This is a genomic window from Algoriphagus sp. PAP.12, assembly GCF_026652115.1.
Taxonomy (GTDB): domain Bacteria; phylum Bacteroidota; class Bacteroidia; order Cytophagales; family Cyclobacteriaceae; genus Algoriphagus.
The window spans coordinates 1-230,686 of sequence record NZ_JAPPSQ010000004.1; the positions used below are offsets into that span (position 1 = coordinate 1).

Consider the following 230,686-nt stretch of genomic DNA (forward strand, 5'->3'; position numbering starts at 1 on the left):
AACTCGCTCATTGTCTCTCTAGACCGCTCATCAGCTCACTCCGCCTTTTCAATCTTTCTCGCCGCCGTTCGCGTCGATTGGGAGTGCAAATATCCGAGAATTATCCGACTCCACAATACCCCAGTAGAAAAAAATCACAACTATTCCCTAACTAACTGATAACGAATCGGAAAAATTTGAAATAAAAAATAGCCCCTGAGAGAGCTTCTCTCAGGGGCTATTTTTATAATTATTTGGTCAGATTATAGTTTCTTCAAAACAATGTTTCGCCAGTAAACTTTAATCCCTCCACCATCATGGATTTGAAGACAAACGCCCCCTTTTCCTTCTCCAATCTTGGCATCTGTGAAGTTTACCATCTCGTGTCCGTTTAGGTAAGAGGTCACATTATCACCCTTCACAACAATTTTCATTTTATTCCATTCTCCGAATTTCAAATATTTATCCTTTTCCGGATCAGGTTTCACTAACCAGCCTCTTCCGTAAGACTCATAGATCCCTCCGGTGTCATGTCCTGGAGGTGCAACTTCCACTTGCCAGCCCGAAACTTTGGTGCCATCTACAGTAGATCTTATGAAAACACCACTGTTTCCGTTTGCCTCCTGCTTAAATTCCAATGTGATTTCGAAGTCATCATATTGTTCTTCTGTACCCAAGTAACCATAACCTTTGTCTGGACCACTTTCAGAAATCAACAATCCATCTTCTACATACCACTTCTCAGTTCCGTAAATCACCCATCCATCTAGGTTTTTACCGTTAAAAAGCTTTTCCTTCTTTTGTGCAAAAGAAAACTGGACACTTGCCAGCAACAGGGCCAATACTAGTAGTTTTTTCATAGTGTTCTAATTTTAATATTCTTGAACCATACAGGGTCACCATGATCCTGTAGAGCTATCAAACCTTTTTTGGCAATTTTATAATCAGGGAACTCTTCCCACTTACCAGAATTTCTTCTCGTCTCCCAATCTTCAGAGTAAGGAACAAACTCAACAGTTTTCTTTCCATTCAACCAATAGCTAGCACCTTCTTCAGAAAAGATGATTTTGGAAGTATTCCACTCGCCGGCTGGCTTAACCACACCTTCGTAATCCGGAACATACATGGCATAGTCAGCTGCAAGAGACTGCCAATCTTCCAATGGCTGAGGGAATCCCAATTGATCAATAACCTGATATTCTGGACCAGTATAATAAGGAGCTTTATAATCCGGACCTTCTACAACATGATAGAATACGCCACTATTTCCTCCTGGAGAGATTTTCCAAGTGAATTCCATTTCAAATTCTTCAAATTCCATACCGTCAAAAACGATATCGCCGCCAAAGTCTTCCCCGCCAGTTGCACCAAGACCTTTCATCACGCCATCCTCCACAATCCAATTAGAAGGAGTAGTATCACCGTTGAAAGCTCTCCAACCATCTAATGATTGTCCATCAAATAAAAGCATCCAACCAGCTGCTTTCTCATCAGGAGTCAGGGAGTTATCCATTACAACTTCTTCTGCCACTACCTCCTCGCTGGTATCCTCTGCGGGTTTTGGACCACAGGCCCAAGCCAAGGCAAAAAGGGCTACCCAGGCTATTCTCGATTTTTTCATAGTATAAATGGTGTTTAAGATTGAAAGTTAAATGAAAATTTTAAAAAAGTCATGGAAGAAAATATAATTTTTCATGAGCGGAAAACACATACATTTCCTATGCTATCCTTAAAGGCTTTCGAAATACTTCCTGCTTTTCAGCAATCTGCTTCCATACCATGAAAACAATTCTCCATCCACCAATAAGATTCGGGTATTTGGAAAATGACTTTGAAAAAACTCAACATGTTCCTCCTTAAATGGATAAGGCTCTGAGCTCAATAAAAGATACTCTGGATTCAAATCCTTTATTTCCTCCAAGTCCAATTGAGGATACCGATCAGATTGGACCAAGTTTTCAAATCCGGAAAACTGAAGCATTTCATTAATAAAGGTATACCTCCCAGCAGTCATGATCGGGTTATTCCAAATTAAATAAACAGCGGTTCCTTTATAAGGAATAGGGACTTCAAAATCATTTGCTATTCTAGAGGCAATTCTTTCAGCATTCTTTTTTTCATCTAATAGGTATCCTAATTCACGGATCATTGACAAAGAATCTTCCAAATTGTAAATATCGCTCATCCAAACAGAGTAATCTTCCATCAACTGCTCTATCCCTTCTTTGTCATTTTCCTCTTTATTTCCAATGATCAAATCAGGACTTAGATTTTTAATAGCATCGAAACGGTAATTCTTCGTACCTCCAATGATTGTTTTCTCCTTTTTTATATTGGTTGGATAAATACAAAACTTAGTCACGCCGACCAACCTGTCTTTCAGTCCAAGATCAACCAATAACTCTGTTTGAGATGGGACCAATGAAATTATCCGCTGAGGTGGTCTTTCTAAAAAAATTGAATTCCCTAATTGGTCTTTATATTCCATAAAAGTGAAAATGATCCGTGACAAGAAGTTTCCTTCAATGAATCACGGATCAAAGCTTTCTATTTATACAACATATCTAAAGTCAAATGACGGATCAAATCCTATCAAAAACTCATACATCAAATTTATCACTTGCTCAATATCGGCCTTACTTGCTGTTTCCACAGTCGTATGCATATACTTCAGGGGAAGTGAAATCAAAGCTGAAGGAACTCCCTCATTAGAATAAGCAAAAGCATCGGTATCTGTCCCTGTAACTCTTGAAGCTGCAGACCTTTGAAAAGGAATGTCCTTTTTCTTGGCTGTATCGATAATCAAGTCCAACAATTTCTTGTGAACGGAGGCTCCATACGTCAAAACCGGCCCTTTACCTGCGGTTTGATCTCCACTTGCAATCTTATTATACATAGGAGCCGTGGTATCGTGGCAAACATCGGTGATGATTGCTGCATTTGGTTTTATGTTATGTGCGATCATTTCTGCACCTCTCAAACCGATTTCCTCCTGGACTGCATTGACTACATATAAACCAAATGGAAGTTGAATTCCAGATTCTTTGATTTTCTTAGCTACTTGCGCAATCATATAGCCGCCAATTCTATTATCCAGAGCTCTACCAGAATAGAATTTCCCATTTAACTCGGTCAATTCATCTTTGAAAGTGATTACACATCCAACATGGATTCCCAACTCCTCCACTTCTTCTTTTGATCTTGCTCCTACATCTATAAATATATTGTCCAATGTTGGAGTGTCTTCTTTTCCATCTTTTCTAACATGGATTGCGGGCCATCCAAAAACTCCGGGAACAATTCCTTTGTCAGTATGAATATTTACTCTCATCGAAGGAGCAATCATATGATCGGAACCTCCATTTCTCCTTACATAGATATATCCATCATCTTTGATATAATTGACAAACCAGCTGATTTCATCCGCATGGGCTTCAATCACCATCTTATAAGGAGCATCGGGATTGATCACTCCTACCGCGGTTCCATAATTATCAGTAAAATGGGTATCCACAAAAGGTTTGATATAGTCCAGCCAAATTTGCTGACCGGATGCCTCAAATCCAGTAGGTGAGGCGTTGTTGAGGTAGGTGTATAGGAAAGTGTTTTGATCCATAATAATTGTTAATAGTCCATGGTCCATAGACCATAGATTTTAAAATTTAATTGTTTAAAGAGTTTTCAAAGGTTTCCTAATTCAAACTCCTTTTTAAACCCTGTGTCATTTTTACAAGTTCTTCTCAACTTGAATAAATTAATTGGAAGCTTTGTCAAATAACTACAAAGGTATATTCCCATGTTTCTTTCTCGGCAATTGATCCACTTTGTTCTCTAACATTTTAAATGCTTTGATCAATTTGATTCGCGTTTCAGACGGTATGATTACCTCATCAATAAAACCTCTGTGAGCCGCTCTGTATGGGTTGGCAAATTTCTTTGTGTATTCATCAACTTTTTCCTGTAGCTTTTCCTCAGGATTTTCAGCCTCTGCAATTTCTTTTTTGAAAATAATCTCCGAGGCCCCTTTTGCTCCCATCACAGCAATCTCAGCCGATGGCCAAGCAAAATTCATATCGGCCCCAATATGTTTGGAATTCATCACATCATAAGCGCCTCCATAGGCCTTCCTTGTAATCACGGTAATTCTAGGAACGGTAGCCTCGGAAAATGCATACAATAACTTGGCTCCATTAGTAATAATACCGTTCCATTCTTGATCCGTGCCCGGCAAAAATCCCGGAACATCCACCAATACCAATAAAGGAACATTGAAACTATCACAAAAGCGCACAAACCTAGCCGCTTTGATAGAAGCATGATTATCCAACACTCCTGCCATGGACTGAGGTTGATTTCCTACAATACCTATACTTCGGCCAGCCAAGCGAGCAAAACCCACTACTATATTATCTGCATAGTTTTCATGAACCTCCAAAAAGGAATCAGAGTCTACGATTCCGGAAACTACCTCACGAATATCATAAGGATGATTTGGGTTTTCAGGAACTATAGAATCTAAAACATTCCTAGTTTCATCCTCTTTTAATTCATAGGGATAAATCGGAGCAATTTCTTCACAATTCTGAGGGATATAGGAGAGTAAACTTTTGATATGTCGAATGCACTCTACCTCATTTTTACAGGAAAAATGCGTCACTCCAGATTTGGTACTATGAGCTGATGCTCCTCCCAACTCTTCTGCTGTGACATTTTCCTGGGTTACTGTTTTGACGACGTTTGGTCCAGTCACAAACATATAAGAGGTGTTTTCCACCATTAATATAAAGTCCGTTATCGCAGGAGAGTAAACTGCCCCGCCAGCACAAGGCCCCATAATGGCAGAAATTTGAGGAACTACTCCCGAAGCTTTTGTATTTCTATAGAAAATATCTGCATATCCACCAAGGGAGTTCACTCCTTCTTGGATTCTTGCTCCGCCCGAGTCATTCAATCCAATCACAGGAGCACCATTTTTCATGGCCATATCCATGATTTTGCAAATTTTCTCGGCATGAGTTTCCGAAAGTGAACCCCCAAAAACTGTAAAATCCTGCGAAAAGACATAAACCAACCTCCCATTTACCTCTCCATAACCGGTTACCACCCCATCTCCCAAGTAATGCTCTTTATCCAAACCAAAATCTTTGGCTCTATGCATGACGAACTTATCAATCTCTTGAAAAGACCCTTCGTCCAAAAGCAAGTCTACCCTCTCACGTGCGGTTAGTTTACCTTTTTTATGTTGAGATTCGATTCTTTTTTCTCCTCCACCCAACAATGCTTCGGCATTCTTCTTTTTGAGCAGATCGATTTTCTCCTGATTTCCAGAAGCGGCATAAATGGGTTTACTCTGATTGTCCATGAAATTACAATTAGTCTTAGCCAAATATAACCAGCTTTACCAATGCTGAAAAAATAATTCCCATCTATGCGAAATGCTTTATTTCTCTCATTTTTCCATAGATATAAATGTGAAAGAATTTAATCCCTGTTTAACAATGCTTTTTGGAATTACTTTCTATATTCGCCCAACCTAAATTTTGGAGCATATGAGTACCCGAAAGGCGGCGGTGATTGACATGGGTACCAATACATTTCATTTGTTATTGGTAGAAATCAGCAACGGAGATTTTAAGACAATTTATAAGGAGAAAATTCCTGTAAAATTGGGACAAGGCGGAATCAACCAAGACCAAATTGCCCAGGATGCGCTCAAACGTGCTTATCATACCCTTCGCCACTTCCGAAATTTAATTGACGGGGAAAAAATCGAACACATCTTTGCTTTTGCTACTAGCGCTGTTCGAAATGCTAAAAACGGCTCCGAATTCGTCCAGGAAGTAAAAAAGACCTTAGACATTGATATCAATGTCATTTCCGGAAAGCAGGAAGCTCAATTAATTTATGAAGGAATTAAGCTTTCTGGTTCTTTAAATGGACAGACTGAATTGATGATGGACATCGGAGGTGGCTCGGTAGAATTCATCATCGGAACTTCTCAAGAAGCCATTTGGAAAGAAAGTTTTGAAATCGGAGGCCAACGTTTATTGGAGCTTTTTCATCATCACGACCCTATCTTGCCCGAAGAAGTGCTTCGTCTTTATTCTTATCTGGAAGAAAAGCTTGCACCATTGCTGGAGGCTGTTCAACAATTCAAGCCTACAAGTCTTGTCGGAGCTTCAGGCACCTTTGATACCCTGACAGACATTTATTTCGAATCTATGCTACAGTGCAAACTGACAGGACAGCATGTTTTCGAATTACCTTCTGAAGAATTCCATAGAATCCACCAAATGCTTGTGACTATGGATAGAGAAGAAAGACTGAAAATCCCGGGAATGATTCCTATGCGCGTTGATATGATCGTGGTAGCATCCACTTTGATTGATTTTATCCTTCGATATATTCCTGTTCAGTCTATCACCTGTTCACACTACGCCTTAAAGGAAGGAGCAATTTCTACCTTATTGACAGAAGTAAGCTCCCACTAAAAGCCACAAATCTTTCTGATACGTTGTATCTTTGTTGTACCGACAAAGACTTTTAAAAAATGAACACATTTTCCTACGAGCAATTATACAAATTCACCCACGACATGCTCCTGAAAATCGGTTGTCCGGAAGTTCATGCCCAAATCGGAGCAGATGTTCTTCTTTCAGCAGATATGAGAGGGGTTGATAGCCATGGAGTAGCAAGGCTTTCGGGCTATGTCAGACTTTGGGAAAAAGGAAGAATAAATACCAATCCCAATATCAAAATTGTGCACGAAACCCCTTCCACAGCAGTAGTTGATGGTGACAAAGGACTCGGATTGGTAGTTGCACCTTATGCTATGAATGTGGCTATTGAGAAAGCTAGTAAAGCAGGAACGGGATGGGTTTCTGTAAAAAATTCAAATCATTATGGTATTGCTGGATATCATTCCATGATGGCTTTGGAACATGATATGATTGGAATTTCCCTGACAAATGCCAGCCCTTTAGTGAGCCCGACCTTTTCCAAGGAAAGACTTTTGGGAACCAATCCTATTTCAGTGGCGATCCCTGCGGACCAAGAACCGCCCTTTGTAGCGGATATGGCCACAACTACTGCTGCCAATGGAAAATTGGAAATCTTACAGAGAAAAGGGCAAGATGCTCCCGAAGGATGGGTTCAAGATAAAGATGGAAATAGCACTACTTCTTCCAATGGAGTCAAAGATGGTGGAGCTTTATTACCTCTGGGAGGAGATCGAGAACATGGATCTCATAAAGGATATGCCTTAGGGTCTATTGTAGATATCTTTTCCGCGGTCCTTTCAGGAGCCAATTATGGCCCTTGGGTTCCTCCATTTGTGGCATTTTTAGAACCAGATCCCAATCCAGTTGGTGAGGGAATCGGCCACTTCTTTGGAGCTATGCGTGTAGATGCATTTAGACCTGCGGGCGAATTCAAATCTCATATGGATAACTGGATCAAGCGATTTAGATCAGCTGAACCCACTCCTGGAAATGAAAAAGTATTGATCCCAGGAGATCCTGAAAGGGAATTGGAAGAATATCGCAAGACGAATGGAATCCCATTACTTGATCCGGTTGTCAAAGATCTATCGGAATTGGGACAGAGATTTGGTGTAAAATTCTAAAACCAAAAAAACTCAGGCAAAACAGTCTGAGTTTTTTTATGTCCAATTTTATCTCCACCCATCCTAAGGCAATTTGGGGAAATGGGTGCTTTTTGTAAATTGATTTTTTGACATCCTCAAACCCATCAACCTATGAATCAATTTAATCGAAGAGATTTCCTCAAAGGATCTTCTGCATTTATGACTTTGGCCAGTTTTGGACTCCTTGGCATGGACTTCAAAGACCAAGAAGGTCCGATAAGGGTGGCATTGATTGGTACCGGATGGTATGGGAAATCTGATCTTTTTCGATTGATTCAAGTGGCTGATGTGAATGTGGTCGCTCTTTGTGATGTGGATTCCAAGCAATTGAAAGACGCAGGAGATTTGGTTGCAACCCGTCAGAAATCAGGAAAAGTACCTGCTCTTTATGAGAACTATAAAGAACTTTTGGCCAAGGAAAAACCAGAATATGTACTCGTTGGCACTCCAGATCACTGGCATGCGCTGATTGCTATAGATGCGGTAAAAAGTGGAGCACATGTTTATTTGCAAAAGCCTATCTCTGTAGATGTGATTGAAGGCGAGGCAATTTTGGCTGCTGCCAGAAAATATGACAGAAAGGTTCAGATAGGAACTCAGCGTAGAAGCACGCCCCACTTAATTCAAGCTAAAAAGGAAATCATCGATAGCGGAAAGCTTGGTAAAATCTCACATGCGGAGGTATGTTGCTATTATCATATGCGGAACAGAAGTCACCCTGATGTCATTCCTGTTCCGGAAAATTTGAATTATGATCTTTGGGCTGGTCCCGCGCCGAAGCTTCCCTATCGAGGAATTCTGCATCGTGGATGGAGAGCCTTTATGGAATATGGGAATGGAATTGTCGGAGACATGTGCGTACACATGCTGGATGCTGTGAGATGGATGTTGGATTTGGGCTGGCCTGTTCAGGTGACTTCCACAGGAGGGATTTATGTTGACAAAGCATCAATTTCCAATATTTCAGATACACAAACTGCCATTTTTGAATTTGATGAAATCAATGTTGTCTGGCAACACCGAACTTGGGGAAACCCAACCGATCAAGAATATCCTTGGGCATTTAAAATCTATGGTGAAAATGGAATGTTAGCGGGAAGCCCAATGAAAGCAGATTTTTACCCAGATGGCAATAATAATGGAGAGCATATCCACTACCCCGTTGTCCTAGAAAAAGAAGAATATCCTGAAGACGTCACTGAAAAAGACATTGAGATCCATGCTGCTCCAGCCACAAGAGGCCAGATGAAAAACTGGCTTCAGGCTGTGGAAAATGACACTTTACCTGTTGCTGATGTGCTACAAGGTCATATTTCCACAGCTTCCTGCATTTTAGCAAACATGTCCATGGAATTGGGAGGAAGAGCTTTGAGGTACGACCCAAAGACCATGACAGTCATAGGTGATGAAGAAGCTACAGCTTTATTAAGAAGGCCGTATCGGGATGGTTTTGCTCATCCAGAGCCGAACTTGGTTTAAAGCTTTTTTTATCAAACTCCATTATCCTCAAATTTCCATTCTTAAAATTCTTGTTGCCAAGGGTTTGGGTTTTTGTATCTTATGAATGCAATAAACCTCAAACCCTCAAATCAATGAATGCTCTAAACCGTAGAGATTTTATCAAAGGTTCATCAGCGATGATGACTTTGGCCAGTTTTGGACTGCTTGGCATGGATTTCAAAGACCATGAAGGGCCAATCCGGGTGGCTCTGATTGGCACCGGCTGGTATGGCAAGTCAGACCTTTTTCGTCTAATCCAAGTAGCTGACGTAGAAGTAGTCGGGCTATGCGACCCTGATCAACATATTTTAGAAGCTGCAGGAAAGCTTGTCTCTGAAAGGCAGAAATCAGGAAAAGTACCGGCTCTTTATGAAGATTATAAAGAGCTTTTGGCAAAAGAAAAGCCTGAATTTGTACTCATCGGATCCCCTGACCACTGGCACGCACTGATGGCTATTGATGCATTGAAGTCTGGAGCCCATGTATATGTGCAAAAACCAATTTCGGTGGATGTCATCGAAGGAGAAGCCATGGTTGCTGCAGCCAGAAAATATAACAAAAAGGTACAAGTCGGAACACAGAGAAAATCCACCCCTCACCTCATTCAAGCTAAAAAAGAAATAATCGATACTGGCAAATTGGGAAAAATCAGCCATGCTGAAGTTTGCTGTTATTATCACATGAGAGCAAATGGAAATCCTCCTGTAGAACCAGTTCCAGATTTCTTCAATTACGATCTATGGGCTGGACCTGCTCCAAAGCGCCCATATGACGGCTTACCACATATTCGTTGGTGGAGAACTTTCATCGAATATGGAAACGGAATCACAGGAGACATGTGCGTTCACATGCTGGACACAGTACGTTGGATGCTAAAACTTGGTTGGCCGACTCAGATTACCTCCACCGGAGGCATTTATGTTCAAAAAGATGGAAAATCCAATATTTCAGACACACAGTCTGCCATCTTCGAATACCCTGAGTTGAATGTAGTTTGGCAACACCGAACTTGGGGAAATCCAACCGACCCGGAATATCCTTGGGCATTTAAAATTTATGGAGAAAAAGGAATGCTTGCAGGTAGCACCATGCAAGCGGATTTCTTTCCATTGGAAGAGGGAGTTGAGCCGGTCCATTATGATGTGGTGTATGAAAGAGAGGAATACCCTGAGGATGTGGATGAGGAAAGAATTGAATTGAATGCCGCTCCAGCCACAAGAATCCACATGAAAAACTGGTTGAATGCCGTCGAGACTGACACCTTGCCCATTGCGGATATAGAGGAAGGGCATATTTCCACTGCCTCTTGCATTTTGGCAAATATCTCCATGGATCTGGGAGGAAGAGCTCTGAAATATGATCCCAAAACCAGAACCATCATCGGCGATCCAGAAGCTACTGCCAAACTGAAAAGACCCTATCGAGCCCCTTATGTTCATCCTGATCCAAATAATGTTTAGGGTAAATAATTTTCTAATTATAAACCGACTCAGTTTTTGGGTCGGTTTTTCTATTTTAGAAGAAAAAAAGAAATGCTAGAAATAGTCCCTGCTGAAAAAGACGATCTGATTTTGGTTCAAGAGGTAGCTCACCAGACCTGGCCACATACTTTTGGGAAAATTCTTTCGCCAGAGCAAATCGAATACATGCTCGATTGGATGTATAGTGTAGAAACACTCGGAAAGCAGCTTTCAGAAGGGCATCAGTTTTTTTTAGTAAAGGAAGATGGAAAGGCAATTGGCTATTTGGGAATTCAGGTGAATTACGAACCCGGTAAAACCAAAATCCACAAGGTCTATATTTTACCTAACCAACAAGGAAAAGGACTTGGGAAATTACTTTTTGCCAAAGCTAAAGAGGTCGCGAAAGCCAATAATCAAAGTTTTCTTCAACTGAATGTCAATCGGGAAAACCAACCTGCGATTGACTTTTATATTCACTATGGTTTCAAAGAACTCCGAAGAGAAGTCATCGACATCGGAAATGATTATGTCATGGATGATATTGTATTTGAATATCCACTTCACTAACTCAAAAGCTAACAACAATATTCTTTTAATAATCTAGAATATCCTCACCACTAGGCTTTTGGGAACCATAAATCACCTTAATAAACAGGCAGGTTTCCTCAATATTATCTAATTATCAACATCCTACTGTTTTATTAAAACAAGCTTAATGCCTCAAGGCTGTCGGCTGAAAGGCTTTTGCCTAATTTTGAACCGTACAGCAAATTTTTTAACTCCTTGCATTACATTTTTAGCCCCGGATTATTCCGGGGCCCTATTGCAGGAATCTCCCAGCATTTTCCCTTGAGAATTTCTTCCCAAATTGTACCTTAGGAAAGTAAACCAATCCTCATGGAACCAGCCACTTCCTCCACAACTCAACTAACTTTTGACAGGAAAGACCTTTCTGACAAGCAACTTTTATCTCTCTACAAATCATTAATCCTTCCTAGAAGAATTGAAGAAAAAATGCTCATTCTTTTACGGCAGGGAAGGATATCAAAATGGTTTAGCGGATGGGGGCAGGAAGCTATTTCCATAGGAGCTGTCAATGCCTTGGACAAAGATGAATTCATCCTTCCCATGCATAGAAACTTGGGGATATTCACTGGTAGAAATATTCCATTAGAAAGGCTTTTCGCTCAATTTCAAGGCAAAAAATCCGGTTTTACGAAAGGTAGAGATCGATCTTTTCACTTTGGATCTATCGAGCATCATATCGTCGGAATGATCTCTCATTTGGGACCTCAGCTAGCCCTGGCCGATGGAATAGCCTTAGCAAATAAACTTTCTAAAGAAAAGAAAGTCTGTTTGGTTTTCTCCGGTGATGGAGCCAGCTCCGAAGGAGATTTTCACGAAGGTTTGAATGTGGCAGCGGTCTGGAAACTCCCTGTCATATTTGTCATCGAGCACAATGGCTATGGACTTTCTACTCCGAGTGAAGAACAATTTGCTTTCAAAAATTTCACGGACAAAGGCCCAGGCTATGGTATAGAAACTGTAAAAGTTCAGGGGAATAATGTATTGGAAGTTTTTCAAACTATTTCTTCCCTTGCTCAAGACATTCGAAATAATCCCCGACCAGTATTGGTAGAGGCCATTACTTTCAGAATGCGGGGGCATGAGGAAGCCTCCGGGACCAAATATGTTCCTAAAGAATTGATGGAAGAATGGAGCAAACTTGATCCGATAGACAATTTTGAAGTCTATCTGGAAGATATTGGAGTTCTGGATTCTGAGACAAAAGAAAAGATAAATCAGGAAACCAAAAACGCCATTCAAGATGCTTTGGAAATTGCCTTCAATGAAGATCCCATATCCCCGAACTTAGAAGAAGAGCTCAATGATATTTACTTTCCATATGGTCAAAATATCATCCATCCAGTAAATCATCAAAAATCTGAAAAGCGCTTTGTAGATGCGATTTCTGATGGATTGAGGCAGTCTATGGAAAAATTTCCCAATCTGGTCTTGATGGGACAAGATATTGGAGAATATGGTGGAGTATTTAAAATCACTGATGGATTTAAAGCCCAATTCGGAGCGGAAAGGGTTCGCAACACTCCACTTTGTGAAAGTGCCATCCTTGGTGCTGGACTTGGGCTTTCTATTAATGGTTACAAAGCCATGGTTGAAATGCAGTTTGCAGACTTTGTGTCTGTAGGCTTCAATCAAATCGTGAATAACCTTGCCAAAATCCATTACCGCTGGGGACAAAAAGCAGATGTGGTTGTAAGAATGCCAACCGGAGCAGGTATGGCAGCAGGTCCTTTTCATTCCCAATCCAATGAAGCATGGTTTTTTCATACCCCTGGATTAAAAATCGTCTATCCATCAAACCCCTATGATGCCAAAGGGATATTAAACGCAGCTATTGAGGATCCGAATCCCCATCTCTACTTTGAGCACAAAGGACTATACCGCTCTATTTCAGAGGAAATTCCGGATGACTATTACACAGTAGAAATTGGAAAAGCAAATTTGGTCCAAGAGGGAAATCAAGCATCCATCATTACTTATGGGATGGGAGTCCATTGGGCTAAGAAGCTTGCTAAAGAATTAAGCATTTCTGTTGATATTTTAGATTTAAGAACCTTGTTACCATGGGACAAGGAAGCTGTAGAAAAAACTGTGAAAAAGACCGGAAAAGTAATCTTTTTGCAAGAAGACTGCCTTACTGGAGGAATTGGAGCTGAAATTTGTGCATGGATTTCAGAATTTTGTTTCCAATATTTGGATGCTCCCGTGATGAGAGAAGGAAGCCTGGATACACCTGTGCCATTTGCTCCAAACCTTGAAAAGCAATTTTTACCTTTAAATAGATTTAAAGAAAAAATTCAAACCTTAATTAATTACTAAACCTATTATTCATTTCAATTTTGTAAGCCATGCCTTCTTCTCTGAAAAGAGTTTTTATTGTATTCCTTTTTCTACTATCAATTTCATCTTCCAAAGCACAAAGTTTTATTGGAGGAACCATGGGTGGACGAACTGGCGTCCATTATCTGCTGACCAATCCGGCGGGAATTACCGGATCAAAGATGAAATTGGATGTAAATCTATTTTCTGCCAGTGGTATCATTTCCAATGATTACGTGTCTGTTGATTTAACAGATCTGGATAATTTTGACCAAGGCTTTTTCAGAAGCAATAGTTTGGATACCAGTCCTGAGCCCTTGAATAATTTCGTCGGAAATTTGGATTTCCTTGGTCCCTCTGCAATTTTCAATCTCGACGAAAGAAACTCCGTTGGGTTAAGCACTCGGGTTCGAGCCTTTTTTAATCTAAATAATATAGGCGGGGACTTTTATCAGGTCATCAGTGATGAAGATTCGGACATTGAAAATTTCAATCTCTCGATGGAAGACCTTAGAGGCCTCATCCACGTTTGGGGAGAGGTCGGTGCCAGCTATGGAAGAGTTTTAATGGAAACAGATGAACATGTACTTCGAGGAGGAGTAACCTTAAAATATTTATTTGGAGCAGGTGGCGCATATGGTTCAAGCAGTATTTTAGGAGCTAACTACAGCTCATCGAATGATCTGATTTCTACCGCTGGTGATCTCCAATATGGCTATACTTCCGGTTTTGATTCTGAAGATGTTAATTTCTCTGATGTCAGTTCAGGTTTTGGTGCCGACTTGGGATTTATATTTGAGATTCGGGAATCCGAATATTCTGATTCATATCAATTGAATGACCATAAACTACGCCTAGGACTTTCTGTGATGGATATTGGATCTATCAATTATAAATCTTCTCATAGTTTTTCTTACAATGCGGATGCTACTATTCCGGTAGATGAATTCCTAAATAAAGACCTAGATCAAGTTTTCGAAGAAAATTATCAAGGATCTGAATTTACCGAAGACACACGATTTGGGCTTCCAAGCTCTTTACAGCTAATGGCTGACTATCATATCCACAGTTTATTTTACGTCAATCTTCAAGGTTCCCTTTCTATCAAAGACCATGGTGAAATTCCCGTTTCCAAGATAATGAACCAGGTGACAATCACTCCTCGATTTGAAACGAGATGGTTGAGTGTTTATAGCCCTGTTAGCTTTAGAGAATATAGCAGTGGCGTTTATTGGGGACTGGGTGTAAGAGTTGGTCCATTGATGGTTGGCTCAGGGTCTTTAATCACTAACCTGATTTCAAAAAACAGTCAATCCGCAGACGCATATATCGGATTGAAAGTACCTATTTATAGAAAAGACTGATTCCAAATCAAAAACATTCGAAGGGATTTTCGTATAAGGTTTCAAAGTAAAGCCCATGCGAAAATCCCTTTTTCTATTTCTGTTTTTATTGGTGAGTCATTTTTCCCAAGCACAATTTTATGTCGCGGGAATCCACTTTAACGGATCGCTTCCTTCTGGCCAATTAAAACAAGAAACAGAATCCACTTTCTTCCCTACTCTTTCAGGAATTGTCCTTTATGAATTTCAATCGGCTCCCATTCAAGTTGGGATGGAATTGGGCTATGGAATCTATGGAAGCAACCTGGAGCTGAGAACGGACCTTTATCCGGGATTTACAGATGAATTGCGATTGAGAAGAAATAATAATTTGGCTACGGGAATGGCTGTGATTCGCTACTTGCCCGTGGTCAACAATAAAGTCACCCCTTTTATCGAGGCACAAATGGGTGCAAATTATCTCTATACCCGGTACAAAATCCGAGAAGAGATCTATTCAGATCAGGCCATAGAAAGTGGCAAGGATTATGAAGACTGGGCCCTTGCTTATCGAATCGGAGGTGGAATTCAAATCCCAATTGATTCCAAAGAAATGCTATTTCTGGAACTTCGAGGAACATTTCAAGATGGAAACGTTGCACGATTCTTACAAAAGGGAGATGTAGGGTATGATCCCAATGAAGGGAAGTTTATCTATGATTTCCGAAGAGCTCCATTAAAGTATATGACCTTTTCAGTGGGCTTAGTTTGGTATGATGTGTTTTAAGAAATACTACCAAATTCACTTCTCCACCACCCTCATTCTATAAAACAAATTGTAATCCCTTTCTACTTCTCCGTCTGCCGCCTTGACCAGAACTGTCCCGTCAGGAAGTCCCAAATTGATTCTACCCTCTTCAGGTCCTCCATTGACAATACCTACTTGTTTTCCCTCTTTTATCAGGATATACCGTTCTTTCCTGTAGGTTTCCAAAGCTTGCCTGTATTCTGGATCTCTGTAGTACTCCTCTCCTGCCTTGGCTTTGATTCCGCTCAAAACATCCTCTGGCATCGATGTATTGAAAGACACCACCTGATATTCTCCTAAATTTCGAACATCATCAAAGCCCGGATAAGTCAAACCGTCCTGATTTGCATTGGCTATTGCTCCCTCACGATCTGGATGTACAAGCTCTATGCTTTCTTTCAACTCTAATCCACCTGAGTTTACGCTAAATACACTCAGTTGACTCCCTTTGGAGGGAAGCACAAATGCTGTTTGGGATTTAGAATCATAGGTTATACTCGGTAAACTATTCCCAATCCAATTTTTCTCAAGTCTCGGCTTCCAGTCTTCTGCAAATAGATTGATTCTTTGCAGCGAGTCATTACTCAAGTTCAAAAGAAATCCTGAAGTAGCCTTATCGTAAAACTCTGCTCCAATCTTTTCTCCATTGATTTCTCCTGCTTCATATCCATTAATTTCTTCTCCTATCAAATAGGGGGAACCATTCATGGTCAAGAAATCAAATGTTTGTCTGTAATAATTGATGACCAAAGCATTCAATCCCACAGCTGCTCCTGGATGTACTTTTACTTTTTGAAAGTCTAAATCATATTCATGGAAATCCATTGTAGGAGATAACTCTTTAAACACATATCCTTCAGAACCTGCAAATTGACCTTCCATGAAGGTTCCTGCTTGATTGGGACCTTCACCTCCCAAATCCCGAGTATCCAAAATCTTCCCTTTGGAATCGATTAAGTAAATGATTCCTTCCCGCTGTTGTTTCAATAAATAAGTATCGTTCTCAGAATTGTAATCCAATGCAACTAACACCTCCAAAGCATCCACTTTGATTGAGTCAACTACCTCAAAATGGAATTCCTGAAGAAGCTTTCCTTCAGAGCCGGATTCATTTTCGGAAGAACTAGAACAGGAAAAAATAAGTAATGCTAAAACTCCTATGATAGTGGCAAATCTAAACCTCATAAACAAAATTTAAAATGGACTTTAGGAATAAGTCGAATTATCTAAAGAATATAGGACAGACCATCAGAATTAATTTTCGAAAGCATAAAATAAATAGTTTCAAATAACTAAGCCATTGTCACTATTTTAAGTGTCAAATTTAAACTAGGAACTCTTGAATTCTTTAAAAAAACCAAGTCGTAGAAACCTTGTACTTCTACCAATCTCTAAGATTTTGGCTTTTGCCTTTGCTCTTTTCTTTTTCTCTTTAATTGTAAAAGCTCAAAACCAACCCATCAAAACAGGAGCAGAACAGACGGACCTTTACCTTCCTCTCTTAAAAGGAAAACGAGTGGCAATTATGGCCAATCAAACCGCAATCATTGGGAAAACCCATCTGGTAGATAGCCTTCAAAGTTTAGGAGTCCAGGTTGTCAAGGTATTCGGACCTGAACATGGATTCAGAGGAAATGCCAGCGCTGGAGCAAAAGTCAGTGATGAAATAGATCAGGAAACAGGAATTCCAATCATCTCATTGTATGGCAAAAAGAATAAGCCATCTGCAGAAGACATGGCAGACGTAGACATCATGATTTATGATTTGCAGGATGTGGGGGTAAGATTCTATACCAATATCAATGCACTTTCAAGATTGATGGAGGCTTGCGCGGCCAATGGCAAAGAGCTGATGATTCTCGACCGCCCCAACCCAAATGCGTATTTGATTGACGGCCCGATTCTAGATATGAAGTATAAATCTGGAATCGGAATGTTTCCTATCCCCATGTCCCATGGCTTGACTGTCGGAGAATTTGCTCAAATGGCCAATGGCGAAGGTTGGTTAACAGATGGAGTAAAATGTAAACTTCGAATCATTCCAGTTGCCAACTACAACCATGATATAGAGTATACTTTGCCAGTTCCTCCATCACCAAACCTCAATACCCAACAGGCAGTTCTCTTATATCCATCTCTCTGCATGTTTGAAGGTGTCTATTTGAATCACGGCCGAGGAACCTATTTTCCATTTACTGTATTGGGAAGTCCGGAATTGAAAGGGATTTATGATTTCTCCTACACTCCTACGGGAATCAAAGGAATGGCCGAAACCCCACTTTTTATGGATCAGGTTTGCTATGGATTGGATTTGAGAGATTATGACACAGATGAATTGAGAAAAAGCGGTCAAATCAATTTCAAATGGATTATTGAGCTTTACAAAGCCCATCCGCACAAGGAAAAGTTTTTTGATTCCAGTTTGAGTAATCAAATGGGCACTATTGAAAAACTGATTGGAACTGGAGAATTCAGACAACAGATTATCTCAGGGGTTTCGGAAGAAGAAATCCGGGCCAGCTGGGAACCAGGCTTGAGTAAATACAAAGAGATGAGGAAAAAGTATTTGCTCTATCCTTGATCCTCACCTTTTTGACTCTTCTTCTTTCTCCAGAAGAAGAGTCTTCTTTTTTTCTTCACTTTTGGTTTCACTGGAACTTCAGCAGTTTCAAGCTGTAAAACTGGCTCTTTTTTCCAAAGGAAAACTGGCAAAGCCCAAAACACACCCACCAAGCTGAATACCAATCCGCCTATGGTTCCGATGGCCAGCGAGAACCAGAAAATCTCATTCTGTCCTTCCATGATAAAAGGAATCAAGCCAAAACAGGTGGAAAGAATCGTCAGCATAATTGGAATGGCTTTTCCGGCCACAGACTTCAACACATTCCGATTGTAAACGCCTGTGAATCGGTTATTCAAATCATTGATGATAAAAATCCCGGCATTCACCGCCAATCCTCCGAGCATCACAAAGGAAGCATAACCACCTTGATCAAAGTAGAAATCAAATAGAGAGAAGATTAAAAACAGTCCAATAAAACTGATCGGAATAATCGCGATGATATAGACAGGTTGTTTGAGGTTCTCGAAAAGAATAGCACAAATCATAAATATTCCCACTATCAACAGACCGATTAGGGAATATTGTCTTTTTGCCTTTTCAAAACTGAAAAAATAAGATTGGGCTTCGGCGGTATAACCGATTGGCATTTCCCTTTTCATTTCTTCCAAGACCTCATCCAAGTATTCTTTCCCAAACTTTCCTGACCCCATATATTCAAATGCCACAGACCGAATGTATTGCCGATCTTCTTTTCTCAAGGCACTAGTAGTCGTTTCCTTTGTTAAGGTCCCAAAATCTGAAATCTTGTAAATTCTATCTGTTCCAGAGATCAAGCCATTTTTCTCTAAATCAAACCTGCTAAAATCATTGGAATTCGTCTCTCTGATTACCATACCATAGTTTTGATCTTCCAAAACCAAGGAACCAGAAGGACCTTGAGGCTTGCTCAAGTCAAGCATCGTATTGATGATCTCATACTGGTTGGTTTTACCCAAAGCAATCTGGTTTTGATCCAATCGAAGCACAAACTCCTCCGTCTTAGGATCTCCCCACCCCAAACGCTCATTGGTATTCACTTCTTGAATACGCTTATGCTTCAGTAGTTTTTCTGCCAAGACATTGGCTTGTCTTTCCAACTCATCAAAATTATAGCCCTTCATCGTCACTCGATAGGAAGGAATTCCCTCTCCACCCGATCCTGTATAAAAGCCCTGCCCAACTCCATAAATGTTCCATTGGGCTCCGCTCCAATCCGTAGACTTGACGGACAATTTTCCTTTCAGTTGATAGGGTAAGGCAGACTTTTCATATTCCTCTTTGAAAGTGATTGAAATCATCCCTTGCTGACCGGATTGAACAATGGTTTCAAATTGCTCAATCCCATCCACTTCCTTCAAATAGGATTCAAACTCACGCATGATAAAGTCCATCTGGTCCAAAGTATTCCCAAATGGAAGTCGACAATAGACATATAATCGAGTCTTGGAAGCCTCCCGATAGGTGCTTTTCTCATAGACTCCCCTCACGAACATTCGGAAGGATCCACCTAGGGCTTTATCTACATAAGGTCTAATTTCCTCTTGATAAAAAGTATTTCCGACGGTCTTGTTATACCACTCATGATCTTCCCAATTGGCAGGCAAATAGAATATGGGCAGTCCAAAAAGTAAAATCAAGAAAGTAATAAAAACTTTCCTATACCTAGCAGTCCACGCAATCCCTTTTTCATAACGATGTAGATTTTTTACTCGCTTCTTAAGTTGTGGAATCGTTAGTTTTCTGCCTTTTTGAACAGATTCTTTGAATAGAACCTGATAAAAAGCCGGGGTAAATATTAAAGCAATTATCAAACTGATTCCCAACATGACAGAAACCACAATGGAAAACTCGGTCAAATTCTTCCTATCCTCTTCTGGAAGGAAAAAGACAATCATCAAAGCTGCAATTGTAGTCAGAGATGCCGCTAATAATGCCAAGAAAACCTTCCTGTTTTTATGCTTATGCAAGTGATCAATCATAATGATCGCATTATCCACAATCAATCCAAAACTAATCGTCAGCCCAGCCAGAGAATACAGGTGGATGTCAACTTTCAAAAAGTAGAGAACAATAGCGCATAAGCTTAGATTGATGACAATTCCTAGGAATAGAATACTCAGGTATTTCAAGTTCCTATTGATCAGAAAAATAAATACAATCAGAATCAGAATGGAAAGACCAGAGCGCTTATAAATTTTGTCCAATTCCTTCTCCAGGAACTCGGTATCATCATTTTCCAATGTGATTTCAAACCCTGCCGGAAGCAGAGCTTTTGCATTTTCTACTGCTTGCCGAATATCCTTAGCAAGCAATACCTTGTTCACCCCTTCGCGATTAAAGACAGAAATAGTGACTGAGTTATTTCCATTAATTCGGAAATAGGAATTCGCTTCTGCCTCCTCCAAGGTCAATTTGGCAACATCCTTAAGCAAAACATCATGCCCGTTGATCTCGGAAACTCTCAGGTTTTCCACCTGACTCATGTCTTCCAAGGAGCGGTCAACCTGAACGAAGAGAGTCTCACCCTTATTGTTCATCACAGAGCCGGGAAAGCTTCTTCCGAAAGCTTGGGAAATTCGGTTTGACAACTGACCCTTTGTCAAACCATAAGCTTGGAGTTTCTGAATATCAAAAGTGATGAAAAGCTGTAAATCAGTTGCTCCATTGACACTCACTTCCTCGACTTCTTCATAGCGGGTAATGGATGGTTTGATAAAATCCTCTGCTATTTTTTTGATTTCAAAAGCCGCAAAAGGGCCATTCATGGAGTAGGTCAGAATCGGGGTTTTTCGATCGTCTCTTTGCTGTGCAGATTGATAGACTAAAGGAAAACTGACTTTGGAATCCAACTGAGGATGCACTTGCCTGATCAAAGAAGAAACCTCAAATTTCTTCATCTCCATATCCGCCTTCTTATCAAACCGAAGGGTAATACTTCCTCCATTGTAATTGGAAGAAGATTCAATTTTCTTTAATTCTGAAAGCTGAGAAAAAGCACCTTCCAGTGGGGAGGTAGCCAGTTTTTCAACTATTTCAGGAGAAGATTGATTGACGGAATAAGAAATCGTCAATACGGGTTCCCTATCCCTAGGATTCAAATCCACCGAAAGCAAAGGAATGACTGCGATCCCCATGATCGCCATCACCACAAATGCAACTAAAACTCGGAATGGGGTCATATCAAGCCTCCTTCAGTTTCTTTTTGGATACAAAAAACCAATAAGCCAAAGGCACAAAATACAAAGCTGTCAACGTGCCAATCGTCAAGCCACCTATCACTGAATAAACCAATGGTCTTTGCAAGTCTGCTCCCAAACCTGCACTGAAAATAATTGGGATCAATGCAAGAATAGTAGTAATTGAAGTCATCAAAATTGGTTTCAGACGAATCTGACCTGCTCGATGCAGAGCCAATTCCAAAGCTTCCTCAGCTGAAGTGCCCGGATCTGCTACCAAATCTTTTCTTAATCTATTGATGGTATCGATTTTCAAAATCGCATCATTGACCATAATACCCAACATCACAACCAAACCAATGGCAGACATCACATTCAATGAGGAACCTGCCAATAGAATTACCAAAAATGCTCCTCCTATTCCCAGTGGAAGAGTCAAAACAACAATCAGGGGCTGAATAAAGCTTTCAAATTGTGCAGCCAAGATGAAATAAAGAAGCAGGACTGAAATCAAAAGAATCCCAATCAGCTGCTTGATATTTTCCTGATCCTTGAAATATTGCCCCACCATGGAGACTCCCAAATTCTTGTCTGTCCCCCATTTAATGAAATCTGATTTATAAGCGTCAGGATTTTCCGAAGTCACAAAGACAGATTGATAAATCCCGGTTTTGTCTGCCGTGACATTTTTGTAATGATCATCGTAATGAAAATCCACAAACTCTGACAAAGTATAGTAAGCCGAATCTGAGGCCGCGATTTGAGTATTTCTCAATAAGTCTTCAAATCTGGTTTGTGGCTCTTTCAATTTCACAGGAGTCACTTCTCCAAACCTTCTGATATCGGTAATCAAAAAGCTTCCAAATAGTTTTTGCAACTGGGATTGGATCTGATCTACAGTAATTCGATAGGTTGCTAGTTTTTCAGCTTTTAGTGTAAAAACTACGGAGGATTCTTTTTCAAGTCCCGGTCCTCTTTCCCAATCTGAAGTCGGAAATTGGCTCAACCAAGGTCCCATTTTATCTTCCGGAACAGGCTCTTTTGCTGCCAAGTCTTTCCATCTCACCTCATAGTAAGGCAAAGAGGAATTGAATAATTGATCAAAGGCATTGGGAGCATCCCCAATAATAAACTCGGCACCAGGGTAATTTTTCTCTATAAAGTCCTCAAGCTTTAATACTTGCTCATTCTTTTGATCCTGCGATGAAAACAAGAAATACAGCAAGGCTTGCTGAATAGAATTTTCTCCATCAAATAATAAGAACTGCTTTACTCCAATATCAGATTCTGCCTGCTCATAACCTCCCTCCATATGTCTCATCAAAGCGACCACTCGATCTCTATTCTCCATAGCAGAAATAGGCTCATTCCAGTTCACTTCCAGAGTAGTATCCAACTTATCAATTTCAGGAAGACCCTCAGATGGCAGAAGCAAAGAAATAACTAATCCAACCGGGATTAATAGCAAAAAGAAAAGCAGTGCGACTTTTCTATTGCCAAAGACTAAATCGTAGCCTTTTTCATAAAGCCCCAATACTGCAGAGAAGAACTTCCCTTCTTCGCTATCATCCACCTTTTTGCTTTTGCTAAAAAAGAGGAAATACAACATCGGCAAGAGGACAAATGCCACAGCCAGGGAAACTGATAAAATAGCTGTGACTGCTATCGCCTGATCAAAGAATAAAGCTCCAGAGATTCCACTTAAGAAAACAAGTGGAACAAAAACCGAAAGCGTGGTCAAAACCGATGAAATCAACGCGCTCATCACTTCATCAACTCCTTGAACGCAGGCTTCAAAAAGATCTAATCCCAATTCCCTTTTTCGGGTGATATTATCCAAAACGATAATCGCATTATCAATCAACATCCCTATCCCGAGAGCAAGACCGGAAAGTGAAATAATATTGATTGAGATACCGAAAAAGTAGAAAACCAGAAAACTGATCAATAGTGAAGAAGGTAAACTAACTCCAATAATCAGAGGAAGTCTGTAATCTTTCATAAAAAGGAATAGCACCCCAAATGCGAAAATCCCTCCAAACAAAAGAGATGTTTGCAGATTGGAAATTGCGGCATTTAGAAGATTTGACTGATCTTGAGTAAGCTCAAAATCCACCTGAGGATAATCTGTTTTGAAAAGCTCCAAAGCATCTTTCAACTCCGGGATCAACTCATTCATTTTCGCAGAAGCCTGCTTGTGAACAGTAATTACCAATGCCTCTTTGGAACCAAACAAATGATACCCAAGCATTTCCTGTGTTTGGTAGCTGACTTGTGCCAACTTCCCTAATGGAACAATGGCTCCTGAAGGCGCTGAAACGGGAAGACTTTCTATATCGTTTGGCGTATCCACTCGAGTAGCTAATCTCAAATAATACCGAAATTGCCCATCTTTTACAGAAACTCCCGGTAGATCTGTATTTCCAGATTGAATCGCGGAAATCAAGTTTTCCTGAGTCATCCCCAAAGCTCGGATTTCCTCCTCCTTTGGCTCAACGATGATGATTCGATCTTTTTTCCCATTGATATCCACCAATGAAACCCCCGGAAGTTGCTCGATTCTTTTCTTCAGAACATTTTCAGACAAAAGGCTTACTTCTATTTCATCAACCCCTTCTTTGGGGACCACTTGGACCCTTGCCACTGGGATATCCGAGGTATTGATTCGAATTACTTCTGGCCTCGCAATCCCTTCCGGCAGGTTATTGGCTATTCGGTCAATTTTCTCATTGACATCAATATAGGCCAGCTCCATTTGGGTGGAATAGTTGAAGGAGAGGCGGATAGTCCCAACTTCAGAGCCAGCTTTCGACTCCATATCCTCCAATCCATTCAAAGTGATCAGACCTTCCCTGATATTTCGCAAAACATTCTGTTCAATCGCTTCAGGAGAGGCATTGGGATAGGATACTTTCACTACGATCTGTGGAACGTCGATGGGTGGCAGCAAGGAAATAGGCAATGACCGAAAGACAATGAAAGAAAACACCATCAAGGCCAAAAAAGTCATAAATACTGCAATGGGCCGGGCTAGTAAAAATCGAACCATCCTTTATTCAGTTACGATTTGTACCGGTGCCTGATGTGCGAGTTGGAGATTGTTAGTCGTGATGACCGTACTTCCCGGTTCTATACCTTCCAGAATTTCTATTTCTTGTCCATTGTCTTTTCCTACTTCTACGTAGTTCCATTTGGACTCTTCATTTTCAATCGTAAAGACCACTGCCCTACCTGATCGATAAACGACAGCATCCTTTGGAACTACCAAAGAATTGGATTGAGGAGCTCTGATAATGGCTCTCGCATTCATACCTGGAAGTAAGTCCTTGGAAGAAGTAAGTCGGATAGAAACCTGAACCAATCCATTTTCATCCACTTTGGGATTGATTCCTAAAACGCGGCCTTCCAAGGCATTTTGAATATCGGATACCGGATAAACCTCCACCTTTTGATTTATGGAGATTAAGGAAATATCAGATTCCAGCACATTTACTTTCAACTCCAAACTGGATGTGCTTAGGATCTCACAAAGCTCAGCATTGCTAGAAATTAAACTCCCTTCCTTGAATTTTAGGTCAGCAATTTTTCCCGAAATCGGAGCTTTCACTTCACATCTCTCCAAGTTCAATTGAGCTTCTTTCAAGTCTATTTCGGCTAAATAAACCCCATTTTTGGCTTTTAGCTGCTCTTCCAAAAATTGGATTCTCTCTGTATCTCCTGATTCAAAATCCCTTAAAAAGCCAAGCTTGTCATTTTCAAAAGCAGCTTCAGCGTTTTTCAAAGCGATTTTAGCTTTCTCTAAGGCTATTTCAGAATTAGTGGGATCTAACTTGGCGATGATTTCCCCTTTGTTTACAAACTGCCCTTCACGGATAGGCAAAGCAATTAAATATCCTGGTTGCTCAATGATGGCTTTTACTTGGCCTGCAGCTTCGAGCTTCCCGGTAGCGTTGATAAGGTAATCGAAACTCTTCGTTTCTGCTTTGGCCACTTTGACTTCTGTGGCGGCAACCTCATTTCTAAAGGATTCAGCAGGAATTTCCTCTTGTTTTTCAGCTTCTGGCTCACATGAAAAAAGACCCCATGAAAAAATGACGAGGCAAATAATACGGTAGTTGTTCATCGAAATAATCGTTAGTATCCTAATAAACTAAGAATAATCCCAAGGTCAAAGACAGAGAAATAGTTTGCTTGTTAAAAAAGGTAAAAAAGGTTTGACTGCCTTTTGAAAACTTCGAATAATACAATTACTAAAAGAACGGTATACTTAAAATTTTATTCTTTCAAGCATTCCGATTATTCATTGAAAAATGGTCTCATCTCATTGTGGATTGTTTCACGCAGTGTTTTTAGACGCATGGCATATTCTTCCAGTTTTTTCTCTTGATCTGTCTGAGGAATCCAAGGCTTGACCTTTTTTGGATTTCCATGTTCATCTACCGAGACAAAAATGATGATGCAGTGCGTCTTTTTCTCAAACTCATGATCCGAAAAATCTCTGGAATAAATCTCCACCATGATATGGATACTGGAGGTTCCGGTATAGATCACCGCCGCATCTATCTTAATGACCTCACCGATATTGATGGGCTTATAAAAGCGAATTCCTCCTACATAAACCGTAACACAGTAGGTTTCAGACCAAGTTCTGGCGCAAGTATAGGCAGCCTGATCAATCCACTTCATCACCACTCCCCCATGGACTTTTCCTCCGAAATTCACATCTGAAGGTTCACTGATAAACTGAAAGGAGGTTTTGTGTAGATTTTCCATGGGATCAAATTTGGAATTTAATATACAGATTTGATTGGGGAGAAAAAGGTTAATTCCATCCCATTTTTGAGAAAATCATATATCGGAATTAAGCAAACTCATAATCTCCTCCTCCAATTCTTGAATTTTCTTTACCGCCTCATCCATAGGCAATCCTTCTGCAAGACCCGGCCTCAAATGTTTGGTTTCCCTCAGCAAGGCATCTCTCTGGATCATTTGCTTTTTAGTGATAAGCTCCAAAAGCTCAGAAGCCTGCGGAAAAGATTTGGTAAGATGCTCAAAAGATTTAGACTGAGCAGCTTTTTCCCAACCCAAGCCTTCTAAAATCTCTCGAGCCATCAACCAATGCCCTTCATCCCCAGGATGAATCCCGTCTTTTGCCAGAAAAAAATCTGCATGCTTTCTCCTCTCCTTTGCTAAATACTCCCTCATGGGACCGTGAATGTCAATGACTTTCCAGGAATCACTGCCTCTTTTACTAATCAACCAATCAGAATAAACATCCAAAACCTGAGAATAGTCTATTCCTTTGATTGGATCAAAAACTGGAGGCGTCAAGGCCACTGGTATGGCATTTTTAGATTCGATTTCTCCATAGAGCCAATTGATTCCATCTTGATACAATTGAAATCTACCCATGTCAAAAGGCATATAAATTCCATCATTCATCCCGTAATTAAAAAAAACTACATCCGGATCAAGGATTGCAAAAACTCTAGCCAACCTTTCATGCAAATCAGGGCGTGGGAATTCTCCATTAGCATGTCCTTCCTCTGACAGACCTGAAACCGTCTCACTTGGCAGTCCCAAATTGATCCATTCGATGGTGGAGTCTGGATTCTTCAGCCTATAACATGTTTCCACATAGGCAATATACTTCCCACCATAGGTAATACTATTACCTAAAAAAAGTACCTGTTGGGCATCCGAAGGAATAGGCAACCTCTCCTGAGACTGACTATTCTGGATACAAAAAACTGAAATTAGAATCCCTAGCAACAAACCTTTCATAATCAATAAACAATGGTCTTTGCTAAAGATAAAGTCCTTGCGCTTATTTTACGAATGAAAGAACGATTGACTCACCTGGCTTCATTTCATTTTCCCAAACTTGCCCTACTTCCAATCTTTCTCCATTTACCTGACAAACACCGTCAATAGGATTGAGGATTCTCAATTTCCCTCCTTTGGCTGCAGAAATATTAGCCGTGATTTGTGATCCATTCACCTTGGTCGCGGAAACCTGAAAAGCACCTTGTGCCAAGAAACCATCGAAGGAAACATTTTCCCAGCTAGATGGCACCGCCGGAAACAAGCGAATAAAATTTTCATGACTTTGGAGGAGCATTTCCTGAACGCCTGCGGCAAAAGCAAAATTTCCTTCCAAGGTGAATGGTCTATAGGTAAAATTAGAGTATCCTTTTCCGGACTGGTCTCCATTCACATGAAAACTATTCGGCAAGCAAAAACTCGTAGCAAAAATCCTCAATGTCTCTGCAGCTCCTTCACCATCCAGCATCCTTGCCTGAACATTTCCTTGCCAGCTAAAGGAATAACCAACCCATGCAGAAGAACCCGTAGTTTTTAAATTTTGAGCAGTTTTACGAATAATATCCTTCGCCTTTTCACCACCGGACCAATTGATCAAACTCAATGGATGAATCGCCATCAGGTGGGAAAAGTGCCTGTGAGAATTTTCCAAAGGTTGCTCTGGTGCCAATAGCAACCCTGTTTCTCCTACTGCAAAGTCCGGCCATTCCGCCAAAATACTTTCCCATTTTTCAGCCTCCTGTTCATTTCCCAACTCTCTTGCTAATTCAGCAGCTTTGGTATATACGAAACGGATATTCGCCAAGTCAAAATTGGTTGTCTCTCCAAACCAAGCCTGGCGGCTATTATTGTGAATTTCAGGAGAAGCAGAAATGGGAAGTTTTCTTTTTCCATCCTCTCCTTTTTCAGAAATCCCATCGAAATAAAGAGCCACTTCCTGAAACCAAGGATAAGCTTCATTTTCCAAAAACTCCCGATCCATGCTATATCTCCACTGCAAATAGAAATGATGGGAAAGCCATCCCGAAACCGTTGGACCAAAAGCATACTGAATCCAACCACCCATAGGAGAGCCGGTTAAAGTACTTACTCCCGGAACATTGAGTCCATCAGATTCATAGTAAGTTTTGGTGTATTCCTTAAATGTCGGATAATTCTTCCAAAGCCAATTCAAAAAGCCTTTCGACAAATCCAGATGATTTGCTGTATAGCTCGGCCAATAACTTAATTGGGTATTCAGGTCATGGTGAAAGTCCCCTTTCCACGGTGGAAGTTTTCCATTGTCTGCCGTCCAAACTGCTTGAAGTGAAATCGGCGGAGTATTTTCTCTAGCTGCAGAGCCAAATTTATATTGCTCCAAATACCATTGTCTTTGCAAAATCGTGTCTGGAATTGAAATATTGGACTTGCTCCAAAAGCGATTCCACCACTCTGAGTGTGTTGGAAATGAACCCAAAAATCCTTTTCCCAATGCTGTTTGAGTCAGCTCTTTTGAGTTTTGTTTTCCTTCCAAATTGGTACTGATCGCCCAAACGCCCTCCAGTCCAGACTCTGTTTTCCTCCAGCGAACAGTGATTTGATATTCAAAGTCACCATATCCTTTTTGAGTATACACTTTTCCATTATCCAACTCTTCTACAACACCTTGCGGATAACCCAGCCTTCTCAGGTCTTGCCCGGTCACAGGATTATCAGCTTCAGATTCACCTGGAAGATTATAGGCAGGAATCATCAATCCTGGAGAAAAATTTTCTTCTTTAATTCCTTCAAACTTGAACCAACCTACGGGATTTACTGCATGAACATAAGACTGCATGGTAACTCCAGACTCCCATTCTATCATACCTGTACCCGTTGCTATGGAAACGCCACTCTTTTTTACCTCGCCAAAACTTGAAGTTGCAAATTCCAAAGCTCCACCTGGGATTTTGGAAGGTGCCGGTGCATTATTATAAGGGGCGTCAAATAGACCCTGAACTTCCTTATAGTTATCTTTCTCCCACTGTTCTTTCACCCAAGAATATTTGTAGGGTTCTCCTTGCAGGTTTTCCATTTTTCGCTCATCCCAAAGGTCCACGTGATCCAAAGAGAGCCTCAATTTGTCTTCTTTTTGCCAGATAAGAGCCCCTGTTTGACCATTACCTAAGGGAAGTCCTTCATCCCAAGTTGTGGGGAGATAATCAAATTCCAGATTGTAGGGAGACAAATCAGGCAGCACTTTCACTTCCTTATTTTGACTACATGAGAAAAGAAATCCTAGGAGGAAAAGGAACCAAATTGTTTTCATAAAGGGTGTTTTAAGACAGGAAAAGAGAATCACAGGATTCAATTTTTGATTTCCGAAGGTATCACTTTTTCAAAATGGAAATATGTCACCTATCAAATATTAGTGCAAATGGACAAAAAAAATATCTGTCTTTAGCTTATTCTTCAACACCCCAAATTCCAACACCAATCTATAGGTTTAGAGATTAATCGGATTGCTTGCTCGTACCAGCGAAGTCTTAATGTCCCAGGTGGATCTCCCTCAAAATGTGAATACAAAGCATTCATCTCGTCGATTGTACCGACTTTCAAGGTGACTTTGGTGATCCCATCATCTCGCATATTCAAGGTAGTTGCTGCTTGTCTGGAAAGGTCAATGATTCGTTTAGAAGTCTTGGGTAGTCGGTCATTGATCCTCACCCATACAGAATCTTGAGTATCCAAGCGAGTTACTTTCACCCAAGTATTGAATGGTAAATATTTATGGGCGGCAGTCAGACTGTCCATATTAAAAATCTCTCCATTGGCTGTTTTCCGCTGATGAAAACGCTTTCCATAAAAACTGGCTACTCCCGTCTGAACCCGGACAGAATCAACCTCTTGCGCCATCACCCCAAAGGACAAGCCCCAAATCAACAAAACACTACATATTACTCGCATAGCTATAAAAGCATTCGACAGCTCTACTCAACAAAAATGCCAATTGCTGACAGAAGGCTTGAATTCATTTGTAGAAGGATGCTCGACAAGGTATCTTAGTTGAATAATGAGGATATCCACCGGAACTCGAAGATCTTTTTCATTACCACTGTGGAACACTCGTGATTTACGAAAATAAATTATGCTTAAACTATTACATACGGCAGATTGGCACTTGGGGAAGAGGCTTCAGGAGTTTTCCAGATTGGAGGAACAAAAGCTGGTTTTGGATGAAATCATCCAAGTAGCTGAAGATGAAAATGTAGACTTGGTGCTTTTGGCCGGTGATATTTTCGATTCATTTAATCCTGCCCATGAGGCCGTAGAATTACTCTACAAATCCCTCCACAGACTTTCGAAAAATGGCACCAGACCCATTATTGCCATTTCCGGAAATCATGACAGTACCCAGTTTGTAGAGGCTCCGGATCCATTGGCTAGAGAAATGGGAATCCTGTTTTACAGTAGGTATGATTCGGTGATACCAATTGGGAAATTAGAATCAGGACTGGAGTTGATTAATTCCGAGCCTGGATTTGTAGAGCTTAAACTTCCTCAGCATCCATTTCCCATCCGAATTATCTTAGCACCCTATGCGAATGAAGTGAGCCTCAAAACCTATTTGGGAGAAGGAGATCGAGAGGCTGAATTCCGAAATATCCTTGCTGAAAAATGGCGAAAATTGGCTGACACGTATTGTGATTCAAATGGCGTAAACCTATATATGGGCCATTTCTTTTTTGTCAAAGAAGGAGCCAAAATCCCTGCTGATGCAGAACCGGAATCGGAGCGGCCAATTCTTCACGTTGGGGGAACTCAGGCACTTTTCACGCAAAACATCCCCAACCAAATTCAGTATGCGGCATTGGGACATTTACATCGATTTCAGACTATTTCGAAGGAACCTTGCCCGGTGATTTATTCCAGCTCACCTTTGGCCTACTCTTTTTCGGAAGCTGATCAGGAGAAAAAAGTAGTCATTGTTCAGTTGGAGCCAAATACCACAGCTGAAATCAAAGCCATCGGCCTCAAACAAGGCCGACCACTTTACAGAAAAACATTCAATCAACTAACCGAAACCTTGGAATGGCTGGAGCAGAATCCCTACTGTTTTGTGGAAATCACTTTTGTAACGGAACATTCCATAGATGCAACAACCAGAAAGGCAATTCTGAAAGCTCATGACGGAATCGTCAACTTGATTCCCCAGATCAAAAACCCAACAGGAAAAGAAGATGTCAGCTTGAAAGCCGAAGATTTGGAAAAAGACATGGTCAGTCTGTTCAAATTGTATCACCAGAGTGAAAGAGGCCAAGAACCCAATGAGGAACTTTTGGGGATTTTCAAAGAAGTAATCAGTTACGAGTCCAAAGCATGATTCCAGTTCAATTAGACATTCAGGGGCTATACTCCTATCGCGAAAAGCAAAGCATCAACTTCAACCAGTTGACTGCGGCTGGTTTGTTTGGGATATTTGGAGCTGTCGGTAGCGGCAAATCCTCCATATTGGAAGGAATTCTATTGGCACTTTATGGCAGTACAGAAAGGCTTTCCGATCGAGGAGAGAAAAACTCCATGCTCAATCTTCAGAGTGATCAGGTTCTGATCAATTTTACTTTTCATGCAGGGAAAAATAATTCGAAGACCTTTATGGCTCGATATGAAGCCAAAAGAAATAAAAAAGATCCCGAAAAAGTAGATCCTGCTACGCATACTTTTTATGAGAAATCCGGTACGGATTGGACTCCTCTAGAACTTCGGGCGGAGGATATTATTGGGATGAAAAAGGAGCATTTCAAGCAAACAGTCATCATTCCCCAAGGAAAATTCAGGGAATTCATTGACTTGACTCCTGGACCAAGAGCTGAGATGATGAAGGAGCTTTTTGGCTTGGAGCGATTTGATCTTTCTGGAAAAACGGGAACTCTACTTCGCGAGGTGAAGGATGAAAAAATCCGTTTAGACGCTAAAATTCAAACCTTGGAAGAATACACTTCCGAACAATTAACTGAAAAGTCTGAGCTTCTTGAAAAAATAAAGACCGAGTCTGATCAGGTAGGAAAAGAGGTAAATGATTTAGACATACAGCTTCGTCAATTGGAGAAATTTCAAGAGAAACACGCAAGCTGGATAGAGTTCAAAAGAATGAGAAAAGAGCTTGTCGAGCAAAAGCCACAAATCGACAAACAACGACTTCTTCATCAGGAATTCATCACCGCAAAAAATCATCTGCGCCCTGTTTGGAATCAAATCAATGATCTCAATAAAGACCACGAAAAATTTCAGGTAAGCATTACAGACTGCACTCGATTTGAAGCAGAATTTGAAAAGGAAATCCTTCAACTCGAAGTTGAGGAAAAGGAGCTAAAGCAGAAAAACCAGAATCGTCCACAAAGGGAAGGCAAGATTCGGGATCTCAAAAAAGTGATTGAAATCAAACAGCTCCAGGAGGATCTTGCCCAAAGCCAGGCTCATTTGGAGACATTAAAGCCTTCCATAGATTCATTGCAGGAAACCCAATCTAAACTGGATTCACAGTCTCAAAATTCGGATAGGGAGTTGGACTCCCTGCCTGTTGCCGATTCAAGTAATTTGGCTGACCTCAAATCCTTTCAAAGACAATGGAAAGAGTTGGATGAGCAGATTGGGCACCAGCAAAAGTTATTGAAACAATTTGAGTTAGAGGAAAAAGTCGTTTCCCAGACATTAGAAAGACTTCAATCCAAAATTCCCGCAGATTTCGAGAAAGTAGAGGACTGGCTTCAAGAGCAAAAAAAGAAAATTTCCGAGGTTGAAAAAATGCGTGAAAATGCCCTTCGGAATATGGGACTTCATGCCCATGCACATCTTTTGGAAGACGGAAAACCATGTCCTCTTTGCGGAGCTGCAGAGCATCCAAACCCTTTGAGTGCAGAAAAGCAGGAAAAGGAAGCTCGGCAAATGGATTTGCGATTGAGTGAGGAAAAAAATATCCTAGAAGATATTTTACACCTGACACAACAGCTCAAAGAGCAGCAATTGTATCTGGATAATCACCGAAGAAACATCCAAAGCAAGGGACAGGAAAACCTTCAATTGGGTGAAAAGCTTTCAAAAGTTTTAGAACAAATAAACCACCTTGGAATTTCTGATGGTTCATCTCTGGAGGAGAAAATAGCCTCTTTAGAAAATAGCCATCAGCAAAGGGAATCTATCCTAAAGGCTCAGCAGGAGCTTAGAAAGAATTGGCAAGCAAATCGTGAAAAGCTGGATAAGGAGCAAGCCGCTTTTCAACAGGCTCAATTGAAAAAAGAGACACTTTCCTCTCAAATCCAATCCAAGGAAAAAGATCTCCACGACCCTACATTCTGCAAAGGTTTTTTCTCAAGAGGAGTCCATGAAATCGAAGCTGCTATCTCCAAGGTGGAGAAGGACATTGAAAATGCATTGAAAGACTGGGAAGGAAAGGTTGCTCATTTGCAGGAGGTCAAGACCAAACAAACTACGAATCAGGCTGATTTAAAAAATTTCAAAATTCAATTAGAACAAGCTGATTTGAAATTATCCAAGCTTCAATCAGAATTTGAAAACCTCAAAATCGAACACGGATTTGAGGACGAAGCTAGATTGATCCGCTTGTTTGAGCATTCTTTGGATGCAGAGAAAGTTGCCAGAGAAATCCAGCAATTTGATCAACGATTGGCTTTGGCAGAAAGTAGAATTTCCGAACTGGAGCAGGAAAAAGAAGTGGTTGAATTTCAAGAAGAACAATTCTTACAATCCAAGGCCAAATTCCATTTGTTGAAATCTGCCGCAGAAGAAAGTCGAAAACGAGCGGCATTACTTGAAGAGGAAATCAAAATCATCAAGGAAAAGCTTGAAGAAAAACTACTACTCACCCAATCCAAAGAGAAAGTTGAAAAAAGGGAAACTTACCTCAGAGAATTGGAGCGGCTTTTCAAAGGTTCTGGTTTTGTTAAATATGTCAGTTCCATTTATCTCAAGGAACTTTGTAATACAGCCAACCAAAGATTTATGAAGCTGAGCAAAAACAGTCTCAGTCTAGAAATCGATGATGACAATACTTTTTGGGTGATCGATTACTTAAACGGCGGCAAAAGGCGCTTGCTGAAAACTCTTTCCGGTGGCCAAACTTTCCAAGCTTCTCTTTGTCTAGCATTGGCATTGGCAGAAAAAATCAAAGCCCTTAATCAGGCGGATCAAAGCTTTTTCTTCCTGGATGAAGGATTTGGAGCTCTGGATAGAAATGCCCTACGGGTCGTTTTTGAAACACTCAAATCCTTAAGACATGAAAACCGGATCGTAGGAATCATCAGTCACGTGGAAGAATTGCAGCAGGAAATCGGAGTTTTTGCCAAAGTGGAACTCGATCAAGAGAAAGGCTCTCAGGTGAGTTATTCTTATTGAAACAATCTCGTTCGTGGAGATAGAAACTTGGGCAAAAGACCATAAAAAAAAGTCCTCCGGAAAGATTCCGGAAGACTTTTTGAACTAAGAAAACCAATTTTTCTTAAGGTAACATATTCTTGTTGACCCAGTCAATCTCATCTTGACGAATGGTATGATCTCCGTCTTCAAAGAGCAAAGTTTTGATTTGAGCGCCCATTCCCTTCAATAATTCGGCAGATTCTTGAATCCTCGACAACGGAACATGAAAATCCCTTTTGCTGCTTCCAATAAATATCGGAGTCGATTCGAAATCACCCGAATATTTGGATGCCTGCAGATTTTCTCCAATCAATCCACCTGTAAAAGCGATTACTCCGCCCAACTTTTGAGCATGGAGTGCAGCATATTCCAAACTCAAACAAGCACCTTGAGAGAACCCAATGAAGTAGATATTATCAGGCTTGACCCCTTGCTTGATTGCAAATTGAAACGCTTCATCAACTATTTCCAAAGAGTTTTTCAAAGCGGCAGCATTACTGGAATCAGGAGCCATAAAACTGTAGGGATACCAAGTATTCCCACTGGCTTGAGGTGCCAAAAGTGCAAACTCCTCCATGTTCAAATACTGTTGAAGAGACAAAATGCTTTGGGCACTTGCCCCCCTACCATGGAGGAGTATTGCAACCTTCTCCCCTTGAGCGATTGGTTTACCTGCTTGAATCAACTCATTCATATTTCATTGGGTCCAGGGTGACCGGAGTCAGACTTTTTTCAATTTTTTCTCTAGAAGGCTCAGCCCATTCTGGAAGTTTTACCAATTCTCCCAAATGTGCTTCGTCCTCATCTATTGCAAATCCAGGTTCATCAGTTGCAATTTCGAATAGCACTCCTCCTGGTTCACGGAAATAGATAGATGTGAAATAATTTCTATCCTTCACCTCTGTGACATGATAACCGTTTTCTAGGAGGATTTGTTGGATCTCAAGCTGACTTGCTGCATTCTCAGTACGGAAAGCAATGTGATGAACAGTACCAGCACTTTGCATTCCATAAGGACCTTCTTTGTCAACTAGGATATCCACGATATCCCCAGGCTTTCCATCTGTTCCATATCTAAATCTATTCCCCTCCTCAGAAATAAAATGATAGTTCATATGATTCACCAGTAGCTTTTCAGTCAACTCTTTTGCTCGTAGATTGAGTGTCGCTCCATAAAAACCTTTGAGACTGTGCTCCAAAGGAATCTGTCCATAGGTCCAGCCTGGCCTTGAATCATCCTCATTAGCTACCAACTCAATCCCCATTCCGTCATGATCTTCAAATCGAATCAATTCCACACCGAATCTTGTCAAGGTATCAGATATGGCTATTCCAAACTTCTTCAGTCTCTCTCTCCAAAACCCGAGAGAGTCCTTTCCAATTGAAAAAGCGGTATATGTTAATTCTCCGACTCCTTTTCGACCTCTTCTAGCACCAGTAAATGGGAATGTGGTAAAGATCGTACCCGGCTGCCCCAATTCATCTCCGAAATAGAAATGGTAAACATCTGGAGCATCAAAATTGATTGTTTTCTTAACCAATCTTAGTCCAAGAACCCCTGTATAGAAATCTATATTAGCTTGAGGATTTCCTGCAATGGCAGTGATATGATGTATTCCTGTGACGAGCGTTTTCATAAGATTGAGTATTGTTTTTTGATAAAAAAAGCTGCCCTAGGGCAGCTTTGAAGAATTAGGCAGTTGCCTCTTCAGTCACTTCTTGTTTGACAAGCTGCACGCTTAAAATCAATCTAACTTGATCACTTACTACCACGCTACCTGCTTCGGTAACTGCAGACCAAGATAGACCAAAGTCTTTTCTGTTGACTTTTCCTTCGATTTCAAAACCAGCTTTGGTTTGACCGTAAGGATCACCAGCTACTCCACCAAAGTCTACATCCAAAGTAACTTCTTTAGTGGTCTCTCTCATAGTCAAGTTACCAATCAATTTGTAATCACCACCATCATTTTTAATGGTTCCTTCGAAAGATAATTTTGGATGATTTGCTGCATCAAAGAAATCAGCTGACTTCAAGTGATTGTCTCTATCTTTTTGGTTGGTATCGATGCTATCGACAGATGCGGAGAAAGCTACAGTAGCTCCATCAAAATCATCAGATGCAGATTCAGCAGAACCTTCAAATTCTCTGAAATAACCTGTTACAGTTGAAATCACTAGATGTTTTACTTTGAAAGAAACTTCTGAGTGAGTTGGGTCGATAATCCATTTTGCAGTTTTCATTGTGTTGTTATTTAAAGTTGAATTTATTTTTTTGTGTTTACATTATATGTATAGACATATTTATAATCAAATTTTTTTACCCCCTCAATTTGTCCAAAAGATCATTGAGAACATTAGCTTCGGCTTCCGAAAGATGAACGATTTCTTGGTTGAATTCCTCCACACTTTTTTCGACTGTGCAAAGCAATTCCATTCCCTTTTCTGTAATCAAAATATCTACTTGCCTTCTATCAGCAGGGCATTCATTTCTTTCTACCAAGCCTTTATTTTTCAGTTTCTCAACCAATCGGGAAGCATTTGACATTTTATTGAGCATTCTGTCTTGAATTGAGGAAACCGTGATCGGTTTTCCCTTTTGTCCTCTCAATATTCTCAATACATTATATTGTTCTGGAGAAATATCATTAGGCTTAAACATCTTTGATTGAGCTGTCACCAAATAACTATGAGTGTACAACAGGTTCACCACCAACTTGTTGAAAGGGTCTTTAAACTCCTTTTGCTGTATAGCTTCTTCTATCGTTCCCATTTTATTTTCCTTTGTATTTAATGTATATACATGCAAATGTAAAAAAAGGTTTCACATTTTCAAAAAAAAATTAAACCAACATTGATTTTCAGCCACTTATATTTCAAAAAATATCCAGCCATTCAGAAATCAACTGATTGACCACCTCTGGTTTTTCAATGCAACTGCTATGTCCTGCCCCGGTAACGCGATGAAGTTTTGCGTTTTTGATAGACATTTGAATGAATTTAGCCTTTTCTGGTTTCGTTGCCACGTCCTCATCTCCTACGATTACCATGGTTGGGCAAGAAATATTTGACAACTCATCTTCTACTCCATTTCTGAAGATCACTCCATCCACTGGACCAGTGATGGTCCTTTTATTAGTCATCATCTCTTTTTTCCAAAACTTAACCTCTTCCTTGTTTTTAGGATTTGCAAGCCAAGATTCTGCAAACATGATTTTCATGACCTTATTGGCCACGGGAGAAATCACTCCCAAGAGCTTTACAATTCCATTGAGAGTTTTGTATTTAGGCACATTCTCCACTGGCTCGTTATTAGCTGAGGTTTCTAAAAGAATCAAACTTTTTATCAGCTCAGGTTTTCTAGCGGCCAATCTCATCCCAACAAAACCTCCCATCGATAGCCCTGCAAAATGGACTTTGCCACTTCCCAACTTTTTGATCAGCTCTAAAGCATCCTGGTAAAGCGTATCCATATCAAATGGCGCTTTGACTTCACTTTGACCTTGACCTCTATGATCGTAGGCGATTACCCGATAATTTTTGGATAGCTCCTCAATCTGGGCTCGAAACATTCGCTGGCTCCATAATAAACCATGGGAGAAAACTATAGTCTCTTTTCCACTTCCCTCTTCCACATAAAAAATCTGAACTCCATTAACTTCAATTTGAGGCATTACATCTAAGTTTTGATAAAAATAAAGGGTTGGCAATTTTTGATCACCAACCCAATTTATTTGGAATAGTTGAAACTTACCAGTCTAAACCTGGTTGAGTTATTTCAACTTTTTCCTCAGCTTTTGCTGCATCAACAATTTTCTTCACATCTTCCAATAGCTTTTTAGCATCATAAACTACACCATCTTTGACAGTATACTTTACTCCACCTACTCTGATAGGCTTGTTGTTCTCATCGATTCTGATTGCACCGGTTCCATAAAGGACCTTCAAATTTTGAAGTGGGTTCTCTTCCAAAATCACAAAATCAGCCAACTTTCCTACTTCCACAGTTCCTATTGACTCCTCCATACCCAATGCTTCTGCTCCATACATGGTAGCAGATCTAATCACCTCCAAAGGATGGAAACCAGCTTCTCTCAACAATTCAAGTTCACGGATATAGGCAAAGCCATACAATTGATAAATAAAACCGGAGTCAGAACCTGCTGTCACGCGTCCCCCACGATTTTTATATTCATTGATGAAAGTCATCCAAAGTCTATAGTTCTCTTTCCATTGCAATTCTTCCTCGGTAGTCCAATCAAACCAATAGGAACCATGAGATTGACGGCTTGGGGAATAAAATCTCCACAGGGAAGGCAAAGTATAGGTATCATGCCATTCTGCAGTTCTTGCTCTCATCAAGTCACGATTTGCCTCATAGATATTGAAAGTGGGATCCAAAGTAAAATCCAATTCCAACAATTCATTCATCACATTATTCCAATGCTCAGAGTATGGAGCAGCAGCTTGTTTCCATAGTTTACCAGCCTCAGCAAATCTGTGCTGCTCATTTTGGTAATTATAGTCCAATCTGAAATCTTGGATGGTTCGATCTTCAAACAAAGCTTCTGGTAAACCATACCAGTGCTCCATAGAAGTCAAACCTGCTCTAGCAGAATTCAAAACATTCCATCTTGCTACGTCCAATTGCTGATGGTGCATCGCTGATCTTAAGCCGATTTTTTTATTTTCAGAAATCGCGGCCTCCATTACCTCTGGATTTGCTCCAAAAAATTTGATCCCATCCGCGCCCTTATTCTTGTTCTCGTTTACCCAAGCTTTCGCTTGCTCTGCTGTAACGATAGGCTCTTTTGCTCCTTGACCAAATGACGTGTAGGCCAATAGTCTAGGGGCAACGATTTCGTTAGCCAAAGATCTTTTCTTTTCGCTCAACACCCAATCCAAACCATTTCCGGCAGAAGGATCACGAATGGTTGTCACTCCATGAGACATCCAAAGTTTGTAGACATATTCTGCTGGTGTTCCTTGGCCTCTTCCTCCAATGTGAGCATGAGCATCAATAAACCCTGGCATCAAATAATACCCTTCCAAATCCAGGACTTTCGTGTTCTCATCAGCTTTTGGCCTTCTAGCCTCTTGAATAGGCAGCCCAGGATATCCTACTTGCTGGATTCGGGTGATCTTGTTTTTCTCAACTACAATATCTACAGGACCTGTAGGTGGTGCACCAGTTCCATCAATTAAGACAACTCCTCGTATAATTAACTTGTCATATGGTCCATCCCCTTCGTTTCTGTCTGGGGCAGGTTCTATTTGCGAAAAAGCACTCATTGCAAAAACCGCAAAGACTGCTGTCATTAGTATCTTTTTTAACATAAAGTTTGGTGGTTGATGTTTAGTGCAATAAGATAGGGTAAAATAGGAAATCAAAAAATAGAATTTGGACGACAGGAAATGAAAAAGGCCCTGATTTCTCAGAGCCTTTAGTTATATTAATTGTAATTACAAATCTTGAAATTTCTCCATGATATCTTCGGAAATACCCGTGAAAGAGTATCCTCCATCGTGGAAAAGGTTTTGCATAGTCACCATTCTTGTCAAATCAGAGAACATAGTCACGATATAATCTGCACAGGAATCAGCCGAAGCATTACCTAGTGGAGAAAGAGACTCAGCAAAATTGTAGAAAGAATCAAATCCACCGATACCTGAACCAGCGGTGGTTTTGGTTGGAGATTGAGAGATAGTATTCACTCTTACTTTCTTTAACTTACCAAATCTATATCCATAGCCTCTGGCAATGCTTTCCAACAATGCTTTAGCGTCAGCCATATCTGTATAGAAAGGAAATACTCTCTGAGCAGCAATGTAAGAAAGACCTACAATTGAACCCCACTCTTTCATGATATCCATTTTCTCAGCCACATGCATCATTTTGTGAAAAGAGATAGCCGAAACATCGAAAGACTTGTTCATCCAATCATAGTTCAACTCACCATATGATTTTCCTTTTCTGATGTTTGGAGACATCCCGATAGAGTGCAAAAGGAAATCGAAATCCGCTCCCAAAAACTCCTTAGCTTCGGTGTACAATTTTTCGATATCTTCTACCACAGTAGCATCCGCAGGGATGACGATGGTATTACATTCTTCACCAAGTTCTTTGATAGCTCCCATTCTCATGGCGATCGGAGCGTTAGTCAGGACAAATTTCGCCCCTTGTTCTTTGGCCTTAAGGGCTGTTTTCCAAGCAATTGAATTCTCATCCAATGCACCTGTAATGATCCCTACTTTACCTTTTAGCAAATTTTCTGGCATATAGCTTTTGATTGAAGTCAAAATTATGGCGTAAAAATAGGGAATTTCCCTGAATTGACGGCCTATTGGTGAAGGAGCTCTTTAGCACTCTCAACAGCCGAGGAGGAAGGGTTGGAGCCAGCAATCATTTTTGCCAATTCAGAAACCCTTTCAGTTTCATCCAAAAGCTTGATTTTACTGATGGTTCTGTCAGAATTATTATCCTTATATACAAAGTAATGCATATCCCCTTTTGCAGCCACCTGAGGCAAATGAGTGATACAAATGACTTGATGCTCCTTGGAAATCTCTTTCATCATTCGCACCATTTGCAAAGCTACCTCACCAGATATCCCTGTATCAATCTCATCAAAAATCAAAGTTGGCAAGGCCATTTTGTCTGCCATCAAATATTTGATTCCAAAAAGCAATCTTGAGAATTCACCTCCCGAAGCCACTTTCTTCAATGGTTGAGGCATCGAGCCTTTATTAGCAGAAAATAGAATTTCCACTTCATCCAAACCTGAATTACTTGGAACTACTGACTTGCTTTCCACTTGGATCTTGGCATTTTCCATCCCCAAACCTGACAAAAGCTCTTGAAGGGACTTTTCAAAAACGGAAAAACAGGAGTTTCTCTTTTTGCTTAAAAGCTCGCCAGAACCCAACATCTTTTTCTCCGCCGCCTTTAGTTTCTCTTCTGCTTCTTTAAGATTTTCATCCAGATTTTGGACTTGAAAAACCTTCTCCGCCAATTCGGCCTCAATTGTCATCAATTCCTCCACTGAATTAACTCCATGTTTTTTCTGAAGCTGATAGATTTTGCTCAACCGCTCTCTGATTTCATCGAGTTTTTCAAAATCAATCTCCACTTTTCCTTCTTCATCTCCGAGGGTGTCGGCGATATCTTTCAATTCGATAAAAGTCTCCTGAAAACGGTCTTTCAACCCATCAAATTTATGAGCCAGTCGGCCCAGATTTTGTAATCCTTGCTGAACTTGGGATAAGCCCTGAACCAATCCGAATTGTTCGTCATGAAACAGGTTTAAAAGCTCATTGATCTTTTGCTTGATTTCTTCCGCGTTTTCAAGAATCTCCTGATTGGACTCCATTTCCTCCTGCTCTCCCGATTGAAGAGATAACGAGCTTAATTCATCCAATTGAAACTGATTGAAATCCGCTTCTTTTTGAAGTTCGATTGCTTCCCGCTGAATAGTCTCGAATGCTTTTTTGGCTTTTTTGAAATCCGAGTAATCCGCTCTGTAAGATTTTAATTCGTTTTGACTTTGGGCAAAAGCATCAATGATTCCCAATTGATATTTCCCATCGGCCAATTGAAGGGTATCATGCTGAGAATGGACATCCATCAACTTTGCTCCAAGCTCTTTCAGTACATCCAATTTCACAGGAGTATCATTGACAAAAGACCTAGATTTCCCACTTGGACTTATTTCTCTGCGAATGATACAAGGGGTTTCATAATCCAACTCTTGGGTTTCAAAAAAATCTCCCAATCCATAGGCTCCGATCTCAAAAACACCTTCAATGATACATTTTTTCTCCTCGGTCAAAAGGACCTTCGTATCAGCTCGATTTCCCAACAATAAGCCAACAGCTCCCAGCATGATAGATTTTCCTGCACCAGTCTCACCAGTGATCATACTCAATGCTGGACTTGGCTGCATTTGCAACTCATCAATAAGGGCGTAATTGGAAATACTGAGGGTTTTAAGCATGGGTAATTTGATTAGCACAAAGCTAAAAAATCCAATTTAGCTTTTCAGCAGCTCGTTGTACTTTCTGGCATTATTTGGATCAACTTCCAAAAGTAACTCTACCGCTTCAGTACGGATTTCCAAAGATGCATTTTTTAAGATCTGAGAAATCTCATCACTTTTCGCATCCATAAATGAAATGGTAAAAATTCCATTAGGTTGAGTTTTGTTTGCTTCGGCTACCAATTTGATGGCTTCCAAAATATTTTGATAGGCCTTCTCAGGTTCTACTTGAAGGATATCCAAGCCTTGCCTATGATACAAATAATATGCTTCACGAATGGAAGAAAAGACCGAGGAGGTGTAGATATCATTAATCAACCAATAGCGGTTTCTCCGATCTGAGGTACTTTGGACCCAACCAGCTCTTCCTGACTGCTGTGCATTGTTAACAATATCATTAGCTACTGCGAAAAACTGACTTCCCCCTTCATTTGCAAAAGTATCATAATCCAAACCTAAAGCGATATTGGCATAAAAGGCCAACAAAGAACTGATATTATTTAAAAAGGTAAAGCGATTGAATTCCAATGGCTGAGATTCAATGTATTCAAAATTCCAGTTTCGATCTGCAAAATTAAAAACTAAGCTTTCGTAATCTGTTCCATAAATTGGCCTGACAACTTGAATCTGAACTGTCGCTGAATACACTCCAACCTGAGGCACATCATTAATAGTAATCAGCAAATTCCCTTTGATTCTTTCCTCAGGTTTAAATTCATCCGTGGTCCAAGACCTCCCGTTCAAAAACTGCTCGAAGGAGTTTTTCATCTGGGTAAACACATTTGTATTCTGGATTCTCGCTCTATCACTGTTAATGATGACAGTAAAATTCAACTCCTGAGAGAAAGCAAATATTGAAGGGAAAACAAATAAAAGTGTGAAGAGCAATTTTTTCATTCCTCTAAAAATAAAATAAAATCTTAGGCTTTGATCCAATGCTCAGTTTTTTTGATTTCATCCAGAATCAAAGTGGCAATTTCTGATTTTGGAGCTAATGTGGATTCCACATGTTCTCCATTTCTCGAGAAAATATGAACCTTATTGGTATCCAAACGAAAACCAGCCCCTTTTTCTTTCATGGAATTCAATACTATCAGATCAAAGTTCTTACGCTCAAGCTTGGATTGGGCATTTTCTTTTTCATTCTCGGTTTCTAAAGCAAAGCCAACATGTATTTGACTCTTTCTCTTCACTTCACCCAAGCGATGAGCAATGTCTACATTTTTCTTTAGCAAGATGGACATTTCTGAACCACTCTTCTTGATCTTTTCGGGCGCTACTTCAGCGGGTGCATAATCTGCAACAGCTGCTGTGAAAATCACAATATCCATTTGATCATGAACCGCTTGTGCTGCCTGGAACATCTCATCAGCAGATTTGACATCTGTCCAATGAAATTTAGATTTCTCAACAGGAATATGAATAGACCCCGAAACAACCCAAACTTCTGCTCCTCTTTCTACCAATGATGTAGCGAGAGAATACCCCATTTTCCCACTGGAATGATTACTAATGAATCTTACAGGATCAATTGCCTCTTGAGTTGGCCCCATCGTAATGAGAACCTTTTTTCCTTTGAAATCAGCCTTTTTGCTAAAAAACTTCTGAACCTCCAGCAAGATATGCTCTGGCTCCATCATTCTACCTTTTCCAGAAAGCCCACTGGCTAATTCACCAGATTCAGCATCTAAAAGAAGGTTCCCAAAGGATTGTACTTTCTCCAAGTTTGATTTTACAGATGGATGCTGGTACATATCTAGATCCATTGCTGGAGCTAGCATGACAGGGCATCTTGCTGATAGGTAGGTAGCTGAAAGCAAATTATCACAAAGACCATTTGCAAACTTTGATAGGGTATTAGCACTCAAAGGTGCAACTAAAAATAAATCAGCCCAAAGACCCAATTCCACATGGTTATTCCATTCCCCTGTCTCATCTTTTTGGAACTGATGAAGAACTGGCTTTTTTGAAAGTGTAGAAAGTGTCAAAGGAGTAATAAAATCAAGAGCAGAAGCGCTCATGATGATTTGCACTTCTGCTCCTTCTTTGACTAAGAGTCGGGTAAGGTGTGCGGATTTGTAGGCAGCAATACTGCCGGTAACACCTAATACAATCCGCTTCCCTTTCAGGCTCATTTTATTGACCTTCTTCCGTCTCTGGGAATCTGTGATATACTTTATCTTCCATAAACTCTTCCATAGCAAGAGTAGATGGCTTAGGCATTCTTTCGTAAAATTTGGAAATTTCGATCTGCTCCTTGTTTTCGAATACTTCTTCCAAGTTATCTACAGTGGAAGCAAACTCAGAAAGTTTTGTATTCAATTCTTCCTTCAAGTTACTGGAGATTTGCTTTGCTCTCTGACCTACAACATGAAGAGATTCATAGATGTTGCCAGTTTTCGCAGCTACTTTATCCAAGTCGCGTGTAATGATGGATGGGTTAGTTGCCATTTTATCTCGATTTAATTAATTATCATTTTTAGTTTGAGGAGGGATCGAAGTTGCAGCTTCTGCAGCAGCTTTAGCTTCCGCTTCAGCTTTAGCATTTCGTTCAGCTACTTCCTGCTTCAGCTTCATATGATCCTCCAATTCCTTCTTGGTCTCAGATTCAAAAGACTGTACCTCTGCAGTAAACTTACTACCTGGATATCTTCTATAGAAAGTGGTAGCAAAGCCCAAAGCTTCATTCAATCTATCCTCTTTTTTGGAATAAACACTGTTTTCAGCCAATGCTGTACTTACCTCCACTAATTTATAAGCGATTTCCTCATTGTATTTACTCTCAGGAAAGTCTTTTGCAAAGTTTTGAAAACTTACTACACATGCCAGAAGATTTTGACCAGGATAAAGTCCATCTTTCAATCGATAATACATCGATGCCTCATGATAGGCTTTTTCTTCAAATCTCCCTTCCAGATCCTGAAGCATATCCATTGCTCTTTCGTAACTCGCTGAACCAGGGAATCTGGTCACGAATTGCTGAATAGCTGAAACTGCCTCTTGGCTACTTTGCTGATCCAAATTGAAATCGGGTGCATCCAAATACAGTGAGTAAGCATTCATGAACAACGCCTCTTCTGCTAAAGGGCTACGATTGTAGGTACGGTAAAAGTTGCTGAAATAACCAGCAGCCTCTATATACCTTTTTGTCTTGAAATGACAATTGGCATAATTATAATCCGCCAATTCGGCTTTTTCACTTCCCCGTATAACAGGCAAAACTTTGTCATACAAGATAATAGCTTTGTTATACTCTCCTTCTTGATAATACTTATTGGCTCCCTCGTAGAGTTCTTCCCAATTGGTGCTTTTTTCCAATTTGCTGAAAGGCCCACAGGAACTGAAAACCAAGACGAAAAGGAGAATAAATAAGTGTTGTACGCGCATGTTCATTTTCAAGACCGCAAATATACGGGATATTAATTGGTATTCAAATGGATAGAGTGAGGTGACTTTTACTTCTTCACAACGAGTTTTTTGGTCACAATATTTTTATTGTCCACAAAAAGCGTGTAGAAATAAACTCCGGGATTCAAATCAGACACGTTAATCACGAGTGAAGCTCTATCTGGATCCAAGGTATATTCCGCCACTGGATTTCCAATAAAACTGTTAATTGCGATTTTGGCCTGAGCCCCCTGCTTTTTAATCTTATAGTCAAACTGAGCTACCCTGTTGCTTGGATTTGGATAGACATCCGAGAGTGAAATCGATTCATAATCAAAATCATTCACTTTTTTGTTTGGATTGCTGACATTGTATTGCGCTTCCACTACAAAAGCCTCACGCAAATTACTTTCATTGACAAATACCAAATCAAAACTACCTCTGGTCTCAGCGATCCCCATGTCCAAATCCAAATATAGATCGGTCAAGATTTCTCCGGGGTTTAAGCTTAGTTTGATTTTTGCCAAATCTCTTTTGGCATCGTAGCACTGATCTCCGACACAAATTTTCATTTGCTGAGAAGAGCCTAAATTTCCTGAAAGATTTTTCAAGAAATAGGTTTTGGGCTGATCAGATTCGTTTTGAAGGATGACAGTTTTACGATGAGTGGAACCGATATCACCAATAAAATCGAGACTTTCACTCAACACACGCACCTGTTGCGCTTCCGAAATCATTGGAAACGCAAGCATCAGCCATGCAAAAAATTTGAGAAATGTCTTCATGTAAAGTTTTTATCGATACGCTAGTCAGTTGTTTAACTGCATTTAATATACGCACAAAAATACGTCTTGGGTAGTCTTAAGGAGAAAAAATCCGGTTAATTGTTGTTAACCATCATAAAATTTTTTCTAATATTTTTCGTTGGGGAGATTTCCATCCTTCTTAATCGGCCTCAACAGAGGTTTTTTTGGTAATAAACCCCGTTTTTCTAGTGACTTTCTGATTTCTTCATCAGTTGGCATCAAGATTTCCGCATCTGGTTCATCGAACAAGTTTTTTTCATCAGGGTCAATTTCTTCGACCATTCTCCAAGCAAAAATTGTCTCCATAGAAGGTTTTTCTTCGATTCGCCATTGAAAACCTTCTAGTCTTGAACTTTCCTCATCTACCAATTGAAACGGAATAAACTTTCCATCAGGCTTGACGTCGTACTTGACTTTCTTAATAGCGCCTTCTTTAAAGTCCATTTGAATAGTTGCCGACAAAGTTCGGTTGATCCCTTGGGTTAAAGTATCTCCTTCTAAAGCATAGTATAAAGACTCTCCATTCCCTTCAATTTCTAGTTTACTAATTTGCCCATCAGCAAAATACCCATTAAGCTTTCGTCCTTTCATTTGATTGAAATTCGCGAGCGTATCAGTCATGACAGAAAAGACATTCTCCTGCATATATACTCTTCTCAACTCTTCATTTTGAATGAAAAAAGTCATCGAATCAGCTGTCATTTGATTATTCTGATTCCAAATAACTGGATCTTGAAAAAGTCGAATGGTGGAATCATTGTAATTATATGCCAGTGAATCAGAGACACCTGATAGATCAGACTTAACCATTTGAACCGAATGAAAAGCCAATAGATATTTCAATGAATCAGACTCATGGTCTTGGGAGATCAAAGTATCTGCAGCCAAATACAAGGTGTCTTTTTCAAAATACTTTCTCACCAAAGCATTTCCATAGACCAAACTGTAGCCTCGCTCTTCCCAGTATTTCCCCTCATCTCCAAATATTTCTACTTCCCTTTCCTTATTGTAAACTCGGATATTTTCTTTGCCTTCATAGTACCCTTCCAGTTCCCTGTAAAGCAACTCTTCTGCTTTCACCCTGCTGGTCTCGGTATCCACTACCCCATCAAAAAATCGAAACAATTTATTCTGAGTATCATAAAAGCTGCCCTTTTGAGCATTTAACGTATTCCCATCCTTCGAAACCAAGTTTGTCAAACCTTGAGTCTCTGCTGTTTTAGGAATAGTCAAATACACCAGAAAATTGGTTTTCATGGTATAGTCTGGGTTTACCAAAACCACATCATCCTCAAATGTTATTTTTTCTAAATTCACCTCATATTTCCCTTTTTCACTGGTCAAAACATTGGTAGAATCCACCACTTTTCCCTCGTTGAAATAGGTAGCTATATTTGCAGGGCGATTATAATCCAAGAAATCCGTATAGAGTTTTGTCTCTCCGTTATCGAAAATCACATTGGTTCTCAGCTTTGCCAATTTCGTATTTCCATCATACTCAGCATAGGCGCTTCTGGTGGTCACCGAATCCTCCATATCCTCAATAAACACCCTACCATATAGCTTTGCCATGTTGGTTGCTCTATAAAAATGCGCTGAGTCACAATTGATTAGCGTGGTCTGATGCTTCATTTTGACATTCCCCAATAATCTCTCAAAGCCATTTGCCCCCAAAAGAGAATCGGCCTCATTGATCTCAAGCACACTTCCACTCTGCCCAAAAACAGATAGTGATAAGAAAAGCCCTAGGCCTAAAAGAAAAAACTGAGGTAAAGAAAATTTCATCGGATAATTCAAGTGGGCAAAATTAGTAGAAAAAGCTATTTTTGATCAATGATCTCAGCTTTTCAAGAGCATATACGCCAAAAGTCTCTTCTTGATTCAAATTCCACCTACCTTTTTGCCTGTAGTGGAGGTGTCGACAGCATGGTTTTGGCAACTCTTCTTCATCAACTCAATATCCCATTTGTCCTCGCACATGTAAACTTCCACCTTCGGGGTGAAGAAAGTAATGGTGATGAAGAATTTGTAAAAAACTGGGCAGTTAATCATGAGATTCCTTATCAAGTTTTGGATGCTGATGCACATCAGGTGGCAGAAAATCAAAAGATCTCTACCCAAATGGCTGCACGGGAAATTCGCTATGACTGGTTTGAAAATTTAAGGAGAGAACTCGGGTTGAATGGAATCATCTTAGCACACCATGAAGATGATCAGATAGAGACTATTTTCCTGAACCTTTTAAGAGGAACGGGGCTGGATGGTTTGATCGGAATGGCAGACCGGAAAGGCCACTTGATAAGACCATTGTTGCCATTTTCTAGGAAACAAATTGAAGAGTTTGCAAAGGAAAGTGGCATCCAATGGAGAGAGGACTCCTCCAATAAAAAAACTGATTACAAGCGGAATAAACTAAGACTGGATGCTTTACCTCAGCTTTTTGACACCGCCCCAGATGCCAAAAAGAACTTACTTTCAAGCCTCAATAGGCTGAAAGATTCCTCCAAAGCATTCTCAACTTTATTCGAAAATTGGAAATCCCAAGAGATTAAAGTGGATGGCGATTTTCAGTTTTTACAAATTTCCGCCATCAAAAACACATCGGGAGCAACTTCCTTGCTTTTTTATTGGCTAAGACCTTTTGGTTTTAATTCAGATCAAGCTGAATCTATTTTGGAGGCCTGCCAAACACACAATCCAGGTAAAGTTTTTGAAACAGGAAATTTTCGATTGACAATCGATAGAGATGAATTGATTCTCTCTCCGAAGACAGGTATATTCGAAACCATCACGATTCAAAAAAACGACATAGAAGTCAACTGGGAAGAAAAAACATATGAGCTCCTGAAGCTTCATGAAAAAGCTCCAATAGATAAATCCAAAACCAATGCAATGTTGGATTTGGAAAAAATCAGTTTTCCTTTAGAAATCCGAAGTTGGGAATTGGGGGATAAATTTATCCCACTAGGGATGAAAAACAGCAAGAAAATCTCTGACTTTTTGATAGATTTGAAAGTATCTGTAGCTGAAAAATCAAAAATCAAAGTCTTAATATCTGAAGGAAAGATTGCTTGGGTAATCGGCTACAGGATAGCAGACTGGGTAAAACTGGATGCATCCACAAGGAAAACTCTATACATCAAACAAAAAAACTGATGCTGAATCCTTTTTCAAAAACCTATACAGCCGAAGACCAAAACACCTTCGATTTCCTGAGGTTAATTAAATTTTTTGAGCGGCTAAGAAACAATGAAATGGCAAGATTCATTCCTGCTATGCATCAACGGAAGTATTACCGTGACGAAGTGGTATTTTTCAGTAAAGATCCGAGCCAGGCTCTGTATTTGGTCAAAAGAGGCCAAGTGAATCTTACGATTGATGTAAAAGATAATTTTGAATCCATTTTGGAAGTCAATAAAGGGGAAGCCTTTGGAGAAAACTCGCTTTTGGAAAATGCCAAAAGGACCTATACCGCAATCATCACTTCAGAGGAAGCTGACTTGGTTGTCATTCCTCATTATGCCATTCAGGAGATTTTTGATTCCAGTCCAAAAATCAAGGCAAAAATGATGACTTCCTTATCTGAATATTACAATGACAATAACCAGCGCTTATTCAAATCCTACAGGGAATCCTTTGGGTTTTTCAGTCTTAAGCAGATGTTTGAGTAAGCTGAATTTCCCAGCAAATCAAAATTTTAAAGTATTTCTCAACCGAATAACAAAGTATTGTCCTGAGGGTTTCTATTCCTCCCATTGTTTAATAACTTAGCGCCGCTTTTTATAGGCTATATCAATTAATAAATCATAATATCATGAGCAAAGTAACCGTTGTAGGGGCTGGAAATGTAGGCGCAACTTGTGCTGACGTCCTAGCCTATCGCGAAATCGCTGAAGAAATAGTATTAGTAGATATCAAAGAAGGTGTTGCCGAAGGCAAAGCCCTTGATATCTGGCAAAAGGCTCCAATCAATCAGTATGACCCTCGTACTGTTGGAAGCACCAATGATTACAGCAAAACCGCAAATTCTGACGTAGTAGTAATTACTTCTGGTCTACCTAGAAAACCAGGTATGACTCGTGACGACTTGATCGAAACCAACGCTGGTATCGTGAAGTCTGTTACTGAAAATGTAATCAAATACTCTCCTGACGCGATCATCATTGTGGTTTCTAATCCACTTGATGTAATGACTTACCAAGCTCATTTGTCCTCCAAACTTCCTCGTACCAAAGTAATGGGTATGGCTGGAATCTTGGATACTGCTCGTTACAGAGCTTTCTTGGCTTCTGAATTGAACGTTTCTGCTAAAGAAATCCAAGCAATCTTGATGGGTGGACATGGTGACACCATGGTTCCTCTTCCTCGATACACTACAGTAGCTGGTATCCCTGTGACTGAATTGATCGAAAAAGAAAAATTGGATGCAATCATCGAAAGAACCAAGTTCGGTGGTGGTGAATTGGTTAAATTGATGGGTACTTCCGCATGGTATGCTCCGGGATCTGCAGCTGCTCAAATGGTAGAAGCTATCTTGAAAAACCAAAGAAGAGTATTCCCTGTTTGTATCAAATTGGACGGAGAATATGGAATCGATGATTGCTACCTAGGTGTTCCAGTTATTTTGGGCAAAAACGGTATCGAGAAAGTAATCGAATTGGACTTGAACGAAGAAGAAAAAGCATTGCTTGAAACTTCTAGAGGTCACGTGAAAGAAGTAATGACCGTATTGGATAACCTTTCCAAGTAATTCATATTAAATTAAAGACCCGGGATATGATCTAGTAAGATGATGTTCCGGGTCTGATTTTTGTTAAAACTTAAACAGATCAAACCCCCTGAAGTGAAAATCTGGAAAAGTCTACTGGTTCTAATTTCTATTTTTGTACTAGGTGCCTCCGGCTACTGGGCATATACCAACTACTTTTCAACTTCTCAAGTCAAGAACTTTGATCTAATCGGACAAGATGCTGTCTTTGTCCTTGAATCCGATGAGTCCGCTCTCATCTGGAATGAATTAGTGGAACACCCTTCCTGGGGAATTCTCAAAAACTTCCCTTCTTTTCAAAAAATATCCGAACAGCTAGTAAGCCTAGATAGTCTAACGGACCATTCTGGAAAAATCACACAGCTGTTTAACGGAAAGACCTTAACCATCTCCTATCATTCAACAGGAGCTGAATCATTTGATTTACTTTTCACCTTAGAGGCCTCTCAAGGAAGCAGTGCAGATTTATTCGCTCAACTTTCGGAAAAATTACCAGCTGGAGCAAGAGTCACGACCAGACAATACTCCAGCCAGCCGATTTCCGAATTTTTCGACTCGAATAACAACAGGACTTGGAGCTTTACATTTTTGGGATCAGTGATGGTGGCATCTCAATCATCCTTTCTAATTGAAGAATCCATACGGAATTTTGTCAATCCCGAACTACCCACATTTGGAGATTTGATTCCTACAGATAATAATCTAGATCGGCATGAAGGTGTCCTTTGGTTAAGCGGAAGAGGCTTGGGAAGTCTGCTCAAAGGAACGCATCAAAACCGCGAAAATCTTTCTGCTGAGACCTTACAAAACCTAAGAGGAGTTGTTGGGCTTCAACTGAACTTGATGGAGGATGAAATTGCGTTTGAAGGACCTCTTTACTTGGCGGATTCAGTCAACTTTACGCCATCGTTATCTGCAAACCTGAATGCTATTGAAAGGGCCATTCCCAATTCTACTTTAGCAGTCACGCAATATAATTTGCAAAGTATTTACGAGACTCAAGCCATTGAAAACCGAGCCTTTCCACAGAAATCAACCTTGCTGGCAGAAATTCAAAGAAACTTAATTGATCAAGGATTTTTAGACAGCTTTACCGGAGAACTTTACCTTCTTGACCTGGAAGCCTATGGAGGGTCTGACCAAAACCTAGCCTTGATTGCCAGAACAACTTCTCCAGAGGAGTCAATCGAATTGGTCGAAAAATACCTGTCCGAGCAAGGAAATGAAACCTCTGACTATTACGGTGAAAACAAGATCCTTTTTATCGGAGACGAGGAGTTTCCAGCTCATTTATTCAAGGGCAAGTTTTTCGGCTTTGATCAGACTTTTGTAACCCAAACAGAAGAATTGCTCATTTTCACGAATACACAGCAAGGGATGAAAATGATATTGGATGCGCACGCCAGTCAAAATACCTGGGCAAATGAAAACCGCGCTCCTGATGCAAAAATCGCATTAACTCCTTCTTCGGGTTTTTCCATAATCTATCTTACTTCTGAAATTTGGGATAGTTGGGCACAACAAACCAACCCTTCCTGGAGCTCATTTTTACAAAAATACGCATCTGCTTTTCAGGCTTTTCCATATATCTCATTCCGGGTAAATCAGATAAGTAGTGAAGCAAAAGCAAGCCTAAGCTTCCCTTTCAAATCAGGAGAAATCAATGAAATCACACCGGAATCATCGGTAAGTTTGAAAGCGGAAAGCCAAGAAACTTTCCCAGCGGCATTGATTTATGGCCCAAAGGCTATCACAAATTATCAGGACAATACTGAGGATCTGATTATCCAAGATGTAAATCATGTGATGTATTTGGTGAATTCTGCCGGGGAAACAGTTTATAGCGAACAGCTTTCTGGCCCAATAGTATCTGATGCCTTTCAAGTAGATTATTACAAAAATGGAAAACTTCAGCTTTTAATCGCTACACCTGATAAGATCTACGGAATAGATAGATTAGGCAACCCGCTTCCGAATTACCCTTTCTCATTTACGGGAGAATCGATCACTCACCTGAATCTTGTTGATTATGACAACAACAAGGAGTACAGGTATTTTATCAGTACCAGTGGTGGAAACTTATACCTTCTAGATAAGACCGGAAATAGATTGGATGGATGGAATCCACTTCCAATTGGAGGAGTAAGCATCATGGCCCCTTCTCATTTTAGAGTTCCTGGTCGTGGAGACTACATGGGAGCTGTCACCAAAAGCGGAAAACTATACCTTTTCAACCGTAGAGGAGAAGCTCAAAGCGGATCTCCGATTCAGGTCACAGATGAATTATCCAGTGGATTGGTCTTCAACAGAAGCAATGGCTCCAGAGCATATCAGCTTTCTGGAATTTCATCGAGCGGGGAAGTAATACATGTGAATTTTGGAGGTGAAATTTCCTATAGAAATCAATTGATCAAAGAAGACAGGGACAACGAGTTCCTTGTTGTGCAGGATCAAAAGGAAATGGATTTCATATACATTTCTCGCCAATTCAACCAAGTGCATGTATTAGATCGAGATGAAAAGGAATTATTCTCAGTTAGAGCATCAGATGGCGAGCTATCCTATCAGCTTTTTGACTTTGGATCTACAAGACAGATTTTTGTCATTACAGACAGGACTCAAGAGTTCTCCTATCTCTATGACCTAAAAGGGAACCTGATGACTCAACTTCCGCTTGAAAGTAATGGGGAAATTGAAATCAGTTATTTCCCAAATCAAAGCCAATATCAAATCCGAACTATCTCCGGAAACAGGTTGACTACTTACCAACTAAGCGACTAATCCAAAAGAATTGCCCCTGCTCATTGAATTGAGTAACTTGCACCCAAAATCCCAAAAGGTTTTATGTTTAGACAATTTCTATTCGTATTTGCTATTCTATTTTTTTCTGCAGAAGTCTCTTTTGCACAATTAATCGCCGACAATGCCGAGTCTGAAAATGTCGGCACCAAGGTTAACCTCAGCTCGCCTTATCATACGACGCTTACTTTTTTTTATAACTTGGAAGAAACCGATTATCATCCTGAAAAAGCAGCCCAAACGCTAGACATGACTGATATGTCTGATGCTGAGGGAGAAAAATTAAGTATCAAACTAAAACAGATTTTTGAGGGAAAAGGCATAATCATCAGGACTAGCTCTGTTCCAAACCTTCCCAATTACCAAGACAGCACTTCCGGAAGCTCTGAATCGCTTTATTTCTTTGATAAACAGAAAATCCCAGGCGTATTTCTTGAAAAGAGAGGTAACCAATGGAAATTTTCGGCTTTTACAGTCAGTCAAATAAATGATCTTCATAAAGAAACCTACCCCTACGGTACTGCGAAACTTTTAAACCTTCTGCCCCAGATTGGAAATGACGTGTATCTGGGCCTACATCTTTGGCAACTTGTGGGTATTTTCTTTTTGGTCTTCTTGGTCTTTTTAGCACACTTCTTTTTCACCTTTTTGGTAGATAGAGTTTTGGTCTACTTTTTCAAAAGAGTCGGTTATCAAAAAGTTGGAGAAAACTACCTACTTCCTGTAGCCCGAATTACAAGTATCTATTTGATAGTTCTGTTCTTAGCTCTTTTTATGCCGGTTTTGCAGTTACCTGCAGAGATATGGGCTTGGATTGTGATCATTCTCAACACGTTGAAGCCATTCCTGATTACTGTGATTTTCTACAAGTTAGTCAATGTGATCGCAGTTTATTTTGCGCGTTTGGCAACAAAAACTGAATCTACACTAGACGACCAGCTTGTTCCTTTACTTAGGAAAACCCTCAAGGCATTCGTAGTTGTAATCGGAACTTTGTTTATTCTGAGAGACGGTTTGAATCTCGATATCATTCCATTCTTGACAGGACTTTCTATTGGTGGTGTGGCTATCGCTTTGGCGGCTCAAGACACGATCAAAAACTTCTTTGGATCAGTCATGATCTTTATTGACAAACCCTTTCAGGTAGGTGACTGGATCACATCTGGAGATATTGATGGAACAGTGGAAGAAGTTGGTTTTAGGTCCACCAGAATTCGGACTTTCAGAAACTCTGTCATGTACGTACCCAATGGAAAAATCGCTGATGCAACCCTTGACAACCATGGGCTAAGAAACTACAGGAGGTTTTACACCACCCTTACAGTCACTTATGACACCCCTCCACAATTGATTGATCAGTTTGTGATAGGCTTGCGTAAAATTGTCCTGGCACACCCAGACACTCGAAAGGACTATTTCAATGTCTATTTCAACAATCTTTCAGCCTATAGTCAGGACATCATGTTCTATGTGTTTTTTGAAGTTCCATCTTGGCCAGAAGAGTTACGAGCTAGACATGAAATCCTTATTCAAATTGTTGAGTTGGCAAATACATTGGGAGTAAGGTTTGCTTTCCCTACCCAAACTCTCCACATGGAATCATTCCCCGAGAAACAAAGTCTAGTTCCCGATTACAACAGTGACTCCACTTACTATCAAAAGAAGTTAGGTGAGTTTATGCAAAATCAGCTAGGTAAAAAAGGAAATTAATCGACCTGAAAGACTTCTTTGATTGGTGGTTTATTTTTGTCTTTGAATTGAATAAGCAATTCATAAATCCCTTTCATATTAGAAGTAGAAAATTCCACTTTTCGATTTGGCACATTTTCTCCCCAATACAAAACCGACCTGAAATCGGGACTTCTAGGATTCACTGAATTTTTTTGAGCAAACTCACCCTCGAAACTTACATAAGGGTTGACTCCTGAATAATCCAAATACAAGACTTGATCCGGCACAGGGAAAAGCCCAAAATTGTTTTCGTAAGATGAAAAGTTGAGGACTCCTGCATAGGTTCTATCGTTCAGATAAAACTCCCTATTCAAAACCTCTAACTTTTTGAAAAACTTTGGATTAAAGTTCGCCAGCATATCCGAGTTGAATACAGGAAGGGCGTCCACCATCATCAAGGGATTGCCATCAAACATGATGTTGACTGGATTATTGAGTAAACGGAACTCTTTCAACTTATCACGCCTTCTGATTGCAACCCCAGGCACATACTCTTTTATCACAGTTTCGACAGTTTCGAACCGGGTATAATCATCCAATAGATAGGATTGATCCGCAACAAAGCCTGTCACAACGGGAATCGAATCAAAGCGATATTCCTGATTATAATAAGGCTCCAGCGCCGAGGCCATTTTCAATTCCTCTAGCCATTTTGCATCTTCTGGATGAATCACTAATTCAGGAATAGAAAAACTAGCTTTGAAGGTAGTCTTCGGCCCTGGACTTACAATTTCCAAATCAGGGATCGCTGTACCTTCTTCGACTTGGATCAGTAAATGATCCCAATGCCTAAATCCACCTAAATCAAAAAAGAGATTTCCTTCTAAATCAGGCCTATCGGTGAATAAAGCTGATTTCTCACCATGAGCTGAAAGGAAATAAGTTTGCGTAGTATCCGCATTCCCACTATTTAATTTTGCATGAACAATATGTCCAAAAAGCTCAGGAATGAATATTTCAGGCTTAATAGTCTGATAAATATCCTCTGACTTCAACTCCTTTTCATTGCCTTGCAAATAGGGGTTCATGACAGAAATATGGACAGACTCAACCCCATTAGAAAGGACTTGAAACTCAACATCCTGATTTGTTGAATAGGAGGATTTCACCAGGTCATTTGGTGTTGAAATCAACTTAAAATCCACCTGTCCTTCTGAAGTAGATTGAGGAGGCAAACTTGGATTGAGGATTGTAACCAGCCTTTGTTTGATACCATTACCCTTTGGATCATTTGCAGAAATCCTGGTAAAAACACGAAGCAAATAATTCCCTGAAGGAATTTTGGAATTCAAACTCAAATAATTGAGTGCATTTCCATTTTCGAGAGGAAGTTTTCCCAATGCCCAAGTCCGACTTTTTTCATCCAAAAGCTCTGCATAAATCACCTGAGATTCAGATACACTTGTAGAGGTATTTGCAGATGCTCTTATCCATATTTTCTCATCTGTAAAAAACAGAGTTTTGGGTAGATCAAATTCGATCTCTTCCTTGGAAGTTTGTGCAGAAGCCAATTTTACCAATGAAACAAAAAGGGCAAATAAGATTATTAAAGGTTTATTTTTCATATCAATCTTTCCAAAAATCCGGTTTTTCTCGATCTGCATAAAGGGTACAATCAGCACATCTTCTAGCTGCTGTGTAATATCCGATGGGACCCATCGGTCCAGGAACGACTCTTGCAGGCAGCACTGCACCACTAGAGAATACTTGCTCATACATGGCCGATCTGATGGTATCAATACCTATAAAGCAATCATCAAATTCAGCAATGGAAATATCCCAAGGCAATATTTCCTCACGATCTATAAATATCCTTGCTTGCTGAACCACTCCAATACTAATTTGTCCGACTACCGGCCGTTCCTGATCATCCACATAATGTAAATTCCCACCTATCAAGGAAGGTAATGGGCTGAATACGCTACCGATATCTTCTGAGTTTTTTTTGATCTTTTCCCAAAATTCGACTGCTTCTTGTGGAATTGCTTTCTGAGAAACCAAAATGCTATACCGCAATTGCATCCTCGGGTCCCCCTCCTCGAATTCTTTGATAGTCTGTCGAAACACAACCTGATTTTCAAATCTTGAACTGGTTTCCAGTATTATTCCTGCGTTTTTTTCGGTTTTATAGCAAAGATCTATTCTTTCATCATCATTTCTATTCACAACTCCTTCGTCCGGCTTATAAATAAATGTCAAACGGATTCTTGGAAGAAAAATCCAGGTTTCGTCATAGGTCCACAAAAAGTCGTCGGCGTTTTCATTCCCTTGTGTGTTGACGTAAACCTCGACACCTGATTCATCTCTTAGAAATCCAGCATCAAGGATGGGAGGAGTCAAGATGGGTTGAATAGGATCACTTTCTACCACTTGACCATTTGGTAATTGAATTGAAAGCAGATAGGTATTTGTCTCTGGTATATTCTTTTGAAAAACATATAATCCATCCCCTTCCTCCACTATGGAGTGAGAATCCCCAGTATCAGAAATCAATTCAATCTTTGCTCCTAACACTGGAGATGGTGAATTTTCTGCTCCAAGATTCGATGTCCTGCTTAACCTAAGTTCACTTCTCAATCCTTCTGAATCAAAATATCCTTCCACCACAAGAATGCTTTGGTCTAGCTGATTCACCTCTGGCTCATAAATCTCTCGACAGGCAGATACGGACACCGCTAGGATAAACACAAAGAAGAAATAAAAAACAGCCTTCATTCTATCCAAAAGTCAGGTTTTTCATTCGTCCCATAAAGAGTACAATCCACGCACCGAGTTGGCGCATAATAGTATCCAACAATCGTAGTCCCTTGCATCAACTCTCTAACAGGAGAGACACCAGAACCGCCGAATGTACTATTGAAAATATCAGTACCAATAGTAAGAGCATCTTGAGAAACGAAACAATCATCAAACTCAGGATCAGAAAAAAACCAAGGACGAACCTCACTGTTTTCTACAAAAATCCTCTCTTGCCTTACTACACCTATACTCACATATCCTACCGCTCTGGAATCACCATTTTTCGCATGAATATTTCCAGAAATGATAGAAGGAAGAGGACTAAAGAATGTTCCCAAATCGAGTGAATTTTTCTTCAAAATCTCCCAAAATTCCACAGCTTTGGCATCCAATGCTTTTTGGGAAATCAGCACACTGTACTTTTCTGCAAGTCTTTGATCATTGGTTGGGATCTCAGAGATGGTTTGACGGAACACGACTTGATTCTCAAACCTTGAACTAGTTTCCAGCAAAATATCTGGACTTTCCACCGTTCGGTAGCAAAGATCTACCCTTTCTTGCTCAGTTCTTGTTCGGACCGCATTTAGGTCTTTATCAAAAATATAAGGGCTTCTAATCCTTGGCCTCAAAATCCAGGTTTCTTCATAGGTCCACAAAAAATCGTCGGCATTTTCATCTCCTTGGGTATTAACAAAAATCTCAACGCCATTTTCATCCCTTACAAAACCTGCTTCCAAAATAGGGGGAGTAATAATAGGTTGAATTGGGTCACTTGAGAATTCATTTCCATTGGGAAGTAGAATATTCAAATTATAAATTTTGGCCTCATCCAGATCTTGTTGAAAAGTGTAAATACCATCCCCTTTTTCAGAAAAAGAGTAAGCTTCACCTGATTCGGAAATCAATTGAATAGATGCACCTTCAAGTGCACTGGGTTCATAAGAATCAGAAATCGAAGAGGTAAAGGATAATTTCAAGTCGCTCGAAAGTCCTTCGGAATCCAAGTAACCTTCCACCACTAAAATCCCCGTTGCTTGGGCCTCTATATCTGGAACAAACTCCTCCCTGCAAGATGTCAAAAACACCAATAAAGAGAGCAGAGCGGTATTTCCTAGATTTCCAAGAAACTTCATCAGAACCTGAAATTGTAGGTTACGAACGGAATCTGACTACCAAAAATAGATAATTTATATCCTTGAAGAGATCCACCCTGCGGCACAAAATAAATTGAATATGGATTGGCTCTACCGAGCAAATTGTAAACCCCAAATGACCATGAAGAATGTGCGAGTTTTCTCACCTTATGATTTCCTTCTAAATTAATAGACAAGTCCAACCTCAAATAATCCGGAACCCGCTGCGCATTTCTTTCAGTGAAGTACACCCGTTCACTTCCTCCGTATTCAAACTTGCTTACTGGCAAAGTTATAGGCCTTCCGGTGCTGTAATTACCAGAAAATGTGGCATTGAATCTCTTGCTCACCTCATAATTTAAAATCAAAACAGCATGATGTGGTTGATCAAAGTTGCTGGAGTACTCCTCTCCATCATTGATCTTTTCTTTCGTCTCATCTTGATTGGTTCTGAGTAAAGATCGGGCATAGGTATAGGAAACAGACCCTGTCAATCTTCCGCTACTTCTTTTCAAAAACAACTCCAGACCATAGGCTCTTCCATCGGTGTTTAGGACATCTTGCTCGACATCATCGTTGAGTATAATCGTCGCTCCACTCCTGTAGTCCAATAGGTTTCGCATGGTTTTGTAATATACTTCAGCTGAAAATTCTAAGGTATTCAAAGCCATGTTTCTGAAATATCCTAGAGCATATTGGATTCCGGTTTGTGGACGAATAAACTCATCACTTAACTTCCATGTATCAGTTGGAGAGATGACAGAAGTATTACTCAATAGGTGGATATTCTGTCGCATGGAGTTCACTCCAGCTTTTAAAGAAGATTGATTATTCAATGAATATCTAGCAGAAAACCTGAATTCAGGACCATGGTATGTTTTGATAAACTTACCAGATTCATGATTCACCTCACCTGTCACATCCTGTTCGGAATGAGAGGAACCATCGGGATAGGTAAACGTAGTCTGTGGACCCAGGTAGTTGTACAGGTTATATCTAAGTCCCCCACTGACCATCCATTCATCATTAATTTCAAATTCATCAGAGAAATACAAGGAAGTTTCTAGAGCTTGTTCTCTTTCAACTTCATCGGAAATCACAATGGATTCAGGTCCATAAGGTCTGATTTTCCCCGGATCCAATCGGATATGGTTTAGGTGAATTCCATAATTGAAAATATGCTGATCTCCATGATCCTGACGAATATCAAGCTTAGCAAAGGTTTGGTCGATACCGAATCCAAATTGATAGGAATTCAAAGGATTGTCCTCTCCCGTAATATCAAAATCATAGGAATCTCTACCTCCCGAAAAGCTTGCCTCAACCTGCTCATTAAAATAATGGGTCCATTTTGCAGCGAAATTCTGGTTTTGGTAGCCATATACTGTATCAGGATCAAATCGGAAATTATCCTTGCTCAAATAGCCTGTAAACTCAAATACATCCTTTTCACCAAATTGATGGCTTACATTCAAATTGACATCGTAAAAATTGGCCCGACTGGCATTAAAATCTGCTCTATCCTCCAGCCAATCCAAAACCCAATCTGAATAAGTGCTTCTGCCTGCAACCAAAAAGGTTGTGTTTTCTCCCAATGGCCCTTCCAAACTTAGCCTACTTGTCAGCAAGCCTATACCTCCACTTCCGCCAATTTTATCAGTTCTCCCGAACTTAGGTTTGACCTGCAATACAGAAGAGAGCCTTCCTCCATAGCTCGCCGGAATACCTGCCTTATGAAGATCAACACTCTCCACTGCATCTGCATTGATCGCTGAGAAAAACCCAAATAAATGGGAAGGATTGAAAAGAGTGGAATTTTCATAAAGCACCAAGTTTTGATCGGCCGCTCCACCTCGTACATTGAAACCTACACTTGCCTCACCTACTGTATTCACACCTGGTAGAACCAAAATCCCCTTGAGTACATCCACCTCTCCCAATACCGCAGGAAGCTTTTTCATCTCCGTCACTGACAAAGTCTGAACTCCCATTTCTGGTCTGCTGATATGGTTGATCGCGCCGGAGTTTACCACTACCTCACTTAGAGAGTAAATACTTTCCCCAATATTCATATTCAACTCCCCATCTCCTCTCAGGTCAATCAATCTTTGCTCTATATATCCTCCTAGATTTTGGATATAAATAGTATGTTTCCCTACCGGCAAAACAATACTGTATGTACCGTCTGGGGCAGAAACTGACCGGGTAAAATCAATCTTTTCAAAAACGATAGCACCGGAAATGGGTTCTCCATTTTCTAAGCTTGTAACGACTCCACTCAGTTTCGCCTTTGTCCGTCCAGGTGTCAATTCTCCAATGACAAACCGATTATTCCTTACAAACGCCTCATCCACCTGACCATTTAGATCTGTATCAGACCTAGAAATATTCCTAAAAAATCCATCAGGAAGCTGAGTTTGTAATTTTTCTCCCTTGGAAATAAAAACACTGTTTTCATTCCCGAATGAATAGTGTAAATCAGTCTTTAGGAAAATAGCATCCAGCAAATCACTCAATTTACTTTTGTCGGCTTGTAAGTTTACCGTAAGATCTGATATATCTTGAGCCTTAAAATAAAATTGGTAGGATGTCTCTTCCTCCACCCTTTCCATGAATCTTTGGAAAGATATTCCAGGAAAAAATCCACTGATCCTAGGCTCTTGAATATCCTGAGAGAAGGACAATTTTGTCCCAATCAATAGAAAAAGAAATACAAAATAAAATTGTTTCATTGGGTCAATTGTCATTGAGGTTTTGCGCCTCAGAAATGGCTATGGATAAATATTCCTCTGGCTCAGATTTAAACCTTACACCTTGCTTTTTCATCCGCTTTTTCAACTCTTTTTTATTTACTTTTAAAATTTCTGGGATTTGTCTAGTTCTATTTACCCGAAAAAACTCCCCATCTCTCCATAGGAAGTATTCCGTTTTCTCTATAAACACATCGGTATATTTACTAATGTCATTTTTGTCTTTAGTGGTCTTATATTCTTTGACCAAAGCCAACACCTCGCCCTCATTCAGTACTTTGTACAGCCCATTTAAATGATATAGAAACCCTTGATTTCCTTCAAAAAACTGAAATCTATCACCATTGGCTAATCTGAACTGATCTACTTTTTCAGGGTTGATCAGAATTTTCTGATTATAGATCGGATGAAAAGTCAACACTTGATCTCTATAAGAATCGTACATCAATGGAACTTGGGGATATGTAATCCCATTGATTTGAAGGCTCCCATTTTCAAATTGTCTAGAAAAGTAGAATGGATGACCCTCAATAGTTTTGGGAGCTTCAGCATATTGCCCACCTGTAATTAATTCCTGGAAATAAGGAATCTCCTGCTTATAAGAAGCTAAATACTTCAGACTATCGCTCGCAACTTGAGCTCTCGCAGAAGAAGCAAAAACAAGAAATAAAATGAAAAATTTAATTTCTTTCATACAGCAAAATACGATTCATATAAGGCAATGATTCAACATTATTCAAAATATTTTTAGTCGGTTCAGACAATATTTAAAAGGATGTTTCAAAACCCACATCAGTCATCCAAGTTAGTTTTCCCAAAAGTCAGGTGCGACATTGCTTCCTCTCAAGGTACAGTCTACACATCTCTCAGTAGAATATAAATAGCCAATTGGAATCAATCCATTTTGGTTATAAATGGGGTATGTAGGGACTTTTGACCCAAAGCGAAACTCACTTTCGTAATCAGCAACAAAAACAGTATCCTGCCCCAAAGAGCAACCAAAATAGTCATCAACCTCGGGTTGCCAAGGATACACCTCCAGGATATCAATAAACAGCCTTTTCTGACTCACTTTTCCTAAACCAACTTGACCGATAACCGGAATTTCAGGATTTTGGTCATGAACCATATTTCCTTGAACCTGAGATGGAAGAGGGCTAAAAATTGTTCCTAAATCATCCGTATTTTCTCTTAGGTTTTCCCAAAATTCTGTTGCATCTGGCGTCAAAGCTTTCTGTGTAATCAAAATACTATACCTGACAGACAATCTTTCATCTCCTTGATTGATCTGAAGGATAGGCTGGCGAAATACGAGCTGTTCTTCAAAGTCCGAGGATGATTGTAAAATCAAATTTGAATTAGGGACACTTCTATAGCACAAATCATATTTCTCCTCTTCAGTCCTCTCCACTACATCTTTGAGTTCTTGATCATACTTTACATTGGAAGGAAAAGGAGATTGAAATGCCCAGGTTTCTTCATAAGTCCATAAAAAATCATCAGTTTTTTCATCTCCCTTCGTGGTGATGAAAATTTCAACTCCATCCTCATTCTTTTCATAATCGATATCAATGATATCGGTTGAGTTCAAAGGCTTCAATTCTCTTGAAGAATAACTTTCACCTCCCGGCAAAGAAATTTTCAGGACATAGGTATCTTCTTCAGAAATATCCTGTTCAAATATATAATCACCCCCTCCTGCTTCAGAAAGGTAAAACCTTTCACCTGAAGAAGCTTCAAGATAAACCGTCGCTCCCAAGATCCTTGGGAAATCCTGAGAGTCGGATTGAAGGCTTTGAGTATAACTTAGACTGAGTAAGCTCGATACACCATCAGTATCCAAATATCCCTCAACAACCAAAATCCGAGAATCTGAACCAGAGATTTCGGGTTCAAATTCTTCTCGACATCCTAAAAGACTTATAATCAAAAAACAGGCAATGCCTATTACCTTCTTATTCATTACTACTTAAATTAGAATCAGTTGTGTTTGCCAGCAAGACAAGGGATTTCAAAAACTTTCGTTTTTCCCTGTTGAAATAGACTCCTTTTTTAATGATATTTTCTCTCACAGCCTTTTTTGAAACTCCCAGAAGTTGGATTGCTTTCTTCTTAGACGTAACCGGAAAAAATTCGCTTCCGTCATAGAAAAAGAAATCTTCGAATTCCTCATAGGAAGCAAAATAATCACCCAACTCCTTAGATCTGACCACAGTTTTAAAATGTTTCGAAATCAGGTTCATCTTACCTTCCTCTATGACCTCATAAAAACCATTCTGATTCCGCAAATACGATTCATTTCCTTTCAATTGTTTAAATGAACTCCCATTAGAAAGGCTAAATCCATTTATTTTTCCCGGCTTGATTAATAGATTCTGAGAGAAAACTGGATGAAGCGTAATCAATTGATCAAATCGAATATCATACAAGAGAAGAACCTCTGGATAATAAATCTGATTGATCGTCAAAGTCCCCAATTCAAAGCTCTTTCCAAGCAAATAAGGAAATCCTTCATAGTTCTGAGGTGGAGTGGTATACTGCCCTCCAGTAATCAATTCCTGAAAAAAAGGGAGCTCTTGCTTATACTTTTCAAGATTACCTAAGTTTCTCGCACTTCCTTGGGCAAATACCGGTACCATCAATACCGCAAATATGCCCAGTAAAAAAATTCTTTTATTCATGAGTAAAAATACGTGCGATTGAATTTTTGATACGGACTTTTTTCAAATTATGTTTAGATAGGCATCTTTCCCATTTGGACGGAAAAATCACTACACCAAATTGTCCCAAAATGACCAATCGCAGAAAAGCACTAAAAACCATTGCACTTTCTTCAATTTTAGCCAGCGCTCCTGTAGCTTTGACAAAGGCAGAAGAGAAAAAACCTTCAAGCATCAAATTCTCTTTAAACACAAGTACAATCCGAGGTCAAAAGCTTTCTCTTTCTCAAATGATCCAAGTTGCTGCGAAAGCTGGATACGATGGAATAGAACTTTGGATCATGGAGCTCAATCAATATTTAGAGTCTGGAAAAAGCCTTTCATCTCTTAAAAAAGAATTGGATGATGCTGGAATCAAAGCAGTCAATGCAATTGGATTTGCTACATGGATGGCTCAGGATGCAGAAAAAAGCAAAAAGGGGTTTGAGCAAATCGAGCATGAGATGAATCAATTGGCTGAGATTGGCTGTGTCAGAGTAGCAGCACCGGCCATTGGGGCAGAAGTTCCAGTTGATCTATTTGAAGCCGGGGAAAAATATGCCAAACTTTTAGACCTTGGTCGTAAAACAGGATGCATGCCTCAGCTTGAGTTTTGGGGAGCATTCCCTCCATTTTATCAATTGGGACAGGCTTTGGCTGTAGCAGCAATCGCCAATGATCCAGACGCTAGGCTGTTACCAGATGTTTATCACCTATTCCGAGGAGGATCAGGCTTTGATGGATTAAAATTGGTTAGTGGGAATGCAATAGAAGTTTTCCACTTGAATGATTTTTCTGACACTTTGCCGAGAGAGCAACAAGAAGATAAACATAGGATTTTCCCAGGTGACGGGGTTGCTCCGCTTAAAGAAATTGCAAAAACATTGATCGAAATGGGAGGAGAAAAGACACTCTCCCTTGAACTCTTCAATCCAAGTTTATATGAAATGGATGCTCAGTTTGTTGCAGATACAGGTTTGGCTAAAATGAAGCAGTTTTTTTAGAATATGATTTCTTGGCAGTAGCCAAATTCCCTTTGCGAATCGAGTTAGAAGACCGATGACCGAAGTTTGCTTGAATTGAACCATTTTGCAGCTTTTAGACCGATTAAAATTCCTACTGGCAGAAAAGCGGATATACATATTTTAGAAATGATTATTCATAAAACAGAACAAATAATCTTTAATAATTTAAAAGGGGTAAATCTTATTCACTCTAAAAATTGATTGAAAAGATGAAATGGTATTTCACGCTTAATATTCTATTGATTTTATCTTTTTCAGCGTGCCAAACTAGAGAAATAGAGAGTTTAAGATGTTTTAATTCAAAAGAGGATTTCGAAATTTGTATTCCTGTCGGTTGGCCTTATGTTGATAAATCCGACTACTTTCTTATTTCTAAACTGAAAGGTAGCGATGATTTTTTTGCTGTTAATGTTTTCGATAATGGAATTGGAGACCAAATGTTCTACGATTACTTAACAGGATCTCATGAAACATTTTTTGATCCAAATAAGAGATTGACAGATTATTCAATCCACGAGTTTGTTGACAACGGTTTCAGATACCTGTATTCAATCTATGATTATGAACAACAAAATCAGCGTGTGAGATTTATTTCTGTCACATTTAATTCTAATCAGAAATTCTATGACATTTCTATAAGGTTTGATTTAGACAATGAACCGGAATCTGAAGAACTTTTCAGAAAAGTAATTATCCCAAGTATCCAATTGAGAGGAAAAAGTCAATTCGACCCCAATAGATTGCCGAAAGAAATCAACGAAATAACTGTTGATCCTTTAGATAGTTTACTTAGGGTAAAATAATAAATGTCTCAATTTTATAAATTGTTACATATCCTTACCAATACGATCAAACAAAAAGAACTCTCTTTTTAACCAAACAAATCTGAACTCAGATACCGATCTCCTCTATCGCAGGTAATACAAACGATCACTCCTTTGTCCAAGGTTTTGGCAAGCTCGATAGCAGCATAAAGTGCTCCCCCGCTACTCATCCCCGCCAAGATCCCTTCTTCTTTAGCCATTCTTCTGGTCATTTCAGTAGCTTGATCCTGACTGACATCAATCACCTGATCTACTCGAGAAGAATCAAAAATCGCAGGTAAAAACTCTGGAGACCATCTTCTGATTCCTGGGATACTAGATCCATCTGTAGGCTGAGTCCCTACAATTTGAACTTCAGGGTTTTGTTCCTTCAGGTACATGGATACTCCCATGATAGTTCCTGTTGTACCCATAGCGGATACAAAATGAGTGATTTCACCCTTTGTATCATTCCAGATCTCGGGTCCAGTCGTTTTATAATGAGCTAAATAATTATCCGGATTTCCGAATTGATTGAGCATGAAATATCCTTCTTCTTGATTCATCTGCTCAGCCAAAGTTCTTGAGTATTCAATAGTTTTTGCCGCCGGTGTCAAAATCACTTTGGCTCCATAGGCCTCCATAGAAAGTACTCTTTCACGGGTGGAGTTATCAGGCATTATCAAGGTCATATCCAAACCCAAAACCTTTGCTACCATTGCCAAGGCGATCCCTGTATTTCCACTAGTTGCCTCTACCAGTTTATCACCTTTTTTGATTTCACCACGATCCATTGCAGAGCGAAGCATGTTATAGGCAGCTCGATCTTTGACGCTACCCCCTGGATTTTGCCCTTCCATTTTGCAATAGATCTTTACATTGGGATTAGTTGGAATATGCTCCAATTCTACCAAAGGGGTATTTCCGATTAATTCAAATAGCTTCATAAATAATGGATTTAAAAAGTCTTTTCATCCTATATCTGGAACTGGAAAGACTTTTAGAATTTAATAAAAAAGAGAATTAGGACGCTTCGCTTTGATCATTTTTGAATACATAGCGATCTGTCACTTCTGAGTCAGCATGATACATCTGCGACTGATAATAAACTTTCGAACCGGGATCTACTGACTTTGTCAACCAGACATTCCCTCCTATTACGGAGTTTTTGCCGATCACAGTTTTTCCTCCCAAGATGGTTGCTCCAGCATAAATAATCACGTGATCTTCAATAGTGGGATGACGTTTGATATCAGCATCCGCTTTGTCCACACTAAGTGCTCCTAAAGTCACACCCTGATAAACTTTTACATTTTCACCAATTAGAGTTGTTTCACCTATTACCACTCCTGTACCATGATCTATGCAGAAATGCCTCCCAATAGTAGCTCCTGGATGTATGTCAATCCCAGTTCTACTATGTGCAAATTCGGTAATCATTCTAGGAATCAATTGAACTCCTTGAATATGTAACTCATGGGCGATTCGATAGGCTGCTATTGCAAAAAAACCTGGATAAGATCTAATAATCTCTGTCTTGGATTTTGCAGCAGGATCCCCTTCAAACATCGCATCAACATCCCAATGAATCCAGTCAAATATCTTTTCTAATGACTGGAAGAAATCATGGGCAATAACCTTTCCTTCTCGCTCGTGTAACTGAGGGTTTCTTTCCAAAATTGCGGCAAGAGTAAATTCTAGTTCAGAGAATCTTTCAGCAATTTCTTCACGCTCTTTCAGTCTATTTACACTGTATTCCGGGAATATTGTCCCTAACAATTCTTCGAAAAAAGCTTGAATTACCTTAGGAGAAGGGCAATCGGAGCATTGCCTATGAGCATGATAAACTTTATCTATAAAAGAGTCCATATTAAATGGGATTGGATTTCCTATTACATCACAAAACCCAAACGGATCACATAAGGTTCGCTATAGGGTGACCTTTTATTATCGTGAAGTACATTGTATAGGAAAGTGAAATTGGCACCACCTCTTCCACCACCAAAGGGAGCAAAGTATCCTCCTCCTAAGAAAAGTGCATTGGACCATATCCTTTCGAAGCGGTCAGAGACTAAATTGTAATTGTCGAAATTGATGGATTCATATTCACCATGTAGGAATACATTGGGCAATACATTGAACCGATTGAAGAGCCTACCACCATAAGATGATGTTTCTCCGCCGTAATATCTTTTATCATTGAAATACTGATAGGTAAGACCAACACCAGCTGAATATCTCGGTGTGATCATTACTCCTACCAATGGTGAAAAGTCAACCAAAGTAACTGTTCCAAACTGCATCCCAAAATTACCACCATAGTATAGTCTGTCTTTTAGGGAAGTGGAATCAGAATAAATATCTCTTTGAGCCTGGGCTTGGATCCCTACCACAAATAAGAATCCAATAAGGAGTATAAAAAGCTTACTTTTTGACAACAACATACAAGTCCTCCGTTTCTTTTTTCATTAAGTATTTTTCACGGGCAAACTTTTCCAAAAGTTCCGGATTGCTCATCAATTCCTCTCTCTCAGCTTTAATTTTAACTTTTCGCTCTTTATAGAACTCCTTTTGGTCTTCAAGCTGTCCTAGCTTTTGGCTAAGTTTAAATTGGTTGACTACATTATTTGAGTCAATAAAAATCATCCAGGCGAGAAAAAAGAGAGTTACCAATCCGTAAAAATTCCCTCCAAGCTTTAGTAATTTCTTCATATAAAATTGGGTTCTCCTCGAAAGTACAAAAATGGTGCAAAAAAAAGCAGCCTTGAATCAAGGCTGCTTTCAATTTTACTTATCAAATGGAATATTATAAGCTTCCTTTGAATACTGCTGAGTCACCTAATTGCTCTTCTATTCTTAGCAATTGATTGTACTTAGCCATTCTATCAGAACGAGAAGCAGAACCAGTCTTGATTTGTCCTGTGTTCAATGCTACTGCCAAATCAGCGATAGTCGAATCTTCAGTTTCACCGGATCTGTGAGACATTACAGCAGTGAATCCAGCTTTGTGAGCCAAGTTTACAGCGTTGATAGTCTCGGTCAAAGTCCCGATTTGGTTTACTTTGATCAAAATAGAGTTTGCAGATTTCTCCGCGATACCTCTTTCTAGGAACTTCACATTGGTCACGAACAAATCATCGCCTACCAATTGAACTTTGTCACCGATTTTAGCGGTCAACATAGCCCAACCTTCCCAGTCTTCTTCAGCACAACCATCTTCGATAGAATCGATTGGGTATTTTTCAGTCAAAGAAGCCAAGTAATCAACTTGCTCAGCTCTGCTTCTGATCACACCAGTATCTCCTTCAAATTTCTTGTAGTCATAGTTTCCGTCAACGAAGAATTCAGAAGATGCACAGTCCAATGCAATAGTCACATCGTCACCTGCTTTGTAACCAGCTTTTTCGATAGCATCAAGGATACATCCAAGGGCTTCTTCAGTGCCACCAGAGAAATTTGGTGCAAATCCACCCTCATCTCCTACAGCAGTACTCAATCCTTTGTCATGAAGAATTTTCTTCAAGCTATGGAAAATCTCAGTACCCATACGGATAGCCTCAGAGAAGTTTGGAGCACCAACCGGACGGATCATAAACTCTTGGAATGCAATAGGAGCATCAGAGTGAGATCCACCATTGATGATATTCATCATCGGAACTGGAAGGGTATTAGCATTGACACCACCAACGTATCTGTACAAAGGCTGTCCAGATTCCATTGCTGCTGCTTTAGCTACTGCCAAAGAAACACCCAAAATTGCGTTCGCACCTAGTTTACCTTTAGTTGGAGTACCATCCAAGTCAATCATGATCTGGTCAATCATGTTTTGCTCGAATACATCCATCCCTACCAATTCAGGAGCAATCAAATCATTTACATTGGCAACGGCTTTCAATACACCTTTACCCAAATATTTGCTTTTATCTCCATCTCTAAGTTCTACTGCTTCATTTACACCTGTAGAAGCTCCACTAGGAACTGCAGCACGTCCAAAGGCACCATTTTCGGTATACACATCCACCTCTACAGTTGGATTACCTCTTGAATCGAGGATTTGTCTTGCATGAATTGATTGAATCAACGTCATAGTCTAAAAGGTTTATAAAATTAATTTTGGTTTATTAAAGCGATAAAGTCGTCAAAAAGGTAGCGTGAATCATGCGGCCCTGGAGATGACTCTGGGTGATATTGCACTGAAAATGCTGGTTTATTTTTCAATTTTATACCAGCAACTGTATTATCGTTCAGATGAACGTGAGTGATTTCTACATCAGGGTGATTTTCGGAATCTTCTCTCACGATATTGAAACCATGGTTCTGGGAAGTGATTTCACTTTTTCCAGTCAAAAGATTTTTGATCGGGTGATTGATTCCTCTGTGTCCATGGTGCATTTTGTAGGTAGAGATACCAACAGACTCAGCTAAAAGCTGGTGTCCTAGGCAAATTCCAAATACAGGCTTACCGGTGTTTAAGATGTCTTTTACAGTATCAACTGCATATTCCATTACTGCTGGATCACCAGGCCCATTGGAAAGGAAATAAGCATTAGGAGCCCATTCTTCCATTTCAGCCAATTGGGTCTTAGCAGGATATACTTTACAATAAACACCTCTTGAAGCCAAGTTTCTAAGGATGTTCTTTTTGATACCGAAGTCAAGGCAGGCAACTTTAATTGGAGAGCTTTCATCACCATAGAAATAAGGCTCTTGAGTACAGACCTGAGAGGAAAGTTCCAACCCGTTCATATCAGGAAGTTTTTCCAATTCAGCCTTCAAACCTTCCAAGTCACCTTCAAATTCTGAGCTTATGATAGCGTTCATAGCTCCTTGAGATCGGATATGTCTCACCAATTTTCTGGTGTCAATATCTGCTATACCAGTAATTTGGTATTTCACCAAATAATCCTGAAGAGAACCATCCCCATCTAGTCGGGAATAAACTTCAGAGAAACTATTAACTACAATACCCCCGATAGTAGGGTGATCGGATTCTACCTCTTCGTTATCCACACCGTAGTTACCGATGTGAGAAGTAGTAGTGACAATTACCTGACCAGTATAAGAAGGATCTGTGTAGATCTCCTGATAACCAGTCATACCAGTATTGAAACAAATCTCACCCCCATTTGTACCGGGGTTACCAATCAATGAACCGTGGAACACAGTTCCGTCTGCTAGAAGTAAGGTTGCTTTTTGTTTTAACATTTTCGATATAATTGCCCCAAAGTTAAATATTTATTGGGAGGAGGAGGAATGTCTAGGCATAAAAAAAGGATTGAACCAACGCCCAATCCTTTTCAATATTTAAACTGAAATTCAAATTATTATTTTTCTTCAGTTTCAGGAGAATCTGTAGAAGCTTCAGGAGCTTGAGTTTCTTCAGTTTTTGCTTCAACTGCAGGAGAAACAGGAGCTTCTTCTGATTTACCAGAGCTTCTTCTAGATCTTCTAGTAGTTTTCTTAGCTGGCTTAGCTTCTTTCAACATCAATTCGTTGAAATCAACCAATTCGATGATACACATTTCTGCGTTGTCACCCAATCTGAATCCAGTTTTGATGATACGAGTGTATCCACCTGGACGAGTACCAACTTTAGCAATCACTTCACCAAACAAAGCAACGATTGCTTCTTTGTTTTTCAAGTAAGAGAAAGCTACACGTCTGTTGTGAGTAGTATCTTCCTTTGCTCTAGTGATCAAAGGCTCCACATATTTCTTCAATTCTTTTGCCTTGGCAAGCGTGGTAGAGATACGCTTGTGAAGAATTAGGGAAGTAGCCATGTTGGAAAGCATTGATTTCCTATGAGCAGCCTTCCTTCCAAGGTGGTTAAATTTCTTACCGTGTCTCATTTTATTTATTCTTCATCAAGTTTATACTTTGAAATATCCATTCCAAAGGTGAGCCCTTTTTCCTGAATCAACTGCTCCAATTCAGCTAGGGATTTCTTACCGAAGTTTCTGAATTTCATCATATCAGAAATTTCAAGCTTGGCAAGATCACCCAATGTCTTCACGTCAGCAGCTTTCAAGCAGTTGAAAGCACGGACGGAAAGATCCAAATCGCTTAGAGAAGTCTTCAACAATTTTCTCATGTGAAGGAACTCTTCGTCGATTGGCTCTGGCTCAGCGACACCTGTAGAGTCAAGTACCATAGTCTGATCAGAGAATAGCATGAAGTGCTGGATCAAGATTTTTGCAGATTCTTGAAGGGCTTTCTCAGGGTGGATAGAACCATCTGTAGAAACCTCAAGGATCAATTTCTCGAAGTCAGTTTTTTGCTCAACACGGGTATTTTCTACGCTATACTTCACGTTTTTGATTGGCGTGAAAATGGCATCGATGGCGATTTGCCCAAATACCTGCTCTTTTGGTTTGGATTCTTCAGCTGGTAGATAACCTCTTCCTTTTTCCACAACCAATTCGATTTCGAAGGTTTTGGTTTCATCGATGTGACAGATCACTTGATCTGGATTCAACACCTCGAAAGAAGAAGTGAACTTCGCAATGTCCCCGGCAGTGAAAACTGACTGGTCTTTCACCTCCACAGTGATTTTACCGTCAAATGCTTCGTGCACCTTCTTGAATCTCACTTGCTTCAGGTTCAAAATAATGTCAGTAACATCCTCCACTACCCCATCAATGGTAGAAAACTCATGCACTACTCCAGGTATTTTGATGGAAGTGATGGCATAACCCTCCAAGGATGAAAGCAAAATTCTTCTCAGGGCGTTACCGATAGTAACTCCATAGCCTTTTTCTAGTGGTTTGAACGTAAACAAGCCATGGAAGTCATCGGCTTTCTCCATCACCACTTTTTCGGGCATTTGAAATGCTAGTATGGACATATATCTTGTTCTTTGTTTAAAAGCTGAAAATAGTAAATATTACTTAGAGTATAGTTCGACGATGAGCTGCTCCTTGATATTTTCTGGAATATCATCTCTAGAAGGCACACTGACGAATTTGCCGGACAAGGAAGCACCATCCCACTCTAACCAGGAATATTTGTTGGCACCTCTACCAGCTAAGCTATTGGTAATAGCTTCCAAAGACTTGGAACGCTCTCTTACTGAAACCACATCACCTGGCTTCAAGATGTAAGAAGGAATGTTCACTACTTCACCGTTAACAAGAATATGCTTGTGAGCTACCAATTGTCTTGCACCTCTTCTAGTAGGGGAAACTCCCATTCTATATACGGTGTTGTCCAATCTAGCTTCTAGCAATTGAAGAAGGTTTTCACCTGTGATACCTTGCTTTCTGGAAGCGATATCAAACATTTTGGCAAATTGTCTCTCCAATACTCCGTAGATGTATTTAGCTTTTTGCTTTTCAGCAAGCTGGATCGCATATTCTGATTGCTTCTTTCTTCTTCCACGACCGTGTTGTCCCGGAGGATAGTTTTTCTTTTGAAGCGCTTTGCTATGTCCTTCGATAGCCTCGCCAAACTTACGGGCGATCTTTGCTTTTGGACCTCTATATCTAGCCATTCTGTTACAATTTTTTGATTAAACTCTTCTACGCTTAGGAGGACGACAGCCGTTGTGAGGCATTGGAGTCACATCAACAATAGTAGTCACGTCCAATCCAACATTTTGTAAAGTTCTGATCGCAGATTCACGACCAGCACCTGGACCTTTTACGAATACTTCGATTTTTCTCAAACCTAAGTCGTAGGCAACCTGTCCGCAGTTTTGAGCGGCCATCTGTGCAGCGTAAGGAGTGTTTTTCTTAGAACCTCTGAAACCCATTTTACCGGCAGAAGCCCAAGAGATTACTTGTCCCGCATTATTGGTAATAGAGATAATGATATTATTGAAGGAAGCTCTGATGTGAGCTTGTCCTACCGCTTCTACCTTTACTACTCTTTTTTTACCTTTAGCTTTATCGTTTCTTTTCTGAGCCATAATCTAATTCAGGTTTTATTTAGTTGCCTTCTTCTTGTTAGCAACAGTCTTTCTCTTACCCTTCCTTGTTCTGGCGTTGTTCTTGGTATGCTGACCACGAACTGGAAGTCCTTTTCTGTGTCTCAAACCTCTATAACAACCAATATCCATTAGTCGCTTGATGTTCAATTGGATCTCTGACTTCAGGACACCTTCGGTTCTGAATTCTTCGGCAATAATATTACGGATAGCGGTTGACTCATCGTCTGACCACTCACCTGCTTTTTTGTCGAAGGAGATACCGGCTTTGCTCAGGATCGCCTTGGCGGAGCTTCTTCCAATTCCGAAGATATAGGTAAGCCCGATTTCGCCACGCTTATTGTCTGGTATGTCTACACCTGCAATTCTAGCCATAATCTTAACCTTGTCTTTGTTTAAACTTAGGATTCTTCTTATTGATGACGTAAAGTTTTCCTTTTCTTCTGATCACCTTACAGTCAGCACTTCTCTTTTTGATAGATGCTTTAACTTTCATATCAGTCTATTTATATCGATATACTATTCTGCCTTTTGTCAAGTCATAGGGAGAAAGCTCTAATTTGACGCGATCTCCAGGAAGGATCTTGATGTAATTCATCCTCATTTTACCGGAAATATGCGCAATCAATTGATGTCCATTCTCCAGTTCCACTTTAAACATGGCGTTTGACAACGCTTCCGTAATGGTTCCGTCTTGTTCTATTGATGTTTGTTTTGCCATCTTAGAATTTAAAATTCTCTTCTATGTACTTGTGTGAGGTTAATACCTCAGTTCTATCTTCGAAAATCGCTACTGTATGCTCATAATGGGCTGAAGGTTTTCTATCCGAAGTCCGGATTGTCCATCCATCCCGCTCTTGGACTATATTTCTAGATCCAAGATTGATCATGGGCTCAATTGCAATTACCATCCCTGCCTTTAACAGAGGACCACTCCCCTTTTTACCATAATTGGGTACTTCTGGAGATTCATGCAAGTTTTTTCCTAATCCGTGTCCAACCAATTCTCTGACTACAGTATAGCCTTTGGCTTCTACGAATTTTTGGATTGCATTTCCAATGTCACCAATACGGTTGCCAAAAATTGCCTTTTCGATTCCTAAGTAAAGAGAATCTTTAGTGGCTCTAAGTAAATCTATAACAGGAGTGGAAACTTCACCGACAGGGTAAGTATAAGCGGAATCGCTATGAAAACCTTGGTGAAAGACTCCACAATCTACTGAGATTATATCGCCATCTTTCAATTCATATTTGCTAGGAAATCCATGAACAACTACTTCATTCACAGAAATACAGAGAGAAGCAGGGAAGCCATTGTATCCTTTAAAGGAAGGAACTCCGCCATTATCCCTGATAAACTCTTCAGCAATTTTATCTAGGTGAGAGGTCTTTACCCCTACCTTGATATGTTTGGCTACTTCCCCATGGGCTTTCGCCAAAATATCAGCACTTTCTTTTATTTTCTGAACCTCTTCTAAGGTCTTATAATGAATCATCTTAAGCTACTTGGTAATTAGAAGGATTATTCTTCATATTACCAGACTTCATCATTCCTTCGTAATGTCTCATCAAAAGATAACTTTCGATTTGACGAAGTGTATCCATGATCACCCCTACCATAATCAATAGAGATGTACCACCATAAAACTGAGCGAATTCACCACCGACACCGGCAATAATTGCCAAAGCAGGAAGAATCGCTACAGCTGCCAAAAGAACAGATCCTGGCAAAGTGATTCTGGAAATGATACCGTCAATAAAGTCTGCAGTTGGAGCACCTGGTTTGATACCCGGAACAAAACCACCATTTCTCTTCATATCCTCAGCAATTTGCTCAGGGTTCACTGTGATAGCAGTGTAGAAGAATGTGAAGATGATGATCATAGCTGCAAACAATAAGTTATACTGCCAAGAAGTGAAATCGGAGAAAGTGGTACCGATGTAGTTAGCAATGTCATTTTCGCTTGCCCAGATCTGAGCGATCAAAGCCGGAACGAACATCAATGATTGAGCAAAGATAATAGGCATTACACCAGAGGCATTCACTTTAATAGGAATGTACTGACGTTGTCCACCATAAACTTTACCCCCAACTACTTGCTTTGCGTACTGAACAGGGATTCTTCTTGTAGCTTCAGTCAATGCAACAACACCAACAACAACGAAGAACAATACCGCTGCTTCAATCAACAATAGCAACAATCCACCAGAACCTTTTTCTAATACTTCAGCAATAATAGCTCCTGGGAAACGGGAGATGATCCCAATCATGATCAGCATAGAGATACCGTTTCCGATACCTTTCTCAGTAATTTTTTCGCCCAACCACATGCAGAACATGGTACCTGCGGAAAGCAACACTAAAGAGCTGAACATGAATAAGGAAGTACTCACCATCACTGCACCAGTTGGAAGGATTGTAGCGGTTACATAACCGATACCCTGCGCAATGGTGATCAAAATAGTAAGTACACGGGTAATCTGGTTGATTCTTTTACGACCAGATTCCCCTTCCTTTTGCATTTTTTGAAAGTAGGGTACTCCGACAGTCAACAGTTGCAACACAATGGAAGCAGAGATATATGGCATGATACCTAGTCCGAAGATGGATGCATTACTGAAAGCACCACCCAAGAAAGTATCGATCAAGCCGAAAATCCCCTCAGGAGCCCCTGTCAATTTTGAAGGATCAACCCCTGGAAGAACTACGTAAGAACCCAATCTGAATATGATCAGGAAACCGACCGTGTTCAGGATTCTAACTCGAAGATCTTCTATCGAGAAAATATTCTTAACTGTCGAAATAAACTTTTTCATTTAATTAAATCTTGTTTACCGAACCACCCGCTTTTTCAATGGCAGCGATAGCGCTGGCAGAGAAGTTATGAGCAGTTACTGCTACTTTGGAACTCAATTCACCTCCGCCCAAAATCTTGATTTTGTCGTTTTTAGAAGCGATTCCGTGAGAAACGAAAGCATCCAAATCGATGGTCTCAAGATTGTAAGTTGCTGCAAGGTTTTGCAAGGTATCCAAATTTACCGGTTTGAACTCAACTCTGTTAAAGCTTTTGAAACCAAATTTAGGAACTCTTCTTTGAAGTGGCATTTGCCCACCTTCAAAACCTAATTTAGTTTTATAACCGGATCTTGATTTAGCTCCTTTATGACCTCTTGTAGAAGTACCACCTCTACCGGATCCAGGACCACGACCAATACGCTTACGGTTCTTGGTTGATCCCTCAGCTGGTTGTAATGTATGCAGTTTCATAATTAAGCTTCCTCCACTTTTACAAGGTGACTAACTTTATTAACCATACCAGCAATCTGAGGAGTTTTTTCAACTTCTACAGTTTTGTTGATTTTACCAAGACCCAAAGCTGTGATAGTAGCTTTTTGATCTTTTGGACGGTCAATAACAGATTTGGTTTGTGTGATTTTGATCTTAGCCATGATGATTATCCATTAAAAACTTTAGACATTTTCACACCTCTCTGCTGAGAAACAGAGATAGCATCTCTTAGTTGCATCAATGCATCGATAGTAGCTTTCACTACGTTGTGAGGGTTAGAAGAACCTTTTGACTTCGCCAATACGTCAGTCACACCGGCAGATTCTAACACTGCACGCATCGCACCACCAGCAATTACACCGGTACCGGCAGCAGCAGGCTTGATCAAAACAAAACCTCCACCAAATTTTCCAATTTGCTCGTGAGGGATAGTTCCTTTCAAAACTGGTACTTTTACCAAGTTTTTCTTAGCGTCTTCGATGCCTTTAGTGATAGCATCAGTTACTTCATTGGCTTTACCCAATCCGTAACCTACTACACCATTACCATCTCCTACTACTACAATCGCAGAAAAAGAGAATCTTCTACCACCTTTAACCACTTTGGCTACACGGTTGATAGCTACTACTTTTTCTTTTAATTCTGTATCTGTAGCCCTAATAGGCTTTTTTCTTAGTTGAGACATGCTGATTAAAATTTAAGGCCTCCCTCTCTGGCACCATCTGCCAAAGCTTTCACATTTCCGTGATACAAGTAGCCATTTCTGTCAAATACTACCTCGCTAACACCATTGGCAACGGCTCTTTCAGCAAGCTTTTTGCCCACTTCTTTAGAGACAGATACGTTGGCGTTTTCTTTAGCACCCAACTCTTTGGAGGATGCCTGAGCCAATGTATGACCTTTAAGGTCATCCACCAACTGTGCATAGATGCCAGTATTACTTTTGAATACTGACAAACGTGGTCTGGAATCGGTACCGGAGATCTTTCTGCGGATACCCTGCTTGATTCTAAGTCTTCTGGAATTCTTATTAAATGCCATAACCTATTATTTTTTACCGGCAGTTTTACCAGCCTTACGTCTAACTTGTTCACCAACGAAGCGTACACCTTTACCTTTGTAAGGTTCGATCTTACGAAGAGATCTGATTTTGGCAGCTACTTGTCCAATCAATTCTTTGTCGATAGACTCCAAAGTGATGATTGGGTTCTTTCCTTTAGCAGTTTCAGCTTTCACAGCTACATCTGCAGGAAGTGCGAAGAAAATGTTATGAGAGTAACCCAAAGACAATTCAAGAACCTGTCCTTGGTTTGCCGCCTTATAACCCACACCAACAAGCTCCAATTCTTTCTTGAAACCTTCAGATACTCCGATCACCATATTGTTGATCAGAGCTCTGTAAAGTCCATGCATAGACTTGTGTCTTTTTGAGTCGGTAGGTCTAGAAACAACGATTTCGTTGCCCTCCACTTTCACCTCAATATCAGGATTCACATCCTGGCTGAGTGTACCCTTTGGACCTTTAACAGTCACTACACCTTTTGTAGCAACGTCTACAGTAACACCGCTGGGTAGATTTATTGGTTTTTTACCTATTCTTGACATGATAGTAAATTAATATACGTAGCAAAGTACTTCGCCCCCGATACCTTCGGTGCGGGCTTCTTTGTCAGTCATTACCCCTTTTGAGGTCGAAACTACAGCGATACCCAAACCATTGATTACTCTAGGTAGCTCATTGTGTTTCGCATATTTTCTTAAACCTGGCGTACTAACACGCTTCAAGCTCACGATAGCATTTTGCTTAGTAGTAGGATTGTACTTCAAAGCGATCTTGATAGTGCCTTGAGGTCCATTCTCCTCGAACTTGTAGTTCTGGATGTATCCTTTGTCATGCAATACTTTAGTGATCTCCTTCTTGATGTTAGAAGCAGGTATCTCGACGATTCTGTGAGAAGCCTTGATGGCATTTCTCAATCTAGTTAGATAATCGGCTATTGGATCAGTCATGATATTATATAGTCTAGCTGCACCCGTTTTGGGCGTGCAAAGTTACGAATTGATTTTTTAAATAAAAACTACTGTCGTTATTTTACCAGCTGGACTTAGTCACTCCCGGGATTTTGCCTGCTGAGGCCATTTCACGGAAGGTTACCCTGTTGATACCAAACTTTCTCATGTAGCCTTTAGGACGACCAGTAAGCTTACATCTGTTGTGAAGTCTTACCGGAGAAGCGTTCTTTGGCAATTTGTCAAGGGCCTCATAATCACCAGCTGCTTTCAGCTCAGCTCTTTTTTGGGCATACTTGGCTACCAGACGTTCTCTTTTTCTCTCGCGAGCTTTGATGGACTCTCTTGCCATGATTATTCTTGATTATTTTTGTTAACGAACGGCATTCCGAAAGCCTTCAACAATGCGAAGCTTTCTTCGTCAGAATTTGCGGTGGTCACAAATGTGATATCCATACCGGAGATTCTGTTTACTTTCTCAATAGAGATCTCTGGGAAAATGATTTGCTCTGTTACACCCAAAGAGTAGTTACCTCTACCATCGAATCCTTTGTCAGAGATTCCTTTGAAGTCACGAACACGTGGAAGTGCCACGGTCATCAATCTGTCAAGGAATTCATACATTTTAGATCCTCTCAAAGTAACTTTAGCTCCGATAGGCATTCCTTCTCTCAACTTAAAGTTGGAAACAGAAGTCTTTGCTTTAGTAGCTACTGCTCTTTGGCCAGTGATCAAAGAAAGCTCTTCCACACCCTGGTCAACCAATTTCTTGTCAGCCACAGCAGCACCGATACCTTTGTTCAAGACAATTTTCTCCAACTTAGGTACTTGCATTACGGAAGAATACTGGAATTTCTCTTTCAAAGCAGGAACGATATCGTTCACATACTTATCTTTCATTCTAGGATTAGCCATTGATCACCTCCCCTGTTTTCTTAGAGTATCTTACTAATTTACCATTGTCACCTGCCTTGCGACCAGTTCTGGTAGCTTCACCAGTTTTAGGATCTACAAGCATCAGGTTACTGATATGTACTGGAGCTTCTTTCTTTTCGATTCCACCTTGAGGCTTAGCAGCGGTAGGTTTCACGTGCTTAGTCACGATGTTAACACCTTCTACAAACGCTCTGTTTTTAGCAGTATCTACAGAAAGAACAGTTCCTGTTTTTCCTTTGTCATCACCTGCGATCACCTTCACGGTGTCTCCGGTTTTGATATGCAACTTTTGTTGCTTGTTGAATTTTCTTTCCATGATTACAATACTTCAGGGGCCAAAGAAACGATTTTCATAAACTGCTTCTCTCTCAACTCTCTGGCAACTGGCCCGAAGATACGAGTACCTCTAGGCTCATCGTTGTTGTTCAACAAGACAGCAGCGTTGTCTTCAAATCTGATGTAAGATCCGTCTTTACGTCTTACTTCTTTTTTGGTTCTTACGATAACCGCTCTTGAAACGGTACCTTTTTTCATGTTGCTGGAAGATAGGGCTGACTTTACAGTCACGACAACTTTATCACCGATAGAAGCATATCGCTTTTTAGTTCCTCCCAATACGCGGATGACCAATACCTCTTTGGCACCGGAGTTGTCCGCCACACTTAGTCTGGATTCTTGCTGTATCATGATTACTTAGCCCTTTCTATAATTTCAACTAATCTCCAACGCTTGTTCTTACTCAGCGGACGAGTTTCGCTAATTTTAACGAGGTCGCCTTCGTTACACTCGTTTTTCTCGTCATGAGCCATAAATTTGGTAGTCTTGGCAACGAATTTACCATAGATCCCGTGCTTAACTCTACGTTCCACGGCTACAGTAATGGATTTATCCATCTTGTTGCTTACGACTTTACCAATTCTTTCTTTACGAAGATTTCTTTCGATCGTAGCCATTTTCTTTTCTGTTAGCTATTATTTCGCAGCCAATGCAGTCTTCAATCTTGCGATCAGACGCTTGGTCTCGCGGATTCTGTTAGGATTCTCAATAGGAGAAATTGAGTGAGCAAACTGTAGCTTGCTCAGGTTCGTTTTCTCAGCGCTGATTTTCTCAGCGATTTCACTTGCGGAAAGTGAAAGGATCTCTGTATTTTTCATAGTTCCTAATTATTCTGCGTAGTCTCTACGAACAACAAAATTGGTACTAACTGGAAGTTTCTGCTGAGCCAATCTCAAAGCTTCTTTTGCAGTCTCCATAGATACACCAGTAGCTTCGAAGAGGATGGTTCCTGGCTTGATAACTGCTACCCAATACTCAGGAGCACCTTTACCTTTACCCATACGTACTTCAGCAGGCTTCTTGGTGATAGGTTTGTCAGGGAAAATTCTGATCCAAACCTGTCCTTCTCTTTTCATTGCTCTTGTCATGGCGATACGAGCTGCTTCGATCTGACGAGAGGTGATCCATCCTGCTTCAAGGGATTTGATGCCAAAGTTGCCAAAAGAAAGCGTATGCCCTCTTTGTGCGATGCCTTTGACACGGCCCTTATGCATTTTTCTATATTTAGTTCTTTTCGGCTGTAACATGATTTCTCACTTATCGGTGAAAATTAGTTATTTCTTTTTCTACGTCTTGGACCACCGTCTCTCTTAGGACCAGCGTTTCTCCCGCCCTTAGGCTCGTTAGCTGCACCTTGATTTGGAGACAAGTCTCTCTTACCGTACACTTCACCTTTGAAGATCCATACTTTGATTCCGATGATTCCGTAAACTGTCAAAGCTTCGGAGATCGCATAATCAATGTCTGCTCTCAATGTGTGAAGAGGAATTCTTCCTTCTTTGTACATTTCAGAACGTGCCATTTCGGCACCGCCCAATCGACCAGAAAGTTTAACTTTGATTCCTTCTGCTCCCACTCTCATGGATGCTGCAATGGCTTGTTTCATTGCTCTACGGAAGGATATTCTAGCCTGAAGCTGCTGAGCGATAGACTCACCAACCAATTTGGCATCCAATTCAGGTCTTTTGATTTCAAAGATGTTGATTTGAATGTCTTTGCTGGTAAGCTTCTTAAGCTCTTCTTTAAGCTTATCTACTTCGGCTCCACCTTTACCAATAACTACACCTGGACGAGCGGTATGAATGGTAAGTGTGATTCTCTTAAGCGTACGCTCAATGATCACCTTAGCAATCCCACCCTTAGGAATTCTGGCAAGGACGTACTTACGGATTTTTTGATCTTCGTGTAGTTTTTCAGCAAAGTCTTTTCCTCCGTACCAGTTGGAATCCCAGCCTTTGACTACACCAAGTCTAAATCCTATTGGGTTGATCTTTTGTCCCATAGTCTGTTCTTAATTTGCCTTTTCGTTTGTTTCTACTACATCAGCGGTAACTTCTTCAGCGTTGAATGCATCAACTACTAGAGTTACATGATTGGATCTCTTGCGGATTCTATGACCACGACCTTGAGGAGCAGGTCTCAATCTCTTAAGAGATCTACCTTCGTCCACCATGACGGTTTTGATATATAGATCAGCTTCCTCAAGCTTTGCATCTGGGTTTTTAGCTTGCCAGTTGGCAACCGCAGAAAGAAGAAGTTTTTCCAATTTAATGGATCCATGATTTGGAGTAAACTTCAATATGCTCAATGCCAATCCCACTCTTTTGCCTCTGACCAAGTCAGCTACAAGACGCATTTTGCGTGGAGAGGTAGGAACGTTATTTAATCTTGCTACTGCTTCCATGATTATCTCTTTCCTTTATCTTTTTTGGCAATGTGGCCTCTGAAATTTCTGGTAGGAGCAAATTCACCTAGCTTGTGACCTACCATGTTGTCTGTTACAAATACCGGGATAAACTTGTTTCCGTTATGCACAGCGAAGGTATGTCCTACGAAATCTGGAGAAATCATAGATCTTCTTGACCAAGTCTTGATGACAGATTTCTTTCCTGATTCGTTCTGAGCGTCCACTTTCTTTACCAGGTGATGCTCGATATAAGGACCTTTTTTTAATGAACGTGCCATAATTATTTAGATCTTTTGCTAACGATGAACTTGTTTGAATACTTTTTAGGTGATCTGGTTTTCTTACCTTTAGACAATAGACCCTTACGAGATCTAGGATGTCCACCGGAAGATCTACCTTCACCACCACCCATTGGGTGATCGACTGGGTTCATAGCCACACCTCTTGTACGAGGTCTAACACCAAGCCATCTCTTACGACCGGCTTTACCCAATACCACGTTCATATGGTCACCATTGGATACAGTACCAATAGTTGCCATACAGTTACCCAATATAAGTCTCATCTCTCCGGATGGAAGTTTGATGGTCACATATTTACCCTCACGAGCAACAATCTGTGCATATCCACCAGCACTTCTTACCATTGCAGCACCTTTTCCTGGCTTCATCTCAATACAGTGTACAATTGTACCCATTGGGATGCTTGACATGTGCATTGCGTTACCCACTTCAGGAGCAACTTGCTCTCCGGAAATCACTGTTTGTCCTACTTGCAAACCTTCCGGGGCGATAATGTAGGCTTTAGCACCATCAGCGTAATAAAGTAGGGCTAGACGTGCTGTTCTATTTGGATCGTACTCAATTGCCTTTACGGTAGCAGGTACACCAAACTTATTTCTTTTGAAGTCTACAATTCTTAGTCTTCTCTTATGACCACCACCCATATAGCGAGCGGTCATTTTGCCTTCATTATTTCTACCGCCTGACTTCTTGATAGGAGCAAGAAGAGATTTCTCTGGTTTTGACGCAGTGATCTCGTCAAAAGCAGGAGCCACTCTAAATCTTGTTCCTGGAGTTACAGGCTTCAACTTTTTAATTGCCATGATATTGATTCAATTAAATTTCTCCGTAAAAATCAATTACCTCTCCATCAGCTACTTCTACGATTGCTTTCTTGAAAGCATTGGTAAAGCCTGATACGATTCTTGTCTTGGTGTATCTTGTCTTATGCTTCGCAGCATATCTCATGGTACGTACTGATACCACTTTCACACCGTATGCTTTTTCTACAGCATTCTTGATTTCTGGTTTCTTCGCAGTTTTCTCTACGATGAATCCATAAACGCCTTTTTCGTTCATGGCAGAAATCTTCTCTGTAATCAAAGGCTGCTTTAGAATATCCATTGTCTTATTTCGATAAAATGGTTTCCAATTTACTTACAGATCCTTCGCAAAGAACCAAATGGTCTGCGTTAAGAAGCTGGTAAGTATTTACATCATTTACAGTGACAACTTTCGCTTTTGGAAGGTTTCTGCTGGATAGGTAAACGTTTTTGTTGTCTTCAGGAAGAACCAACAGCGTCTTCTTATCGGATAGCGCCAATCCATTAAGCAATGCCAGATAAGCTTTTGTCTTTGGAGCATCAAATGCAAGATTTTCCAATACTGACAAGCTGTTGTCTTTCACTTTGTAAGAAAGCGCAGATTTTCTAGCAAGTTGTTTTACTTTTTTATTCAATTTGAAGGAGTAGTTTCTTGGTCTAGGACCGAAAACTCTACCTCCGCCTCTGAAAAGTGGAGACTTCAAAGATCCAGCTCTGGCACCACCGGTACCTTTTTGCTTTTTGATCTTCTTAGTAGATCCAGCAATTTCATTTCTTTCTTTAGACTTATGAGTACCTTGTCTCTGATTCGCTAGGTACTGCTTTACATCCAGATAGATCGCATTGTCATTTGGCTCGATCGCGAAGATCTCATCAGACAACTGCACTTTTCTTCCGGTGTCTTCTCCTTTTTGATTGATTACTGCTAATTCCATGGCTTACTTCTCTAGAATTACATAAGAATTTTTTGGACCTGGTACTGAACCGGACACTAGAAGGAGATTTTGCTCAGGATAAACCTTCAATACTCTAAGGTTCAATACTTTCACTCTATCACCACCAGTTCTTCCAGCCATTCTCATACCCTTGAATACTCGGGATGGCCAAGAACATGCACCAATGGAACCTGGGTGTCTTTGTCTGTTGTGCTGACCGTGAGTTTGTCCACCCACACCACCAAAACCATGACGCTTCACTACACCTTGGAAGCCTTTACCTTTAGAAGTACCGATAGCATCTACGAAGTCACCTTCAATAAACACTTCTCCGGCCTTCACCGTAGCTCCTAGATCTACCTGGCCTTCAAACTCGACCCGGAAATCACGGAACTCAACAACTTTTTGCTTTGGCGTGGTGCCGGCCTTTTTAAAATGACCAATCAACGGCTTAGGAGTGTTTTTCTCCTTTCGCTCACCATAAGCCAACTGCACTGCGTTGTACCCGTCTGTTTCAACGTTTTTTACTTGCGTCACTACGCAAGGACCAGCTTCTATTAGCGTGCATGCGACGTTACGCCCATCGGCACTGAAAATGCTAGTCATTCCTACTTTTTTACCTATAATACCAGACATCTTTTTTAAGATAATTTGATAATCCACAAGCGTTTATGCGCTTGGGCCCTTTTTAAGGACTGCAAAGTTACTGAAATAAAATTCTGCAACAAATCCCAACTCCTATATTTTCAAACATTTAGCAAATATTTCCTTTGGAATCGGGCATTATTTGAGGGGATTTTTAAAGGATTCATTTACAAATCCCAAAAAAACAAAAGACCTGCAGGGTAATGCAGGCCTTTTGATATATGAAATTTCAGGTTTTGTCAAACCTTGATCTCTACGTCAACTCCACTTGGAAGCTCGATTTTCATCAAAGCATCTACAGTTTTAGAAGAGTTAGAGTAGATATCTACCAATCGCTTGTAAGTACAAAGCTGATACTGGTCTCTAGCTTTTTTGTTTACGTGTGGGGATTTCAACACAGTAAACTTTTCTTTCTTAGTTGGCAATGGAATTGGTCCCACTACAACTGCACCAGTTGCTTTTACAGCTTTTACAATCTTCTCTGATGACTTATCCACCAGGCTATGATCGTATGATTTTAGTTTTATTCTGATTTTCTGATTCATCGCAAATATTGATTAGTCTTTCTGACCTTTTACGTTAGCAATTACTCCCTCAGCTATGTTGTTAGGAACAGGCTCATAGTGAGAGAATGTCAAAGATGCAGTTGCTCTACCGGAAGAGATGGTTCTCAAATCGGTAATGTAACCGAACAACTCAGACAAAGGTACAGCAGCTTTGATTACGGATGAAGTACCTTTGGTATCCATACCTTTCATCAAACCTCTTCTTCTGTTCAAGTCACCGGTAATAGGACCAGTGTACTCATCAGGAGTCACAACGTCTACAGACATAATTGGCTCTAGCAATTGTGGTCTACACTTCTTAGCAGCTTCTTTGAAACCAATTCTTGCAGCTAATTCGAAAGAAAGAGCATCTGAATCGACATCGTGGAAAGATCCGTGGAACAATCTAACTTTCATAGACTCAACAGGGTAACCTGCCAAAGGTCCATTTTTCATAGATTCTGCGAAACCTTTCTGGATAGCAGGGATAAATTCTTTAGGAATCACACCACCAACGATACCATTTACAAAGTCAAGTCCTGGCTTGATTTCACCTGTTTCAGGATCTGCATCCTTAGGACCCAATTCAAATACGATATCCGCAAATTTACCTTTACCACCAGACTGCTTCTTGTAAACTTCTTTGTGTTCGATAGAACCAAACAAAGCTTCTTTATAAGCAACCTGAGGAGCACCTTGGTTGATTTCTACTTTGAATTCACGCTTCAATCGGTCGATGATGATATCCAAGTGAAGTTCACCCATACCTCTCAAGATGGTCTGACCAGTTTCATGATCAGTGTTTACTTGAAGAGTTGGATCTTCTTCTACCAATTTAGCGATCGCCATACCAAGCTTGTCAACGTCCGCCTGAGTCTTAGGCTCAATAGCGTAACCGATTACAGGCTCAGGGAAGATCATGGATTCAAGAACTACCTTACGGTTTTCAGCACAAAGGGTATCCCCTGTTTTGATATCTTTAAATCCTACAACCGCACCAATATCACCAGCTCTCAAAGCTTCGATTTGGTTTTGCTTGTTAGCGTGCATCTGGAATACTCTGGAGATACGCTCCTTGTTTCCAGAACGGCTATTGAAGATGTAAGAACCAGATTCCAAAACTCCAGAATACGCTCTTACGAAGCAAAGTCTACCCACGAATGGGTCTGTTGCGATTTTAAATGCCAAACCTGCAAATGGCTCGTCTTCATTAGGAGCGATTACTACATCTTTCTCCTCATCGTTCAAGTCATGAGCAATGATGTTATCCTTGTCAAGTGGAGAAGGAAGCAATTCCATCACCAAGTCAAGCATGGTTTGAACACCTTTGTTTTTGAAAGAAGATCCACATACCATAGGGACAATTTTCATGTCGATGGTAGCCGCTCTCAAAGCAGCCAAGATCTCTTCTTCAGTGATTGAGTCTGGATCCTCGAAGTATTTTTCCATCAAAGACTCGTCATACTCAGCGACAGCTTCAAGCAAATGCTCTCTCCACTGCTCAACTTCTTCAAGCATGTCTTCAGGAATAGGAACTTCGTTGAAAGTCATTCCCATATCTTCTTCGTTCCAAACGATAGCTCTGTTGTTGATCAAATCAACAACTCCTTTGAATTTGTCTTCAGCCCCGATAGGGATTTGCAAAGGCACTGCGTAGCTTCCTAGCATTTCCTTCACCTGCTTACAAACTTCAAGGAAGTTCGCACCAGCACGGTCCATTTTGTTAACGAATCCGATACGTGCTACTTTATAGTTATCAGCCAAACGCCAGTTGGTCTCAGACTGAGGCTCTACACCGTCCACAGCACTGAACAGGAAAACCAAGCCGTCCAATACACGAAGGGAACGGTTTACCTCTACGGTAAAGTCAACGTGCCCTGGGGTATCGATGATGTTGATCTGATATTTTTGGTCTCTGTAGTTCCAGAACACGGTAGTTGCAGCAGAAGTAATGGTGATACCTCTTTCTTGCTCCTGGGCCATCCAGTCCATGGTAGCTGCTCCATCGTGAACCTCACCGATTTTGTGAGATACACCAGAATAAAAAAGAATACGCTCAGTGGTAGTAGTTTTACCGGCATCAATGTGAGCTGCGATACCGATGTTTCTGGTATATTTTAAGTCTCTTTTAGCCATCCTAATTAAAATCTAAAGTGAGAGAATGCTTTGTTAGCTTCAGCCATTCTGTGCGTATCATCTTTTTTCTTCACAGCAGCACCTTCACCTTTGGCAGCTGCGATGATTTCGCCAGCAAGTCTGTCCATCATGGTCTTCTCACCTCTTTTACGAGCGTAGGTGATCATCCACTTGATTCCAAGGGCCATCTTTCTCTCTGGTCTGACTTCCATTGGAACTTGGAATGTAGCACCACCAACTCTACGACTCTTCACCTCAACGGATGGAGCAATATTGTTAAGCGCTTTTTTCCAAACCTCAAGACCATTCTCACCCACCTTTGATTCTACTTTTTCGATTGCATCGTAGAAAATGGTGTAAGCAATACTCTTCTTCCCGTCATACATAAGACTGTTTACAAACTTAGTCACCAAGGTATCATTGAACTTGGGATCAGGAAGAATATATCTCTTCTTTGGTTTCGCTTTTCTCATTTTTTCTTAAATGTTTTTGATTACTTTTTGGCTGGAGCAGCCTTAGGTCTTTTAGCACCGTACTTGGAGCGACCTTGCTTACGGTCTTTTACTCCGGCAGTATCCAATGCACCGCGGATGATGTGATATCTTACACCTGGTAGATCCTTCACACGACCACCTCTGATCAATACGATTGAGTGCTCTTGTAGATTGTGACCTTCACCTGGAATGTAAGCATTCACTTCTTTTCCATTTGTCAATCTCACCCTTGCAACCTTTCTCATAGCTGAGTTAGGCTTCTTAGGGGTAGTAGTGTACACTCTGGTACAAACCCCTCTTCGCTGAGGACATGCGTCCAAAGCTCTTGATTTAGATTTGGTTTCCAGTGTTGTTCTACCTTTTCTTACTAACTGTTGAATAGTAGGCATTAACTGATAAAATTTAGTTTTCCTGTAAACTGTTAAATTTTGGACTGCAAAGGTAAACAAAGTAATAAGACGAACAAAATTAAGTAGTTATATTTTTGTTACGCTTCTCCCGGAGTCCCAAAAGACATTGGGAATTGAGGAGTCTCTCCACTTTGATTTATTTTGCCAAAAGCTGCTTCATATTTTTCAACATTGTCCTTCAAAGCAGCTAGTAATCTCTTGGCATGATCCGGAGTTACGATAATTCTGGATTTAACTTTTGCCTTGGGCACGCCTGGCATCAATCGAATAAAATCAATCACAAATTCAGAATTGGAATGGGCGATCATCGCCAAATTAGAATAAACTCCCTCTGCTACTTCTTCGGAAAGTTCTACATTGATCTGTTGATCAGGAATTTTATGTCCTTTTTCGTCACTCATATTTTGATGGATTAAAAAAGGCCTGTACGAATACAGGCCTTTCAATTATAAAATTCTCAATTTATTAAAGAATCGCTTCGCTTGATTTGCGAGCAGTCTTTTCCATATTTTCAGAAAGCTTCTCGTACTCGTCTTGAGATCCAACGATGATGTTTTGCAAACTTCTCTGACCGGTACCGGCAGGGATCAAATGACCCACAATCACGTTTTCTTTCAATCCAAGTAACTCATCACGCTTACCTCTGATAGCTGCTTCGGAAAGTACTTTAGTAGTCTCCTGGAAGGAAGCCGCAGAGATAAATGACTCAGTACCCAAGGAAGCCGCAGTGATACCCTGAAGAGTTGGCTTAGAAACGGCAGTTTCAGCATCTCTTACTTGTACCAATTTCAAATCCTTACGCTTCAAGCTTGAATTCTCATCTCTCAATCTTCTTGCAGAAATGATCATACCTGGCTTCAAAGTAGAAGAATCTCCAGCATCATTGACTACTTTCTTGTCCAAGATATTGTCGTTTTCCTCACGGAACGCCCACTTATCTACAACTTGACCTTGCAAGAATCCAGTATCACCAGCATCCAAGATTTCAACTTTCTGCATCATTTGAGATACAATTACCTCGATGTGCTTATCGTTGATTTTTACACCTTGAAGTCTATAAACTTCCTGGATTTCATTTACCAAGTATTCTTGAACTGCAGTTGGTCCTTTGATAGACAAGATATCATTTGGAGTAATTGCTCCATCAGAAAGAGGCTCACCAGCACGGATGAAGTCATTTTCCTGAACCAAGATGTGCTTAGAAAGAGATACCATGTATTTCTTAATTACGCCATCTTTGGATTCGATGATGATTTCTCTATTACCACGCTTGATACCACCATAAGTTACCACACCGTCGATTTCAGAAACTACAGCAGGGTTGGATGGGTTACGAGCTTCGAACAATTCCGTTACTCTTGGAAGCCCCCCGGTAATATCACGAGTTTTACCAACTGATCTAGGAATTTTCACCAAGATCTGTCCAGCTTTTACTTTATCTCCAATTTCCACTGCCAAGTGAGCTCCAACCGGGATGTTGTATCCTTTAGAGTCTTCACCGTAGTTCACTACGATAGCAGGGTTCTTGGTTCTATCTTTAGTATCGATAATTACTTTCTCACGGAAACCAGTCTGATCATCGGCAACCTCTTTGAAAGTAATACCTTCAACGATGGATTCGAATTCTACCTCACCGTCAAATTCTGACAAGATCACGGCGTTGTATGGATCCCAAGTACATAGAGAATCTCCTTTTCCGATCTTCTGACCATCTTTTACATTCAACAATGCACCATAAGGAACGTGGTTGGAAACCAAAGTCTTTCCAGACTTATCGTTGATCTTGATCTCTCCAGATCTACCCATTACCACTGTTACAGGTTCACCATCTTTGTTGGTAGACTCGATGAATCTCAACTCTTCGTCGAATTCAACTGTACCTTCAAATTTAGCATTGATGCTGGCTTCAACAGCCATGTTGGATGCAGTACCCCCTACGTGGAATGTTCTCAATGTCAACTGAGTACCTGGTTCACCGATTGACTGTGCAGCGATAACACCGACAGATTCACCAGCTTGGACCATTTTACCAGTTGCCAAGTTACGTCCGTAACACTTGGAACAAACTCCTCTTCTCGTCTCACAAGTCAATACTGATCTGATCTCAACTTCCTCAACTGCAGACTCATCAACACGCTTGGCAATCTCATCATCAATTTCGATACCAGCTGGCAAGATCAATTCGTCAGTAACAGGATCATATACATCATGTACAGAAACTCTACCTAGGATTCTTTCAGAAAGTGGTTCTACGATCTCGTCATTATCTTTCAATGGCTGAACAACCAACCCTCTCAAAGTACCGCAATCCTCTTCGGTTACGATCATATCCTGAGCTACATCCACCAAACGACGAGTCAAATAACCCGCATCAGCAGTTTTAAGGGCTGTATCGGCAAGACCTTTACGAGCACCGTGAGTGGAGATAAAGTATTCCAATACATCCAGACCTTCTTTAAAGTTGGAAAGGATTGGGTTTTCAATAATCTCACCTACGGAACCTTGCAAGTTTTTCTGAGGCTTAGCCATCAGACCTCTCATACCACCCAACTGACGAATTTGTTCTCTGGAACCACGAGCTCCTGAGTGCATCATCATGTAGATCGCATTGAAACCTTGCTTATCCTCTTCCATCTTCTTCATTAGATTATTAGTCAAATGAGAGTTGGTACGAGTCCAGATATCAATTACCTGGTTATATCTTTCGTTGTCTGTGATTAGACCCATCAAGTAGTTGTTCCAAACCTGATCTACCTCTTCTTTTGCTTTGGCGATCATTGGCTCTTTCTCAGCTGGGATAATTACATCATTCAATCCCATTGACAAGCCTCCTTGGTATGCCATTTGGAATCCTAGATGCTTGATATCATCCAAGAATTGAGCAGTACGTGCGATACCACATACCTTCACTACTTTAGCAATGATTTGCTGCAATTTCTTCTTTGTAAGCAATTCATTTACATATCCTACTTCCTCAGGCACGAACTGGTTGAAGATCAATCTACCAGCAACAGTTTCGATGATTTCTTCTTTGATTTCACCGTCTTCGCCACGTACGTTCACCTTACATTTGATGTTCGCATGCTTAGAAACCTGTCCTTCATTCATGGCGATCACAACTTCCTCACTGCTGTAGAAAGTCATTCCTTCACCAGCAACTGGCTCTTCAGGAGTAGATTTTTTGCCTTTTGTCACATAGTAAAGACCCAAAACCATGTCTTGAGAAGGTACTGTAATAGGAGCACCATTCGCAGGGTTAAGGATGTTGTGAGCAGAAAGCATCAAAGTGGAAGCTTCCAAAATCGCTTCATGTCCTAGTGGTACGTGAACCGCCATTTGGTCACCGTCAAAATCGGCGTTGAATGCAGTACATACCAATGGGTGAAGCTGGATTGCTTTTCCTTCGATCAATTTCGGCTGGAAAGCCTGGATACCCAATCTGTGAAGAGTTGGGGCACGGTTTAGAAGAACAGGGTGTCCTTTCAATACGTTTTCCAAGATATCCCAAACCACAGGATCTTTACGATCCACAATTTTCTTAGCGGATTTTACTGTCTTAACAATACCTCTTTCGATCAGTTTTCTGATGATAAATGGTTTGAAAAGCTCAGCCGCCATATTTTTAGGAAGACCACACTCGTGAAGCTTCAATTCTGGACCTACTACGATTACAGAACGACCGGAGTAATCCACACGCTTCCCAAGCAAGTTTTGACGGAAACGACCTTGCTTACCCTTCAACATGTCGGAAAGGGACTTCAAAGCACGGTTACCATCAGATCTTACCGCATTTACTTTTCTAGAGTTATCGAAAAGTGAATCCACAGCTTCCTGTAGCATACGCTTCTCATTTCTCAAAATCACCTCTGGAGCTTTGATATCGATCAATCTCTTCAGACGGTTGTTTCTGATAATTACTCTTCTATATAGGTCATTCAAATCAGAAGTCGCGAAACGACCTCCATCCAAAGGAACCAATGGACGCAATTCCGGTGGAATCACTGGAACCATGCGAACTACCATCCACTCAGGGCGATTTTCGATTCTGGTTCTTGCATCACGGAATGCTTCTACTACTTTCAGACGCTTCAAAGCTTCTGCTTTTCTTTGCTGAGAAGTATCAGTTGCGGCTTGGTGACGAAGTGAGTAAGAAAGATCATCAAGATCCAATCTTGCCAACAACATCTCCAATGCTTCAGCACCCATTTTGGCGATGAACTTGTTAGGATCATCGTCATCCAACATATGGTTTTCTTTTGGAAGCTTATCCATGATATCCAAGTACTCGTCTTCAGTCAAGAAGTCTAGATACTGAATTCCATCCTCAGCTTTGATACCAGGTTGAACTACCGCATAACGTTCGTAATAAACGATTTGGTCCAACTTTTTGGTAGGAAGACCCAACAAGTAACCAATCTTGTTAGGAAGAGATTTAAAGTACCAAATATGGGCTACAGGAACCACCAATTCGATGTGCCCCATACGCTCACGACGTACTTTCTTTTCAGTCACTTCTACACCACAACGGTCGCAGATAATGCCTTTATATCTGATGCGCTTATATTTACCACAATGACACTCCCAGTCCTTCACTGGACCAAAGATTCTCTCACAGAACAAACCGCCCATTTCAGGCTTGTAAGTTCTATAATTGATAGTCTCTGGCTGGGTTACCTCACCATTTGAGCTATCCAGAATAGATTCTGGGGAAGCCAAACTGATGGTAACTCTCGAAAAGTCATTGTTGAGTTTTTTGTTTTTTCTGAACGCCATAGTTTTTTGAAAGATATGTGAAGGGCAGTTTGACCTGCCCTAAAGAGCCAAATTAATCTAGGGTAATTTCAAGAGCCAAGCCTCTCAATTCATGAACCAATACATTGAATGATTCAGGAATGTTAGGCTTAGGAAGGTTTTCACCTTTCACGATCGCTTCGTAAGCTTTCGCTCTTCCGATTACGTCATCAGATTTTACTGTCAGGATTTCCTGAAGTACGTGTGATGCACCAAATGCTTCCAATGCCCAAACTTCCATCTCTCCAAATCTCTGACCACCAAACTGAGCTTTACCACCCAGAGGTTGTTGTGTAATCAAAGAGTATGGACCGATAGATCTTGCGTGCATCTTGTCATCCACCAAGTGACCTAGTTTCAACATGTAAGCGATACCTACAGTAACTGGTTGGTCGAATTTCACACCAGAAAGACCGTCATATAGATAAGTACGTCCGTATGCTGGAAGTTCGGCCAATTCCAATTCGTGAGAAACTTCTTCCATAGAAGCTCCATCGAAGATTGGAGTAGCGTATTTCTTACCCATTTTCTTACCAGCCCAAGCTAGAACTGTTTCGAAGATCTGACCAATGTTCATACGGGAAGGTACACCTAGTGGGTTCAATACGATATCCATAGGAGTACCGTCCTCAAGGAATGGCATGTCTTCGTCACGAACGATTCTAGCCACGATACCTTTGTTACCGTGTCTACCTGCCATCTTATCACCCACTTTCAACTTACGTTTCTTAGCGATGTAAACTTTGGCAAGCTGAACAATACCAGCTGGAAGCTCATCCCCTACTTCTAGAGTGAATCGATCTCTCTTGAATAGACCAGAGATTTCGTTTCTAGAGTTGGTGTAATTTTTCACCAATTGAACAATTAGATTGTTGATGTGTGCATCGTCAGTCCAATCATCCAAAATGATATCAGAAATCAAGTTCGCTTCTTCTGGAACATTGTAGTTAGACTCGTCTCTGTAAGGGTTCTTAGCAGGGAACAAGTTGTTCTCAATGTTCTTATGGTTGAATTTCATTCCTTTGCTGATGATCTCATCACCAAATTTATGCTTCACACCCAAAGAAGTTTTACCGTCAAGCAAAGTCACCAATTTGTTGATCATACGAGCTCTGATGCCCAATAGATCCTTGGAATACTTCGCTTTCAGTTTTTCAACTTCTGCTTTAGCTTTCGCTCTGTTGTCTTTATCCTTTTTAGGTCTTGAGAATAGTTTGGTTTCGATCACCACACCATTCAAGGAAGGAGAAGCTTTCAAAGAAGCATCTTTCACATCACCAGCTTTATCACCGAAGATCGCTCTCAAAAGCTTCTCTTCTGGAGTAGGATCAGTTTCTCCTTTAGGAGTGATCTTACCGATGATGATGTCACCTTCTTTTACTTCGGCTCCTACAGCGATGATTCCATTTTCATCCAAATGCTTCACTGCATCTTCAGAAACGTTAGGGATTTCAGAAGTCAATTCTTCTTCCCCACGCTTGGTATCTCTTACCTCAAGCTGGAATTCTTCAACGTGAACGGATGTAAATATATCTTCACGAACTACTCGCTCAGAAATCACAATCGCATCCTCGAAGTTATATCCTTGCCAAGGCATGTAAGCCACGCGAAGGTTTTTACCCAAAGCAAGTTCACCGTTGTTGGTAGAATAGCCTTCCACTAGAACTTGACCTTTTTCAATTCTCTGCCCTTTCAATACCAAAGGAGTCAAATTGATAGTCGTATCTTGGTTGGTTCTTCTGAACTTGATCAGGTCGTATGATTTATATTCATCTGTAAAGTTCACCAACAATTCATCGTCTGTAAGGTCATACTTCACAGTGATTTTCTTAGCATCTACATAGTCAATGACACCATTTGCTTCAGCGATGATCAAAGATCTGGAGTCGATGGCAGCTTTGCCTTCCAAACCCGTACCTACAATCGGTGCTTCGGCTTTCAACAATGGTACAGCTTGACGCTGCATGTTGGATCCCATCAAAGCACGGTTCGCATCATCATGCTCCAAGAAAGGAATCAAAGATGCTGCAACAGAAACGATCTGGTTAGGAGCAACGTCCATGTAGCTGATTTCAGTTGGCTCCAATACTGGGAAGTCACCCTCAAATCTTGCTTTTACCTTCTCGTTGACAAATGCACCTTTTTCATCCAAAGGAGCATTTGCTTGGGCAATGTTATGGTTATCTTCTTCTTCAGCAGTCAAGAAAACGATGTCCTCAGTCTTCATTCCCACTTTACCTTCATTTACCTTTCTATAAGGTGTTTCAAGGAAACCCATTGAGTTCACTTTTGCGTGAACACAAAGAGAGGAAATCAAACCAATGTTTGGACCTTCTGGAGTTTCAATAGTACAAAGACGACCATAGTGTGTATAGTGAACGTCACGAACCTCGAAACCTGCTCTTTCCCTGGAAAGACCACCTGGACCCAAAGCTGAAAGTCTTCTCTTGTGAGTCAACTCTGCCAATGGGTTGGTTTGATCCATGAACTGGGAAAGCTGGTTGGTACCAAAGAAGGAGTTGATCACTGAAGATAGTGTACGAGCGTTGATCAAGTCAACCGGTTTGAAGTCCTCGTTGTCACGTACGTTCATACGCTCACGGATTGTTCTTGCCATTCTCGCCAAACCAACACCAAACTGGCTATACAACTGCTCACCTACAGTTCTTACACGTCTGTTGGACAAGTGATCAATATCATCGACTACCGCTTTGGAGTTGATCAAACCGATCAAGTACTTAACGATATAGATGATATCATCTTTGGTCAATACGATTTTTTCTGCTTCGATATCAAGACCCAACTTCTTGTTGATTCTATATCTACCTACTTCACCCAAATCGTATCGCTTGTCAGAGAAGAACAAAGAGTGAATCACCTCACGAGCAGTTGCTTCATCAGGTGCTTCAGTATTTCTCAACTGACGATAGATAACTTCAACCGCTTCTTTCTCAGAGTTGGAGTTATCTTTCTGAAGTGTATTATATATAATGGAGTAGTCAGCAATGTTCACATCCTCTCTATGAAGGATGATAGACTTAGAGCCTGAATCCAAAATCATTTCAATGTCTTCATCTGTCAAAACGGTATCACGCTCAAGCAATACTTCGTTTCTATCGATGGAAACTACCTCACCTGTATCTTCATCTACGAAATCTTCTACCCAAGTTCTCAAAACTCTCGCCGCCAATTTTCTACCAGCAGCTTTCTTAAGAGCAGTTTTAGTCGCAGAAACCTCTTCAGAAAGTCCGAATAGGTCCAAGATATCTTTATCAGATCCATAACCTATAGCTCTCAAAAGAGTGGTTACAGGGAATTTTTTCTTACGATCGATATAAGCATACATGACATTGTTAATATCTGTAGCAAATTCAATCCAAGAACCTTTGAAAGGAATGATACGAGCAGAGTATAATTTCGTACCGTTAGTGTGCTTACTTTGAGCAAAAAATACACCTGGTGATCTGTGCAACTGAGATACAATCACACGCTCCGCACCATTGATGACAAATGAACCTTTTTCGGTCATATAAGGCAAATTGCCTAAGAAAACCTCTTGTTCGATTGTTTCGAAGTCCTCGTTGTCCTCATCATGACAAAGTAATCTCAATTTTGCCTTCAAAGGAACAGAGTAGGTCAATCCTCGATCAATACATTCCCCAACACTATATTTTGGAGGGTCTACTGCGTAGTCGATAAATTCCAAAGTGAAATTTTCTCTGGAATCAGAGATAGGGAAATTTTCAGAGAAAACTTTAAATAACCCATCTGCCCGGCGCTTTTCAGCAGGAGTATCCAATTGGAAAAAGTCTTTAAAAGACTGCAATTGAATATCTAGAAAATCCGGATAGTCTTTGACCACCTTAATGGAGGAGAAACTTTTCCTTTCGGTTTGATTCTTGATAGCCAAGGTAGTGTATGTTTATAGTGAAATTAAATAACGAAATATGACAATTTTCGCTTAGTATAATGCAATTTTTTACCTGTGCATAAACAGGAAAAGACCTGACTTTATTAGTCAGGTCTTAGGGCTAAACCTAAACCAATTGGTTCGGATTTGGCCAAATTATTTGATCTCTACTTCAGCACCAGCTTCTTCTAGAGACTTTTTCAAAGCTTCAGCTTCGTCTTTAGCGATACCTTCTTTCAAAGCTTTAGGAGCACCATCAACTAGTTCTTTTGCTTCTTTCAAGCCAAGACCAGTCAATTCTTTCACCAATTTAACTACTGCTAGTTTCTGACCACCAGCAGCCTTCAAGATAACATCAAAAGAAGACTTCTCTTCTTCTGCTGCACCACCGTCAGCACCACCAGCAGCAGGACCTGCAACAGCTACTGCAGCAGCAGCTGGTTCGATTCCGTACTGATCCTTAAGGATATCTGTCAATTCTTTAACCTCTTTTACAGTCAAGTTAACCAACTGATCTGCAAGTTGTGTAAGATCTGCCATTGTATTATAAATTTAAATTTTTCTGATTTTTTGATTGAATTGAAGTATTATTTTTCTTCTCTGCTTTCTAGAGCCTTAAGCACACCACCGATGTTGTTTTGGCCACTTTGCAATGCAGAGATAAGGTTCATAGCTGGAGATTGTAGCAAACCAATAAGGTCTCCCAAAAGCTCTGGCTTAGATTTAAGATTAGAAAGCATTTCTAGGTTAGCTTCGCCGACAAAGATATCAGCGTCGATAGAAGCACCTTTAAATACTGGCCTAGTCTCTTTTTTACCTACTTTTTTTCTGAAATCCAGCAATACTTTAGCTGGAAGGTTACTAGTCTCTTTGGAGAAGATAATTCCAGAGAAACCTTTCAAAGTATCATCTAGCTGAGAGAAGTCTGCATCCAGATTTTCAAGAGCTTTTTTGATGATCGTGTTTTTGTACACTTTGTACTCAACACCTCTCTCAAAACAAGTTCTTCTGAAAGCATTAACCTCTGCTACAGAGAATCCTGCCGCGTTCGTGATATAGAAGAAAGGGTTTTCTCTAAATTTCTCGGTAAGACCGTCGATTAATTCTTTCTTTTCGTCTCTAGTCATGATTATATACCTTGAATGCTACCCTTGTCTACTGCAATACCAGGAGACATTGTACTGGATACGTGAATACTTTTGAAATATGTTCCTTTAGAAGAAGCTGGCTTCAACTTGGAAATAGTCAAGATCAATTCTCTGATATTATCCTCAATTTTTTCAGGAGAGAAAGAAACCTTACCTACGCTTGCATGAATGATACCGAATTTATCAACTTTAAAGTCGATTTTACCCGTTTTCACCTCTTTAACTGCTTTTCCAACTTCCAAAGTAACTGTACCTGCTTTAGGGTTTGGCATTAGACCTCTAGGACCCAACACTCTACCCAATCTACCTACTTTCGCCATTACGTTAGGCATAGTAATGATGACATCAATGTCAGTCCATCCACCTTCGATTTTAGCAATGTAGTCGTCCAATCCAACGTAATCTGCACCTGCTTCTTTAGCCTCTGCTTCTTTGTCAGGAGTACAAAGCACTAGTACTTTGATATCTTTACCTGTACCATGAGGAAGTGCTACAACACCTCTCACCATTTGATCTGCTTTACGAGGATCCACGCCCAAACGAACGTCTACATCCACAGAAGCATCAAACTTTGCCAAGGTAATATCCTTAACGATAGAAGAAGCTGCCTCCAGGGAGTACACTTGGCTTGGGTCGTACTTAGAAAGAGCTTCTTTTTGCTTTTTTGTTAACTTAGCCATAGTTGTATTTTTATTCGTCCCAAGGGGCTTTACCAGATACTGTGATTCCCATGCTTCGAGCGGTACCCGCTACCATTTTCATAGCAGATTCCACTTTGAAGGCATTCAGGTCAGGCATTTTTACTTCCGCAATCTCTTTTACCTGATCCCAGGTAACAGAACCTACCTTCTTACGGTTAGGTTCAGCAGAACCACCTTTCAATTTTGCAGCTTCCAACAGCATGTTTGCAGCTGGAGGAGTTTTTACTACAAAGTCAAAAGACTTGTCTGAGTAGATTGTAATCAATACAGGCAACGTTTGTCCCATTTTATCCTGGGTACGTGCATTGTATTGCTTACAGAACTCCATAATGTTCAAACCCTTGGAACCAAGAGCTGGACCTACTGGAGGTGACGGATTTGCCTGGCCACCTTTCACTTGTAGTTTTAAATAACCAGTGATTTCCTTAGCCATTGCTTAGTCTTGTTTTTCTACTTGTATAAAGTTTAACTCAACAGGAGTATTTCGACCGAAGATCTTAACCATAACGTTAAGCTTCTTCTTATCTTCAAATATCTCCTCAATTGTCCCGGTAAATCCACTGAAGGGCCCATCCATTACCTTAATGGACTCTCCGACTATAAATGGTGTATCCAATTTCTCAGCAAACTCATCAATCTCCTCAACCTTTCCTAAGATACGGTTGACTTCTGATTGGCGTAACGGTTCAGGGGTTTTGGAAGCTCCCCCCTGGTTTGATCCAAGAAACCCGATTACTCCCGGAATACTTGTAATTACGTGATTGGCTTCACCATTAGAAAGGTCCGCATTGACCAAAACGTATCCAGGAAAGAAATTTCTTTCTCGAACACGCTTTTTGCCATTACGCATCTCATATACCTTCTCAGAAGGTATGAGTACTTCAGGAATAAATTCATCAATCCCTTGTCTTGAAATTTCATTATCCAAGTAGGTTTTAGTCTTTTTTTCCTGCCCAGCTACTACCCTGAGTACGTACCACTTATGTTCAGCCATTCTGTAATGTCAATTCAATTAAAATAAATCATAAAACCATGTCATGATGTTTTCAAACCCTAAATCTACCACTCCAATAAATAGAGCAAAGATCAAAGATGCTACCAACACCAATACCGCAGAATTTTGAAGAAAAGAAAACTTCGGCCAAGTGACCTTGTTTTTCATCTCATCATACGACTCGAGGACAAAGTTTTTAAGATTCATAGTATTATAACTTACTTGCACGGGCAGAGAGATTCGAACTCCCATCAACGGTTTTGGAGACCGCTATTCTGCCATTGAACTATGCCCGTGTAAATGAACGCCCCGCTAACGGGAACGCAAAATTAGATAAAACTGTCTAAAGAAACAAATGCGATCCCAAAAATATTTAGGATCGCATTATGTATAATTTATTCAGATGATTAGTCTAGAATTTCAGTTACCTGACCGGCACCTACAGTTCTACCACCTTCACGGATAGCGAAACGAAGACCTTTTTCCAATGCAACTGCATTCAACAAGTTAACTTCGATAGTCACGTTATCACCAGGCATAACCATTTCTACGTTTTCTGGAAGTTTGATCTCACCAGTTACGTCAGTTGTTCTCAAGTAGAACTGAGGTCTGTACTTGTTGAAGAATGGAGTATGACGTCCACCTTCTTCTTTAGAAAGTACGTAAACTTCAGCTTTGAAGTGAGCGTGAGGAGTTACAGATCCTGGCTTACAGATGATCATACCTCTCTTGATTTGAGCTTTTTCAATACCTCTCAACAAAAGACCTACGTTGTCACCAGCTTCACCTCTGTCTAGGATTTTACGGAACATCTCAACACCAGTTACTGTAGACTTCAAGCCTTCAGCTCCCATACCGATGATATCTACAGGGTCACCAGAGTTGATAACACCTCTTTCGATACGACCAGTTGCAACAGTACCACGACCAGTGATCGAGAATACGTCTTCAACAGGCATCAAGAAATCTTTATCTACTGCGCGCTCTGGAAGAGGAATATACTCATCTACAGCGTTCATCAATTCCATTACAGTTTCAACCCACTTTTCTTCTCCGTTCAATGCACCAAGTGCAGAACCAGCGATTACAGGGATATTATCACCGTCAAATTCATAGAAAGAAAGCAATTCTCTGATTTCCATTTCCACAAGCTCAAGAAGCTCAGGATCATCAACCATATCTACTTTGTTCATGAATACAACTAGTGCAGGTACACCTACCTGGCGAGCCAATAGGATGTGCTCTCTAGTTTGTGGCATTGGTCCGTCAGTAGCAGCTACTACAAGAATAGCACCGTCCATCTGAGCAGCACCAGTTACCATGTTTTTAACGTAGTCAGCGTGACCAGGACAGTCAACGTGAGCGTAGTGTCTCTTGTCAGTTTGGTATTCTACGTGTGAAGTATTGATAGTAATACCTCTTTCTTTTTCTTCCGGAGCGTTGTCGATGGAAGAGAAGTCTCTTAATTCAGATAGACCCTTTGAAGCCAATACAGTAGTAATTGCAGCAGTCAAAGTGGTTTTACCATGGTCTACGTGTCCAATCGTACCGATATTAACGTGCGGCTTGGAACGGTCGAATGTTGCTTTTGCCATGCGTGAAAATCCTCAGTTTAAGTTTAAAGATATGTTTAGATAAATTTTTAAAGCCGATATGAGCCAACGACGGGATTTGAACCCGTGACCCCTTCCTTACCAAGGAAGTACTCTACCCCTGAGCTACGTCGGCTTTTGCTCGATGCTTCTCCCTAGAGAAAAGCATAGAGCGGGAGACGAGGCTCGAACCCGCGACCTGCAGCTTGGAAGGCTGCCGCTCTACCAACTGAGCTACTCCCGCTTATATTATGCCAAGTACCGAAGCTAGCCTCAAGTACCTAACCCGGCCATACCGGATTATCCTTTCGCCCTGCAAAACTAGAAAAAAATTTTACATTCAGGCAATTGTGGGGGAAACAGGATTCGAACCTGTGAAGACATAAGTCAACGGATTTACAGTCCGTCCCAGTTGGCCGCTTTGGTATTCCCCCAACTAGCGCTAAGAATTTGATTGGTTTCCCTCTCTGTCTGTCTTAACGGATGGCAAAATTAGATGCTTTTCGGAAAGTATCAAAGCCTGCAAATCTTTTTTCTAAAGTTTTTTTGAGGATTCGATCCAAAATATTCAAAATCAATTAATTAATTTTTCACATCAAAGGCTTGAAGGAAATAGTCAAAGTACCTTTTGATGTCCTCATCCCTTTCTTTCGATGCTATTTCACGAATTTTAGCCACAACCTCATCATCATCTCCGAATCCCAACAAACCTTGAAAAGCTCCCAAACGCACATACATTTGACTACTGTTTTCCATCAAATTCAATAAATACTTCATTGCTTTTTGAGAATCCTCTTTCGGATGTTGGACAAAATATTCTGCATAATATCCTAGAAAATAATACAGGCCTTCCCCACTCAAGGTTTCTGATTTGGTCTGAAACCAATTTCCTTTGCCAGGAATGTCATTATTCAAATAAAATTCAGCTATTGGTATTATCACGCGAAAATTATTTTCTTTGGAAAACTTTTCTATCAATTCGGAAAGATCTTCCCCGGAATCGGAAGAAACCAATGCCATAAGAGCTGAACTTACTATCAGATAGGAAGAGTCGTTAACATATTTCAAAAAAGCTTCTTGGTATTTGGCTGGATCTCCTAAAGCCCCTAATGCATCAATGGCTCCAGCTCGAACTGAATTTTTCTCACCAGATTCTGCCAATAGAAATACCTTCTCTTCTAAGGCTGGATTCGATACCATCCATTCAGGGTTACTTTGAATGGATTGAAGAGCCAATTCTTTGACTGACCAAAACTCATCATCTAGGGCCTGTGGTATTAATCCCAAAAGCACTTCTAACGTATCTCTGTTTCGAAGACTATCCAAAGCCTCATACCTTGCCGCTCCCAATTGAGATTCTTCAAACTGCCTTTTCAAATAGTCCGAATCCAAATCCATGAACTTTACCATCAAAACATCGGAGCCCTCATCTATATAGATTTGATCAACAGGATCTTCATTCTGTAAGGCAAATTGCTGGAAACCTTGCTCCAGAATAAACTCTTTGGTTTTTCTTTCTCCTCCAACATACCAGCTAACTTCAAAAGGCAATTTGTAAAGAGGGGTATTTTCTAAATCCTGCTCTTGCCATGCACTGATCAAAAGGTTATCTGGGATGGAGTAATCGACTTCAAACCTGACCTGTGGATGTCCTTTGTCTAAAAACCATTGATTGAAAAACCAATTCAAGTCTTCACCGGAAACTTTTTCAAATGCCAACCTGAGATCATGTACCTCCACAGATGAAAAAGCATGTTGGTTGAGATAATAGTTGAGTCCCTCAAAAAACAATCCGTCTCCAAGGTGTTTGCGAAGCATATGTAAAACCAATCCTCCCTTAGAATAGCTATGGGCATCGAAAAGCTCCTCGGCATCTGGATAATGGAAACGAATTAGGTTTTCCTGTTTACCCATTGCTTCCTGAAAATAAGTTTCTCTCTCAGCAATCAATTTTAATTTGGCTTGATCCAATCCGTATTTGTATTCATTCCATAGAAACTCACTGTAATTAGCGAAAGCTTCATTCAAGGTCAAATTGGACCAAGATTCAGCAGTCACATAATCTCCAAACCATTGGTGAAACAATTCATGGGCTATGATATAATCCCATTCAGAATCAATCGCTTCTCTTTCAGTCAATTTGAGTTCCTCCATAAAAATGGAAGCTGTTGTATTCTCCATTGCTCCTGACACAAAATCAGGAACAACAATCTGATCATATTTTGGCCACGGGAATTTGACTCCAGTTAGTTTTTCAAAATACCCCATCATTTCTGGTGTATTGGCAAAAACCTTGGCAGCTCCTTTCTCATACCCTTTCTCCACAAAATACCCCAATGGAATATCTCCATGAACATCTTCGGCCTTTCCAAAATCTCCAATTGCAACAGCTGCTAAATATGGAGAATGTGGCAATGTCATTTCCCAAGTATCCTTTCTTAAGCCATTTCCCAACTCTTCCGATTTGATCAAATTGCCATTGCTGACCGTTATCAGACTATCCGCAACAGTCAAATGAATAGTTTGGGTAAACTTTTCATTGGGTTTGTCAATCGTAGGGAACCATTTGGAACTAAACTCAGTCTCGCCCTGGGTCCAGATCATTCTTGGTTTATTGGGAATCGTATCCAAAGGATCAATGAAATAGAGTCCTTTGGTATCTGTGATAGCAGAGCCGCCTCCACCTGAATTTTTGTCAGGAAAAGCAGTATACTTCATCCAAACCTGAATCGTATCGCCCTTTTCGATCTCTTTTGGTAAATAGATCTCAATCTGCTTTTCATCGTAGCGATAGCCAAATGACAGCTCTTCACCGTCTATTTTTCCATAGATTTTCCCCAATTCAAAATCTTTAGCATCTAGCGTGAGGACTTTTTGAGACTTGGCGTAGGGAGTTAAAGTCAGGCGGGCTTCTCCTAAAACCGCACTACGTTCATAATCGAAATTCAAATCCAATTCAGTGTGCAAGAGATCAAAAGTTCTTGTAGCGCTTGCCCGGTAAGTCAACAAATCATTTTCTTTTTCCCGCATCAACCTAATCTGTTTCAGGGAATCCTGATTACTATCTCTGACTTCGGTGAAATTAGAATCGGGTTTGGTTTCCTTAATTGCCACTGGTTCTGAGGATTTACAAGAACTTAAAATCGAAAGTCCTGAAATCACAAAAAATAGAAGGGTGTTTTGCAAAATATTCTTTGGCTTCGTAATCATTTATTTGATATTTGGTGAGGAAACCCAGAACCCTGGCTCTCCCTCTGAAGAATCAATGGCTTAAATTAGTAGGAATGTTTTCAGTAATCATCAATGAAAAGGCTTATTCGGTTGAAAAAACCGATAAACAGCTCAAAGTTAACGATCAAGAATTTGATTGGGATATGAAATGGGTTTCTGATCGAAGGATTCATTTTATCAAAAACAATCAATCCATGGAAGCCGAGCTTATTTCTTTGGATTCTGAAACGAAAACCATGCAGATTAAGCTCAACCATAAAGTGGTGGAGCTTCAGTTGAAAGACCGATTCGATTTGCTTTTGGAAGAATTAGGCATGGACAATTTGGATAGTTCCGGAATCCAAGATATCAAAGCCCCTATGCCTGGCCTGATTTTGGACCTGAAAGTGAAAGCCGGAGATGAGGTCAAAAAAGGAGATGTCGTATTAATTTTAGAGGCCATGAAAATGGAAAACTCCATTAAGTCCCCTGGTGACGGAGTGGTAAAAGACATCAAGGTATCTCTAAACCAAAGTGTTGAAAAAAACCAGGTCCTTATATCATTCTAAAGCCCAAATGAACGTTTTCAGAACAAATTCAAGATTCAAAACAAAATAGACTAGCATTCTGAAAGGAAGAAATTATATTTGTCCGGTTATTTTGGTCCGAGAAAGAATCGGCCTCCTTTAAAAAACTTTAGAGAAATGAAATACAAACGAATTCTCCTCAAACTGAGTGGAGAGGCCTTGATGGGTGAAAAAAGCTACGGAATCGATCCAAATAGACTCCAGCAATATGCCCAAGAGATCAAGAAAGTGAAAGAGATGGGCGTAGAAATCGCCATCGTCATCGGAGGGGGAAATATTTTTAGAGGAGTTCAGGCAGAAAAATCAGGAATTGATCGAGTACAAGGTGACTACATGGGAATGCTTGCTACCTTGATTAATGCCATGGCTCTTCAAAGTGCTTTAGAATCAACTGGCATGTTTACCAGATTGATGTCCGGGATCAAAATTGAAAGCGTTTGTGAGCCTTTCATTAGAAGAAGAGCTATCAGACATTTGGAAAAAGGAAGAATTGTAATTTTCGGAGCAGGTATTGGTAACCCTTACTTCACAACAGATTCTACAGCTAGTTTGAGAGCGATTGAAGTAGAAGCTGACGTGGTATTGAAAGGAACTCGCGTCGATGGTGTTTACACAGCAGATCCTGAAAAAGACAAAACTGCCACAAAATACCAGACCATCTCCTTTTCTGAGGTATATGAGAAAAACCTAAATGTGATGGACATGACGGCATTTACACTTTGCCAAGAAAACAATCTACCTATTATTGTATTTGACATGAATAAAGCTGGCAACTTGAGCAATTTAGTTCAAGGAGAAGAAGTCGGCACATTGATCACAACATTATAAAAGCAAAATGGAAGAGATCGAATTATACTTAGAGGAGGCTCAGGAATTGATGCAAAAAGCAGTGGATCATACCGCCTCTGAACTTTTGAAAATCAGAGCAGGAAAAGCAATGCCTAACTTGGTAGATGGGATCATGGTGCCTTACTATGGAGCACCTACCCCAATCAACCAGGTATCATCTGTGACTACTCCTGATGCAAGAACTTTGGCGATCAAACCTTTCGAAAGAACTTTGATCGGTGAAATCGAGAAAGCTATCATCAACTCTGACCTTGGATTGGCCCCTCAAAACAATGGAGAGATTATCATCTTGACGATCCCAACATTGACTGAAGAAAGACGTGTTTCTTTGGTAAAACAAGCCAAGCACGAATGTGAAAACGGAAAAATCTCTGTTAGAAACGTTCGAAAGGATACCAATGACTCCTTAAAGAAGCTTCAAAAAGAAGGTACAGCTGAGGACTTGGTCAAAGGAGCAGAAACTCAAGTTCAAAAGTATACTGATCAATACATCGTTAAGATCGAAGCACTTCTTGAGAAGAAAGAAGCTGAAATCATGAAAGTTTGATTTCCTCAAAAAAATTTAATCAAAGCTAGCCCCAATAAGGCTAGCTTTTTTGTTTCATTTTCAATTATCATCCACAATTGCCCTGATTAGATCTGGATACAGTTGTGCTCCTGTCGCCCGATCAAATAGGGCCAACCCATAATCTCCATCAAAACCCATATCCCAATAAAACGGAATGATTCCTCGGGATTTCATACTCCTAGAAACATATTCCATGTAATATTTTCGATAGGAATGGTGCCCCGAAGCTTTTTTGGAAACAGCTCCATATTCCCCCACGATTACCGGAATGCCTTTGTCAATAAAGTTGGTTTTCATCTTTTGAAATTGCCCATCTGTATAATTTTCGTCGGCCCATCCAGCAGTCTTTTCTGGGTTATCGGCGTCTTTTCCCCATTGGGTAACCTCCTCGGAATTTTCTAAAGTAAACTGATAAGGATCATAATAGTGAACCTCCAAAACCAATCGATCTGTCGTTGAATCTTCCGGCATACTGAAGGTATTTAGACCATAATCGATATTGGCATTAAATGTCTGAACTACAAGATTTCTAAACGCATTTCTACCTCCGGTAGACCTGACAATATCCACAAATGCCTGATTATAGGAATTTTGAACATTTGCATATTCTGAGGTAGGAGGACCATAGTCTCCTTCTACCATTACTTCATTGGTCCCTGCAAACAGCAAATGATCATCATAATCTCTGAAGTTGAGAGCGATCTGAAGCCACATTTTTGACATCCTATTTTTAACTTCTTCTTGATGATCATAGGTAGGAATCATCCATCCCCCATCCCAATGCATATTGATGATGGCATACATTTCATTTGCTACCACATAATCTACTACTTCCGTAACTCTGTCCATCCACGCTGGATCAATCTCATAATTTTCCTCATTCTTAAATTTTGACCATGCTACAGGAATCCTAACGGCATTAAAGCCAGCAGCCTTCACTTTATCAATTAAGTCTTTGGTGATTTTGGGATTTCCCCAGGCAGTTTCCCCTCCTATCGCCTCTAAAGAATTGCCCACATTCCATCCATTTCGCATTTCTTTGACCAATTCCAAACTGGAAATATCCCTCATACCGGTAGGATCTTCCGGGATAAAATAGTCAGGAATTACAGCCGTCGCTTCCTGCTGGACGATTCGAAGATTTTTCACTAATCCCTCAACTGAAAAACGTACGGTTCCTTCTCTAGAATCCGGATTTTCGTTGGGGTCTATGGTAATTTCAATTTCGGCATTCCCAAATCCAGACATCTGTGAAATTCCAATCCAGCTGGAGTTGGTATTGGCTTGCCAAGAGGAATTACTGGTAATCGAGATCGAAAAAACCTCCCCTTCCCCACCAACAAGACTTTCCACAGGAGAAATTGAAAGTGTGGAAGGACGAGGTTCTTCATCGGAAGAACAAGAAAGGAAAAATAAAAGTCCTGCAAACAGGCACAATCGTAGGTATTTTGGGTAGTTCATATTTCAAAACTACCATAGCTTAATCTTTACTAAGGGTAGGAAATGATAACAATGACACCTACAAATGTTTTCTTAAGATCAATTCACCTGAATAAATGTGGCTACACCAAATCTGGCTCCTCCACGCAGGTAATTTCCATTTTCGAATCCGGCACCAAACTCAACACGAAAAAGCCTAAACAGATTATCCAAGGAATATCCTACTTCTACATAATGAGGTGAATTCTCAGTTTTTAGATAATTCAAGAAAATATTTTCCCTTACTCCAGAAAAACGAAGCATAGGCAATTGAGTAAAAAGGAATTTCCTGAATTGGTAATGGAAAATACCAGACACATAGGATGAATTCGTACTATACTTGTAATAGTCCATGAATCGATAATTGGATGCTGGCCCGAAATTGGAGAAAATGGTCCTATTACCTCCGAAATGCTGGTAATCAGGGAAATATACCTGACTGTTATTTAAGAAGGATCCCGCTTTTACATTAAAGTCAAATTTCCCACTTACCCCAAATGTAAAATCATGCTCAATTCCCAATTCAACATGATCAAAATCGGAAGCATTTGCTTGATTTCTAAATGTTGGAATTGCTTTAGTATAACTGAACTTAATTAAAGGTGATCTATCAGTAATCGGGTATTTCCTTCCGTTCCTGATGCCATACTTTACTCCTGGTCTCCAATCAAATCCAAGATAAAGTCTGGCAATTTGATGGTTTTGAAAATCCATGTCATTGGTTTCTACATTCTCTGGCTGATTCGCTGTATACTCCCGTTCCGATTTATTGTAAAAACTATAGTTATTCGTATTAAATAGCTGCCTTCTATCTGCAAATGTCAGGTGAGCTCGATAAGTAAAGCCATAATTGACTCGATGCGCCCAATAGAACCTAGCAAAATCCTGTTCAAATAGCTTCATGTAGTTTTGGCGAAACAATAAAGAATACAAGGCATTAACTTGCTCATTGATAGGTTCTCCCCCATTAAATTGATAGAGATACCTTCCTCCCTGTATTCCCCATGATGTCCCTGAGGTAGGCAAAGTATGAGACCATCTAAAATCTACAGTGCTGTAAAATCTCTTACTGGAAAAACCATATCTTAATTCTGGTTCGATATTGAAGCTTTTTCTATCATAATTGGTACTGTCCGCCAACTTAGTTTCAGAATACTTCCTGTAGAACAATCCCATTCCTACTTTGGCTCCCTCCACAGTATTAAAAGAAATCTTCGTCCAGTTTTGTCTGAATCCAAGAGATACTCCTTTTCCAAAACTATAGGTTGCTCCATTTAGAAAATCCAACGGTTTATACTTCCTCCTGGCTTTTTTGGCTACTGAATCAACCTCACTCATTTTTGCCGCTTCAACTGTAGCCACGCTGTCATCTCTTTTATATCCTTCAACCTCTTTGATGGTCAAAGGAACCGGACGAATACTATCCCAATAGCTCAAATCGCGCTTTTTGGCCATCGAGTCCACACTATAGTATCTCTCAGTCACTACATCTGGTTCATCTTTCTCTTTGAGCATTTCCTTCTCATATTCATTCATGAGTTTTCGATATTCCTTTCGAGTTTTAGGCTCTTCAGAAGCTAATTTTTCAAAGGCTGAGAGATCAGACTTCGCCTCTTCCACGACTTCTTCAGGAACTTCCTCAATAGTCTCATCGATCAAAGTTGGGGGCTGGACCAAATCAGGATTTAAAGTAATGTCATAATCATTGGTAGAAGCCAAGTATTTGAACTCACCTTCGAACCCAAAAAACTTCCCTCCAAAATTATAGGTGTGTGTAAAAGGCATCCAGACATTATCGGCAACAGGAGCATATTGCTGGGTTGCCTGAATTTGAAACCCAAAGAGTGAGGTTTGCAAATTCAGGCTGTGAATAGCCCAAAGATCTTCTATGATATAAATGTAGCCTTCAAAAACACGCTCACCTCTCGATCTTGGTGTAACCTTTATTTTATTGACCAAAACATCTTGATCGAAAAAGCTCCCCTCATACTTGAATCTGTAATAGGTGAATGCAGCTCTCGACAATGGAGTGATGATGTCATTTATTTTTTCTTGGTAAAAGCTCGTCTGAATATAAGGCGCCGGCGAGGTAGCTTGATTATCCCCATTGGTTCGGATCGAGATCACTTTCTCCTCCACCTTATCGGGTTGGGTAAATGTTATTCTAGAAACAGATTCGGATGTATAGGCTTCATTGAGGTTTAACCCGTCTTTTTCTAAAGTCTTTTTCATGAAAAAAGGAGCATCAGTCAGCTGGCCTGTCCCTTTTAGGTAAACAGTCATTGAATATTGCTGGAGCTGAAGCCGGTGATATTTTGCCTTGGCAATAGCCTTTCGCATGATCGTTAGGGCTGGATCCTCCGCTCCAGCCTTCACTTCTACCTGGCTTAAGGTATACACCTGTGGCTCCAATTGAATATTAAACTCAACCCAATCCTCTTGGACAATGATGGTTTCTATAACCGATTTATAACCCAGGTATTGAAACATCACATCGTAAATTCCTTTCTTCAGTTTGATTTCATAAAGCCCTTCCTCATTGGTGGGAGCTCCGTCACCCAAATTCCGGATATAAACAGATGCAAAAGCTAATGGCTCCCCTTCAGAATCGGTGATCTTTCCACGAATGCCCTGAGAAAAAACATCAACTGCCCCAATACAAGTGGACATGAGTAATAGCAAAAAACAAAAAACTCTAATTTTCATAAAACAAATCTCAATTAGTTAAATATATAACCATGTTTTATTAGTGCTTAGGTATTAGACATAGTTTTTAGATATTTTAGGATGTTACACTGGTTAAAATTGTGTTTAAAAAATCTTTGTTTCAGCATTAACTGTTCTAAAATTATTTATAATATTTTTAAACTTTTTTAAAATTTTTAAATATCTTTTTTAAGACTTTTCAACTAGAATTTCGTGAATCCTTTTTTTTCAAAATTTTATTTAAAATTAATTTTTTAAGGAATTTTCAAAAATCACAGGATTTAATTTAGTGATTCCACAACTATACCCAGCGTTATTTAATGAATTTATAAAATATACATTCCTCTATTAATTAGAGGAAATCTTAGTCATGTTTGACTTAAATGTTAATTATTGCAAATTAAAATTTATTGCAACACCTTAGTTTTTGAAACCCATCATGCTGTGTCGGTTTCATTTTTTATACAAACAATTAAACCCTATGAGAAATTATTTACAAAAGCTAAAGTCGTTAACTCTGGTGGCGGCCCTATTTATGGGGGCGATACTAGTGGCAAACGCACAAAACAGGACCATTTCGGGGACTGTTCTGGACGCATCCCTTGGGGATCCCGTCCCAGGAGCAACAGTCTTAGTCAAAGGAACCACTAGAGGTGTGGCTACCGACCTAGACGGTAAGTTCACCTTGGATATTCAATCTAGCGACCAAGTATTGGTTGTTTCCTTTGTGGGATACCTTACTGCTGAAGTTGAAATCGGAAACCAAAGCACATTTACCATCAATCTTGAGGAGGATATTCAAAGTCTTGAAGAGGCGGTGGTTATCGGTTATGGTTCCCAAGACAAAAAGGAAATCACCTCTGCTGTAGTGGGAGTTAAGCCTGAAGACTTTAACAAAGGAAACGTTTCCAACCCTTCTCAGTTGCTACAAGGTAAGGTAGCTGGTCTATCCATTACAAAAGCTGGTGGAGACCCTAATGGAGGTTTCAATGTGAGGTTAAGAGGATTGTCCACATTCGGAGCAAACTCTTCTCCACTAGTTGTACTGGATGGAGTAATTGGTGCTTCTTTGGATGCAGTTGATCCAAATGATATCGCATCAATTGATGTATTGAAAGACGGTTCTGCCGCTGCGATTTATGGAGCCAGAGGTTCTTCTGGTGTGATTTTGATTACTACCAAGTCCGGAAGCAAGGACGGTTCTACAAATATTACTTTAAATACTTTCGCATCTCTTAGTAATGCGACCAACATGATCGATGTCCTTTCCCCAGAAGAGTTTGTCGAAAGAGGAGGAACGGATTTCGGTTCCAAAACTGACTGGAGAGATGAGCTTTTGCAACAGGGATATTCCTACAATGCAAACACTAGCATCTCTGGTGGTGTTGGCTTCACTAAATATATGGCTTCTGTCAACTACAGAAACAATCAAGGCTTGATCAAAGGGCTTGGAAATGAAAGATTGAATACTCGTTTGAACTTTTCCCACGGTGCATTCAACAACAAGTTGAGATTGAGCGTAAACCTTTCCTTCACCAACTTGGATCAGGAAAATGTAAACCAAGGCGCATTTAGATATGCTACTATTTACAATCCAACTGCTCCAATTTTTGAAAGCACTGAAGATGCTGCCAAATACGGTGGTTACTTTCAACGATCATTGACTGACTTCTTCAACCCAGTAGCATTGATCAATCAGCAAAAATTCGTCAGTGAAGAGAAAAATGCCCTAGCTGCATTTAGATTGGAATATGATATTCTCCCAACCTTGACTTTATCAGCTCAGTATTCTCAGGACAGAAAAAATATTCTTCAAGGATCTTTCTGGTCAAAAGAGGATTTCTCAAGTGGATACGGTGCTGGAGGTTCAGCTCAAAGAACAACTCATGATAATGCTCGAAGAATCTTTGAATCCACTTTGAGATATGAGAAAGATCTTTCCCGAAGGTTAAATATGGCTTTATTGGGAGGTATAGGATTCCAGTATCAAACCAACCAAGGGTTCAACGCAAGATCAAAGCAGTACCTATTTGACATTGGGTGGAATAATTTGGGAGCAGGATCAATCAGAGTAGGTAACTTCACTGATATGTCTTCCTACGCAAATGAGGACCAATTGAACTCAGCTTTTGGTAGAGCTAACTTCAACTATGACAACATGTTGTTTTTCTCTGCATCAGTCAGAGCTGAAACTTATTCTGGATTTGGAGCGAACAATCAAACAGGGGTTTTTCCAGCTTTCTCCTTGGGTTCTGACTTCACTCAGATTTTCGACATGGGAGTATTTAACCAGTTCAAGCCTAGAGTATCTTATGGCGTAACAGGTAACTTACCTCCTTCTCCTACATTGGCATTGGGATACTACGGAAATGGTAACAGAATTGACCTAGATGGTAACCCTCTGACTTCAAATGACCTTTATGTAGGTATTATTCAAAACTCAAACCCTAACAGAGATTTGAAGTGGGAGACCAAAAAGGAATTCAACGTAGGAGTTGATTTTGGCATTTGGAATAATAAAGTAACTGGTAGTATTGATTATTACACCAGAAACATTTCTGACTTGCTATTCAACGTACCTGTGACAGCAGGAGCTCCTAACCCATTTGATCCGGGTCGTTTCAATACTGTTGCTAACACTTGGGTTAACTTAGCAGATTTGAGAGCCGCAGGTTTTGAGTTTGCCGCAGGTGTTACTGACGTGAAATTGGGAAGTGTTTCCTGGAATCCAAATCTAAACTTCACGCTTTACCAAAAAACTGAAATCGTAAGTTTGTCGGCAGGTGATTTAGGTTTTGACGAATTGAGATTTGCGACACCAGGGTCTCCAGGGCAGAACAATAACCCAATCATCTACAACAGAGTAGGTCAGACATTGGGTGATTTCTACGCTCCGATTTTAGAAGGTGTAACTGAAAGTGGAGAGTATATCCTATCAACAGACAATCCAGACGAATGGCAAAAAGTAGGTAATGGCCTTCCGAAAGGTGAATTTGGCTTTGCAAACAGCTTTGCTTGGGATAAATGGACCTTCAACTTTTTCTTGAGAGGAGTTTGGGGACATGATTTGTACAACTCTTACAGAGGTTTCTATGAAAACCAAGATGCAAGCTCCAACAGCTGGAACTCTGTAGTAACAGATAAAACTGAATACATCACATCTACACCTACTTATAACAATTCTTATGTTGAGAATGCCTCTTTTATTAAATTGGACAACATGGAGTTGGGCTACAATTTCGATGTGAAATCCAAAAATGTAAGCAGTTTCAGATTGTATTTGGCAGGACAAAACCTATTCCAAATTACTGGATATACAGGTATCGATCCTGAAGCAAGGGTAACTGACATGGAAAATGGAAATGCATTTACCACTGCTCTTTCACCAGGTTTGGAAAGAAGAAATACTTATTTCCAAGTTAGGACTTTCACTTTGGGTGCTACAATCACCTTTAAATAATCATTAGGCTTTATGAAAAAGAATATAAAAAATATTTTGCTTCTGGCTCCTGCTTTATTGATGCTTAGCTCCTGTTGGGAATTGGATCAAGAAGTATTGGATGGAGTCACACAAGAGCAAGTTGACGCTTCTAGCGAAGACCCCACACTTATTGCCGTTTTGAAAGCATCGGCCTATTCAAGAATTGTAGGATCTTGGGGTGCTCACAACAGTATTTGGTCAATCAATGAAGTTTCATCAGATGAAATGGCAGTTCCTCAAAAAGGTGCTGACTGGGAAGATGGTGGACTTTGGTTAAGAATGCATAGACATACCTGGGGAACTTCTGAGGATGCTTTCAATAATTCCTGGACATATTGTTACACTGCCATTGGTGAGATCAACAACCTTATGGTTGGTTTTCCAAATCTAGTGGAAATGAATGCCGAACTAAGAGTTCTTAGAGCAATGGTTTACATGTGGCTGTTGGACTCATTTGGTAATGTTCCAATTTTGGATGAAACCACAATAGACCCTGCTATTCCAAATAACTCAAGACAAGAAGTCTTTGACTTTATCGAGACTTCTATCAAAGAAAGCTTAGATCTTTTGCCTAAAACTGCAGAGAAATACTACATGAACTATTGGACAGCTCATGCGCTTTTGGCTAAGCTGTATTTGAATGCTGAAATCTATACTGGCACTCCTAGATGGGCTGATGCAGAAGCTGCGGCAGATGTGGTGATCAACAGTGGTTTTTATTCATTGTCAACCAACTTCTTCGCAAACTTCTCTACAAATAATGGTGGATCTACAGAAAACATCTTGACTCTACCATATGATGAGAACAATGCTCAAGGTTTCCAATTACCAATGATGACCTTGCACTATCAAAATCAATTTACCTATGATTTGCAAGAGCAGCCTTGGAATGGATATGCGTCTCTAGAAGAATTTTACAATGCATATGATGATGATGATGTGAGAAAAGGAAGCTTCTTGGAAGGACCTCAATATGCATCTGATGGATCTCGATTGATGGACCCATCTGCTGAAGCAAATGATCCGGATGGAGAGCCATTGACTTTGACTCCTGAAATCAATGAATTGGCTCCAAACGCTATTCGTCAGGCAGGTGTAAGAGTTGCTAAATTTGAATATGCAATTGGAGCGGGATCAAACTTGAGTAACGATTACCCTTTGATCCGTCTTTCAGATATTTATTTGATCAAGGCTGAAGCAGCTTTCAGACAAGGAAAAACTTCTGAAGCTTTGGAACCATTTAACATGGTCCGAGAAAGAGCTGGACTAGACCCATTAAACTCTTTGACTTTGGATGACATTTATAATGAAAGAGGATTTGAATTCTTTGCAGAGGCCTCTAGAAGAACAGATCAAATCCGTTTCGGAAAATGGAATCAGCCTTGGTGGGAAAAAGGCCAATCAGAACCATTTAGAGCATTATTCCCAATCCCTCTACAACAAATCAACACAAACCCTAATCTGAATCAGAATCCGGGTTATTAATCTTGTTGTTAGTTAAAGTGAAAGGAAGTGTACTTTTGTGCACTTCCTTTTTTATATAAAACATGAGCTTGAGGCAATCCATACTGCCATTCTTATTATTGATTCTTATTTCCTGTAAAAATCAGGAAGAAAGCTCCCCTACCCTTTTTCAACTATTATCTTCTGAGCAAACGGGAATAGATTTCAAAAATCAACTTTCCTATACAGAAGCTGTCAATCCCTATACTTTCAGAAACTTCTACAATGGAGCCGGAGTTGCTTTGGGTGATATCAACCAAGACGGTTTGATCGATATTTTCTTTTCTGGAAATCAAACCTCCAATAAGCTTTACCTCAATCAGGGAAATTTTACATTCAAAGACATTACAGCTGAGGCAGGCCTTGAAACTTCTGATATATGGTCCACAGGAGTCAGCATGGCAGACATTAACAAAGATGGGCTTTTGGATATTTATGTCTGCAAATCAGGCCCTCCAGGAGGAGAAAAAAGACATAATGAATTATTCATCAACAATGGTGATCTAACCTTTACTGAACAATCCAAAGAATATAATCTAGCTGAAACAGGTCTTTCCCAACATGCCGTGTTCTTTGATTTTGACAAAGACGGTGACCTAGACCTTTATCTTCTCAGTAATTCAGGAAGATCTGTGGGAATCTTCGATCTGAGGGCCGGTCAAAGAGAAATCAGAGATCCTGATGGAGGAAACAAACTTTTTAGAAATGATGGAAATACCTTCACTGACATCAGCAAAGAAGCAGGAATTTATGGAAGTGCCATTGGCTATGGATTGGGTGTGACTGTTGCCGATCTGAATGATGATAACTGGCCAGATTTGTATGTTTCCAATGATTTTTTTGAAAGGGATTATCTCTATCTGAACAGACAGGACGGAACATTTGAAGAAGTTTTGACCAAGTCCATTCCCGAAATTAGTATGGGATCTATGGGAGCAGACATTGCAGATCTGGATAACGATGGGAGACCGGATATTTTCGTGACAGAAATGCTTCCTGAAAATTTGGCTCGGGTCAAAACCAAAACTCCATTTGAGGAATGGGATAAATTTCAAGCCAACCAAAAGGCAGGATACCATCGACAATTCACCCGAAACACCCTACAAAGGAATTTGGGAAAAGAGCCCGGCACCAACACTCCGGTGTTTTCAGAGGTTTCCAGGTTGACAGGAATGGAAGCAACGGATTGGAGCTGGGGGGCATTGATTTTTGACGCGGATTTAGATGGAAAAAAGGATGTATTCGTTGCGAACGGTATCGTTAAGGATTTGACTGATTTCGATTTTGTAGATTTCTATGTTAACAATCAGGAGCAAGTCCAAAAATTCAAAGCTGACTCGGTTTTGATCAGCAAAATGATCGACGAGTTCCCTTCCAATCCTCTTCAGAATTATTGGTTCAAAAATTTGGGCTATTGGCACTTTGAAAACCAAGCTGCTTCGGTTGGCTTGGATCAATTGACTTTTAGCACAGGGGCTGCTTATGGGGATTTAGACAATGATGGTGATTTGGACCTGATAGTCAACAACCTCAATGGACCAGCTTTTATTTATAAAAACCAAAGCAGAGAAAACCAAACCGGCAACTATCTGATACTAGACTTGGGGAATGAATTTGGAGCCAAAGTAGAACTGGAAATCGAGGGAAATAGTCTTTCCCAAGAGTATCAACCAGTCAAAGGCTACATGTCATCTGTGGATCCACGGATTCATTTTGGAATAGGAAAATCTGAAATTATTGATCAGGTAAAAATCACTTGGCCAGATGGGAAAATCAGTCTTTTCGAAGGAGTACAGGCTAATCAAATTATAAAACCTCAGAAAGATCATTTCATTTCTCCAGATATCAGTGGAGTAAAAAATCCACTTCTAAAAGAGTTAAAAAGTCCAATTTCCTTTTCCCACAAAGAAAGTGAATTTGTCGATTTTGACAGGGATCGACTTCGCTTTTGGTCGATTAGTAATGAAGGCCCAAAGGCAGCAAAAGGTGATATCAATGGAGATGGTCTAGAGGATATTTTCATCCCCGGGGCAAAAGGCAAATCAAGTTCTCTTTGGGTTCAGGAAGCCTCAGGTAATTTCAAGTCAATTCAGAATGATTTATTTGCATTAGACTCAATTCCTGAAGATGTCTCTGCTTTGTTCTTTGATGCAAATGGAGATGGAACTCTGGATCTATTGGTGGGTAGCGGAAGTATTGAGTTTGGAGAAAACAGCCCTCTATATAAAGACAGATTGTACCTCAATGATGGACTGGGTAATCTGAACAAATCCCAGCAGGTGTTTTCTTCCACGCCTACTGGATTTTTATTGAACCTGGATATTGATTCGGATGGAGATCAGGACCTGATCATGGGTGAAAGGGCACATCCTTTCTCCTACGGAGCTCCTGCGACTATTACCATATGGGAAAATGACGGAAGAGGGAATTTTACCCTTATTCCGCAAAATTCTAAAGAGATTTCTGGAAGATTTACTGCAGGAACCTTAGGCGATTTGGACGGAGATGGAAAAGCTGAATTGATTACTGCCGGGGAATGGGATCCCATTCAGGTTTTTACCATTTCTGATAAAAAGCTAATCAACAAAACTCAAGAATTCGGCTTCTCTGAAACTAAAGGTCTGTGGAATTCCATTTTGGTGGAAGACTTCGATGGTGATGGCCATTTAGACATCATAGCTGGAAATATGGGTTTGAATACTCGATTGGAAAGTAATACTAAGAGCAAACTTAGAATGTATATCAATGACTTTGATCAAAATGGAAGTCTTGATCCGATCTTAACCCAATACGATGGAAGTAAATCCAATCCTTGGGTGATGAAAAACAGTTTGCTTCGTCAAATTCCAGCTCTCAGAAAGCAATTGGTCAAATATGCTGACTACCAAAACAAAAATTTGGAAGACTTATTTTCAAATGAATTGCTTTCCAAATCCCTCATCTTAGAAGTAGATATTTTGGCTTCAGTATTTTGGAAAAATATAGGAAATGGGAAATTTGAAAGCAGATTGCTTCCTATGGAAATCCAGCAATCTCCTATCTATTCCATTCGTTCTTTTCAAAACAATTCTGGAAAGCCATATTTGGCCTTTGGAGGGAATCAAACCAGAATCAAGCCGGAATTTGGAACAAATTTGGGAAGTTATGGCTGGATCTTGGAAATCAATCAAAATCCTGATTCTTGGAAAGTATTACTTCCAGAAGAAAGCGGGCTATTTATTCCAGGAGAAATAAGGGATATTCAAATTTTAAACTCCGGATCAACAAATAATTTGATCTTCTTGAGAAATAACAATCAACCCATTAATTATGAGATTAACTAGTTTACTATTCATTGTACTGCTTTTTGCAAGCTGCCAAAGCCACTATGAAAAAGTGGAAAAGGAAGAATTAGCTTCAGGAAAAGTTTCCAATGAATTGTTTTTGGGACTCGAGTTGGGAATGACTAAAAAGGATTTTTATACGACTTGCTGGGATCTTAACAAAGAAGGAATATTAAACAATGGACCTACCGAACTCTCTGTAGAATACAAGGCAGAAATGCCATCAGGTAATCCGGCTTATATGCGATTTTATCCAAAATTTGAAAATGACGGGCTTTACTTTATGCCTATGGAATTCAGCTACGAAGGCTGGTCCCCATTAAATGATGAGCTAGCAGTGGAGAAACTCCGGGAAGACGTGGTTGTATTATTTGAGAGCTGGTATGGCCCTGGATTTTTCGAAGTCAGCAATGAAGACAAAAGCCTGATAGCCTTTGTGAAAGTGGATGGAAATCGAAGAATCAGAGTTTTCAAAAAAAGTATTTCAGTCGTAAGGGCGGAAATCGTGGACCTTAGAATTCAAAAACAAATAGAAGAAAATCCCTCATGAGAAAATCGTTATTCATATTATCAGGGATTTTGATTTTGCTTTCTTGTAAAAAAGAAGAAAAGCCTGAAGCACCTACCCTATTTAAAGAAATAAACCCTGAGAGTTCTGGAGTCACTTTTAGTAATGACCTTTCTTTCGATGAAAACTTCAACATTTTCACTTACAGAAATTATTACAATGGTGGTGGTGTAGCTTTGGGAGATGTCAATAATGACGGACTTTTAGATATTTATTTCACTGCCAATCTCACCCAAAACAAACTCTACTTAAACAAAGGAGATTTTCAGTTTGAAGATGTGACTGAGCAAGCCGGCGTCGGAGGTAACAGTGCTTGGAGTACTGGAGTAGCTATGGCTGACATCAACGGAGATGGGTTGTTGGATATTTACGTGTGTAATTCGGGCGATATTTCCGGAGACAATAAGCAAAATGAACTTTTCATCAATCAAGGTGATGGGACTTTCGAAGAGAAAGCTCAAGAATATGGACTAGCTGACCAAGGCTATTCTACCCATGCTGTTTTCTTTGATTATGACAAGGATGGAGATTTGGATGTCTATTTGCTAAACAATAGCTATCAAGCCATCGGCAGCTTCAACAAAATGCAAAATGAGCGCCCTAATAGAGATCCTGTCGGGGGTGATAAGCTTTATAGAAATGATGGGGACAAATTCACAGATGTCAGTGAAGAAGCCGGTATTTTTGGGTCTATCATCGGTTTTGGATTGGGAATCACCATTGGAGACGTCAATCAGGATACATGGCCGGATATTTTCATTTCCAATGACTTTTTTGAGAAGGATTATCTCTACATCAATAACCAAGACGGGACTTTCACTGAATCTCTAGAATCATCCATGCGATCCATTTCTGCGGCATCCATGGGAGCTGATATCGCGGATATCAATGGGGATGGCTTGTTGGATATCTTCGTCACAGACATGCTTCCCGAGCCACAAACTCGACTAAAGCAGGTGACGACTTTTGAGAATTGGGACAAGTTTCAGTTCAACAAAACTCACGGATACCACTATCAATTTTCCAGAAACATGCTTCACATTAACAATGGTGATGGCACATTTAGCGAAATGGGCAGATTAGCCAATGTAGAGGCAACTGACTGGAGTTGGGGAGCCTTAATTTTTGACATGGACAATGATGGAAAGCGGGATCTATTTGTTGCCAATGGAATCTATCAGGATATCACCGATTTAGACTACCTCAACTTCATCGATGATGAGGAGACTAAAATCAAAATCATCTCCCAAGAAGGAGTGGATTACAAAGCCCTGATTGATCCTATTCCAGTCAATCCTGTGCCTAATTATGCCTATAAAAACTTGGGGGATCTGAGTTTTGAAAATATGACAAACCAATGGGGTTTGGGCGGTGCTATCCACTCCAATGGTGCAGCTTACGGCGATTTGGACAATGACGGAACCTTAGACCTGGTCATTAATAATATCAACCGAACTGCTCAGATATATAAAAATGACAGCAAATCATTTTTTCCAGAAAATCACAGTATCCAATTCCAGCTAATAGGAAAAGGGAAAAATACGGAAGCAATCGGGACACAGATTACGGTTTACGCAGGCGAAGACATCTATTATTTGGAGCAAATGCCAAACCGTGGCTTCCAATCCTCCGTCGATCCAAAATTGACCTTGGGACTGGGAAATACTTCTAGCCTTGACGAAATACAGGTGACTTGGCCAGACGGAGCCATCACCCATTTGGAGAATGTCCCTACCAATCAACTTCTGGTTTTGAAGTGGGATGAGGCGGAATTGGGAATTAAAGCAAAACTCAAGACTTCAGTGATCGGGTCAGTAGTTTTCGAAAAAGAAAACAACCAAAACCTAGATTTCAAGCATGAGGAAAATGCATTTGTAGACTTTGACAGAGACCGATTGCTTTATCACATGTTCTCAACAGAAGGACCAGCATTTGCCAAGGGAGATGTCAATGGGGATGGAATTGAAGATTTATTCTTTGGAGGCTCAAAAGGAATTGCTTCTCAGCTTTTCATTGGAACTCTTTCAGGGAAATACCAAAAATCTAATCAGCCAGCTTTGGAAGCAGATGCTCTTTCGGAAGATTCAGATGCCTTGTTTTTCGATGCTAACGGGAATGGAACCCTCGACTTATTAGTCACTTCTGGAGGAAATGAATCTCCATTAAATGCTCTGGATCTAGCGGACAGATTGTATTTCAATGACGGAAAGGGAAATTTTTCAAAAGCTACCCAATCAGGACTGCAATCAATAAGAGGAAGTAGTTCATCTGCAAAGACAATTGACCTGAATGGTGATGGTTCTTTGGATTTAGTCATTGGAGAGAGATTAGTTCCGTTTGCCTATGGCCTATCTGCTTCTTCTCAGCTATGGATTAATGATGGAAAAGGCAATTTCTCCAACCAAACAGCAGAGTTAGCACCTGGATTAAAAGAGATCGGAATGGTAACCGCTTTGGAGGTCTTCGATTGGGATGGTGATGGAAAAGATGATTTGGTCTTGGTCGGTGACTGGATGGCTCCTACTTTCTTTAGGAATATCGGAGGTAAATTGGAGAAAATCGAAATACCAGAGATGAACCAGTATAAAGGCTGGTATAGAACGGTTACTTCGGCGGATTTGGACGGCAATGGCCTTCCAGATTTGATTTTGGGAAATCAGGGATTGAACTCTCGATTCAAAGCAAAAAACGGTTCTTCAGTCAGGATGTATTTGAATGATTTTGACCAGAACGGTTCAATTGAACAAATTTTCACCACCACTGAAAATGATGTCCAGATTCCATTTACTCTGAAGCATGAGCTGGAAAAACAGATCCCGGGAATCAGAAAGAAATACATTCGCTACTCGAACTATAACAACCAATCGCTAGACCAGATTTTTGATCCAGCTATCATTTCCAAGTCAATGATCAATGAGGTAAATCATTTGGAATCGGGAGTTTTGATGAATCAAGGAAATGGGAAATTTGAATGGATTTCATTCCCAAGGATGGCGCAGAGGTCCTGGATTTTTGCCACGACTGCTGGTGATTTCAATGAAGACGGGAAGATCGACTTGATTCTTGGAGGAAACCTTACAGGAGTAAAACCTGAGATCGGAAAATCTGATGCAAGCTATGGAGAAGTGCTTTTGGGAAATGGAGACGGCAGCTTTACTTTCTCTCCAAATTCACAAAACCACTTGAAACTAGATGGGGAAATCAGAGCTATTTCTCCACTCGGGAATTCTGAGATCCTTTTCGTTAAAAACAATGACCAAGCAGAAATCTGGAAGTATGAAAAGAAATAAATCAATCTATTTCATCATTTCCGTATTCGTTCTGGTCATTCAATTCAGCTGTGAAGAAAAAGTAGCGGAACCAACACTTTTCGAATTAATTCTTTCCGAAAAATCAGGGATTCAATTTGAAAACACTTTGGTTTCCACTGATGATTTGAATATTCTAGAATACCTCTATTTCTACAACGGAGGTGGTGTAGCAGCAGGAGACATCAACAATGATGGCTTAGTGGATCTATATTTCTCAGGTAATCAAGTAGCCGACAAACTTTACCTTAATCAGGGGAACTTTCAATTCAAGGACATTTCAGAATCCGCAGGTATTCCCGATGATGGTAGCTGGTCCAATGGTGTTACCATGGCTGATGTCAATGGCGACGGGTTACTCGATATTTATGTAAGTCAGCTTGGAGGTTATAAAGATTTCAAAGGGAAAAACAGACTTTTTATCAACCAGGGAGACCTAACATTCATCGATTTGGCGGATCAATATGGAGTTGCATTTGAAGGCTTTGGAACCCATGCCGCATTCTTTGATTACGATAGAGACGGAGATTTGGACCTTTATCTCTTGAATCATGGAGTGAAATCCCCAGAGGTTTTCACCAAGTCCGAAAATCGATCGATTCCAGATTCGGGAGGAGACAAGCTTCTCCAAAATCAAGCAGCTCAAGGCGAAAGAGGTTTTATTGATGTTACAGAGGAAGCTGGTGTCTATTCCAGCATTTTGGGATTTGGCTTGGGAGTTAACATTGAGGATTTCAACGGAGATGGCTGGTTGGATATTTATGTTTCCAATGACTTTACCGAAAACGATTACCTCTATCTAAATAATCAGAATGGGACTTTTCGGGAATCTCTCCAAGATTTGATTTCAAACACTTCCCGCTATTCCATGGGAAATGATGCAGCCGATATCAATGGCGATGGATTTCCTGAAATTTTCACAACAGATATGCTACCAGAAAACCCTGAAATCTGGATGAAATCAGTGGGTGAAGACAAGGCGGAAGTCTACACGATCAAAAAGCAATTTGGCTATAATGATCAATATGTTAGAAATCACCTGCAACTCAATTTAGGGAATGGAGAATTCAGTGAAATTGGCCTGTATTCAGGAATTTTTGCCTCTGACTGGAGCTGGTCTCCACTCATTTTTGATATGGACAATGATGGCAAAAAAGATATCCATGTCACGAATGGAATTGTGAAAAGGCCAAATGATTTGGACTTCATCCAATATTCTCAAGATGCGCATGGAAACATGAGTTTTGATGAACTTCGCGAGCGTCAAATCGCGATGCTCCCATCCGTCCAATTGCCTAATTATGTCTTCAGAAATACAGATTTGCTGAGATTTCAGGAAAACGGAAAAACTTGGGGATTGGATCAGATTTCCTATTCCAACGGAAGCACCTATGCGGATTTGGATAATGATGGAGACTTGGACCTGATCATTAACAACCTCAACCAACCGGCATTCCTCTATCAAAATCATTCAGAAAAAACTGGCAATTCTTTCATCAAAATACAATTGAAAAGTGCTGGCCAAAATCCATTTGGCTTAGGAGCTGAAGTCAAGATTATTGATGGGGAAAAGACCTTCAGGCAATTACTGAGTACTTCCCGTGGATTCCAGTCTGGAACCTCTACTGAATTGGTTTTTGGATTAGGGAAAATCAATGCAAAAGTCAATGCTCAGGTCAGATGGCCTGATGGCAAATTGGAAGATTTCAAAGACTTAGAGATCAACCAAACTTACACCTTGATTAAGGGAGCTGGAAGTTCTGTGAATTTACTTCCAAACCCAATTTTAGCAAAAGCCAAGTCTCCAATTGCTTGGAAACATCAGGAAAATTTAGACCTAGATGAGACCAAAAAGGAATACTTAATTCCAAGGTCTTTCGGCATGGAAGGTCCTGCAGTGGCTACAAATGATATCAATGGAGATGGGTTGACAGATGTCTATCTGGGAGGAGCTAAAGATCAGGCTGGAGCATTTTTTCTTCAAAGCCCAGATGGCTCATTTAAAAAAGTTCCTAATCCCATTTTTCAGCAATTAGCAAAAGCAGAAGATGTTGTAGCTGTTTTCGAAGATTGGAATGGAGATGGAAATTTGGACCTTTACGTAGGTAGTGGCGGAAACGAATTCGAAACAGGAAATCTCTTTTTATTTGACAGAGTGCTTTTCGGCGATGGTCTGGGGCATTTTCAGTTTTCGCCCAATTCACTCCCGCCTATTGGACAAAATACCTCTGTCGTTGCCGTCCAAGATATCAATCAGGATGGATTTAAAGATATTTTCTTGGGCAGTTCATCCATTTCAGGGGATTATGGTGCCAGTCCTAAAAGTCATATTTTGATCAACAATGGGAAAGGACAATTCAAGGATGAATCAGAAAAATGGCTCGGTGAAAACCAAAACTTGGGAATGGTCAAAGATGCGAAATGGACTGACTTGACAGGTAATGGAAAGGAGGAATTAATTGTTGCTGCACATTGGACAAAAGTTCGCATTTTCCAACTGGAAAATGAATCTTTGAAAGAGATTTTCACAAATGGATTGGAGTATTCCTCGGGATGGATTAATTCTTTGGAAGTTGCCGATATCAATGGAGATGGACTTTTGGATTTAGTGACTGGGAATTTGGGACTAAACTCAAAACTCAAAGCATCGAAGGAAAAGCCGGTCGTATTATTCCATCATGATTTTGATTCCAATGGACAAGCAGATCCTTTGATTTTCCATTCCATGGGAGATCTGTTGGTTCCTTTTGCCACAAGAGATGATTTGATCAAGCAAATCCCAAGCCTTAAAAAACTTCATGGTTCTTATGGGGATTACTCAAAAATTTCCGGTCCGGAATCTCTATTTGGACAGGAGTCTTTAAGCCAAATGGATGAGAAAAAAGCATTTGAATTGAGATCAGGAGTCTATTTTCAACAAACCGATAGAAGCTTTCAATTTTCTGCATTCCACTGGAAAGCCCAATTGAGTCCTATAGAAGCAATTCATTGGGACGAAAAAACCAAAGAGCTGTGGCTAGGCGGAAACTTCTCCGGTTTTAGAGTCGATCTAGGAAAAACCAATGCCAATTCTCTTACAAGATTCAAATGGAAAAATGGTTCTTGGCAGGAAGTTCCTATCGATTTAAAAATTCCTAATCAATTAGAAATAAGAAGGATAATGAAAATCAAGAATGGAAGCTCAGGCTACTTATTGGGGATCACCAGCAATGACTCTACCTATCAATTGAGTCATTCTGAAAATTGACAATAATCATTTGTCAGCGAGGTATTTTAACATACTTTTGGCTAAACCTGACGCAGGATTGAAATACTCCTTGAGTCTCCCGACACTATTCAGTAAATTTAAGGTTCCAAACAAGACACTTACCCAATGCTTAGATTAAAACAACTGCTAGTTGCAGGAACACTTCTTCTCGCTTTTGCATGTCAAAAGCCAGTGGATTACAGTCAAGCGATAACCGACGGACAGTACCTCAGTGAAGCACAAAATCGAATCACCGAGGTCATCATACATGATATTTTCTCTCCTCCAGTAGCAGCACGGATTTATTCCTATTCTTCCCTAGCAGCTTACGAAGTGGCCGCTGCCACTGATCCAGCCTATAGTTCTCTTTTGGGACAATTAAATGGTTCCGAACCTGTGAATTTCACTGTTCCCGAAAATGTCTATCCTCCATTGGCTTCTTTGGCAGCCTATTACAAAATGGGTACAGCACTGATCTTTTCTGAAGATATGGTCACTGCTCAGAGAGACAAGGTTTTCGAAGAATTAAAAGAAAAAGGGATTCCTGAAGACGTGTTTGAGGCTTCAATTGCTTTCGGAGAGCAAGTCGCTGATGCTGTGAAGGCTTATTCCTCTAAAGATAATTATCACCAAAGTCGCTCATTTCCAAAATATACCGTAACAGGTCAACCTGGTACTTGGGAACCAACTCCTCCAGCTTATATGGAAGGTATTGAGCCGCACTGGAACAAGATTAGAACCTTTGTGATCGATTCTGCTGCTCAATTCAAGGTTTCACCACCTCCTCCATACTCCACTGATCCCAATTCGGACTTCTATAAGGAGGCGAAGGCTGTTTATGAAGCTGTGATCAATGCAGACAAAGAGGAATTGGATATCGCGATGTTCTGGGATTGCAATCCTTACAAAATGAATGTAAAAGGGCATGTGATGTTTGCAGAGAAAAAGATTACACCAGGTGGACATTGGATGAGTATTGCTGCGATTGCTTCCAAAGCTGCGAATGCAGACTGGAAAAAAACCGCTGAAGCATTTGCAATGACAGGGATTTCACTTCATGACGCATTTGTCGCTTGTTGGGATGAAAAGTATAGAAGTAAATTGGTTCGCCCTGAGACCTACATTAATCAAAATATAGATGAGGAATGGGTTCCTGTCTTGCAGACTCCTCCATTCCCTGAGCATACCAGTGGACATAGTGTGGCTTCCACAGCAGCTGCATTTACTTTGACCCAGATCTATGGCGACAATTTCCACTTTGTGGATAGCTCTGAAGTGAATTATGGACTTCCAATTAGGGAGTATAATTCCTTTTTAGAAGCTTCTTCTGAAGCAGCAATTTCTAGATTTTATGGAGGTATCCACTACATGCCTGCCATAGACGAAGGTGTATGGCAAGGCAGACAAGTTGGTGAGCTGATTTGGTCAAGAATCAGCCCCGAAACAAAAAATTTAGCAGAAAACAAGTAATTTAAGCAGCCCGAAAGGGCTGTTTTTTTTAACCAAAACTCATTATTAAATGTCAAATCCGATTTGGATCATGACTTCAGCTTTTGATCAGCTGAACTTGGATCAAACCATAGAAAAGGCGAAGGAAATCGATGTGCAGGGATTGGACCTCTGTGTTTTCCGAAAAGATGGTACCCGAGATGATTTCGTAGCTACCCATCTTGATTATGAAAACTTTGGGACTGAACAGGCAAAAGCCTTGATTGATCAATTTAATGGAGCGGAATTACGCCTTTCAATTGGTGCTTTTGACAATTTAATAGGTGGTGATCCGGGTCAAAGAATCAAAAACCAAAATCACCTACTTCGATTGATTCAAATGGCCTATTACTTGGGGGGTGATGAAAATGATGTCAAAGTAGGGACCTTCGTCGGCTACAATCATGAATTGGGAAATCAGGAAGGTGGTTTTGAAAAAAACTTGCTGGAATATCAGCGGATTTTCACCCCAATCATCAATTATGCGGCTGACTTAGGAGTTACAGTCCTGTATGAAAATTGTCCAATGGAAGGATGGAGAAGCTCCGGTCATTTCAGCACTTTCAACAATCTTCCCGGAGTATTGGCAGCGAGAAAACTGATGTATCAGCTTATTCCGTCCAAAAACCATGGAGAAATCTATGATCCATCCCACGACATTTGGCAGCATACCGATCCAGTAGAGGTAATCAAAAACACAGATATGAGTCGGCTAAAGCGAATCCATGTGAAGTCTACCCGAAACAATCCGGATCCATTTTGGGGGAATATGTATCCTATGCATGAAATCCCCGCAAATTGGGCTTCGAAAGCAGGAATTCCTTTCAGCAGCAATCCTTGGGACCGCCATCATTATGAAGCAACTTTACCAGGATTCGGGCTGGGAGACAGTTTAGATTGGAGAGCTTTTGTGAATATTTTGAAAGAAAAAGGCTTCTTAGGTCCTTTTGAAATTGAGAATGAGGCTATCCTATCAAAGCAAACCGGTAAAATTGGAACTATTGTGCAAGGCTGTAAAGCTGCTGTTCAAAATCTTGCTCCTCTTCTCTATGAATTGGGAGATGAAGGCTGGACCTATCCTCAAAATGAATATCAACCTTTGAAGCAGATGGATCGAAAAGCTATTCCAGCTGTGACAATGGAGGACTTATAATTTAATAAGCCAGAAACCGTATTTTCCAGGTGGTTTCTGGCTATTTTTTCAAGGATTTGCGAATATTCATCAAGAAAGAGAAGGATAGTTTCTAATTTGAAAAAGACTAAATAGTCTAGTTGAATAAATCCGAATTCATGAAATATTCCATTAGAGTCCTCCTAAGCTCATTAGTAATCATTTCTTTTTATTCCTGTTCAAATCAAACTGGAAGCATAAAAATCAAACAGATTGAAGTTGATGCTCCATTTGAAATGCCTCCTATCTCCTATCCAGATTTTTCAGAATTAGAGCAGTTTAATATTCAAGAATTTGGAGCTGATCCCAATGATCAAGAAGCTACTTCCAAAGCTATTGCATCCGCGATTTCACAGGCAAACTCCCAAGGAGGAGGAACGGTTATCATTCCAGCTGGAGAATGGCCAACAGGAAAAATTCATTTCAAAAGCAATGTCAATCTTCATCTGGAAAAAGGTGCCACTTTGCTCTTTTCCAGTAATCCTGAAGACTATTTACCAGCAGTACAGAGTACTTGGGAAGGCATGGAGTGTTTCAATTATTCTCCTTTAATCTATGCTTTCGAATGTGAAAATGTAGCGATAACAGGTGAAGGGGAATTGAAAGCCAAAATGGACGTTTGGGAAGTTTGGTTTGAAAGACCAGAAGCTCATATGCAAGCTTTGAAAAAATTGTACACAATGGCTTCAGAGAATGTCCCCGTACAAGACAGACAAATGGTGGGAAATAAGGCTAATTTCAGGCCTCAATTTATCCAGTTCAACCGATGCAAAAATGTGCTTTTGGAAGGAGTTACCATCACCAATAGTCCATTTTGGGTGATCCATCCTTTTCTCTCCAAAGACATCATTATTCGCGGTGTCAAAGTCTTTGCCCATGGACACAACAATGACGGAGTAGATCCAGAAATGAGTCAAAACATTCTCATAGAAGATTGCATCTTTGATCAGGGCGATGATGCTATCGCTGTTAAATCAGGAAGAAATCAAGATGCTTGGCGACTCAATACTCCAACCAAAAACCTGGTAATCCGAGACTGTCTTATCAAGAATGGACACCAACTCCTTGCGATCGGCAGTGAACTTTCAGGAGGGGTTGAAAATGTATACATGGAAAATTGCGCAGTACAAGAAGGCGCAAAATTGAATCACCTCCTTTTCATCAAAACTAATGAAAGAAGAGGTGGGCAGGTCTCAAACATCTACATGAAAAATATCAATTCTGGCAAGATTGACTTAGGTATCTTAGGGATCGAGACAGATGTACTTTATCAATGGCGAGACTTGGTACCAACCTATGAAAGGAGACTGACCCCAATCAAAAACATTTATTTGGATAATGTAAAAGCTGGAAATATTGAGTTTGTTTCCAGAATCTTGGCCGATCCAGAGTTACCCGTGGAAAACGTCCAACTTACCAATGTCAAATACGATTCTTTGCGGGGAGATAAACTAATCCATGAAAATGTCAATGGGTTTAAAATTCAAGAATAACCCATAACACTTTCCTTATTTTAAATCTTCATAACCCTGATCCACTTTGAGATCAAAACCTTCTGCCGCTGCGACTGCTAATTGGTCGCAGCGCTCATTTTCAGGGTTTCCTGCATGTCCTTTCACCCAAACGAATTTGGGTTTGTATTTCAAGTGAAGCGGAATATACCGAAGCCAAAGATCTGGATTTTTCTTGTCCTTGAATCTCTTTTTTTGCCAACCCCAGAGCCAGCCTTTCTCTATCGCATCAACGACATATTTACTATCAGAATAAACCGTCACCGGAAACTCATCTGTATTCAAAGCCTGAAGAGCTCTGATCACAGCAAGTAATTCCATGCGATTATTGGTGGTGAGACGGTAGCCCTCAGAAAGCTCCTTTCGGTGTTTCCCAAATTTTAAAACAGCCCCATATCCTCCTGGTCCGGGATTGCCTTTGGCGGCTCCATCGGTATAAATGGTAATCATGGCACAAAGAAAGGAATTTTAATTCGGACGCTTAAACAATGTCCATTGGGAAAGCATTCGATTTGAAGATTTTGACTGCGATGGAAAGCAAAATAATCCCGAAAATCCTTCTCAAAACATCCAACCCAGTCTTTCCAAGCTTTCTTTCCAACCAAGTCGTGCTTTTCAATACTGCGTAGACAAAAATCAAATTCAAGACTATCCCGATCGCGATATTTACTTGGGCAAATTCAGCTTTCAAGGTCAAAATCGTAGTCAATGTTCCTGCCCCAGCAATCAAAGGAAAGGCAATCGGAACGATAGAAGCTCCAGATGTTGCATCTGGATCTGGTTTAAAAATCTCGATTCCCAAAATCATTTCAGCACCTAAGGCAAAAATGATCAAGGCACCAGCGATAGCAAAGTCTTCCACTCCGATCCCAAACAATCCAAGAATCGATTTCCCCCCAAGCAAAAACAAAATCATCAACAACCCCGCGGCCAAGGTAGCTTTCTCGGATTGGATGTGTCCGGCCTTCTTTCGAAGGTTGATAATAATCGGTATAGATCCCAAAATATCGATCACCGAAAATAGGATCAAAGACACAGAAAGGATTTGTTTGAAGTCGATCATGACGCAAAGCTACGCCAAATAATATTTGCTTTCTAGCACTTAAACTTTAGGAAATTGTGAAAAATGAAAAATTTTTATTCATAAAGAAAAAAGCCCTTTGGATGGATTTCCAAAGGGTTCTAAATCAATATTGAAAATTCAATCAGTAAGCTGATAGAAAACCAATCAACTTATCCATTTCCGCATCGGTAATTGCCGGGAAATTGGCGATTCGGAAAGAGGTTGGTTTCAATGGACCATATCCACTTCCCAGTTGCATTCCATGCTTTTCAGCTTCTTTTTTCACAGCAGAAATCATCTCCTCCGAACCACTTACACCCATGACGGTGGTACTTCTTGCTTTCTCATTATCCACTAGCATTTTGAAGGCTTTGGTTTGAGCGATGCAAGTCTCCAGCTTGAGCATTCTTTCTCTCAATCTCTCATCGATAAACTGAATCTCAGGAATATCCTGAAGCACCCGATTCATCAAATAAATTCCTAGCACATTTGGCGTATAATGTGTCTGGAATCCTTCTGCATTTTCCAAGATAAAGTTGAGACTGTTATATCTACCTCTTTCCCCTTTTCTTACGGTTTGCTCGATAGCTTTTGGAGAAAGAATCAAAATCCCCAAGCCAGCAGGTAACCCAAAGCATTTTTGAACGGACGCATACCAAATATCCGCCAATTCGAACTTCAAGTTGATTCCTGCCATGCTGGAAGTGGTATCAACAGCAATGAGTTTTTCAGGGAATTTCTCACGGATTTCTTCCAAGTATTCCATTCGAACTTGAGAAGCATTGGAAGTTTCATTCTGAGTAATTCCAATCACATCAAACTCTTCTCCTATTTCGAGATTGGGAACATCAATGGTCTGATTGGCTTCGAGCTTCAATCCTCCGGTTCCCGGATTGAGGTGTGAAGCAAATGTGATCCACTTTTTCCCGAAGGAACCTGAATAAATATGAAAGCTCGCTTTCTCCACGATGGACTGGGTGATAATTTCCCAATTTTCGGTAGCAGATGAGGTAAAAAGCAATTTATAATCTTCAGGCATGTGCAATTTCTCACGCATCAATTGCTCAGTTTCCTGATAAAGATTCATAAACTTCGCACTGCGGTGATTAGCACTCAATATTCCTTCATCGCAGGCATCCTGCAAGTAGGTTGGCAACGCATCATAGACTTTAGATGGTCCGGCTGCAAATGTGATCATAGTGTTTTGATTAAAGAAAATAGCGAATTCCCAATTCATATCCTTTCAGGCCCAAACCTGAAATCATCCCAATACAGGATTTGGAAATGATGCTCTTGTGGCGAAACTCTTCCCTTTTGTAAATATTGGAGATATGTACTTCCAAAACAGGGGTAGTTACTCCTGCGATCGCATCCGAAATTGCTACGGAAGTATGGGTATAGCCTCCCGCATTGAGCAAAATGGCATCAAATGTAAATCCTACCTCATGAATTTTATTGATCAGCTCTCCTTCTACATTACTTTGGTAATAGTGGATTTCGACCTCAGGAAATAGCTTTTTCAAGCTCTCCAAATATTCTTCAAACGAAGTATTCCCGTACACATCCGGCTCTCTTTTTCCAAGAAGGTTGAGATTGGGACCATTTATAAACTGAATTTTCAAAATTTTCTTTGGTTTGAGAGAAATAAAGAATTCAAGTTCAAAGTTAAAAAGTCAAAGCAGATTTTCAGTTTTATTGGAGCCCTACCGTCGTATTTATTTTTCAATCTCTCCTGGAAAGAGAGTTTTTGCTCGGGACTTCGTAGCTTTGCAGCATGGAAGAAATTCAAAAAAGAGATATCAGAAAACTCAGTTTGAGTGAGTTGGAAGAGTTTTTCCTTTTACAGGGAGAAAAAAAATTCCGTGCCAAGCAGGTTTACGAATGGCTTTGGAACAAGTCTCTGAAGAATTTCGACGACATGAGCAACATCTCACTTTCTACAAGAGAAATGCTCAAAACTCATTTTTCCATCAATCACATCCACGTGGATTTGATGCAGCACTCCAGCGATGGCACTATTAAAAATGCTGTCAAACTCTATGATGAAAAAATCGTGGAGTCTGTTTTGATCCCCACTTCCAAAAGAATCACTGCCTGTGTTTCTTCTCAGGTAGGCTGTAGCTTGGATTGTAATTTTTGTGCGACGGCACGATTGAAAAGAATGAGAAACCTGAATCCCGATGAGATTTACGATCAGGTCGTGGCAATTAAAGAAGAGGCTGACACCTATTTCCAGAGACCTTTGACCAATATCGTCTTTATGGGTATGGGTGAACCTTTGTTGAATTACAACAATGTGATTGAAGCCATTGATAAAATCACTTCTCCAGATGGATTGGGAATGGCTGCTCGTAGAATCACTCTTTCAACCGTCGGAATTCCGAAAATGATCAAGAAAATGGCCGATGATGAAGTCAAATTCAATCTTGCCATTTCTCTTCATTCTGCAATCAACGAGACCCGATCTCGCCTGATGCCCATCAACGACAAAAGCCCACTGGAGGAGCTTGGTGAGTCATTGAAATATTGGTACCAAAAGACGAAACGAAAAGTCACTTATGAATATGTGATCTGGGATGGAGTCAATGACGACGAAAGACATGCGCTAGCATTGGCTAAATTCTGCAAATTGATCCCTTCTAAGGTCAATATCATCCAATACAACCCAATTGATGAAGGTGAGTTTCGCCAAGCAAGTCAAGAGGCAGTGGATATGTATGTAAGAGTCTTGGAATCACAGGGTATCATCGCTAAAGTAAGAAAATCCAGAGGACAAGATATTGACGCCGCATGCGGTCAATTGGCAAATAAGAATGAGGTCGGTGATCTCACTAAATAATTAAGATATTTTCACTTGCGACTTCATATGGAATTGGTTTTCTTACAAGAGTAATCAATTCTCTTTTTATGAATAGTCGATTTTTTACGGGATTCATTCTCGCTCTTTTTTTGAATTCTTTCTCAGTTTCAGCTCAAGATCTTCCTCAAAAGATCCAACAATATTTTGAAGCTTATCAGAAAGATACACCTCCGGAAAAAGCTTATTTGGATCTTGACAAACACACATACACATTGGGTGAGAGTGTTTGGTTTAGTGCATTCTTAGTGGCTGGGAGTAGCCAGATTCCATCTCCACTGAGCCAAACCTTGTATGTGGATATTTTTGATGGGGATGGGGTATTACTCGAGCAAAAAATCATCTACCTAGAAAATGGACGCGGCAAAGGCAACTACGATATTCCAACTTTTGGAAAAGCCGGGAATTACCAAATCAAAGCTTATACTGCTTGGATGAGGAATTTTGGTGAAGAATATTTCTTCACAGGTGGATTTTCAGTGGTAGACGGAGCTGGTGGTAGCTTTCTACCAAAAGTTCAAATTCAAAAAATAGAAAGTAATTCGGGTAAAGCAACCTACACACTTGAAATCACTGCCGTAGACCAAATAGGAAACCCATTAGCAAACAAAACACTCAGTTTAATAGCTTGGGGAGATGGTGAAGAACTTCATTCTCAAGACTTAAGCCTGAATGCTCAAGGCCTAGCCAATTTCTCATTTTCTATTCCTGAGAAAGCTTTTGAATCCCAACACTTGGAACTGACCCACCTGGAAAATGAGAACTATGAAACATCACAAAAAATCAGACTACCATATAGTTTGAATTTGGCTGATATCCAGTTTTTACCTGAAGGAGGAAATTGGGTCTTGAACAAGAAATCAAACATGGCATTTCGTGCCGTTGCTCCGGATGGGATTCCTATAGAAATCAATGGAAAAATAATAGGGACTGAAATTGCTTTTAAGAGCAATTTTGCGGGTTTGGGTAAATTTGAAATCACTCCATCTGAATCTTACTACAAATCACAGATTGAAGACCCAATAACTGGTCAGAAGAGAGAAATCTCCTTACCTGGCGCTCAAGTAGACGGACTTGTCCTACAAGTCGTCAATAATCCAGTAGCCAGTTATTTGACGGCATTCGTTCAGGGCACCTATGAGCCAAATTCGTTGATTTTGGCAAGTCAAACTCGTGGAATCATCAATTATATGATTCAAGGCTCTTTGACCAATGGAGTTTGGGGAGTAAGAATTCCCAAAGAAAATCTCATTTCTGGGATCAATCAGATTACAGTCATGACTCAGGACGGAAAGCCTCTCTTAGAAAGGCTTGTTTTCATAAGAAAAGAAACTCAGGAATTGACTTTGACTGCATCGACAAGCGCATCGTTTAGTCCAAGAGAAAAGATCTCATTAGATATAAAATCAGCATTAGCAGGAAGTCCAGCTCCAGGAAGTTTTTCAATAGCAGTCCTAGATGCTGATCAGGTGGAAGATGAAAGCAATGGATACGGGACCATCCTTTCTAATCTCCTACTGACTTCGGATCTTCAAGGAAATGTTTATAATCCAGGCTACTATTTCAAGGATCAAGAACCTGAGACTTTGGAGTCATTGGATTTAGTGATGTTGACCCATGGGTGGAGAAGATTCAATTGGAGCCAGATTTTAGATAATGAGCTTCCAAAAGTTGAAAACTTTATCGAGCGAGGCATCAATATAGAAGGTCAAATCTCAGACCAAGAAGACACCAAAAAGGGAATGGGAGGTGGAAAAGTAACTGCTTTGGTTGGAGATGGAATTGAGATAGTCAATTCAGAATACGGTCCAAATGGCCGCTTTATCATTCGAGACCTTCAGTACCTCGATAGCGCCACAGTCACAATCACGGCAGAAGATACTCGCCTCAAAAACTTTGTGGATGTGGAAATAGTCCAACCTGAGGCTGTCTTCACATCCATACCGGGTAACTACCCAATTGAAATTAAATGGCCAAAAGACCTCATCGCCACATATCAAGAAAGAAATCTAATGAACCGTCTTAGTGATGAATCAGATATCATGGACTTGGAAGAGGTAGTAGTAGAGGATCAGACCATAGAAAAAGAAACTGATGAAATCCGAAAAATCTACGGATCAGGAGATGTAACAATTGATCCTGAAAAAATCCCGGGTTCTGTGGGCTATACCAATGTCTTTCAACTGATTCAGGGCAGAGTTGCCGGAGTGAAAGTATATGTGGCAGGAACTGACGTCAATGTCCAAATCAGAGGAGTGGGATCGATCAATGCTGGAACCTCACCGCTTTACCTTTTGGACAATATCCCTGTCGATGCAAACACGCTACTTCAAGTTAATCCGCATGATGTAGCAAGTGTGGATGTCTTTAAAGACCCAGCGAAAGCAGCAATTTTTGGCGCTGAAGGAGCGAATGGTGTTATCGCAGTTTATACCAAAACTGGTGCCGGTGTGACCTCAAGTGTAGGAGGAACTTTAGTGACAAACTATGGTGGATATTCCATTGCAAAGGAATTCTATCAACCAAACTATGCTGAAAAAACAGCTGAGAATTCTATTTCTGACAAGCGAGCCACTATATTTTGGATGCCTATTTTGGATATAGACGGAAGAGGAAATGCTACCATCGAGTATTACAATACTGATATTTCAAAAAGGCAGAGGATAGTGATTGAGGGAATTGACTCGCAAGGAAGATTGGCAAGATTTAGCCAGATTTTGAATTAAGACTTGTTTTGTTCGCCAAAGCCTTCTAATTTTTCTTTCCAATTAAAAAATGAATTATGAAAAAGGTTTTGGCGATCATTTTTTTCGCAACATTATTATCTTTTGACCTTTCTGCTCAAAGCTTGGAACAGGGAAATTCCAGATTCCATGCTTTTGGCACCTATGGATTGAAGTGGAAAAACGTTGGCTATGGAGGAGGAATCGAATACTTTTTTGTGGACAACTTCGCATTGAAGCCTAGCTTTACCTTTATCCAGCCAAATGTGGGGAATCAAAGCAATTTCAGCATGGATCTTCGATATTACATTTCCGACGGGCCTTCCCAACTTTTCTTTCTTGCCGGATATAGCCAAACTTGGGAAAACACGCAGCCTGGAGATGCAGGCTTTCGAAAGTCATACAAAGGGGCAAATGTCGGTGTGGGAACTTACATCAGGCTCACTGATTGGGTCGGTTTAAACACCGAGTTTCGAGTTCAAAGCCAACATCCGAGAGAAGCAGGGTTCCGGTTCGGGTTCTCTTTTCCTCTCTGATTATTTCTTACTAAACTCAAAAAGCTTACGCTTTTCATCTTTGGTCAAGGCCTCATAGCCTCTGTCGGCAATTTTGTCCAAGATTCTGTCAATTTCCTCCTGACTAGTATCGTCCGTGGAGCTGGCTTTTTTAGACTCGGTAGGCTTCGTAAAAGTGCTAAAACCTCCACCTGTTTTGGTTTTTGCTTTGCGATAGCTCACTTTGACTTTAGATGGATTTTTCTTTAAAAGGTTTTCAAAGAAGATACCCACTTTCTGAACAGGAATACCCCAGTCTACCCCTTTGCGTAGCTGAGTAATGTATAAGTAACCAAGCAATGCTCCCCCTAAGTGAGCCAATTCTCCCCCAGCATTGGCACCGGCAGAATTTGCAAAGGATAATAGCACGTAAAAGATCGCGATATATTTGATTTTGACTGGCCCCAAAAACATCAAAAAGAATGTGGTATTGGGAGTCAAAGTCGCCGCTCCAACTACGATAGCAAATACCCCTGCACTAGCCCCCAACATCATGGATGAATTCACAGAGGAACTGAAATAGGGAGCCAGATTATAGATCAACATATAGAAAAGCGCACCTGCCAATCCTCCTAAAATATAGAGATTGGTCAACTTCCTGCTTCCCAAATATTGATGGATCAATAGGCCAAACCAATAGAGGAACAGCATATTGAATAAGATATGGAGAAAGCCCTCATGAAGAAACATGTAGGTAAAAATACTCCAGGGCTGTACAGCCAATTTAGGCAAGGCTGCAGGCATCATAAAAAAGTGAATGATCTGGGAATATACATCTCCAAACCCACCTATAGTCATAAATACACGAACAACAAGGAACCCAAGCCAAACAAGAATATTGATGGCAATCAGCTTATACAAGCTATTGTCGTTTCGACTAAATGCGTTCTTTAAATTATCCCAAAAATTACCGTACATATTAATAAAAACTGTTTCTGTCTTTCTTCCACTTATACACCAATATTCCTCCTATAACCAATCCACTTAAGTGGGCAAAGTGGGCGACATTATCGAGGGGGTTATTGACCAAAACGTTATATATCGTATAAAGTCCATAAAATAGAACCAAATATTTTGCTTTCACAGGCATTGGTGGGAAAAGCAAGAATAGCTGAGTATTGGGAAAGAGCATTGCAAAAGCTATCAAAACTCCAAAAAGTGCCCCAGAAGCTCCGACCATTGGCACATTACTCTGAATAGTCATGATCGCATCCAAGGTCTGGCTCGCACGATCTATCTTCACCTGATCATTGGGATTTCTGCTGTAATCATCGATAAAATCGTAAACAGCGCTTTCGAAATAACCTCTGTTTTGGGTTACGATTCGATTAAAAACCTCAGGATCAGGATTGGCTTGGAAAGCCTCAACCTTTGCCTCCAATTGATTCATTCTAAAAGCAGTGTATCCTGAATACAACACACCCGAACCTACTCCACAGAGCATCCAAAGTGTCAATAATTTCTTTGGACCCAAAAACTGCTCTAACAAAGGACCAAAAATCAATAATCCAAACATGTTACTGAACAAATGCCAAAAATCAGCATGCATAAACATGTAAGTCAAAAACTGGAATGGTTTGAAGTATTGGCTATTGATATAGTAAAGCGCAAACCACTGATTTAATGATGGAAAAATGAATGCACTCACAATAAACAAGACTACGTTTATCAAGAGCAAATTCTGAACTACTGGTGTGATATTTCTAAACATACTATTTTCCGAAGAATGAATGGATGCTGGATAAATCCAATTTTACAAAGGTTTTGTTCCCTCCAAGCCCAAAATTTGGATTTTGGCAAGCAAAAAGCTGTCCCACCAAAGTCTCCATTTCCTGAGCATTTAATTTTTGTCCCCTTTTCAACGATGATTTCCTAGCAAGGGATCTGGCTAGATTTTCTCGATTGTCAAGAGAAAGCTCACTTTTGAAGTTTTTAAACTGTTCGATCAAACCTTCAAAGAGTTCTTTCTCATTTTTTACCTGAATGTCTGCGGGCACTCCTTGAACCAAGATGGAATTATTTCCAAACTCCTCCAGCATAAAGCCCAAACTCTGCAACTCACTCATCACTCCCATCACCAACTCATAATCACCGGGACTCATCTGAATCACCGGCGGAAACAAACATTGCTGGGAAGGTCCCTGAGCCAACTTCAATTGACGAAGGTAACGCTCATACAAAATCCGCTCATGAGCCGCTTGCTGATCTATGATCAACAACCCCGTAGACATCTGAGCCACAATATAATTTAGTTCTACCTGAAAAGTGGTACCTGTACTCTCAGAATCACTAGGTTTTGGAAAAGTTCTTGTTTCTTCCTCAGGATTTGCCTTACTGGAAAAAGTCAAAATTTCCGATTCCTCTTCCTTTTCGTCCACTTCTCTGGAAACAGTTTTTTCTGGTTGGATAAATGTTTGATTTCCTTCAAAAAGCTTCTCCCAACCACTAGCACTAGACTTTTTGAACTCTGGAGTATTGAATGTCTTATAGCTATATTCCCGATCTACATCTGTTTTCTTGGTCTCGTCTTTAGTCCAATTATCTGTGAAATTCACGTCGAAACTAAAATCCAATGCAGGAACTACATGATGAGCTCCCAAGGCTTGCTTGACCGCGGCACGAATCACCGCATAGACTGTCCTCTCATCATCAAATTTGATCTCTGTCTTAGTCGGATGGACATTAATATCGATATGAGAAGGATCTATCTCCAAAAACAACACATAAAATGGATGCTGATCTGCCTGCAATAAGTTTTCATAAGCATTACTCACAGCATGATTCAGATAAGAACTCTTGATATAGCGATTATTGACAAAGAAAAACTGCTCTCCCCTAGTCTTTTTGGCCGATTCGGGTTTTCCGATATATCCTTTCACATTGACATGCGGTGTCAACTCCTCGCAAGGCACCAATTGACTTTGATGGTTTTTCCCAAAAAGTCCCACAATCCGTTGGCTCAACTTTCCGGGAAGGAGATTATAAACTTCCATATCATTTTGCATAAGAGAAAATCCAATTTCTGAATATGCCAATGCTACCCGCTGGAACTCCTCCACGATATGGCGCATTTCGACAGGATTGGATTTCAGGAAATTTCGACGCGCAGGAACGTTGAAAAACAAATTTTTCATGGAAATAGAAGTCCCTGTTGTAGTGGCTACAGGCTCTTGAGCCTTTACTTCAGATCCATCGATCTGAATCATTGTCCCCAATTCATCCGCTGCTTGTCTAGTTTTCAACTCCACTTGAGCTACTGCAGCAATGGATGCCAATGCTTCACCTCGAAAACCAAAAGTTCGAATTGAAAACAAATCCTGGCTATTTCTAATTTTGGAAGTCGCATGGCGCTCAAAGCTCATTCTGGCATCCGTTGCAGACATACCTTTCCCGTTATCGATCACTTGGATCAATTGCTTCCCAGCTTCTTTGACTACCACTTGGATTTTGGTGGCCCCTGCATCGATGGAATTTTCCAAAAGCTCCTTCAATGCTGAAGCAGGTCTTTGTACGACTTCACCAGCTGCTATTTGATTTGCGATAGCATCAGGCAAAAGTTGAATCAAATCACTCATTTACGAGATTTAGGTTTGAGCTTGAAGAAATAATAAATAGAAACGACCAAAAGGATCAAATAAAGAAGGTATTCAAAAATAACCGGTCCCAAATAGATGTATCCAGCTAAACCTGTCACCAAAAACAAAAAGATCAAAGTCCGGACCATGGCAGTAGATGTCATGATACTTCCCTCTCTTTCTTTGATGCCTTGATGCTGTGCAAAAGACCCTCTGATTCCTGAAGAATAATGTCTCAATCTATCCTCCTCAGAAATATCGCCCAATTTCCCTTCCGCTTCCAATTCCTTTTGAATCCTAGCAGTTCTCTCCTTCAATTCCTCCTTGACAGGATCATAATATCTAGGTTTGACGTCAAAACGACTTGGATTTGCAGTACGAAATAAGGAGGGAAATTTCATATTCTTTTTTATTTCTTGGGATCGGCCTTAATAAAAGGCAATTTTAGGTATAAGCAATTGGCCGAAAATCAAATTTATATCAATTTTAACCCCAAAACAGGCTTAATGTTGCCCTTTCTTTCCTATCTTCAATTTGTTATATCCACAGGATAATTCTAACAGACAGGCGAATAGGAGATTATTGACGTTGATAGATTGATTGAGACGCTTGGCCTACTCCACAAATTTATTTCAAAAGTTAAGGATTAAAAATTAACTCAAGTATGAGTAAAAAGCTTACCGGTGTTTTCCTCCTTTGTTGCATCGCTTTTTTCTTCACCTCAGGTAGAATGGATAATGCGATATTGGTAGAAGACCCACTAATTGCTTCCAATGAAATGGCCCAATTGACTTGGGTGGATTCTGTATTTGAAGATTTGACTTTGGACCAGCGATTAGGACAACTTTTTATGGTCGCTGCCTATTCCAATAAAGACCAAAGACATATTGATGAAATCAGCAATTTGGTTAAAAGTGAAAATCTTGGTGGTCTTATCTTTTTTCAAGGCGGACCAGATAGACAAGCTAGGCTGACGAATTATTACCAAGCTCTTTCCAAAACTCCATTGTTTATCGCAATGGATGCCGAATGGGGAATCAGCATGCGTTTGGATTCTATCCCGGATTTCCCAAAAGCGATGACTTTAGGAGCCATCCAAAACCCTGATCTTATTTATGATATGGGGACCGAAATGGCCCGACAATTCAAAGAACTGGGAATGCACATCAATTTTGCTCCAGTAGTTGATGTCAATTCCAACCCAGACAATCCTGTGATCGGATACAGGGCGTTTGGAGAAAACAAAAACGCTGTTGCCAAGCGTGCTGTTGCCTATATGAAAGGCCTCCAAGATCACGGAGTAATCGCCAATGCAAAACATTTCCCGGGCCATGGTGATACAGAGTCTGACAGCCATTATGCTTTGCCTGTCATCAATCATCCAGAAAAAAGAATTTGGGATATTGACTTATACCCTTATCAGGAGCTTATCAAAGAGGACTTAATGTCCGTGATGGTCGCCCATTTAAATATCCCCAGCCTAGACAATACGGGTAAAACACCAACCAGTTTGAGTAAAAAGGTTGTCACAGATCTTTTGCAAAACCGCATGAACTTCCAAGGATTGATTTTCACTGATGCACTCAATATGCGAGGAGTAGCGCAAAACAATGCCCCTGGTGTAGTTGATGTCAAAGCCTTATTGGCAGGAAACGATGTATTGCTTTATTCTCAGGATGTTCCGAAAGCCAAAGCTTTAATCAAAGAAGCTATAGCAGAAGGTAAAATCTCTGAAGAAGAAGTAAACAGAAGAGTCAAAAAAATCCTTAGAGCAAAATACAAAGTTGGCCTGAACAATTACCGTCCAATCAAAACTCACGGCCTTATTGACAGACTCAACACCCCTCATACTGATGAAGTCAGAGAGGACTTATATGCAGAGGCGATTACGGTTGCATCCAATAAAGGCGGTTTACTTCCTTTTAAAGATCTGGATCTCAAAAAATTCGCAAGCTTGACCATTGGAGGTGATGGCGAAGACTTTGAGAAAAGTTTGGATAAATATGCCGGTTTTGACCATTTCCAAATAGATAAAGCATCTAGCGAATCTTCCCACTACAATCTCATTAAAAAATTGGAAGATTACGACGTAGTGGTGGTCGGCTTGATGGGTATCACCAATAGTCCAAAAAGAGCATTCGGGATCGCTCCAGGAGATGTGGCCTTGCTAAGAAAACTGGAAGAAAGACAAAATGTAGTGACGGTTCTTTTTGGAAATGCCTATGCATCAAAATTCCTCGAAGGATTGGGACATGTGGTCTTTGCATTTGAGAACAATGACATGACCCAAAACTTGACTCCACAGATTTTATTTGGGGGAAGACCGGGAATGGGGATTTTACCGGTTTCTGTCAGTCCACAATTCAGATATGGCGTAGGTGGATACTTAGAAGGATTACATCGACTATCTTATGGAACACCTGAAAGTGTCGGGCTTAATTCCAAAACTTTAAATGAAATAGATGAAGTTGTAGCAAAGGCTATTCGGATTCAAGCTACTCCTGGCGCCAATGTTTTGGTGGTAAAAGATGGAAAAGTTGTTTTTGAGCGTTCGTATGGACAATTAGAATATAAATCTAGCCCAAAAGTCAACTCAGAAACTGTCTATGATCTAGCTTCCATCACCAAAGTATTGGCTACAACACAAGCCGTCATGTTTTTGGCGAGTCGTGGAGAACTGGATATGAACAAAACTTTAGGAGATTATCTTCCTGAATTAAAAGGAACGAATAAGGCCAATCTCCACCTCAAAGATGTGATGGCACATGAAGCTGGATTGAAGGCTTTTATCCCACACTATGTACACACGGTTGAGTCCGGTCAATGGAGAGGAGATTATTATAAACCCTCTGCTACTCCTGGATTTACTAGACCGGTTTCCAATGATATGTTTGCCAGAGATGGCCTGAGAGATAGTATTTGGAACTGGACCGTAAAGTCAGACCTGCTCCCAAAAAGAGGAGGGAGAAACGCTTACGTTTATTCAGATCTGACCATGTATTTCATGCAGGCGGTTGTGGAAAAAGTAGTCAACCAACCTCTTAATGAATTTTTGGAGCAAAACTTTTATAGCCCTCTTGGCTTGAAAACCATGACTTTTAATCCATTTGAGAAAATGTCAATTGACAATATCGCTCCAACTGAAAATGATGTTGCCTTTAGAAAAAGACAAGTGCAAGGCTATGTACACGATCCGGGTGCCGCAATGTACGGGGGAGTCGCAGGACATGCCGGATTATTTGGAAAAGCCAACGATTTGGCTGTGATGATGCAGATGCTCCTGAATGGAGGCTATTATGGAGATGTTACTTTACTCAACCCTGAGGTAATCAAAGACTTCACCAAGCGCCAATCCAATCAAAGCCGAAGAGGATGGGGATGGGACAAACCTGATCCTGAAAAAGGCAAAGGTGGCTCAGCTGGAGATTTGGCACCCAAGTCCACCTTTGGACATACTGGATTCACAGGAACTTGCGTTTGGGCGGATCCAGAAAATGACCTGATCTATGTCTTCCTTTCCAACAGGGTTTATCCGGATGCTGCAAATACTAAGCTATTGAGAGAGGGAATCAGAACTGATATCCATGATATCATTTATAAAGCTTTGGCTAAGAAGTAAAGTTTACTTCATACTGTTTCGACGGTAAGCCTCCGATCTTTTATAAAAAAACTCAATCAGAAAAGAGACCAAAACAATAGATAGCGCAATTGCTAAACCCATTTTATTGGTTTGAAATTGCTCAGTTATCAAGGCAATGGTAGCTATAGATGTCATGAAAATCCCTGCCATGGGAATCCACTTGTTTCCATTTACTTCCTTAGATCTTTTAAAAGCGACGTAATTGACTAAGGCAAAAACGATCAAAAACCCTATACTTCCTGAAGTGGAAATACTTTCCAAGTCTATTGTATTGCAAATCACCAGAGTCAAAACTGCGGTAATCATTAAGCCTACAGGCTGATTCCAAAGTTGAGAAGTCAGTTCATGTGGCAATTCATCGTCCTCTGAGATCTCATAACTGACTCTGCTACCTCCATAAAGAGAAGCATTAATAGCTGAAAAGGTAGAAATCAGAGCAGCTACGGTTATAATTGTAAAGCCAACTTGTCCTAGCATTGGTTTAGCAGCTTCAGCCAACACATAATCCTGAGCTTTTGCAATTTCTTTGAATGCCAGTGAACCCACTGTGACTATCGAAATCAAAATATATAAGACAATCACGAATAAAACTGAGTAATAATAGGCTCTCGGGATATTCTTTTGTGGATTTTCGATACTTGGGGCTGCATTGGCAATCAGCTCAAAACCTTCATAAGCAACAAAAATCACCATCCCTCCACTAAATACCTGAAAGGGAGTTTTCCAATTGGAATAATTCAATTGGTCTAGGTTCAAATTTCCACTTAATCCATATAAGCCTATCCCCACAAAACTGATCAATATGATCAATTTGATGACGACTGCGATAGACTCGATTTGACCGACTACCTTGATGCTGTAATAATTGATCAAAGTGGCAAAAATGATCACGAAACTTGCCGCAATATGAAAGTCGATTCCTTTATCTCCTGTTATCGAAATCAAATTGGGAGCATAGCTACCAAATGCGGAAGCATAAAGGGAGAGCATGACCACATAACAGATCCATAGGAGGTTATTTGCTCCCCCACTGAACACATTCTTACCAAAACCCTCATTGATAAATCTTACAGTACCTCCTTTATCCGGATAGGTCAAAGACAATTTGGTATAACTATAGGAAGTGAGCAATGCAATAATTCCAGCAACCAAAAAGGCGACTGGAGTACCTCCTTGAGCCAGTGTGACTGCTAAGCCCAACACAGCGAAAATACCTCCTCCAACCATGCCGCCAATTCCTATGGACATAGCTTCGAGTAGCTTTATCTTTTTTTCTCCTTGCTGGTTACTCATATTGAAATCTTAAATCAAAACTAAAATAACTTGAGATGTAAAAGTTAAGGATTCTTCCAAACATTCAATTTTCAAAAGATTATTTATTCTGCAATTCATTATAAAAAGCTGATAACCAATAATATTATACATCGTTCAATAGATCAAGACCCAGCTCTTTTGTATTATTTATTTATATTTTGAACAAAAGTTAGGGCCTTGTGTGTTTAGAGACAGACTGCCCAAAACAGCCCGCACAAAACTATGAAGATTGGAATTGTATGTTACCCCACATTTGGTGGAAGTGGTGTAGTAGCCACGGAGCTTGGAAAAGGATTGGCCAAAATAGGTCATGAAATTCATTTCATCACTTATCGTCAACCTACAAGACTCGATTTTTTCAGTGAAAACCTATATTATCACGAGGTTGACATCAAAAGCTATCCATTGTTTGAGCATGCTCCTTATGAATTGGCTTTAGCAAGCAAAATGGTCTCTGTAGTCAAATATGAAAACCTAGACCTTCTTCATGTACATTATGCTATTCCTCATGCATCAGCGGCTTATATGGCCAAGCAAATCTTGAAAGAGCAGGGAATTCAAATCCCTGTAGTTACCACTTTGCATGGTACTGACATCACTTTGGTAGGTAAAGATCCAAGTTATGAACCGGTGGTAACTTTCTCCATCAATCAATCAGATGGCGTGACAGCTGTTTCTGAAGATTTGAAAAAAGAAACCTATAGTCATTTCAATATCAAAAGAGACATTGAAGTCATACCAAATTTCATCGATCTTGACCGCTTCAAAAAGCAGAAAAAAGAGCATTTCAAGCTTGCAATCTGTCCAAATGGTGAAAAACTGATGGTTCACACTTCCAACTTTAGAAAAGTAAAAAGAGTGGAAGATGTAATCAGGGTCTTTTACGAAGTCAGAAAAGAAATCCCTGCGAAGCTTCTTTTGGTAGGTGATGGTCCTGAGCGAGACAAAATGGAAAGACTTTGCAGAGACCTAGGAACTTGCGATGATATCCGATTCTTAGGAAAGCTTGATGCTGTTGAGGAAGTACTTTCAGTAGCTGATTTATTCGTAATGCCTTCAGAAAAAGAATCATTTGGTTTAGCAGCTTTGGAAGCAATGGCTTGTGAAGTACCAATTTTGACTTCCGACGCAGGTGGTATTCCAGAATTGAATATTAATGGAAAAACAGGCTTTGTCTGTAAGGTTGGAGACATTATGGACATGAAAGAAAAGGCCTTGATTATCCTAAATGATAATAATTTGCCTACCTTCAAAGAGAATGCACTGGCTAGAGCAAAGGAATTTGACATTTCGGAAATCCTCCCATTATACGTCAATTATTACCAAAAAACCATAGAAAACTGCTTGGCGAAAGTCTGAAATTTCAGATTTATGACTAAAATCAATGTGTTTAAATTAACTTATGGGTTATTTTTGCACCAAATTGTAGCCAACTATAGGGGAATTAATAAGTAATGCAATGAAAAAGATTGGTAGACTGGACAGACCTGACAACTTCGGCTCTGCACAGATGTTTCAAAATCCAATTCTAGAGAGAATTTCTAGGACCCACATTATGATCCCTATCACGATGTTTTTGGTTCTTGCTGGGATTTCTATCTATTATGCTTTGAAAACATCAATTGGGATAGGACTAGGATTATTAATCCTGTTTGTAGGGTATATTTCATTTACTTTAGTAGAGTACTTAATGCACAAGTACTTTTTCCATATGGAGCCTAATACCCCAATTAAGGATAAACTTCAATACTCTGTTCATGGTGTTCACCATGATTATCCTAAAGACAAAGATCGATTGGCAATGCCTCCTTTCGTGAGTGCCGCCTATGCTGCTATTTTCTATTTGGTTTTCAAATTGATCATGGGAGATTTTGCATACTATTTTCTTCCAGGATTTTTGATTGGGTATGCTTCCTACTTGGGAGTACACTACATCGTTCATGCATTCAATCCTCCTAAGAACTTCTTGAAAATTCTTTGGGTAAACCATGCAATCCACCATTACAAGGATCCGGATAAAGCTTTCGGAGTAAGTACTCCACTTTGGGATATGATCCTGGGAACGATGCCTAAAAAAGACTAAAAAATTGAACCTCTCGAGTCTCGGGAGGTTTTTTCATATATGAGCAAAAAATCAATCAGCATTATAGGATTGGGCTGGATAGGCCTTCCACTTGCCAAAGAATTAATAGAATCTGACTTTTCTGTAGTTGGCAGCACGACAACCAGCCAAAAAGCCAAGGATCTTAATGAATCAGGCGTTCCCGCTATTCAGTTTTCATTGATTCCTTATCCTTCAGGTGAAGGTTTTCAAAAGCTTTTTCAATCCGAAACCTTAGTGATCAATATTCCTCCCAGAACTAAATCGAATGGTGGCGAGCATTTTTTAGAGCAGATGAAATTCTTATTGGGTCTTGTAGAAAATTCTACTGTCAAGAAAATCATTTTTATCAGTAGCTCAGGAGTTTACCCAAGTAACTTCAAAGACGGAGAGTATACCGAAGAGGAATTGATCACAGATGAAAACACTGGCAATAGTTGGCTTTGGAAAGCTGAAAATTTCTGGAAAGAGAAATTCAAAGGAGACCTGACAATCATCAGATTTGGAGGTCTATTGGGAGATGAAAGGGTTCCCGGAAAATACTTTTCAAACAAAGAAAATGTAACTGGCCATACTCCAGTCAATTATATTCATCGACAAGACTCGACAAGATTAATTCAGTTTGTGATTGAAAAAAATCTTTGGAATCAAACCTTGAACGGAGTAGCACCGATTCACCCTATCAGAAAGGATGTTTATGAAAAGAATGCCACAGATTTAGGCATTGATCCTCCCAAAAGCTTTGCCCCCCAAAAAGATGGAGAAAAGCGAGTCATCTCTGGAAATAGGATAATCGAATTGGGTTTTGAATTCATCTTCCCAAACCCATTGGATTTCCCCTACTCCCTATAAATTGAATTTTGAAAGAGATGAGAATTTCCGATATTCTAGCATCTCTTTCCCAAAATGACTCAAAAACTACTTCTAGCCCTTTTTGTCAGCCTATTTTTCTCTTGCCAAAAAGAGGATCAATCCATTGACTATACAGACTGGTCCCATTATGGCGGCCCAGCTGATGGCTCTCGCTATTCTTCACTTGACCAGATCAACAAATCCAATGTTTCTAGTCTAGAAATAGCTTGGACCTATCAGACTGGTGATGCTACAGAGCGCTCTCAAATCCAATGTCAACCCATTGTGAAAAACGGGATTCTTTATGGTACCACGCCAGGACTGGATGTTTTTGCTTTAGACGCTGCAACAGGTAAAGAAATCTGGAGATTTGATCCATTTGAAGTCCTAGGAGGAGAAAACTCTTGGGCAGGAACCAACAGAGGAGTGAGCTATTGGGATAATGGAGTCGAGCAAAGAATTCTTTTTGGCGCAGGAAATTGGCTAATGGCTGTAGACGCCAACTCAGGAAAACCGATTTTAAGCTTTGGAAATCAGGGAAAAGTTGATTTACGAAAAGGCCTAGATACTGAAAGAGAAGACTTCCTGATCGTCGCAAACGCTCCGGGAGTTGTCTATAAAGACTTCCTAATTATTGGAATGAGACTTTCTGAAGGTTTGGATGCCGCTCCCGGCCATATCAGAGCCTATAATATTATAACTGGTCAGCTTGAGTGGATTTTTCATACTATTCCTCACGAAGGAGAGTTTGGGTATGATTCATGGGACCCCAATTATATATCCCAAATCGGTGGAGCCAATAATTGGGCTGGGATGACTGTGGATCACGAAAGCGGGACTGTATTTGTTCCAACAGGATCAGCTACCTACGATTTTTGGGGAGGATATAGAAATGGAGACAATCTTTTTGCCAATTCCCTGATTGCATTGGATGCAAATACCGGAGAAAGGAAATGGCATTTTCAGGCGGTTCATCACGATATCTGGGACCGTGATTTCCCTGCCAATCCTAATTTGATCAGAATTCAGAAAGATGGAAAATGGATCAATGCTGTTGCTCAGATATCAAAGCAGGGAATGACCTATGTTTTTGACAGAAATACTGGTGAACCGATTTGGCCGATCGAGGAAAAGCTTGTTACTCAAAGTACCTTACCGGGAGAATTCAGCTCTCCTACCCAGCCTATCCCAAGTCTTCCGGAACCATTTATGAATATGAATTTTGAAGAAAAAGACATTCTCAATCTCAAACCAGAATGGAAGGAAGACATTCAAAATCAACTTTCCAATGCACTATTTGGAGACGCTTGGCTACCACCCAATGTTGAAAAACCCATTGTACTTTTCCCCGGAATGGACGGTGGTGGCGAATGGGGAGGCGCAGCATTCGATCCTGAAACACAACTTTTCTACGTCAATGCCAATCAGATCCCATGGCTGATTGAGATGAAACCCAATGCCGAATTTGAAAATGTAGGCCATGCTGTTTACACCAACTATTGCGGGAATTGCCATGGACTGGAGAGAAAAGGAAATCCACCAACGATCCCATCACTTTTAGAAATCAGAGAAAAATACGACCAAGATTCATTGGATCGTTTAATTGCCAAGGGAAGAGGTGCAATGCCTGCTTTTGATCATATTTCTCAGGAAAACAGAAAAGTTCTGGTGGATTACTTATTGGGAAATTCTACGGGAGGAGATAAGCAGGAAATAGAGGGAGAAAACACTCCTCTCAATCCTCGCTACTATATGAATGGCTATAAAAAGCTTCTGACCAAAGAAGGACTTTATGGTTCCAATCCTCCTTGGGGGCTTTTGACTGCAATCGATATGCAAACAGGACTGAAAAAATGGCAAATCCCACTTGGTGAAATTGACTCTTTGACTGCACAGGGAATCCCTCAAACCGGAACAGAAAACTACGGAGGACCTGTCGTGACAGCAGGAGGCATCCTATTTATCGCCGCAACCAAGGATGAAAAGATCCGGGCTTTCGATAAACTGACAGGTGAAAAACTTTGGGAAGCTCCATTACCTGCTTCCGGTCATGCCACTCCTGCGGTCTTTGAAAAAGATGGAAGACAATTTTTGGTGATCACTTGTGGTGGAGGTAAAGGAACCAAAAGTGGAGATTCTTATGTAGCTTTTGCTTTGCCAGAAAATTAATCCTCTTTTTTCTTAGCCAAAAGATCCATGGCCTCCACTTGAAGCTTGATGATATTCAGTTGCTCTTGGGTTCGGCCTTTGATTTCATTAAGAGATTTGTTTCCTTCACTCAAATTCTTTGACCGTTCTACTTCCTTTACAACCAGTTTTTCAAGATCCTTCAATCTTTTCCTTTGAATTCTTTCCTGAACAGAATATTCTCGAAATAATAAGAAATGGAGTGAAACCAAACTTATTACCACCGAAAAAATCAGGATACCCAGTGTCAAATCACTAAGAATAAATTCAAGCATAATCAAGGAAGCAGCCTTTCTTGGCATTTCCCCAAAACTATCTCAATAATACCAACTTGGAAATACGGCAAAGGACCTATTTGGCCTACCTAGACAAGCTTTAATCGAACTGATGTTCCTGTAGTTAGAGAAGACTCTATCTCCAGCTTTGCTTTCAGTTCTTCCGCTCTTTTTCTCATATTATAAAGCCCATTTCCGGGAGTTATGGATGATTCTATAAAACCAATTCCGTTGTCCTTGACCTCCACTTGAAAATGATGGTTTTTTTCTGTCAAAAGAACTTGAATTTCTTCCGCTTGAGCATATTTGACGGCATTCTGAACAGCTTCCTGAACAATTCGGAGGATTTGTATACTCTCAGACGAAGGAAGGGTTTTCTGAAGCTCTAAACCTGATTCGAGATCGAATTGGATCGAAATCCCCGAAGTTTCACCTGCCTGAATTAAGAAGTTTTGTATCCTTTCTGTCAACTTTTCCCAAGTCACTTCACCAGAATTCATCGCCCAAATTGTGTCTCTCAATTCAGTAATAGTTTGCCTGGTGAAACCTGCAATACTTTCGTATTTACGAGTCAATTGCTCTTGAATGGGTTGGAAGTATTTCAGGTTTTCAATCGAAGAAATAATGAATGTCAATTGGGCACCGATATTATCATGAAGATCCCTGGCAATCAACATTCTTTGTTCCTGTAGTTGGTTCTGAGTCTCAATTTGAGCCAAAGCAGCTTTCAATTCCACTTCTTGTTGTAGCTGGGTGTTTTTGAGCTTTTGTTGGTTATAAAGCAAGTAACCAACAACTCCCAAAATCAAAGCCATTCCCAATGCTCCAAAAAGCATCATATTCTTATTCCTAATCTCCAATTCCTGCTCAGAAATCTGGCTATCCTTTAATTCTGTTTGGTATTTAGTTTCGAGTTCGGCAGTGATTTCCCGAGACTCTTTTTCAAACTTATTCCTCAAAAATTGCTGGTATAAATTCGAATAATACCTCGAACTGTCAGCCATTCCCAAAGCAGCATACACAGGAACCAATTCCAAATAAGCTACCAAAGCATCATCATCAGAACCTTGCTCTATAAAACCGTTTGCAGCAGATAGCATCAATGGTTTGGCTTCTGAGTATTTGCTCTGAAACTGTAGTGCGATGCCAAGATTTAATTCCAAAGCGGCCATTTCATATTGGGCATTTACTTCTTGGGCAACTTTCAAGCCTTCTCGGGAAACAGCCTCCAGCTTTTTCATATCCCCTTTTTCCTGAAGAAAAAATGCATAAGATCTATATGAAACAGCCAAATTCAATAAATCTCCTACCTCCTGAGAAGTTGCTATTGCCTTATTATAATATTCCTCTGCAAGGCCAAAGTCACCCAAATATTTATAGCAGCTTCCAAGGTTGTTGTAAGTACCAATCAATGCCTTGGTTTCACCCAATCCTTCTCTTATTTCCACAGCTTCTTCGTAAAACTGAATGGCTTTTTCATAATCAGGCATCTGCTGATAGATCACTCCGATATTATTCTTGATGGAAGCCACATTGAGCTGGTCATTATTTGCTTCGAAAATTGGTAATGCATCCAGAAAGTAAAGGATGGCCGAATCAGACTCATACTTTCTTTGATAGATGTATCCGAGGTTATTATAGATTTTGGCCATGCCCAGAGAATCCCCGATTTCTTTTCTGATTTCCAGTGTATTTTGATAGACCTTTCTAGCTTCGTCTAGTTCTCCTTTTTGCAAATAACCACTCCCTAAATCACTGTAAGACTGAGCCAAAAGTGTCGGGTTCCCAAGATTGGTCGCCGATTCAACAGCCAATTTCCCGTAAAAAATAGCTGAGTCTAGATTAATCGCTCCATACTGCCAACCTAATTCCCCATACATTTTGGCGAGTTCTTCACCTTCCAAATTTTCCTGAATCCTGATTAGAAGACTATCAACAATTTCTCTGGGACCTTGTGCAAAAAGAGATGTCAAATTCATCATCCACAGCCCCACAACTAAAACAATATTTTTTCTCATTTCTAAAACTCAATAAATAATAGAGAAACTCTAAACCACAATTAATTTGCAATTATAGATTTAAGACCAAAATAAAAAGGATTTTGATACCCATACCCAACTAAAGACTCAATAATTCCAACTATCAAGGAATATCCTTTGGAAAAGGCCAATTTGCTGATTTCAAACTTATTCTGAATCTTAGGGTTTGATAACTAAGAGATAAACCCAAATTCTACCATGCTAAATTTTGAATTGAACGAAAACCAGCGAATGATCGCTGATATGGTCCGGGACTTCGGGGCCAAAGAAATCACACCTTTCCGCAAAGAGTGGGATGATAAACAGATTTTTCCTAAATATTTATTCAAAAAACTGGGTGAATTGGGCTTGATGGGAGTATTGGTACCTTCTGAATACGGAGGTTCCGGTTTCGGCTATATGGAATATGTCACGGCAATCGCAGAGGTTTCCAAACTGGATCCGGCAATAGGACTTTCCCTCGCAGCACACAATTCTCTTTGTACGGGTCACATCATGACTTTTGGAACGGAAGAGCAAAAACAAAAATACCTACCCAAACTGGCTACCTGTGAATGGCTGGGAGCTTGGGGGCTAACTGAACCAAATACAGGATCGGATGCTGCCAATATGAAAACTGTTGCCCAAAAAGAAGGGGAATATTTCATCATCAATGGAGCTAAAAACTTCATAACCCATGGATATTCAGGAGATGTAGCAGTGGTAATCGCACGGACCGGTGAAGTGGGAGATTCTCATGGAATGACAGCTTTTATTGTAGAAAAAGGTACTCCGGGGTTCAAAGGAGGTCGAAAAGAAGACAAATTGGGAATGCGTGCTTCGGAAACAGCAGAGATGATTTTTGAGGATTGCAAAGTCCATGAAAGCCAAGTCTTGGGTAATGTAGGAGAAGGTTTTATACAATCCATGAAGGTGCTTGATGGTGGCAGAATATCCATTGCCGCCCTTTCCTTAGGTATCGCTGAGGGAGCTTTTGAGGCATCTGTTCAATACTCCAAAGAAAGGCATCAATTCAATCAGCCTATCAGCAGGTTTCAGGGGATTTCATTCAAACTCGCCGATATGGCCACCCAGATTGAAGCATCAAAGCTTTTGGTATTCAAAGCGGCAGACCTTAAGAATCGTGGAGAAAAGGTAACCTTGGCAGGTGCTCAGGCAAAATACTACGCTTCAGAAGTTGCAGTTTCTGTATCCAACGAGGCCGTTCAGATATTTGGTGGTTATGGATTCACCAAGGATTATCCGGTGGAGAAATTCTATCGTGACTCCAAGCTTTGTACCATTGGAGAAGGAACCTCTGAGATTCAGAAGATTGTGATTGCTCGGGAGGTTTTGAGGTAGTAAATAAGTTTAATCTAAGGTCAAACGAATTTTTGTCTGGCAGACACTTTAATTTCTTCGACAACACAAAAAAGAAATAACAAATGTTTTTGAATCTGTGACTTTTGAAAGACCAAAAGTCACCAAAAGTCTTTTGCCTGAATTGGCTTGAAAATGCCTTCGGACATTTTCTGCCTGATTGGGTCAAACGCTAAAAATCGACGGATTTCCGAACAAGTTCGGAACTAGCCGATTTTCTTAACGCTTGTTGACCTCAATCCGTCACCAGCCGCTTCAAAGCAAATGGTCCAATTTAATTAACAGGTAAAATTCTGATAAAGAGAAAAACAGATGTCTCGAAACTAAGTCGAGAACATCAATTTTAGCATGGACCCGCCTTCCAGTTTTGGGTGTTAAAAAATCAATTGTGAGGGTTGTAATTAGGAGGCCTGTCTGACGAAAATTTTGCAACCCCATATTCGCAATTTTGATAAGAATCAATGCAAAATTGAGGAGTTTGTCGACGTGTGGGGAGGAAATTGATTTTAACCCAAAAATGGACAGCGGTGGTCCCGCAGTTGTCGGGATTGGTCCTTTTTTACCTAAAGGAAAAAGGACGAAGAGATTAATTATCAACGAAGGGTGGATTTCACAACGTCTCTAAACCATATATATGTTGGTAGGATCAATTTGACAAAATAAATTCATTCGAAAATTTCATTTACTTCCCGGATGAAAATCCGTCAAAACCTGTCTTAAGTAATCACGATCCAAGTGTGTATAAATTTCTGTAGTCGTAATACTTTCATGTCCCAGCATCTCCTGAACTGCTCTCAAATCTGCCCCGCCTTCTATCAGATGGGTAGCAAATGAATGTCTAAAAGTATGGGGACTCACATTTTTTTCTATTCCAACTTTCTCCACTGCTTCCTTGATAATTTTGAAAACCATCACCCGGCTGAGTTTTTTTCCCCGTCTGTTTAGAAAAACATACTCTTCATTTCCTGAGGCGATTTGAAGGTGGTTTCTGACTTCCTCTTTATAAATCTTCATGTATTTCAAAGCATCCTTTCCAACTGGGACAAGCCGTTCTTTATTACCTTTCCCTATGATCCGCAGGAAGCCTACATCTTCAAAAACCTGACTTTGCTTCAATCCAACTAACTCGGAAACCCGCAATCCACTGCTATACAACAACTCCAACATGGCACGATTTCGATGCCCTTGGGCTTCACCTAGAGAAATCCCTTCCAAGATTTGGGTGATTTCATGGTAGCTCAACGTATCTGGAAGTTTTCTGCCTAATCTTGGAGCTTCCAATAGTTGGGCGGGATCTTTATCGATCAGCTCCTCATACATCAAAAACTTGTAAAAAGCCTTTACTCCCGAGATGATTCTTGCCAGAGTAAAGTCTGAGATTTCCAGTTCTCCCAATTTTCTAATAAAATCCCGCAATTGGTCTGTTGAAGCCTCTAAAGGAGACACTTCCGGGAATTCCTTTTCCATAAACCTTCCCAATTTTTCGGTATCGCTACAATAAGCTTCTATTGAATTTTGACTCAAAGATCGCTCAAGCTTGAGGTAATGTCTGAATTTCTTGATATAGGTTTCCCAGGATTTTTGCATAAATGCGTTTTCAAATTCAGGTCAAAAATAAAGCCACAAAAGCAGAAAAAATGCTCAATCAAGTAGTCAAAAAGGCAATTCCACTTGTATTTAAATAGATAACCAATTGATTTTATTTTACTTAAATCACACCAACCAAAAAATTGAGTTTGGGGATCACCTCGGTTTTTAGTACTTTAAAATCGACTTGATTCAAAATTTTGTTTCATGAGTTTGCCTTAAATCAATTTCAATAAACCTATCTACGTAGATTAATCTCTTCCCCTTTTTTCAAGGAATACATCAAGCTCGTAGGAAAAATCAACCCTAAACAAATGCAAAAACCTAATTTTTCATCCAGAAGAACTTTTCTGAAAGACATTTCCCTAATGACTGGCGCCTTGGCTTTGCCAGGAAGTTTACTCGCCTCCTCCCAACCTTTATCCACAAAAAAAATGAAACTGGGCCTAGTCACATATCTATGGGGCAAGGATTGGGACGTTCCTACATTGATAAAAAATTGTACCGCTGCCAAAATCTATGGAGTGGAACTGAGAGTGGATCATGCCCATGGGGTAGGCCTTAATTTGACGCAATCACAAAGAGCAGATGTCAAAAAGCGATTTGACGACAGCAAAGTGGAAATCGTTGGCATGGGAACCAATTTCGAATATCATAGTCCAGATCCGGCAGTACTAAAAGACAATATTGAGAAGACGAAGCAATGGTTGCAACTCAGTAAAGACGTAGGTGGATCCGGTGTGAAAGTCAAACCCAATGCTTTTCCGCAGGGTGTTTCTCATGAAAAGACCTTGGAACAAATCGGAAAAGCTCTCAATGAATTAGGCCAATACGCTTTGGATATGGGCCAGGTCATCCGATTGGAAGTCCACGGACATGAAACCCAAAACCTTCCCAACATCAAAGTCATGATGGATTATGTAGAGAATAAGGGAACTGGGGTTTGTTGGAATTGTAACCAAGAAGACTTGGATGGCCAAGGTTTGGAGTACAATTTCAACTTGGTCAAAGATCGACTTGGAGATACCGTTCATGTTCGTGAAATGAACTTGGGAGATTATCCTTATCAGGAGTTGATGAGCTTATTCTCTGGAGTGAACTATAACGGTTGGATTTTATTGGAATGTAGAACCGATCCAGATGATAAAGTCAAAGCTATGATTGAGCAGCGAGAGGTGTTTGAAAAAATGCTTAAAAACGCTTAAAACAATAATGGAGGTGATTGAATAATCACCTCCATTTATAGGATTTATCATTGATCGCCCTCATGGTACAGAGCACTCCATCCAAATGATCATATTCATGTTGAATCAATTCTGAAATTGCTCCCTCCACCTTCCAAACTTGCTTTTCCCGGTTTTCATCCACATAGGACAGTGTCAGTGATTGATGTCTATTCACCTTCACCAAAAGATTGGGAAAGCTCATACAATCATCCCACAGCTCAAATTTTTCAACACTCAAATCCTGCAGCACAGGATTAATGATGATATAAGGCTTATCCAAGTTGAGATAAAACAAGCGCTTCATGATCCCTAACTGTGGAGCCGCAATCCCTCTTCCAAAACCATAGACTTTTCGGATATCTTCCATTGCTTCATGAAGTTGATTTACCCAGTCTAAAACCTGTGGTAATTCAGACTTCACCACGGGTTTGCAAACTTCATACAGCCTAGGATCTCCCAGCTTAAGAATGTCATTGATGGTTTTCATTTCCTAATAATAATCGAAACAAATGAGTTTGTCATCTGAAATTTATTCCATTCCCTCCCCAAGCTTTCATTTTCAATGAGTCGGAATAGATCTATTTCCCTTACTTTTGCCCCATGAATTACCTATCGGTTGAAAATCTCAGTAAGGCTTTTGGGGAACGAAAGCTTTTTTCAAATATATCTTTCGGAATCTCCCAAGGTCAAAAAATCGCATTAGTCGGAATCAATGGGGCTGGAAAATCCACTTTGATGAAAATCATCATGGGATTGGAGATCCCAGATACCGGGCAAGTTGCTTTGAATCAGGCTGTCAAAATTGCCTATGTGCATCAAAACCCGGTTTTCGACTCCAATCTGAGCATTTACCAAACTATTTTCGACCAAAGTAATTCAGAGGTTTTGATAGTCATTGAGGCTTATCACAAGGCTCTTCTTGAATCCGAAAGGGGAATCGACAACTCCAATGAAATGTCCCGACTCTTCGAGCAAATGGATGCGCTTCAGGCTTGGGATTTTGAATATCAGGTGAAAGAAGTACTGGGAAAATTAGGACTTCATGACACGGATCTACCTGTTGGAAATCTATCTGGAGGGCAAAGAAAAAGAGTCGCTTTGGCAAAAGCTATTTTGGAGAAGCCAGACTTGCTATTGCTGGATGAGCCTACCAACCACCTAGATCTAGAAACTATCGAATGGCTGGAAGATTATCTCTCCAAAGCCAATTTGGCAATTTTCATGGTAACTCATGACCGTTATTTCTTAGAAAAAGTCACCAACGAAATATTGGAACTCGATCAGGGAAAAATTCATCGATACCTTGGAAATTATGGCTACTTCCTCACTAAAAAAGCCGAGCGAATGCAAATTGAGGATGTGGAAATTGAGAAGGCGAAAAGCCTTTACAAAAAGGAACTCGACTGGATCCGAAGGCAACCCAAAGCCCGAGGCACCAAAGCCAAATACCGTGTGGATGCTTTTGAGGAGACCAAAGAGAAAGCATTTACCAAAAGAGAAGAGAGGGACATTGAGCTCACTGTTTCCACTCAACGATTGGGAAATAAAATCCTGGAAATCGACAAAATCTCCAAAGCCTATGGAGAGAAAAACCTGATTGAAGACTTCTCCTATATCTTCAAAAAGAAAGATAGAATCGGGATCGTAGGACCTAATGGTGCCGGCAAAACAACTTTCCTGCAAACGATTACTGGACTAATCAATCCGGATCAGGGAACTGTTACTAAAGGACAGACCACTTTATTCGGTTATTATAGACAGGAAGAGGATCGATTTGACGAAGAAAAAAGACTGATCGATGTGGTCAAAGAAGTGGCGGAAGTCGTGGTCTTGGACAAAGGACAAACTATTACCGTCAGTCAATTTTTGACTCAGTTTGGTTTTCCACCGAAGCAGCAATTCACCCCTATCGGGAAAATGAGCGGTGGAGAGCGAAGAAGACTTCAGTTGTTGATGGTTTTGATTAAGAATCCGAACTTTTTGATCCTCGATGAACCGACCAATGATTTGGACTTGATGACCTTGAACATCTTGGAGGAATTCCTGGATACTTTCCCAGGCTGCTTGATTATCGTTTCTCACGATAGATACTTCATGGACCGATTGGTAGAGCACTTATTTGTATTTGAAGGAGAAGGTAAGATCAAGGACTTCCCTGGCAACTATACCGATTTCAGAGAATGGGAAAAAGAAAACAGTAGCAAGAGCCTAGAATCAAGTACCAAGACTTCAGAACCAAAAACCGAAGTTCTAGAGATTAAAAGTGATCAAACTGAATCTTCTCCAAAAACTAAAGCAAGCTATAAGCAAAAGCAGGAGTTTAAAAAGACGAATGAGGCCATTGCTAAATTGGAAGTGGAAAAGGAAAACATCACTCAGAAAATATCCGAAGGGATAGATGACCATGAGAAGTTGATGAAGCTTTCCAACCGAATTGGTGAAATAGATTCCGAGCTGGAAGAGTTGGAAATGATTTGGCTGGAGTTAAGTGAATTGGAGGGGATTGAAGGCTAAAAGCTTTGAAATATGGTGGAAATACAATAAAAACAAACCTCCCTCTGGTCGGTGAAATACTTTGAAAATAAATTAGTTTTCGTAGGCGAGCGAGGCTATTTCGACCCCCAGAGGGTGTCATATTTCATGAAATTTATTTCCATTGTATTTCATATATTACCCTTCAAAAAATCCTGCCTCAAATCTTCAGGAAATTTCTCAATGGCATAGCGAAGGGCTGTTCGGGGCATGGATTGATAATGGTCTTTCAAAAAATCAAACTCCACATCAAAATCCTTGTTCCCTATCTCTCGAAGCATCCATCCCACAGCTTTGTGCATGAGGTCGTGGGGATGGTTTTTCAGCATTTCAGCCAAAGCCAAGGCATCTTTATATTCCCCCCTTTTGATCCAATAGTACGAACTGACCATAGCTACACGTTGGCTCCATAGGTGATTCTTTTTGGCCAAATCATAAAATAAGCTTTTCTCCTTGTCGAGGTAGTATGCTCCCAAAATCGGATGACAAGAAGTATCCACCAAATCCCAATTATTGACAAATTCAAGATGATTAAGGTAAAAGTCAACCAGCTCTTTTCTGCCTTCTTCTGTTTTGGTCTTTTGATAACGATACACCAGGGCAATCACAGCAGTCAATCGAACCTCATGAATTGGATTCTTTAGCAACTCTTCCAATTCTTCCAGACTGATTTCTTTGAAAAACTCTTTGGCAACTTTTCGCTGGTCAGGAACCTTTACCCCAAAAAACTGATCTCCTTCTCCATACTCACCCGGTCCCGATTTGAAAAATCTCGGAAAAAAAGCTGTTTTTTCAGGAATGGCTTTATCCTTCAGCGCTTCAATAATTTGCTCGGTCAACTCACTCATTCCTAAAAGTAAAAAAGGCTGATCAATTGACCAGCCTTTCTTTTAAAAGTCATCCCCCATATCGTCTCCTCCTTCTCTTCGAGAGCCCCTTTCACCTTGTTTTTCTTTAAATCCTCCAAATCGATAGGTAAAGGATAAAGTCCCGATTCTGGTTTCTCTTTGGAATTTTCTAAACTGGGTAAATCGAGGATCTTCTGTCGTAATCCTAAAGTTTCTTGTATTGAACACATCGGAAACATTCAAACTGATCGTACCATTTCCTTTGAGTACATCCTTTCGCATCCCTACATTCAGAGTCCATTGTGGTTCGATTTGCCCCTGAGGCAAAACGATCGGTCCTCGATAGTTTCCTTGGAACTGTACATTAAACCATTTTGGTATCAACCAATTCCCCAAAAAGCTCAAGGTCCAGCTGAAATTCTCATTGCTAAAGCCTCCTTCGATATTTTCTCCATTCACTTTAGAATAAAAGAAGTTACCGGTAAGCGTCGCATCAAAATTGTTGGTGACTTGAACTTGGTTTACCAATTCAAAGCCCGTTGCAGAGCGAGTATCCGCATTTTCTCTACTTTGGATGGCCACATTATCATCGGTAATTCTGGTAATTCTCGTTTCTACATTGGTACTGTATCGATGGTAAACAGTCGCATTGAGTAAATATCTTTCCCAGCCTTTCATATAGCCAAACTCATAGCTATCTGTGTATTCCGGTTGAAGAGCGGGATTACCAATACTCAAGTTGTATTGATCTCTTACCCGATAAATAGGAGCCAAATCCCACATTCTAGGCCTGGATATTCTTCTGGTATAGTTAGCTGTCAGTTCATTTTCGGTCCCCAAAGTATAGCTCAAAAACATACTTGGAAAAAGGTTGAAGTAATCATTGGGGTAGCTTTCCTGATTTCTGACCGTCTCTCCTAAAGTCTCGGTATACTCAGCTCTCATTCCCAATTGATATCCAAAGTCCCCTTTCTTATTTCTATAGGTAAAATATCCAGCATAGACATTTTCCATAAAATCAAAGGTGTCAGTCAATGAATCTACTTCTATGGGTTCAAAATCAGTGAACTGATCTCCTTGGGCAAAAGTTTGTCCCCACATCCAGTTCCCAAATGTTCCTTTCAATCCGGATTCAATCTTTGCCCCTGACTCAAATGGCTTTTCATAATCCATCTGAAAGACCACCAGGTTACTTTCTCGAGGTCTGTCATTGGTTTGGGTCAATCGCTTAGTTGGATCACTTGCTCCTTCCGAAGTCAAAAACATTTGCTCATAAAACTCCTCCTGACCACGATCATCATATGCATATGAAAGAGAAGTATACAGCCTTTGTCCAAGACTATCCAAATTCAAGGTATAATTGATTCCCCCTTCATAATTCTTGCTCTTACTGAATTCTTCATTTTGCCTGACAAAACTTGAATCCAAAGTCCCCGTGAGACTCAAGTTTTCTTGGTTGATATCTGCGTACTCTATCTCATCATCAAAATTCCCCTGAAAATATAAGCCCAGCATTCCTTTGGGAGAAATAGAATAATCAACCCCTGCTCTAAGCAAATGGGTCTTTTCCAATTCGTAGCCGTCTTGAACTTGACTTAGTGTCGGAGAAAAGCCTTCAATATCGGTCGTTCTGGTCCCCTCTCCCTTTTCAATCTGCCTTCTATTTTGGTAATTATAAGACATGTAATAATTGGCCTTTCCAGTACCATAGTTTAGATTTACTCCCGCTTGATACTTTTCACGAGTACCAATAGAAGCATCCACTTGGCCATTAAAGCCCAATTTTTCATTCTTTTTCAAAACAATATTGATGATCCCTCCCACTCCTGTGGCATCGTATCTCGAAGAAGGGTTGGTAATTAATTCTACTGATTGAATACTATTCGCAGGAAATTGGGCAAGAATACTTTCTGTATCATCGCCTGAAAGGTTAGAAGGACGTCCATTGATGTAAATAAGAATATTTCCACTCCCACGCATGGTGATTCCCCCTTCATCGTCGACTTGGATAGAGGGAAGAGTGGAGAGTAGTTGAGCCGCTGTTTGACCTTGGGAAACGATACTATTCTCAACATTATAGGTTCGCTTGTCTATATCTGATTCAAACATGGATGTTACGCCCTCCACCACTACTTCATCTAAATTTTGTGAGTCTGGTTGAAGCTTGATTACTCCGAAATTGACATGGTTTCTATCTCCAAGATCGATTTTTTCGAAATACTCCTCATATCCAATAAAACCAACTCGGAAAATGTAGTTTCCGCTAGCCGCGTCAAAGTCAAAAGCACCATCCAAATCAGTCATACCTCCAGTCACAACTGATGAATCCTGAACACTGAGTAAGGCAATATTGGCAAACTCCAATGGTCTACTCTCTTCCAAGTCAACCACTTTTCCTTTTAAGTTGATTTGTTGAGCTGAAATACTCCCTGTAACAAATAAAAAAAGGAAACATGTTATAGAGTACATTTTAAGCATTGATAAAGGGTTTTGGGTTAGTAAGGCTCAATAAAAAAAACTCACAATTATTTAATAATCAGAGAGTTCATACTTTATTAACTAAAAACCAGCCTTTCTTGTTTCGAACCACCCCATTAATCCTACCTATGGAGTAGACTAATGATAAGCTGCAATAACTCAGTTTTAGCGGGACTGGAAAGAGAGGATTATAATCGATAAGAAGATTTGTAAGGCACTAATAGTTATATTTGAATATGCGGACTCAACACCTGTCTGTCGGCGCATTTCATTTTTTAATGCTGACAATTTTTTTCTTCTTTTTATCTCCAGCGACATTTGCTGTGCAGGACTCTATTTTCCAAACTGAGGAGTTAGAAGGTAAATTGGAGAACTCCGAATTACCCGATTCGACACGCTTTCAATTGACTCTACAATTGATTCATTTGTATGAAAAATCCGCTCAATTCAAGGCTCAGGCAGAGAAATCCATAGCACTCTTTCACACTTTTAATCCTGAGGCTAAATCAGACACTCTCAAAAAAGACATTTTGCTAAAGGCCCTCTCGCATGAAAGTGAACTCAGGGAAAGTGAGCTAAAAGGCAACCTTCATCTCAAACTTGCAGGAGCTTATTTCAATCTTTACAATTTTGATTCGGCAATTCTAGCTTATTCAGACGCACTTGAAAGATTTACCAACCAAGACTCTATCTATATAGCTGATACTTACTTTTTCCGAGCTCAGGCAGAAGACTATCAAGGGAATTTCCTACGAGCAATGCAGGATTATCATCAAGCTCAAGATATTTATGAGGCCTTAGGAGATACCGAATATGCAAATTATGTAAGAGCAGGGGCGGCTATTCTCTTTAGTAAATATGGACTGTATGCAGAAGCAGATTCAGTCAGGCAAGAACTCATATCAGATGCTGCTTCAAAAGGAGAGGTTGAAAATCAAATTACCCAACTTTACAATCGGGCCAATGACTTGAAAAAACAAGGTCTTAGCTCCCTACAAATTAAAAATTTGTTGAAAGCAGATTCTTTGCGTCAAACAGGTGAAGTCAGACCTTATATTCCTCCTATTCTCTTATTCAGTATTTCTAAATTTTTTGGAGAGCGTCTTCAACTGGATAGTGCCGAATTATATTTCAATAGAGCTGTCCAAGAAATGCAAATATCCTCTGAGGTGAATGAAAATCACAATTCTTATCTCATAGCGAAGGCAAGAATAGAATTGATAAAAGGCAATCCTTCCATTGCTTTGCAGTTAGGAAATAAAGCTTTGACTCAAGCAGAATCTAGTGGGGATATGGATCACAAACTGGAAGCCTATGAGCTTTTGGAAGATGCTAATGAGAAACTGGGAAACACCGCATCGGCATTACAATTTCTGAAAGCAAGAAATCATTACCAAGATTCTATTTTCGAATCCAATCAGAGGAATAGCTTCTCTTATTTTCAAACTCTGTATGAAACCGAGAAAAAGGAAAAAGCAGTTTTAGAAAAGAGTATGGAAGTAGAAAACCTAAAGCAAGTTTCTGAAAAAAGAACTACCCTTTTCACCTTTTCCATGGTAGGACTATTAGCACTTGGTGGTTTCGGATTTTTAATGATCAGGCTTAAGTCCAGCAAGAAAGAAAAGGAGCTTCAAGAAAACTTTTCCAGAGAATTATTAAAAACGCAGGAAGAGGAACGCAAAAGGATATCCAAAGACCTTCACGATGGGCTGGGTCAAAGTTTACTGCTGATTAAAAACAAAGTAATCCTAAATCAACCGGAAAATGCTGGAGAAATGTTGGATACCGCAATCAACGAGCTGAGATCAATAGCGAGGTCCCTGCATCCCATGCAGTTGGAAAAACTTGGGCTTTCCATGGCATTGGAACAGATGCTTGACCAGATTGACCGGGAGACTGAATTGTTCGTAAGCACTGATATTGAAGATCTAAAAAATAAAATCCCTAAAGAGACTGAGCTCCAACTATACAGGATCGCCCAGGAAGCGATCAACAATATATTAAAACATGCAGAAGCGGAGGCCTTGAGGGTGAACTTAAATATCACGAGAGGAAAGCTTTTACTTCTGATTGAAGACAATGGAAAAGGCTTCGATTTTTCTGAAAAATATCAAGATTTTCAAAGCCTTGGATTAAAAACTCTCAAAGAGAGAACCGCTTCTATTTCTGGGGTGATGAATATTAACAGTGAAAAGGGAAAAGGTACCACATTAAGGTTTTTTGTAAATGTCGACTAATAAAACACAGGTGATAATTGCCGATGATCATCCCATTTTGTTGAAGGGTCTGGAAGACTTCTTAAGTGATCTTGGCTTTGATGTTATTGCTGCCGAATCCAATGGATTGGACACCTTGGAAAAGATCAAAAATTCCAAACCACCTCTGGCAATCCTAGACTTGGAAATGCCAGGTCTTACAGGTCTAGAGGTAGCTAAAAACTGTAAAGACATTGGAATTGACACCAAGTTTATCCTTCTCACCCTTCATAAGGAATTATACTTTTATCATCAGGCAAAGGACTTAAACCTATCGGGTTATATACTCAAAGATTTCGCATTGAACGATCTTTCCAAAGCAATTGAGATTGTTTTAGATGGCGGGACATTTTTTAGTGAAAAAATATTTGAAGAAATAGAAAATAGCTCCGTAAATGGAGAAGAAACTCAGCTCACCCCTTCCGAAAAGAAAATTCTACGGCTTATTGCTACAGGTCTTTCATCCAAAGACATCGCAAATAAACTCTTCATTTCAGAGAGGACTGTCGATAAGCATAGATCCAATATGATTTCTAAGCTAAATCTTGAAAAAAAGCATAACGCGCTGTTAATCTGGGCTCAAAAGAACAGGAGCTTCATTGAATAAGAGGGTTTTAATGAAAAATACGTATTAATACGTATTGATCTTGGTCATCATAAAACATAGCTTTGAACTATACATTAATCTATTTTTTATGAAGATCTCAAGCTCTCTTGGCAATTTTAAAATAATCCAGACTGCCCAAAATAAAGATGAACTACTTCTTTTAGGGTCTTGGAAGGATTTGGTTAGACTTTTTGATAGCAGCAGAGCATTTTTAGTCAATCGGACGGAAAACACATTTGGTGTTTATCTCTGCAAACAAGAGTGTGCCGATTTTTTAGGGAAGATGCTTCAACAGATTGATTACAATGAATGGGACGATCTAAAAATGGATTCTAGTTTCTTCGAAAAAAGATATTTAGCGTAAGGGTGATTATTTTTTTGCAACAAAAACTTCCAAAGCTGCGCGGATCAAATGGTCCACGGTTTTTTCAGCTTTTTCATCAAACGTTCCCAAAGGTCGATTAGCCACGATAGCATTTAGGCTTAACATGTCATGCCCAAGTAATTCCCCCATGGCATAGTATCCTGCTGTTTCCATTTCAAAGTTTGTCAACTCCCTCCCGTTGATTTTCAAACTTGAAAGTCTTTCAATAAACTGATCGAATCGAGGTCTAAGTCTTATTTCTCGACCTTGAGGCGCATAAAACCCAGGACAGGTCAGAGTCACTCCTTTGACAAATTCACTCCCTAACTTTGACATTAGCAATTGTGATGCATTTGCTTGATAGGGAGAAAATCCCAACCCCAATTCCTCTTTCACAGCCTTTCCGATTTCTTGAGATCCAGACAATTTTGGGTAATAAGCCATCAAAGAATCCATTCCGATTGCTATCTCAGATGCTAAAAGAGAACCAATTGGGATACTTCCCTGCATGCTACCAGAAGTACCTAATCTGATGATCTGGAGCCTGGTTTTTTCTTCTTTCTCTTGACGAGTTTCTAGATCCACATTGACCAGTGCGTCAAGCTCTGTCATGAAAATCTCAATATTATCGGTTCCCATGCCAGTACTCATTACGGTAACTCTCTGACCATTTCTCCAGCCAGTATGAGTAACAAATTCTCTTTTGCGAATCTGAAAGTCTATCTGATCGAAATACTGAGAAACCAAAGGAACACGATCAGGATCACCTACTGTAAAAACAAGTGAAGCCAGGTGCTCTGGCTTCAAATGTAAATGATAGATGCTTCCATCAGCATTAAGGATCAATTCAGATTCAAGAATTTGCCGCTTCGCCATGGAGTTGCTTTTCTTTTTTTGGTGAACGTTGTAAGCCTTTGTAGGGATTATACCCGTTGGATTGCTTTTGGTAATATCCCGTTCCGTCATAAGGACGCTTCTCAGGATGTACCTTACACTCAGTAGAACAAGCTCCTTCTAGTTCCCATCCGCACTCCTCACAAACAGCTACGTGAATATTACAGCTTGGATTGGCACAATTGACCATCCTATCGGAATGAGTTCCACAAACATGACATTTAGAAACCACAGTTGGGTTTACCTTATTCACGTCTACAGCGATTCGATTATCAAATACATAGCATTTCCCTTCGAAATCTTCTCCACCTGCTTCCATGCCATATTTAATGATTCCTCCATGTAACTGATACACATCCTCAAATCCTTGCTCCAACAAGAATGCAGAAGCTTTTTCACATTTGATCCCTCCAGTACAATAAGTCAGTACCTTCTTATTTTTCAAATGCTCCAACTCTTTCACTTTCTCAGGAAAGTCTCTAAAGTTGTCGATATCCAAAGTCAAGGCATTTTTGAAATGACCCAACTCATGCTCGTAGTTGGAACGAACATCCAAGATCACCACATCTTCTTCATCTTTCAATTTCCTGAAGTCTTCAGGCTCTAGGTGTTTCCCTGTTTTTACATTAGGGTCCAGGTGTCTCAATGAAGAGTGTACAATCTCAGGCTTGTATCTTACATGAATCTTTGCAAAAGCATGAGTCTCATGCGAATCGATCTTGAATTCAGTTTTTGCAAAACGAGGATCGGAATGAACATAGGCCATGTATTTTTCGCAATCTTCTTTCAAACCAGAGACAGTCCCATTCAAACCTTCGTCAGAAATGATGATTCGGCCTCTGATATTATTTTCTACACAGAAAAGGTGATGTTGCTCTCGATACTCTTCAGCGTTTTCAATTTTTGCGTAGCAATAGTACAGAAGTACTTGGTATTCTTTGTTTTTTTCCATAACTGAAGCCCTGTTTCGGCAGGGTGTTTTGGTTTTTTAGATTTAAATATAAACAGCTGGCAAATTTACCAGACAAAACTCATTTTTCAATCTATTGCTTTCCTGATCTTTCTCAGGAAATTCTTATTTCACTTTTGCAGCAGGATTCCCAAATACGGTTTCATTTGCCCCAACCGAACTAATCACTACAGATCCAGCACCTACTCGAGCATTTTTCCCTATAGTCACACCTGAGACAACGGTTACACCTGATCCGATAAATGCGCCTTCTTCAATTACAACTTCTGAATTGATAATGGATCCTGCACCGATTTGAACGAAATCACCAATCTTAGCTTTGTGATCCACGATTGCACCTGTATGAAAAATACAATGCTGCCCCATCTCAACTCCTGCACCTAAAGTCACTTTGGCATTGATGAAATTGCCATGACCGATCTGAGCATCTGTAGAAATATATGCCGTATGATGAATCGCATTGATCGGCTGAACTTTTCTTCGGTCGTTCAAAAGTTCTACCAAGAATTTCCTGTATTTGTTATCATCTACAGCAACAAACGCTTCGGTTTTCTTGCCTATCAGCTTCAAAAATCCGTCATCTTCTGTATGACCCAGTACCGGAACAGTATTGATTTCAGATCCATGAAGATTTTCATCTTCATCAAGAAAGCCATAAACGATCACTTGATTGCTGTTAAAAATTTCCAATGCAGGATGAGCTATACCTTTGGCTCCCAGAATAATTACCGGTTTTTCCATAATGTTTTTTGATTCGGAGTGCAAAATTACGGGAATATATGCGCATACCCAAACATCATTTGTTTTCGCTACGAATCAAGCTTTGAGCAACTTTACAGGAAAGACATTTCTTAGGAGTACAATAGTTTCGATAGTGACTAATCATTCCTTGTGTATCGAAAGAGTTCTGAGGCTTCCAACCGGATTCAAAAAATTTGCGGACGATAAAATTACTTTCAGCCGGCACCTCTTGTAGAAGATCAAAGCACCTTTCTTGCCATTTTGAATTTTGAAAATACCGCCCATAAGCAAACCAAATTGGAATGACATAATTAATGATCAACAAATTTAAAACCTGCTCAGAAATGCCTTTTGATACTTTTCTGGTGGATTCGCTTCCAAAGCGAATAGTGGTACTCCCAATATTCCGAAGGCTTGACCTGAAGTAACTTTTTAAATGCTGAAAAATCTCTACTTTCTTCTATTACGCTTCCCAATAGGCTGGGTGCCTGAGAAAGGATTGATGCTAGCTGAGCGATCCTTATGGTTAGGAAATTACTGGGTCTTGCCCCCATGAAATTCCAATAGCTTCTACTCAGTTTTTGATTCCATTGATGTTTCTTTTGATAAAACTGATATTCAGATTTAAGAAAATGAACATAAGGTTCATCACTTTGATCAGGTAGTAGCCCGGCAGCTCCAAACAAGATTGCCTCTAAGATGGGAAGCTGATTTCGGTATTTCAAAAGAATCTTATAGGGAACCAAGGATGCCAACTCTTTCATAGATTCAGCATTTAGCTTGAATCCGAATGAAACAAAAAGCCATCGGTAAGCCGTTTCTTCCCAATCATTATTGGTCTGCTTAAAAATCTCCAGAACCAAATTGGATTTTTCTTGAAGCCTTTCGACCAATGCTTTTTCCAAGGCAGAAAACCTAATAATGTCAGGAACTTGGCCTACAGCATGTGAACAGGGCAAATCTTCATTAAAGTCTAAAAGTTGCTCATAGCGTCTCCATATTTCTAAAAAAATCCTTCCGTCCAGTTCTAAGGTTGGCATTTCAGTTTCATCATTTCTGAGGACTTTTTTATCATTTTTCCAGACCACATGGAGAATGACAGAATTATAAGCTGGATCGCTGAAATGTGCATGCTGCTTCCATTCTGAGGCAAACTTATGAACCTCTACATGGCCATGAAAAATGACTCCATCCACCTCAATCATTGCTTCTCGAAAATCCGGGCCTTCTGTCAAATTATGGAATCCAACTTTGATGATTTGGACTTTTTGTCCATCTGAAGTGAGTAAGTCCTTTTTATCAAAATATTGATACTTCCACACTAGCTGTAAAAAATCTTCTCTAAAATTCATCAAAAAACTAATTGTTTATCAATTAATCTAATGATTTAATTAATCAATTTCAAAAGATTTCAATCCATAAAAAAAGCCGCATCCTAATCATAGGACACGGCTTTCACCATCTATCTAAACTATATTTTATTTAGCCCAGAACAACTTATTTGTCAAAACGTCTTCCGATTGAACGGCAGCATAGTTTGTAGAATTGTAAGTTGCTTCAGCTCCAGGATAAACCCATCTATAAGGAGGCTGGCTTTGCTGGTTGGACTGATCTGTCCAAAATTCTAGATCTACTAGATTCAATCTTCTCAATTCAGCCCAGTTTTCATTAGGCTGAATTACGTTGAAGTGCAACCATTTTTGCTCAGCGATCAACTTTAGCTTTTCTTCAGTAGAAGAGGCGGCCGCCCAAGAAACTTCTCCCTGAGCCAAGTAGGCATCTACATCCGCACTTGTAGGCACGACAGGTGCTGGAGAGTCTCCGTTGTTAGAGATACTTCTTAAATACTGATAGAAATCAACAGAAGCTTCAACCCCAGCCTCATAAGAAGCCTGAGCCATCGCGTCTTGACCATTTTTTAGGTAGTATTCAGCTGCTAGAAAATGAACCTCTGGGGCAGAGATGATAATCCCTGGGAAATTCTGGTTTCTGGACAATGTCGATCTATTATAGATCGTCAAAGTATTAGAGTTGACCAACTCATTCTGATCAGAAGCATTCATCAATGGATCCAAACCTAAGTATTCTCCCGGTGCTGCTTCAGTTCCTGGCTCAAACACATAAGTCAAACGTGGGTCTTCGTTATCAAGCATATGCTCTAAAATAGTCTTACCCGCCAAGTTTCCACTCCAATCTTCCAATCCACTCTGGAAAGAAGTGGCCTGCATAGCAGTACCTATCGTATAACCATCCCAAGCAATGAAATCCTCATTGGAAGTCACTACAGGGTAGGTACTTGGATTAGAAAGAATATCATTGATTTCAGAAGTGGCGCGTCCAGTGAATGCACTAGATCCACTCACACGAGTCAACATTCGAAGTCGTAAGGAGTTGATGTACATTTTCCAAAGATCCAAATCACCATTATTGATGAGATCCTGGGCTCTAAATTCAGTCAAAACACCATTACTAACAGTCAAATTATTCATCTCATCAGCCATCATTGCCAATTCATCCAGCATCATGGTATAGAGCGTCTCTGCATCATCATAAGGAGCATACGAATTTTCATAATCTCCGCCATTTTGACTTAGCATCCCAGCTTGAGTGAAAGGAATATCACCGTGAAGGTCTATCTCTCTTTGTGCCTGATCATACAGGAATGTTTTTGCAGCAATCATGTAGATTTTCTGGTCAGCTTTGGCAGCATCAGAAAGTCCATCATAAATTTTTTCTATCTCTCTGTATTGTGCAAGAGTCTGATAAAATGCATTCCAACGATCACCAATAGCAGCGGAACCCGGAACATATTGGTTCTCACCATTGACCCAGCCAATAGCTTGAGTATATCGGTTATTGGTAATTCGGTGAATGATGAAGTAATCATTATACGAAGGAAGCACATAGTTTCTATTCGTATAGATCATACCGGTAAACTGCTTTCCTACGGTAGTCTCTGCAACTTTTGAAGGATCTGTATAGTTATCAGCAAAGTCCGATTCTGTACAGCTTGCAAAAGAAGCTACTACAATTGCACCTATATATAAACTTTTAAATTTCATTTTCATTTTGGATTAAATGGGGCCTAAATTAAAATTTAGCTCTTAGCATAAAACCAATGGTTCTGGTAGCAGGGTTGGTACCTGCACTAGTGATTGTCTGAGTCCAGTTAGATCCAGCGGTCAATACTTCAGGATCTAGATCCTTGATATTTCTATATAGGAAGAACAAGTTTCTACCAAATACCGAAACATTTATGTTGCTAGCACCAATTCTTTGAGCGAAACTCTTTGGCAATGAATAGCCAAAAGAAAGCTCTCTCATTTTCAAATAAGTATTATCCTGGATATACAACTCATATCTGGACTGGCCATACTGTGGACCTCCCCAGTTGTAAGTATTCCAATAATATGTAGCTTGAGAAATCACATTGGTATTTGGCTGACCATCTGCAGTCACACCATCCATCAACATACCATCGTGGAATACTTTCTCACCATTTGGTCCAGCTGCAGTGGAATGGTCTACTTGTACACCTTTGCCATCTGCATTTAGATAATATGCCAGACCTCCAGTCTCTTCATTTCTATACTTGGTACTTTCTTCAGTCAAACCACGGCTTGTCATCCAATTGATACCAGTAGGCATTACTGACCCTCCGATTTGGAAGTCCATCATAGCAGAGAATGTGAAATTTTTGTAGGATAGATTGTTCATCAAACCACCTACTGCGTCAGGATTATAGTTTCCTACTCTTTTCCAGTTGTTCGCATCGATTTTATACAAACCATTTGGCTGCACAATGTTGTTTCCATTTGCATCCGTTTCGATTGGTCTTGCATACAGGTCACCCATTGGACGACCTACTACTGATCTCAGCTGAGCAGCATTGCCATCATAGTCTGCGTGAAGTAGCTCTGTAGAGTTATTGGCCAATTTCTCAACGGTATTGATATTTCTAGCCAAGTTCAAAGTTGCATCCCAGAAGAAACTACCTCTTTGCATGATAGTCGCGTTCAATGCCAATTCTACCCCTTTATTTCTCAAGGTACCGATATTGGTCAACACCGTATTTGCACCACTAGTAGCCGGTATGGTCAAAGGAAGAATCTGGTCACGGATCTGAGCATTGTAGTAAGATAAATCTAGCCCCAATTTGTTGTTGAAGAATCTAGCATCCAAACCAATTTCAAATTCATGCTTTTGCTCTGGTTTGATTCCATCATTTCCAAAAGATGAAGGCAACACGGTATACAATGTTCCGTCCAATGTATTTTGGTTATAAGCGATATTTGCCGCATATAGAGGAGGATAGTTACCTACGATACCCCAAGATCCTCTCAATTTGGTGAAAGTGATAAATTGAGGCAACTCTACCATTTCAGAAATTGCCAAACTGGTATTAAAGGAAGGATAGACAAAAGCATTGTTTTCCGGGTTCATGGTAGACGTACGGTCTCTACGGATCGTACCTTCTAAAAACCAGAATCCTTTATAGTCAAGGTTTGCAGTACCTACCAATGCATCAATTACACGATTTGTTCTGTTGGAATTACTGACCACTTGCTGATTGGAAGCCACCAAATCAAACAAGTTTTCACTACTCAACCCACCATTGGTTCTAGTAAATAGTCCTCTTTTGGTTTCTTTAGTACCTGTGTACCCTGCCATTGCACTGAAAGACACATCTTCTGAAAAGCTTTTGGTATAGGTCAAGAACAAATCACCATACAAAATATTGAATGTTTCATTGTTCATACTGAACATCCCTGAGTTACCAAATGCCAATGGTCTTTCAGTTGCTCTTTTGTCTTCTGAATATCTGTTTGTGAAATCAGTCGAAATTCTAGCTCTGAAAGACAAGTCGTCAGTGATTTTATAGGTATTGGTCAATACACTGATCACACGATTCGAAGTTTCATTCAAGTTATGCTTGTTTACTCTCCAAACATAGTCACCAATATCACCCATAAAACCATTGTAAATGATGTTTTCATCTGGAGTCAAACTTTGACCATTCCCAGTCACAAATCTATAGCCACGGCTTGTCTGGTATTTGTCTAAGTACCATGCTCCATTGTCAAATCGAGACATCATCCCGCTGAAGTTGTTAATCATACGGTCAATGGAATAAGGACGGTTCTTCGTGTTTTGATTGATATAATTCACCATCACATCAGTCTTCCATTTTTTAGTGATTCTGAAGGTGGCGTTTAAGTTGGCTATGTTTTTATCATTTTTAGAGTTCAAACTCAAAGCCTCATTATCCTGACGAGTCAAAGAGAATCTGAAATCAGAAAATTCAGAATTGTTTGCAACCGCTACGTTGATAGAAGAACTTAGCGGATTATTAAACAAAGCAGCATAGTTATCTTTCTGAGCAACATACGGTCTGATTTGACCATCCCATGCCATGGTAGGCTGTCCATCAAACTCCGGCCCAAAGTTGATAGTTGTATTTGCCAACCCTCTGGAGCCATCAGGGTAAGTGATAAAACCATCATCCTGCTGACCTAAGTCAGATACATGGATAGGCGCACCAGGACCTCTTACATTTTGGTAGCGAGGAAGGTAAGCGATTTCATCCCTTGCTACATTAGCACTGAAGTCTACACTGAACCCTTTTTTACCAGAATTTCCCTTTTTGGTAGTGATCAAAACGACACCATTTACCGCCTCAGATCCATACAAAGCGGCAGCAGATGCACCTTTCAAGATGGAAATATTTGCAATATCTTCTGGGTTGATGTCCAATAGACCATTCCCTCTTAGTCGCTGATCACCCCAATAATTACTATTAGAAACGTTTTCATTTCTAATAGGCACACCATCCATAATAATTAATGGCTGAGTATTACCTGTAATTGAATTCAGACCACGGATTGTGATATTTACTGCTGAAGTAGCACCACCAGCACCAGACTGAATTCTTACACCTGGAGCCTTACCATAAAGTGCAGTAGCCACGTTTGGGGTACCCACTTTGATCAACTCGTCAGCTTTGATTGTAGTAGTTGCATAACCTAATTTCTTTTGGTCTTTTTCCATACCAAAAGCAGAAACCACAAATTCATCCAAATCTGAAGCTTGCTCTGACAAGGTCACATCAATGATGGTCCTAGTACCTACTACAATCGATTGCGGTTCAAATCCAAGATATGAGAATACAAGAGTAGCACCCTCTGGAGCCTCAATAGAATAATTACCATCTACATCAGTAACGGTACCTTTGGTGGTTCCTTGGATGGTTACGGTAGCACCTGGCAAAGGCAAGTCATTGGAATCTTTGACGGTTCCTTTGACCACAACATCTGCTTGCTTTTCATCTGATACCTCAATAACAGGCGAAAGATTGGCCGGCACAAGTGATGCCTCAGCCTGAAACATAGTCCCCATAAAGAGACCCGGAAGTAATAGTAAACTGGTCTTACTTCCATTAAGAAGCTTTGGCTTCCATGGTTTGTGTAAATTTTTCTTCATTGCTGATGGGTTTTTACTTTTTTGGTCTTTGGGTCATTTAACTTTTAATGAAATAGGTTTTAAAAATGCACTAGATCAGATTAAATTTTCTAGAACAATAGCCCTAAACAATATCATTTTTTTAATTAATCAAATACCAGAAAAGTAAAATTTTTTATTAAGTATTAAACCTTTGATTAAAAAAACAATTCTAAGTGTCTGATTATCAAGAGTATTTAGGGCGAAAAGCCTAATTAGAATTTCGCAATCGATTTCGAAAATTTTTTTATAGAAAATGTGATTTTGAATGTAATGTTCAAAAAATCAGATCAAATGAGACCAAACATCACTCTTGATTAATTTCTTAGGCAGAAAATAAAAATGTTCAAAACCGCACAAAATCAACGGATTGAGAATTTGAAATTTCCGAAAAACTAGAATTTCTTTTTCTGTTAAACCTGTCTTTTACTTTAGGTATTTTGCCATCAATTCCTTCATCTCATTCTGGAGTTTTTGAGCTTCTTGTCTTGCCACTTTGGCGAAATCCTTTTCAGAGGAAGCATAGATGATCCCCCTACTTGAATTGACCAAAAGACCACAAGTCGAATTCATTCCATACTTGGCAACTTCAGAAAGACTTCCACCTTGAGCCCCAACACCTGGAACCAAGAAAAAATGATCAGGAGCTGACTTTCTTACCTCTCCTATTAATTCACCACGGGTAGCACCTACTACATACATGAGGTTATCCGGCGTTCCCCAGTCTTGACTTTTTTCCAAAACTGATTTAAAAAGTGGTTTACCATCTACAGCCTCGATCAATTGAAAATCCTGAGAGCCAATATTGGAAGTCAACGCAAGAAGGATTACCCATTTGTTCTCAAATTCCAAGAAAGGTGTCACAGAATCTTTTCCCATATAGGGAGCGACGGTAATCGAATCAAATTCCATGGATTCAAAAAATGCCTTTGCATAGAGCTTGGATGTATTCCCGATATCTCCCCTTTTGGCATCAGCTATAGAGAAAACATCTTTGGGCATACACTCCAGAACTTTCTGCAATGTTTCCCAACCCTTTGGTCCTAAAGCCTCAAAAAATGCGATGTTCGGCTTGTAAGCAACCGCAAAGTCGGCAGTCTCTTCGATGATTTGTTTGCAAAAAGAGTAGATGGGATCAACTTCACTTTTCAGATGAGAGGGAATTTTAGCCAAATCAGGATCTAAGCCAACACATAAAAAGGAGGATTTTTTCTGAATTTGGGAAAATAGCTCTGCTCTGTTCATCGAATTAATATTTTGCGCAAAGTTAAGAAAAGCCAATTACCATTTTCGGAGAAACTACATTTTATGAAAACACTTCACATATTTTCAATCTTAAGCCTTTACCCATTTGTTACTTTTTCCCAATCCATCGAAGGCCATTATAGGTATGGTGTGGAATTAGAAGATAGATTAGTAGAAATAACCCTGGAGTTTCCCCAAAAAGCCAGTGAATATTATGGAGTCTATGATTTGATAGGCGACCATTGTGGCGTTTATTATAATGGAGGTAGGATTGATTGCGAAATGGATGGTTCTTCAATATTTCTAAAAATGACCTCTGAAAACACCTATATCGGAAAAATCAAAAGTGCTTATGGACTCGAATTTTCAGATCTGAAGATCATCTACAATCCAGAAAAAGACCAGGTCAATTGGGAAATCCTCATGCCTAGAGGACAGTTTTACTTCCCCTATGATGCAGTTTTTGTAAGGTGAGAATTAATTTTCCATGGATTTCTCATCCCAATCCACTTTGACAAAGGCCCCAACCAAAGACGTACCCGCAGTAATCAAAAAGAAAATCATGCTGAAGGCAACTGCGGCTGTTTCCTCGATTCCAGCATAAGTATGTGCATAGATAAAAACCAACTCTCTTGCACCAACCCCACCAATAGTCAAAGGTAGAACTGACACGATGGAAGAAAGTAAAAAAACCAGTTGATATGCCAAGATTTGCTCTTGAATCCCCAAAGCTCTTAGGATAAAATAAGCACAAATCAGTTGGGCAATTTGTCCTGCAAAAGACCATGCATTGGCAGAAACAAAAGAGGGAAGGAAATCCTTGAACAGAAACTTTTGAACTAACCAAAATGCCGGAATAGTCAGAATCAATCCTAAAACCATCAAAGCATTCCACCAGGTACTTTCCAGCCATGGAATGTCAACCTGAACCAACAAAAAGAACACAAATAATAAAAAGACAATCGCAACCAAACCTCCCAATCTATCCAACAAAACCGCCTGAAGCAGCTTTTTTACAGCCGTTTTGTGGTGCTTATTGAGCAGATATACTTTATATCCATCCCCTCCAATGCCACCTGGAAGGAAGAGGTTGTAGAACATACCTATCAAATATAATCTCCAGTTTTGCTTTTCCGAGATGTACAAATCGATGTTTTTGAAATAAAGATTTAATCGAAAGGCAGTTGCTACTTTGCTAAAAACAAACAGGATAATGGCGGGAATCAACCAGAAAAAATGTAGGGACTTCGCCAAATCCCACAGGGAGTCCGTGTCAATTTTTCGAAAAACCAAATACAAAGCCAAGCCGGTTAATACCAACTTGGCTGCAGTTTTTATTTTCTTGAAAATACTACTCGATTGATCAGACACTAGAAATCTCTAATTATATTCTATTGATACTCTCTGTAGCCTGAACTTCCAAACCAGTCAGAGTTCTACCTGAACCTTCGAAAACAGATTTGATAGTATAGGTTTTCTTATCCTGAGATTCGAAATAAGTTCTAACAATAATCTCTGCGATGATCCCCGTTGTGATCAATTGAATCCCACCTAAAATCATGATAAAACCCAAAATCATAAGCGGTCTTCCCCAAATATCTTCTCCCATGATTTTCAAGATAAGCATGTAAAAACTGATCAAACCACCGATAAAAAATGAAATCAGACCGATTCCTCCAAAAAGGTGAATCGGACGCTGGAAATACTTTTGGAAAAAGAGCATCAAAATCAAATCCGCCATCACCTTGAAGGTTCTGCTCAATCCGTATTTTGATTCTCCATGGATTCGAGGGTGATGCTTCACATCTACCTCAGTCATTTTAGCACCTTGCTGTTTTGCCAAAACTGGAATGAATCGGTGCAATTCTCCATAAAGCCCCATGTTTTGAGCAATCTCAGCTTTATAGACACGAAGGGTACAGCCGTAATCGTTCAAATAAACTTTGGTTGTATTTCTGATTACCCAGTTGGCGATTTTGGATGGAATCTTTCTCAATACAAATCCATCTTTTCGATTAGCTCTACGACCAGCCACTACATCCCAATCTTCATCCATCGCCTTTTGAAGCATGGTAGGGATGTCTGTTGGATCATTTTGCAAGTCACCATCCATGGTGGCTATGTACACACCCGATGCCATATCAATCCCAGCAGCCAAAGCAGTTGTTTGTCCATAGTTCTTGTTGAAAATGATCAGCTTAGTCCGGTCATTCGCATATTTCTTCACCTCTTCTACTGTTCGATCTGTCGATCCATCTTCTATCAGAATGACTTCATAATCCAGCTTTTCCAAAGCGCCATAGGTCGCTTCCAGTAGAGGCTTGATGTTATCCTCTTCATTGTAAATGGTGATGACTACAGAAATAAGGGGCTTGCTCATGGGATAAAATTTGGTCAAAAATACGCCAAATAAATTCTAGGGGCAAAACGCCCCGTTTTGTTAAGCTTTTACAACATAAAATTTGGCTGGCAGTTCCCAAATCACCTTATCTTTGTGCATGATTTTTTCCCAGTCACCTGAATTACGAATCAACCCATGGATCCTGATGGGTATTTTCTGCCTGTTAGTGGGACCTTTTGCCCTGAGTTTCAATATGAACTATCCCGATGAAATGTACTACAGGGATGCTGCGGTTGAGATGATGAGAAACGGAGACTACCTGACTACCTACTTGGGCAGTGGAGAACTTCGATTCAAAAAACCTATCCTTACTTATTGGGCAGTATTGGCTGGATTTAAACTTTTTGGTGTCAATGCTTTTGCTTCACGTATCTTTTTTCTTTTGGCAGGCGCAGCGACTGTCGGATTAACATTTAAGCTTTCCAAAATCCTTTTCAAAGAAGAAAAAATCGCAGCGGTTTCGGCTTTGATTATGGCAGCAAACCCAGTCTTGATTCTTTCAGCTGGCAGATCTATTCCTGATGTTTTACTTGTTCTGACCATGACTTTGAGCGCTTTGGGATTTGCGGCTTATCTAAAAAATGATGGCCCGATCCCAAAATGGGCCCCTTGGGCTCTGTACGGAGGATTGGCTCTGGCGTTTGAAGTCAAAGGCCTCCCGGCCGCGGCCTTGGGAGGAATTGGAATTGTATATCTCCTTTTAAATCCCTGGAAAAGAGTCTCTCTAAAAAGCCTCATCCATATACCTTCCTTATTGGTGAGTTCATTCATAGCCCTATTTTGGTTTTTGGCAATGTGGAAAATCCATGGACCAACTTACCTTGACAGCTTTCTCGGAGATCAGGTAGGCGTCAGGGTTGCCTCCAAAAGCTTTTTGGTTTTCAAACATGGATTGATTGCATTGGGATTGTTGATAGCCATGTTTATCCCCTGGGTTTTATTGGCTATCCCTCAGGTTAAATCCTCCATTTCTAAAGCTTGGAAGGAAAACCCTCAATTTGCAGGTTTTGCTTTCCTTTGGGCTTTGGCAATTTTGGGAATGAGCGCCATGACAAGCGTGATGTATGAAAGATATCTTTTGCCAGTAGCCCCAGTTTTAGCTGTTTACCTAGGATGGATTCTAATCAATGGAGAATTTGAAAAGAGGAAGATGGGACTGAGAATTGCAACTCTAATATTCTTCACCTTGAATCTTGTTTTGTTTGGAGGCGGTATCTTTTTGGCGATCAAAGGCCATGCGATGTGGGCCATTCTCTTCCTCATCCTAGCTGTTTTAATTTATATAGGAAGACTGATATGGAAAGGCGAAAAGTTACCCAAAGCCATCACTTTTTCATTTTTGTTGATCTTCCCTGGATACACTCTTTTCACATCCCTGATCTCATTTCCTCACCAGGGACAACAGTTTAGCGAATTCATTGAGAGCGCAAATAAAAACTTTGAAACTATCGGCTTCAAAGGGAACAACCATACCAGCTCCAAAATCCGGATGTCACTATATCCAGAAACCCGATTAACCAATTTGGAAAAAATAGGATGGCAGGACCAAGTTCAAGAATTCAAAACTCTGATTATTGAGGATAGCTTTTATGATTCTTTAAACCAAGAGCAATTCCAAATTCTAGATCAATCCGTCAATTGGAGTTCAAAAGCAATTCCTGATTTGATTAATACATTTGGAAAACCGGAATTCAACAGCATCTTAAATAAGACTGGCAAAAAGTTCTATCTCATTCAAAAAAAGCCTTAATAAGCTCCAGTATGGATTGGAGTATATTTTTCGAGGTTTTTCCAAAACTGAATCTTGGCTGATCTGAGATAAACATCCCTGAAATAAATCGGATATTCCTCTTCAAACAACAGCTCCTCAAAATCTGTAACAGTCTCCGGACTATCTTCATGAAGACTCACATAAATCCCAACGGACTCTTTCCCAACCTTTGAGTCCAAACTTTCCCACAAGTCAAATTGATTTCTTCTGGCACCCATAGCCGCTTGATACGTCTGAGGATGATCTGGGAGATAAAAAGCCAGCTCCGAGGAAACGTGATAGCTTTCAGAGAAGTAAAATGGTGCCTGCACTTTCAGGCTATCCTGAAGAAAAGTGATGCGGTCAGCAATCTGATCATAACCCGCCATTCTTCTAAAGGCAGCTACTTCCACCTTTTCAATTCCGGTAGCTTTTTTCCAACCAAAAGCCTCTGGTAAAAACAAAATCAATGGAAGTCCCAACCCCAATCCAACGGCCCAGGATTGATATTTTTTCCAGTTCAAGGAATTTTCAGAAAGTAAAAAGGCAAAAAAAACAGCCAGAGTCGGATAGCTAAAGGCAATCCAATTGGCCTGAATTTCTGTTAAGAAGCTTAAAGCTCCGAAGGCTACAAAAGGAACTAATGCCGGAAGGAGTAGGAAAAGTGCATCAGGAACAGGTTGCTTTTTGAATCTCTTGACTCCCATCCACACAACAGGAATCATAAATATTGAAACCATCGCCAACTGACTCCCGATAAACTCTGAAAAACTTTTCAAGGCATCAAGAATCGTCCTAGCCTCCTTTTCACCTTCAACGCCTCCCAAAGTGGCAATATGCTTAAAGGTTAAAAATCCATTTTGCATATTCCAGATCAAGCTTGGCAGGAAACCAAGCATAAATACCAGCCCAAACACTACAAATTCTTTAGAATTGGTTTTGAGATCCTTTTTCAAGAAAAGATAAAAGCCAAGGATCGGAATAATCAAGAGAATTACTGGCTTGGATGCCAATCCAAAAGCAGCTGCAATTCCTGCAAAAACCCACCATTTTATTTGTTTTTCTTTCAATGCCTTAGCCAGCAAATACCAAGTCAAAATCCAGAAGAATGTCAATTCTGAATCGGTCATATGGAAGGTTGAGAAGAGTAAGAAGAAAGGCATCGAAATCAGAATCATACTTGCCCAGAAAGCAATTTTCTTCGATTGGAACAACAAATCAGCCAACTGGAATATCAGCCAGGCCGATCCTATTCCCAGGATGGCAGGCACAATTCGAATTGCAAATTCATTGATACCAAAAAGTGAAGTACTCAGGAAGTTGGTAACAGCCACCATCGGAGGCTTCGAATAGTAATGCCAGGCAAGATTCTGAGACCAAAGCCAATATTGTGCTTCTTCGGTAAACAGGTTGATTTCAGGCCTGAAAGCAAAAAGAATTTTCACCAATAGGAATACTGCTTGGACGATCCAAAAAAGGGTGACGTAGTAATTCGAACTTCTCATCAGGGGAAATTAACCAAAAAATAAACCCCCGGGTTTCCGGGGGTTCGAATTTGTTTGGATTTATTGCTATTGCTTAGCCAGCACTACTTTTTCTTTGTGCTTTTTGATTTGTCTTCGAAGACCTTCAATCGCCTCGTCGGCAGCCCCTTCGAAGGAGTCGGTTTGGTGTTTTGCGAAAAACTGCTTGCCAGGAACATTCAATTTAATCTCGACAATTTTATTTTCATTCCTTTCGTTTTTGTCCAATCTCATATAGACCTCGCCATCTAATATTCGGTCATAAAAGGTATCCAACTTATCAGCTTTCTTCTGAATAAAATCGATCAATTTTTGATCGGCGTCAAAGTGGATGGAGTGCATCTGCAGTTTCATAATGATTTGCATTTAGGGTTGAACAATCTATTTATTACGCTTTAGGATGTGCCTGTTCAAACACAGCCTTCAGTTTTTCCATGGAATTGTGGGTGTACACTTGCGTAGCAGCAAGGTTAGCATGACCAAGAAGGTCTTTGACAGCATTCAGGTCAGCACCCTTATTTAATAAATGGGTCGCAAAAGTATGTCTCAACACGTGAGGACTGCGCTTGCTTGTCTGCGCAAAAAGGTCCAGATACTGTCTGACAATGCGATAAACCATCATAGGATAGCTCTTTTTTCCTGAATTATTCACAATAAAATAGTGACTTTGTCCTGCTTTCGGAAATGTTTCCTCAAATACTTTCTGATATGAAATAATATTCTGTTTGAGTCCTTTTGTAATGGGAATTATTCGTTCTTTTTTCCGCTTCCCCAAGACCTTTACCTGATCTTGAATCAAATCTATATCCGACCATCTCAATCCAATTAATTCGGAAAGTCTCACTCCGGTCAAATACAAAAACTCCATTACTATCCGGTCTCGCTTTCCCTGAAAATTATCTTCATAAACGCTTTCTTCTAATACGGAAGCAATGCTCTTTTCTTGTACGAATTCGGGGAGTTTTTTCGGATTTTTAAGGGATTTTAACTTATAGGTCGGATCCTGTTCGATCTTCCCATTTCTGAGCAAAAACTTATAATAGGATCGAAGAGTGGCTATTTTTCTATTCACTGAAGTCGTACTCAAACCTTGCTCAACAAGGTCTATCACCCAGGCTCTCAACTCCCTATGTGACACAAGGGTCAAATCCTTTTGCTCGAAAGAAAGCTCAATAAATTCTTCTAGCTGGACTAAATCGCGTTGGTAAGCTTCAACAGTGTGGGGACTACTTCGCTTTTCGTATTCTAGATAGGTAACAAAAGAATCAATCATACAGCACAATTTCTTGAATTAAGATAGCTGAAAAAAAATCAAAAGAACAGAGAGTAAAGTCACATAAATGCCAATTTTCATTAAAAAACTCTTGAAAAAATTGACCCAAAAACAAAAAAAGCTGGCATTCAATGGAATACCAGCTTCTATAATTTAATTCATCAAAGCAATTATTTGTTTGCTTCCTCTTGCATTCTTTGCTTGTAAGCAGCTTTGATTACTTGATCTCTTCTTTTGATAGAAGGTTTTGTGAAGGCTTGTCTCGCTCTAAGTTCTCTGACTGCACCAGTCTTGTCAAACTTCTTTTTGAAACGCTTAAGCGCCTTTTCAATTGATTCGTTTTCTTTTACGTTAACTATGATCATGTTTTTACACCTCCTTTCGCGGCCACAAATGTATGGAAATTAATTAATAAAAAGAAAGTAGCTTGATTTAAATTTGGATTCCTTAGTCCAAGAGCCCTATTTTCGAAAAAAAATTAAACCCAATGAAAAAATCCCCCCTGTTTATCCTATTTACTTTTTTACTGAGCCTTTCATGTATTTGTCAATCCACAGCACAAGATTCTGACTCCAAAATGGAATGGTTTCAAGATGCCAAACTGGGTATTTTCATCCATTGGGGCATTTATTCAGTCAACGGAATCGATGAATCCTGGTCTTTTTTCAACGATTACATCTCCTACGAGGACTACATGAAGCAGACTTCAGGTTTTACTGCGGCAAACTACAACCCTGAAAAATGGGCCAAGCTAATCAAGCAGTCAGGAGCTCAATATGCAGTCCTTACAGCTAAACACCATGATGGAGTAGCTCTTTGGGATACCAAAGCCTCCGACTTATCTGTTGTGAAGAAAACACCAGCAGGAAAAGATTTAGTAGCACCATTTATGAAGGCACTCGATAAAGAGGGAATCAAAAAGGGTATTTATTTCTCTGTTTTGGATTGGTCTCACCCGGATTATGACAGACAAACCCGAGAGATCTACAGATACAAAAATGATCCGGAAAGGTTCAAAAAGTTCACCGATTTCAATTTCCAACAATTAGAAGAGCTTTCTTCTCAATTCAATCCAGATTTGTATTGGTTTGACGGAGACTGGGAACATAAGCCAGAGGAATGGAGAAGTGCTGAACTTAAAAAGAACCTATTGAGCCACAATCCAAACCTGATCATCAATTCTAGATTAGGCCCTGGCTTCGGCGATTATGCCACCCCTGAGCAAGGCGTACCTGTAGCACGCCCTCAGAGCAAGTACTGGGAGCTTTGCATGACAATGAACAACAGTTGGGGTTATCAAGGAAATGATCAGGCCTACAAGTCCCCTAGCGAGCTTTTGAGAATCTTCGTGGACTGTCTTCACATGGGAGGAAATCTATTAATGGACTTCGGGCCTAAGCCAGATGGAAGCATCCCAGAAGAGGCTGAGAATATTTTGAAAGAATTCGGAAGATGGACCACTAAGCACGAAGCCGCTATTTACAATACTCAGGCAGGTATTCCTGATGGTCACGTGTACGCACCAACCACTCTTTCTCCTGACAAAACCATTCTTTATATCTACTTGGACTACAAAGTCAACGAATCCTTGGCAATCAAAGGACTTAAAAACAAAATCCAGCGTGTTTGGGTCGTGGGCAATGGCACCAAATTACAATCCAGAGAAGTGGGCAAAATGTATTGGAGCGCTGTTCCTGGCATGAAATACATCGATATCCCAGATAACGTATATGACAAAGACATCACGGTCATCGCTGTGTTATTGGACGGTCCAGTAGACCTATACCGAGAGCATGGGCAAGTGATTGAGAGTAATTGAGAAGCAGGGATGTTCGGATGTTCGGAAACTGGAGGTTTGAAGTTATAAGTTTCAGTGATCAGTGGTCAGAAAATGCTGAAGGCAAAAGTTTGAAAGCTGAAATATGAAGGGAGTGAATTACGAAATGTAAACTACACCCCGCTAGCAATCTTTTTTGAATTGTAAATAATTTTCAAACAGATTAAAAAAATTCCCGCTTCAAATGGAGTGGGGATTTTTTATGGATGTATTCTAGAAACAGCAAAACGCAAAAAAGTCCAAGCTTTCGCCTGGACTTTTTCTATTTATCTAAACATTGAAGCTTAACCGATTACTTTTTCAGCTAGGACTACAATGACATTATTTTTTACTTCAACAACACCTCCATCGACAATTAGAGACTGCTTTCCTTCTTTCGTAGTGAAAGAAACAGTTCCTTTTGCCAAAGCAGAAACGATAGGTGCGTGACTATTCAATACTTGAAATGCACCAGAAGCACCTGGGAAGCTTGCTTCGGATACTTCTCCTTCGAAAACCTTCTTATCGGGTGTTACGATTTCTAATTGCATGATTTTACAGTTATTGAGTTATTGGATTAAAAGTTATTGGTCCTCGCCGAAACCAATAACCTAAAACCATTAACTATTTCTCTTATTTCGTTTCAGCCAACAATTTCTCTCCCTTAGCGATTGCATCTTCGATGCTACCTACCAAGTTGAAAGCTGCTTCTGGAAGATGATCCAATTCACCGTCCATAATCATGTTGAAACCTTTGATAGTATCCTTGATGTCTACCAATACACCTTTCAAACCTGTAAACTGCTCAGCTACGTGGAAAGGCTGGGACAAGAATCTCTGAACACGACGAGCTCTGTGAACCACTTGCTTATCTTCCTCAGAAAGCTCTTCCATACCCAAGATGGCAATGATATCCTGCAATTCTTTGTATCTCTGAAGAGTTTCTTTTACTCTTTGAGCACAGTTGTAATGCTCTTCACCCAAGATATCTGGAGAAAGAATTCTAGAAGTAGAATCCAAAGGATCTACCGCTGGATAGATACCTAGTTCGGCAATTTTACGGGAAAGTACTGTAGTAGCATCCAAGTGAGCGAAAGTCGTGGCTGGAGCCGGGTCAGTCAAGTCATCCGCAGGTACATATACCGCCTGTACGGAAGTAATGGAACCATTTTTTGTTGATGTAATTCTTTCCTGCATCGCACCCATTTCTGTAGCCAAAGTAGGCTGGTAACCTACCGCTGATGGCATACGACCTAGCAAAGCGGATACTTCAGAACCTGCCTGAGTGAATCGGAAGATATTATCGATAAAGAAAAGGATATCCTTACCTGCACCATCACCTTCACCGTCACGGTAGTATTCTGCCAAAGTCAAACCAGTCAAGGCAACTCGAGCACGAGCCCCAGGAGGTTCGTTCATCTGACCAAATACGAAGGTTGCTTTAGAATCTTCCAACTTTTTCAAGTCTACTTTGGAAAGATCCCAACCACCTTGCTCTTCAAGTGTATGTACAAAGTCTTCACCGTAAGTTACGATACCAGACTCGATCATTTCTCTCAATAAGTCATTTCCTTCACGTGTTCTTTCACCTACACCAGCAAATACGGATAAACCGGAATAAGCTTTAGCGATGTTGTTAATCAACTCCTGGATCAATACGGTTTTACCTACACCGGCACCACCGAACAAACCAATTTTACCACCTTTTGCATAAGGCTCGATCAAGTCAATTACTTTGATACCTGTGTAAAGTACCTCAGTAGATGTAGAAAGATCTTCAAACTTTGGCGCTTGTCTGTGAATAGGAAGACGTTTTCCAGCAGGAACCTGCGGCAAACCATCAATCGCTTCACCTACTACATTAAAAAGACGACCTTTGATAGCTTCACCAGTAGGAACAGAGATAGGTTGCCCCATGTCTCTTACTTCCATACCACGAACCATCCCTTCGGAAGAGTCCATTGCGATTGTTCTTACTCGGTCCTCTCCTAGGTGCTGCTGTACCTCCATAACGACTACTTGGCCGTTTTCTTTGGTTACTTCAAGCGCGTCAAGGATGTTTGGCAGCTTACCGCCTTCGAAGGAAACGTCCACTACGGGACCAATTACCTGCGTTATCTTTCCAATGTTTGCCATTTGATTGAATGAAATGTAAAAAGGATATGCTTTTTGAATTCGAGCGCAAAATTAATCAATAAAGCCTAATACCAAAGGATATTTGGAAAATATATCCATACTTCTTGATTTTCAAACTACAGTCAATCAGTCAGTTTTTGAAAAGTACCTCTACTCTTCCTGATTACATACCCAAGAGGCCTTCTTATCTCCCTTCCTCCATTTATCACCAATAAATACCAAAAGAAAATTTAACATAATTCTTATTTGGATTGAATCTAATTAAAAATACATTTGCACTATTATTTAAATTCAATCTAAATAAATGAAAATTTCACCCTTATATATATGCATGCTAATCGCCTTGACAGTGGCATGCACAAGTCCCAAAAAGGAGACTTCGATTGAAACTCCAGTCGATACACAGCTAAAAGTAATTACGGCCGGAGGAACCATCACCGAAGTCATGCACTCCTTAAATATTGGAAGTTGGATCATTGCAACAGACAAAACCTCCACTTATCCAGCCTCAATGCAAGACCTTCCTTCCATAGGCTATAGGAATCAAATCAAGGCAGAAGGAATATTAAGCTTAGGACCAGACTTGGTTCTTTTAGAAGAAGGGTATCTCAATGAGGAAGTAGTTCAGCAACTCAAATCTTCAGGACTGGAAATAAAAATCCTTCACAAGCCAAGCTCTCCGGAAGAAACGAAGCAATTGGTAACTCAAATTGGTAAGATTTTCAATTTAGAAATGGAAGCCAATCTCATCAATGCCCAAATCGATGAAGATTTGAAATCCTTAGAGCTTTATCTGTCTGAAGTTAAGTCAAGACCATCTGCGGCATTCGTGATGGCCCGAGGCCCTGAAACCCTATTTATTGCTGGTGAGAAAACCTTCGCGCAGGCCATGTTTCAACTGGCAGGGATCAATTCCATAGCAACAGGTTTTGAAGAGTTCGTACCCCTTTCTCCTGAATCATTGGTCAGCATCAACCCCGATTATTTAGTGTTTTTTGATTCTGGTATTCAAAGCTTGGGTGGCAAAAGCGGAATTGCTGGTATTCAGGGAATCAAAGAAACCAAGTCATTTCAATCTGACCAGGTTCTCAGTATGGACGGACACTACCTTTCAGGCTTTGGCCCGAGAGTTGGCAAAGCAGCATTGGATTTGGCAAAAGCAGTGCGAGAGGAAAAATGATTTCTGTGGCACAATCCATATCGAAAAGGAACCTCAAAGTCACTGTATTGAGCGGACTGGGAATTTTCCTTCTAGTTATAGGAGTGTTTTCCATGTCACAAGGAGCATTTGCCATCTCTCTTTCTCAAAGCATCTCCATTCTGCTTTCAGAATTAGGGATTCAACTCAGCGATTTTAACTCCCAACAAGCAAATGTTCTATTACAGATTAGATTGCCAAGAATTCTATTGGCCACTCTAGTTGGAGGAGGACTTGGAATTTCTGGAGCTGCGCTACAGGGATTATTTAGAAATCCACTTGTAGAACCTGGATTGATCGGAGTCAGTAGTGGAAGTGCCTTATTTGCGGTTATTTTCCTTGTCTTTGCTCCTACTACAATCGCATTATCCTGGATCCAAAACCTGGGGATGCCTCTATTTGCCTTTTTGGGAGGACTGATCCATGTGGTCGCTGTTTATCTCTTAGGACAAAGCTCAAACAAAACAAATACAAACAACCTCATTTTAGCCGGTGTTGCTATCAATGCATTAGCTGGAGCCTTAATTGGACTGACCCTGTTTTACTCCGATGATGCAGCTATTCGAAGTTTCACATTTTGGAGTTTAGGGGATTTAGGGGGTGCAACTTGGGAAAAAATGCCAACTGCCACAATCCTGATTGCGATCCCCTCCCTTCTCCTATTTTCCCAAAGCAAAAATCTAAATGCCATTTCCCTAGGTGAGCAGGAAGCTTTTCATATGGGCATCAATGTTCCTGCCCTCAAAGTGAAATTGCTTTTGATCACAGCCTTGATAGTAGGTGTCGCAGTTTCACTTACAGGAATGATTGGCTTTGTAGGATTAGTAGTCCCACACCTCATTCGGATCAGCTTTGGAGCTGACCACAAATTATTACTTCCAGCCTCTTTCCTGTTAGGAGCTATCCTACTTAATGTTGCTGACCTATTGGCCAGAACTATTGCAATACCAGCCGAACTACCTATAGGAGTGATCACGGCATTATTGGGAGCGCCATTCTTCATCTATTTGATCTCAAACTTCAACTCCAGCAAAAATTAATGTTAGCAGCATCAAACATCCATTTTTGCATCAAGCAAAGACCTATTGTGGACCAAGCCAGCCTTTCTCTGGAAGCAGGGGAAGTCCTTGCAATTCTAGGTCCCAATGGAGCAGGAAAATCCACCTTGTTTAAAATCCTGAGTGGCGAAGTGTCTTGTAAGCATGGCTCTGTCGGATACAATGGTTGTCCTATTCACAACTTAAAATCTAAACAGCTTGCTGAAATCAGAGCAGTAATGCCTCAACACAGTCAGGTCAATTTCCCCTTTACTTCTCAAGAAGTCGTTGAGCTAGGCTTGGTGGCATGCAAAACGAATAAACCTCAGCAACTGGTCAAAGAAGTCATGGAGCTAACCCAAACTTCACATCTAAAGGAGAGGGTTTTTAACCAGCTTTCCGGAGGTGAAAAGCAAAGGGTTCAGCTTGCTAGAGTTCTGGTTCAGATCTGGGAAAACAAGCCTTTTCCTCGATACCTTCTTCTAGATGAACCGACCTCTGCTTTGGACATTGCACAACAGCACTCAGTACTCCAAATAGTCAAAGAGCTCAAAAATCGAAACATCGGTGTTTTACTCATTCTACACGATCTAAATCTGGCGGCTCAATATGCAGATAGGATCATTTTACTGAAAAATGGAATAATCGCCGGCTGTGGAGAAACTTCTGAGGTCCTCCAAGAAGGAATCCTTTCTAAAGTTTTCGAACATCCAGTCACTATTATGATCCACCCGATTACTGGTCGGAAAATCATTAGCACAGACCATTTCTACTCAAATCCATCAAAAAATCTAAAAACAATTCAATATGGAAACTCTTTTTGATTCCCCTTCTCAATTGAAAGAGGCTTGGGAAAATCTCAAAACTCAACAGCCTAAACTTAGAATCAGAAATGCTGCCCAAGCTTTAGGTGTCAGCGAAGCAGAACTGTTGGCAACTGGAATCGGTGAAAATGTCATTTTGATGACTTCTGACTTTGTTGAACAGGTACAGAAATTCCCGACCCTAGGAAAAGTCATGGCCCTGACCAGAAATGATTGCTGTGTATTAGAACATAAAGGGACTTTCCAAAAAATAGAAATCCACCAAGCTGGACCGATGAAAATCGCCACGGTGATTGGCCCAATCGAGCTGAGACTGTTTTTCAAAAGCTGGAAATATGCCTTCTGTGTGACTAATGAAACTCCGAGAGGGACAATGATCTCATTGCAATATTTTGATCAGGCTGGTGAAGCTGTTTTGAAAGTCTATCTCCAAGATGAATCGGATTATGATGCCGCAGAGGCATTGGTCCAAGCACATACAGCAGAAGACCAGCATAGTAAAATTGAACCTAGTCCATTAGAGCCAGTTGAAACTGTTTCTCGTCAGGAATTAGATTTTGAATCATTCAGCTCTGACTGGGAAAAAATGAAAGACACCCATGATTTCTTTGGGATGCTTCGCAAATACAAATTGAATCGACTGAATGCAGTAGAATGGATTGACGATAAATGGGCTTACGAAATAGATCGTTTAGCTGCTAGAAAAGTGCTCGAAGTAGCATCCGAAACACAGCTTCCTATTATGATTTTCGCAGGTAACTCCAGCAATATCCAAATCCATCAGGGGAAAGTAAAAACCATTCGCCAAATGGCCAATTGGCTCAATGTCCTAGATCCAAACTTCAATATGCATTTGGATGAAAGCGTTGTAGAAAGGGCTTTTGTTGTCCATAAAAATACAACAGAAGGACTAGTTTCTGCTTTGGAGCTTTTTGATAAAAACGGCGAGCTCGTAGCCCAATTCTTTGGTCTTAGAAAGCCGGGAATTCCTCAAAAAACAGAATGGAAAGCTCTTTTAGATAGCCTCAATTAATCTTACAGCGGGGTTTAAATACTCCGCTTAAATTTTAAACTTATGTTTAGAATTAATCTTAATAAAATTATTACGCCATTTCTAATACTCTTCACTTTTCCTGCATTAGCACAGGAAGTGATCTGGGTAGAGTCAGAAGATGGAAATCCTATCCCTTTTGCCAATGCGCTTTTCGAAAATGGAAAAGGTCAAGCTGGAAATGAGTTGGGAAAAATCATCTTTCCAAAAGGTGAAAAAGAAAAGACTCGAATATCCGCGTTGGGATTTAAAAGCCAATGGCTAATTCCAACTGGACAGGACACTACCTACAAAGTGAAATTGGAAGCAGATGTACGAGAAATGGAAGAAGTGGTAGTGACAGGAAGTTTTGAACCTCAGTCGACAAGAAATTCTGTCTACCAGATTCGCACGATTGATCAAGAGATCATCGCGAAACGTGCCCCTATCATTTTACAGGATATTTTGAACACCCAAGTTGGGATCAGATTTTCTCAGGATAATGCTTTAGGATCAAGCAACATGGAGCTGCTGGGTATGTCAGGCCAAAATGTAAAAATCCTAATTGATGGAGTACCTATGGTGGGCCGACAAGGCACTTCCAATGAAATAAACCTGAACCAAATCGATGTCAATCAAATCGAAAGAGTTGAAATAGTCGAGGGCCCAATGTCTGTTGTCTATGGTGCCGATGCTTTGGCGGGTGTCATTAATATCATAACCAAAAAAGCTGGAGAAGAAAACTGGAACATCAACCTCAAAATTCAAGAAGAAACTGTTGGAGACTCCTATTCTCCCCTTTCAGACGCCGGGAATCACTCCAGAGGGATAAATGCCTCTAAAAAGATTGGGAATTGGAACTTCGGCTTAGGCTTTTCACAAACAAGATTCGGAGGCTGGAAAGGAGATCTGACAGGTAGACAATTTCAATGGCTCCCCAGAAATCAAGATTTCATCAATGGAAAAGCGGGTTGGGAAGGAGAAAAACTTTCCTTGGATTACCAACTGGATTTCTTGAATGAAACTGTTTTCTCCTACGGCGTAGAGGCTCCATTGGAAATTTTGGATCAACACTTTGTTACTAATAGATGGATGCATCGATTGCTTGGAAAGTGGGATCTTTCACCAACCCTCGCGATCCATTGGCAGGGCGGTCTGACGAATTACAGTCGAGAAAGCGAAACTTGGATTTCCAATGTACGAACTGGCGAAGTTTATCAATCTTCTGCCGCTTCTGCTAATTCCTCCATTGATTATGATGGTTTCAGCTGGAGAACTATGGCCAACTGGACTCTTTCTCCAAAGTTTAAAATACAACCGGGCATTGACCTGAATATCGAAAAAGGATCAGGAGACAGAATCAGTTCCAATCAAGGGATGGAAGATTTCGCCATTTTCCTTACCGGGGAATGGTCTCCCACTGAGTCTGTTCAGATTCGCCCGGGACTACGAAAAGCATCCAATTCTCTTTACGAGGCTCCTGCCGTAATCCCTTCCTTGAATACCAAGTTCAGATTGGCGGAGCGACTTGACTTAAGGCTGGCCTTTGCAAAAGGTTTCCGAGCCCCTTCTATCCGAGAATTGTACTTTGATTTCTTTGATGCAAGTCATTCTATCCAGGGGAACCCTGACCTGAAAGCAGAGACTTCTGACAGTTTTAATGGATCACTCAATTGGAGTCCAAAAAGCAATGGAAACATAAAAACCAGCTCCGTATTGGGCTTTTTCTACAATGAGGTCAACGACAGAATAGCCTACGGACAAGATCCAGACAACATTCAGATCACCACTCTATTCAATGTGGAAAATTATATGACAACTGGATTGACTTTCAATCAGGGCTTCTTTCTGGGCAATCTGGAATCAAGTCTGGGCTTTTCTTACATCGGGAGATACAACCAGATTTCGGAAGAAATAGAAACAAGTCCAAGCATGGTCTGGACACCTGAAATCAGCTCCAATTCCAGCTACCTTTTTGAACCTTGGGGCACATCCATCAACCTGTTTTATAAATACACTGGAGCACTTCCAAGCTATCAAACGGTCACAGATGGAGAAACAATCACTGCTCAGGAAGTCCAACAAGACGGATACCATTGGATGGATATCACTTTTGGGAAAACCTTCTGGAAGCAACTCCAAGTCAACCTTGGAGTCAAAAACATACTAAACATAACTCAAATCAATTCCACCTCAACAGGTGGAGATGCCCATGGAGGAGGTAGCAGCCGGCCTATTGGCTATGGACGCTCCTATTTTCTGGGATTAAACTACCAACTCAACAAATAATTAAAACCAAAAATCACAATGAAAAAGCACCAATTCTTCCAACTAGGCCTCTTTATACTATCCCTAGTAGGATTTTTCTCCTGTTCTGAAGACGACAGTCCAATTGTAGTTCCACCAAATGAAACAGGAACAATCGAAGTCAATGGTGGAGGAGAAACATATCCAAATTCAGTTTTTATCAATTTGAGAGCGACGGAGCAAACTACCGTTTCAAGAGAATCTTGGGATTTGGCATTCTATTCAGGAGCCGAATTCAAAGTTTTGATCAATGGAACCACTGGAGCCATGGCATCCGCCACTGGACAAACGGATCTCAATGCTGTCGGTGAAACTGAAATTGCAGCCGCAGAAGCGACAGGAGAACTTATCCTATCTTTCACCAATTTGGATGGTATCCTTCACGTAGATGATCCTTCTGCTCCATTGAGTAATCCAGTGATCGAAGCGATTTCTTCTACCGATACTGAAAATGAAGTTTACTTACTTTCCCGCGGAGCTAGTGGAGTGGAAGCTAAGGCTTGGAAGAAAATCAGAATCACACGCAATGGCCAGGGCTACACACTTGAATATGCGGATGCCAACGCTACTACTTTTTCTTCAGTAGAAATCTCAAAAGACTCCGATTACAATTTTGTCTATTTCAATTTTGAGCAGGGAATCGTATCAGTCGAACCTAAAAAGTCAGAATGGGATATCTCTTGGACAGCAGGCACTTCTTCCACACCCTATCCTCAAGCAGCAAATGGAACTTTAGCCTATTTCTTTCAAGATCTAGTTTACCACAACACTCAAAATGGAATTGGAGTAACTGAAGTTTTGGAAGCGGATATCGCTTATAAAGACTTCACTTCTGAGGATGTTTTAAGCTTGAGTTTGAACACGTCTGATAGACTAACCATCGGTTCTAATTGGAGAGCAGGAGGCGGACCTAGCTCTTCACCAGCTGTTCTGACCGATCGTTATTACATCATCCAAGATGCCGAAGACAATATTTACAAATTGAGATTCCTCTCTTTGACCAAAGCCGGAGAAAGAGGATATCCTTCATTTGAATTTGAGTTAGTAGAAGCGGGACAGTAATTTCTGTTAAACTATGAGTAAAAAGGAGCATCAGAGTTGGTGCTCTTTTTTTATTCCAATATCCTCCTACCAAATAAAAAGGCCTTATTCCAATAGCGATTGCTCAAAAAGTCTTCCGTAACTCCCAAAGAGGTCGAGGCGTGAATAAATCGAATATCGTCTTTGTGGACTTCGGTCACTATTCCGGCATGAGTGACTCTATTTCTTCTTTTCCCTGTTGCAAAAAATAATACATCGCCTTGTTGTAAATCTCTAGGAGAAACCTTTTTACCCATGTTGGCCTGATCAGCTGAGATTCTAGGCATGGTCACTCCTACTGAATAATAGGAATGGTAAACTAAAGCGGAACAATCCATCCCTGCGCGTGTAGTACCTCCATATTTATAGGGAGTTCCACGATACGATTTTGCCGTGGAGATGACCGTAAAAACTGGATCATCTTTGGTTACTTTATTCGATTTACATGAAGTGAAAAATCCCAGAGTCAAAAAGCAAATTCCTAAAAGGAATGAGGAATAGCGGGATAAAGAAGAGCTCCTGTTCATGTAATCAATGTTACTGTCTTAAGGTTTTAAAAGCAAGACATTTGCCTCAAAATGATAGCCCAGATCCATTTTTAAAGGGCTTTGAGCCTAAAGTGATAAAGCTCACCAAATATGACTTCGGTCATGTTTTACCTTTGTAATACAAAATCGAAAAATAATAATCTTATGAATATCAGACAGTTTTATGACGAAGGCCTAGCTCACGCAAGCTATGCGATCGAAAGTGAAGGTAAAATTGCCTTAGTAGACCCAGGAAGAAATCCACAGCAATATTATGACTTCGCAGATGAGGTAAACGGTAAAATCGTGGCCGTGATTGAAACTCACCCACATGCAGATTTTGTCAGCTCTCATTTGGAATTCCATCAAAATGAAGGTGCAACAATCTATGTTTCCAAACTTGTTGGTGCCGAATATCCTCATGAAGGATTTGATGAGGGGGACTCATTCTCAATGGGAAATGTAAGTTTCCATTCTCTTCACACTCCAGGTCACTCTCCTGATTCCATCAGCATTTTGTTGAAGGATGAAAATGGAAGAGAGCATGCTCTTTTCTCAGGTGACACCTTGTTTATTGGCGATGTAGGAAGACCGGACTTGAGGGAAAAAGCAGGTAATCTCAAAGCTCAAAGAGCAGATCTTGCTAAAATGATGTACCATACTGTTCAGGACAAACTGAAGCCTTTGGCAGACGACGTATTGGTGTTTCCTGCACACGGGGCAGGTTCGCTTTGTGGCAAAAACCTAAGCGATGCAAGACAGTCTACGATTGGTGAGCAAAGAGCTACCAACTGGGCTTTTGCAGATTTGGATGAAAGTACCTTTGTAGATTCCTTACTTCAAGGACAACCTTATATTCCCAAATACTTTGGGTATGATGTGGCTATGAACAAAAAAGGAGCTCCTGCATTCCAAAGATCCATCTCAAATGTGAGCATCTGGCCTGAAGGATCTATTCTTCCAGAAGGAGCGGTAGTCATCGACACCCGTACTCAAGACAAATTCGCTGCAGGTCATATTCCTGGGGCAATCAATATCATGAATGGAGGAAAGTTCGAAACTTGGTTGGGATCAATCGTAGGGCCTGAGGAAAACTATTTCCTGGTTGCTGAATCTGCTGCTGAATTGGAAAACCTTATCAACAAAGCTTCCAAAATTGGATACGAGCAATTGATCAAAGGTGCTGTAGTCAATCCAGCTGGAATGACTGAGAAAGGAACTTCCTTCGATGTCGAGGCTTTCAGTGCCAACCCAGATGCATATACAATTGTAGACATCAGAAGTCGAGATGAGCATGCAAACTCTCCGATTTTTGACAACTCTATCAATATTCCTCTTCAAGAATTGAGAGAAAGAGCGGAAGAAATTCCTTCCGGAAAACCGGTGTTGATTCACTGTGCAGGTGGCTATAGATCAGCTGCTGGAACCAGTATCGTCGCAGGTTTGAAAAAGGATGCTGAAGTATTGGACTTCAGTGAGGCTATCAAAGATTTTCAAGTAGTAGCTCATTAAAAAGGCGAGTCAAGTTGCTAATCACCCCTACCCCCGGCTTTTCGGGGGTATTTTTTTTGCCTCAGCTAGATAAGGTTAGAGGATTGGCTTTTAGATTTTCAAGTTTCAAGAAATTATTGTAGTGAGAATGCGTTTAACATATTCTAAAGCCTTTTTTGGTTAAATTGCAGTATCAATAGAAATCTATGAGTAGAGAAGAATTCCGTCAGCTACCCCTACATCAAAAAATCAAAACCCTCTACATAGAGGGTACTTTTGTGGTGGCTATTCGGTATTACAGACATAAAATCAATCTCTACCTTTTGGAAAATGAATACGTGGAGGTCTTTTATAACCATAAGGAAGACAAAATCGATAAAATCGACTTTTTACCCAGGGATCATAGCCGGATGAAATTCTATCTGGATCAGATCAAATTGGCCTGAAAAACCCTTGGAGGGTGTCAAATTTCACTTTGAACATTAGCAGAAATTCAACTACTTCGCAGAGTTAATTTTTATCGGATATGAAGAAGAAAATAGCTTTGGTTACGGGCGGCTTCACAGGTGAGCATGTCATCTCTTTGAAAAGCGCAGCTGTTGTTGAAAAAACAATCAATAAGGATCTATATGATGTTTACAAAATCCTGATTTATCCAGGCGATTGGCACTTTGTCTGTGCTTCTGGAGAAAAAATCCCTGTTGACCTCAATGACTTTTCTATTTCTATCGGAGATGAAATAATCACCTTTGACGGAGTTTTTAATATTCTTCATGGATCTCCGGGTGAGGATGGAAAATTGGCAGGTTATTTTGACATGCTTAATATTCCTTACACTACTTGTGACCAGCTGACTTCTGCAATCACTATGAATAAGGGCTACACAAAGGCTATTGTTCAGGATATTCCAGAACTCAATGTGGCTCAATCCCTTCAGCTTTTTGAAAACTCTGAAAAGAATCTCAAAAAGATTGAGAGTGAATTGAAGCTCCCTCTTTTCATCAAACCAAATAACGGAGGCAGTTCCATCGGCATGTCCAAAGTGAAAACCTGGGAAGAATTACCTGAAGCCTTGGATAAAGCCTTTGCTGAAGACAAGCAGGTTTTGGTTGAAGAATTTGTTTCTGGACGTGAGTTTTCAATCGGTGTTTTCCGAGGCAAAGGTGAAATCACAGTACTTCCTGCTACTGAAATCGTGAGTAGCAAGGAGTTTTTTGACTATGAAGCCAAATACGTTGCTGGCGTAACAGAAGAAATTACTCCTGGACGGATGAATCAGGAGGAAAACGATCGAGTAGGCAGAGTGGTGACCAAAGTCTATGAAAAGCTAAACTGCAAAGGGGCTGTGAGAATTGATTATTTCCTTGAAAATGAAACGGGTAAGCTTTATTTCATCGAAATCAATACGGTTCCTGGACAAACAGAAACCAGCTTAATCTCCCAGCAAGTAAGAGCAATTGGCATGGAAGTTCGTGACTTCTACACCCAATTGATCGAGGAAATGTTTGAATGAAGGGAAAAGGCTAAAGTCTGAAAGCTAAAACTAAGGTTAAGGTATGATCCACTTTGTAAAAGGATTCATCCTGAGCATGGCATGCTGACCTCTGAATACTGAGTCCTTTCCGCCTACCGTCTTGAAAACAATCAATTTTCCTCCTTTATCCTTCTCCAATGAATTGGATTAATTAACTTTGTCGCAGGATAACAAACCCGATATTCCATGAACGAGCGCTATATGCAGCGCGGTGTTTCCGCCTCCAAAGAAGATGTCCACAATGCAATCTCCAAGCTGGACAAAGGATTATTCCCTCAAGCATTTTGTAAAATCGTAGAAGACACCCTAGGTAGCGATCCAGATTTTTGCAATATCATGCATGCTGACGGAGCAGGTACCAAGTCATCCTTGGCCTACCTGTACTGGAAGGAAACTGGCGATTTGAGCGTTTGGAAAGGCATTGCGCAAGATGCTATCATCATGAATACGGATGATTTGCTATGCGTAGGAGCTATCAACAATATCTTGGTTTCATCTACAATTGGACGAAACAAAAACCTGGTTCCTGGGGAAGTCATTTCTGCCATCATCGAAGGAACTGAGGAAGTTCTTCAGATGCTGAGAGACAATGGTGTCAACGCTGTTTTGACTGGTGGAGAGACTGCAGATGTTGGGGATTTGGTGAGAACCATCATTGTAGACAGTACCGTGACTTGTCGTATGCGTCGTGATGAAGTCATTTCCAATGATAAAATCCAAGCTGGAGATGTGATCGTAGGTTTGGCTTCTTATGGACAGGCAAACTACGAAAGCGTCTACAACGGAGGTATGGGAAGTAATGGCCTTACTTCTGCAAGACATGATGTCTTCAACAAAATCCTAAAAACAAACTACCCTGAATCTTTTGACCCGGCTGTCCCAGACAACTTGGTGTATACAGGTAGATATAAATTGACTGATCCAGCTCCAGGTGCTCCTGTAGACATGGGCAAATTGGTCCTTTCACCTACCCGTACCTACGCCCCTATTATGGTGGATGTCTTGAATTACTTGAGACCGCATATCCACGGGTTGGTACATTGTAGTGGCGGAGCCCAAACCAAAGTGCTACACTTTGTGGACAATGTGCATGTCATCAAAGACAATCTTTTCGAAACTCCTCCTTTGTTCAAGATCATCCAAGAGGAAAGCGGTACAGACTGGAAAGAGATGTACAAAGTCTTCAACATGGGTCACAGAATGGAAGTCTATCTAGATGAGCGCTACGCAGATGAAATTATCGATATCGCTGAGTCTTACGGAGTAGAAGCTCAGATCATCGGTCGTGTTGAGCCTCATGAAGGCAAAAAAGTGACTATCCAGAGCCCATACGGAACATACGAATACTAAGCATGAATTTGAAGCCTGCTTTTATCACATTTGGAAAGATCCTTCTCGGGATCTTTCTGTTTTTGGTGGTAATCGGAATCTTCTTCATCACTACTGTGGACAGAAGCCCGATTCAAGAGCAGGAATTTTACAGGGAAACATTTCAGGATCTGGAGTCTCTTCCATTCTCTTCCACTCAAGGAAAAGTCTGGCTAGCTGGCTGGGGAAAGACAAACATGACTCCCAAAAATTCAGCTGAATTGGTCGGTTATTCTCCTCGAGGCCCTTATGAATTCATTCAGGATAGCAGCTTTGTCAAAAGCATTGTTTTAAGCAATGGAGAAAGCGAAATTGCCTGGATCAATTTTGAGTTATTGATAGTTCATCCATTTTTAGCCCAGAAAGTTGAGGAGAAAATCCGAGGTGAGTACCCAAACCTTCTTCGATTGATTTTCACAGCGACACATACACATTCCGGAATGGGAGGATACATGCCTGGACCATTGGGAGAAATAGCATTTGGTGGTTTTGATGAAGATTTGGTAGAAATGATCGCCGACAAAAGTCTTCAAGCCGTCCAACAAGCCCAAACGAGTTTGGATACAGCAACTATTACTTTTCGTCAAGCAAACGTACCAGAATTGGTTGCCAATAGATTTGTCAAAGGAGGACCGATCGACCCCTTTACCCGCGAGTTGATTTTTACCCAACACTCCGGCAAAAAAGCTTCGATTTTGACTTACTCTGCTCATGCGACTTGCCTCAGTTCCAAGTTTATGGGACTCTCTGGGGATTATCCTTTTTACTTGATGAAAAAAATGGAAGAGTCAGATTATGATCTATCCATATATGCTGCTGGAACTGTCGGATCTCATCGACCCGTTTCTCCGGGCAGGACTCCAGAAGCAATTCAAGAATACGCCAGCGAACTTGACTCCTTAAATCGGATCAAAATGAGCAAGTTTGGCACCATCAGAAATCCACTTTTGGCCAGTTCAAGATTGGATTTAAAGCTCAGAGACCCTCATCTTCGAATCTCAGATGACTTGAGATTAAGACCTTGGCTGTTTAATTATTTGATGGGAGAAACCAACGCCCATATCGATTTCACTCGAATTGGAAACACACTTTGGATAGATTCAAGCGGGGAGATTTCAGGAGTTTTTTATGAAAAATGGGACCAGCTTGCCAAAGAAAAAGGCATAAACCTAATCATCTCCACTTTCAATGGAGGCTATATCGGCTACATCACTCCGGATGAATTGTATGATGAACACTTTCACGAAGTGAGGGAAATGAACTGGTATGGCCCAGGTAATGGAAGGTATTTTGATGACTTGATTACAGAGATCATTGAAAAAGCTTCAGAATAAAAACAAATCAACTCCTATTCTACCTCGTTTCTAAGTCAATTATATTCCCTGCCAACATTTGGCATATATCGAGGTTTATCTAGGGTTTATACAGGGTTAATTCAAGGTATATTCAAATTTTTATAGAAAAATCCTTGGTTTTACATTATATAAAGAATGAAGAAATACTAGATAAAACTAAACTTAGCTAAGAGCTTACTCTTCATTCTATAGTCCCAAACCCTTTGGTTTCAAGCCTTGAAAATGCCAACGAAAGTTGGGTTTTAACACAAATTCCAGAGCGATTTGGCCTGACAAATTTCTAGACCTACTATTTTGACCTTTTGGAGAAAGGTTATTAAAAATTCACTTCCAAATCTGCGCTTTAATCCAACCTTTTTTCCAGATTTTCTCTTCCACTTTTTCCATCCCGATGCTTCTGAAGAAATATTCATAATCCGGAAGATCCTGCCTGACATGACCTGCCAGCATTCGAAAACCGGAAATAATGGTTTTGATCATCAATTCCTGCCTCCAGTTTTGAGAGGGAAAAAAATCAGCTAAAATCACCTTTCCACCAGAATTTAAGCTGTCCTTTACTTTAGAAAAGAATATTTCCAAGTCCTGATCATTGAAAGTATCCAATACAAAAGGAAGCAGGATTACATCGTATTTCTCTTTGAAATCAAATGGGCCAATTACAAAATGAAGTTTGGAATCCTTCAGGTTTTTCTCTGCTTTGGAAAGCATGCTTGGCGAGAGTTCTACAAATTTTCCAGTCAGATTATCCTGAAAACCTCGATAATCCCATCCATCACCTCCTCCGAGGATTAAGACTTTTTTGTTTGGTATATTAGAAAGAAAACAAGTATTGGCTTCATGAAGTTGGTTTCCAAACACCATTCTGGAAAGCGGTGTATAAACCGGGGCAAGCCATCGATAATTGTCTTTCATAAAACCGAAAATAGCATTCTGATCGTTGGAAACATAAACGATCACCAAAAGCTAAAATAAACCCGATAAATAATCGCATGAAAAATCTTTTTAAAAACATTGCAGGATTACGTCAATTGCTTCAATCCGTAGACCTGGAGCAGATTTCCAAACTTTCCCAAAAAGTAGACCTTCCAAAAATGGTTGGATTGGTCAGTAAAATGAGCGAGTCTGACCTCTCCAAAATGATGGGAATGCTTAAAGGATCCGGCAAATCCAAAGAAATCCCGCCAATCAATGGAGATTTTTATGAACTGGGGAAAAGCCTTCCTCATCACGAGCGTGAAATCCAACTACGGGTTCGTGAGTTTATGGAAAAAGAAATCAAGCCCATCGCAAATGAATACTGGAATCGGGGAGAATTTCCCATGCATATCATTCCAAAAATGGCAGAATTGGACATTGCCGGACTGACTTATCAAGGCTACGGATGTCCGGGACATTCTGCACTTTTGGAAGGATTTATAGCCATGGAAATGGCCAGAGTCGACACTTCGATTTCAACTTTTTTTGGAGTTCAAAGTGGCTTAGCAATGGGGTCTATTTATCTCTGCGGATCAGAAGAACAGAAAAAGGAATGGCTTCCTGCTTTGCAAAAACTGGAAAAAATCGGAGCCTTTGGATTGACGGAGCCAGAAGTAGGGTCTGGAGCTGCCGGTGGCTTAACTACGACCTGTAAAAGAGAAGGAGACACCTGGATCCTAAACGGTCAAAAGAAATGGATAGGAAATGCTACTTTCTCAGACATCACCATTATCTGGGCGAGAGATCTGGATGACAATCAAGTCAAAGGATTTATCGTCAAAAAAGACAATCCGGGATTCGTTGCCGAAAAGCTGGAAGATAAAATGGCTTTGAGAACTGTTCAAAATGCCTTGATTACGCTCACAAACTGTGAAGTTCCCGAATCTGACCGCCTTCAAAAAGCGAATTCATTCCGTGATACAGCCAAGGTTCTCCGAATGACAAGAGCCGGAGTAGCATGGCAGGCGGTTGGATGTGCGAGAGGAGCTTATGAATTGGCATTGGCTTATACGAATGAACGAAAGCAATTTGGAAGACCGATTGCTTCCTTCCAGTTGGTTCAGGACCTTCTCGTAACCATGCTAGGTGACTTGACGGCCATGCAGACTATGGTATTCCGGCTTTCTCAAATGCAGGATGATGGCGAGCTTTTGGATGAACATGCATCTTTGGCGAAAGTATTCTGTACGTTGAGAATGAGATCTATCGTGGATCATTCTAGAGAGTTATTTGGAGGAAATGGCATCTTGTTGAGACATGACATCGCACGATTTGTGGCAGATGCAGAGGCTGTTTATAGCTACGAAGGCACCAAAGAAATCAATTCACTAATTGTTGGTAGGGCGATAACCGGACATAGTGCATTTGTATAAAATAGCAATATAATAGAAATAAGGCTTCGTGCCTCAGCCGAAATAAAGTAGAAATATAAGTACTCCTTCATCTTGACCACTATTTTGCTCGAAGAAGGAGAGCTTATTTCAATCGTATTTCAAAGTATTCTCTAAAAAAGTCAAACCAACATCAATATCCATGGGAGTAGGAAAACCGCTTCCATTCTTCTTCTGATCTGTTCTGGTTGCAGGTTTTTATTGAAAAAAATCAAATAATGAAGCAAACACATCACCAGTAAAAGACAGCTAAAAACCCTGTAAAAAGAGGGCATGAAAATGAATGCTGCAAAGCATCCCAAGATCAATAAAATAGCCAATTGTCGGATTTTTTGAATCAGTTTTTCCGGCTGAATCAAAAGTGCTGCTGAAGGAAAGCCAGCCAATTTATCTTGATTTCTATCCAACCAAGAAAGCATCAACAAATTCAAAAATGCCAAGGCTGAAAACAGCCCAAAGAGCAGCCAAAAGTGTCCGTCTTTATCCAAAGAATCTGATCTTAACAAAGGTATCCATGAAATCCCCAACACATAGAATATCGCTGTACTCAATTCTTTCAGTCCATTGACAGCTTTTCCACCCAAACGGATCAACCCCATGCTTCCCGCAACCAAAACTGAAAGGATGACACTCCAATACAATTCATCCGACCAACCTAAGATCTGAATTGCACCAAATAATCCCACTCCGATAGAAATCACTACGATCACTCCCAAAGTCTTAAAGTTTCTGGCATGAAACTGATGTCTGGGGCTGAGATCTATTTCAGCCTTTTTTCTGGAATCCAACAAGTGGTCTGCAGTGTAAATTACCCACACGGTCAAGCCCAATAATAAATCCATTTTCCAGTCCAAAGAGACATGGAGTAATCTGGAAAAAAACAACATTCCAGCCATGGATCCCAAGACCACATCCAGAGAAAGCCAATTGAACCATAGGAAGAATTTCTTCAGCAATTGCATTTGGTAAAAATAGGGCCCATACTCTTAGAATCAAGGGTATTTTCCTGAACAAAATTTCCTATTTTGTCTTTCCAACAAAAAAATCTATTCAATAAACCTATGAGAACCTATTATTCTGTTTTAATTCTTCTTTTACTCTCTATTCCTGCTTTTTCACAAGCTCCTATCAAAATCGCCTGCGTGGGGAATTCCATCACTCAAGGTCCCGGAAGAGACAATCCCGATAGCTATCCTCTACAGCTTCAAGCTATTCTGGGAGACACATATAAGGTAGTCAACTTTGGCATGGGCGGCCGAACTTTATTGAGAAAAGGAGATTACCCTTACTGGAATGAGACTTTGTTCCAAGACGCCAAAGATTTCAGACCAGACATCTTGGTGATTATGCTGGGAACCAATGATTCCAAACCTCAAAACTGGGCTCACAAAGCTGATTTCAGAAAAGACTATCTGGATATGATCGCCGAGTTCAAAGAGTATATGCCTGCTGACGGAAAAGTCTATGTGGTCATGCCTGTACCTGTGACCAAGGATAATTTCGGAATCACTGCTGATGTCATGAACAATGAACAGCGAATGATGATCATCGACATCGCTCAGTCCAGCGGATCAAGACTGGTTGATTTGTATACACCACTGATGGATAGAGCAGATTTACTTCCTGATGGAGTCCATCCCAATACCGAAGGTTTAGGCATTATGGCAAGTACTTTAGCCAGAGCGATTAGGCTGTAAGGGGGTTGAAAGTTTGAAAGTTCAAAAGTGGGAAAGTTGTCTATCTCACCGCCCAAGCTCCTGTCTCCAGGAGCTTTTTGAATTCATCCTGCTTTTGGAGAAGCAGGGCAAGCTATTCAGCTAAAATTTACCCATCCGAATGCAACGAATCTACTGGATTGGAAAGAGCGACTTTGAGGGACTGAAAGCCGACTGAAAGCAAGGTCAGCAGCAACATAAAAACCCCTACTCCTACATACAGCGACCAGTGAACGGAAGTATGAAAGGTATATCCTGAAAGAAAGTTGGAAATCAAAAGCCAAGCAATCGGCACTCCGATCAATAAGCTGATCCCAACCAACACTCCAAAATCTCTGTAAAGCATCAAAACCAAATTGCTAACTGAGGCACCGAGCACCTTACGAACACCAATCTCTTTGGCTCTTTGCTCAGCGGTAAACAAAGAAAGACCGAATAGTCCTAAGCAAGAAATCAGGATAGCCAAAACCGTAAAGCCCATGGATAGCTTTCCTATTACTTGCTCCATTCTATACTCCTGATCAAAAACCTCATTGAGAAAAGAGAATTCAAAAGGGTATTCTGGATTGTATTCTTCAAAAACTTCTTCCACCTGAGCTAAAACCTGATCTAAAGGTTGCTGCGCTGAAAGCCGAACCAGATAATGATTCCCTAGATTCTCTGAATACATCATCATCATCGGTTGGATTCCAAACTTCAGATTGTCATTGTGAAAATCCTCCGTAACACCTACAATCACTCCCTGACCATGCCACATATCGATTTTGGTTCCTACCGCTTCATCCACGCTCAGCCCCATATCTTCCACCGCCTTTCGGTTGATCATGTAATTCGAAGAATCCCTTTCTCCAACAAAATTCCTCCCAGCTATCAAAGGGATATCCAAAGTAGGTAAGAAACCTGCATCACATCTGAAAACCTTAAAGTTTACCTGATTTTGATCTGTTTTCCCGGGCCATTTAGGGTCCGTTGACATGATCGGAATGGTAAAGACATTATTTCCACCAAAAGCTACTTCCTCCACTCCACTGAGTTGCTGCAATTCATTTTTGATCCCTGAATAAGCTTTAACTAATCCTTCATTTTGATTAATTACGATGACATTATCACGATCAAAACCTAAGTTTCGATTAGAAATAAATTGGATCTGTTGATACACCACGATACTCCCCAAAATTAAAATCACGGAAGCTGCAAACTGAGCCACAACCAAGGCCCTTCTCAATCCAACTCCCGTCAATCCGGATTTGCTGTCGCCTTTGAGCACTTTAGATGGATTAAACTGAGAGAGCACCCAAGCTGGATAGGAACCGGCCATTAGTCCTGTCAACAAGGTAAGCAAGATCACTCCTCCCCATAAGATCGGATTCGCCAAATTCAGCACTAAAGTTTTGTCTGTAATTTCATTGAAAACAGGCAAAAGCAACTGAACCAGCATCAGGGCAAAAATCAATGCGAACCAGGTGAGAATAACGGACTCTCCGATGAATTGGACCATCAGGTTCCATTTACTGGCGCCCACAGATTTCCGAACCCCCACTTCCTTGCTTCTACTCGCAGATCTGGCAGTGGAAAGATTCATGAAGTTGACACAGGCCATCGCCAAGATCAGAAACGCTACAAAGGAGAAAAGATAAACCTGTTGGATCCTTCCTCCTATCGAAACTCCATTTTCAAACTCCCCATGCAAATGCTGGCTCTCGTATGAAAATAAAAAGGGGCGATTCGTACAGTCTCTGCAATTATCTGAGATCAAAGAACTGATCTTTTCAGAAGGAACCTCAGTTCCCTCCCGAAGTAAAACTACCGTCCTACTTCCTCCACTTTGCCAATTTTGCATCCAGGGATTTTCATCCAGCATCAAATCAAAAGGAAGCACAAAATCGAACTGAAGGGAAGAATTTTTGGGTACATTTTCAAAAACTTCCGTTACTGCCAAATCAATTCCATTCGAAAGTGAAATTGTCTTTCCGATTGGATTCTCATTTTGAAAAATTCGCTCAGCCAAGGCTTGAGAAATAGCGATCGAATTCTGGTCTGGCAATGAATTTTCAATAGTATTTCCTTTTACTATTGGAAAACTCATAATACTAAAAAAGGCCGGATCGGCATAGATTCCTTTTTCCTGAAAGGGATTCCCATCATGCTTCATCAAAAGATCTGTCTCGAAACTATAGCGAGAAGCCTCCTCTACCTCTGGAATTTTCTCCAGTATTTCATCTTTTAGCAAAGCAGGCGCGACTGGATAAGTTTCTATTTCACTTTCTGGCTGATGATTATTGACCATCACGGAATAAATTCTGTCACCATTCGCATGAAAATCATCATAGCTGATTTCATCGGCAATCCACAAAAGGATAAAAATACTGGCAGCGATACCCGTACTCAATCCCAATAAATTGATCAGGGTATAGATTTTATGGCGAGCTAGATTCCTCAGGCAAATTTTGAAAAAGCTTCGAAGCATGGGTGTGTTGAATGATAAATCTGAAATCTAAAGGAACAAAATCATGCCAGAGAAATAGCGCTTTTTGGACTTAAAAAGGCTAATAAAGAAGCTAAGACGTCCCAAATCGAACAATCTTATTCCAATTTGGGACGAAATAGATACGAACCTATAAAAGAAAAAACCGACAGCTCAAAAAGCTGCCGGTTTCCAAATTGATAAACCAGCTAGATTCATCTATAAATAACCCAATTCAAGTTTACTTACTTTAATGAGTTGATCCAGTTCGCAATTTTCAATGCCTGATCTTTAGGTACCTGTGGCATTGGAGCCATCGGAGTTGCATAATCAGGCCAGTTTTGCGGCTGTGGATTATAAATCAATTCTACAATTTTTTCAGCGCTATAATTTCTCTTAGCTATATCCTTGAAAGCTGGTCCTACTACTTTTTTATCAGTAGTATGACATGCTGTACAGGTGTTTTTAGCCAAAAGAGTCTTGATTTCAGCTTCAGAAGGTATCGCAGTAGCAGCAGGAGTCGCTGGTTTTGCAGCAGGCTTTGCCACTACTTTAGGCTTCTCTTCAGCTGGCTTTTCTACCACCTTAGGCTTGATCGTCATCTTCGCTCCTGAAGGGATCTCATTCAACGTATAGTATGCATCCGTGTGTACCAATTCATGATAGTTTCCAGCTTCTCTGATACCAGGAAGGCTGATTCTATGTACATGGAATTGAACAGGATTTGCGATGGCAATACGAACTTTTCTACCATCCTCAGACACTTCCACTCCTAGGATTTCATGCTCCTTGTTTTCCACAGGAGGGCTACCATAAACAGGGAAATACTTATAGGTATAGCTTGAGATCATGTAAGAAGCCAAGTCTTCAGCAGACTTTTTGTCCACAGGCTTGGTGAATTCGATTTCAAATCCGTCAGGCTTAGCCTTGATATCTCTCATTTCGAAAGGAATCGCACGGTTCCATACCAATCTCTGCAAACCTTCATTTGCATCCCCTGCAGAACCCCAACCACGGTTGGTTTCACCAACGAAAAGCGACTGATCACCTGCGAAAAGCAATCGAAGCACACCAGACTGGAATCCGCTTCTAAAGTCTATGGAAGCACCTTGGTACACCCCATTTACTTTTTCAAGCATGATCCTCATGATTTTACTCTGTCCTTGATCCCCCACTAGGATTTGACCACCGAAAGGTCCCCAATAGTTATCAGGAATGACAATCGGCTCAGAGTTGGATATCCCGTGAACCCCGTGAGGCAACCAAACTGCCGGCAATTTGATCTCAGGAAGCTTTTCTTTGGCCTGTGCCAAAGTAATATATTCGCTATCTACTACGTTTTCAGGTTTTGCAAAACCTCCACGACCATTCGAGATTTTCATCGGATCAACTACTGCATTGAACTCCTCAGTACCCATTTTGATAGGAATCTCAGGTAAATCAGACCAAGCCAAACTTGCTGGGTGACCGGAGAAGTCTCCTTTCTCCAAATGCCATAAACCACCAGAAGCCATGTAATCTCCTTGATTTTCGGTATAGAATACCTCACCATTCAAAACACCTGGCCCCGCTGGAGATCTCATACCCGCAGCATAAGGCTCGATAGTACCATCAGGATGGATTTTCAATGTCATTCCTCTGTAAGGAACTCGTGCTTCACCTCTCCACCACTCTTGGTTACCAAAAGCCACATTGGTGGTGACGATAAAGTTTCCGTCAGGAGTGATTTTAGGTCCGAAGCTATACTCATGATAATGAGCAGAAAGAGGCCAGCTAGCGATCGTCTCGTATTGATCTGCCTTTCCATCGGAATTCTTGTCTGTCAACTTGGTCAATTCACCGCGCTGAACCATATAGAGAGAACCTTCATGATAGGCCAAGCCTAAAATCTCATGAAGTCCATAAGCATATTTAGACCAATAAGGAGAGCTGGAAGTCGGGTTTTCAACGACAAATACGTCACCTCTACGAGTAGCTACACCTAGATTGCCATTTGGCATCATGGTCAAACCACCCACCTCTAGCAGAGTTCCTTCCGGAGCAGGAACTTTTAGGATTTTGAAGAAATCCTCTTCTTTTGGTGATTCCTGAGCCACAGCCACGGCACCGATAGTCAGCGCACATGCTGTTAAAGTCCAGGATTTCAATTTATTGATTGTATTATTCATAGCAATTCTGTCAGATCGGGATTAAAATAGTAAACGATAAGTTACTGTAGAGCTAGCAGGAAGATAGATAGCACCATTCTGAGCTACTGGCTTTACCTTTTCACCTACAGAAAGGAACAAACCGCTATCCTTTACCCAATAGAGTCCATCTCCCATTTCTACCAATTCCTGACCTGGTGCAACTTTCATCAAGGTGCCTGCAGGAAATGCTGAATAACTGATACTTCTTTCGATACCTTTTCCGCTATCGATTACTTGAATTCTATCCTTGAATTCGGCTCCTGATTCATTTACAGCTTTAAACTCCAAGGCACCAGGGCCTAAGATTTCATATCCTTTTGATTTCAAATCATCAGCAAGTGGAGCATAAGTTGCATTGTAAAACAATTCTTCTCCTTGGCTCAATTCTGTCACAGCTCCCAAAGGTTTGGAAACTCCATTACCTCGGCTGTTCCACATTGGAGTAGCATCCAAGAATCCACCTCTCCATACTCTGATCAATTCATTTGAATTCAAATCATAGGAATAGCTTGTTCCAAAAGGAGAAGAAACAGAAATACCATGAGAAATCTTAGGAGCATCTGGCACCTCAATAAATGATCTCAACACAGGATCTTGTTCGGTATCTACTAAAATTGGATCGGTAGGCCAACCCTGGAAACTTCCAGCTGGATTACTGTACTCTGTTGGCCACATGGTATCACCTGCAACGCTTAAGGAGAACCCTTCAGTAGTCCAATCTCTTGGCTTGGAAACCCAAATAGTCACTGGATATTCACCTGCTTCCAATTGTTTTTCCACTCGAATACCGCCACCTTTTAAAGCCGCAGAACCTGAGCCAATTTGCAATGAACCCAATCCGTTAGGAACAGACATGAAGAAGGTATAATTACCCGCCTTTTTGATAGAAACTTTAGTCTCCAATTTCGCCAAAGACTCTTGAGTCAATCCCGTAGAAAACTCATCGAAATTTGCAATAGTACCCTTGTTGGCAGCGGTTAAGCTGCTTGCACTTGGCATTTCTTCGAAAGAACCAGGATACACTTCATAAGTAATAGCTGAAAAAGTCGGAGCTGGCGTATCCATCGGCTTCACAGTCAAAGACTGAATAGCTACTGGACCGTGATCTCCTTGAATTCTGATAGGACCTTCGGCCACTTCTCCACCTGGAAGTGCTCCTCTGGTAGGTCCAAAAAGTTCAACATCTTCATGAATCAATACTCCATTGAGTACTACTGATTCGATTCGTGCATTTTCAATTTTCTCTCCAGAAGCAGAAAACTTAGGAGCTTTGAAAAGCACTTTTAATTCTTGCCATGTTCCAGGTGCTTTGGTAGCATTTTGTCTTGGAGCATAACCTTGATATCCTTTTTGACCATCGGGCTTGCTTTCATCCCAACGCTCATAGATACCACCATTGTCTCCCGCTTTGGGATCAGTAGTGGTCCAGCTATCCAAAAGCTGGATTTCATATTGACCTTGAAGGTATAAACCGGAATTGGAGCCCGGTGCCATCATGTAAACTAGAGTGACTTCAGCGTCACCAAATTTTTCATTGGAAACCAAGTCCATTCCTGGTTTCTTTTTAGCTGGTTGATTGACAAGGATAGTTCCCTGTCCGGAACTTTGGATTTCTTGAGCTCCCAAGGGATTTGCCCAAGCATCTCCTACCTCAGACCAAGAGCCTTTGTTATTGGAGAAATCAGCAAGGCGCAGCTGAGTAGTCTGGGCTGATACTGTGCAGATAGGAAGACCTATCGCCAGGCAAGCCCAAAGAGTTTTAGTTTTGGAAAACATAGGTTTAAATTGATTTACTATAGAATTTGGATAAATCCTTCCCGCAAATGGGGCTGCTAAATAATCCAAAAGTCAAGAGAATACCAATCATTCAATGCCTATATGAGCATAAGAATGGGTTGGAGGGTCAAATTATTGTCGGAAAGCAGGAAAATCGGCGGGACAAAATGCCCCACCGATCATTATTGATTAGTAACCTGGGTTTTGAACCAAGTTAGGGTTGGAATTCGTCTGAATTTCAGGAATAGGAAAAAGCTCCAAGTTAGGATCTCCACTTGGCTCATGATCCCACCAAGAATTAGATGTGAATGCACCGAATCTGATCAAATCAGTTCTTCTCTTTCCTTCGAAGATGAACTCTCTTCCTCTTTCAGCTAGAAGTTCATCCATTGTCAAAGTACTCGTTGTATAAGCTTCAGTAGCCCAATCTTCATCAGAGAATGCTCTTTTCCTAGACTCATTGATCAAAGCTACAGCTTCAGGTGTAGCCTGACCACCATTCTTTCTCATCAAAGCTTCGGCCTTGTTGAAATACAACTCAGTCAGACGGTAGATGATGTAATCATTTTCCTGATAATTAGGATCATCTTTAGTCCCAGACTTATACTTGTTAAATCTAGCACCAGAGTTTTCTTCACCTTCAGTCATGGAACCCTCACCTGTAGCACCCTCAGAGTTTCTTCTGATTGTATTCACATAAACCAGAGGTTGACCATCCCATTCTTCGGTACCGATCACAGGGTCGGTAGTACCATACTTATATTGAGGGCCAAATAGGAACCATTCAGACTTTCTCATGTCATTTTCTTCATAAGCATCAAATGCAGATGGGATAACAACGAATGCATTCCATCCACTGTAAGTCACATCCAAAGCTTCGGACATATTAGAATATCCCATGAAGAAGCCTCCCCATCCAAAAGAGAATCCACCTTGTCTACTGAAAGCAAACTGGAAGATATTTTCTGGAGAATTTTGGTTGTCATTTCTGAAAGGACCATTGATATCTGGATCCAATCCAATAGCTCCAGTCAAGGAACCGCCCTCACCATTGATTACTTTATCGGCGTAAGTAATAGACTGATCCCACATGGCAGTACCACTCCATTTTTCGGCATTCAAGTACAATTCGGAAAGCATTGCATATCCTGCAGCTTTAGAAACTCTACCTACCAATTCTTGAGAAAGTGGTTCCAAAAGCTCCACATTTGCTTCCAATTCGGATTTCACAAATTCAAAAACCTCAGATCTAGAAGATGTAGGAGGATTCAAAGGCTCACCAACTGTAGTGATAATAGGAACATTACCCCACATGTCCATGATTCTCATATAGTGATAAGCTCTCATAACTTTGACTTCAGCAATAATTGCTTGTCTTTCATCTTCAGTCATGCCAGCTCTTTCAATATCAAGACCTTCCACGTCTTGAAGGATAGAATTCACGTATCCTACTCCACCCCACATTAGTCCCCAAGCAGATCTCATTCTTGGTTCATTTGCAGTCCAGGTATGATAGTGCAATCTGATGTGATCACCACCATCATAACCATGACGTCCTTTTTGGGGCCAAGCGATTTGGTCAGCAGCAGATTCACCGTGATAGTAATACCCGTTTTGACCAGTAGGTGCCAACCAAGCTTGCATGTGGGTAAAAGGTCTCAAGACCCCTTGCATCACTTCAAGCTTATTGTTGTAAAAATTATCTTTGGACAGCTCACTGTAGAAAGTCTCAGAAAGGTCCATACATCCAGCAATCCCCAGTACGAGAAGTGCGATGGCTGTGCTATATATTCTTTTTATATTTTTCATTATTCAGAGTCTTTAGAATGTAACTTTCAAACCAAGAGTGTACGAATTGGTACGAGGGTAGAACCCACGATTGTCGATACCAGTCGTAAATCCAGTGTCTTGAAGTTCAGGATCTAGCCCTGTATAACTGGTGATAGTTGCCAGGTTTCTACCTGTCGCATACAATCTTAGATTCTTAACTGCTTTACCTTTAAGGTTAAAGTTGTAACCTAATGTAATGTTGTCCAGCTTCACAAAGCTTCCATTTTCTAGGTAGTAGTTTGAGAACTGAGGATTATCGTTTAGCTCGCTATTTTTGGTGATCGCACTTTCCAATAGGTTGTTTGGCAACCAAGCTTTGTTTCCAAAATATAGGTCTTGAGTATTCAAGATGTCATAAGCAAACTTACCTCTAAAGAAGATCGTCAAATCGAAGTTTTTGTAACGGAAAGAGTTATTCAAACTTGCCATATACTTAGGCACACCGTTTCCGATGATTGATAAATCTTCAGTTGCAATCTGATCAGCAGTTACAGCTGAACCATCAGCTTTGTAGAACAACCACTTACCATCTTCATTGAATCCTGCGAATTTCTTACCGAAGAAGTTACCTACCTTGCCACCTTCATTCACACGGATAGCAGCACCTAAGTTTCCTGGAGAAGGCAAGAACCCATATTCCAAATAATCCGCAGAATAGAATTCATTAGATAGTTGGGTAATCTTATTACCTAATACGTTTCCAGTGAAGTCAATAGAATAAGTGAAGTCATTTTTGTTAACCAACATGGCATTCAAATACAATTCAATACCTTGGTTACGGATACTTCCAACGTTGGTGTAGATTGAATTTCTAACGAATGGAGGCTGCTGAGCCGTATAATTATTCAACAAATCAACAGTTTCTCTATCATAGAGGTCCAAAGAACCGGAAACCTTATTGTTGAATAGGGCAAAGTCAATACCGAAGTTCCACTCTTGCTTTTTCTCCCACTTCAAATTCGGGTTCGGGTTTCTAGCAGGACCATAGGTTTGATAATAAACGCCATTTTGAGGATACACACCACCAGTGCTTAGGGTTACCAAAGACTGATAGTTTGGAATACCTTGATTACCAGTCACCCCATAACCTAATCTCAACTTCAAGTTTTCAATTGCACCTGAGTTTTGAAGGAAGGATTCTTTAGAAAGGTCCCAACCAACGGATGCTGCCGGGAAGTTACCCCACTTGTGATTGTCACCGAATTTGGAAGAACCTTCACGTCTGATGATTACCTGACCGAAGAACTTCTCTTTGTAGCTATAGCTTACTCTACCAAAAAGTGCGATCAAAGTATTGTCTTCTTTGAAAGATCCCATTCCAGGTCTTGGAAGTTGGGTATTGTTTATAGCAGTACCTGCGCCTAGGTTCCAATCTTCAAAAGCATCAGTGGTAAAACCTGAGTTATTTACCCAAAATTCTTCAAAGGTATTGTACTGATAACTGTAACCACCCAAGACATCAAATGAATGATCACCAACAACTCTTTTATAGTTCAAGGTAGATTCAAATACATCAGACCAAGATAATCCATTGTATTTTCTTGCATAGCCAGTTCCTTGAAATTCTGCACTCGGTCTTTGAGCAAAATCTTTCAAGGATCTAAATTGTCTGTCGTTGTAGGTGTTTTGAGTATGAGCTCCGAAAGCACTGATATTCAACCCTTCAATGATTTCGAAAGTCAATCTCATATCACCAGAGAAAGTCTGCTGATTTCTCTCATTTGTTCTGTATTCGTATCGTGACAGTGGATTGTAATTGTTATAAGCCTGAGTTTCTACAAATGTTCCGTCAGGGTTTTTGATTGGCGCAGTAGGGTTTCTTTGGATAGCTTGCTCGAAGTCTCCTCCACCACCTCCAAGAAGATTTGCTTTGTTGAAGTTTGCAGCAAGATTCGCCGCCATTTGCAATCTTCCATTTACTCCAGTCTGGTTGAGATTAATACGAGCTCCGTACTGAGTTCTGGAATTTTCTTTTGCAATCCCTTCCATATCATTGAAGTAGAAAGAAGCTCTATAATTAGAGTTTAGAGATCCACCTGAAGCTGAGAAGTTATGGTATTGACTCAAGTTTTGCTTGTTGATCAATTCATCATACAAATCCGTAGACGCACCCAAATCATTTACCTCGCCAATCAAACCTTCTTCAATCAAGCCTCTGTATTGATCAGGCGACAAAAAGTTAGGTTTTCTAGCTACAGCTTCTTTAGAGAAGTAAGTATTGTAATTGAAAGTCGGCTCTCCCGCCTTACCTTTTTTGGTTGTAATCAAAATCACACCATTGTTACCTCTGGTACCATAGATTGCTGCTGCAGATCCATCTTTCAACACATCGAAAGATGCAATATCATCCTGCTGCAAAAGATCCAAATTACCACCAGGGATACCGTCGATTACAATCAAAGGCGCCAAGTTACCCGTAAGGGAAGTTACCCCTCTCATTTGGATTGCTACACCTGAATTAGGATTATTACCTTCGGTTCTGGTGATGCTTAAACCTGCTACTTTACCTTGAATCAAGTCCAATGGACTTTTCACATTACCTTGGATGAAGCTCTCTTCATCTACTTTGGCTACAGATGAGGTGATTTCTCTTTTCTTCTGTGTACCATAACCTACCACGACAATTTCATCCAAAGACTTGGTATCTTGATTCATCGTGATATTGAAAGTTCTTCTATCACCGACAGGAAGTTCGGTAGTCTCCATTCCGATGAAACTAAATACCAAAACAGCATCAGGAGAACTGACTACCAAAGTAAATTTCCCATCAATATCTGAAACTGTGCCATTGGTAGTTCCTTTTTCAATAACGGAAACTCCAGGAAGAGGAAGGTTTGTTTCATCCACGATCACACCAGAAACTGTCTCCTGAGGAACCAATTCGATCATTACTTGATCGTCTTTTTTGGAGTCAGAATCAACTCTTACATGGATGTTTTTATTGATTTGCTTGAAATTCAAGCCTGTTTGCTGTGAAAAATCAACCAACAAATCGTACAGACTTCCAGAATTTGAGATTGTGACAGCTGGTAAATCTTTTAATTCTCTGGAGGTATAAACGAAATTATACCCAGTCACTCTTTCAATTCTTGAAAAAGCGTCTTGGACCTTTGCATTTTGAAGTTCGATTTTCACCGGAACCTCGTCTATGGCTTTAATTTGAGCATTGCTGGTATTGGCAAATAGCAAGCTCATCGAAAAGCACTGAATCAGAAAACTGTATAAAATGGTTTTGGACATAGCCAATAAGCGTAACAGTATGCTTTTTTTCATAACTTTACTTCATGTTTAAACTATTGTGAAATGGTTGAACTAGGAGTTTTGATTATCCGCCAAGACACATCAAAACTTCCACTGGCCGGGAGGGATTATTTCCTTTTCGGCCTTTTACTTTTTTGCTGGTTTTTTCATAGGCTCATGGGTTAAGGTTTAAAATGAATGTATACTTGTTTGCCTTGAAGCTCATATTCAAATCTTGAACTATAGCTGAGCCCCTTCAATATATTCTCAAGACTTTCATCTTTGAATTTTCCGGAAACCATCAGATCTCTTGGAACTAGATTTTCAAAGACTATATCCACTCCAAACCAATTTTCCAGTTTTAAGCTGGCCCTTTCGAATGGAGTATTTTTGAAAATCAATGTCTTATTCATCCATGAGAGTACTTGTTCCACATCAAATCTTTCTTTTTTCCAACCAGAGTCCTGAATTGAAGCTATGATTCCTTCACCGGGCATTAATGTCTCCTCCACATCTCCATTTTTCACAAGCACCACTCCAGTCATCAAAGAAATAGAAACACTCTCCTCTGGAAATGAAGAGATATTAAATGAGGTCCCTAAAGCCGTAGTCGTAATAGTCCCAGTCTGAACGACAAACGGTTTGCTCTTGTCATGGGCAACTTCAAAAAAGGCTTCACCTTCCAGCTGAAGCAACCTTAGAGAATCTGTGAATCCTTTAGCATAGCTAATCTTGCTTCCGGAATTCAAAAAAACCTTAGAACCATCTTCTAAAGTAATCGTCGATTTCACCCCTGGAGGTGCTTGATGAACCTCCATTTCAGCTATTGGAGAAACAATCTCCGTTTCTTCCAATTGGATAGTTTTAGTCAAAAAGAATCCTGCTGTTGCTATCAAAATCAAAATCGCTACTGCTTTTCTTTTCCAAGCGATTCGTGATTTTTTTAACTGCTCTTGCTCATATTGCTTGATGGCTGACCATGAATCCAAATTCACAACTTTGGTATCCGATTGCTCCACAGTTTCTTCTTCGATTTTCTGAGAAATGCCTTCCCATAGATCATTTTTAACAGTTTCAGAGATTTGCTTCTTCTCATGAGGAAGGTGGATAAGGATTTTTCTTGCCAATTCTATCTCCTTTATTTTCTCAGGATGTTTTTGCAAAAAAGACTCCCAATAAGCTCTTGCTTCCGGGTTGTTTTTAAAAATCCAATCTCTGAATTCTGGATCAAGTACAAAGTCTTCGACTGTGTAATTTGCTTTGCTCATAAAATCTGTCTTCAATGCTATAAGACAGACATCTCTAAAAGTTATCCTTCAGTTTTTAACTTTTTTTTAGAAAAATCGAAATTTGAAACTTTCTGTAGAAAAATACGGCTTTCGCCAAATTAAATTTTTCAGCTTAAATACTTTTTTAAGCTTCCGACAGCTTTCCAAGCAAGCGTATAAGTAGATCTCAGATTAATATTCATAATCTGAGAAGTCTCTTCGTAGGAGAAGTCTTCGAAAAAGAGGCAGTTAATCACGGCCTTTTGACGGTCAGGTAGACTTTCGATAGCCTTCACCAATTTTTCTTTCAAATGAGATTCAATTTGAATATTGATCAATTTGGATTCTGAGCTCTCGACCAAAAGCTCCCAATCCTCCATATAATCACTATGAATCGACTTATTTTTCTTGTCTACTTTTGCCAGTTTAAAAAGTTTATTTGCCAAGCACTTGTACAAGTATGCTTTAATTAAAACCGAGGAATTAATCTTGCTTCTATACTTCCAAAGGTCTAAAAAAACCTCTTGGATTGCATCTTTCACTTGATGCTCACACTTGGCAATCCCCATACCGAAAGAAAACAAATCGTCAACGTATTTCTCATAGAAAAAACGAAGTCCAGATTGTTCACCTTCTTTCAAAAGTGTCCAATATGTCAATTCCTCCTCGGAAATTTGGAGCTGGGCATTCATTGGTAAAATCGGGTCTGTTAATTGTAATCAACTTTGAATGAAAAGAGAAAGAATGAAAAATCAAAGTATTTTTTTTGGTATTGAATCAAGAAATAAATGAATAATAAGTAGACTATCAGACACTTATGTATAAAAAACTGCACTTTATAACACTTTCACAACCAGTTATATGAAAAATATTAATTTTTTAATCGACCAACTAATACTTAAAACAGATGCAATTTTATTTATAAACGGTAGCTGCTGAAACTGTTGGAATCTGAAAACTAATCGATATTAAAAACCTTTACTATTAATCGGTACAGAAGGATTATATATTCCAGAATTTCCACTTTAACCCTGATGAAAATTCTACTTTTGTCTTATGGACAACCAGATTTTAATTGACCTTGTGACCAAACGAATGCCCTTCGGGAAATACAAAGGGAAACTACTTTGCGACATTCCTGAGCACTATTTGGTATGGATGCATGGGCAAGGATTCCCAGAGGGAAAGTTGGGAATGTGGCTGCATACTCTTTATGAAATTCGCTTGAATGGACTTGAAGAAATCTTGACTCAATTGAAGAGAAATTATTCCAACCGCTAAGCTCAAGTGAAAAAACTCATCGACTTTCTTACTTGGCAGCGAGTCTCATCCTCCAAAATCCATTTCAAAAATCTTCAAAAGGAGAGCTTTTTACTTTTACTCTATGCTCTCTTCTACGTACTCCTTGCAATTTTTATTGCCTACATAATCACCCAAATTCCTTTACCAATTCTTGGTGCTAATGACTTCATTCAGGATTTTTGGTATGCTGGAGTATTCAAATTTACTTTCCTCTTGATTATTCCACTTTGGATCTTTTTCAAAGTTTGGAAATACTCCCTCCAAGACCTTTTACTTGGTTTAAAACCCAATATTTCAATGGTGATCAAAGGTGCCTTATTAATCGCAGTGGGATTTTTACTTAACACGAAACATCTGGCCCCTATTGCCAACCAAATCCCAAACTATCAAGATGCGCCGATCCGATTGATCATCGGAGTAATGCTACCACTTTTCATTGCAGGAATCCCCGAGGAGCTTTTCTTCAGAGCTATGCTACAGACAAGACTGGAAAAGCTTTGGAATACCCCCTTGGCAATTCTTGTTTCAGGTATTCTTTTTACTGCTTGGCATATTCCAAGCAGGTTCTTCTTGGCAGATGGAGTAGATGGTCAGGCTGGTGACTTGAATTCAGTTCTTCTGGGAACTGGTCTACCCGTTTTTATTGTAGGAGCTTTCTTTGGCTGGCATTGGTCAAGGTTTCGAAATCTTCCTGTACTTATTTTGATCCATTGGGCAATCGATATTCTACCTTCTGTATCTTCCTTTTTTGAAATTAGTTTTTGATCAGTTCCTCGTATAAAATATTCACCGTTTCCCTGATCACTTTATTATACCCATTTTCATAAGTCGAGTCGCAGCCATTCGTCATGACTACGATTCCAAATTTTTCTTGTGGATCAAAAAACATGGCACTATACAGCCCATAGGCGGATCCTGTATGACCTGTCAACATTTTTCCTTCAATCAACTTGTCAGTTTTCCATAATGCCAATCCATAATTCTCATTGCTGGAAAGAGGAGTTTGCATGATTTTCGAACTCTTCTTTTTGATAATTTTGGCCTGCTCCCCTTTGCCATAATTCATATGCATGATCATATACCTGGCAAGGTCAGGAGCGGAAATTTTCATTCCTCCCGTGGGAGAAAAAATCGGAGTACTATAGTTTTCCACATAATTAGCAATCTCTTCTTTCCTTGGTGCATAGGCAGCTGGAGAAAGAGTGAATTCCCCGGTTTTGGTATCATAGGTGTAAATATTAGCGAATTTTGAGGCATCCAAATCATTGACATTGAAGCCTCCATAAAGGCCTAGTGGATCTAAAATATGGTTCTTGATATAGTGGTCAAATCGCTCTCCTGAATACTTTTCGATGATCGTCCCTGTCATATTATAAGCCAAATTACAATACTGATACCCTTCACCGGGAGCATAATCATTGTAAGCCTTCTCCCAATTCGGGTTTTTCGCAGGATTGATCGCATCCAGGGTAAAATATCCTTCCGAATCATTGATACTGGAAGTATGAGAAAGCAGCATTTTCAAAGTGATTACTTTCTCAGGAAACTTGGGATTTCTGACCTCAAAGCCCATTAAATCACTTACGTCATTATCCAAAGACAACTTCTTCTGCTCCACCAATTGCATAATGGAAGTGGCAGAAAAGGACTTAGAAATCGAAGCGATTCTAAAAATATCTGTACTAGCTAATGGAACCTCATTTTCCTCTTTCCATCCAAAAGCTTCTTGATAAACCAACTCCCCATCTTTCACAACAGCAACGGAAAGTCCCATCACGGGAATTTCCTCCATCAACAACATGATTTTTTCAGCTTGTTGATTTTGGGCAAAAAGAGAGCCTGATAGACTAAAGAAGAGCGCAATGATAACAGATAGAGTTTTTTTCATATGATTAAATTTAATTGAAATCACCTCTCGGTACTGTTTATAGAATAGATTTTTCCATGACTGGTCAGATCTTTTACACTATCCAAATTCAAGAAAGTATCAGACAGTCAAAGTCACCGAAAACCTTATATTGCTGACTCAAAGAATATAGATTAGAGTATGAAAAAGTCAATTTGGATCATCCTTCTTTCCTTAATTTTTAGCCCGGCAATCTGTCAACAGCAGGACTTTTGGCCAGATGGCACGGTGATCTCAGATTGGTTTAAAGATGATTCGAAAATTGAGCTTTCCGATTTGGGTAGGCCATATGTCATCACAGAGCATGGAGTGAAAAACGACCCGGATCTCCTACAAACCCATCAAATCCAAGCAATCATAGATAAAGCGTCAGGTAATGGAGGCGGTGTGATCATCATCCCCGAAGGGACGTATTTGAGTGGAGCATTATTTTTCAAACCAAAAACCCACCTCCACTTGATGGAAGGTGCCGTTCTCAAAGGCTCTAATGAAATTGCAAATTACCCTAAAATCCCCTCTCGGATGGAGGGCCAAAATTTGGACTACTTTGCAGCTTTGGTCAATGCCTATGAGGTAGATGGATTTACAATTAGCGGGACGGGAACAATTGACGGAAACGGGCTGAAATTCTGGGAAGCTTTCTGGCAAAGGAGAAAAGAGGACCCGAATTGCACCAATCTGGAAGTTTCCAGACCTCGACTGGTTTTTATTTGGCGAAGTAACAATGTGCAATTGCAGGATGTGAGCCTGATCAATGCCGGTTTTTGGAGTAGCCACTATTTTCAGTGTGAGAATGTGAAAATCCTAGACCTCACCATCACTTCCCCAAGCTCTCCCGTAAAGGCTCCAAGCACAGATGCCATCGATCTAGACGTGGTGAAAAACGTCCTAATTAAAGGCTGCTACCTTTCTGTAAATGATGATGCGATTGCCTTAAAAGGAGGAAAAGGCCCTTGGGCAGACGAGGATCCAAACAATGGTGAAAACACTCATATTTTGATAGAAGACAGTGAATTTGGTTTTTGCCATTCGGCATTGACCTGCGGAAGTGAAGCTATTCACAATAAAAATGTCATCATGAGAAACATTCAGATTCAGGATGCTCATCGCCTACTTTGGCTCAAAATGAGACCTGACACGCCTCAGAATTACGAATATATCACAGTAGAAAATATCCGAGGACAAGCCCATAGTTTTATCTATGTGAAACCCTGGACACAGTTTTTTGACCTACAGGGAAGAAAGGATGTTCCCCTTTCCTATTCAGATCATATTACCATGAAAAACATCGATCTGGAATGTGATATTTTCTTTGATGTAGCGATCACAGAGCATGATCGATTGTCCAACTTCGACTTTGAAAATATCATGGTAAAGACCGAAAAGGCCAATTTCAATAAGGATTTGGTAAAAGGTTTTGAAGTCAAAAATGTCGTTGTGAATGGAAAGAGCTTAGATTAAACTTACTTCTTTTCAATATCCTGATTCCTCTTCTCCTTTAGCATTTGCTGGTAGGTTGGGACTTTGGACAGATCTTGAAAATCACTAGCATTGACCCAACCAAAGCTGACTTCCTCTCCTTTCAAATAGCGATTGTAGAAATCAACACTTTTTGGGTCTACATAAGGATACCGATCAAAAATATCCCCGTTTCCCAAAGCCCTTGGATCTCCTTGGGCTTTTAACTTTTCAAGGAGCTCAGTTTTCATTTCATTCTTCAAAACTTCAAAAGAATTATCCTCTGCTAAATTGACCAGACAATTTGGATCCTCTGCGATATTGTAAAGTTCTTCCTGTGGCCTTTTTCCAAAACTCCATTCCCAAAACTGAAAAGTTTCAGGCTTGTAAATGGAGTTTAGAACCACAGTTTTGGTAGCCCCACCATCTGTATTTAAATAACCAGTTTCTGGATTACCGGCAGGCCATCTTTCCGGCTCGAAATTATAGAGATATAACATTCCATTTTTCACCAAACCACGAATCGGGTATCCCTGATCATTCGGTCTTCCTACATCATGCCTTTCTTTACCTATAAGGACTTGGTCACGAGAAGAATTGATCACTCCGCTATTTTTTGAAAACAAAATATCTGTCAAACTTAAGCCTGTAATGCTATCCATTCCCGAGTCAGCCTCTTTGACTTCGGCTAATTCCAGGAAGGTCGGTGCAAAATCAATGAAACTCACATAATCTTCCACTTTTCTATTTTCACCCGAAATCCCTTTTGGCCAGCGCATCGCCAATGGCAAATGATTAGAATACTCATATTCCTGACCTTTGACTCTTGGGAACGGCATTCCATTATCTGCTGTCACTACAATCAAGGTATTTTCTAACTCGCCAATCGAATCCAGGTGATCCAACATTTTCCCCAATTGCAAATCAAAATATTCTATTTCATAGGCATAATCCAAAAGATCTGTTTTCACGGAATCTACCTTTGGCCAAAACTCAAAAACCTGATCATTCGCGATTTGCTCCAGACTCTTTTCACCTACTCGGATTCCAGATCCATACTCATAGCCACGATGTGGTTCCCAGCTTCCAAACCAGAAGAAAAAGGGATCATCAGTTGAATTATCACTCAAAAAAGCTTTGAAATTCTCCGCGTAATCAGTGTTTGCTATTCCCGTCGTAGGAGGATCTAATGTGAATTCTCCATACTTATTGACCAGCAAATCTCTAGGAGAACCATCTTCATTGGCTGCTTTCCCCGGTGCCCAACCTTTTCCTGTGTAGCCGACGTGATAGCCATTTTCATCCAAAGATTCTGCAAAAGATTTGAATTTTACTGGAAACTGAGGCCAGTGATTTGCTGCCTCTTCCAATTGCCAAGAATTGCGCCCCGTCAGGATATTGGCTCGTGAAGGAGCACATTTCGCATTGGGCGTATAAGCATTCATAAAGAGGATTCCTTCTTTGGCAATTCTGTCAAAATTCGGAGTATTGACCCAATCACAACCATACGCCCCCATGTGCAGATAAGTAACATCGTCCATGATTGCAAAAAGAATATTGGGCCTATCTACGACCTCCTCTTTTTGAGGTTGATTTTGACAGGAGATAAAAAATAGTCCTAATACACTAAAGCTTAGAAAATTGATCCGATTCATAAATGAAACTTACAGGGTTTTAGGATTGAAGCCAAATCCTATTTGATTTCCAATTTGTATCCTACACCCCTTAAATTGGATATAGAGATTTTTGGATCATTATTTAGCTTCTTTCGAAGTTTTGAAATAAAAGTATCTAAACTCCTTCCCACAAAAACTCCATTATCCTCCCAAACTTTTTTTGACAATTCTTCTCTAGAAACAATGTGATTGGGCCGACTAATAAGGACCTCTAGAATTTCGCACTCTTTAATGGATAGTATGATTTCTTCTTCCTGATGAATCAACTTCAATTGGTCCGGGTAAAACATGAATTGACCGATCGATAAGCAACCAGAATCAATTTTGGAATCTTTAGAGACCCGCTTTTCTGATGGTTTTTTAAAAACAAAAAATACGAAGGCCAAAGCAGGAATTCCCAAAAGGAATATTGAGGCCAAATTCGTATTCAAATTCTCAGGAAAATACACTTTCACTTGATAACAAGCCTTTGGCAAATCTCTTCCACAGCATGGTATCAAACTTTCCTCTTCGGATGGCTTAATCTGAAAACTATAAGCAATTTCATGATTCTGACATTCGACAATTTCAATTAAATATTCTGAAGGAAGAAAGTTAGACTTCTCCAATTGTGAGGCTATCTGGACAACAGAATAGGGCTTGATCGTAAGTTTTTTCTCAAAGGAAATCTCAAATTCCCCTTCTTGAACTTCTTTCACAGGAAGCACGATAGAACTTGAATCACCTTGGTTTAGCAAAAGCTGATGTCCAAGCATCCGCAAAGCCACCTTCCTTTCTTCGGAAGATTCATTTTCTCTCCAGGTGGCCCCCAAGCTTAGAAAGCCAACAACACAAACTATTAAAAGTAAAGCTCCGATTCTTTGATACATCGGGTGTAAGAAATGGAATTTTGGATGTTTTCACAAAGCTTGACAGAGGTTTTACACTTTTTTGACACTTGTATTTAGAAAAAAAGGGTGGTTGCAAGCAATTCAAAAAAAGCAACTTGATCATGAATTGGAACTTATTTTTAAAGCCCATTTACACAGTACTATTCATAATTGGACTTCACCTTCAAAGCTGTTCCCCGGCCCAACCTCAGTCAGAAACAAAAAAAAACCAAATCAATCAGCATGTAAATACCTATCATGACTATCATCAATTCAACGGGGCAATTTTGGTAGCTTTTGAAGGAAGAGTTATTTACAAAAAAGGCTTTGGTAAAGCCAGTTTTGAATGGGACATACCTAATCAACCAGACACAAAGTTTCAAATCGCATCGGTTTCAAAGCAATTTACTTCCATGCTTATCATGCAATTAGTGGCCGAGGGCAAACTTGACCTCCGCACCCCTATTGGCAACTATTTGACTGACTATCCAAAGCCACAAGGTGATTTGATTACTATTCAACATTTGTTAAACCATACTTCTGGAATCCCCAATCATACTTCTTTTCCATCCTATAGAACAGATATGATGAAATTTATAAGACCTGAAGGTTTGATCCAGACATTTTCAGATTCCACACTTCTTTTTACTCCAGGAAGTCAATTTAATTACAGCAATTCGGGCTATGCTCTTTTGGGTTTTCTCCTGGAGAAAATAGAAGGCAAACCCTATGGAAAAATCCTGAATGAAAAGATTTTTAGCCCCTTAGGAATGAAAAATTCCGGCTACGAACCAACCCAACGCTTGGTTAAAAACAAGGCTTCGGGATATTCTCCATTAGGTTTATCGTATTTGAAAGCAAATTATATTGATTATTCGGAAGCCTATTCTTCAGGAGGGATTCACTCGACCGTTGAAGACCTTTTTATTTGGGATCAAGCTCTTTATTCTGAAAAGCTACTACCCAAATCTTACCTTGACTCCCTTTTCTCTCCAAAAGTCCAACTGGGCAACTCGCACTATGCAAATGGCTGGGATATCGGTGAAATTCAAATTGGAAATACTTCTTCCGCTTTGAAATCGATCAGCCATGATGGTGTGATTAATGGATACACAGCTTTGATCACAAGAATTCCATCGGAAAAGACCTCCATTATTATATTAAATAATACCGGAAGGGCTCCCCTGCACCATATGACAAAGGGGATTTTGGGGATTTTGCATGGATCAAGCTTTGACAAGCCTGTTCAATCCGTGGCGATTTCAGTAGGTCAAGAAATCGAGAAAAATGGAATAGAAAAAGGAATAGAAAACTATAAAGCAATAAAAGACCAAGGCGGGTTTTATCTCAGTGAAAACGAAATGAACCTTTTGGGTTATGATTTCTTGGAACGAGGAAATCTGGATGCTGCAAAAGAAATTTTCAGACTGAATGTAGAAGCATTTCCAGATTCATTTAGAGTATATGATAGTTATGGTGAAATATTAATGGAATTGGGAAAAATAGATTTATCAATTATGAACTACCAAAAATCCTTAGAGCTTAATCCAACCAATGGAAATGCAAAGAGATTCCTAAAACTACTAGAGTCCAAAACCTACAATTAATCCACTTTTAGGACCTCGTACCTTTTACTTACTCCGTTTTCATTGATCGCCTCGATAGTGAAATAATAAGTCTTGGTTCTATCCAAAGTTTTGAGCCAATATTCATTATTTCCCAATACCATGATGGAGGTATACAACTTATCAGGAGCAGTTCCATAATAAATATTATAGGCATAGCCGTCATCCATCGGTGACCATTTCAAATACGCACTTCGCTTGTCTTTTTCAGTCCGGAAAACCATAAACTGATTCACTTTTTCAGGAATTGCTCCTCCACCATTTCCAAAAACCCTAAAACCGCTGATTGCAAATTTGCCAGTCGGCATATGGATGTTTTCTAGCTTTAGGAATCGAGTTTTCACAGGTTTTTCCAATTCCACATATTCATGAGGTACATCTGTTTGATTTTGGCTTTTATCTACCAAAACCTCCCATTTTTCACCGTCTAGAGAGTGATACAAAATATACTGATGGAATTGGTCTGTCCTCTTTCCCAATCGATCCTGATCCACATCCTGATCAGCATAATTGATCTGTATGGCATTAACAGTGCTGACCTGACCTAAATCTGACTGAATCCACTCTCCTTTTTCACCAGTATTGGCACTCCAATAGGTTTTGATATCCTCATCATTGGCTTTGTTTGGAGCGAAACCACCATAGGTAGAGGAGACAGATATTGGCTTTTCATAATTCAACAACATCCAACCTGTAAATTCCCCTGCCTTATCGGTGTCCGGCAAGTAATGTGGATAGTCTCCAAAAGCAGTATTGCTCCACATCACATCATCTGAATCAAATCCTGTCGGCCAAATCCCAAGCCTCCGCTCAAAATTGTTTTTGACCGAAACCATGATCGTGCTGACATGCCAATATTTACCTCGGTTGTCCTGAAAAGTAGCGCCGTGTCCTGCTCCTCTCGCAAATCCTCCCAACTTCATACTCAATGGATCGGATTGAGGAGTAAATGGCCCCAATGGCCCAGTCCCAAC

The 230,686-nt window shown here is 40.2% G+C and carries 195 protein-coding genes and 4 tRNA genes (1 of these 199 cut by a window edge); 64 read left to right on the plus strand and 135 right to left on the minus strand.

Going from position 1 to position 230,686, the window contains the following annotated elements; translation table 11 throughout:
* Window positions 1-242: 242 nt before the first annotated feature.
* From O0V13_RS06520 to O0V13_RS06540, 5 genes are all read right to left on the minus strand, one after another.
* Window positions 243-839, minus strand: coding sequence for a 3-keto-disaccharide hydrolase (locus tag O0V13_RS06520; protein WP_268034194.1), 597 nt, complete (start codon window positions 837-839; stop codon window positions 243-245).
* Complete coding sequence (locus tag O0V13_RS06525; protein ID WP_073572847.1) at window positions 836-1,600, minus strand: 3-keto-disaccharide hydrolase; 765 nt, start codon at window positions 1,598-1,600, stop codon at window positions 836-838. The genes O0V13_RS06520 and O0V13_RS06525 overlap by 4 nt, the downstream gene beginning before the upstream one ends.
* 108 nt (window positions 1,601-1,708) lie before the next feature.
* A complete protein-coding gene (locus tag O0V13_RS06530; RefSeq protein ID WP_268034195.1) occupies window positions 1,709-2,467 on the minus strand; it encodes an ABC transporter substrate-binding protein in 759 nt (252 codons plus the stop codon).
* A 63-nt stretch (window positions 2,468-2,530) separates the two neighbouring features.
* A complete protein-coding gene (locus O0V13_RS06535; protein WP_268034196.1) occupies window positions 2,531-3,622 on the minus strand; it encodes a M42 family metallopeptidase in 1,092 nt (363 codons plus the stop codon).
* Between the two features lie 135 nt (window positions 3,623-3,757).
* On the minus strand, window positions 3,758-5,341 hold the full coding sequence (locus tag O0V13_RS06540) for an acyl-CoA carboxylase subunit beta (RefSeq protein WP_268034197.1): 1,584 nt from the start codon (window positions 5,339-5,341) through the stop codon (window positions 3,758-3,760).
* 187 nt (window positions 5,342-5,528) lie between these two features.
* Here O0V13_RS06540 and O0V13_RS06545 point away from each other — a divergent pair, with 187 nt between their 5' ends.
* The 8 genes from O0V13_RS06545 to O0V13_RS06580 all read left to right on the plus strand — a co-directional run bounded on the left by O0V13_RS06545 (window position 5,529) and on the right by O0V13_RS06580 (window position 15,600).
* The gene (locus O0V13_RS06545) at window positions 5,529-6,470 is read left to right on the plus strand and encodes a Ppx/GppA phosphatase family protein (RefSeq protein WP_268034198.1); all 942 of its coding nucleotides are present in this window, start codon (window positions 5,529-5,531) and stop codon (window positions 6,468-6,470) included.
* Window positions 6,471-6,529: 59 nt separating this feature from the next.
* A complete protein-coding gene (locus O0V13_RS06550; RefSeq protein WP_268034199.1) occupies window positions 6,530-7,603 on the plus strand; it encodes an Ldh family oxidoreductase in 1,074 nt (357 codons plus the stop codon).
* Window positions 7,604-7,735: 132 nt separating this feature from the next.
* Window positions 7,736-9,103 carry a Gfo/Idh/MocA family protein gene (locus O0V13_RS06555; RefSeq protein WP_268034200.1) on the plus strand — a complete coding sequence of 456 codons (1,368 nt, stop codon included), beginning with the start codon at window positions 7,736-7,738 and terminating at the stop codon, window positions 9,101-9,103.
* 113 nt (window positions 9,104-9,216) lie between these two features.
* On the plus strand, window positions 9,217-10,584 hold the full coding sequence (locus tag O0V13_RS06560; protein ID WP_268034201.1) for a Gfo/Idh/MocA family protein: 1,368 nt from the start codon (window positions 9,217-9,219) through the stop codon (window positions 10,582-10,584).
* A gap of 72 nt (window positions 10,585-10,656) precedes the next feature.
* On the plus strand, window positions 10,657-11,154 hold the full coding sequence (locus tag O0V13_RS06565) for a GNAT family N-acetyltransferase (protein ID WP_268034202.1): 498 nt from the start codon (window positions 10,657-10,659) through the stop codon (window positions 11,152-11,154).
* Window positions 11,155-11,484: 330 nt separating this feature from the next.
* The gene (locus O0V13_RS06570; RefSeq protein ID WP_268034203.1) at window positions 11,485-13,491 is read left to right on the plus strand and encodes an alpha-ketoacid dehydrogenase subunit alpha/beta; all 2,007 of its coding nucleotides are present in this window, start codon (window positions 11,485-11,487) and stop codon (window positions 13,489-13,491) included.
* Between the two features lie 29 nt (window positions 13,492-13,520).
* Complete coding sequence (locus tag O0V13_RS06575) at window positions 13,521-14,855, plus strand: DUF5723 family protein (RefSeq protein WP_268034204.1); 1,335 nt, start codon at window positions 13,521-13,523, stop codon at window positions 14,853-14,855.
* 55 nt (window positions 14,856-14,910) lie between these two features.
* Window positions 14,911-15,600, plus strand: coding sequence for a hypothetical protein (locus O0V13_RS06580; protein WP_268034205.1), 690 nt, complete (start codon window positions 14,911-14,913; stop codon window positions 15,598-15,600).
* Between the two features lie 15 nt (window positions 15,601-15,615).
* Here O0V13_RS06580 and O0V13_RS06585 read toward each other — a convergent pair whose 3' ends face one another.
* Window positions 15,616-16,806: a hypothetical protein gene (locus tag O0V13_RS06585; protein WP_268034206.1), complete on the minus strand. Its 1,191-nt coding sequence runs from the start codon at window positions 16,804-16,806 to the stop codon at window positions 15,616-15,618.
* Window positions 16,807-17,020: 214 nt separating this feature from the next.
* Between O0V13_RS06585 and O0V13_RS06590 the strand changes: the two genes are divergently transcribed.
* Window positions 17,021-18,202, plus strand: a complete 1,182-nt coding sequence (locus tag O0V13_RS06590; protein WP_268034412.1) for an exo-beta-N-acetylmuramidase NamZ family protein — start codon at window positions 17,021-17,023, stop codon at window positions 18,200-18,202.
* Here the strand turns inward: O0V13_RS06590 and O0V13_RS06595 are convergent.
* The 7 genes from O0V13_RS06595 to O0V13_RS06625 all read right to left on the minus strand — a co-directional run bounded on the left by O0V13_RS06595 (window position 18,193) and on the right by O0V13_RS06625 (window position 30,147).
* Window positions 18,193-21,402 (minus strand): efflux RND transporter permease subunit, encoded by a 3,210-nt coding sequence (locus O0V13_RS06595; protein ID WP_268034207.1) that lies wholly within the window; start codon window positions 21,400-21,402, stop codon window positions 18,193-18,195. The two genes, O0V13_RS06590 and O0V13_RS06595, sit on opposite strands and share 10 nt — an antisense overlap.
* Window position 21,403: 1 nt before the next feature.
* On the minus strand, window positions 21,404-24,448 hold the full coding sequence (locus O0V13_RS06600) for an efflux RND transporter permease subunit (RefSeq protein ID WP_268034208.1): 3,045 nt from the start codon (window positions 24,446-24,448) through the stop codon (window positions 21,404-21,406).
* Window positions 24,449-24,451: 3 nt separating this feature from the next.
* Entirely contained in the window at window positions 24,452-25,522 is a 1,071-nt protein-coding gene (locus tag O0V13_RS06605; protein ID WP_268034209.1) for an efflux RND transporter periplasmic adaptor subunit, read from the minus strand.
* 173 nt (window positions 25,523-25,695) lie between these two features.
* Complete coding sequence (locus O0V13_RS06610) at window positions 25,696-26,172, minus strand: acyl-CoA thioesterase (protein ID WP_073572833.1); 477 nt, start codon at window positions 26,170-26,172, stop codon at window positions 25,696-25,698.
* 75 nt (window positions 26,173-26,247) lie between these two features.
* Window positions 26,248-27,183 (minus strand): SGNH/GDSL hydrolase family protein, encoded by a 936-nt coding sequence (locus tag O0V13_RS06615; protein WP_268034210.1) that lies wholly within the window; start codon window positions 27,181-27,183, stop codon window positions 26,248-26,250.
* Between the two features lie 43 nt (window positions 27,184-27,226).
* Window positions 27,227-29,509 carry a glycosyl hydrolase family 95 catalytic domain-containing protein gene (locus O0V13_RS06620; protein ID WP_268034211.1) on the minus strand — a complete coding sequence of 761 codons (2,283 nt, stop codon included), beginning with the start codon at window positions 29,507-29,509 and terminating at the stop codon, window positions 27,227-27,229.
* 143 nt (window positions 29,510-29,652) lie between these two features.
* On the minus strand, window positions 29,653-30,147 hold the full coding sequence (locus O0V13_RS06625) for a septal ring lytic transglycosylase RlpA family protein (RefSeq protein ID WP_268034212.1): 495 nt from the start codon (window positions 30,145-30,147) through the stop codon (window positions 29,653-29,655).
* A gap of 181 nt (window positions 30,148-30,328) precedes the next feature.
* Here O0V13_RS06625 and O0V13_RS06630 point away from each other — a divergent pair, with 181 nt between their 5' ends.
* Both O0V13_RS06630 and O0V13_RS06635 read left to right on the plus strand, forming a co-directional pair.
* Complete coding sequence (locus O0V13_RS06630; RefSeq protein ID WP_268034213.1) at window positions 30,329-31,564, plus strand: metallophosphoesterase family protein; 1,236 nt, start codon at window positions 30,329-30,331, stop codon at window positions 31,562-31,564.
* On the plus strand, window positions 31,561-34,593 hold the full coding sequence (locus O0V13_RS06635; RefSeq protein WP_268034214.1) for an AAA family ATPase: 3,033 nt from the start codon (window positions 31,561-31,563) through the stop codon (window positions 34,591-34,593). Before O0V13_RS06630 ends, O0V13_RS06635 begins: the two co-directional genes overlap by 4 nt.
* Before the next feature lie 103 nt (window positions 34,594-34,696).
* Here O0V13_RS06635 and O0V13_RS06640 read toward each other — a convergent pair whose 3' ends face one another.
* The 14 genes from O0V13_RS06640 to O0V13_RS06705 all read right to left on the minus strand — a co-directional run bounded on the left by O0V13_RS06640 (window position 34,697) and on the right by O0V13_RS06705 (window position 48,625).
* Complete coding sequence (locus tag O0V13_RS06640) at window positions 34,697-35,308, minus strand: alpha/beta hydrolase (protein WP_268034215.1); 612 nt, start codon at window positions 35,306-35,308, stop codon at window positions 34,697-34,699.
* Complete coding sequence (locus tag O0V13_RS06645) at window positions 35,301-36,251, minus strand: ring-cleaving dioxygenase (RefSeq protein ID WP_268034216.1); 951 nt, start codon at window positions 36,249-36,251, stop codon at window positions 35,301-35,303. Before O0V13_RS06645 ends, O0V13_RS06640 begins: the two co-directional genes overlap by 8 nt.
* A gap of 55 nt (window positions 36,252-36,306) precedes the next feature.
* A complete protein-coding gene (locus tag O0V13_RS06650; protein WP_268034217.1) occupies window positions 36,307-36,855 on the minus strand; it encodes a YceI family protein in 549 nt (182 codons plus the stop codon).
* 76 nt (window positions 36,856-36,931) lie between these two features.
* Window positions 36,932-37,384, minus strand: a complete 453-nt coding sequence (locus O0V13_RS06655; protein WP_268034218.1) for a MarR family winged helix-turn-helix transcriptional regulator — start codon at window positions 37,382-37,384, stop codon at window positions 36,932-36,934.
* Window positions 37,385-37,487: 103 nt separating this feature from the next.
* Entirely contained in the window at window positions 37,488-38,285 is a 798-nt protein-coding gene (locus O0V13_RS06660; protein ID WP_268034219.1) for an alpha/beta fold hydrolase, read from the minus strand.
* A 76-nt stretch (window positions 38,286-38,361) separates the two neighbouring features.
* Window positions 38,362-39,948: an amidohydrolase family protein gene (locus tag O0V13_RS06665; RefSeq protein ID WP_268034220.1), complete on the minus strand. Its 1,587-nt coding sequence runs from the start codon at window positions 39,946-39,948 to the stop codon at window positions 38,362-38,364.
* A gap of 126 nt (window positions 39,949-40,074) precedes the next feature.
* Window positions 40,075-40,890 carry an enoyl-ACP reductase FabI gene (locus O0V13_RS06670; RefSeq protein WP_268034221.1) on the minus strand — a complete coding sequence of 272 codons (816 nt, stop codon included), beginning with the start codon at window positions 40,888-40,890 and terminating at the stop codon, window positions 40,075-40,077.
* Window positions 40,891-40,952: 62 nt separating this feature from the next.
* Complete coding sequence (recN, locus tag O0V13_RS06675) at window positions 40,953-42,605, minus strand: DNA repair protein RecN (protein ID WP_268034222.1); 1,653 nt, start codon at window positions 42,603-42,605, stop codon at window positions 40,953-40,955.
* A 36-nt stretch (window positions 42,606-42,641) separates the two neighbouring features.
* The gene (gene porD, locus O0V13_RS06680; protein WP_268034223.1) at window positions 42,642-43,544 is read right to left on the minus strand and encodes a type IX secretion system protein PorD; all 903 of its coding nucleotides are present in this window, start codon (window positions 43,542-43,544) and stop codon (window positions 42,642-42,644) included.
* A 23-nt stretch (window positions 43,545-43,567) separates the two neighbouring features.
* Complete coding sequence (gene coaBC, locus O0V13_RS06685) at window positions 43,568-44,782, minus strand: bifunctional phosphopantothenoylcysteine decarboxylase/phosphopantothenate--cysteine ligase CoaBC (RefSeq protein ID WP_268034224.1); 1,215 nt, start codon at window positions 44,780-44,782, stop codon at window positions 43,568-43,570.
* Window position 44,783: 1 nt separating this feature from the next.
* Window positions 44,784-45,098, minus strand: a complete 315-nt coding sequence (locus tag O0V13_RS06690) for a DNA-directed RNA polymerase subunit omega (protein WP_268034225.1) — start codon at window positions 45,096-45,098, stop codon at window positions 44,784-44,786.
* Between the two features lie 15 nt (window positions 45,099-45,113).
* Window positions 45,114-46,034, minus strand: a complete 921-nt coding sequence (locus O0V13_RS06695) for an outer membrane protein assembly factor BamD (RefSeq protein ID WP_268034226.1) — start codon at window positions 46,032-46,034, stop codon at window positions 45,114-45,116.
* Window positions 46,035-46,102: 68 nt separating this feature from the next.
* Window positions 46,103-46,819 (minus strand): T9SS type A sorting domain-containing protein, encoded by a 717-nt coding sequence (locus tag O0V13_RS06700; RefSeq protein WP_268034227.1) that lies wholly within the window; start codon window positions 46,817-46,819, stop codon window positions 46,103-46,105.
* A gap of 126 nt (window positions 46,820-46,945) precedes the next feature.
* A complete protein-coding gene (locus O0V13_RS06705; protein WP_268034228.1) occupies window positions 46,946-48,625 on the minus strand; it encodes an OstA-like protein in 1,680 nt (559 codons plus the stop codon).
* Between the two features lie 48 nt (window positions 48,626-48,673).
* Between O0V13_RS06705 and tilS the strand changes: the two genes are divergently transcribed.
* The 5 genes from tilS (at window position 48,674) to O0V13_RS06730 (ending at window position 56,117) form a co-directional block, all read left to right on the plus strand.
* Entirely contained in the window at window positions 48,674-49,996 is a 1,323-nt protein-coding gene (gene tilS / locus O0V13_RS06710) for a tRNA lysidine(34) synthetase TilS (RefSeq protein WP_268034229.1), read from the plus strand.
* On the plus strand, window positions 49,996-50,511 hold the full coding sequence (locus O0V13_RS06715) for a Crp/Fnr family transcriptional regulator (RefSeq protein WP_268034230.1): 516 nt from the start codon (window positions 49,996-49,998) through the stop codon (window positions 50,509-50,511). The genes tilS and O0V13_RS06715 overlap by 1 nt, the downstream gene beginning before the upstream one ends.
* A gap of 143 nt (window positions 50,512-50,654) precedes the next feature.
* A complete protein-coding gene (mdh, locus tag O0V13_RS06720; protein WP_268034231.1) occupies window positions 50,655-51,590 on the plus strand; it encodes a malate dehydrogenase in 936 nt (311 codons plus the stop codon).
* 93 nt (window positions 51,591-51,683) lie between these two features.
* Complete coding sequence (locus O0V13_RS06725; protein WP_268034232.1) at window positions 51,684-54,389, plus strand: hypothetical protein; 2,706 nt, start codon at window positions 51,684-51,686, stop codon at window positions 54,387-54,389.
* 63 nt (window positions 54,390-54,452) lie between these two features.
* Window positions 54,453-56,117: a mechanosensitive ion channel family protein gene (locus O0V13_RS06730; protein ID WP_268034233.1), complete on the plus strand. Its 1,665-nt coding sequence runs from the start codon at window positions 54,453-54,455 to the stop codon at window positions 56,115-56,117.
* On the opposite strand, the gene O0V13_RS06735 is transcribed toward O0V13_RS06730, so the two are convergent.
* From O0V13_RS06735 to O0V13_RS06765, 7 genes are all read right to left on the minus strand, one after another.
* Window positions 56,114-57,703 carry a hypothetical protein gene (locus tag O0V13_RS06735; protein WP_268034234.1) on the minus strand — a complete coding sequence of 530 codons (1,590 nt, stop codon included), beginning with the start codon at window positions 57,701-57,703 and terminating at the stop codon, window positions 56,114-56,116. The genes O0V13_RS06730 and O0V13_RS06735 overlap by 4 nt on opposite strands.
* A 1-nt stretch (window position 57,704) precedes the next feature.
* On the minus strand, window positions 57,705-58,853 hold the full coding sequence (locus tag O0V13_RS06740; RefSeq protein WP_268034235.1) for a DUF4249 domain-containing protein: 1,149 nt from the start codon (window positions 58,851-58,853) through the stop codon (window positions 57,705-57,707).
* Window positions 58,850-60,010, minus strand: a complete 1,161-nt coding sequence (locus tag O0V13_RS06745; protein ID WP_268034236.1) for a DUF4249 domain-containing protein — start codon at window positions 60,008-60,010, stop codon at window positions 58,850-58,852. Before O0V13_RS06745 ends, O0V13_RS06740 begins: the two co-directional genes overlap by 4 nt.
* The gene (locus O0V13_RS06750) at window positions 60,010-62,742 is read right to left on the minus strand and encodes a TonB-dependent receptor (RefSeq protein ID WP_268034237.1); all 2,733 of its coding nucleotides are present in this window, start codon (window positions 62,740-62,742) and stop codon (window positions 60,010-60,012) included. Before O0V13_RS06750 ends, O0V13_RS06745 begins: the two co-directional genes overlap by 1 nt.
* A gap of 4 nt (window positions 62,743-62,746) precedes the next feature.
* Entirely contained in the window at window positions 62,747-63,454 is a 708-nt protein-coding gene (locus tag O0V13_RS06755; RefSeq protein ID WP_268034238.1) for a hypothetical protein, read from the minus strand.
* Between the two features lie 111 nt (window positions 63,455-63,565).
* Complete coding sequence (locus tag O0V13_RS06760; RefSeq protein WP_268034239.1) at window positions 63,566-64,723, minus strand: DUF4249 domain-containing protein; 1,158 nt, start codon at window positions 64,721-64,723, stop codon at window positions 63,566-63,568.
* Window positions 64,716-65,441 (minus strand): hypothetical protein, encoded by a 726-nt coding sequence (locus tag O0V13_RS06765; RefSeq protein WP_268034240.1) that lies wholly within the window; start codon window positions 65,439-65,441, stop codon window positions 64,716-64,718. The genes O0V13_RS06760 and O0V13_RS06765 overlap by 8 nt, the downstream gene beginning before the upstream one ends.
* Window positions 65,442-65,551: 110 nt before the next feature.
* Here O0V13_RS06765 and O0V13_RS06770 point away from each other — a divergent pair, with 110 nt between their 5' ends.
* Both O0V13_RS06770 and O0V13_RS06775 read left to right on the plus strand, forming a co-directional pair.
* The gene (locus tag O0V13_RS06770) at window positions 65,552-66,463 is read left to right on the plus strand and encodes a sugar phosphate isomerase/epimerase family protein (RefSeq protein WP_268034241.1); all 912 of its coding nucleotides are present in this window, start codon (window positions 65,552-65,554) and stop codon (window positions 66,461-66,463) included.
* Window positions 66,464-66,693: 230 nt separating this feature from the next.
* Window positions 66,694-67,287, plus strand: coding sequence for a hypothetical protein (locus O0V13_RS06775; protein WP_268034242.1), 594 nt, complete (start codon window positions 66,694-66,696; stop codon window positions 67,285-67,287).
* Window positions 67,288-67,355: 68 nt separating this feature from the next.
* Here the strand turns inward: O0V13_RS06775 and cysM are convergent, their stop codons facing one another.
* The 54 genes from cysM to O0V13_RS07045 form a co-directional block, all read right to left on the minus strand.
* On the minus strand, window positions 67,356-68,234 hold the full coding sequence (gene cysM / locus O0V13_RS06780) for a cysteine synthase CysM (RefSeq protein ID WP_268034243.1): 879 nt from the start codon (window positions 68,232-68,234) through the stop codon (window positions 67,356-67,358).
* Between the two features lie 76 nt (window positions 68,235-68,310).
* A complete protein-coding gene (locus O0V13_RS06785) occupies window positions 68,311-69,156 on the minus strand; it encodes a serine O-acetyltransferase (protein WP_268034244.1) in 846 nt (281 codons plus the stop codon).
* 23 nt (window positions 69,157-69,179) lie between these two features.
* Window positions 69,180-69,731, minus strand: a complete 552-nt coding sequence (locus O0V13_RS06790; RefSeq protein WP_268034245.1) for a hypothetical protein — start codon at window positions 69,729-69,731, stop codon at window positions 69,180-69,182.
* The gene (locus tag O0V13_RS06795) at window positions 69,712-69,999 is read right to left on the minus strand and encodes an FtsB family cell division protein (RefSeq protein WP_073572796.1); all 288 of its coding nucleotides are present in this window, start codon (window positions 69,997-69,999) and stop codon (window positions 69,712-69,714) included. Before O0V13_RS06795 ends, O0V13_RS06790 begins: the two co-directional genes overlap by 20 nt.
* 94 nt (window positions 70,000-70,093) lie before the next feature.
* Entirely contained in the window at window positions 70,094-71,374 is a 1,281-nt protein-coding gene (eno, locus tag O0V13_RS06800) for a phosphopyruvate hydratase (protein ID WP_073572795.1), read from the minus strand.
* Window positions 71,375-71,394: 20 nt separating this feature from the next.
* Window positions 71,395-72,492, minus strand: a complete 1,098-nt coding sequence (gene carA / locus O0V13_RS06805) for a glutamine-hydrolyzing carbamoyl-phosphate synthase small subunit (RefSeq protein ID WP_268034246.1) — start codon at window positions 72,490-72,492, stop codon at window positions 71,395-71,397.
* Between the two features lie 119 nt (window positions 72,493-72,611).
* A complete protein-coding gene (gene rplQ / locus O0V13_RS06810; protein ID WP_268034247.1) occupies window positions 72,612-73,136 on the minus strand; it encodes a 50S ribosomal protein L17 in 525 nt (174 codons plus the stop codon).
* A gap of 5 nt (window positions 73,137-73,141) precedes the next feature.
* Window positions 73,142-74,131: a DNA-directed RNA polymerase subunit alpha gene (locus O0V13_RS06815; RefSeq protein WP_073572792.1), complete on the minus strand. Its 990-nt coding sequence runs from the start codon at window positions 74,129-74,131 to the stop codon at window positions 73,142-73,144.
* 39 nt (window positions 74,132-74,170) lie between these two features.
* Entirely contained in the window at window positions 74,171-74,776 is a 606-nt protein-coding gene (gene rpsD / locus O0V13_RS06820; protein ID WP_268034248.1) for a 30S ribosomal protein S4, read from the minus strand.
* An 18-nt stretch (window positions 74,777-74,794) separates the two neighbouring features.
* A complete protein-coding gene (gene rpsK, locus O0V13_RS06825; RefSeq protein WP_268034249.1) occupies window positions 74,795-75,193 on the minus strand; it encodes a 30S ribosomal protein S11 in 399 nt (132 codons plus the stop codon).
* A 15-nt stretch (window positions 75,194-75,208) separates the two neighbouring features.
* Window positions 75,209-75,586 carry a 30S ribosomal protein S13 gene (gene rpsM / locus O0V13_RS06830; protein WP_268034250.1) on the minus strand — a complete coding sequence of 126 codons (378 nt, stop codon included), beginning with the start codon at window positions 75,584-75,586 and terminating at the stop codon, window positions 75,209-75,211.
* A gap of 4 nt (window positions 75,587-75,590) precedes the next feature.
* Window positions 75,591-75,707: a type B 50S ribosomal protein L36 gene (ykgO, locus tag O0V13_RS06835; RefSeq protein ID WP_009053196.1), complete on the minus strand. Its 117-nt coding sequence runs from the start codon at window positions 75,705-75,707 to the stop codon at window positions 75,591-75,593.
* Window positions 75,708-75,713: 6 nt separating this feature from the next.
* Window positions 75,714-75,932, minus strand: a complete 219-nt coding sequence (gene infA / locus O0V13_RS06840; RefSeq protein WP_026953285.1) for a translation initiation factor IF-1 — start codon at window positions 75,930-75,932, stop codon at window positions 75,714-75,716.
* A 1-nt stretch (window position 75,933) separates the two neighbouring features.
* Window positions 75,934-76,707: a type I methionyl aminopeptidase gene (gene map / locus O0V13_RS06845; RefSeq protein WP_268034251.1), complete on the minus strand. Its 774-nt coding sequence runs from the start codon at window positions 76,705-76,707 to the stop codon at window positions 75,934-75,936.
* Window position 76,708: 1 nt separating this feature from the next.
* Window positions 76,709-78,028 carry a preprotein translocase subunit SecY gene (gene secY / locus O0V13_RS06850; RefSeq protein WP_268034252.1) on the minus strand — a complete coding sequence of 440 codons (1,320 nt, stop codon included), beginning with the start codon at window positions 78,026-78,028 and terminating at the stop codon, window positions 76,709-76,711.
* A gap of 4 nt (window positions 78,029-78,032) precedes the next feature.
* Window positions 78,033-78,479, minus strand: a complete 447-nt coding sequence (gene rplO, locus O0V13_RS06855) for a 50S ribosomal protein L15 (RefSeq protein ID WP_073572787.1) — start codon at window positions 78,477-78,479, stop codon at window positions 78,033-78,035.
* 2 nt (window positions 78,480-78,481) lie between these two features.
* Window positions 78,482-78,661 (minus strand): 50S ribosomal protein L30, encoded by a 180-nt coding sequence (rpmD, locus tag O0V13_RS06860; RefSeq protein WP_073572786.1) that lies wholly within the window; start codon window positions 78,659-78,661, stop codon window positions 78,482-78,484.
* 5 nt (window positions 78,662-78,666) lie between these two features.
* The gene (rpsE, locus tag O0V13_RS06865; protein WP_026956463.1) at window positions 78,667-79,185 is read right to left on the minus strand and encodes a 30S ribosomal protein S5; all 519 of its coding nucleotides are present in this window, start codon (window positions 79,183-79,185) and stop codon (window positions 78,667-78,669) included.
* Window positions 79,186-79,190: 5 nt separating this feature from the next.
* A complete protein-coding gene (gene rplR / locus O0V13_RS06870; RefSeq protein ID WP_073572785.1) occupies window positions 79,191-79,541 on the minus strand; it encodes a 50S ribosomal protein L18 in 351 nt (116 codons plus the stop codon).
* A gap of 6 nt (window positions 79,542-79,547) precedes the next feature.
* Window positions 79,548-80,105, minus strand: a complete 558-nt coding sequence (gene rplF / locus O0V13_RS06875; RefSeq protein WP_268034253.1) for a 50S ribosomal protein L6 — start codon at window positions 80,103-80,105, stop codon at window positions 79,548-79,550.
* A 9-nt stretch (window positions 80,106-80,114) separates the two neighbouring features.
* Window positions 80,115-80,510 carry a 30S ribosomal protein S8 gene (rpsH, locus tag O0V13_RS06880; protein ID WP_268034254.1) on the minus strand — a complete coding sequence of 132 codons (396 nt, stop codon included), beginning with the start codon at window positions 80,508-80,510 and terminating at the stop codon, window positions 80,115-80,117.
* Between the two features lie 82 nt (window positions 80,511-80,592).
* Window positions 80,593-80,862, minus strand: a complete 270-nt coding sequence (rpsN, locus tag O0V13_RS06885) for a 30S ribosomal protein S14 (protein ID WP_268034255.1) — start codon at window positions 80,860-80,862, stop codon at window positions 80,593-80,595.
* A 2-nt stretch (window positions 80,863-80,864) separates the two neighbouring features.
* Window positions 80,865-81,425 (minus strand): 50S ribosomal protein L5, encoded by a 561-nt coding sequence (gene rplE, locus O0V13_RS06890; protein ID WP_268034256.1) that lies wholly within the window; start codon window positions 81,423-81,425, stop codon window positions 80,865-80,867.
* Window positions 81,418-81,762 (minus strand): 50S ribosomal protein L24, encoded by a 345-nt coding sequence (rplX, locus tag O0V13_RS06895; RefSeq protein ID WP_268034257.1) that lies wholly within the window; start codon window positions 81,760-81,762, stop codon window positions 81,418-81,420. Before rplX ends, rplE begins: the two co-directional genes overlap by 8 nt.
* Window positions 81,763-81,764: 2 nt before the next feature.
* Complete coding sequence (gene rplN, locus O0V13_RS06900; protein ID WP_026956456.1) at window positions 81,765-82,133, minus strand: 50S ribosomal protein L14; 369 nt, start codon at window positions 82,131-82,133, stop codon at window positions 81,765-81,767.
* Between the two features lie 2 nt (window positions 82,134-82,135).
* Window positions 82,136-82,399 carry a 30S ribosomal protein S17 gene (rpsQ, locus tag O0V13_RS06905; protein ID WP_073572779.1) on the minus strand — a complete coding sequence of 88 codons (264 nt, stop codon included), beginning with the start codon at window positions 82,397-82,399 and terminating at the stop codon, window positions 82,136-82,138.
* Between the two features lie 18 nt (window positions 82,400-82,417).
* Window positions 82,418-82,600, minus strand: coding sequence for a 50S ribosomal protein L29 (gene rpmC, locus O0V13_RS06910; RefSeq protein ID WP_073572778.1), 183 nt, complete (start codon window positions 82,598-82,600; stop codon window positions 82,418-82,420).
* A gap of 9 nt (window positions 82,601-82,609) precedes the next feature.
* Window positions 82,610-83,029: a 50S ribosomal protein L16 gene (rplP, locus tag O0V13_RS06915; RefSeq protein ID WP_268034258.1), complete on the minus strand. Its 420-nt coding sequence runs from the start codon at window positions 83,027-83,029 to the stop codon at window positions 82,610-82,612.
* Between the two features lie 23 nt (window positions 83,030-83,052).
* Complete coding sequence (rpsC, locus tag O0V13_RS06920) at window positions 83,053-83,784, minus strand: 30S ribosomal protein S3 (RefSeq protein WP_026956452.1); 732 nt, start codon at window positions 83,782-83,784, stop codon at window positions 83,053-83,055.
* Window positions 83,785-83,793: 9 nt separating this feature from the next.
* Window positions 83,794-84,186 (minus strand): 50S ribosomal protein L22, encoded by a 393-nt coding sequence (gene rplV, locus O0V13_RS06925; RefSeq protein WP_268034259.1) that lies wholly within the window; start codon window positions 84,184-84,186, stop codon window positions 83,794-83,796.
* Between the two features lie 2 nt (window positions 84,187-84,188).
* Window positions 84,189-84,467, minus strand: coding sequence for a 30S ribosomal protein S19 (gene rpsS, locus O0V13_RS06930; protein WP_026956450.1), 279 nt, complete (start codon window positions 84,465-84,467; stop codon window positions 84,189-84,191).
* Between the two features lie 2 nt (window positions 84,468-84,469).
* Window positions 84,470-85,294 carry a 50S ribosomal protein L2 gene (rplB, locus tag O0V13_RS06935; RefSeq protein ID WP_268034260.1) on the minus strand — a complete coding sequence of 275 codons (825 nt, stop codon included), beginning with the start codon at window positions 85,292-85,294 and terminating at the stop codon, window positions 84,470-84,472.
* A gap of 13 nt (window positions 85,295-85,307) precedes the next feature.
* Complete coding sequence (gene rplW / locus O0V13_RS06940; protein ID WP_073572773.1) at window positions 85,308-85,595, minus strand: 50S ribosomal protein L23; 288 nt, start codon at window positions 85,593-85,595, stop codon at window positions 85,308-85,310.
* A 4-nt stretch (window positions 85,596-85,599) separates the two neighbouring features.
* Entirely contained in the window at window positions 85,600-86,229 is a 630-nt protein-coding gene (rplD, locus tag O0V13_RS06945) for a 50S ribosomal protein L4 (protein ID WP_268034261.1), read from the minus strand.
* A gap of 3 nt (window positions 86,230-86,232) precedes the next feature.
* Window positions 86,233-86,865: a 50S ribosomal protein L3 gene (gene rplC, locus O0V13_RS06950; RefSeq protein WP_268034262.1), complete on the minus strand. Its 633-nt coding sequence runs from the start codon at window positions 86,863-86,865 to the stop codon at window positions 86,233-86,235.
* A 248-nt stretch (window positions 86,866-87,113) separates the two neighbouring features.
* A complete protein-coding gene (rpsJ, locus tag O0V13_RS06955; protein WP_024284766.1) occupies window positions 87,114-87,419 on the minus strand; it encodes a 30S ribosomal protein S10 in 306 nt (101 codons plus the stop codon).
* A gap of 12 nt (window positions 87,420-87,431) precedes the next feature.
* On the minus strand, window positions 87,432-89,555 hold the full coding sequence (gene fusA / locus O0V13_RS06960; protein ID WP_268034263.1) for an elongation factor G: 2,124 nt from the start codon (window positions 89,553-89,555) through the stop codon (window positions 87,432-87,434).
* Between the two features lie 5 nt (window positions 89,556-89,560).
* Complete coding sequence (rpsG, locus tag O0V13_RS06965) at window positions 89,561-90,028, minus strand: 30S ribosomal protein S7 (protein ID WP_073572770.1); 468 nt, start codon at window positions 90,026-90,028, stop codon at window positions 89,561-89,563.
* A gap of 20 nt (window positions 90,029-90,048) precedes the next feature.
* On the minus strand, window positions 90,049-90,438 hold the full coding sequence (gene rpsL, locus O0V13_RS06970) for a 30S ribosomal protein S12 (protein ID WP_009183384.1): 390 nt from the start codon (window positions 90,436-90,438) through the stop codon (window positions 90,049-90,051).
* Window positions 90,439-90,536: 98 nt separating this feature from the next.
* Entirely contained in the window at window positions 90,537-90,860 is a 324-nt protein-coding gene (locus O0V13_RS06975; RefSeq protein WP_268034264.1) for a DUF3467 domain-containing protein, read from the minus strand.
* A gap of 64 nt (window positions 90,861-90,924) precedes the next feature.
* On the minus strand, window positions 90,925-95,232 hold the full coding sequence (gene rpoC / locus O0V13_RS06980) for a DNA-directed RNA polymerase subunit beta' (RefSeq protein ID WP_268034265.1): 4,308 nt from the start codon (window positions 95,230-95,232) through the stop codon (window positions 90,925-90,927).
* 52 nt (window positions 95,233-95,284) lie between these two features.
* Window positions 95,285-99,160 carry a DNA-directed RNA polymerase subunit beta gene (gene rpoB / locus O0V13_RS06985; RefSeq protein WP_268034266.1) on the minus strand — a complete coding sequence of 1,292 codons (3,876 nt, stop codon included), beginning with the start codon at window positions 99,158-99,160 and terminating at the stop codon, window positions 95,285-95,287.
* 156 nt (window positions 99,161-99,316) lie between these two features.
* Window positions 99,317-99,700: a 50S ribosomal protein L7/L12 gene (rplL, locus tag O0V13_RS06990; RefSeq protein WP_026956439.1), complete on the minus strand. Its 384-nt coding sequence runs from the start codon at window positions 99,698-99,700 to the stop codon at window positions 99,317-99,319.
* 47 nt (window positions 99,701-99,747) lie between these two features.
* Window positions 99,748-100,287 (minus strand): 50S ribosomal protein L10, encoded by a 540-nt coding sequence (gene rplJ, locus O0V13_RS06995; protein ID WP_268034267.1) that lies wholly within the window; start codon window positions 100,285-100,287, stop codon window positions 99,748-99,750.
* Window positions 100,288-100,289: 2 nt separating this feature from the next.
* The gene (rplA, locus tag O0V13_RS07000; protein ID WP_268034268.1) at window positions 100,290-100,988 is read right to left on the minus strand and encodes a 50S ribosomal protein L1; all 699 of its coding nucleotides are present in this window, start codon (window positions 100,986-100,988) and stop codon (window positions 100,290-100,292) included.
* A gap of 10 nt (window positions 100,989-100,998) precedes the next feature.
* Entirely contained in the window at window positions 100,999-101,442 is a 444-nt protein-coding gene (gene rplK / locus O0V13_RS07005) for a 50S ribosomal protein L11 (protein WP_073572763.1), read from the minus strand.
* Between the two features lie 3 nt (window positions 101,443-101,445).
* Window positions 101,446-102,003, minus strand: coding sequence for a transcription termination/antitermination protein NusG (nusG, locus tag O0V13_RS07010; RefSeq protein ID WP_073572762.1), 558 nt, complete (start codon window positions 102,001-102,003; stop codon window positions 101,446-101,448).
* Between the two features lie 18 nt (window positions 102,004-102,021).
* Window positions 102,022-102,210, minus strand: coding sequence for a preprotein translocase subunit SecE (secE, locus tag O0V13_RS07015; protein ID WP_026966270.1), 189 nt, complete (start codon window positions 102,208-102,210; stop codon window positions 102,022-102,024).
* Window positions 102,211-102,228: 18 nt separating this feature from the next.
* Window positions 102,229-102,299: transfer RNA gene (locus O0V13_RS07020), tRNA-Trp, on the minus strand.
* Between the two features lie 111 nt (window positions 102,300-102,410).
* Window positions 102,411-103,598: an elongation factor Tu gene (gene tuf, locus O0V13_RS07025; protein ID WP_268034269.1), complete on the minus strand. Its 1,188-nt coding sequence runs from the start codon at window positions 103,596-103,598 to the stop codon at window positions 102,411-102,413.
* Between the two features lie 61 nt (window positions 103,599-103,659).
* Window positions 103,660-103,731, minus strand: a tRNA-Thr gene (locus O0V13_RS07030).
* Window positions 103,732-103,766: 35 nt separating this feature from the next.
* Window positions 103,767-103,839, minus strand: a tRNA-Gly gene (locus O0V13_RS07035).
* Between the two features lie 107 nt (window positions 103,840-103,946).
* Window positions 103,947-104,029: transfer RNA gene (locus tag O0V13_RS07040), tRNA-Tyr, on the minus strand.
* Window positions 104,030-104,177: 148 nt separating this feature from the next.
* A complete protein-coding gene (locus O0V13_RS07045; RefSeq protein ID WP_268034270.1) occupies window positions 104,178-106,805 on the minus strand; it encodes a M1 family metallopeptidase in 2,628 nt (875 codons plus the stop codon).
* A 74-nt stretch (window positions 106,806-106,879) separates the two neighbouring features.
* On the opposite strand from O0V13_RS07045, the gene O0V13_RS07050 reads away from it, so the two are divergent.
* From O0V13_RS07050 to frr, 3 genes are all read left to right on the plus strand, one after another.
* Window positions 106,880-107,374, plus strand: coding sequence for an acetyl-CoA carboxylase biotin carboxyl carrier protein subunit (locus O0V13_RS07050; RefSeq protein ID WP_268034271.1), 495 nt, complete (start codon window positions 106,880-106,882; stop codon window positions 107,372-107,374).
* 135 nt (window positions 107,375-107,509) lie between these two features.
* Window positions 107,510-108,220 carry a UMP kinase gene (gene pyrH / locus O0V13_RS07055; RefSeq protein ID WP_268034272.1) on the plus strand — a complete coding sequence of 237 codons (711 nt, stop codon included), beginning with the start codon at window positions 107,510-107,512 and terminating at the stop codon, window positions 108,218-108,220.
* Window positions 108,221-108,227: 7 nt separating this feature from the next.
* Window positions 108,228-108,788: a ribosome recycling factor gene (gene frr, locus O0V13_RS07060; protein ID WP_268034273.1), complete on the plus strand. Its 561-nt coding sequence runs from the start codon at window positions 108,228-108,230 to the stop codon at window positions 108,786-108,788.
* Window positions 108,789-108,848: 60 nt separating this feature from the next.
* Here the strand turns inward: frr and O0V13_RS07065 are convergent, their stop codons facing one another.
* Together O0V13_RS07065 and O0V13_RS07070 are read right to left on the minus strand one after the other, a co-directional pair.
* Entirely contained in the window at window positions 108,849-110,270 is a 1,422-nt protein-coding gene (locus O0V13_RS07065) for a cellulase family glycosylhydrolase (protein WP_268034274.1), read from the minus strand.
* Window positions 110,271-110,348: 78 nt separating this feature from the next.
* Window positions 110,349-112,958 carry a DUF5686 and carboxypeptidase regulatory-like domain-containing protein gene (locus tag O0V13_RS07070; RefSeq protein WP_268034275.1) on the minus strand — a complete coding sequence of 870 codons (2,610 nt, stop codon included), beginning with the start codon at window positions 112,956-112,958 and terminating at the stop codon, window positions 110,349-110,351.
* Window positions 112,959-113,475: 517 nt separating this feature from the next.
* Here O0V13_RS07070 and O0V13_RS07075 point away from each other — a divergent pair.
* The 9 genes from O0V13_RS07075 (at window position 113,476) to O0V13_RS07115 (ending at window position 132,576) form a co-directional block, all read left to right on the plus strand.
* Entirely contained in the window at window positions 113,476-116,454 is a 2,979-nt protein-coding gene (locus O0V13_RS07075) for a SusC/RagA family TonB-linked outer membrane protein (RefSeq protein ID WP_268034276.1), read from the plus strand.
* Window positions 116,455-116,466: 12 nt separating this feature from the next.
* Entirely contained in the window at window positions 116,467-117,960 is a 1,494-nt protein-coding gene (locus tag O0V13_RS07080; RefSeq protein WP_268034277.1) for a RagB/SusD family nutrient uptake outer membrane protein, read from the plus strand.
* A gap of 62 nt (window positions 117,961-118,022) precedes the next feature.
* A complete protein-coding gene (locus O0V13_RS07085) occupies window positions 118,023-121,301 on the plus strand; it encodes a VCBS repeat-containing protein (RefSeq protein WP_268034278.1) in 3,279 nt (1,092 codons plus the stop codon).
* Complete coding sequence (locus O0V13_RS07090) at window positions 121,288-121,851, plus strand: hypothetical protein (protein ID WP_268034279.1); 564 nt, start codon at window positions 121,288-121,290, stop codon at window positions 121,849-121,851. Before O0V13_RS07085 ends, O0V13_RS07090 begins: the two co-directional genes overlap by 14 nt.
* Window positions 121,848-125,159, plus strand: coding sequence for a VCBS repeat-containing protein (locus tag O0V13_RS07095; RefSeq protein ID WP_268034280.1), 3,312 nt, complete (start codon window positions 121,848-121,850; stop codon window positions 125,157-125,159). Before O0V13_RS07090 ends, O0V13_RS07095 begins: the two co-directional genes overlap by 4 nt.
* A complete protein-coding gene (locus O0V13_RS07100) occupies window positions 125,122-128,424 on the plus strand; it encodes a VCBS repeat-containing protein (RefSeq protein ID WP_268034281.1) in 3,303 nt (1,100 codons plus the stop codon). Before O0V13_RS07095 ends, O0V13_RS07100 begins: the two co-directional genes overlap by 38 nt.
* Window positions 128,425-128,550: 126 nt before the next feature.
* On the plus strand, window positions 128,551-129,894 hold the full coding sequence (locus O0V13_RS07105) for a vanadium-dependent haloperoxidase (RefSeq protein WP_268034282.1): 1,344 nt from the start codon (window positions 128,551-128,553) through the stop codon (window positions 129,892-129,894).
* Window positions 129,895-129,943: 49 nt separating this feature from the next.
* On the plus strand, window positions 129,944-131,065 hold the full coding sequence (locus tag O0V13_RS07110) for a sugar phosphate isomerase/epimerase family protein (RefSeq protein WP_268034283.1): 1,122 nt from the start codon (window positions 129,944-129,946) through the stop codon (window positions 131,063-131,065).
* 137 nt (window positions 131,066-131,202) lie between these two features.
* Window positions 131,203-132,576, plus strand: a complete 1,374-nt coding sequence (locus O0V13_RS07115; RefSeq protein WP_268034284.1) for a glycoside hydrolase family 28 protein — start codon at window positions 131,203-131,205, stop codon at window positions 132,574-132,576.
* Window positions 132,577-132,591: 15 nt separating this feature from the next.
* Here the strand turns inward: O0V13_RS07115 and rnhA are convergent, their stop codons facing one another.
* The 4 genes from rnhA to aroQ form a co-directional block, all read right to left on the minus strand.
* Entirely contained in the window at window positions 132,592-133,044 is a 453-nt protein-coding gene (rnhA, locus tag O0V13_RS07120; RefSeq protein WP_268034285.1) for a ribonuclease HI, read from the minus strand.
* Window positions 133,045-133,075: 31 nt separating this feature from the next.
* Window positions 133,076-133,657: a MarC family protein gene (locus O0V13_RS07125; protein ID WP_268034286.1), complete on the minus strand. Its 582-nt coding sequence runs from the start codon at window positions 133,655-133,657 to the stop codon at window positions 133,076-133,078.
* Between the two features lie 142 nt (window positions 133,658-133,799).
* Window positions 133,800-134,855 carry an aminotransferase class V-fold PLP-dependent enzyme gene (locus O0V13_RS07130; RefSeq protein ID WP_268034287.1) on the minus strand — a complete coding sequence of 352 codons (1,056 nt, stop codon included), beginning with the start codon at window positions 134,853-134,855 and terminating at the stop codon, window positions 133,800-133,802.
* 10 nt (window positions 134,856-134,865) lie between these two features.
* Complete coding sequence (gene aroQ / locus O0V13_RS07135) at window positions 134,866-135,279, minus strand: type II 3-dehydroquinate dehydratase (protein ID WP_268034288.1); 414 nt, start codon at window positions 135,277-135,279, stop codon at window positions 134,866-134,868.
* 152 nt (window positions 135,280-135,431) lie between these two features.
* Between aroQ and rlmN the strand changes: the two genes are divergently transcribed.
* The 3 genes from rlmN to O0V13_RS07150 all read left to right on the plus strand — a co-directional run bounded on the left by rlmN (window position 135,432) and on the right by O0V13_RS07150 (window position 139,773).
* Complete coding sequence (gene rlmN, locus O0V13_RS07140) at window positions 135,432-136,496, plus strand: 23S rRNA (adenine(2503)-C(2))-methyltransferase RlmN (RefSeq protein ID WP_268034289.1); 1,065 nt, start codon at window positions 135,432-135,434, stop codon at window positions 136,494-136,496.
* A gap of 68 nt (window positions 136,497-136,564) precedes the next feature.
* Window positions 136,565-139,240: a TonB-dependent receptor plug domain-containing protein gene (locus tag O0V13_RS07145; RefSeq protein WP_268034290.1), complete on the plus strand. Its 2,676-nt coding sequence runs from the start codon at window positions 136,565-136,567 to the stop codon at window positions 139,238-139,240.
* Between the two features lie 56 nt (window positions 139,241-139,296).
* Window positions 139,297-139,773: an outer membrane beta-barrel protein gene (locus O0V13_RS07150; RefSeq protein WP_268034291.1), complete on the plus strand. Its 477-nt coding sequence runs from the start codon at window positions 139,297-139,299 to the stop codon at window positions 139,771-139,773.
* Here the strand turns inward: O0V13_RS07150 and O0V13_RS07155 are convergent, their stop codons facing one another.
* From O0V13_RS07155 to O0V13_RS07170, 4 genes are read right to left on the minus strand one after another with little or no spacing between them, the layout of a single operon-like run.
* The gene (locus tag O0V13_RS07155; protein WP_268034292.1) at window positions 139,774-140,709 is read right to left on the minus strand and encodes a rhomboid family protein; all 936 of its coding nucleotides are present in this window, start codon (window positions 140,707-140,709) and stop codon (window positions 139,774-139,776) included.
* 1 nt (window position 140,710) lies between these two features.
* A complete protein-coding gene (locus O0V13_RS07160) occupies window positions 140,711-141,502 on the minus strand; it encodes a rhomboid family intramembrane serine protease (protein ID WP_268034293.1) in 792 nt (263 codons plus the stop codon).
* Window position 141,503: 1 nt separating this feature from the next.
* Window positions 141,504-143,366: a DNA mismatch repair endonuclease MutL gene (gene mutL / locus O0V13_RS07165; RefSeq protein WP_268034294.1), complete on the minus strand. Its 1,863-nt coding sequence runs from the start codon at window positions 143,364-143,366 to the stop codon at window positions 141,504-141,506.
* Entirely contained in the window at window positions 143,363-143,767 is a 405-nt protein-coding gene (locus O0V13_RS07170) for a hypothetical protein (protein ID WP_268034295.1), read from the minus strand. The genes mutL and O0V13_RS07170 overlap by 4 nt, the downstream gene beginning before the upstream one ends.
* A gap of 263 nt (window positions 143,768-144,030) precedes the next feature.
* Between O0V13_RS07170 and O0V13_RS07175 the strand changes: the two genes are divergently transcribed.
* Window positions 144,031-146,985: a glycoside hydrolase family 3 N-terminal domain-containing protein gene (locus O0V13_RS07175; protein WP_268034296.1), complete on the plus strand. Its 2,955-nt coding sequence runs from the start codon at window positions 144,031-144,033 to the stop codon at window positions 146,983-146,985.
* 3 nt (window positions 146,986-146,988) lie between these two features.
* Here the strand turns inward: O0V13_RS07175 and O0V13_RS07180 are convergent, their stop codons facing one another.
* A complete protein-coding gene (locus O0V13_RS07180) occupies window positions 146,989-148,299 on the minus strand; it encodes an APC family permease (protein WP_268034297.1) in 1,311 nt (436 codons plus the stop codon).
* 243 nt (window positions 148,300-148,542) lie between these two features.
* Between O0V13_RS07180 and bshA the strand changes: the two genes are divergently transcribed.
* The 4 genes from bshA (at window position 148,543) to O0V13_RS07200 (ending at window position 153,442) form a co-directional block, all read left to right on the plus strand.
* A complete protein-coding gene (gene bshA / locus O0V13_RS07185) occupies window positions 148,543-149,679 on the plus strand; it encodes an N-acetyl-alpha-D-glucosaminyl L-malate synthase BshA (RefSeq protein WP_268034298.1) in 1,137 nt (378 codons plus the stop codon).
* A gap of 100 nt (window positions 149,680-149,779) precedes the next feature.
* Window positions 149,780-150,403 (plus strand): sterol desaturase family protein, encoded by a 624-nt coding sequence (locus O0V13_RS07190; RefSeq protein WP_268034299.1) that lies wholly within the window; start codon window positions 149,780-149,782, stop codon window positions 150,401-150,403.
* 39 nt (window positions 150,404-150,442) lie between these two features.
* Window positions 150,443-151,273, plus strand: coding sequence for an NAD(P)-binding domain-containing protein (locus tag O0V13_RS07195; RefSeq protein WP_268034300.1), 831 nt, complete (start codon window positions 150,443-150,445; stop codon window positions 151,271-151,273).
* Between the two features lie 54 nt (window positions 151,274-151,327).
* A complete protein-coding gene (locus O0V13_RS07200; RefSeq protein ID WP_268034301.1) occupies window positions 151,328-153,442 on the plus strand; it encodes an outer membrane protein assembly factor BamB family protein in 2,115 nt (704 codons plus the stop codon).
* Here the strand turns inward: O0V13_RS07200 and O0V13_RS07205 are convergent.
* Together O0V13_RS07205 and O0V13_RS07210 are read right to left on the minus strand one after the other, a co-directional pair.
* Window positions 153,439-153,762 (minus strand): hypothetical protein, encoded by a 324-nt coding sequence (locus O0V13_RS07205; RefSeq protein ID WP_268034302.1) that lies wholly within the window; start codon window positions 153,760-153,762, stop codon window positions 153,439-153,441. The genes O0V13_RS07200 and O0V13_RS07205 overlap by 4 nt on opposite strands.
* Before the next feature lie 62 nt (window positions 153,763-153,824).
* Window positions 153,825-155,753, minus strand: coding sequence for a tetratricopeptide repeat-containing sensor histidine kinase (locus tag O0V13_RS07210; RefSeq protein ID WP_268034303.1), 1,929 nt, complete (start codon window positions 155,751-155,753; stop codon window positions 153,825-153,827).
* A 219-nt stretch (window positions 155,754-155,972) separates the two neighbouring features.
* On the opposite strand from O0V13_RS07210, the gene O0V13_RS07215 reads away from it, so the two are divergent.
* A complete protein-coding gene (locus tag O0V13_RS07215) occupies window positions 155,973-157,115 on the plus strand; it encodes an acyl-CoA dehydrogenase family protein (RefSeq protein WP_268034304.1) in 1,143 nt (380 codons plus the stop codon).
* 696 nt (window positions 157,116-157,811) lie between these two features.
* Here O0V13_RS07215 and xerD read toward each other — a convergent pair.
* The gene (xerD, locus tag O0V13_RS07220; protein ID WP_268034305.1) at window positions 157,812-158,720 is read right to left on the minus strand and encodes a site-specific tyrosine recombinase XerD; all 909 of its coding nucleotides are present in this window, start codon (window positions 158,718-158,720) and stop codon (window positions 157,812-157,814) included.
* 314 nt (window positions 158,721-159,034) lie between these two features.
* Between xerD and O0V13_RS07225 the strand changes: the two genes are divergently transcribed.
* Window positions 159,035-159,925, plus strand: a complete 891-nt coding sequence (locus O0V13_RS07225) for a sugar phosphate isomerase/epimerase family protein (RefSeq protein WP_268034306.1) — start codon at window positions 159,035-159,037, stop codon at window positions 159,923-159,925.
* Window positions 159,926-159,950: 25 nt separating this feature from the next.
* Here the strand turns inward: O0V13_RS07225 and O0V13_RS07230 are convergent, their stop codons facing one another.
* A complete protein-coding gene (locus O0V13_RS07230; protein WP_268034307.1) occupies window positions 159,951-160,433 on the minus strand; it encodes a peptide deformylase in 483 nt (160 codons plus the stop codon).
* Between the two features lie 113 nt (window positions 160,434-160,546).
* On the opposite strand from O0V13_RS07230, the gene O0V13_RS07235 reads away from it, so the two are divergent.
* Window positions 160,547-162,460 (plus strand): ABC-F family ATP-binding cassette domain-containing protein, encoded by a 1,914-nt coding sequence (locus tag O0V13_RS07235; RefSeq protein WP_268034308.1) that lies wholly within the window; start codon window positions 160,547-160,549, stop codon window positions 162,458-162,460.
* Window positions 162,461-162,609: 149 nt separating this feature from the next.
* Here O0V13_RS07235 and O0V13_RS07240 read toward each other — a convergent pair whose 3' ends face one another.
* Both O0V13_RS07240 and O0V13_RS07245 read right to left on the minus strand, forming a co-directional pair.
* Complete coding sequence (locus O0V13_RS07240) at window positions 162,610-163,326, minus strand: DNA alkylation repair protein (protein WP_268034309.1); 717 nt, start codon at window positions 163,324-163,326, stop codon at window positions 162,610-162,612.
* A 42-nt stretch (window positions 163,327-163,368) separates the two neighbouring features.
* On the minus strand, window positions 163,369-165,804 hold the full coding sequence (locus tag O0V13_RS07245; protein WP_268034310.1) for a TonB-dependent receptor domain-containing protein: 2,436 nt from the start codon (window positions 165,802-165,804) through the stop codon (window positions 163,369-163,371).
* 278 nt (window positions 165,805-166,082) lie between these two features.
* Here O0V13_RS07245 and O0V13_RS07250 point away from each other — a divergent pair, with 278 nt between their 5' ends.
* The 3 genes from O0V13_RS07250 to O0V13_RS07260 all read left to right on the plus strand — a co-directional run bounded on the left by O0V13_RS07250 (window position 166,083) and on the right by O0V13_RS07260 (window position 169,030).
* Window positions 166,083-168,041 carry a tetratricopeptide repeat-containing sensor histidine kinase gene (locus O0V13_RS07250; RefSeq protein WP_268034311.1) on the plus strand — a complete coding sequence of 653 codons (1,959 nt, stop codon included), beginning with the start codon at window positions 166,083-166,085 and terminating at the stop codon, window positions 168,039-168,041.
* A complete protein-coding gene (locus O0V13_RS07255; RefSeq protein ID WP_268034312.1) occupies window positions 168,031-168,666 on the plus strand; it encodes a response regulator in 636 nt (211 codons plus the stop codon). Before O0V13_RS07250 ends, O0V13_RS07255 begins: the two co-directional genes overlap by 11 nt.
* 88 nt (window positions 168,667-168,754) lie before the next feature.
* Window positions 168,755-169,030: a hypothetical protein gene (locus O0V13_RS07260; RefSeq protein WP_073572721.1), complete on the plus strand. Its 276-nt coding sequence runs from the start codon at window positions 168,755-168,757 to the stop codon at window positions 169,028-169,030.
* A gap of 6 nt (window positions 169,031-169,036) precedes the next feature.
* Here O0V13_RS07260 and O0V13_RS07265 read toward each other — a convergent pair whose 3' ends face one another.
* The 8 genes from O0V13_RS07265 to pyrF form a co-directional block, all read right to left on the minus strand.
* A complete protein-coding gene (locus tag O0V13_RS07265; RefSeq protein ID WP_268034313.1) occupies window positions 169,037-169,906 on the minus strand; it encodes a nucleoside phosphorylase in 870 nt (289 codons plus the stop codon).
* The gene (trhO, locus tag O0V13_RS07270) at window positions 169,884-170,876 is read right to left on the minus strand and encodes an oxygen-dependent tRNA uridine(34) hydroxylase TrhO (RefSeq protein WP_268034314.1); all 993 of its coding nucleotides are present in this window, start codon (window positions 170,874-170,876) and stop codon (window positions 169,884-169,886) included. The genes O0V13_RS07265 and trhO overlap by 23 nt, the downstream gene beginning before the upstream one ends.
* A gap of 123 nt (window positions 170,877-170,999) precedes the next feature.
* Window positions 171,000-171,635: an acetyltransferase gene (locus O0V13_RS07275; protein ID WP_268034315.1), complete on the minus strand. Its 636-nt coding sequence runs from the start codon at window positions 171,633-171,635 to the stop codon at window positions 171,000-171,002.
* A gap of 55 nt (window positions 171,636-171,690) precedes the next feature.
* A complete protein-coding gene (locus tag O0V13_RS21710; protein ID WP_442780912.1) occupies window positions 171,691-171,960 on the minus strand; it encodes a DUF2851 family protein in 270 nt (89 codons plus the stop codon).
* 13 nt (window positions 171,961-171,973) lie between these two features.
* The gene (locus tag O0V13_RS07280) at window positions 171,974-172,987 is read right to left on the minus strand and encodes a DUF2851 family protein (protein ID WP_268034316.1); all 1,014 of its coding nucleotides are present in this window, start codon (window positions 172,985-172,987) and stop codon (window positions 171,974-171,976) included.
* 126 nt (window positions 172,988-173,113) lie between these two features.
* Entirely contained in the window at window positions 173,114-174,697 is a 1,584-nt protein-coding gene (locus O0V13_RS07285; protein WP_268034317.1) for a SusD/RagB family nutrient-binding outer membrane lipoprotein, read from the minus strand.
* A 28-nt stretch (window positions 174,698-174,725) separates the two neighbouring features.
* On the minus strand, window positions 174,726-178,115 hold the full coding sequence (locus O0V13_RS07290) for a SusC/RagA family TonB-linked outer membrane protein (protein WP_268034318.1): 3,390 nt from the start codon (window positions 178,113-178,115) through the stop codon (window positions 174,726-174,728).
* Between the two features lie 444 nt (window positions 178,116-178,559).
* Window positions 178,560-179,378 (minus strand): orotidine-5'-phosphate decarboxylase, encoded by an 819-nt coding sequence (gene pyrF, locus O0V13_RS07295; RefSeq protein WP_268034319.1) that lies wholly within the window; start codon window positions 179,376-179,378, stop codon window positions 178,560-178,562.
* Window positions 179,379-179,441: 63 nt separating this feature from the next.
* Here pyrF and O0V13_RS07300 point away from each other — a divergent pair, with 63 nt between their 5' ends.
* Window positions 179,442-179,852 carry a hypothetical protein gene (locus O0V13_RS07300; RefSeq protein WP_268034320.1) on the plus strand — a complete coding sequence of 137 codons (411 nt, stop codon included), beginning with the start codon at window positions 179,442-179,444 and terminating at the stop codon, window positions 179,850-179,852.
* A 3-nt stretch (window positions 179,853-179,855) separates the two neighbouring features.
* Here O0V13_RS07300 and O0V13_RS07305 read toward each other — a convergent pair whose 3' ends face one another.
* Both O0V13_RS07305 and O0V13_RS07310 read right to left on the minus strand, forming a co-directional pair.
* Entirely contained in the window at window positions 179,856-180,749 is an 894-nt protein-coding gene (locus O0V13_RS07305; RefSeq protein WP_268034321.1) for a lysylphosphatidylglycerol synthase transmembrane domain-containing protein, read from the minus strand.
* A gap of 13 nt (window positions 180,750-180,762) precedes the next feature.
* Window positions 180,763-181,758, minus strand: coding sequence for a glycosyltransferase family 2 protein (locus O0V13_RS07310; protein ID WP_268034322.1), 996 nt, complete (start codon window positions 181,756-181,758; stop codon window positions 180,763-180,765).
* 118 nt (window positions 181,759-181,876) lie between these two features.
* Here O0V13_RS07310 and O0V13_RS07315 point away from each other — a divergent pair, with 118 nt between their 5' ends.
* Window positions 181,877-183,529: an ArnT family glycosyltransferase gene (locus O0V13_RS07315; protein ID WP_268034323.1), complete on the plus strand. Its 1,653-nt coding sequence runs from the start codon at window positions 181,877-181,879 to the stop codon at window positions 183,527-183,529.
* On the opposite strand, the gene O0V13_RS07320 is transcribed toward O0V13_RS07315, so the two are convergent.
* The 4 genes from O0V13_RS07320 to rpsU all read right to left on the minus strand — a co-directional run bounded on the left by O0V13_RS07320 (window position 183,526) and on the right by rpsU (window position 186,690).
* Entirely contained in the window at window positions 183,526-185,034 is a 1,509-nt protein-coding gene (locus tag O0V13_RS07320; RefSeq protein ID WP_268034324.1) for an ArnT family glycosyltransferase, read from the minus strand. The genes O0V13_RS07315 and O0V13_RS07320 overlap by 4 nt on opposite strands.
* Window positions 185,035-185,100: 66 nt before the next feature.
* Complete coding sequence (hpf, locus tag O0V13_RS07325) at window positions 185,101-185,406, minus strand: ribosome hibernation-promoting factor, HPF/YfiA family (RefSeq protein WP_268034325.1); 306 nt, start codon at window positions 185,404-185,406, stop codon at window positions 185,101-185,103.
* A 34-nt stretch (window positions 185,407-185,440) separates the two neighbouring features.
* Complete coding sequence (locus tag O0V13_RS07330; RefSeq protein WP_268034326.1) at window positions 185,441-186,325, minus strand: tyrosine-type recombinase/integrase; 885 nt, start codon at window positions 186,323-186,325, stop codon at window positions 185,441-185,443.
* Between the two features lie 170 nt (window positions 186,326-186,495).
* Complete coding sequence (rpsU, locus tag O0V13_RS07335) at window positions 186,496-186,690, minus strand: 30S ribosomal protein S21 (protein ID WP_268034327.1); 195 nt, start codon at window positions 186,688-186,690, stop codon at window positions 186,496-186,498.
* A 122-nt stretch (window positions 186,691-186,812) separates the two neighbouring features.
* On the opposite strand from rpsU, the gene O0V13_RS07340 reads away from it, so the two are divergent.
* Entirely contained in the window at window positions 186,813-188,144 is a 1,332-nt protein-coding gene (locus tag O0V13_RS07340; protein WP_268034328.1) for an alpha-L-fucosidase, read from the plus strand.
* Window positions 188,145-188,446: 302 nt separating this feature from the next.
* Here O0V13_RS07340 and atpC read toward each other — a convergent pair whose 3' ends face one another.
* Both atpC and atpD read right to left on the minus strand, forming a co-directional pair.
* Window positions 188,447-188,692 (minus strand): ATP synthase F1 subunit epsilon, encoded by a 246-nt coding sequence (gene atpC / locus O0V13_RS07345; protein WP_073572706.1) that lies wholly within the window; start codon window positions 188,690-188,692, stop codon window positions 188,447-188,449.
* 82 nt (window positions 188,693-188,774) lie between these two features.
* Complete coding sequence (atpD, locus tag O0V13_RS07350; protein WP_073572705.1) at window positions 188,775-190,277, minus strand: F0F1 ATP synthase subunit beta; 1,503 nt, start codon at window positions 190,275-190,277, stop codon at window positions 188,775-188,777.
* A gap of 304 nt (window positions 190,278-190,581) precedes the next feature.
* Here atpD and O0V13_RS07355 point away from each other — a divergent pair, with 304 nt between their 5' ends.
* From O0V13_RS07355 to O0V13_RS07380, 6 genes are read left to right on the plus strand one after another with little or no spacing between them, the layout of a single operon-like run.
* Complete coding sequence (locus tag O0V13_RS07355) at window positions 190,582-191,457, plus strand: heme/hemin ABC transporter substrate-binding protein (protein ID WP_268034329.1); 876 nt, start codon at window positions 190,582-190,584, stop codon at window positions 191,455-191,457.
* Entirely contained in the window at window positions 191,454-192,515 is a 1,062-nt protein-coding gene (locus O0V13_RS07360; RefSeq protein WP_268034330.1) for a FecCD family ABC transporter permease, read from the plus strand. The genes O0V13_RS07355 and O0V13_RS07360 overlap by 4 nt, the downstream gene beginning before the upstream one ends.
* A complete protein-coding gene (locus tag O0V13_RS07365) occupies window positions 192,515-193,336 on the plus strand; it encodes a heme ABC transporter ATP-binding protein (RefSeq protein ID WP_268034331.1) in 822 nt (273 codons plus the stop codon). Before O0V13_RS07360 ends, O0V13_RS07365 begins: the two co-directional genes overlap by 1 nt.
* Window positions 193,320-194,369: a hemin-degrading factor gene (locus tag O0V13_RS07370; RefSeq protein ID WP_268034332.1), complete on the plus strand. Its 1,050-nt coding sequence runs from the start codon at window positions 193,320-193,322 to the stop codon at window positions 194,367-194,369. The genes O0V13_RS07365 and O0V13_RS07370 overlap by 17 nt, the downstream gene beginning before the upstream one ends.
* A 42-nt stretch (window positions 194,370-194,411) precedes the next feature.
* Entirely contained in the window at window positions 194,412-196,655 is a 2,244-nt protein-coding gene (locus O0V13_RS07375) for a TonB-dependent receptor (protein WP_268034333.1), read from the plus strand.
* Between the two features lie 18 nt (window positions 196,656-196,673).
* A complete protein-coding gene (locus O0V13_RS07380; RefSeq protein WP_268034334.1) occupies window positions 196,674-197,735 on the plus strand; it encodes an HmuY family protein in 1,062 nt (353 codons plus the stop codon).
* Window positions 197,736-197,785: 50 nt separating this feature from the next.
* On the opposite strand, the gene O0V13_RS07385 is transcribed toward O0V13_RS07380, so the two are convergent.
* A complete protein-coding gene (locus O0V13_RS07385; RefSeq protein WP_268034335.1) occupies window positions 197,786-198,280 on the minus strand; it encodes a C40 family peptidase in 495 nt (164 codons plus the stop codon).
* Between the two features lie 165 nt (window positions 198,281-198,445).
* Here O0V13_RS07385 and O0V13_RS07390 point away from each other — a divergent pair, with 165 nt between their 5' ends.
* The 5 genes from O0V13_RS07390 (at window position 198,446) to O0V13_RS07410 (ending at window position 204,007) form a co-directional block, all read left to right on the plus strand.
* On the plus strand, window positions 198,446-199,792 hold the full coding sequence (locus tag O0V13_RS07390; RefSeq protein ID WP_268034336.1) for an MBL fold metallo-hydrolase: 1,347 nt from the start codon (window positions 198,446-198,448) through the stop codon (window positions 199,790-199,792).
* Window positions 199,793-199,977: 185 nt separating this feature from the next.
* A complete protein-coding gene (locus O0V13_RS07395) occupies window positions 199,978-200,217 on the plus strand; it encodes a hypothetical protein (RefSeq protein WP_268034337.1) in 240 nt (79 codons plus the stop codon).
* Between the two features lie 80 nt (window positions 200,218-200,297).
* Window positions 200,298-201,284: a D-alanine--D-alanine ligase gene (locus O0V13_RS07400; protein WP_268034338.1), complete on the plus strand. Its 987-nt coding sequence runs from the start codon at window positions 200,298-200,300 to the stop codon at window positions 201,282-201,284.
* A 207-nt stretch (window positions 201,285-201,491) separates the two neighbouring features.
* Window positions 201,492-202,655 carry an AIR synthase related protein gene (locus O0V13_RS07405; RefSeq protein WP_268034339.1) on the plus strand — a complete coding sequence of 388 codons (1,164 nt, stop codon included), beginning with the start codon at window positions 201,492-201,494 and terminating at the stop codon, window positions 202,653-202,655.
* Window positions 202,656-202,657: 2 nt separating this feature from the next.
* Window positions 202,658-204,007 carry a neutral/alkaline non-lysosomal ceramidase N-terminal domain-containing protein gene (locus tag O0V13_RS07410; RefSeq protein WP_268034340.1) on the plus strand — a complete coding sequence of 450 codons (1,350 nt, stop codon included), beginning with the start codon at window positions 202,658-202,660 and terminating at the stop codon, window positions 204,005-204,007.
* 345 nt (window positions 204,008-204,352) lie between these two features.
* Here O0V13_RS07410 and O0V13_RS07415 read toward each other — a convergent pair whose 3' ends face one another.
* A complete protein-coding gene (locus O0V13_RS07415) occupies window positions 204,353-204,940 on the minus strand; it encodes a class I SAM-dependent methyltransferase (protein WP_268034341.1) in 588 nt (195 codons plus the stop codon).
* Window positions 204,941-205,017: 77 nt separating this feature from the next.
* Here O0V13_RS07415 and O0V13_RS07420 point away from each other — a divergent pair, with 77 nt between their 5' ends.
* The gene (locus O0V13_RS07420) at window positions 205,018-206,376 is read left to right on the plus strand and encodes an acyl-CoA dehydrogenase family protein (protein WP_268034342.1); all 1,359 of its coding nucleotides are present in this window, start codon (window positions 205,018-205,020) and stop codon (window positions 206,374-206,376) included.
* Window positions 206,377-206,516: 140 nt separating this feature from the next.
* Here O0V13_RS07420 and O0V13_RS07425 read toward each other — a convergent pair whose 3' ends face one another.
* Complete coding sequence (locus tag O0V13_RS07425) at window positions 206,517-207,356, minus strand: hypothetical protein (protein ID WP_268034343.1); 840 nt, start codon at window positions 207,354-207,356, stop codon at window positions 206,517-206,519.
* Between the two features lie 99 nt (window positions 207,357-207,455).
* Between O0V13_RS07425 and O0V13_RS07430 the strand changes: the two genes are divergently transcribed.
* Window positions 207,456-208,091, plus strand: a complete 636-nt coding sequence (locus O0V13_RS07430; RefSeq protein ID WP_268034344.1) for a GDSL-type esterase/lipase family protein — start codon at window positions 207,456-207,458, stop codon at window positions 208,089-208,091.
* A 127-nt stretch (window positions 208,092-208,218) separates the two neighbouring features.
* Here O0V13_RS07430 and O0V13_RS07435 read toward each other — a convergent pair whose 3' ends face one another.
* From O0V13_RS07435 to O0V13_RS07465, 7 genes are all read right to left on the minus strand, one after another.
* The gene (locus tag O0V13_RS07435) at window positions 208,219-210,576 is read right to left on the minus strand and encodes an ABC transporter permease (RefSeq protein WP_268034345.1); all 2,358 of its coding nucleotides are present in this window, start codon (window positions 210,574-210,576) and stop codon (window positions 208,219-208,221) included.
* Window positions 210,577-210,818: 242 nt separating this feature from the next.
* Window positions 210,819-212,741, minus strand: a complete 1,923-nt coding sequence (locus O0V13_RS07440) for a c-type cytochrome (protein WP_268034346.1) — start codon at window positions 212,739-212,741, stop codon at window positions 210,819-210,821.
* Between the two features lie 21 nt (window positions 212,742-212,762).
* Window positions 212,763-214,538, minus strand: a complete 1,776-nt coding sequence (locus O0V13_RS07445) for a 3-keto-disaccharide hydrolase (protein ID WP_268034347.1) — start codon at window positions 214,536-214,538, stop codon at window positions 212,763-212,765.
* 189 nt (window positions 214,539-214,727) lie between these two features.
* Window positions 214,728-216,347: a RagB/SusD family nutrient uptake outer membrane protein gene (locus O0V13_RS07450; protein WP_268034348.1), complete on the minus strand. Its 1,620-nt coding sequence runs from the start codon at window positions 216,345-216,347 to the stop codon at window positions 214,728-214,730.
* A gap of 12 nt (window positions 216,348-216,359) precedes the next feature.
* Window positions 216,360-219,641: a SusC/RagA family TonB-linked outer membrane protein gene (locus O0V13_RS07455; RefSeq protein WP_268034349.1), complete on the minus strand. Its 3,282-nt coding sequence runs from the start codon at window positions 219,639-219,641 to the stop codon at window positions 216,360-216,362.
* A gap of 149 nt (window positions 219,642-219,790) precedes the next feature.
* Window positions 219,791-220,876 (minus strand): FecR family protein, encoded by a 1,086-nt coding sequence (locus tag O0V13_RS07460; protein WP_268034350.1) that lies wholly within the window; start codon window positions 220,874-220,876, stop codon window positions 219,791-219,793.
* A gap of 128 nt (window positions 220,877-221,004) precedes the next feature.
* Window positions 221,005-221,568: an RNA polymerase sigma factor gene (locus O0V13_RS07465; RefSeq protein ID WP_268034351.1), complete on the minus strand. Its 564-nt coding sequence runs from the start codon at window positions 221,566-221,568 to the stop codon at window positions 221,005-221,007.
* 364 nt (window positions 221,569-221,932) lie between these two features.
* Here O0V13_RS07465 and O0V13_RS07470 point away from each other — a divergent pair, with 364 nt between their 5' ends.
* On the plus strand, window positions 221,933-222,157 hold the full coding sequence (locus tag O0V13_RS07470; RefSeq protein WP_073572675.1) for a DUF3820 family protein: 225 nt from the start codon (window positions 221,933-221,935) through the stop codon (window positions 222,155-222,157).
* A 6-nt stretch (window positions 222,158-222,163) separates the two neighbouring features.
* Window positions 222,164-222,943: a CPBP family intramembrane glutamic endopeptidase gene (locus O0V13_RS07475; protein WP_268034352.1), complete on the plus strand. Its 780-nt coding sequence runs from the start codon at window positions 222,164-222,166 to the stop codon at window positions 222,941-222,943.
* Here O0V13_RS07475 and O0V13_RS07480 read toward each other — a convergent pair.
* Window positions 222,933-224,066: a serine hydrolase domain-containing protein gene (locus O0V13_RS07480; RefSeq protein WP_268034353.1), complete on the minus strand. Its 1,134-nt coding sequence runs from the start codon at window positions 224,064-224,066 to the stop codon at window positions 222,933-222,935. The genes O0V13_RS07475 and O0V13_RS07480 overlap by 11 nt on opposite strands.
* Window positions 224,067-224,225: 159 nt before the next feature.
* Here O0V13_RS07480 and O0V13_RS07485 point away from each other — a divergent pair, with 159 nt between their 5' ends.
* A complete protein-coding gene (locus O0V13_RS07485) occupies window positions 224,226-225,545 on the plus strand; it encodes a rhamnogalacturonidase (RefSeq protein WP_268034354.1) in 1,320 nt (439 codons plus the stop codon).
* A gap of 2 nt (window positions 225,546-225,547) precedes the next feature.
* Here O0V13_RS07485 and O0V13_RS07490 read toward each other — a convergent pair whose 3' ends face one another.
* Window positions 225,548-227,197 carry a sulfatase family protein gene (locus O0V13_RS07490; RefSeq protein ID WP_268034355.1) on the minus strand — a complete coding sequence of 550 codons (1,650 nt, stop codon included), beginning with the start codon at window positions 227,195-227,197 and terminating at the stop codon, window positions 225,548-225,550.
* Between the two features lie 38 nt (window positions 227,198-227,235).
* The gene (locus O0V13_RS07495; protein ID WP_268034356.1) at window positions 227,236-228,087 is read right to left on the minus strand and encodes a winged helix-turn-helix domain-containing protein; all 852 of its coding nucleotides are present in this window, start codon (window positions 228,085-228,087) and stop codon (window positions 227,236-227,238) included.
* Window positions 228,088-228,209: 122 nt separating this feature from the next.
* Between O0V13_RS07495 and O0V13_RS07500 the strand changes: the two genes are divergently transcribed.
* Window positions 228,210-229,694 (plus strand): serine hydrolase, encoded by a 1,485-nt coding sequence (locus O0V13_RS07500; RefSeq protein WP_268034357.1) that lies wholly within the window; start codon window positions 228,210-228,212, stop codon window positions 229,692-229,694.
* Here O0V13_RS07500 and O0V13_RS07505 read toward each other — a convergent pair.
* Window positions 229,691-230,686 carry the 3' portion of a family 43 glycosylhydrolase gene (locus O0V13_RS07505; RefSeq protein WP_268034358.1) on the minus strand. The gene runs 750 nt beyond the window's last position, so the window shows 996 of its 1,746 coding nt (coding positions 751-1,746); its start codon lies beyond the right edge, outside the window — the gene reads right to left on this strand; the stop codon is at window positions 229,691-229,693. The genes O0V13_RS07500 and O0V13_RS07505 overlap by 4 nt on opposite strands.

What these genes read in the sequence shown, in the direction of transcription:
- O0V13_RS07195 (WP_268034300.1), top strand. Translation starts at nt 150,443, where the DNA reads ATGAGCAAAAAATCAATCAGCATTATAGGATTGGGCTGGATAGGCCTT.
- O0V13_RS06610 (WP_073572833.1), bottom strand. Translation starts at nt 26,172, where the DNA reads ATGGAAAATCTACACAAAACCTCCTTTCAGTTTATCAGTGAACCTTCA.
- O0V13_RS07360 (WP_268034330.1), top strand. Translation starts at nt 191,454, where the DNA reads ATGATTTCTGTGGCACAATCCATATCGAAAAGGAACCTCAAAGTCACT.
- O0V13_RS06650 (WP_268034217.1), bottom strand. Translation starts at nt 36,855, where the DNA reads ATGAAAACTGCAAAATGGATTATCGACCCAACTCACTCAGAAGTTTCT.
- O0V13_RS07085 (WP_268034278.1), top strand. Translation starts at nt 118,023, where the DNA reads ATGAGCTTGAGGCAATCCATACTGCCATTCTTATTATTGATTCTTATT.
- O0V13_RS07500 (WP_268034357.1), top strand. Translation starts at nt 228,210, where the DNA reads ATGAATTGGAACTTATTTTTAAAGCCCATTTACACAGTACTATTCATA.
- rpmC (WP_073572778.1), bottom strand. Translation starts at nt 82,600, where the DNA reads ATGAAAAATACAGAGATCCTTTCACTTTCCGCAAGTGAAATCGCTGAG.
- O0V13_RS07465 (WP_268034351.1), bottom strand. Translation starts at nt 221,568, where the DNA reads ATGAATGCCCAGCTCCAAATTTCCGAGGAGGAATTGACATATTGGACA.
- tilS (WP_268034229.1), top strand. Translation starts at nt 48,674, where the DNA reads ATGATCTCAGCTTTTCAAGAGCATATACGCCAAAAGTCTCTTCTTGAT.
- O0V13_RS07375 (WP_268034333.1), top strand. Translation starts at nt 194,412, where the DNA reads ATGTTTAGAATTAATCTTAATAAAATTATTACGCCATTTCTAATACTC.
- O0V13_RS06540 (WP_268034197.1), bottom strand. Translation starts at nt 5,341, where the DNA reads ATGGACAATCAGAGTAAACCCATTTATGCCGCTTCTGGAAATCAGGAG.
- O0V13_RS07145 (WP_268034290.1), top strand. Translation starts at nt 136,565, where the DNA reads ATGAATAGTCGATTTTTTACGGGATTCATTCTCGCTCTTTTTTTGAAT.
- O0V13_RS06750 (WP_268034237.1), bottom strand. Translation starts at nt 62,742, where the DNA reads ATGAAACAATTTTATTTTGTATTTCTTTTTCTATTGATTGGGACAAAA.
- O0V13_RS07440 (WP_268034346.1), bottom strand. Translation starts at nt 212,741, where the DNA reads ATGAATAATACAATCAATAAATTGAAATCCTGGACTTTAACAGCATGT.
- rplK (WP_073572763.1), bottom strand. Translation starts at nt 101,442, where the DNA reads ATGGCTAAGGAAATCACTGGTTATTTAAAACTACAAGTGAAAGGTGGC.
- O0V13_RS07095 (WP_268034280.1), top strand. Translation starts at nt 121,848, where the DNA reads ATGAGAAAATCGTTATTCATATTATCAGGGATTTTGATTTTGCTTTCT.
- O0V13_RS06525 (WP_073572847.1), bottom strand. Translation starts at nt 1,600, where the DNA reads ATGAAAAAATCGAGAATAGCCTGGGTAGCCCTTTTTGCCTTGGCTTGG.
- O0V13_RS07100 (WP_268034281.1), top strand. Translation starts at nt 125,122, where the DNA reads ATGACCAAGCAGAAATCTGGAAGTATGAAAAGAAATAAATCAATCTAT.
- O0V13_RS07075 (WP_268034276.1), top strand. Translation starts at nt 113,476, where the DNA reads ATGAGAAATTATTTACAAAAGCTAAAGTCGTTAACTCTGGTGGCGGCC.
- frr (WP_268034273.1), top strand. Translation starts at nt 108,228, where the DNA reads ATGGAAGAGATCGAATTATACTTAGAGGAGGCTCAGGAATTGATGCAA.
- rplD (WP_268034261.1), bottom strand. Translation starts at nt 86,229, where the DNA reads ATGGAATTAGCAGTAATCAATCAAAAAGGAGAAGACACCGGAAGAAAA.
- rplE (WP_268034256.1), bottom strand. Translation starts at nt 81,425, where the DNA reads ATGGCTAATCCTAGAATGAAAGATAAGTATGTGAACGATATCGTTCCT.
- O0V13_RS06570 (WP_268034203.1), top strand. Translation starts at nt 11,485, where the DNA reads ATGGAACCAGCCACTTCCTCCACAACTCAACTAACTTTTGACAGGAAA.
- xerD (WP_268034305.1), bottom strand. Translation starts at nt 158,720, where the DNA reads ATGCAAAAATCCTGGGAAACCTATATCAAGAAATTCAGACATTACCTC.
- rplW (WP_073572773.1), bottom strand. Translation starts at nt 85,595, where the DNA reads ATGGATATTCTAAAGCAGCCTTTGATTACAGAGAAGATTTCTGCCATG.
- O0V13_RS07250 (WP_268034311.1), top strand. Translation starts at nt 166,083, where the DNA reads ATGCTGACAATTTTTTTCTTCTTTTTATCTCCAGCGACATTTGCTGTG.
- O0V13_RS07365 (WP_268034331.1), top strand. Translation starts at nt 192,515, where the DNA reads ATGTTAGCAGCATCAAACATCCATTTTTGCATCAAGCAAAGACCTATT.
- O0V13_RS07300 (WP_268034320.1), top strand. Translation starts at nt 179,442, where the DNA reads ATGAAAACACTTCACATATTTTCAATCTTAAGCCTTTACCCATTTGTT.
- O0V13_RS07280 (WP_268034316.1), bottom strand. Translation starts at nt 172,987, where the DNA reads ATGAATTTTAGAGAAGATTTTTTACAGCTAGTGTGGAAGTATCAATAT.
- O0V13_RS07215 (WP_268034304.1), top strand. Translation starts at nt 155,973, where the DNA reads ATGCTAAATTTTGAATTGAACGAAAACCAGCGAATGATCGCTGATATG.
- O0V13_RS06580 (WP_268034205.1), top strand. Translation starts at nt 14,911, where the DNA reads ATGCGAAAATCCCTTTTTCTATTTCTGTTTTTATTGGTGAGTCATTTT.
- rpsG (WP_073572770.1), bottom strand. Translation starts at nt 90,028, where the DNA reads ATGAGAAAAGCGAAACCAAAGAAGAGATATATTCTTCCTGATCCCAAG.
- O0V13_RS07450 (WP_268034348.1), bottom strand. Translation starts at nt 216,347, where the DNA reads ATGAAAAATATAAAAAGAATATATAGCACAGCCATCGCACTTCTCGTA.
- O0V13_RS06785 (WP_268034244.1), bottom strand. Translation starts at nt 69,156, where the DNA reads ATGGACTCTTTTATAGATAAAGTTTATCATGCTCATAGGCAATGCTCC.
- O0V13_RS07105 (WP_268034282.1), top strand. Translation starts at nt 128,551, where the DNA reads ATGCTTAGATTAAAACAACTGCTAGTTGCAGGAACACTTCTTCTCGCT.
- rplB (WP_268034260.1), bottom strand. Translation starts at nt 85,294, where the DNA reads ATGGCAATTAAAAAGTTGAAGCCTGTAACTCCAGGAACAAGATTTAGA.
- rpsL (WP_009183384.1), bottom strand. Translation starts at nt 90,438, where the DNA reads ATGCCTACTATTCAACAGTTAGTAAGAAAAGGTAGAACAACACTGGAA.
- O0V13_RS07255 (WP_268034312.1), top strand. Translation starts at nt 168,031, where the DNA reads ATGTCGACTAATAAAACACAGGTGATAATTGCCGATGATCATCCCATT.
- carA (WP_268034246.1), bottom strand. Translation starts at nt 72,492, where the DNA reads ATGTTAAAACAAAAAGCAACCTTACTTCTAGCAGACGGAACTGTGTTC.
- O0V13_RS07390 (WP_268034336.1), top strand. Translation starts at nt 198,446, where the DNA reads ATGAATATCAGACAGTTTTATGACGAAGGCCTAGCTCACGCAAGCTAT.
- O0V13_RS07260 (WP_073572721.1), top strand. Translation starts at nt 168,755, where the DNA reads ATGAAGATCTCAAGCTCTCTTGGCAATTTTAAAATAATCCAGACTGCC.
- O0V13_RS07340 (WP_268034328.1), top strand. Translation starts at nt 186,813, where the DNA reads ATGAAAAAATCCCCCCTGTTTATCCTATTTACTTTTTTACTGAGCCTT.
- rplV (WP_268034259.1), bottom strand. Translation starts at nt 84,186, where the DNA reads ATGGAAGCAGTAGCAAGATTAAATAACGTTCCTACCTCTCCACGCAAA.
- O0V13_RS06665 (WP_268034220.1), bottom strand. Translation starts at nt 39,948, where the DNA reads ATGTTAAAAAAGATACTAATGACAGCAGTCTTTGCGGTTTTTGCAATG.
- infA (WP_026953285.1), bottom strand. Translation starts at nt 75,932, where the DNA reads ATGGCAAAACAAACATCAATAGAACAAGACGGAACCATTACGGAAGCG.
- rplN (WP_026956456.1), bottom strand. Translation starts at nt 82,133, where the DNA reads ATGATACAGCAAGAATCCAGACTAAGTGTGGCGGACAACTCCGGTGCC.
- eno (WP_073572795.1), bottom strand. Translation starts at nt 71,374, where the DNA reads ATGACGTTGATTCAATCAATTCATGCAAGACAAATCCTCGATTCAAGA.
- O0V13_RS06635 (WP_268034214.1), top strand. Translation starts at nt 31,561, where the DNA reads ATGATTCCAGTTCAATTAGACATTCAGGGGCTATACTCCTATCGCGAA.
- mdh (WP_268034231.1), top strand. Translation starts at nt 50,655, where the DNA reads ATGAGCAAAGTAACCGTTGTAGGGGCTGGAAATGTAGGCGCAACTTGT.
- rpsC (WP_026956452.1), bottom strand. Translation starts at nt 83,784, where the DNA reads ATGGGACAAAAGATCAACCCAATAGGATTTAGACTTGGTGTAGTCAAA.
- O0V13_RS06545 (WP_268034198.1), top strand. Translation starts at nt 5,529, where the DNA reads ATGAGTACCCGAAAGGCGGCGGTGATTGACATGGGTACCAATACATTT.
- O0V13_RS06555 (WP_268034200.1), top strand. Translation starts at nt 7,736, where the DNA reads ATGAATCAATTTAATCGAAGAGATTTCCTCAAAGGATCTTCTGCATTT.
- O0V13_RS06745 (WP_268034236.1), bottom strand. Translation starts at nt 60,010, where the DNA reads ATGAAGTTTCTTGGAAATCTAGGAAATACCGCTCTGCTCTCTTTATTG.
- secE (WP_026966270.1), bottom strand. Translation starts at nt 102,210, where the DNA reads ATGAATCTTAAAAACTTTGTCCTCGAGTCGTATGATGAGATGAAAAAC.
- O0V13_RS07235 (WP_268034308.1), top strand. Translation starts at nt 160,547, where the DNA reads ATGAATTACCTATCGGTTGAAAATCTCAGTAAGGCTTTTGGGGAACGA.
- O0V13_RS06560 (WP_268034201.1), top strand. Translation starts at nt 9,217, where the DNA reads ATGAATGCTCTAAACCGTAGAGATTTTATCAAAGGTTCATCAGCGATG.
- rpsS (WP_026956450.1), bottom strand. Translation starts at nt 84,467, where the DNA reads ATGGCACGTTCATTAAAAAAAGGTCCTTATATCGAGCATCACCTGGTA.
- O0V13_RS07245 (WP_268034310.1), bottom strand. Translation starts at nt 165,804, where the DNA reads ATGCTTAAAATGTACTCTATAACATGTTTCCTTTTTTTATTTGTTACA.
- O0V13_RS07415 (WP_268034341.1), bottom strand. Translation starts at nt 204,940, where the DNA reads ATGAAAGACAATTATCGATGGCTTGCCCCGGTTTATACACCGCTTTCC.
- O0V13_RS07125 (WP_268034286.1), bottom strand. Translation starts at nt 133,657, where the DNA reads ATGATCGACTTCAAACAAATCCTTTCTGTGTCTTTGATCCTATTTTCG.
- O0V13_RS07070 (WP_268034275.1), bottom strand. Translation starts at nt 112,958, where the DNA reads ATGTCCACTTGTATTGGGGCAGTTGATGTTTTTTCTCAGGGCATTCGT.
- O0V13_RS07160 (WP_268034293.1), bottom strand. Translation starts at nt 141,502, where the DNA reads ATGTTTAGAAATATCACACCAGTAGTTCAGAATTTGCTCTTGATAAAC.
- rplX (WP_268034257.1), bottom strand. Translation starts at nt 81,762, where the DNA reads ATGGAAAGAAAATTCAACAAGCAACAAAAGTTGCATATCAAAACCGGA.
- rpsN (WP_268034255.1), bottom strand. Translation starts at nt 80,862, where the DNA reads ATGGCAAGAGAGTCCATCAAAGCTCGCGAGAGAAAAAGAGAACGTCTG.
- O0V13_RS06655 (WP_268034218.1), bottom strand. Translation starts at nt 37,384, where the DNA reads ATGGGAACGATAGAAGAAGCTATACAGCAAAAGGAGTTTAAAGACCCT.
- coaBC (WP_268034224.1), bottom strand. Translation starts at nt 44,782, where the DNA reads ATGAGCCTGAAAGGGAAGCGGATTGTATTAGGTGTTACCGGCAGTATT.
- O0V13_RS06740 (WP_268034235.1), bottom strand. Translation starts at nt 58,853, where the DNA reads ATGAAGGCTGTTTTTTATTTCTTCTTTGTGTTTATCCTAGCGGTGTCC.
- hpf (WP_268034325.1), bottom strand. Translation starts at nt 185,406, where the DNA reads ATGAAACTGCAGATGCACTCCATCCACTTTGACGCCGATCAAAAATTG.
- rplA (WP_268034268.1), bottom strand. Translation starts at nt 100,988, where the DNA reads ATGGCTAAGTTAACAAAAAAGCAAAAAGAAGCTCTTTCTAAGTACGAC.
- atpD (WP_073572705.1), bottom strand. Translation starts at nt 190,277, where the DNA reads ATGGCAAACATTGGAAAGATAACGCAGGTAATTGGTCCCGTAGTGGAC.
- rplR (WP_073572785.1), bottom strand. Translation starts at nt 79,541, where the DNA reads ATGGCATTTAATAAGAATTCCAGAAGACTTAGAATCAAGCAGGGTATC.
- O0V13_RS06670 (WP_268034221.1), bottom strand. Translation starts at nt 40,890, where the DNA reads ATGCCAGAAAATTTGCTAAAAGGTAAAGTAGGGATCATTACAGGTGCA.
- O0V13_RS07330 (WP_268034326.1), bottom strand. Translation starts at nt 186,325, where the DNA reads ATGATTGATTCTTTTGTTACCTATCTAGAATACGAAAAGCGAAGTAGT.
- O0V13_RS07285 (WP_268034317.1), bottom strand. Translation starts at nt 174,697, where the DNA reads ATGAAATTTAAAAGTTTATATATAGGTGCAATTGTAGTAGCTTCTTTT.
- O0V13_RS06790 (WP_268034245.1), bottom strand. Translation starts at nt 69,731, where the DNA reads ATGTTGTTGTCAAAAAGTAAGCTTTTTATACTCCTTATTGGATTCTTA.
- O0V13_RS06775 (WP_268034242.1), top strand. Translation starts at nt 66,694, where the DNA reads ATGAAATGGTATTTCACGCTTAATATTCTATTGATTTTATCTTTTTCA.
- O0V13_RS07420 (WP_268034342.1), top strand. Translation starts at nt 205,018, where the DNA reads ATGAAAAATCTTTTTAAAAACATTGCAGGATTACGTCAATTGCTTCAA.
- O0V13_RS06605 (WP_268034209.1), bottom strand. Translation starts at nt 25,522, where the DNA reads ATGAACAACTACCGTATTATTTGCCTCGTCATTTTTTCATGGGGTCTT.
- O0V13_RS07240 (WP_268034309.1), bottom strand. Translation starts at nt 163,326, where the DNA reads ATGAGTGAGTTGACCGAGCAAATTATTGAAGCGCTGAAGGATAAAGCC.
- O0V13_RS07320 (WP_268034324.1), bottom strand. Translation starts at nt 185,034, where the DNA reads ATGAGAAGTTCGAATTACTACGTCACCCTTTTTTGGATCGTCCAAGCA.
- fusA (WP_268034263.1), bottom strand. Translation starts at nt 89,555, where the DNA reads ATGGCTAAAAGAGACTTAAAATATACCAGAAACATCGGTATCGCAGCT.
- O0V13_RS06730 (WP_268034233.1), top strand. Translation starts at nt 54,453, where the DNA reads ATGTTTAGACAATTTCTATTCGTATTTGCTATTCTATTTTTTTCTGCA.
- O0V13_RS07385 (WP_268034335.1), bottom strand. Translation starts at nt 198,280, where the DNA reads ATGAACAGGAGCTCTTCTTTATCCCGCTATTCCTCATTCCTTTTAGGA.
- O0V13_RS07370 (WP_268034332.1), top strand. Translation starts at nt 193,320, where the DNA reads ATGGAAACTCTTTTTGATTCCCCTTCTCAATTGAAAGAGGCTTGGGAA.
- recN (WP_268034222.1), bottom strand. Translation starts at nt 42,605, where the DNA reads ATGCTTAAAACCCTCAGTATTTCCAATTACGCCCTTATTGATGAGTTG.
- O0V13_RS07210 (WP_268034303.1), bottom strand. Translation starts at nt 155,753, where the DNA reads ATGAGAAAAAATATTGTTTTAGTTGTGGGGCTGTGGATGATGAATTTG.
- rpsQ (WP_073572779.1), bottom strand. Translation starts at nt 82,399, where the DNA reads ATGGCTACGATCGAAAGAAATCTTCGTAAAGAAAGAATTGGTAAAGTC.
- O0V13_RS07110 (WP_268034283.1), top strand. Translation starts at nt 129,944, where the DNA reads ATGTCAAATCCGATTTGGATCATGACTTCAGCTTTTGATCAGCTGAAC.
- O0V13_RS06640 (WP_268034215.1), bottom strand. Translation starts at nt 35,308, where the DNA reads ATGAATGAGTTGATTCAAGCAGGTAAACCAATCGCTCAAGGGGAGAAG.
- O0V13_RS06630 (WP_268034213.1), top strand. Translation starts at nt 30,329, where the DNA reads ATGCTTAAACTATTACATACGGCAGATTGGCACTTGGGGAAGAGGCTT.
- O0V13_RS07230 (WP_268034307.1), bottom strand. Translation starts at nt 160,433, where the DNA reads ATGAAAACCATCAATGACATTCTTAAGCTGGGAGATCCTAGGCTGTAT.
- O0V13_RS07490 (WP_268034355.1), bottom strand. Translation starts at nt 227,197, where the DNA reads ATGAATCGGATCAATTTTCTAAGCTTTAGTGTATTAGGACTATTTTTT.
- O0V13_RS06620 (WP_268034211.1), bottom strand. Translation starts at nt 29,509, where the DNA reads ATGAAAACAATTTGGTTCCTTTTCCTCCTAGGATTTCTTTTCTCATGT.
- rpsK (WP_268034249.1), bottom strand. Translation starts at nt 75,193, where the DNA reads ATGGCTCAGAAAAGAAACGATAAAGCTAAAGGTAAAAAAAGAGTAGTA.
- O0V13_RS06530 (WP_268034195.1), bottom strand. Translation starts at nt 2,467, where the DNA reads ATGGAATATAAAGACCAATTAGGGAATTCAATTTTTTTAGAAAGACCA.
- O0V13_RS07430 (WP_268034344.1), top strand. Translation starts at nt 207,456, where the DNA reads ATGAGAACCTATTATTCTGTTTTAATTCTTCTTTTACTCTCTATTCCT.
- O0V13_RS06575 (WP_268034204.1), top strand. Translation starts at nt 13,521, where the DNA reads ATGCCTTCTTCTCTGAAAAGAGTTTTTATTGTATTCCTTTTTCTACTA.
- O0V13_RS06735 (WP_268034234.1), bottom strand. Translation starts at nt 57,703, where the DNA reads ATGAAAAATAAACCTTTAATAATCTTATTTGCCCTTTTTGTTTCATTG.
- O0V13_RS07480 (WP_268034353.1), bottom strand. Translation starts at nt 224,066, where the DNA reads ATGAAAAAAACTCTATCTGTTATCATTGCGCTCTTCTTTAGTCTATCA.
- O0V13_RS07150 (WP_268034291.1), top strand. Translation starts at nt 139,297, where the DNA reads ATGAAAAAGGTTTTGGCGATCATTTTTTTCGCAACATTATTATCTTTT.
- rnhA (WP_268034285.1), bottom strand. Translation starts at nt 133,044, where the DNA reads ATGATTACCATTTATACCGATGGAGCCGCCAAAGGCAATCCCGGACCA.
- O0V13_RS07460 (WP_268034350.1), bottom strand. Translation starts at nt 220,876, where the DNA reads ATGAGCAAAGCAAATTACACAGTCGAAGACTTTGTACTTGATCCAGAA.
- rplF (WP_268034253.1), bottom strand. Translation starts at nt 80,105, where the DNA reads ATGTCAAGAATAGGTAAAAAACCAATAAATCTACCCAGCGGTGTTACT.
- rpsH (WP_268034254.1), bottom strand. Translation starts at nt 80,510, where the DNA reads ATGACTGATCCAATAGCCGATTATCTAACTAGATTGAGAAATGCCATC.
- O0V13_RS07050 (WP_268034271.1), top strand. Translation starts at nt 106,880, where the DNA reads ATGTTTTCAGTAATCATCAATGAAAAGGCTTATTCGGTTGAAAAAACC.
- O0V13_RS07455 (WP_268034349.1), bottom strand. Translation starts at nt 219,641, where the DNA reads ATGAAAAAAAGCATACTGTTACGCTTATTGGCTATGTCCAAAACCATT.
- O0V13_RS06520 (WP_268034194.1), bottom strand. Translation starts at nt 839, where the DNA reads ATGAAAAAACTACTAGTATTGGCCCTGTTGCTGGCAAGTGTCCAGTTT.
- O0V13_RS06815 (WP_073572792.1), bottom strand. Translation starts at nt 74,131, where the DNA reads ATGTCCATACTAGCATTTCAAATGCCCGAAAAAGTGGTGATGGAGAAA.
- rpmD (WP_073572786.1), bottom strand. Translation starts at nt 78,661, where the DNA reads ATGGCTAAGATCAAAATCACACAAACCAAATCTGTTATTGACCGTCCA.
- O0V13_RS06690 (WP_268034225.1), bottom strand. Translation starts at nt 45,098, where the DNA reads ATGGCAACTAACCCATCCATCATTACACGCGACTTGGATAAAGTAGCT.
- O0V13_RS06585 (WP_268034206.1), bottom strand. Translation starts at nt 16,806, where the DNA reads ATGAGGTTTAGATTTGCCACTATCATAGGAGTTTTAGCATTACTTATT.
- O0V13_RS07355 (WP_268034329.1), top strand. Translation starts at nt 190,582, where the DNA reads ATGAAAATTTCACCCTTATATATATGCATGCTAATCGCCTTGACAGTG.
- O0V13_RS07225 (WP_268034306.1), top strand. Translation starts at nt 159,035, where the DNA reads ATGCAAAAACCTAATTTTTCATCCAGAAGAACTTTTCTGAAAGACATT.
- O0V13_RS07205 (WP_268034302.1), bottom strand. Translation starts at nt 153,762, where the DNA reads ATGCCAAGAAAGGCTGCTTCCTTGATTATGCTTGAATTTATTCTTAGT.
- O0V13_RS06770 (WP_268034241.1), top strand. Translation starts at nt 65,552, where the DNA reads ATGACCAATCGCAGAAAAGCACTAAAAACCATTGCACTTTCTTCAATT.
- O0V13_RS07485 (WP_268034354.1), top strand. Translation starts at nt 224,226, where the DNA reads ATGAAAAAGTCAATTTGGATCATCCTTCTTTCCTTAATTTTTAGCCCG.
- O0V13_RS07155 (WP_268034292.1), bottom strand. Translation starts at nt 140,709, where the DNA reads ATGTACGGTAATTTTTGGGATAATTTAAAGAACGCATTTAGTCGAAAC.
- O0V13_RS06625 (WP_268034212.1), bottom strand. Translation starts at nt 30,147, where the DNA reads ATGCGAGTAATATGTAGTGTTTTGTTGATTTGGGGCTTGTCCTTTGGG.
- O0V13_RS06715 (WP_268034230.1), top strand. Translation starts at nt 49,996, where the DNA reads ATGCTGAATCCTTTTTCAAAAACCTATACAGCCGAAGACCAAAACACC.
- O0V13_RS07180 (WP_268034297.1), bottom strand. Translation starts at nt 148,299, where the DNA reads ATGAGTAACCAGCAAGGAGAAAAAAAGATAAAGCTACTCGAAGCTATG.
- secY (WP_268034252.1), bottom strand. Translation starts at nt 78,028, where the DNA reads ATGAAAAAGTTTATTTCGACAGTTAAGAATATTTTCTCGATAGAAGAT.
- rplP (WP_268034258.1), bottom strand. Translation starts at nt 83,029, where the DNA reads ATGTTACAGCCGAAAAGAACTAAATATAGAAAAATGCATAAGGGCCGT.
- O0V13_RS06565 (WP_268034202.1), top strand. Translation starts at nt 10,657, where the DNA reads ATGCTAGAAATAGTCCCTGCTGAAAAAGACGATCTGATTTTGGTTCAA.
- O0V13_RS06760 (WP_268034239.1), bottom strand. Translation starts at nt 64,723, where the DNA reads ATGAATAAGAAGGTAATAGGCATTGCCTGTTTTTTGATTATAAGTCTT.
- nusG (WP_073572762.1), bottom strand. Translation starts at nt 102,003, where the DNA reads ATGGCTGAACATAAGTGGTACGTACTCAGGGTAGTAGCTGGGCAGGAA.
- rpsM (WP_268034250.1), bottom strand. Translation starts at nt 75,586, where the DNA reads ATGGCTAGAATTGCAGGTGTAGACATACCAGACAATAAGCGTGGCGAA.
- pyrF (WP_268034319.1), bottom strand. Translation starts at nt 179,378, where the DNA reads ATGAACAGAGCAGAGCTATTTTCCCAAATTCAGAAAAAATCCTCCTTT.
- O0V13_RS07200 (WP_268034301.1), top strand. Translation starts at nt 151,328, where the DNA reads ATGACTCAAAAACTACTTCTAGCCCTTTTTGTCAGCCTATTTTTCTCT.
- O0V13_RS07190 (WP_268034299.1), top strand. Translation starts at nt 149,780, where the DNA reads ATGAAAAAGATTGGTAGACTGGACAGACCTGACAACTTCGGCTCTGCA.
- O0V13_RS06795 (WP_073572796.1), bottom strand. Translation starts at nt 69,999, where the DNA reads ATGAAGAAATTACTAAAGCTTGGAGGGAATTTTTACGGATTGGTAACT.
- mutL (WP_268034294.1), bottom strand. Translation starts at nt 143,366, where the DNA reads ATGAGTGATTTGATTCAACTTTTGCCTGATGCTATCGCAAATCAAATA.
- O0V13_RS06700 (WP_268034227.1), bottom strand. Translation starts at nt 46,819, where the DNA reads ATGAAGACATTTCTCAAATTTTTTGCATGGCTGATGCTTGCGTTTCCA.
- O0V13_RS07065 (WP_268034274.1), bottom strand. Translation starts at nt 110,270, where the DNA reads ATGAACTACCCAAAATACCTACGATTGTGCCTGTTTGCAGGACTTTTA.
- atpC (WP_073572706.1), bottom strand. Translation starts at nt 188,692, where the DNA reads ATGCAATTAGAAATCGTAACACCCGATAAGAAGGTTTTCGAAGGAGAA.
- rpsD (WP_268034248.1), bottom strand. Translation starts at nt 74,776, where the DNA reads ATGGCTAGATATAGAGGTCCAAAAGCAAAGATCGCCCGTAAGTTTGGC.
- bshA (WP_268034298.1), top strand. Translation starts at nt 148,543, where the DNA reads ATGAAGATTGGAATTGTATGTTACCCCACATTTGGTGGAAGTGGTGTA.
- O0V13_RS07435 (WP_268034345.1), bottom strand. Translation starts at nt 210,576, where the DNA reads ATGCTTCGAAGCTTTTTCAAAATTTGCCTGAGGAATCTAGCTCGCCAT.
- O0V13_RS07045 (WP_268034270.1), bottom strand. Translation starts at nt 106,805, where the DNA reads ATGATTACGAAGCCAAAGAATATTTTGCAAAACACCCTTCTATTTTTT.
- O0V13_RS06535 (WP_268034196.1), bottom strand. Translation starts at nt 3,622, where the DNA reads ATGGACCATGGACTATTAACAATTATTATGGATCAAAACACTTTCCTA.
- cysM (WP_268034243.1), bottom strand. Translation starts at nt 68,234, where the DNA reads ATGAAGCTATTTGAATTAATCGGAAATACCCCTTTGGTAGAATTGGAG.
- trhO (WP_268034314.1), bottom strand. Translation starts at nt 170,876, where the DNA reads ATGGAAAAAAACAAAGAATACCAAGTACTTCTGTACTATTGCTACGCA.
- O0V13_RS06755 (WP_268034238.1), bottom strand. Translation starts at nt 63,454, where the DNA reads ATGAAAGAAATTAAATTTTTCATTTTATTTCTTGTTTTTGCTTCTTCT.
- O0V13_RS07400 (WP_268034338.1), top strand. Translation starts at nt 200,298, where the DNA reads ATGAAGAAGAAAATAGCTTTGGTTACGGGCGGCTTCACAGGTGAGCAT.
- O0V13_RS07170 (WP_268034295.1), bottom strand. Translation starts at nt 143,767, where the DNA reads ATGAAATTTCCCTCCTTATTTCGTACTGCAAATCCAAGTCGTTTTGAC.
- O0V13_RS07265 (WP_268034313.1), bottom strand. Translation starts at nt 169,906, where the DNA reads ATGGCGAAGCGGCAAATTCTTGAATCTGAATTGATCCTTAATGCTGAT.
- O0V13_RS07175 (WP_268034296.1), top strand. Translation starts at nt 144,031, where the DNA reads ATGAGTAAAAAGCTTACCGGTGTTTTCCTCCTTTGTTGCATCGCTTTT.
- rlmN (WP_268034289.1), top strand. Translation starts at nt 135,432, where the DNA reads ATGGAAGAAATTCAAAAAAGAGATATCAGAAAACTCAGTTTGAGTGAG.
- rpsU (WP_268034327.1), bottom strand. Translation starts at nt 186,690, where the DNA reads ATGATCATAGTTAACGTAAAAGAAAACGAATCAATTGAAAAGGCGCTT.
- ykgO (WP_009053196.1), bottom strand. Translation starts at nt 75,707, where the DNA reads ATGAAAGTTAAAGCATCTATCAAAAAGAGAAGTGCTGACTGTAAGGTG.
- O0V13_RS07470 (WP_073572675.1), top strand. Translation starts at nt 221,933, where the DNA reads ATGGACAACCAGATTTTAATTGACCTTGTGACCAAACGAATGCCCTTC.
- map (WP_268034251.1), bottom strand. Translation starts at nt 76,707, where the DNA reads ATGATTCATTATAAGACCTTAGAAGAGGTTCAGAAAATAAAAGAAAGT.
- O0V13_RS06975 (WP_268034264.1), bottom strand. Translation starts at nt 90,860, where the DNA reads ATGAGTGACGAAAAAGGACATAAAATTCCTGATCAACAGATCAATGTA.
- O0V13_RS07310 (WP_268034322.1), bottom strand. Translation starts at nt 181,758, where the DNA reads ATGAGCAAGCCCCTTATTTCTGTAGTCATCACCATTTACAATGAAGAG.
- O0V13_RS06550 (WP_268034199.1), top strand. Translation starts at nt 6,530, where the DNA reads ATGAACACATTTTCCTACGAGCAATTATACAAATTCACCCACGACATG.
- O0V13_RS07315 (WP_268034323.1), top strand. Translation starts at nt 181,877, where the DNA reads ATGATTTTTTCCCAGTCACCTGAATTACGAATCAACCCATGGATCCTG.
- O0V13_RS06695 (WP_268034226.1), bottom strand. Translation starts at nt 46,034, where the DNA reads ATGCGCGTACAACACTTATTTATTCTCCTTTTCGTCTTGGTTTTCAGT.
- O0V13_RS07425 (WP_268034343.1), bottom strand. Translation starts at nt 207,356, where the DNA reads ATGCAATTGCTGAAGAAATTCTTCCTATGGTTCAATTGGCTTTCTCTG.
- rplQ (WP_268034247.1), bottom strand. Translation starts at nt 73,136, where the DNA reads ATGAGACACGGTAAGAAATTTAACCACCTTGGAAGGAAGGCTGCTCAT.
- pyrH (WP_268034272.1), top strand. Translation starts at nt 107,510, where the DNA reads ATGAAATACAAACGAATTCTCCTCAAACTGAGTGGAGAGGCCTTGATG.
- O0V13_RS07495 (WP_268034356.1), bottom strand. Translation starts at nt 228,087, where the DNA reads ATGTATCAAAGAATCGGAGCTTTACTTTTAATAGTTTGTGTTGTTGGC.
- O0V13_RS07410 (WP_268034340.1), top strand. Translation starts at nt 202,658, where the DNA reads ATGAATTTGAAGCCTGCTTTTATCACATTTGGAAAGATCCTTCTCGGG.
- O0V13_RS07115 (WP_268034284.1), top strand. Translation starts at nt 131,203, where the DNA reads ATGAAATATTCCATTAGAGTCCTCCTAAGCTCATTAGTAATCATTTCT.
- O0V13_RS07380 (WP_268034334.1), top strand. Translation starts at nt 196,674, where the DNA reads ATGAAAAAGCACCAATTCTTCCAACTAGGCCTCTTTATACTATCCCTA.
- rplJ (WP_268034267.1), bottom strand. Translation starts at nt 100,287, where the DNA reads ATGACTAGAGACGAAAAGAAAGAATTAATCGACGGTCTTACCGAGAAA.
- O0V13_RS06645 (WP_268034216.1), bottom strand. Translation starts at nt 36,251, where the DNA reads ATGAAAACGCTCGTCACAGGAATACATCATATCACTGCCATTGCAGGA.
- O0V13_RS06660 (WP_268034219.1), bottom strand. Translation starts at nt 38,285, where the DNA reads ATGCCTCAAATTGAAGTTAATGGAGTTCAGATTTTTTATGTGGAAGAG.
- O0V13_RS07445 (WP_268034347.1), bottom strand. Translation starts at nt 214,538, where the DNA reads ATGTTTTCCAAAACTAAAACTCTTTGGGCTTGCCTGGCGATAGGTCTT.
- O0V13_RS07130 (WP_268034287.1), bottom strand. Translation starts at nt 134,855, where the DNA reads ATGATCACATTTGCAGCCGGACCATCTAAAGTCTATGATGCGTTGCCA.
- O0V13_RS07080 (WP_268034277.1), top strand. Translation starts at nt 116,467, where the DNA reads ATGAAAAAGAATATAAAAAATATTTTGCTTCTGGCTCCTGCTTTATTG.
- tuf (WP_268034269.1), bottom strand. Translation starts at nt 103,598, where the DNA reads ATGGCAAAAGCAACATTCGACCGTTCCAAGCCGCACGTTAATATCGGT.
- rplC (WP_268034262.1), bottom strand. Translation starts at nt 86,865, where the DNA reads ATGTCTGGTATTATAGGTAAAAAAGTAGGAATGACTAGCATTTTCAGT.
- O0V13_RS07290 (WP_268034318.1), bottom strand. Translation starts at nt 178,115, where the DNA reads ATGAAGAAAAATTTACACAAACCATGGAAGCCAAAGCTTCTTAATGGA.
- O0V13_RS06600 (WP_268034208.1), bottom strand. Translation starts at nt 24,448, where the DNA reads ATGGTTCGATTTTTACTAGCCCGGCCCATTGCAGTATTTATGACTTTT.
- O0V13_RS07090 (WP_268034279.1), top strand. Translation starts at nt 121,288, where the DNA reads ATGAGATTAACTAGTTTACTATTCATTGTACTGCTTTTTGCAAGCTGC.
- rplO (WP_073572787.1), bottom strand. Translation starts at nt 78,479, where the DNA reads ATGAAACTGCATACATTACAACCAGCTGAGGGATCAACCAAGAACCGT.
- O0V13_RS06595 (WP_268034207.1), bottom strand. Translation starts at nt 21,402, where the DNA reads ATGACCCCATTCCGAGTTTTAGTTGCATTTGTGGTGATGGCGATCATG.
- rplL (WP_026956439.1), bottom strand. Translation starts at nt 99,700, where the DNA reads ATGGCAGATCTTACACAACTTGCAGATCAGTTGGTTAACTTGACTGTA.
- O0V13_RS06705 (WP_268034228.1), bottom strand. Translation starts at nt 48,625, where the DNA reads ATGAAATTTTCTTTACCTCAGTTTTTTCTTTTAGGCCTAGGGCTTTTC.
- O0V13_RS06615 (WP_268034210.1), bottom strand. Translation starts at nt 27,183, where the DNA reads ATGAAAGGTTTGTTGCTAGGGATTCTAATTTCAGTTTTTTGTATCCAG.
- O0V13_RS07275 (WP_268034315.1), bottom strand. Translation starts at nt 171,635, where the DNA reads ATGGAAAAACCGGTAATTATTCTGGGAGCCAAAGGTATAGCTCATCCT.
- rpsJ (WP_024284766.1), bottom strand. Translation starts at nt 87,419, where the DNA reads ATGAATCAGAAAATCAGAATAAAACTAAAATCATACGATCATAGCCTG.
- O0V13_RS06765 (WP_268034240.1), bottom strand. Translation starts at nt 65,441, where the DNA reads ATGAATAAAAGAATTTTTTTACTGGGCATATTTGCGGTATTGATGGTA.
- porD (WP_268034223.1), bottom strand. Translation starts at nt 43,544, where the DNA reads ATGAAAAAATTGCTCTTCACACTTTTATTTGTTTTCCCTTCAATATTT.
- rpsE (WP_026956463.1), bottom strand. Translation starts at nt 79,185, where the DNA reads ATGTCTCAACTAAGAAAAAAGCCTATTAGGGCTACAGATACAGAATTA.
- O0V13_RS07395 (WP_268034337.1), top strand. Translation starts at nt 199,978, where the DNA reads ATGAGTAGAGAAGAATTCCGTCAGCTACCCCTACATCAAAAAATCAAA.
- rpoC (WP_268034265.1), bottom strand. Translation starts at nt 95,232, where the DNA reads ATGGCGTTCAGAAAAAACAAAAAACTCAACAATGACTTTTCGAGAGTT.
- O0V13_RS07405 (WP_268034339.1), top strand. Translation starts at nt 201,492, where the DNA reads ATGAACGAGCGCTATATGCAGCGCGGTGTTTCCGCCTCCAAAGAAGAT.